General features: G+C 59.9%; 205 protein-coding genes, 2 tRNA genes and 6 pseudogenes (1 of these 213 only partly in view). 95 read left to right on the top strand and 118 right to left on the bottom strand.

The features are described from left to right. Positions 1-245: 245 nt before the first annotated feature. The 6 genes from ACA064_RS17080 to ACA064_RS17055 all read left to right on the top strand — a co-directional run bounded on the left by ACA064_RS17080 (position 246) and on the right by ACA064_RS17055 (position 6,533). A complete protein-coding gene (locus ACA064_RS17080; protein ID WP_497669174.1) occupies positions 246-1,022 on the top strand; it encodes an ABC transporter ATP-binding protein in 777 nt (258 codons plus the stop codon). After that, entirely contained in the window at positions 1,019-1,741 is a 723-nt protein-coding gene (locus ACA064_RS17075) for an ABC transporter ATP-binding protein (RefSeq protein WP_497669173.1), read from the top strand. Before ACA064_RS17080 ends, ACA064_RS17075 begins: the two co-directional genes overlap by 4 nt. A 109-nt stretch (positions 1,742-1,850) precedes the next feature. Beyond that, entirely contained in the window at positions 1,851-3,065 is a 1,215-nt protein-coding gene (locus ACA064_RS17070) for an ABC transporter substrate-binding protein (RefSeq protein WP_497669172.1), read from the top strand. A 73-nt stretch (positions 3,066-3,138) separates the two neighbouring features. Further along, the gene (locus ACA064_RS17065) at positions 3,139-4,026 is read left to right on the top strand and encodes a branched-chain amino acid ABC transporter permease (RefSeq protein ID WP_497669171.1); all 888 of its coding nucleotides are present in this window, start codon (positions 3,139-3,141) and stop codon (positions 4,024-4,026) included. A gap of 2 nt (positions 4,027-4,028) precedes the next feature. Continuing rightward, positions 4,029-5,033, top strand: a complete 1,005-nt coding sequence (locus ACA064_RS17060) for a branched-chain amino acid ABC transporter permease (protein ID WP_497669170.1) — start codon at positions 4,029-4,031, stop codon at positions 5,031-5,033. A gap of 231 nt (positions 5,034-5,264) precedes the next feature. After that, positions 5,265-6,533 (top strand): OprD family porin, encoded by a 1,269-nt coding sequence (locus ACA064_RS17055; protein ID WP_497669169.1) that lies wholly within the window; start codon positions 5,265-5,267, stop codon positions 6,531-6,533. An 84-nt stretch (positions 6,534-6,617) separates the two neighbouring features. Here the strand turns inward: ACA064_RS17055 and ACA064_RS17050 are convergent, their stop codons facing one another. Next, complete coding sequence (locus ACA064_RS17050; RefSeq protein ID WP_497674266.1) at positions 6,618-7,142, bottom strand: transporter suffix domain-containing protein; 525 nt, start codon at positions 7,140-7,142, stop codon at positions 6,618-6,620. Between the two features lie 224 nt (positions 7,143-7,366). Between ACA064_RS17050 and ACA064_RS17045 the strand changes: the two genes are divergently transcribed. From ACA064_RS17045 to ACA064_RS17030, 4 genes are read left to right on the top strand one after another with little or no spacing between them, the layout of a single operon-like run. Next, positions 7,367-8,470 carry an AI-2E family transporter gene (locus ACA064_RS17045; RefSeq protein WP_497669168.1) on the top strand — a complete coding sequence of 368 codons (1,104 nt, stop codon included), beginning with the start codon at positions 7,367-7,369 and terminating at the stop codon, positions 8,468-8,470. 7 nt (positions 8,471-8,477) lie between these two features. Continuing rightward, complete coding sequence (locus tag ACA064_RS17040) at positions 8,478-10,013, top strand: efflux transporter outer membrane subunit (protein WP_497669167.1); 1,536 nt, start codon at positions 8,478-8,480, stop codon at positions 10,011-10,013. Beyond that, positions 10,006-11,145, top strand: coding sequence for an HlyD family secretion protein (locus tag ACA064_RS17035; protein WP_497669166.1), 1,140 nt, complete (start codon positions 10,006-10,008; stop codon positions 11,143-11,145). Before ACA064_RS17040 ends, ACA064_RS17035 begins: the two co-directional genes overlap by 8 nt. Next, positions 11,135-12,160 (top strand): DUF2955 domain-containing protein, encoded by a 1,026-nt coding sequence (locus ACA064_RS17030; RefSeq protein ID WP_497669165.1) that lies wholly within the window; start codon positions 11,135-11,137, stop codon positions 12,158-12,160. Before ACA064_RS17035 ends, ACA064_RS17030 begins: the two co-directional genes overlap by 11 nt. On the opposite strand, the gene ACA064_RS17025 is transcribed toward ACA064_RS17030, so the two are convergent. Continuing rightward, the gene (locus ACA064_RS17025; protein ID WP_497669164.1) at positions 12,095-13,165 is read right to left on the bottom strand and encodes an AraC family transcriptional regulator; all 1,071 of its coding nucleotides are present in this window, start codon (positions 13,163-13,165) and stop codon (positions 12,095-12,097) included. The two genes, ACA064_RS17030 and ACA064_RS17025, sit on opposite strands and share 66 nt — an antisense overlap. A gap of 129 nt (positions 13,166-13,294) precedes the next feature. On the opposite strand from ACA064_RS17025, the gene ACA064_RS17020 reads away from it, so the two are divergent. From ACA064_RS17020 to ACA064_RS16990, 7 genes are all read left to right on the top strand, one after another. Further along, positions 13,295-14,932: a 3-(methylthio)propionyl-CoA ligase gene (locus tag ACA064_RS17020; protein WP_497669163.1), complete on the top strand. Its 1,638-nt coding sequence runs from the start codon at positions 13,295-13,297 to the stop codon at positions 14,930-14,932. 56 nt (positions 14,933-14,988) lie between these two features. After that, a complete protein-coding gene (locus ACA064_RS17015) occupies positions 14,989-17,655 on the top strand; it encodes a helix-turn-helix transcriptional regulator (RefSeq protein WP_497669162.1) in 2,667 nt (888 codons plus the stop codon). Between the two features lie 222 nt (positions 17,656-17,877). Further along, complete coding sequence (locus tag ACA064_RS17010; protein ID WP_497669161.1) at positions 17,878-19,041, top strand: thiolase C-terminal domain-containing protein; 1,164 nt, start codon at positions 17,878-17,880, stop codon at positions 19,039-19,041. Positions 19,042-19,103: 62 nt separating this feature from the next. Further along, positions 19,104-20,942, top strand: coding sequence for a DUF1302 domain-containing protein (locus tag ACA064_RS17005; protein ID WP_497669160.1), 1,839 nt, complete (start codon positions 19,104-19,106; stop codon positions 20,940-20,942). Between the two features lie 32 nt (positions 20,943-20,974). Next, a complete protein-coding gene (locus ACA064_RS17000; RefSeq protein WP_497669159.1) occupies positions 20,975-22,336 on the top strand; it encodes a DUF1329 domain-containing protein in 1,362 nt (453 codons plus the stop codon). 78 nt (positions 22,337-22,414) lie between these two features. Beyond that, entirely contained in the window at positions 22,415-23,491 is a 1,077-nt protein-coding gene (locus ACA064_RS16995) for a WD40/YVTN/BNR-like repeat-containing protein (protein WP_497669158.1), read from the top strand. A gap of 36 nt (positions 23,492-23,527) precedes the next feature. Next, positions 23,528-25,963, top strand: coding sequence for an efflux RND transporter permease subunit (locus tag ACA064_RS16990; RefSeq protein WP_497669157.1), 2,436 nt, complete (start codon positions 23,528-23,530; stop codon positions 25,961-25,963). A 207-nt stretch (positions 25,964-26,170) separates the two neighbouring features. Here ACA064_RS16990 and ACA064_RS16985 read toward each other — a convergent pair whose 3' ends face one another. From ACA064_RS16985 to ACA064_RS16945, 9 genes are all read right to left on the bottom strand, one after another. Continuing rightward, positions 26,171-27,439 carry an anaerobic sulfatase maturase gene (locus ACA064_RS16985; protein ID WP_497669156.1) on the bottom strand — a complete coding sequence of 423 codons (1,269 nt, stop codon included), beginning with the start codon at positions 27,437-27,439 and terminating at the stop codon, positions 26,171-26,173. A 336-nt stretch (positions 27,440-27,775) separates the two neighbouring features. Beyond that, positions 27,776-28,993: a flavin monoamine oxidase family protein gene (locus tag ACA064_RS16980; protein WP_497674265.1), complete on the bottom strand. Its 1,218-nt coding sequence runs from the start codon at positions 28,991-28,993 to the stop codon at positions 27,776-27,778. A gap of 120 nt (positions 28,994-29,113) precedes the next feature. Continuing rightward, entirely contained in the window at positions 29,114-30,091 is a 978-nt protein-coding gene (locus tag ACA064_RS16975) for an IS5 family transposase (RefSeq protein WP_497669155.1), read from the bottom strand. 59 nt (positions 30,092-30,150) lie between these two features. Beyond that, the gene (locus ACA064_RS16970; RefSeq protein ID WP_497669154.1) at positions 30,151-30,411 is read right to left on the bottom strand and encodes an FAD-dependent oxidoreductase; all 261 of its coding nucleotides are present in this window, start codon (positions 30,409-30,411) and stop codon (positions 30,151-30,153) included. A 103-nt stretch (positions 30,412-30,514) separates the two neighbouring features. Further along, positions 30,515-30,889, bottom strand: coding sequence for a cupin domain-containing protein (locus tag ACA064_RS16965; protein WP_497669153.1), 375 nt, complete (start codon positions 30,887-30,889; stop codon positions 30,515-30,517). Between the two features lie 78 nt (positions 30,890-30,967). Further along, a complete protein-coding gene (locus ACA064_RS16960) occupies positions 30,968-31,450 on the bottom strand; it encodes a hypothetical protein (RefSeq protein WP_497669152.1) in 483 nt (160 codons plus the stop codon). Between the two features lie 60 nt (positions 31,451-31,510). After that, positions 31,511-32,959: an arylsulfatase gene (locus ACA064_RS16955; protein WP_497669151.1), complete on the bottom strand. Its 1,449-nt coding sequence runs from the start codon at positions 32,957-32,959 to the stop codon at positions 31,511-31,513. 38 nt (positions 32,960-32,997) lie between these two features. Further along, positions 32,998-33,801: an SDR family NAD(P)-dependent oxidoreductase gene (locus tag ACA064_RS16950; protein WP_497669150.1), complete on the bottom strand. Its 804-nt coding sequence runs from the start codon at positions 33,799-33,801 to the stop codon at positions 32,998-33,000. 195 nt (positions 33,802-33,996) lie between these two features. After that, positions 33,997-34,410 (bottom strand): hypothetical protein, encoded by a 414-nt coding sequence (locus ACA064_RS16945; protein WP_497669149.1) that lies wholly within the window; start codon positions 34,408-34,410, stop codon positions 33,997-33,999. 3 nt (positions 34,411-34,413) lie between these two features. On the opposite strand from ACA064_RS16945, the gene ACA064_RS16940 reads away from it, so the two are divergent. Both ACA064_RS16940 and ACA064_RS16935 read left to right on the top strand, forming a co-directional pair. Continuing rightward, entirely contained in the window at positions 34,414-35,022 is a 609-nt protein-coding gene (locus tag ACA064_RS16940) for a DUF2889 domain-containing protein (RefSeq protein WP_497669148.1), read from the top strand. Positions 35,023-35,192: 170 nt separating this feature from the next. Next, complete coding sequence (locus ACA064_RS16935; protein WP_497669147.1) at positions 35,193-36,929, top strand: N-acyl-D-amino-acid deacylase family protein; 1,737 nt, start codon at positions 35,193-35,195, stop codon at positions 36,927-36,929. A 136-nt stretch (positions 36,930-37,065) separates the two neighbouring features. Here the strand turns inward: ACA064_RS16935 and ACA064_RS16930 are convergent, their stop codons facing one another. From ACA064_RS16930 to ACA064_RS16870, 13 genes are all read right to left on the bottom strand, one after another. Next, positions 37,066-37,899, bottom strand: a complete 834-nt coding sequence (locus tag ACA064_RS16930) for an SDR family NAD(P)-dependent oxidoreductase (protein WP_497669146.1) — start codon at positions 37,897-37,899, stop codon at positions 37,066-37,068. Between the two features lie 34 nt (positions 37,900-37,933). Continuing rightward, positions 37,934-39,340 (bottom strand): SRPBCC family protein, encoded by a 1,407-nt coding sequence (locus ACA064_RS16925; protein WP_497669145.1) that lies wholly within the window; start codon positions 39,338-39,340, stop codon positions 37,934-37,936. 85 nt (positions 39,341-39,425) lie between these two features. Continuing rightward, the gene (locus tag ACA064_RS16920; RefSeq protein ID WP_497669144.1) at positions 39,426-41,789 is read right to left on the bottom strand and encodes an arylsulfatase; all 2,364 of its coding nucleotides are present in this window, start codon (positions 41,787-41,789) and stop codon (positions 39,426-39,428) included. A gap of 96 nt (positions 41,790-41,885) precedes the next feature. Next, positions 41,886-42,362, bottom strand: a complete 477-nt coding sequence (locus ACA064_RS16915; RefSeq protein ID WP_497669143.1) for a 2,4'-dihydroxyacetophenone dioxygenase family protein — start codon at positions 42,360-42,362, stop codon at positions 41,886-41,888. 112 nt (positions 42,363-42,474) lie between these two features. Continuing rightward, positions 42,475-43,485: an enoyl-CoA hydratase/isomerase family protein gene (locus ACA064_RS16910; RefSeq protein WP_497669142.1), complete on the bottom strand. Its 1,011-nt coding sequence runs from the start codon at positions 43,483-43,485 to the stop codon at positions 42,475-42,477. 13 nt (positions 43,486-43,498) lie between these two features. Next, positions 43,499-43,873, bottom strand: coding sequence for a hypothetical protein (locus tag ACA064_RS16905; protein WP_497669141.1), 375 nt, complete (start codon positions 43,871-43,873; stop codon positions 43,499-43,501). Positions 43,874-43,903: 30 nt separating this feature from the next. Further along, on the bottom strand, positions 43,904-44,698 hold the full coding sequence (locus ACA064_RS16900) for an SDR family NAD(P)-dependent oxidoreductase (RefSeq protein ID WP_497669140.1): 795 nt from the start codon (positions 44,696-44,698) through the stop codon (positions 43,904-43,906). A 66-nt stretch (positions 44,699-44,764) separates the two neighbouring features. Further along, positions 44,765-46,003 carry a thiolase family protein gene (locus ACA064_RS16895; protein WP_497669139.1) on the bottom strand — a complete coding sequence of 413 codons (1,239 nt, stop codon included), beginning with the start codon at positions 46,001-46,003 and terminating at the stop codon, positions 44,765-44,767. Positions 46,004-46,032: 29 nt separating this feature from the next. After that, on the bottom strand, positions 46,033-47,034 hold the full coding sequence (locus ACA064_RS16890; protein WP_497669138.1) for an alpha/beta hydrolase: 1,002 nt from the start codon (positions 47,032-47,034) through the stop codon (positions 46,033-46,035). Continuing rightward, a complete protein-coding gene (locus tag ACA064_RS16885; protein WP_497669137.1) occupies positions 47,031-48,494 on the bottom strand; it encodes a wax ester/triacylglycerol synthase domain-containing protein in 1,464 nt (487 codons plus the stop codon). The genes ACA064_RS16890 and ACA064_RS16885 overlap by 4 nt, the downstream gene beginning before the upstream one ends. Positions 48,495-48,512: 18 nt before the next feature. Continuing rightward, positions 48,513-50,069 carry an AMP-binding protein gene (locus ACA064_RS16880; protein ID WP_497669136.1) on the bottom strand — a complete coding sequence of 519 codons (1,557 nt, stop codon included), beginning with the start codon at positions 50,067-50,069 and terminating at the stop codon, positions 48,513-48,515. A 21-nt stretch (positions 50,070-50,090) separates the two neighbouring features. Beyond that, on the bottom strand, positions 50,091-51,224 hold the full coding sequence (locus tag ACA064_RS16875) for a saccharopine dehydrogenase family protein (RefSeq protein ID WP_497669135.1): 1,134 nt from the start codon (positions 51,222-51,224) through the stop codon (positions 50,091-50,093). Positions 51,225-51,272: 48 nt separating this feature from the next. Further along, a complete protein-coding gene (locus tag ACA064_RS16870; protein WP_497669134.1) occupies positions 51,273-52,556 on the bottom strand; it encodes an acyl-CoA dehydrogenase family protein in 1,284 nt (427 codons plus the stop codon). Positions 52,557-52,702: 146 nt separating this feature from the next. Here ACA064_RS16870 and ACA064_RS16865 point away from each other — a divergent pair, with 146 nt between their 5' ends. After that, positions 52,703-53,572: a helix-turn-helix domain-containing protein gene (locus ACA064_RS16865; RefSeq protein ID WP_497669133.1), complete on the top strand. Its 870-nt coding sequence runs from the start codon at positions 52,703-52,705 to the stop codon at positions 53,570-53,572. A gap of 287 nt (positions 53,573-53,859) precedes the next feature. Here the strand turns inward: ACA064_RS16865 and ACA064_RS16860 are convergent, their stop codons facing one another. Genes ACA064_RS16860 through ACA064_RS16840 form a run of 5 tightly spaced genes read right to left on the bottom strand, consistent with a single transcriptional unit; the run spans position 53,860 to position 58,879 of the window. Further along, complete coding sequence (locus tag ACA064_RS16860; RefSeq protein WP_497669132.1) at positions 53,860-55,146, bottom strand: spinster family MFS transporter; 1,287 nt, start codon at positions 55,144-55,146, stop codon at positions 53,860-53,862. A gap of 18 nt (positions 55,147-55,164) precedes the next feature. Next, positions 55,165-56,190: a YeiH family protein gene (locus ACA064_RS16855; protein WP_497669131.1), complete on the bottom strand. Its 1,026-nt coding sequence runs from the start codon at positions 56,188-56,190 to the stop codon at positions 55,165-55,167. Positions 56,191-56,227: 37 nt separating this feature from the next. Next, the gene (locus tag ACA064_RS16850) at positions 56,228-57,076 is read right to left on the bottom strand and encodes an SDR family NAD(P)-dependent oxidoreductase (protein WP_497669130.1); all 849 of its coding nucleotides are present in this window, start codon (positions 57,074-57,076) and stop codon (positions 56,228-56,230) included. Then, on the bottom strand, positions 57,073-57,927 hold the full coding sequence (locus tag ACA064_RS16845; RefSeq protein WP_497669129.1) for a helix-turn-helix domain-containing protein: 855 nt from the start codon (positions 57,925-57,927) through the stop codon (positions 57,073-57,075). Before ACA064_RS16845 ends, ACA064_RS16850 begins: the two co-directional genes overlap by 4 nt. A gap of 13 nt (positions 57,928-57,940) precedes the next feature. Beyond that, positions 57,941-58,879: a TauD/TfdA dioxygenase family protein gene (locus tag ACA064_RS16840; protein WP_497669128.1), complete on the bottom strand. Its 939-nt coding sequence runs from the start codon at positions 58,877-58,879 to the stop codon at positions 57,941-57,943. Between the two features lie 515 nt (positions 58,880-59,394). On the opposite strand from ACA064_RS16840, the gene ACA064_RS16835 reads away from it, so the two are divergent. The 3 genes from ACA064_RS16835 to arsJ all read left to right on the top strand — a co-directional run bounded on the left by ACA064_RS16835 (position 59,395) and on the right by arsJ (position 62,089). Beyond that, complete coding sequence (locus ACA064_RS16835; RefSeq protein WP_497669127.1) at positions 59,395-59,751, top strand: metalloregulator ArsR/SmtB family transcription factor; 357 nt, start codon at positions 59,395-59,397, stop codon at positions 59,749-59,751. Between the two features lie 108 nt (positions 59,752-59,859). Beyond that, positions 59,860-60,879 (top strand): ArsJ-associated glyceraldehyde-3-phosphate dehydrogenase, encoded by a 1,020-nt coding sequence (locus tag ACA064_RS16830; RefSeq protein WP_497669126.1) that lies wholly within the window; start codon positions 59,860-59,862, stop codon positions 60,877-60,879. Next, a complete protein-coding gene (gene arsJ / locus ACA064_RS16825; RefSeq protein WP_497669125.1) occupies positions 60,815-62,089 on the top strand; it encodes an organoarsenical effux MFS transporter ArsJ in 1,275 nt (424 codons plus the stop codon). Before ACA064_RS16830 ends, arsJ begins: the two co-directional genes overlap by 65 nt. A 53-nt stretch (positions 62,090-62,142) precedes the next feature. Here the strand turns inward: arsJ and ACA064_RS16820 are convergent, their stop codons facing one another. Next, complete coding sequence (locus tag ACA064_RS16820) at positions 62,143-64,374, bottom strand: LTA synthase family protein (RefSeq protein WP_497669124.1); 2,232 nt, start codon at positions 64,372-64,374, stop codon at positions 62,143-62,145. Between the two features lie 170 nt (positions 64,375-64,544). Between ACA064_RS16820 and ACA064_RS16815 the strand changes: the two genes are divergently transcribed. Together ACA064_RS16815 and ACA064_RS16810 are read left to right on the top strand one after the other, a co-directional pair. After that, positions 64,545-65,228, top strand: a complete 684-nt coding sequence (locus ACA064_RS16815; protein ID WP_497669123.1) for a phosphoribosyltransferase — start codon at positions 64,545-64,547, stop codon at positions 65,226-65,228. 22 nt (positions 65,229-65,250) lie between these two features. After that, positions 65,251-65,925 carry a dienelactone hydrolase family protein gene (locus ACA064_RS16810; protein ID WP_497669122.1) on the top strand — a complete coding sequence of 225 codons (675 nt, stop codon included), beginning with the start codon at positions 65,251-65,253 and terminating at the stop codon, positions 65,923-65,925. A 22-nt stretch (positions 65,926-65,947) separates the two neighbouring features. Here ACA064_RS16810 and ACA064_RS16805 read toward each other — a convergent pair whose 3' ends face one another. Further along, positions 65,948-67,312: an erythromycin esterase family protein gene (locus ACA064_RS16805; protein ID WP_497669121.1), complete on the bottom strand. Its 1,365-nt coding sequence runs from the start codon at positions 67,310-67,312 to the stop codon at positions 65,948-65,950. A 224-nt stretch (positions 67,313-67,536) separates the two neighbouring features. Between ACA064_RS16805 and ACA064_RS16800 the strand changes: the two genes are divergently transcribed. Beyond that, positions 67,537-68,436, top strand: coding sequence for a polysaccharide deacetylase family protein (locus ACA064_RS16800; RefSeq protein ID WP_497669120.1), 900 nt, complete (start codon positions 67,537-67,539; stop codon positions 68,434-68,436). 120 nt (positions 68,437-68,556) lie between these two features. Beyond that, positions 68,557-68,961 (top strand): VOC family protein, encoded by a 405-nt coding sequence (locus ACA064_RS16795; protein WP_497669119.1) that lies wholly within the window; start codon positions 68,557-68,559, stop codon positions 68,959-68,961. Positions 68,962-69,028: 67 nt separating this feature from the next. Here ACA064_RS16795 and ACA064_RS16790 read toward each other — a convergent pair whose 3' ends face one another. Continuing rightward, on the bottom strand, positions 69,029-69,796 hold the full coding sequence (locus ACA064_RS16790) for an alpha/beta hydrolase (protein WP_497669118.1): 768 nt from the start codon (positions 69,794-69,796) through the stop codon (positions 69,029-69,031). Between the two features lie 341 nt (positions 69,797-70,137). On the opposite strand from ACA064_RS16790, the gene ACA064_RS16785 reads away from it, so the two are divergent. The 3 genes from ACA064_RS16785 (at position 70,138) to ACA064_RS16775 (ending at position 71,139) form a co-directional block, all read left to right on the top strand. After that, a tRNA-Cys gene (locus tag ACA064_RS16785) sits at positions 70,138-70,211 on the top strand. A gap of 194 nt (positions 70,212-70,405) precedes the next feature. Next, a tRNA-Leu gene (locus ACA064_RS16780) sits at positions 70,406-70,492 on the top strand. A 401-nt stretch (positions 70,493-70,893) separates the two neighbouring features. Next, complete coding sequence (locus ACA064_RS16775) at positions 70,894-71,139, top strand: hypothetical protein (RefSeq protein ID WP_497669117.1); 246 nt, start codon at positions 70,894-70,896, stop codon at positions 71,137-71,139. A 113-nt stretch (positions 71,140-71,252) separates the two neighbouring features. Here the strand turns inward: ACA064_RS16775 and ACA064_RS16770 are convergent, their stop codons facing one another. Further along, positions 71,253-72,128, bottom strand: coding sequence for a lipopolysaccharide kinase InaA family protein (locus ACA064_RS16770; RefSeq protein ID WP_497669116.1), 876 nt, complete (start codon positions 72,126-72,128; stop codon positions 71,253-71,255). Positions 72,129-72,856: 728 nt separating this feature from the next. Between ACA064_RS16770 and ACA064_RS16765 the strand changes: the two genes are divergently transcribed. The 4 genes from ACA064_RS16765 (at position 72,857) to ACA064_RS16750 (ending at position 74,336) form a co-directional block, all read left to right on the top strand. Continuing rightward, entirely contained in the window at positions 72,857-73,072 is a 216-nt protein-coding gene (locus ACA064_RS16765) for a DUF6021 family protein (RefSeq protein ID WP_497669115.1), read from the top strand. 108 nt (positions 73,073-73,180) lie between these two features. Beyond that, entirely contained in the window at positions 73,181-73,366 is a 186-nt protein-coding gene (locus ACA064_RS16760; RefSeq protein ID WP_497669114.1) for a hypothetical protein, read from the top strand. A 310-nt stretch (positions 73,367-73,676) separates the two neighbouring features. Beyond that, on the top strand, positions 73,677-73,919 hold the full coding sequence (locus ACA064_RS16755; protein WP_497669113.1) for a hypothetical protein: 243 nt from the start codon (positions 73,677-73,679) through the stop codon (positions 73,917-73,919). Between the two features lie 171 nt (positions 73,920-74,090). Then, positions 74,091-74,336, top strand: a complete 246-nt coding sequence (locus ACA064_RS16750; RefSeq protein WP_497669112.1) for a hypothetical protein — start codon at positions 74,091-74,093, stop codon at positions 74,334-74,336. 36 nt (positions 74,337-74,372) lie between these two features. Here ACA064_RS16750 and ACA064_RS16745 read toward each other — a convergent pair whose 3' ends face one another. After that, positions 74,373-75,032, bottom strand: coding sequence for a methyltransferase family protein (locus ACA064_RS16745; RefSeq protein ID WP_497669111.1), 660 nt, complete (start codon positions 75,030-75,032; stop codon positions 74,373-74,375). A gap of 156 nt (positions 75,033-75,188) precedes the next feature. Here ACA064_RS16745 and ACA064_RS16740 point away from each other — a divergent pair, with 156 nt between their 5' ends. The 4 genes from ACA064_RS16740 (at position 75,189) to ACA064_RS16725 (ending at position 76,610) form a co-directional block, all read left to right on the top strand. After that, positions 75,189-75,410, top strand: coding sequence for a hypothetical protein (locus ACA064_RS16740; protein WP_497674264.1), 222 nt, complete (start codon positions 75,189-75,191; stop codon positions 75,408-75,410). Between the two features lie 101 nt (positions 75,411-75,511). After that, complete coding sequence (locus ACA064_RS16735; RefSeq protein WP_497669110.1) at positions 75,512-75,670, top strand: hypothetical protein; 159 nt, start codon at positions 75,512-75,514, stop codon at positions 75,668-75,670. A 167-nt stretch (positions 75,671-75,837) separates the two neighbouring features. Further along, complete coding sequence (locus ACA064_RS16730; protein WP_497669109.1) at positions 75,838-76,029, top strand: DUF2188 domain-containing protein; 192 nt, start codon at positions 75,838-75,840, stop codon at positions 76,027-76,029. Between the two features lie 188 nt (positions 76,030-76,217). Beyond that, positions 76,218-76,610, top strand: a complete 393-nt coding sequence (locus ACA064_RS16725) for a hypothetical protein (RefSeq protein ID WP_497669108.1) — start codon at positions 76,218-76,220, stop codon at positions 76,608-76,610. A 112-nt stretch (positions 76,611-76,722) separates the two neighbouring features. Here ACA064_RS16725 and ACA064_RS16720 read toward each other — a convergent pair whose 3' ends face one another. After that, positions 76,723-76,947 carry a DUF6555 family protein gene (locus tag ACA064_RS16720; protein WP_497669107.1) on the bottom strand — a complete coding sequence of 75 codons (225 nt, stop codon included), beginning with the start codon at positions 76,945-76,947 and terminating at the stop codon, positions 76,723-76,725. A gap of 538 nt (positions 76,948-77,485) precedes the next feature. Next, entirely contained in the window at positions 77,486-78,835 is a 1,350-nt protein-coding gene (locus ACA064_RS16715) for a Fic family protein (RefSeq protein WP_497669106.1), read from the bottom strand. A 44-nt stretch (positions 78,836-78,879) separates the two neighbouring features. Here ACA064_RS16715 and ACA064_RS16710 point away from each other — a divergent pair, with 44 nt between their 5' ends. After that, positions 78,880-79,371 (top strand): hypothetical protein, encoded by a 492-nt coding sequence (locus ACA064_RS16710; RefSeq protein ID WP_497669105.1) that lies wholly within the window; start codon positions 78,880-78,882, stop codon positions 79,369-79,371. Between the two features lie 180 nt (positions 79,372-79,551). Further along, positions 79,552-79,902: a hypothetical protein gene (locus tag ACA064_RS16705; RefSeq protein ID WP_497669104.1), complete on the top strand. Its 351-nt coding sequence runs from the start codon at positions 79,552-79,554 to the stop codon at positions 79,900-79,902. 207 nt (positions 79,903-80,109) lie between these two features. On the opposite strand, the gene ACA064_RS16700 is transcribed toward ACA064_RS16705, so the two are convergent. The 8 genes from ACA064_RS16700 to ACA064_RS16665 all read right to left on the bottom strand — a co-directional run bounded on the left by ACA064_RS16700 (position 80,110) and on the right by ACA064_RS16665 (position 86,523). Continuing rightward, complete coding sequence (locus ACA064_RS16700) at positions 80,110-80,340, bottom strand: hypothetical protein (RefSeq protein WP_497669103.1); 231 nt, start codon at positions 80,338-80,340, stop codon at positions 80,110-80,112. Positions 80,341-80,477: 137 nt separating this feature from the next. Continuing rightward, on the bottom strand, positions 80,478-80,693 hold the full coding sequence (locus ACA064_RS16695) for a hypothetical protein (RefSeq protein WP_497669102.1): 216 nt from the start codon (positions 80,691-80,693) through the stop codon (positions 80,478-80,480). Positions 80,694-80,803: 110 nt separating this feature from the next. Then, positions 80,804-81,838: a DNA topoisomerase IB gene (locus ACA064_RS16690; protein ID WP_497669101.1), complete on the bottom strand. Its 1,035-nt coding sequence runs from the start codon at positions 81,836-81,838 to the stop codon at positions 80,804-80,806. Between the two features lie 66 nt (positions 81,839-81,904). Further along, positions 81,905-82,993 (bottom strand): molybdenum ABC transporter ATP-binding protein, encoded by a 1,089-nt coding sequence (gene modC, locus ACA064_RS16685; protein WP_497669100.1) that lies wholly within the window; start codon positions 82,991-82,993, stop codon positions 81,905-81,907. 3 nt (positions 82,994-82,996) lie between these two features. Then, on the bottom strand, positions 82,997-83,677 hold the full coding sequence (gene modB / locus ACA064_RS16680; RefSeq protein WP_497669099.1) for a molybdate ABC transporter permease subunit: 681 nt from the start codon (positions 83,675-83,677) through the stop codon (positions 82,997-82,999). Beyond that, the gene (gene modA, locus ACA064_RS16675) at positions 83,678-84,445 is read right to left on the bottom strand and encodes a molybdate ABC transporter substrate-binding protein (protein WP_497669098.1); all 768 of its coding nucleotides are present in this window, start codon (positions 84,443-84,445) and stop codon (positions 83,678-83,680) included. It lies immediately after the preceding gene. Between the two features lie 309 nt (positions 84,446-84,754). After that, entirely contained in the window at positions 84,755-85,018 is a 264-nt protein-coding gene (locus ACA064_RS16670; protein WP_497669097.1) for a hypothetical protein, read from the bottom strand. 440 nt (positions 85,019-85,458) lie between these two features. Beyond that, on the bottom strand, positions 85,459-86,523 hold the full coding sequence (locus tag ACA064_RS16665; RefSeq protein ID WP_497669096.1) for an NAD(P)H-dependent flavin oxidoreductase: 1,065 nt from the start codon (positions 86,521-86,523) through the stop codon (positions 85,459-85,461). A 187-nt stretch (positions 86,524-86,710) separates the two neighbouring features. Here ACA064_RS16665 and acuI point away from each other — a divergent pair, with 187 nt between their 5' ends. Then, a complete protein-coding gene (acuI, locus tag ACA064_RS16660) occupies positions 86,711-87,694 on the top strand; it encodes an acrylyl-CoA reductase (NADPH) (protein ID WP_497669095.1) in 984 nt (327 codons plus the stop codon). A 71-nt stretch (positions 87,695-87,765) separates the two neighbouring features. Here acuI and ada read toward each other — a convergent pair whose 3' ends face one another. The 6 genes and pseudogenes from ada to ACA064_RS16630 all read right to left on the bottom strand — a co-directional run bounded on the left by ada (position 87,766) and on the right by ACA064_RS16630 (position 91,514). Next, on the bottom strand, positions 87,766-88,833 hold the full coding sequence (ada, locus tag ACA064_RS16655; RefSeq protein WP_497669094.1) for a bifunctional DNA-binding transcriptional regulator/O6-methylguanine-DNA methyltransferase Ada: 1,068 nt from the start codon (positions 88,831-88,833) through the stop codon (positions 87,766-87,768). Between the two features lie 95 nt (positions 88,834-88,928). Next, a complete protein-coding gene (alkB, locus tag ACA064_RS16650) occupies positions 88,929-89,609 on the bottom strand; it encodes a DNA oxidative demethylase AlkB (protein ID WP_497669093.1) in 681 nt (226 codons plus the stop codon). After that, complete coding sequence (locus ACA064_RS16645) at positions 89,599-90,315, bottom strand: 2OG-Fe(II) oxygenase (protein ID WP_497669092.1); 717 nt, start codon at positions 90,313-90,315, stop codon at positions 89,599-89,601. The genes alkB and ACA064_RS16645 overlap by 11 nt, the downstream gene beginning before the upstream one ends. Continuing rightward, positions 90,312-90,593 (bottom strand): annotated as a pseudogene (locus ACA064_RS16640) (methylated-DNA--[protein]-cysteine S-methyltransferase); the annotation flags it as partial. The gene ACA064_RS16645 and the pseudogene ACA064_RS16640, both read right to left, overlap by 4 nt. Before the next feature lie 411 nt (positions 90,594-91,004). Next, complete coding sequence (locus tag ACA064_RS16635) at positions 91,005-91,175, bottom strand: hypothetical protein (RefSeq protein WP_497669091.1); 171 nt, start codon at positions 91,173-91,175, stop codon at positions 91,005-91,007. A 36-nt stretch (positions 91,176-91,211) separates the two neighbouring features. Then, the gene (locus ACA064_RS16630) at positions 91,212-91,514 is read right to left on the bottom strand and encodes a DUF1883 domain-containing protein (protein WP_497669090.1); all 303 of its coding nucleotides are present in this window, start codon (positions 91,512-91,514) and stop codon (positions 91,212-91,214) included. Positions 91,515-91,723: 209 nt separating this feature from the next. Here ACA064_RS16630 and ACA064_RS16625 point away from each other — a divergent pair, with 209 nt between their 5' ends. Continuing rightward, on the top strand, positions 91,724-92,116 hold the full coding sequence (locus tag ACA064_RS16625) for a hypothetical protein (protein WP_497669089.1): 393 nt from the start codon (positions 91,724-91,726) through the stop codon (positions 92,114-92,116). Positions 92,117-92,296: 180 nt separating this feature from the next. Next, positions 92,297-92,527: a hypothetical protein gene (locus tag ACA064_RS16620; RefSeq protein WP_497669088.1), complete on the top strand. Its 231-nt coding sequence runs from the start codon at positions 92,297-92,299 to the stop codon at positions 92,525-92,527. Between the two features lie 25 nt (positions 92,528-92,552). Here the strand turns inward: ACA064_RS16620 and ACA064_RS16615 are convergent, their stop codons facing one another. Together ACA064_RS16615 and ACA064_RS16610 are read right to left on the bottom strand one after the other, a co-directional pair. After that, positions 92,553-92,837 (bottom strand): hypothetical protein, encoded by a 285-nt coding sequence (locus ACA064_RS16615; protein ID WP_497669087.1) that lies wholly within the window; start codon positions 92,835-92,837, stop codon positions 92,553-92,555. 144 nt (positions 92,838-92,981) lie between these two features. Next, positions 92,982-93,170: a hypothetical protein gene (locus ACA064_RS16610; protein ID WP_497669086.1), complete on the bottom strand. Its 189-nt coding sequence runs from the start codon at positions 93,168-93,170 to the stop codon at positions 92,982-92,984. A 301-nt stretch (positions 93,171-93,471) separates the two neighbouring features. Here ACA064_RS16610 and galU point away from each other — a divergent pair, with 301 nt between their 5' ends. Next, positions 93,472-94,311 (top strand): UTP--glucose-1-phosphate uridylyltransferase GalU, encoded by an 840-nt coding sequence (galU, locus tag ACA064_RS16605; RefSeq protein WP_150644633.1) that lies wholly within the window; start codon positions 93,472-93,474, stop codon positions 94,309-94,311. Positions 94,312-94,440: 129 nt separating this feature from the next. Then, a complete protein-coding gene (gene gorA, locus ACA064_RS16600) occupies positions 94,441-95,799 on the top strand; it encodes a glutathione-disulfide reductase (RefSeq protein WP_497669085.1) in 1,359 nt (452 codons plus the stop codon). On the opposite strand, the gene ACA064_RS16595 is transcribed toward gorA, so the two are convergent. Further along, entirely contained in the window at positions 95,796-96,809 is a 1,014-nt protein-coding gene (locus ACA064_RS16595) for a DNA-binding protein (RefSeq protein WP_497669084.1), read from the bottom strand. The genes gorA and ACA064_RS16595 overlap by 4 nt on opposite strands. A 417-nt stretch (positions 96,810-97,226) precedes the next feature. On the opposite strand from ACA064_RS16595, the gene ACA064_RS16590 reads away from it, so the two are divergent. The 3 genes from ACA064_RS16590 (at position 97,227) to ahpF (ending at position 100,697) form a co-directional block, all read left to right on the top strand. Further along, positions 97,227-98,162, top strand: a complete 936-nt coding sequence (locus ACA064_RS16590) for a site-specific integrase (protein WP_497669083.1) — start codon at positions 97,227-97,229, stop codon at positions 98,160-98,162. A 133-nt stretch (positions 98,163-98,295) separates the two neighbouring features. Next, positions 98,296-98,859 carry an alkyl hydroperoxide reductase subunit C gene (gene ahpC, locus ACA064_RS16585; RefSeq protein WP_150645558.1) on the top strand — a complete coding sequence of 188 codons (564 nt, stop codon included), beginning with the start codon at positions 98,296-98,298 and terminating at the stop codon, positions 98,857-98,859. 275 nt (positions 98,860-99,134) lie between these two features. Then, entirely contained in the window at positions 99,135-100,697 is a 1,563-nt protein-coding gene (ahpF, locus tag ACA064_RS16580) for an alkyl hydroperoxide reductase subunit F (RefSeq protein ID WP_497669082.1), read from the top strand. A 156-nt stretch (positions 100,698-100,853) separates the two neighbouring features. On the opposite strand, the gene gloA is transcribed toward ahpF, so the two are convergent. Beyond that, complete coding sequence (gloA, locus tag ACA064_RS16575; protein ID WP_497669081.1) at positions 100,854-101,375, bottom strand: lactoylglutathione lyase; 522 nt, start codon at positions 101,373-101,375, stop codon at positions 100,854-100,856. A 239-nt stretch (positions 101,376-101,614) separates the two neighbouring features. Between gloA and ACA064_RS16570 the strand changes: the two genes are divergently transcribed. Next, on the top strand, positions 101,615-102,109 hold the full coding sequence (locus tag ACA064_RS16570; protein ID WP_497674263.1) for a DUF4946 domain-containing protein: 495 nt from the start codon (positions 101,615-101,617) through the stop codon (positions 102,107-102,109). 181 nt (positions 102,110-102,290) lie between these two features. Here ACA064_RS16570 and ACA064_RS16565 read toward each other — a convergent pair whose 3' ends face one another. From ACA064_RS16565 to ACA064_RS16555, 3 genes are all read right to left on the bottom strand, one after another. After that, complete coding sequence (locus ACA064_RS16565) at positions 102,291-102,653, bottom strand: histone-like nucleoid-structuring protein, MvaT/MvaU family (protein ID WP_497669080.1); 363 nt, start codon at positions 102,651-102,653, stop codon at positions 102,291-102,293. A gap of 245 nt (positions 102,654-102,898) precedes the next feature. Then, on the bottom strand, positions 102,899-104,440 hold the full coding sequence (locus ACA064_RS16560) for an EAL domain-containing protein (RefSeq protein ID WP_497669079.1): 1,542 nt from the start codon (positions 104,438-104,440) through the stop codon (positions 102,899-102,901). A 78-nt stretch (positions 104,441-104,518) separates the two neighbouring features. Further along, the gene (locus ACA064_RS16555) at positions 104,519-105,391 is read right to left on the bottom strand and encodes a LysR family transcriptional regulator (protein ID WP_497669078.1); all 873 of its coding nucleotides are present in this window, start codon (positions 105,389-105,391) and stop codon (positions 104,519-104,521) included. A gap of 110 nt (positions 105,392-105,501) precedes the next feature. On the opposite strand from ACA064_RS16555, the gene ACA064_RS16550 reads away from it, so the two are divergent. Together ACA064_RS16550 and hppD are read left to right on the top strand one after the other, a co-directional pair. Further along, complete coding sequence (locus tag ACA064_RS16550; protein WP_497669077.1) at positions 105,502-106,446, top strand: DMT family transporter; 945 nt, start codon at positions 105,502-105,504, stop codon at positions 106,444-106,446. Between the two features lie 260 nt (positions 106,447-106,706). Next, the gene (gene hppD / locus ACA064_RS16545) at positions 106,707-107,783 is read left to right on the top strand and encodes a 4-hydroxyphenylpyruvate dioxygenase (protein WP_497669076.1); all 1,077 of its coding nucleotides are present in this window, start codon (positions 106,707-106,709) and stop codon (positions 107,781-107,783) included. A 217-nt stretch (positions 107,784-108,000) separates the two neighbouring features. On the opposite strand, the gene rarD is transcribed toward hppD, so the two are convergent. Further along, positions 108,001-108,882: an EamA family transporter RarD gene (gene rarD, locus ACA064_RS16540; RefSeq protein ID WP_497669075.1), complete on the bottom strand. Its 882-nt coding sequence runs from the start codon at positions 108,880-108,882 to the stop codon at positions 108,001-108,003. A gap of 243 nt (positions 108,883-109,125) precedes the next feature. Then, on the bottom strand, positions 109,126-110,139 hold the full coding sequence (locus ACA064_RS16535) for an aldo/keto reductase (protein ID WP_497669074.1): 1,014 nt from the start codon (positions 110,137-110,139) through the stop codon (positions 109,126-109,128). Between the two features lie 180 nt (positions 110,140-110,319). On the opposite strand from ACA064_RS16535, the gene ACA064_RS16530 reads away from it, so the two are divergent. The 3 genes and pseudogenes from ACA064_RS16530 to ACA064_RS16520 all read left to right on the top strand — a co-directional run bounded on the left by ACA064_RS16530 (position 110,320) and on the right by ACA064_RS16520 (position 114,859). Continuing rightward, positions 110,320-111,438, top strand: a complete 1,119-nt coding sequence (locus ACA064_RS16530) for a sugar diacid recognition domain-containing protein (RefSeq protein WP_497669073.1) — start codon at positions 110,320-110,322, stop codon at positions 111,436-111,438. A 129-nt stretch (positions 111,439-111,567) separates the two neighbouring features. Beyond that, positions 111,568-111,819, top strand: a pseudogene (locus ACA064_RS16525) (glycerate kinase); the annotation flags it as partial. Between the two features lie 493 nt (positions 111,820-112,312). After that, positions 112,313-114,859 (top strand): RHS repeat-associated core domain-containing protein, encoded by a 2,547-nt coding sequence (locus ACA064_RS16520; protein WP_497669072.1) that lies wholly within the window; start codon positions 112,313-112,315, stop codon positions 114,857-114,859. A 51-nt stretch (positions 114,860-114,910) separates the two neighbouring features. Here the strand turns inward: ACA064_RS16520 and ACA064_RS16515 are convergent, their stop codons facing one another. Together ACA064_RS16515 and ACA064_RS16510 are read right to left on the bottom strand one after the other, a co-directional pair. Continuing rightward, positions 114,911-115,654 carry a response regulator gene (locus ACA064_RS16515; RefSeq protein ID WP_497669071.1) on the bottom strand — a complete coding sequence of 248 codons (744 nt, stop codon included), beginning with the start codon at positions 115,652-115,654 and terminating at the stop codon, positions 114,911-114,913. Positions 115,655-115,706: 52 nt separating this feature from the next. Next, complete coding sequence (locus ACA064_RS16510) at positions 115,707-115,997, bottom strand: LuxR C-terminal-related transcriptional regulator (protein WP_497669070.1); 291 nt, start codon at positions 115,995-115,997, stop codon at positions 115,707-115,709. A 549-nt stretch (positions 115,998-116,546) separates the two neighbouring features. On the opposite strand from ACA064_RS16510, the pseudogene ACA064_RS16505 reads away from it, so the two are divergent. The 3 genes and pseudogenes from ACA064_RS16505 to ACA064_RS16495 all read left to right on the top strand — a co-directional run. After that, positions 116,547-117,317: pseudogene (locus ACA064_RS16505) on the top strand (MCP four helix bundle domain-containing protein); the annotation flags it as partial. Then, the gene (locus ACA064_RS16500; RefSeq protein ID WP_497674262.1) at positions 117,309-118,172 is read left to right on the top strand and encodes a methyl-accepting chemotaxis protein; all 864 of its coding nucleotides are present in this window, start codon (positions 117,309-117,311) and stop codon (positions 118,170-118,172) included. The pseudogene ACA064_RS16505 and the gene ACA064_RS16500, both read left to right, overlap by 9 nt. Positions 118,173-118,213: 41 nt before the next feature. Continuing rightward, the gene (locus ACA064_RS16495; protein WP_497669069.1) at positions 118,214-119,401 is read left to right on the top strand and encodes a pyridoxal phosphate-dependent aminotransferase; all 1,188 of its coding nucleotides are present in this window, start codon (positions 118,214-118,216) and stop codon (positions 119,399-119,401) included. A 109-nt stretch (positions 119,402-119,510) separates the two neighbouring features. On the opposite strand, the gene ACA064_RS16490 is transcribed toward ACA064_RS16495, so the two are convergent. The 5 genes from ACA064_RS16490 to ACA064_RS16470 form a co-directional block, all read right to left on the bottom strand. After that, positions 119,511-120,497: a 2-hydroxyacid dehydrogenase gene (locus ACA064_RS16490; RefSeq protein WP_497669068.1), complete on the bottom strand. Its 987-nt coding sequence runs from the start codon at positions 120,495-120,497 to the stop codon at positions 119,511-119,513. Between the two features lie 21 nt (positions 120,498-120,518). Then, positions 120,519-121,817, bottom strand: a complete 1,299-nt coding sequence (locus tag ACA064_RS16485; protein ID WP_497669067.1) for an MFS transporter — start codon at positions 121,815-121,817, stop codon at positions 120,519-120,521. Positions 121,818-121,928: 111 nt separating this feature from the next. Further along, the gene (locus ACA064_RS16480) at positions 121,929-122,915 is read right to left on the bottom strand and encodes a sugar kinase (protein ID WP_497669066.1); all 987 of its coding nucleotides are present in this window, start codon (positions 122,913-122,915) and stop codon (positions 121,929-121,931) included. Then, a complete protein-coding gene (locus tag ACA064_RS16475) occupies positions 122,908-123,690 on the bottom strand; it encodes a sugar phosphate isomerase/epimerase family protein (RefSeq protein ID WP_497669065.1) in 783 nt (260 codons plus the stop codon). Before ACA064_RS16475 ends, ACA064_RS16480 begins: the two co-directional genes overlap by 8 nt. Positions 123,691-123,877: 187 nt before the next feature. Beyond that, on the bottom strand, positions 123,878-124,906 hold the full coding sequence (locus ACA064_RS16470; RefSeq protein ID WP_497669064.1) for a LacI family DNA-binding transcriptional regulator: 1,029 nt from the start codon (positions 124,904-124,906) through the stop codon (positions 123,878-123,880). A 424-nt stretch (positions 124,907-125,330) separates the two neighbouring features. On the opposite strand from ACA064_RS16470, the gene ACA064_RS16465 reads away from it, so the two are divergent. Further along, a complete protein-coding gene (locus tag ACA064_RS16465; protein WP_497669063.1) occupies positions 125,331-127,505 on the top strand; it encodes a fibronectin type III domain-containing protein in 2,175 nt (724 codons plus the stop codon). A 30-nt stretch (positions 127,506-127,535) separates the two neighbouring features. Here the strand turns inward: ACA064_RS16465 and ACA064_RS16460 are convergent. The 3 genes and pseudogenes from ACA064_RS16460 to ACA064_RS16450 form a co-directional block, all read right to left on the bottom strand. Next, positions 127,536-128,182, bottom strand: a pseudogene (locus tag ACA064_RS16460) (DUF1345 domain-containing protein). Between the two features lie 77 nt (positions 128,183-128,259). After that, a complete protein-coding gene (locus ACA064_RS16455; RefSeq protein WP_497669062.1) occupies positions 128,260-131,355 on the bottom strand; it encodes a multidrug efflux RND transporter permease subunit in 3,096 nt (1,031 codons plus the stop codon). A gap of 12 nt (positions 131,356-131,367) precedes the next feature. After that, positions 131,368-132,522, bottom strand: a complete 1,155-nt coding sequence (locus ACA064_RS16450) for an efflux RND transporter periplasmic adaptor subunit (protein WP_497669061.1) — start codon at positions 132,520-132,522, stop codon at positions 131,368-131,370. Positions 132,523-132,813: 291 nt separating this feature from the next. Between ACA064_RS16450 and ACA064_RS16445 the strand changes: the two genes are divergently transcribed. Beyond that, positions 132,814-133,515, top strand: coding sequence for a response regulator transcription factor (locus ACA064_RS16445; RefSeq protein ID WP_497669060.1), 702 nt, complete (start codon positions 132,814-132,816; stop codon positions 133,513-133,515). A gap of 4 nt (positions 133,516-133,519) precedes the next feature. Then, positions 133,520-134,821, top strand: a complete 1,302-nt coding sequence (locus ACA064_RS16440) for an ATP-binding protein (RefSeq protein ID WP_497669059.1) — start codon at positions 133,520-133,522, stop codon at positions 134,819-134,821. 164 nt (positions 134,822-134,985) lie between these two features. On the opposite strand, the gene ACA064_RS16435 is transcribed toward ACA064_RS16440, so the two are convergent. Then, the gene (locus ACA064_RS16435; RefSeq protein ID WP_497669058.1) at positions 134,986-135,768 is read right to left on the bottom strand and encodes an anti-sigma factor family protein; all 783 of its coding nucleotides are present in this window, start codon (positions 135,766-135,768) and stop codon (positions 134,986-134,988) included. A 250-nt stretch (positions 135,769-136,018) separates the two neighbouring features. On the opposite strand from ACA064_RS16435, the gene ACA064_RS16430 reads away from it, so the two are divergent. After that, positions 136,019-136,831: a crotonase/enoyl-CoA hydratase family protein gene (locus tag ACA064_RS16430; protein WP_497669057.1), complete on the top strand. Its 813-nt coding sequence runs from the start codon at positions 136,019-136,021 to the stop codon at positions 136,829-136,831. 5 nt (positions 136,832-136,836) lie between these two features. Then, positions 136,837-137,667, top strand: coding sequence for an NAD(+) diphosphatase (nudC, locus tag ACA064_RS16425; RefSeq protein ID WP_497669056.1), 831 nt, complete (start codon positions 136,837-136,839; stop codon positions 137,665-137,667). Here the strand turns inward: nudC and ACA064_RS16420 are convergent. Together ACA064_RS16420 and ACA064_RS16415 are read right to left on the bottom strand one after the other, a co-directional pair. Then, positions 137,635-138,414: a TSUP family transporter gene (locus ACA064_RS16420; protein WP_497669055.1), complete on the bottom strand. Its 780-nt coding sequence runs from the start codon at positions 138,412-138,414 to the stop codon at positions 137,635-137,637. The genes nudC and ACA064_RS16420 overlap by 33 nt on opposite strands. Before the next feature lie 564 nt (positions 138,415-138,978). After that, positions 138,979-139,176, bottom strand: a pseudogene (locus ACA064_RS16415) (acyl-CoA dehydrogenase family protein); the annotation flags it as partial. Between the two features lie 302 nt (positions 139,177-139,478). On the opposite strand from ACA064_RS16415, the gene sfnG reads away from it, so the two are divergent. Beyond that, positions 139,479-140,579, top strand: coding sequence for a dimethylsulfone monooxygenase SfnG (gene sfnG / locus ACA064_RS16410; protein ID WP_497669054.1), 1,101 nt, complete (start codon positions 139,479-139,481; stop codon positions 140,577-140,579). A gap of 129 nt (positions 140,580-140,708) precedes the next feature. On the opposite strand, the gene ACA064_RS16405 is transcribed toward sfnG, so the two are convergent. Continuing rightward, positions 140,709-141,188: a nuclear transport factor 2 family protein gene (locus ACA064_RS16405; protein ID WP_497669053.1), complete on the bottom strand. Its 480-nt coding sequence runs from the start codon at positions 141,186-141,188 to the stop codon at positions 140,709-140,711. Positions 141,189-141,243: 55 nt separating this feature from the next. Then, positions 141,244-141,807, bottom strand: a complete 564-nt coding sequence (locus ACA064_RS16400; protein ID WP_497669052.1) for a TetR/AcrR family transcriptional regulator — start codon at positions 141,805-141,807, stop codon at positions 141,244-141,246. Positions 141,808-142,062: 255 nt separating this feature from the next. Between ACA064_RS16400 and pssA the strand changes: the two genes are divergently transcribed. Beyond that, positions 142,063-143,406, top strand: a complete 1,344-nt coding sequence (gene pssA / locus ACA064_RS16395) for a CDP-diacylglycerol--serine O-phosphatidyltransferase (RefSeq protein WP_497669051.1) — start codon at positions 142,063-142,065, stop codon at positions 143,404-143,406. 3 nt (positions 143,407-143,409) lie between these two features. Here the strand turns inward: pssA and ACA064_RS16390 are convergent, their stop codons facing one another. Beyond that, positions 143,410-144,621 (bottom strand): MFS transporter, encoded by a 1,212-nt coding sequence (locus tag ACA064_RS16390; RefSeq protein ID WP_497669050.1) that lies wholly within the window; start codon positions 144,619-144,621, stop codon positions 143,410-143,412. Between the two features lie 174 nt (positions 144,622-144,795). Between ACA064_RS16390 and ACA064_RS16385 the strand changes: the two genes are divergently transcribed. From ACA064_RS16385 to ACA064_RS16360, 6 genes are all read left to right on the top strand, one after another. Further along, a complete protein-coding gene (locus ACA064_RS16385) occupies positions 144,796-145,812 on the top strand; it encodes an AraC family transcriptional regulator (protein WP_497674261.1) in 1,017 nt (338 codons plus the stop codon). A gap of 340 nt (positions 145,813-146,152) precedes the next feature. Further along, positions 146,153-147,811 carry an AMP-binding protein gene (locus tag ACA064_RS16380; protein ID WP_497669049.1) on the top strand — a complete coding sequence of 553 codons (1,659 nt, stop codon included), beginning with the start codon at positions 146,153-146,155 and terminating at the stop codon, positions 147,809-147,811. Positions 147,812-147,827: 16 nt separating this feature from the next. Then, on the top strand, positions 147,828-148,595 hold the full coding sequence (locus tag ACA064_RS16375) for an SDR family NAD(P)-dependent oxidoreductase (RefSeq protein WP_497674260.1): 768 nt from the start codon (positions 147,828-147,830) through the stop codon (positions 148,593-148,595). 12 nt (positions 148,596-148,607) lie between these two features. Continuing rightward, the gene (locus ACA064_RS16370; RefSeq protein ID WP_497669048.1) at positions 148,608-149,801 is read left to right on the top strand and encodes an acetyl-CoA C-acyltransferase; all 1,194 of its coding nucleotides are present in this window, start codon (positions 148,608-148,610) and stop codon (positions 149,799-149,801) included. Between the two features lie 9 nt (positions 149,802-149,810). Next, positions 149,811-150,938, top strand: coding sequence for an acyl-CoA dehydrogenase (locus tag ACA064_RS16365; RefSeq protein WP_497669047.1), 1,128 nt, complete (start codon positions 149,811-149,813; stop codon positions 150,936-150,938). 29 nt (positions 150,939-150,967) lie between these two features. Continuing rightward, the gene (locus tag ACA064_RS16360; RefSeq protein WP_497669046.1) at positions 150,968-151,741 is read left to right on the top strand and encodes an enoyl-CoA hydratase; all 774 of its coding nucleotides are present in this window, start codon (positions 150,968-150,970) and stop codon (positions 151,739-151,741) included. Between the two features lie 116 nt (positions 151,742-151,857). Here ACA064_RS16360 and ACA064_RS16355 read toward each other — a convergent pair whose 3' ends face one another. After that, positions 151,858-153,009, bottom strand: coding sequence for an acyl-CoA dehydrogenase family protein (locus tag ACA064_RS16355; RefSeq protein ID WP_497669045.1), 1,152 nt, complete (start codon positions 153,007-153,009; stop codon positions 151,858-151,860). Between the two features lie 3 nt (positions 153,010-153,012). After that, complete coding sequence (locus tag ACA064_RS16350) at positions 153,013-154,116, bottom strand: enoyl-CoA hydratase/isomerase family protein (RefSeq protein WP_497669044.1); 1,104 nt, start codon at positions 154,114-154,116, stop codon at positions 153,013-153,015. 651 nt (positions 154,117-154,767) lie between these two features. On the opposite strand from ACA064_RS16350, the gene ACA064_RS16345 reads away from it, so the two are divergent. The 6 genes from ACA064_RS16345 (at position 154,768) to astA (ending at position 159,695) form a co-directional block, all read left to right on the top strand. Beyond that, the gene (locus ACA064_RS16345) at positions 154,768-155,547 is read left to right on the top strand and encodes a transporter substrate-binding domain-containing protein (RefSeq protein WP_497669043.1); all 780 of its coding nucleotides are present in this window, start codon (positions 154,768-154,770) and stop codon (positions 155,545-155,547) included. A 75-nt stretch (positions 155,548-155,622) separates the two neighbouring features. Next, positions 155,623-156,348 carry an ABC transporter permease gene (locus ACA064_RS16340; RefSeq protein WP_497669042.1) on the top strand — a complete coding sequence of 242 codons (726 nt, stop codon included), beginning with the start codon at positions 155,623-155,625 and terminating at the stop codon, positions 156,346-156,348. Then, positions 156,345-157,055: an ABC transporter permease gene (locus tag ACA064_RS16335; protein WP_497669041.1), complete on the top strand. Its 711-nt coding sequence runs from the start codon at positions 156,345-156,347 to the stop codon at positions 157,053-157,055. Before ACA064_RS16340 ends, ACA064_RS16335 begins: the two co-directional genes overlap by 4 nt. Positions 157,056-157,134: 79 nt before the next feature. Continuing rightward, complete coding sequence (locus ACA064_RS16330; protein ID WP_497669040.1) at positions 157,135-157,896, top strand: ABC transporter ATP-binding protein; 762 nt, start codon at positions 157,135-157,137, stop codon at positions 157,894-157,896. 12 nt (positions 157,897-157,908) lie between these two features. Next, positions 157,909-158,388: an Lrp/AsnC family transcriptional regulator gene (locus ACA064_RS16325; protein ID WP_497669039.1), complete on the top strand. Its 480-nt coding sequence runs from the start codon at positions 157,909-157,911 to the stop codon at positions 158,386-158,388. A 272-nt stretch (positions 158,389-158,660) separates the two neighbouring features. Continuing rightward, positions 158,661-159,695: an arginine N-succinyltransferase gene (gene astA / locus ACA064_RS16320; RefSeq protein WP_497669038.1), complete on the top strand. Its 1,035-nt coding sequence runs from the start codon at positions 158,661-158,663 to the stop codon at positions 159,693-159,695. A 15-nt stretch (positions 159,696-159,710) separates the two neighbouring features. Here astA and ACA064_RS16315 read toward each other — a convergent pair whose 3' ends face one another. From ACA064_RS16315 to argH, 9 genes are all read right to left on the bottom strand, one after another. Further along, positions 159,711-160,418 carry an HPP family protein gene (locus ACA064_RS16315; protein ID WP_497674259.1) on the bottom strand — a complete coding sequence of 236 codons (708 nt, stop codon included), beginning with the start codon at positions 160,416-160,418 and terminating at the stop codon, positions 159,711-159,713. 159 nt (positions 160,419-160,577) lie between these two features. Continuing rightward, positions 160,578-161,753, bottom strand: coding sequence for an MFS transporter (locus ACA064_RS16310; protein WP_497669037.1), 1,176 nt, complete (start codon positions 161,751-161,753; stop codon positions 160,578-160,580). A gap of 187 nt (positions 161,754-161,940) precedes the next feature. Continuing rightward, on the bottom strand, positions 161,941-163,293 hold the full coding sequence (locus tag ACA064_RS16305) for an MmgE/PrpD family protein (protein ID WP_497669036.1): 1,353 nt from the start codon (positions 163,291-163,293) through the stop codon (positions 161,941-161,943). Next, positions 163,290-164,177 carry a polysaccharide deacetylase family protein gene (locus ACA064_RS16300; RefSeq protein WP_497669035.1) on the bottom strand — a complete coding sequence of 296 codons (888 nt, stop codon included), beginning with the start codon at positions 164,175-164,177 and terminating at the stop codon, positions 163,290-163,292. The genes ACA064_RS16305 and ACA064_RS16300 overlap by 4 nt, the downstream gene beginning before the upstream one ends. Continuing rightward, positions 164,170-165,018: a polysaccharide deacetylase family protein gene (locus ACA064_RS16295; RefSeq protein ID WP_497669034.1), complete on the bottom strand. Its 849-nt coding sequence runs from the start codon at positions 165,016-165,018 to the stop codon at positions 164,170-164,172. Before ACA064_RS16295 ends, ACA064_RS16300 begins: the two co-directional genes overlap by 8 nt. A 193-nt stretch (positions 165,019-165,211) precedes the next feature. Beyond that, positions 165,212-166,036, bottom strand: a complete 825-nt coding sequence (locus ACA064_RS16290; protein WP_497669033.1) for an ABC transporter substrate-binding protein — start codon at positions 166,034-166,036, stop codon at positions 165,212-165,214. 40 nt (positions 166,037-166,076) lie between these two features. Beyond that, positions 166,077-166,841, bottom strand: a complete 765-nt coding sequence (locus ACA064_RS16285) for an amino acid ABC transporter ATP-binding protein (protein WP_497669032.1) — start codon at positions 166,839-166,841, stop codon at positions 166,077-166,079. 20 nt (positions 166,842-166,861) lie between these two features. After that, positions 166,862-167,740 carry an amino acid ABC transporter permease gene (locus ACA064_RS16280; protein ID WP_497669031.1) on the bottom strand — a complete coding sequence of 293 codons (879 nt, stop codon included), beginning with the start codon at positions 167,738-167,740 and terminating at the stop codon, positions 166,862-166,864. 179 nt (positions 167,741-167,919) lie between these two features. After that, positions 167,920-169,347, bottom strand: coding sequence for an argininosuccinate lyase (argH, locus tag ACA064_RS16275; protein WP_497669030.1), 1,428 nt, complete (start codon positions 169,345-169,347; stop codon positions 167,920-167,922). A gap of 305 nt (positions 169,348-169,652) precedes the next feature. Here argH and ACA064_RS16270 point away from each other — a divergent pair, with 305 nt between their 5' ends. Further along, on the top strand, positions 169,653-170,618 hold the full coding sequence (locus ACA064_RS16270; RefSeq protein ID WP_497669029.1) for a LysR family transcriptional regulator: 966 nt from the start codon (positions 169,653-169,655) through the stop codon (positions 170,616-170,618). 4 nt (positions 170,619-170,622) lie between these two features. On the opposite strand, the gene ACA064_RS16265 is transcribed toward ACA064_RS16270, so the two are convergent. Beyond that, positions 170,623-170,847, bottom strand: coding sequence for a type VI secretion system contractile sheath small subunit (locus tag ACA064_RS16265; protein WP_497669028.1), 225 nt, complete (start codon positions 170,845-170,847; stop codon positions 170,623-170,625). A gap of 527 nt (positions 170,848-171,374) precedes the next feature. On the opposite strand from ACA064_RS16265, the gene ACA064_RS16260 reads away from it, so the two are divergent. After that, positions 171,375-172,331, top strand: a complete 957-nt coding sequence (locus ACA064_RS16260; protein ID WP_497669027.1) for a site-specific integrase — start codon at positions 171,375-171,377, stop codon at positions 172,329-172,331. An 11-nt stretch (positions 172,332-172,342) separates the two neighbouring features. Here the strand turns inward: ACA064_RS16260 and ACA064_RS16255 are convergent, their stop codons facing one another. From ACA064_RS16255 to nirB, 3 genes are read right to left on the bottom strand one after another with little or no spacing between them, the layout of a single operon-like run. Beyond that, positions 172,343-172,828: a CBS domain-containing protein gene (locus tag ACA064_RS16255; protein WP_497669026.1), complete on the bottom strand. Its 486-nt coding sequence runs from the start codon at positions 172,826-172,828 to the stop codon at positions 172,343-172,345. A 44-nt stretch (positions 172,829-172,872) separates the two neighbouring features. Further along, on the bottom strand, positions 172,873-173,268 hold the full coding sequence (nirD, locus tag ACA064_RS16250; RefSeq protein WP_497669025.1) for a nitrite reductase small subunit NirD: 396 nt from the start codon (positions 173,266-173,268) through the stop codon (positions 172,873-172,875). After that, positions 173,268-175,826: a nitrite reductase large subunit NirB gene (nirB, locus tag ACA064_RS16245; RefSeq protein WP_497669024.1), complete on the bottom strand. Its 2,559-nt coding sequence runs from the start codon at positions 175,824-175,826 to the stop codon at positions 173,268-173,270. Before nirB ends, nirD begins: the two co-directional genes overlap by 1 nt. Positions 175,827-176,429: 603 nt before the next feature. Here nirB and ACA064_RS16240 point away from each other — a divergent pair. From ACA064_RS16240 to ACA064_RS16230, 3 genes are all read left to right on the top strand, one after another. After that, a complete protein-coding gene (locus ACA064_RS16240; RefSeq protein WP_497669023.1) occupies positions 176,430-179,300 on the top strand; it encodes a caspase family protein in 2,871 nt (956 codons plus the stop codon). Between the two features lie 6 nt (positions 179,301-179,306). After that, on the top strand, positions 179,307-181,139 hold the full coding sequence (locus tag ACA064_RS16235; RefSeq protein WP_497669022.1) for a hypothetical protein: 1,833 nt from the start codon (positions 179,307-179,309) through the stop codon (positions 181,137-181,139). Between the two features lie 218 nt (positions 181,140-181,357). After that, positions 181,358-181,828 (top strand): YbhB/YbcL family Raf kinase inhibitor-like protein, encoded by a 471-nt coding sequence (locus ACA064_RS16230; RefSeq protein ID WP_497669021.1) that lies wholly within the window; start codon positions 181,358-181,360, stop codon positions 181,826-181,828. A 205-nt stretch (positions 181,829-182,033) separates the two neighbouring features. Here the strand turns inward: ACA064_RS16230 and ACA064_RS16225 are convergent, their stop codons facing one another. The 4 genes from ACA064_RS16225 to ACA064_RS16210 all read right to left on the bottom strand — a co-directional run bounded on the left by ACA064_RS16225 (position 182,034) and on the right by ACA064_RS16210 (position 187,730). Continuing rightward, positions 182,034-183,599 (bottom strand): amino acid permease, encoded by a 1,566-nt coding sequence (locus ACA064_RS16225; protein ID WP_497669020.1) that lies wholly within the window; start codon positions 183,597-183,599, stop codon positions 182,034-182,036. 194 nt (positions 183,600-183,793) lie between these two features. Beyond that, positions 183,794-184,954 (bottom strand): iron-containing alcohol dehydrogenase, encoded by a 1,161-nt coding sequence (locus ACA064_RS16220; RefSeq protein ID WP_497669019.1) that lies wholly within the window; start codon positions 184,952-184,954, stop codon positions 183,794-183,796. 3 nt (positions 184,955-184,957) lie between these two features. Beyond that, on the bottom strand, positions 184,958-186,349 hold the full coding sequence (locus ACA064_RS16215; protein WP_497669018.1) for an aldehyde dehydrogenase family protein: 1,392 nt from the start codon (positions 186,347-186,349) through the stop codon (positions 184,958-184,960). Between the two features lie 7 nt (positions 186,350-186,356). Next, a complete protein-coding gene (locus tag ACA064_RS16210) occupies positions 186,357-187,730 on the bottom strand; it encodes a glutamine synthetase family protein (protein ID WP_497669017.1) in 1,374 nt (457 codons plus the stop codon). Positions 187,731-188,054: 324 nt separating this feature from the next. Here ACA064_RS16210 and ACA064_RS16205 point away from each other — a divergent pair, with 324 nt between their 5' ends. Next, entirely contained in the window at positions 188,055-188,372 is a 318-nt protein-coding gene (locus tag ACA064_RS16205) for a Rieske (2Fe-2S) protein (RefSeq protein WP_497669016.1), read from the top strand. Between the two features lie 6 nt (positions 188,373-188,378). On the opposite strand, the gene ACA064_RS16200 is transcribed toward ACA064_RS16205, so the two are convergent. Then, complete coding sequence (locus tag ACA064_RS16200; RefSeq protein WP_497669015.1) at positions 188,379-188,573, bottom strand: hypothetical protein; 195 nt, start codon at positions 188,571-188,573, stop codon at positions 188,379-188,381. 139 nt (positions 188,574-188,712) lie between these two features. On the opposite strand from ACA064_RS16200, the gene sufB reads away from it, so the two are divergent. From sufB to ACA064_RS16150, 10 genes are all read left to right on the top strand, one after another. Then, positions 188,713-190,161: a Fe-S cluster assembly protein SufB gene (gene sufB, locus ACA064_RS16195; RefSeq protein ID WP_497669014.1), complete on the top strand. Its 1,449-nt coding sequence runs from the start codon at positions 188,713-188,715 to the stop codon at positions 190,159-190,161. A 15-nt stretch (positions 190,162-190,176) separates the two neighbouring features. Continuing rightward, positions 190,177-190,941: a Fe-S cluster assembly ATPase SufC gene (sufC, locus tag ACA064_RS16190; RefSeq protein WP_497669013.1), complete on the top strand. Its 765-nt coding sequence runs from the start codon at positions 190,177-190,179 to the stop codon at positions 190,939-190,941. Continuing rightward, complete coding sequence (sufD, locus tag ACA064_RS16185) at positions 190,938-192,257, top strand: Fe-S cluster assembly protein SufD (protein WP_497669012.1); 1,320 nt, start codon at positions 190,938-190,940, stop codon at positions 192,255-192,257. The genes sufC and sufD overlap by 4 nt, the downstream gene beginning before the upstream one ends. Further along, complete coding sequence (locus ACA064_RS16180; protein WP_497669011.1) at positions 192,254-193,531, top strand: SufS family cysteine desulfurase; 1,278 nt, start codon at positions 192,254-192,256, stop codon at positions 193,529-193,531. Before sufD ends, ACA064_RS16180 begins: the two co-directional genes overlap by 4 nt. Then, on the top strand, positions 193,528-194,001 hold the full coding sequence (gene sufU / locus ACA064_RS16175; RefSeq protein ID WP_497669010.1) for a Fe-S cluster assembly sulfur transfer protein SufU: 474 nt from the start codon (positions 193,528-193,530) through the stop codon (positions 193,999-194,001). Before ACA064_RS16180 ends, sufU begins: the two co-directional genes overlap by 4 nt. Before the next feature lie 3 nt (positions 194,002-194,004). Further along, on the top strand, positions 194,005-194,847 hold the full coding sequence (sufT, locus tag ACA064_RS16170; protein ID WP_497669009.1) for a putative Fe-S cluster assembly protein SufT: 843 nt from the start codon (positions 194,005-194,007) through the stop codon (positions 194,845-194,847). Between the two features lie 24 nt (positions 194,848-194,871). After that, positions 194,872-196,863 (top strand): thioredoxin domain-containing protein, encoded by a 1,992-nt coding sequence (locus tag ACA064_RS16165; protein WP_497669008.1) that lies wholly within the window; start codon positions 194,872-194,874, stop codon positions 196,861-196,863. Positions 196,864-196,905: 42 nt separating this feature from the next. After that, entirely contained in the window at positions 196,906-197,244 is a 339-nt protein-coding gene (locus ACA064_RS16160) for a carboxymuconolactone decarboxylase family protein (RefSeq protein ID WP_497669007.1), read from the top strand. A gap of 36 nt (positions 197,245-197,280) precedes the next feature. Beyond that, positions 197,281-197,736, top strand: coding sequence for a hypothetical protein (locus ACA064_RS16155; protein WP_497669006.1), 456 nt, complete (start codon positions 197,281-197,283; stop codon positions 197,734-197,736). Between the two features lie 93 nt (positions 197,737-197,829). Then, positions 197,830-198,561, top strand: a complete 732-nt coding sequence (locus ACA064_RS16150) for a hypothetical protein (protein ID WP_497669005.1) — start codon at positions 197,830-197,832, stop codon at positions 198,559-198,561. A gap of 127 nt (positions 198,562-198,688) precedes the next feature. Here the strand turns inward: ACA064_RS16150 and ACA064_RS16145 are convergent, their stop codons facing one another. The 16 genes and pseudogenes from ACA064_RS16145 to ACA064_RS16070 all read right to left on the bottom strand — a co-directional run. After that, positions 198,689-200,167, bottom strand: coding sequence for a family 16 glycosylhydrolase (locus tag ACA064_RS16145; protein ID WP_497669004.1), 1,479 nt, complete (start codon positions 200,165-200,167; stop codon positions 198,689-198,691). Positions 200,168-200,380: 213 nt separating this feature from the next. Next, positions 200,381-201,307 (bottom strand): glycosyltransferase, encoded by a 927-nt coding sequence (locus ACA064_RS16140; protein ID WP_497669003.1) that lies wholly within the window; start codon positions 201,305-201,307, stop codon positions 200,381-200,383. Between the two features lie 197 nt (positions 201,308-201,504). Beyond that, on the bottom strand, positions 201,505-202,554 hold the full coding sequence (gene galE / locus ACA064_RS16135; RefSeq protein ID WP_497669002.1) for a UDP-glucose 4-epimerase GalE: 1,050 nt from the start codon (positions 202,552-202,554) through the stop codon (positions 201,505-201,507). 113 nt (positions 202,555-202,667) lie between these two features. Continuing rightward, on the bottom strand, positions 202,668-204,086 hold the full coding sequence (locus ACA064_RS16130) for an oligosaccharide flippase family protein (RefSeq protein WP_497669001.1): 1,419 nt from the start codon (positions 204,084-204,086) through the stop codon (positions 202,668-202,670). 13 nt (positions 204,087-204,099) lie between these two features. Next, complete coding sequence (locus ACA064_RS16125; RefSeq protein ID WP_497669000.1) at positions 204,100-205,053, bottom strand: glycosyltransferase family 2 protein; 954 nt, start codon at positions 205,051-205,053, stop codon at positions 204,100-204,102. 17 nt (positions 205,054-205,070) lie between these two features. After that, a complete protein-coding gene (locus ACA064_RS16120) occupies positions 205,071-206,384 on the bottom strand; it encodes an O-antigen ligase family protein (protein WP_497668999.1) in 1,314 nt (437 codons plus the stop codon). After that, a complete protein-coding gene (locus ACA064_RS16115) occupies positions 206,381-207,493 on the bottom strand; it encodes a glycosyltransferase (RefSeq protein ID WP_497668998.1) in 1,113 nt (370 codons plus the stop codon). Before ACA064_RS16115 ends, ACA064_RS16120 begins: the two co-directional genes overlap by 4 nt. Beyond that, the gene (locus ACA064_RS16110; RefSeq protein WP_497668997.1) at positions 207,490-208,569 is read right to left on the bottom strand and encodes a glycosyltransferase; all 1,080 of its coding nucleotides are present in this window, start codon (positions 208,567-208,569) and stop codon (positions 207,490-207,492) included. Before ACA064_RS16110 ends, ACA064_RS16115 begins: the two co-directional genes overlap by 4 nt. A gap of 16 nt (positions 208,570-208,585) precedes the next feature. Further along, positions 208,586-209,290 carry a WecB/TagA/CpsF family glycosyltransferase gene (locus tag ACA064_RS16105; protein WP_497668996.1) on the bottom strand — a complete coding sequence of 235 codons (705 nt, stop codon included), beginning with the start codon at positions 209,288-209,290 and terminating at the stop codon, positions 208,586-208,588. 62 nt (positions 209,291-209,352) lie between these two features. Then, complete coding sequence (locus ACA064_RS16100) at positions 209,353-210,684, bottom strand: UDP-glucose dehydrogenase family protein (protein ID WP_497668995.1); 1,332 nt, start codon at positions 210,682-210,684, stop codon at positions 209,353-209,355. A 46-nt stretch (positions 210,685-210,730) separates the two neighbouring features. Then, positions 210,731-212,122 carry an undecaprenyl-phosphate glucose phosphotransferase gene (locus tag ACA064_RS16095; RefSeq protein WP_497674258.1) on the bottom strand — a complete coding sequence of 464 codons (1,392 nt, stop codon included), beginning with the start codon at positions 212,120-212,122 and terminating at the stop codon, positions 210,731-210,733. Positions 212,123-212,265: 143 nt separating this feature from the next. Further along, positions 212,266-214,581 (bottom strand): GumC family protein, encoded by a 2,316-nt coding sequence (locus ACA064_RS16090; protein WP_497668994.1) that lies wholly within the window; start codon positions 214,579-214,581, stop codon positions 212,266-212,268. Between the two features lie 2 nt (positions 214,582-214,583). Next, positions 214,584-215,117, bottom strand: coding sequence for a polysaccharide biosynthesis/export family protein (locus ACA064_RS16085; RefSeq protein ID WP_497668993.1), 534 nt, complete (start codon positions 215,115-215,117; stop codon positions 214,584-214,586). A 12-nt stretch (positions 215,118-215,129) separates the two neighbouring features. After that, positions 215,130-216,290 carry an outer membrane beta-barrel protein gene (locus ACA064_RS16080; protein ID WP_497668992.1) on the bottom strand — a complete coding sequence of 387 codons (1,161 nt, stop codon included), beginning with the start codon at positions 216,288-216,290 and terminating at the stop codon, positions 215,130-215,132. Between the two features lie 285 nt (positions 216,291-216,575). Further along, complete coding sequence (rfaH, locus tag ACA064_RS16075) at positions 216,576-217,094, bottom strand: transcription/translation regulatory transformer protein RfaH (RefSeq protein ID WP_497668991.1); 519 nt, start codon at positions 217,092-217,094, stop codon at positions 216,576-216,578. Between the two features lie 646 nt (positions 217,095-217,740). Further along, positions 217,741-217,857, bottom strand: a pseudogene (locus ACA064_RS16070) (LysR family transcriptional regulator); the annotation flags it as partial. A 177-nt stretch (positions 217,858-218,034) separates the two neighbouring features. Here ACA064_RS16070 and ACA064_RS16065 point away from each other — a divergent pair. After that, positions 218,035-219,573 carry a sensor domain-containing diguanylate cyclase gene (locus ACA064_RS16065; RefSeq protein WP_497668990.1) on the top strand — a complete coding sequence of 513 codons (1,539 nt, stop codon included), beginning with the start codon at positions 218,035-218,037 and terminating at the stop codon, positions 219,571-219,573. A gap of 215 nt (positions 219,574-219,788) precedes the next feature. Here the strand turns inward: ACA064_RS16065 and ilvD are convergent, their stop codons facing one another. From ilvD to ACA064_RS16030, 7 genes are all read right to left on the bottom strand, one after another. Then, complete coding sequence (gene ilvD / locus ACA064_RS16060; RefSeq protein WP_497668989.1) at positions 219,789-221,471, bottom strand: dihydroxy-acid dehydratase; 1,683 nt, start codon at positions 221,469-221,471, stop codon at positions 219,789-219,791. Positions 221,472-221,534: 63 nt separating this feature from the next. Next, positions 221,535-222,212, bottom strand: a complete 678-nt coding sequence (locus ACA064_RS16055; protein WP_497668988.1) for a type 1 glutamine amidotransferase domain-containing protein — start codon at positions 222,210-222,212, stop codon at positions 221,535-221,537. Positions 222,213-222,343: 131 nt separating this feature from the next. Continuing rightward, complete coding sequence (locus ACA064_RS16050; RefSeq protein ID WP_497668987.1) at positions 222,344-223,423, bottom strand: AbrB family transcriptional regulator; 1,080 nt, start codon at positions 223,421-223,423, stop codon at positions 222,344-222,346. Continuing rightward, the gene (locus ACA064_RS16045; RefSeq protein ID WP_497668986.1) at positions 223,423-224,388 is read right to left on the bottom strand and encodes a LysR family transcriptional regulator; all 966 of its coding nucleotides are present in this window, start codon (positions 224,386-224,388) and stop codon (positions 223,423-223,425) included. Before ACA064_RS16045 ends, ACA064_RS16050 begins: the two co-directional genes overlap by 1 nt. A gap of 77 nt (positions 224,389-224,465) precedes the next feature. Beyond that, complete coding sequence (locus ACA064_RS16040; protein ID WP_497668985.1) at positions 224,466-225,989, bottom strand: tripartite tricarboxylate transporter permease; 1,524 nt, start codon at positions 225,987-225,989, stop codon at positions 224,466-224,468. After that, positions 225,986-226,513: a tripartite tricarboxylate transporter TctB family protein gene (locus ACA064_RS16035; RefSeq protein ID WP_497668984.1), complete on the bottom strand. Its 528-nt coding sequence runs from the start codon at positions 226,511-226,513 to the stop codon at positions 225,986-225,988. Before ACA064_RS16035 ends, ACA064_RS16040 begins: the two co-directional genes overlap by 4 nt. 45 nt (positions 226,514-226,558) lie before the next feature. Beyond that, complete coding sequence (locus tag ACA064_RS16030; protein ID WP_497668983.1) at positions 226,559-227,569, bottom strand: Bug family tripartite tricarboxylate transporter substrate binding protein; 1,011 nt, start codon at positions 227,567-227,569, stop codon at positions 226,559-226,561. Positions 227,570-227,809: 240 nt separating this feature from the next. Here ACA064_RS16030 and ACA064_RS16025 point away from each other — a divergent pair, with 240 nt between their 5' ends. Together ACA064_RS16025 and ACA064_RS16020 are read left to right on the top strand one after the other, a co-directional pair. Then, positions 227,810-228,820, top strand: coding sequence for a 4-hydroxythreonine-4-phosphate dehydrogenase PdxA (locus ACA064_RS16025; RefSeq protein WP_497668982.1), 1,011 nt, complete (start codon positions 227,810-227,812; stop codon positions 228,818-228,820). A 287-nt stretch (positions 228,821-229,107) separates the two neighbouring features. Then, positions 229,108-229,808, top strand: partial view of an L-rhamnonate dehydratase gene (locus ACA064_RS16020; protein WP_497668981.1) — the 5' portion only. It continues 475 nt past the right edge of the window; only the first 701 of its 1,176 coding nucleotides appear in the window; its start codon is at positions 229,108-229,110; its stop codon lies beyond the right edge, outside the window.

Raw genomic sequence — 229,808 nt, 5'->3', positions numbered from 1 at the left:
TGCTTTGATCCAGGCCCGCACAGCAATAACAACGGGAACACAGGCTGCACCCATCTACCCGTTCCGGCGCTCGCGCCGCCTATAGCGAGTCACCCAGCACCAACGCTGGGGTTGTCTGATATTTCTGATCAAATTTTGACCCGCTGGCCCGTACTAGACTTTCGTATAGTGTTGTCGTTTACGTAAACGTAATAGTGTCTGCAGCGCCATAACCAATAAAAACAATCAAGGTTAGAGGGCTCCACATGTCACCAGAGATCGTGTTGGAAACGCGTGGCTTGACCAAGGAATTTCGCGGTTTCACCGCAGTGGATTCGGTCGATCTACGTGTGCAGAAGGGGCATATCCACGCACTGATCGGACCCAATGGGGCCGGCAAAACTACCGTCTTCAATCTCCTCACCAAGTTCCTCCCGCCCACTCGTGGCGAGATCCTCTACCTGGGCCAGCCGATCACCCGTTTCAAACCCAATGAAATTGCGCGTCTGGGCCTGGTGCGGTCCTTCCAGATATCCGCGGTGTTCGGCCACATGAGTGTGGTGGAGAACGTTCGGGTGGCGCTGCAGCGCAAGCTGGGTAACTCCTTTCACTTCTGGAAGTCCGAGCGCAGCCTCGATGCCCTTAATGAGCAGGCTCTGCAGATGCTGGAGGAAGTCGGTCTGCTCGACTATGCCGACACCCTGACCATCGAATTACCCTATGGCCGCAAGCGCGCCCTGGAACTGGCCACGACTCTGGCACTGGATCCCACGGTGCTGCTGCTCGACGAACCGACCCAGGGCATGGGCCGCGAAGACGTGAACATGGTCATTGGCCTGGTGCGCCGTGCCGCTGTAGGGCGCACGGTGCTGATGGTCGAGCACAACCTCGGAGTGGTCAGCGAACTGTGCGACCGCATTACCGTGCTGGCCCGTGGTGCGATTCTCGCCGAAGGCGACTATGCCAGCGTTTCCGCCAATCCGCTGGTGCGCGAGGCCTACCTGGGCAGTGAAGCCACCTGCCTCGAGGGGGCTCACCCATGAGCAGTCTGCATAACCCGGATTTCGAGCAGCTGCGGGTCGGCGACCTGCATGCCTTCTATGGCGAATCGCACATTCTGCATGGCATCGATCTGCAGGTGCGGCGTGGTGAACTGGTCACCCTGCTTGGGCGCAACGGCTCGGGGCGTTCCACCACCCTGCGCGCAATCATGAATATGGTAGGCCGGCGCACCGGTTCGATCGTGGTCAATGGCAACGAGACCATCGGTCTGGCCGCGCACCTGATCCCGCGTCTGGGCGTCGGCTACTGCCCGGAAGAGCGCGGTATTTTCGCCAGTCTCAATGTCGAGGAAAACCTCCTGCTGCCACCGATGGTGCGTAGCGACGGCATGAGCCTCGACGAAATCTACGAGATGTTCCCCAATCTTTACGAGCGGCGTTTCAGCCAGGGCACGCGTCTGTCCGGCGGCGAGCAGCAAATGCTGGCCATGGCTCGGATTCTGCGCACGGGCGCCAATCTGTTGCTGCTGGACGAGATCACCGAAGGCCTGGCCCCGGTGATCGTGCAGAAGCTGGCCGAGGTGCTGCTCAAGCTCAAGAAGAAGGGCCTGACCATTGTGTTGGTGGAGCAGAACTTCCGCTTCGCCGCACCGCTTGCAGACCGCCATTACTTGATGGACCACGGTCAGATCGTGGAGGAAATCAGCGCCGCTGAACTGGAGTCGAAACAAGAGCTCCTGCAGAACTGTCTCGGCGTCTGAGACCCGTTTTACCCCTGGCTACATCTATGTCGGCGCGGCTCCAGGGCTGCCGGCACGGGGTTGCTTTGCCCGGAACAACAACAATAACTATGGAAAGTGGGTGAACTAGATGAAGGTTTTTCAGAAGACTGCACGCGCCATTCTCGTCTCCAGCCTGATCGCCAGCGCCGCCCAGGCACAGGTCAGCGACGACGAGGTCCGAATCGGCTACCTGGCCGATATGTCCGGGACTTACCGCGACCTCTCCGGCCCCGGTGGTCTGGAAGCGCTGAACATGGCCGTCGAGGACTTCGGCGGTCAGGTCAACGGCAAGAAAATCGTGGTGTTCAGTGCCGATGACTTGAACAAGCCGGATGTCGGCGCCAACACCGTGCGCCAGTGGGTCGATGAGCGCAATGTCGACATGGTCACCGGCATGGTGGCGTCCTCGGTGGTGCTGGCGGCGAGCAAGGTGGTGGAGCAGGCCGGCAAACTGGCGCTGATTTCCGGCGCGGCGGCGTCCAGTCTGACCAATGAATTCTGCTCGCCCAATCACATCCACTGGACCTACGACTCCTACGCGCTGGCCAACGGCACCGCCAAGGCCGTGCTCGCTTCCGGGGGCAAGAACTGGTTCATCCTGACGGCCGACTATGCCTTCGGTCATGCGATGGAGTCGGACATCACCAAGGTCGTCGAGGCCGATGGCGGCAAGGTGGTCGGCAAGGTTCGCCACCCGTTCCCGAGCAGCGATTTTTCTTCCTACATCTTGCAGGCCCAAGGGTCTGGCGCGGATGTGATTGCCTTTGCCAACGCCGGTTCCGATACCGTCAATTCGCTGATGACCGCCAGCCAGTTCGGCATTGCCCAGTCCGGGCAGAAGCTGGCCGGCATGGTGGTGTTCCTCAACGACATCCACGCCATGGGCCTGGAAGTGACCCAAGGGCTGATGCTGACCACCGGCTGGTACTGGGACATGAACGACGACAGCCGCGCCTGGGCGCAGCGCTACTTCAAGCGCACCGGCAAGATGCCGGGCATGGTGCCGGCGGGTATCTACTCGGCGACCATGAACTACCTGAGCGCGGTCAAGGCCAGCGGCAGCGATGATGCGCAGGCGGTGCGGGCGCAGATGGTGGCGACCCCGGTCAACGACATGTTTGCCAGGAACGGCACGATTCGCGCCGATGGCCGCATGGTCCACGACATGTATCTGGTCCAGGTCAAGACTCCGGCCGAATCGAAGGGGGAGTGGGACCTGTACAAGATCGTTCGGACCATTCCGGGGGAGGAAGCCTACCGCCCGCTGGCCGAAAGCAAGTGCAAGCTGCTGACGAAAAGCTGATCGGCATGTGACTCCAGCTACTTACCCGGCTGCCGGCAGCCGGGTGTCACGGACTTTCAGCGGGTGGTAAATCATGACTATCGTATTCGGTATTCCCCTGAGCGTACTGTTCGGCCAGGTACTCCTGGGGCTGATCAACGGGGCTTTCTATGCCTTGCTCAGCCTGGGCCTGGCGATCATCTTCGGGCTGCTGCGGATCATCAACTTCGCCCATGGTGCCCAGTACATGCTCGGTGCCTTCACCGCGGTAATGGGGCTCAACTACCTGGGCGTGAACTATTGGGTCGCGCTGGTGCTGGCGCCGTTGCTGGTCGGCGTCCTCGGCATGCTCATCGAGCGCGGTCTGCTGCGGCGGATTGCCGGTGAGGATCACCTCTATGGCCTGCTGCTGACCTTTGGCCTGGCGCTGATCGTCGAGGGCTCCTTCGTCAAGCTGTTCGGTGTCTCCGGGTCTTCCTACCCGATGCCGGAGCTGCTCAAGGGCGGCTATAACCTCGGCTTCATGTTCCTGCCTACTTACCGCGCCTGGGTAGTAGTGGCCGCGCTGGTCGTGTGTCTGGTCACCTGGTTCATGATCGAGCGCACTCGTCTGGGCTCCTACCTGCGTGCCGGTACCGAGAATCCGAAGCTGATGCAAGCGTTCGGCATCAACGTGCCGCTACTGATCACCCTGACCTATGGCTATGGCGCAGCCCTGGCGGCGTTCGCCGGTGTGCTGGCCGCGCCGATCTATTCGGTCACGCCGACCATGGGCGCCAACCTGCTGATCGTGGTGTTCGCCGTGGTGGTGATCGGCGGCATGGGTTCGATCATGGGCGCCATTGTCACCGGTCTGGCCATGGGTCTGATCGAGGGGGTGACCAAGGTTTTTTATCCTGAGGCGGCCAACACCGTGGTGTTCCTGGTCATGGTGCTGGTGTTGCTGGTTCGTCCCGCGGGACTGTTCGGAAAGGAGGCGTAAACATGACGAGTCTGGAAATCAAGCAGGGCGCGCGGGTCCTGCAACCGCAAGTGGTCCAGGAGCGGCGTCAGGCCGCCATACGGCGCAAGCGTTGGTTCTATCTGGCACTGTTTGCCGTAGCGCTGGCCGCGCCGCTGGCGGTGTACCCGGTGTTCCTGATGAAGCTCCTGTGCTTCGCGCTGTTCGCCTGCGCCTTCAACCTGTTGCTCGGCTACGCCGGTCTACTGTCTTTTGGGCATGCAGCCTTCCTCGCCAGCGGCGGCTATGTCACCGGTTACCTGCTCAGCCACTACAGCGGCCTGGGGACCGAACTGGGCATTCTAGCCGGGACCCTGGCATCCGCCGCGCTCGGGCTGCTGTTCGGTCTGCTGGCGATCCGGCGCCAGGGCATCTACTTCGCGATGATTACCCTGGCGTTGGCGCAGTTGGTGTTCTTCATCTATGTGCAGGCGCCATTCACCGGTGGCGAGAATGGTCTGCATGGCGTGCCCCGTGGCCGACTGCTTGGCCTGTTCGACCTGAACAACAACCTGACGATGTACTACTTCGTCCTCGCGGTGTTCGTGTTCGGCTACGCCGTCATCCAGCGCACCATCCACTCGCCCTACGGTCAGGTACTCAAGGCGATCCGCGAGAACGAGCCGCGGGCGATTTCCCTCGGGTACAACGTCGATGCGCACAAGCTGCTGGCCTTCGTCATCTCCGCCGCGCTGACCGGCCTGGCCGGCTCGACCAAGACGGTGGTGTTCCAGCTGGCATCGTTGACCGACGCTCATTGGCACATGTCCGGCGAGGTGATCCTGATGACCCTGCTCGGCGGAGTGGGCACCGTGCTCGGCCCGTTCGTTGGCGCCACAGTGGTGGTCACCCTGCAGAGCTACCTGTCCAACGGACCGCTGGGGGAGTGGGTGCACGTGATCCTCGGCATGATCTTCGTCATCTGCGTGCTGCTGTTCCGGGTCGGCATCGTCGGCTGGGTGCTGAAGCTGGCTCGGCGCAATTTCTAGGGCTTGACGCTCCCCCTGTAGGAGCGAGCTTGCTCGCGATGGTCGTTAACGATGACGCGTGCTTTCTGAATACACGCGGCACCCTTGAGTTCATCGCGAGCAAGCTCGCTCCTACAAGGACGTTAACGATGGCGCGTGCTTTCTGAATACACGCGGCGCCCTTGGGTCCATCGCGAGCAAGCTCGCTTCTAAACCGAAGAAAATCCAGTTATCTAATAAGAAGAGAGATTTATGCACGTCATTCGTTCTGCCTGTGTTTTTCTGTTGCCCGGCGTTGCCGGCGCTATTGGGGTCTGTTCTCCCGCTTCGGCTGAGTTCCTCGCCGATAGCAAGGCCAGTCTGGATATGCGCAATTTCTACATGAACCGAGACTTCCGCCAGCCAGCAGCCCCACAAAGCAAGGGTGAGGAATGGGCGCAAGGATTCCTGCTGCGCTACGAGTCCGGTTACACCGAGGGGCCCGTGGGCGTCGGGGTCGATGCTCTTGGTCTGCTCGGCATCAAGCTCGATTCGAGCCCGGATCGCGCCGGCGCCACCGGCCTGCTGCCGCGTAGTGCCGACTCGAGGCGGGCACCCGATGAAAACAGCGAGCTTGGCCTGACCGCCAAGCTACGGGTCTCCAAGTCCACCCTCAAGGCGGGGACCCTGATTCCCAAGCTGCCGGTATTGCAGCCCAACGATTCGCGCCTGCTGCCGCAGACTTTCCAGGGTGGTTGGCTGAACTCGACGGATCTCGCTGGTCTGACTTTCGACGCCGGTCGCCTCACTCAGGTGAACCAGCGCGACTCGACCAACCGCGAAGACATGACGCTCATGAAAGGCCCACGGCGCAACATCGTGACCGGGGCAAAGTCCACCACCGACCAGTTCGACTTTGTCGGCGGCAACTATATGTGGAGCAAGGCGCTGAGCACTGGCTACCACTTTGCTGAGCTGGACGATCTGTACAAGCAGCATTACCTGACGCTGGTGCATGTGTTGCCGGTTACCGAGGGGCAGGCGCTGAAATCCGATCTGCGTTGGGCCCGTTCGACCGATGATGGCAGCAGCAATGTCGACAACCGAATGCTCGGCGCCATGTTCACCTACTCACTGGGCGCGCACGCCTTTGGCCTCGGCTACCAGAAAATGAACGGCGATACCGGTTTCGCCAACGTTCACGGCACCGACCCGTATCTGGTCAACCTGTTGCAGATCAACGACTTCGGCAATCAGGACGAACGCTCCCTGCAAGCCCGTTACGATTTCAACTTCGCCGGCCTCGGCATTCCCGGCCTGACCTTTATGACCCGCTATGTAAAAGGCGACCAGGTCGATCTGGGGGCAGCTTCGGGAACCGGCAAGGAGTGGGAGCGTAATACCGACATCGGCTACGTGATCCAGAGTGGCGCGCTGAAAAACGTCGGCATCAAATGGCGCAACGCGACCTATCGCTCGAGCTTTGCCAGTGAAATCGACGAGAACCGCTTGATCGTCAGCTATAGCTTGCCGATCCGGTAGGGCTGTCCCGTCACGTCACGCCCCATACCCGCCGCCGTTTTGGCGGCGGCATTGTTCGCTGATCTCGACAAACAGACGCGACGATCAAGGGGTATCAGTGGTGGTTACTTTGGCTGTACGTGAGAACAACGCCATTGCCTTGTCCCAGAAATTCCCACCCAGCACGAAAAAACTCGCGATCAACATCGCATCACTCAATAACTGAAGCTGCCAGATGTTGGGTCGCAACCCAGGCCAAAAATGATCGACGTAGGGTTCGAGTATCGATGAGATCAGCGGGAGGCAGAACATGATGACCCCAATCCAGTGCCGGGTGGGCCCGACCGTGCCGGTACTGGTGGGCAGGACTTTTTTGAAGTGACCCCAGATGAGCTGCTTCAGATGCTGGAATCCGGCTTTCCCCATGATGGTAATGGCGAGAAGCAGCAGCACTTTATTGGCAATGAACAGGGCACCGGTCAGCAGGGCGATTTTTGAGGTAGGTACGTCCAGCGCGGAGCTCAGCGGGATCAACAGCCAGGAAAATATAACGAGGCAGACTATCCCGACTCCGATGTTGAAGCGGAGTTTCTCATTGCGTGATGGGGAAGTATCAGGCGTGGTTTCCATCATTTCTCGGGCGTCAGGTAGTGTGGGTTTACCAGAGTGTAGATGGGAGTCGCAGAGTTGAAGGCGAGCCACTGAAAATTTCCCGGTCGATCAGGTGATCCACGATCCCCGGCGATTCAGGACAATCCCTGTCCCTCGCACACGCTGACCTCAGCCGCGCTATTGAGCGTCTATGCTGCTCTTACCCACCTCATACCTTTGCAACGACCTGCAAGGAGCAATCTATGGTCCCCACGTCCATCTCCGAGAAGACATTTTCCCATACGCTGCTGGATGTCCTGATTCGTGCCGGGCTGATTGCCGTTCTGGTGCTGTTCTGCTTCGAGATATTCCGTCCGTTCCGCGATCTGATGCTTTGGTCGCTGATCCTGGCGATCACCCTCTACCCACTGCAAGGCCGGCTCAAGGGCATGCTCGGCTACAAGGAAGGGCGCATTGCGACGCTGATCGTGGTGATCGCCATCGGTATCCTTATGGTGCCGATCTACCTGTTGGGTACCTCGATTGCCGATTCGGTCGAGCATGCGATGGGCATGGTCAAGAGCGGCGGTGTCCATATTTCGGCACCGGCCGTTTCAGTCGCCGACTGGTCGTTGGTGGGCAAGCCGCTGTATGGCATCTGGCTACAGGCCGCCACCGATCTTCCCGGTCTGACAGAGAAGTACATACCGCAGATCAAGGATGTCAGCCTGGTTTTGTTGAGCAAACTCGCCGGGGTCGGCATGGGTTTCCTGATGTTCATCTTCGCCCTGATCATCGCCGGGATCTTCATGGCCTATGGCGAGAGTGGCAGCCGCAGTGCGGTGCAGATCGCTTCGCGCATCAGCGGTCCGGCCAGGGGGGCGCAAATCGCCGGGCTGTGCACCGCGACGATCCGTGCGGTAGCGCTGGGGGTGGTTGGCATCGCCTTCATCCAGATGCTGCTGGTTGGCGTCGGCTTCGTGCTCATGGGCATACCCGGCGCCGGGCTGCTCGCTCTGGCGGTGCTGCTGCTCGGCATCATGCAGCTACCGGTGACCCTGATTACCCTGCCGGTGATCGTCTTCGTGTTCTCCACCGAGGGGGCCAGCACGGCGACCATTGTGTTCGCCATCTATGTCTTCGTCGCCGGCCTGGTGGATAACGTGCTCAAGCCACTGCTGTTGGGGCGCGGGGTCGATGTGCCGATGCCGGTGGTGCTGATCGGTGCCTTGGGGGGCATGGTCACCAGCGGCATCATCGGCCTGTTCATCGGCCCGGTGGTGCTTGCGGTCGGCTATCAGCTGTTCTGGCAGTGGGTGCAGGACCAGCCGCAAGGCAGCGCGCCAGACGACCAGCCGAAGATCTGACGGACCCATGTTTCCGTCATTACTCCTGATGGGGGTGCTGCTGATGGGGGGACTGGGCCTCAGTGGCTGCGTGCGCCTGGGGCCGGACTTCCAGGCGCCAGGCGAAGCGTGGATCGAACACTGGAACAGTCCTGCGCTCGCGCAGGCCAGCCAGCAGCGTCCACAACCCGATACGCGTGAGTGGTGGCAGGTCTTCGCCGATCCGGTCCTCGACCGTCTGATTGCCGAAACCGATGTCCACAATTCCAGCCTGAAGATTGCCGGCCTGCGGGTGATGGAAGCCCGTGCCCAGCTGGGCATCGCCCGAAGCGGACGTTATCCGCAACTGCAGCAGGCCAGCGCCGACAGCCTGTACTTCGACCGCAATCAATCCGGTGGGCGTAACCCCCAGGACAGCCATTTCTGGCAACACAGCGCCGGCTTTGACATCGGCTGGGAGCTGGACTTCTGGGGGCGCTTCAGTCGTGCCATCGAGTCGTCCGATGCCAGCTACTTCGCCGCCCAGGCCAACTATGAGGACGTGCTGGTGCTGCTGCGGGCCCAGGTCGCCGACACTTACTTCGCGCTGCGTACCACTGAAGCGCGTTTGCGGGTCGCCCGCGAGAATGCCGGGCAGCAAAAGCGCAGCTTCGAGATCACCGAGAAGCTGTTCAACAGCGGGCAGACTGCCGAGCTCGACCTGCAACAGGCCAAGACCCAGTACCTGGGGACCCTGAGCACCATTCCGGATTTCGAAGACCAGGTCCTGCGTACCCGTAATGCCCTGGCGGTGTTGACCGGCCGACCGCCCGGTGCGCTGGCGCAACTCGCCGAGCAAGAAGGGCTGATCCCGCTGGTGGACCGTGCGGTGCTGCAGGAGGTACCGGCCAATTTGCTGCTGCGGCGGCCGGACGTGCGCGCCGCCGAACTGAATGTCGCGGCCCAGTCCGCGCTTATCGGCGTTGCCGAATCCGATTTCTATCCGTCGCTGACCCTGCTGGGCAGCATCGTCTGGTCTACCACTTCATTGAGCGGCGCCTCCAACACTCTCGATCTCATCGGCGGCCCCAGCCTGCGCTGGAACCTGTTCGATCACGGACAGATCAGCAACAACGTGCGAGTGCAGGATGCCCGCTTGCAGCAGTTGATCGAGGTCTACCGCGACCAGGTGCGCCAGGCGGCGCGCGAGGCCGACGATGCCGCCAGCGGCCTGATCAAATCACTGGAGCGTGAGCGCATCCTGCGCGAGGCGGCATTGTCCGCCCAGCGTTCGCTGGTCCTGGCCAGCGCCCAGTACCGCGAGGGCTACTCGGACTTCCAACGGGTGCTGGATGCCCAGCGCGCATTGCTCGAGCAACAGGACAACTACCTGCTCAGTCGCGCCAGTGCCGTGAGCAATCTGATTGCCCTGTACAAGGCGCTCGGGGGGGGGTGGTACAGCGCTCGACCAAGAGTTGATCAAGCCACCCGCGAGCAGATGCAAAAACGCACTGATTGGGGCGATCTGCTGGATGAACCCGCAACCCCGAGTCCGACCCCATACAAGGTGAGCGACCATGAGTGAAACCTCGCAGCCGGTCCCCGAGGAGCCAGTCACTAAAGCGCCTGAACCTGCCGCCGACCCGGTGCGCAAGGGCACGAAGTGGGTGGTATTGCTGATCGGCCTGAGCCTGCTCTGGTACCTGCTGGCTGACCGCTTCACGCCCTATACGCAACAGGCACGGGTGCAGGCCTTTGTCATTCCGGTGGCCGCGGAGGTGGCGGGGCGGGTGACCAGTGTGCAGGTGCGCAACAATCAGGACGTCAAGGCCGGCCAGCTGCTCTTCGAGGTGGACCGGCAGTCGTACCAGATTGCCGTCGACCGCGCCCACGCCGACCTCGAGTCGACCCGCCGACAGATCGGTGCCAGCACCGCCGGTATTGCCTCGGCGCAAGCTTCCTTGCGGGCCGCCCAGGCCAATGAACTCAAGACACGCCAGGACAATCAGCGCCTTGAGGGCTTGTATCGCGAAGACCGCGGAACCATTTCCGTGCGCCTGCTTGAAGTGTCTCGTGCCAGCCTCGCACAGGCCGTCAGTCAGGTGGCGGCCGCCCGTGCCGAAGTTCAACGTGCACGTGAGCAAGAAGGTGGTAGCGAGGAAGACAACGCCCTGTTGCGCAGCGCTACCACCACCCTGGAAAAAGCCCGGCTGGACCTGGCCAACACCCAGATACGGGCACGCTCTGCGGGGTTTATCACCGATCTGCGCACCGATGTCGGACTGTTTGCCGCTGCCGGAAGTCCGGTGATGACCCTGATCGCCATCCACGATGTGTGGCTCAGTGCGGAAATGACCGAGAACAACCTGGGCCTGGTCAAGCTGGATACCCCGGTGGCGATTGTGCTGGATGCGCTGCCCGGCGAGATATTCGAGGGGCGTGTGCGTAGTGTCGGCTACGGTGTCAGTGTGGGGCAGACGCCGGCGCCCGGAACCTTGCCCAGCGTGCAGAACAGTCGCGACTGGCTGCGCCCGGCACAACGCTTTCCGGTGATTATCGAGTTTTCTCCAGAGGCATTGGCCACGCTGCGTGACAGTCGCGGTATCCGCGCCGGTGGGCAAGCGGAAGTCATGGCCTTCCCGACTCAAGGCAATCCGTTGAACCCCCTTGGCCGCCTGTTTCTATGGCTGATGAGTTGGCTGTCCTATGCGTACTGAACGCGCCCCCCGGGTTCAGCGGGCGTTGCGCCTGGCCACAGGCACTGCGCTGTGCCTGGCCGCCAGCTTCGGTCTGGGATTGCCGATTCCCTTTATCGCGCCGGTGCTTGGACTGCTGCTGCTTGCCACGCTCAATCGGCCACTGCCATTCAAGGCCGGATTGATGCTCGCACTGGCCGCTATGTTGACCACCGGCGTCGGCCTGCTGTTGATCCCCATCCTGCGTTATTACCCCTTCAGCGGGGTGCTGTTGATCGGCGCATGTCTGTTCCTGGCCTTCGGTTTTGGTTTGCGCGGCGGTAACAACCTGATCGTGACCTTTCTGGTGATGGGCCTGACCATGATCTCCTCGGCAGGGATCGCCGATTTCGGACTGGCGGCCATGGTCATCGGTGCACTGGTCAAGGGATTGCTCCTTGCCGTCACAGTGCTGGCCTTCAGTCATTGGCTATTTCCGGAACCGGCCAATGCGCCGTCGCCACCCGCGGCCCCGGCCCTGCCGGCGGAAGAGGTCGGCAGGGTGGCGCTGCGGGCAACTCTGATCGTGCTACCGACGTTCCTGCTGGCGCTGATCGATCCGGCCAGTTATCTGCCGATCATCTTGAAGGCCGTCAGTCTTGGTCAGCAGAGCTCGACGACGACCGCCCGCAACGCCGCTCGCGAATTGCTCGGCTCGACCCTGTTCGGCGGCCTGCTGGCGATCCTGTTCTGGTGCGCCCTCAGCCTGTTCGTGCATCTGTGGATGTTCTTTCTGTGGATGCTGCTGTTCGGTCTGCTGCTGGCGCGCAAGCTGTATGCCTTGAGCCCGACCCGGCAAAGCCCGGGGTTCTGGCTCAACAGCATGATCACCCTGATTATCCTGCTCGGTCAGTCGGTACAGGACAGCGCGGCCGGCAAGGACGTTTACACCGCCTTCGCTGTGCGCATGGGGCTGTTCATTCTGGTCACTCTATATGCCTGTCTGATGGTCCATCTGCTCGACCAACGCCAACCCGTGCGCCAGCCCGTCCGCTGAAGCGCTTTCCCGTGCGCGATAAACCTTTGGCGCGCAGCCCTTTGCAGTGTGGAAGAAGCGACTGAACGCGCTCAGGCTGGAAAACCCCAGGACCTCGGCGATTTGCGAGAGTTTCAGATCGGTCTGGCGCAGGTACTTGCAGGCCAGATCGAGCTTGGTCTGGGTCTTGATGGCCTGGAAAGTGGTGCCGCTGCCGGCCAGCTTGCGCTGCAAGGTTCGCCGGCTCTGCAACTGGTTGAGCGCTACCGCTTCCAGCGGTGCACCGTTGCTGGCCAGGAGCTTGCGCACCGAATCCTCGGTGGCCAGCACCGGGCTTTTGTTGCGCCGCTGCTGGTTTTCCCGCAGGTAGCCGAGCAGCGCCGGCCTGGAGGAGGGCTGTTCTTCGCTCAGCGGCTGTTCCAGCACTTGCCGGCTGATCAGCAGGCCGTTGCACTCCTGATTGAAAAACACGTTTTGTCCGAACATTCGCACGTAGGACGCGCGGCTATGCGGTTCCCGACAGCGGAACATCACGCGCTCGGGAGACCATTGAGGGTAAAGGGCGCTACGCAACTTGCGGGTGATCAGGGCCAACCCCAGGTGCAGGACCTGAGTGTCGTCCAGTTCGCCTGCGGCGGTGATCTCGTAGTGCAGCGTGACCCCCAGCTCGTGTTGTTCCAGCTGCACAACGGCACCGGAGGACAGCAGATGGAAATAGCGTGACAGCCGCTCAAGCCAGTCGCCCAGGGAAGTCGCTTCGCTGACCAGGTCGAACAGAACCCCACCCAGCACGCCCATGCTTTGTCTCTGCGCCAGCAGCAGGCCGAAGTCTTCCCGGCCGGTTTCCCTGGCCGCCAGATCGAGAAACTGCACAACACTCTTAGCGGGGAGGAGGATTTCCAGTTGTTCCAGTGCCTGGACCGGGATCGCCGCGGCATGGGCGACCCGCCAGGGATCGCCGTGCAGGTCGGCGATCAACTCGCGAGCGCCATACAGGACGATGCTGCGGATACTGTGGGTAGTCATGGGCAACCTGCTGCCAAGGGTGATTGGCATAAAATATCAAATAAATGGCGCGTAATATCAAATAAATTCTCCGAGCCTCCCCAGAATACGACGTTCTAAAAACAAAAAATACTGAGCGGAGACGAAGCCATGCTGGGTTTGATGCAGGATCACCCACTGTTGATTTCATCGGTCCTGGAACATGCGCTCAAAGCGCATCCACAGGGCCAGATCGCCTCGCGCACTGTCGAAGGGCCGATGCATCACTGCCGCTATGCCGATATCGGCCGGCGCGCCAAACAGCTGGCCAATGCCCTGACTGCCCTGGATGTGCAGCCCGGCGAGCGGATCGCTACGCTGGCCTGGAACGGCTACCGGCACATGGAACTGTATTTTGGCGTGTCGGGCATGGGCGCGGTCCTGCATACCATCAACCCGCGACTGTTCCCTGAGCAGATCGAGTTCATTGCCAACCACGCCGAGGACCAGTACCTGTTCTTCGACCTGTCGTTCGCCGCGCTGGTCGAGCAGCTGGCACCCCGGATGAAGTCCGTCAAAGCCTTCATCGCCCTGACCGATCGCAGCCGGATGCCGGCTATCGAGGTGCCCAACCTGCTGTGCTACGAGGAGCTGATTCAGGACCAGAGTGACCAGTTCGTCTGGCCGGTTCTCGATGAGCGGGCCGCCTCGTCGTTGTGCTACACCTCGGGAACCACCGGCAATCCGAAAGGCGTGCTGTTTTCCCACCGCTCTTCGATCCTGCACTCCCTGGCGTTATGCACCCAGGACGGATTCGCTCTGTCATCGGCGGATTCGGCGTTGTTGGTGGTGCCGATGTTCCACGTCAATGCCTGGGGCATGCCCTATGCGGCGGCTATGAGTGGGGCCAGGTTGGTCCTGCCAGGGGCGGCGCTGGATGGTGAGAGCCTTTACCGGCTGATGCGTGACGAAGGGGTGACCCTGGCCCTTGGCGTACCCACGGTTTGGATGGCCTTGCAGCAATACGTCGAGGCCCATGAACTGGACCCGACGGGGGACCTACGGCTGAACCGGGTAGTGATTGGCGGGGCGGCAGCACCCCGGGCCCTGATCGAGACCTTTGAAAACCGTTTTGACGCGCGGGTGCTGCACGCCTGGGGCATGACCGAGATGTCGCCCCTAGGCACCGTCTGCAACCCGCTGCCCAAGCACCGCGATGCCACACTGGATGAGCGCCTGGATCTGCAGGCCAAGCAGGGACGGTCGTTGTTCGGGGTGTCGATGAAGATTGTCGATGCCGCGGGCGCCGAGCTGCCTCGAGACGGCAAGGCCTCCGGTCACTTGCTGGTCAAGGGTCCGTGGATTGCCAGTCAGTATTATCGGGGGGAGGGTGGGCCGATCCTCGATGACGCAGGCTGGTTCGATACCGGGGATATCGCCACTATCGACCCGGATAATTACATGCAGATCACTGACCGGGCCAAGGATGTCATCAAGTCCGGTGGTGAGTGGATCTCCTCGATCGACCTGGAAAACGCCGCGGTCGGTCATCCAGCGGTGGCGGAGGCCGCCGTGATCGGTATTGCCCATCCCAAGTGGCAGGAGCGGCCGTTGCTGGTCGTCGTCCTGAAAGCGGGTAAGATGGCCAGCAAGGAAGAACTGCTGGGTTTCCTGGAGTCCCGAGTAGCGAAATGGTGGTTGCCGGACGATGTGGCTTTCGTTGAGGCACTGCCACACACGGCGACCGGCAAGCTGCAAAAAATGAAGTTGCGCGAGCAGTTTCAGGACTATCGTTTAGCATGTCGATAGCCATCGATTTCCCGTCTCTTTCACGCAGTGCATCGTACTGTCGAGGCATCGCCGACATGGATCGCATAGAGCCCGAGCTGGTCCTCAAGACCACTCCACCCCGCAGCCAGAAAATGGCGCAGTTGCGCGAGCGCTTGCGCATTGACGCCCCCGAACTGCTGGACAAGGTGGCGATCGCGATCCATGGCCCGGCGGGGTTCGGCAAGACTTACCTGCTGGCTCAGTGGCGCCGGGAGTTCCTGTCGCGTGGGGCGGTGGTCGGCTGGTTGACGCTCGATAGCCATGACGATGGCGTGCGCTTTGCCCAGGGGCTGGCCGCGGCCATGGCCATGGGCAGTGGTCGACAGTCGTTCGCCGGTTCTCTGGAACGGATGCCCGGCCATGGTCGCGATGAGCTGGAGGGGCTGACGGACTGGCTGGCGGAGGTGGCCGACCTGGGCAGCGAAACCGTGTTGATTCTCGACGAAGCCGACACCTTGCCGGCGGCGACCGTTCGCCATTCCCTGACTTATCTGCTGCACAACGCCCCGGCCAACCTGCGCATCATCATGGCCTCGCGCCGACGCTTGAGCCTGCATGTGGCCGACCTGCTGGCACGTGGGTTGTACGCCACGATAGGGGTCACGGCGTTGCGCTTTCGCGTCGAAGAAACCGTGGCGATACTCAGCAGCCGCTTTGCCGCGCGTATCGACCCGGACCTTTGCGTGCGTCTGCACGAAATCACCGAAGGCTGGCCGCTGGGGTTGCAACTGGCGATTTGCGCGATAGAGAAGAGCCCTAACCTGGTAGCGGCAATCGAGGAATTGTCGGCTAGCTCGGGTGATATCCAGCGGTATTTCGTCGATAGCCTGGTTGCCCGGTTGTCTGTCGAGCAGGTCGATTTTCTCACCTGCATTGCCCTGTTGGAGATGGTTCATCCCTCGCTCTGCGTTGCCTTGACGGGCAACGAGCGGGCAGCTGAACTGCTGCATGAGCTGTGCATCTCGACGCCGATCTTCGTCGAAAGTGTCGATAGCGACTGGCTGCGAATTCATCCGTTGGCCAGGGAGTTTCTGCTCGGACGTTTTGCCGAACTGCCTCTGGCGCAGCGCCAGGAGTTTCATGAGCGGGCAGCGAGCTGGCTCGAAGAACAGTCGTTCTTCGAAGAGGCGGCGCGGCAATACCTGTTGGCCGGGCGTGTCACCCAGGCCTACGCGATGATCGAGCAATGCCTGTACGAGATCATGTTGCGGGGGCAATTCAGCCGGGTCATGGAATGGATCGAAGAGCTTCCACCGCACGAAGTGGAATCCCGTCCGCGCATGTGCCTGGCGGCGGCCTGGTCGCTGGCGATGAGCGAGCGGCATGTCGAGGCGGCGAGGTTGATCGCCGGCATCCAGCAGGACCCGCTCGCCGATGAAGCCACTCGTTGCGAAGCGGCGGCAATAGCCACCGCCGCGGCCTATTTTGCCGACCGGCCGGACGAGTCGCTGGCACTCATCACCCCTTGGGTGGACGCGCCACCGTCCGGTTCGATCAAACTGCAAGCCATTGTTGCTAACCAGATCGCCCGGCTGACGCTGTTCCAGGGCCAGCCGGAGAAAGCCCGACGGATCTTCCAGCGGGCGCCGCACTATGCCTGGAGCCCCGGCCTCGATGCGATTCGCGGATTTGGCGAGTGGGTAGTGGGCATGAGCTACCTGAGCGAGGGGCGCATGTTGCCGGCCGAAACTTCGCTACGAGACAGCCTGTTGCGGGCTGAACAGGACATCGGTCGGCGCAGTCCGGTGGCGGTGATGCTGGCCAGCGGTCTGGCTGCGGTGCTGTTCGAGCGTGGCCAGATCCAGGAAGCGACGACGGTGCTGGCCAACCGCCTGGATGTAGTCGAGCGGCTGGCCTCGCCGGATGCGATCGTCATGGGCTTTCTCACCGCCGCACGCCTGGCGATGCTGCAGGGCCAGGCACACCGTGGATATGACCTGTTGCAGGCACTCTGCACCCTCGGTGAGGAGCGTGGCATTGCGCGTTTCTGCATGGTCGCCCTGGGTGAGCAGATTCGCTTGAACGCCCTGCAAGGCCGGGCCGATACCTGCCAGGCGCTGTGGCGTCGCCTGGATGAGGGCGTGCCCGACTTTGCCCGCGAACAGCGTGGTTTGCTCGGACCAGAGTTGAACATGGTGGCCGGGCTGGCGAACGCCTATGTCGCCTTGATGCAGCGCGACTGGCCGAGAATGCTGGAAGTCCTGGCGGTGGTTGGCGAGATAGCCGAGCGCCTGCGGCGTGGCCGCGAAATCGTTCAGGTCAAGTTGCTCAAGGCGCTGGCGCTCAGGGAGTCGGGTGGGGACGGGCTTCCCTGCTTTCTGGAGGCCATCAGCCTGGCCGAGGAATACGATCTGCAGCGAGTGGTGCAAGACACCCATCCGGATCTGCTCAAGTGGGCGCAAAACCTTGAGCGGGAAAATGCCCGAGCGGTTACGCCGGCCTTGCACCAGCCCCCTGCGGTTTCGCGTCCGGCACCGACCTCGAGTGTTTCTCCCAGCAGCCTGTTGACGCCCAAGGAGCGTGAAGTGTTGCAACTGCTGGCACGCAACCTGTCGAACAAGCAGATAGCCCTGGCGCTGAATGTCGGCGAAGAAACGGTGAAGTGGCATTTGAAAAACCTCTTCGGAAAATTCCAGGCCGGCACCCGCCGGCATGTCGTCGATCGCGCCTACATGCTGGGTATCCTCCACCCGGCCGGCTGAGGCCGGATCCGCGCCATCTCCTGGCCGTCCTTGCATTACCCCCCACCCCGAATTCACTCCCCCCCTGACGATGGGGGTGGCTGACTTTCAGCGACACCATAGTCTGAGCCCCAAGCCGAGTGTGCGCTCCTGACCGGATTCTCCGGTCCTGTGCAGCGCTGCTCGACAAACCAATTAAAAAAAGATTTGCCGACACGTGGCGGCTATCCGGGAGCAGGGGCTATGAGTGAAAGAGTGCTGATTGCGGGGGTGGGCATGACCCCGTTCGTCCCGCTGAGCGCTCGCGATGGCGTCGCTTCGCTGGCAGGCCGGGCGATCCGCTCGGCGCTTGATGATGCGCGCATTGACTTTGATCTGGTCGACCAGGTGTTCGCCTCTTGCGTACAAGGCGAGGCCGGTAGTGCCGAGCAGGTGTTGGCGCAGATCGGCCTCACCGGTATTCCGCTGTTCACCACCAGCGATGGCTGTGCCTCGGCCAGCAGTGCGTTCCAGCTGGCCCGCAACAGCGTGCTTTCAGGCGAGGCCGAATGCGCCCTGGCGCTTGGCTTCGAATGCATGCCGGCGAGTATTTCCAACCGGGCCTTTTTCGGCCTGGACGAATGCCCGGACGATGAGTGGGACAGCGTGGGACGTGGCAACGACCCGCTGGCATTTCTCGCCCGCCGTCAGCATCCGGCTGCGCTGTTCGCCGCCCAGACCAGCTGGCTGTTGACCCGGATGGCCATTGACGAAAGCAGCTTCGAGCGGGTGATCAACCAGGCTCGGGCGCAGGCCAGGCTCAATCCGTATGCGGTACTGCACCGTTGTTCAGACCGCGATGGCTGGCTCGCTCCCTATCTGTGTCCACCGGCCCACGGCGCGGCGGCGGTCTTGCTCTGTACTCCGGCGTTCCTCGCGCGTTACGGCGCTCGCGGCGGAGTCGCGGTGCTGGCCAGTGTCCGTGGCAGCGACACCACCTCCGAACAGGAGTCAGGCTGTGTGCTCGATGTCCTGGGGCGGGCCGCGACCCGCCGGGTTGCCCAGCAGGCCTACGAATTGGCCGGAGTCGGAGCCGAAGACATCGAGGTGGTCGAACTCCATGACCAGAGTGTCGGCGACTTCATGGTGTACAGCGCTGCATTGGGATTCTGCGAGGAAGACCAGATCGACAACTTCGTGCGGCACACCTGCAGGTCATGGGGCGGACAGGTTGCTGTCTGCCCCTCGGGAGGCCTGCTGGGCCGCGGGCATGCACCCGGCGCAACAGGGCTGGCGCAGATCTGCGAACTGGTCTGGCAGCTGCGCGGTGAGGCCCAGGCCAGACAGATCAGCGGCGCCCGGACGGCGCTGCAGCACAGCGCGGCGCTTGGCCGTTCTGTATCAGTAACCATTCTGCAGCGCGCCTAAGGAGAGAGCCTGCGAATTCAAGCATGACTTTTCGTGAACCATAGAGAAGGTGAGCAAGTTAGATGAACAACAACAATAAGATCTGCCATGCAAACTTGCGTAGAGGGTTTCTGGCTTCGGCGATTCTGGCGGGGCTGGGGATTGCTCCGGTACAGGCCTTCGAACTCGACACGGGCAATGAGGACTTGTCGGTGCGCTTCGACAACACCCTGAAGCTCAACTATGCCCAACGGGTCGAAAGCGCCAACTCCAAGCTGGCCAACTCCTGGAACAACAACGACGGAGACCGCAATTTCTCCTCGGGTAGCGCGGTGTCCCAGCGCGTCGATGTGCTGTCCGAACTGGACGTGGTTTACAAGCAGAAAGTCGGTTTTCGCGTCAGCTCCAACAGCTGGTACGACCATGCCTACGACAATGTCGGCAGCGCCAATCCGGCGACTAACCAGCTCAACGACGGTGTGCCTGACTCCCGGCACATCAGCGGCTACGCCGACCGTTATTACAACGGTCCTTCGGCCGAGATTCTCGATGCCTTCGTCTTCGGCAGCACGGAAATTGGCGATGAGTCACTGCTCAGCGCCAAGCTCGGTAGCCACACCCAATACTGGGGCGAAAGCATCCTGGCCTTCGCCCATGGCAACAGCTACGGCCAGTCCGGCCTGGATATTTCCAAGGCGCTGGCGGTGCCGGGTACCGAAGCGAAGGAGTTGTTCATCCCGCGCAACCAGCTGTCCACCAGCCTGACGCTCAACCCGGAGCTGACCCTGGCCGCGCAGTACTTCCTCGACTGGGACGCCTCGCGCTTGCCGGAGTCCGGCACCTACCTGGGCTTCAACGACGGCATCCAGAGTGGCGGGCACAACCTGTCGCTGATCGGCGGAGTCAATCCGTTCTTTGGCAGCCCTGGGCCGATCGGTGCCAACCAGTTCCTCCGGCTTTCCAATGGCCACACCTTTACCCCGGACGACCGTGGCGACTTCGGCCTGATGGCCAAGTGGAGCCCGGAGTGGCTGGACGGGACCCTGGGTTTCTACTACCGCAACACCTCCGATATCTTGCCGAACCTGGCGCTGCAACCGACCGCGGTGGGTCCGGCACAACTGATCTCCGGCGACATCGGCAGTTACAACCAGTTCTACGTCGACGATATCGATATCTACGGCATCAGCCTGTCCAAGAGCATCGCCGGGGTCAGCGTCGGTTTCGACCTGAACTACCGCGAGAACATGCCCCTGTCCAGCGTGGCGGCGACGGTCAGCCCGGCCGCGGCGGCCGCAGGGCGGCCAGGCTTTATTGGCAGCTTCGACGGCGACAACGGCGTGGCCCGCGGCAATACCGTGCATGCGGTGCTCAACGGCCTGACCACCTTCGGCGATACGCCAATCTGGGATTCCTCCTCGTTGCTGGTCGAGCTCGCCTACAGCCGCTGGCTGGATGTGACCGACAACAAGCAGCTGTTCAAGGGCGAGGACTGGTACCGCGGAGTCGACAAGGTCACCAAGGATAACTACGTCCTTGGCGTCAACTTCAACCCGACCTGGTACCAGGTGTTCCCCGGCGTCGATATGTTTATGCCGGTCAGCTACAACGTCGGCCTCAAAGGCAACTCAGCGGTACAGCTGGGGGGCAACGAAGACTCCGGCAGTTACTCGGTGGGTGTCGGTTTCGATGTCCGCAATCAATACCGTTTTGACCTGAAGTATGTGGACAACTTCGGTCCTTTCGACACCTGCGACAGGGCAGGTACTCCGCCTGCAGGTGGCACACAGGGAGCGGGTGCCGCACCAGGAGCCAACGGCATGTACAACTGCGCGCCCGGCCAGACCACGGCATTTGCCGGGACTCAGCCGCAGCTCAAGGATCGCGGCATGGTTACTGCCACCTTCAAAACCACCTTCTGATCGAAGCGTTGCCTGATAACAGGAGACACCCCATGAAATTCGTCAAAACCCTACTGGCCAGCACCCTTGCGCTGGCCGTCACCGGAGCCGCCCATGCGGCCGTATCCCCGGACCAGGCTGCGAAGCTCGGTACCACCCTGACCGGCGTTGGCGCCGAGAAGGCCGGCAACGCCGATGGCAGCATCCCGGCCTACACCGGCGGGCTGACCACGCCGCCGGCCAGCTACCAGAAGGGCAGCTCGTTTCGCCCCGACCCTTTCGACGGCGAAAAGCCGGCGGTGGTGATTACTGGCAAGAATGCCGCCGAGTACAGCGGCAAGTTGACGGCCTCGACCCAGGAACTGCTCAAGCGTTTCCCGTCCTTTCGCGTCGACGTGTTCCCGACCCACCGCACCGTGGCCATACCGCAACGGTTGCTGGACAACACCGCAAAGAATGCCGTGGGGACCAAATCGGTCGAGGGCGGTGTAGCCCTGGATAATGCGCTGCCGGGCGTGCCGTTCCCGATCCCCAACGATGGCTATGAAGCCATGTGGAACCACCTGTTGCGCTACCAGGGGCATGCCCTTAACACCAAGTACGACTCCTGGAACGTCGACTCTTCCGGCAAGGCGATCCTCGCGACTACCGGTAACGCCTACCTCGAATACCCGTTGTATGATCCGGCCCGTACCACGCCGGCAAAAGAGAGCGATATTTTCTTCAAGACCAAGCTCTACTACCAGGGTCCGGCCCGTCGCGCCGGCGAGGCGATCCTGCTGGTGGATGCGGTCAATCCGCTGAAACAGGAGCGTCGTGGCTGGCAATACCTCCCGGGTCAACGCCGAGTGAAGCTGGCGCCGGACATCGCCTATGACACGCCAAACCCTGGCTCTGCCGGTAGCTCCACCTACGATGATGCGTGGGTGTTCAACGGCGCGCTGGATCGTTACGACTTCAAACTGGTCGGCAAGAAGGAGATGTACGTTCCGTACAACACCTACAAGCTGAACTACCACAAGACCGCGGCGGACATCACCACGCCAAACCACGTCAACCCCGATCTGATGCGTTGGGAACTGCACCGCGTCTGGGTCGTCGAGGCGAAACTGAAGCCGGGCAAGCGCCACATCTACAGCAAACGCACCTTCTACATCGACGAGGACAGCTGGATCGCTCTGGCCTCCGACGAGTATGACGCCAGTGGTCAGCTCTACCGTGGTGCCTTCGCGCACATGGCCTACAGCTACGACGTACAGGCGCCGAACTCGGACAACCACCTGTTCTACGACTTCATCACCGGTAGCTACAACATCACCGGCGTGTATGGCCCGTACGGCGGCATCAAATACATCGAGCCGCTCTCCAAAGCCCAGTGGGCACCGGAGTCGCTGGCCGGCGCGGGTATCCGCTAACCGAACTCCTAGTGGCAGTTTTCCATCGGGGGGGTACCGACTTGCCTCCCCGGTGGTTTTTTTATCCGGGAAACAGCTATGAATATCTCTAAGTGGATGGCGCTTGCCGCACTGGCCGCGGCGCTGGCGTTGCCGTTCACCCGACATGTGGTGGCGGCGGACTTCATCGATACCCTGGACAGCCCGGCCATCCAGAGTGAAAAGGCTGTCCGAGGCATGTTTACGGGGCTGGCCAGTGCCGACAAGCGTCTGGTCGCGGTCGGCCAGCGCGGGCACATTTTTTATTCGGACGATGCCGGTTTGCACTGGCGCCAGGCCCAGGTACCGGTTAGCTCCGACCTGGTGGCCGTACACTTTCCCAGTCCGCTCCAGGGCTGGGCAGTGGGCCACGATGGCGTGGTGTTGCACAGCAGCGATGGCGGTGAAACCTGGGACCGTCAGTTCGATGGGCGCCAGGTGGGGCCGAGCATGCTCGCGTACTACCAGCGACTGGCCGCTGATCAGCCAGAAGATGAAGCGCTGGCAGTACGGGTCAGCGAGGCTCAACGCATGACGGAGGAGGGTGCGGACAAACCCTTTCTGGATGTCTGGTTCGAGAACGACCAGGTTGGCTACATCGTCGGTGCGTTCAACCTGATATTCCGCACCGAAGATGGCGGTAGCAGCTGGACTCCGTGGCTCGATCGCACGGACAACCCGACTGCACTGAACCTGTATGCACTGCGTCCGGTTGGCAACCAGTTGTTCATCGTCGGCGAACAAGGTCTGGTGCTCAAACTGGATCCCGCAGCCGGGCGTTTCATTGCCACCCCTACGCCCTACAACGGCACCTTCTTCGGCATCACCGGCAAGCCGGGTGCAGTCCTGGTGTTTGGCCTGCGCGGCAATGTGTATCGCAGCGTCGATGCCGGTGCCAGCTGGAGCAAGGTCGAACTTGGCCTGCCGCTGAGCATCACCGCCAGTACGGTCAGCGCAGACGGGCGGATCATCCTGCTCAGCCAGGCCGGCCATGTGCTGGTCAGCGCCGACGACGGCGCGAGCTTCAAACTGCAGCCACAAAACGGCCTGGCGCCGGTTGCTGGCGCACTGGTATCCGGTTCCGGTTCGCTGGTGCTCGCAGGCACTGGTGGCCTGCGTCAGTTACCTCTCGAATAAGCCCACTGCCGTATTACAAAAGAGACAAGAAACGTTATGGGTAATTACGAACTCGATACGATGCCGGTGATCAAGGAGCTCAAGGGCTTCGATGCACGCTCCGGCAACCTGCTCGAACGGTTGATCTTCAACAATCGGTTGCTGGTGGTCCTGGCCTGCCTGACCGTCACCGTCTTGCTGAGCTATTTCGCGGCCACCCGGCTGACGCTCAACGCCAGCTTCGAGAAGATGCTGCCACAGAGCCAGCCGTTCATCAAAAACTACCTGGAGAACCGCCAGTCCCTGCGCGGGCTCGGCAATGCGGTGCGGGTGGTGGTGGAGAACAGCGAAGGCGATATCTACGATCCGCAGTACCTCGAGGTGCTCAAACAGGTCAACGACACGCTGTTCGTCACCCCGGGGGTGGATCGCGCCTGGATGAAGTCGCTGTGGACCCCTGCCGTGCGCTGGACCGAGGTCACCGAGGAGGGCTTTCGCGGTGGACCGGTGATGCCCGATGCCTATGACGGCTCGGCCAGCGGCGTCGAGCAACTGCGGCAGAACATTGCCCGCTCCGGCATCGTTGGCAGCCTGATCGGCAATAACTTCAAGTCGAGCATGATCTTCGTGCCGCTGCTGGAGAAAGACCCGGTCACCGGTGAAGCCATCGACTACCACAGCTTCTCGCGCATGCTCGAAGAGCAGCTGCGCAACAAGTACGAGTTTGCCGGCAACGCCAAGGCGCACGCTCAGGGCGAGGAGGGCAAGGGGCCAATCAAGATCCGCGTTATCGGCTTTGCCAAGCTGGTGGGCGACCTGCTCGACGGCCTGGTGCTGGTGATGATGTTCTTTGGCGCCGCGGCGTTGATCGCCACCGCCATTATTTTCTTCTTTACTCGTTGCGTACGCAGCACGACGCTGGTGATCCTCTGTTCGGTGATCGCCGTGGCCTGGCAACTCGGGCTGGTCGCGCTGTTCGGCTATGCGCTCGATCCGTTCTCGATCCTCGTGCCGTTCCTGGTGTTCGCCATCGGCGTCTCCCATGGCGCGCAGAAGATGAACGGGATCATGCAGGACGTCGGGCGCGGCACCCATCAGCTGGTCGCCGCGCGCTACACCTTTCGCCGGTTGTTCCTCGCCGGTCTCACCGCGTTGCTGGCCGATGCGGTGGGTTTTGCGGTGTTGATGCTGATCGACATTCCGGTGATCCAGGACCTGGCCGTTACCGCCAGCATTGGTGTGGCGGTGCTGATCTTCACCAACCTGGTGTTGCTGCCGGTGCTGTTGTCCTATTGGGGTGTCAGTCGCAAGGCGGCTGCGCGCACGCTGCGCCAGGAAGACCAGGAACTGCACGGCAAGGGCCTGGGTAATCTCTGGAGCTTCCTCGACCGCTTCACCGAACGCCGCTGGGCGACCGGGGCGGTGGTGGTGGCGGGCCTGCTGGCGGTGGGCGGCTTCATGGTCAGCACCCAGTTGAAGATCGGCGACCTCGATCCCGGGGCGCCCGAGCTGCGTTCGGACTCACGCTATAACCGCGACAACGCCTACATCACCGCCAATTATTCGCTGTCCAGCGACCAGTTCGCAGTGATGATCAAAACCGCCAGCGAAGGCTGCCTGAAATACGAAACCCTGGTCGAGGCCGACCGTCTCGGTTGGTTGCTGCAACAGCAGCCGGGGGTGCAGACCACGGTGTCGCTGGTCAATGCGGTGCGGCAGATCACGGCGGGTTCCTATGAAGGCAACCCGAAGATGCTGACCATCGCCCGTAACCAGGATGTACTGAATTACGGCGCACAGCAGGCTTCGGTGAACAATCCGGAGCTGTTCAACAACGACTGCTCGATGATGCCCGTGGTGGCCTATCTGGCGGATCACAAGGCCGAAACCCTCGATCATGTGGTGCGAGTGGCCGAGACCTTCGCTCGCGAACACAGCACCGAGGATCGCCAGTTCATGCTCGCTGCCGGCAGTGCCGGGATCGAGGCGGCGACCAACATCGTCGTGCGTGAAGCCAACCGCACCATGCTGTTCTACGTCTATGGCGCGGTGATCGTGCTCTGCTTCATTACCTTCCGCAGCTGGCGCGCCGTGGTCGTCGCCGTGGTGCCGTTGATGCTGACCTCGATCCTCTGCGAGGCCTTGATGGTCTGGCTGGGCATGGGCGTGAAGGTTGCCACCTTGCCGGTGATCGCACTGGGCGTGGGTATCGGCGTGGATTATGCGCTGTACCTGCTGAGCGTCCAGCTGGCCCAGCAACGCGCCGGCCTGTCGCTGACCGAGGCCTACAAGAACTCGGTGGCGTTCACCGGCAAGGTCGTGGCGCTGGTGGGGATCACCCTGGCGGCAGGCGTTATCACCTGGGCCTGGTCGCCGATCAAGTTCCAGGCGGACATGGGCATCCTGCTGACCTTCATGTTCATCTGGAACATGGTCGGGGCATTGGTGCTGATCCCGGCGCTGTCGCATTTCCTGCTCAGGAAGGCCCACTGATCTGAAACACGGAAAAAGCCCCGCGACCGGATGCGGCGCGGGGCAAACCCTGATGTCCGTCCGTTAAACACCCTGTACCTCGAAAAGATCGCAGCCTGCGGCAGCTCCTACAGAATTTGCGTTCACCTACATTTTTGTAGGACTACGCGGTCGGTGTAGGAGCTGCCGCAGGCTGCGATCTTGGCGATCTCATGTTCGCCGAAACCATCACTTATCAAGCGGTACGATCAGCGGGCCGTCGAAGGCCTGCATGATTAACGCTGCCGGCTGGCCGTGGCTGATCAGCTGGGCCATGGCGTTCATGTAGGGTGTCAGATGACGGAAATATTTCTTGTAGCTCGGGCACAGGTAGTTCAGGCCGGGCTCGCCGTTGGGCGCGGTCATGAAGCGGTTCTTCGGGCATTCGCCATGGCAGGCGAAGCGGTAATCGCACTGCACGCACATGGCCGGCAGTGTCTCTTCCTTGGCCGCACCGAACGCCTGCTGGGCGGGTGAGGCGAGCAGGGCTGCCGGATCGTCGGTCTGGATATTGCCCAGGCGGTATTCCGGGTACATGAAGTGATCGCAGGAATAGACGCTGCCGTCATGCTCGACGATCGCGGCCTTGCCACAGCGCGGGCTGAACAGGCACACCGACGGTGCCAGCTGGCACCAGGAAGCCAGGGCCCATTCGAAATTCATCACATGGATGGCGCCGACGTCCTGGCGCACCCATTCGTTGAAGATGGCGATCAGAAAGTCGCCATAACTTTCCGGCTCGACACTTTGCGCAGTCACTGCCGCAGGCTCGGGCAGGGGGTGCAAGCGCAGTTCCGGCGGAGTAGCGAAGTGCAGGCCCTGCTCGACTTCCGGGGCACCGGGCTGGCGCTCCACCACCGGGTTGAACTGGATGTGCCGGACCCCTTGGGCCTTGAGGAACCGATAGATTTCCAGCGGATAGTGCGCGACCTCGCGGGCCACGGTCACCAGCACATTGAACTCGACGCCGTGCTGCTTGAGCAGCCCGAGGCCGCGCATGACGTCGTCGAAACTGGAGCGCCCGCGCTTGTCCGGCCGATACAGGTCATGGACCTCGCGTGGACCGTCGAGGCTCAGGCCGACCATGAACTTTTCGCGAGCGAGGAAGGCGCACCAGTCGTCGTCGAGCAGGGTGCCATTGGTCTGCAGGGTATTGCGGATGACCTTGCCGCCGGCGAACTGACGCTGGTAGGCCAGCGCCCGCTGGAAAAACTCCAGCCCCAGCAGGGTCGGCTCGCCGCCTTGCCAGGTGAACTCAACTTCGGGGCTGTGCTGCGCCGCGATATAACCCTGAACGTAAGCACGCAACACGTCGTCGGGCATGCTGAAACGCTCGCGGGGCGGGAACAGCTGCTCTTTTTCCAGGTAGAAGCAATAACTGCAATCGAGGTTACAGATCGGCCCGATCGGCTTGGCCATCAGGTGCAGACCCTGAGGAGGGGCTTGGGGAGTAAGCATGGCTGGGTTCCCGCGTGCTGTGCAGACCGTTCCGCAGGACGCGGCGGTTTCAGGCTACAGGCTAGGGATTGGCCGAGCCGCAGCCACCCCCCATGGCCGGGGGGCAGAGTAGAAGATCACAGGTGAATTGATTTCACCGGGTAGCGCCAAAATCTCGCGGACTCTACCAACGATCATGAATGTTTTCCTATGTTTCCACAAAGATCTAATACAAAGTCAGGCCTGCGAACCGACAGGAGCGAGCTCTTCAATGCTAAGTACACGGCAGGGGATGACAACACCGTACTGGAAGGGGCAGGTGTTGTACTCGGTTTTATCGCCCGCTATTTCTGTCGATCAACCTAATAGCTCTTTTATTTGTTGAGCCGCCTTGATACCCGAGCCTATCGCGCCATCAATATAGCCTCGGTTGCCTGCGCAGAAGTCAGCACTAGCAAAAAAAACCCGACCTTCTGCGCCGTCCCGCAATCCTTTACCGTATTTTCTATACCAATCTGGACGCCATACACACCAGGTTCCTTGAGAGTAAGGATCTGAAACCCAGTCATAACCATAGGACCTGGTTACTTCAATGCCGGGCAAGAATTGCTCTAATGCTTTCTGCATCTTGCCAGTGTCGTGAGTGTCGAAGTTTTCTGGATCATTCCCAAAGCACGCTATCAAAGAGCTTTCTTTGCCTATGTGGTAGGTTAAGGCTTCGTCAATCCCTATATCCTTGTTGCCGTACAACAATACATTTGGAGTCTCACCTTTAATTTTCGCAAAGACCTTGAAGCCTTTTCCAGGATGCCCTTCTTTTGAGGCTGCCAACTTATCTGGATCCAGCGGCGGTGAAAACTCAACGTCTTTCAGTACGTTTAAAGGTATGGTGCAGACCACTGTTGCTGCTGTAAGGGTTTCACCGGTGTGTGTAGTGATAACAACATGTTCTGATTTTTGTTCGATCCTTTTGACTGGTGTATTTAATCTAACTTCTGGCCTGCCGTCACCCATCATTTCATTGGTCAATGAAATGGTGCCTTTTTCTAGCTGATAACGCGCATTGATATCATAGTATGATGCAATGCTTTGCCCGCATAGAGAAAAAATGCGATAGGCTTCATTGATCGATACATGACTCGTTTGTGAGCTCACGGCGCCGCTCAATAGCCGTTCGAATACTTCAATTTGGTCAGCTGTCAGGTCGGAATTTTTCAGCAGGTCATGAATGCTTTCGATGTCGACTTTAAGTATCTGCTCCATGCTGAAGTCCGGATCAAACGGTCGCGGCCAGATGGTCATGCCTTTGTCGGTGATTTTTTTGCCGCCGGCAAATAAGTCGGCAAAAAGCTTGGTGACATCCGGCTCAACTCTTTTGCCATCCTTGATTTGAATAAGACGTTCCGCCGCTGCCCCCGGCGTTTCTTTGATCTCTAAACCGTAACGCATGGTTTCGGCCCAAACAAAGGGCTGCGTCCAGTGAATCCAGGTGCCGCCTAACTCAACTTCTTGATCGCCAAAGGGGGCTTGATAAAAAGTGCGGCCACCTAAGGAAGGTCTGAAGTACCCACCGATTTTTGATGCCCTCTCTGTGAGAGGTTCAAAAAACGCTGATTCGGTCGAAAATCGGACCTTTCCACTCTTTAATTCATGATTTTTCCTCTAATCGCGCTGTTTCAGGGCGATTAGCCCGCATTACAGGCGCACCTCTCCTGCATTCAACAATCGTTTTCGCACCATCCACAGGTTCGACAAGGCGAACAACGTCGTCTGCTGAGCGATGTTTTTCGCCAGACCACGAAAGCGCACTTTCGTATAGCCAAACTGGCGCTTGATCACTCGAAACGGATGCTCAACCTTGGCTCTGACTTGCGCTTTCGCATACTCAATCCCGCGTAGCACGCTACCGATCACCGTGTCTTTGCCATGCTCTTTGTACGAACTGGGCCGGGCAGAAATCGACCAAATCATCTTGCGATCCTGATGTTCTGGGCGTTTCTGCACCCCGGTGTAACCGGCATCGCCACAGACGTGAACTTCTTCTCCGTGAAGCAATTGATCCACTTGTGTCACGTCCGCCACGTTGGCGGGAGTACCGACAACGCTATGAACCAAGCCCGAATCCGCATCAACGCCAATGTGGGATTTCATTCCAAAATAGTACTGATTTCCTTTCTTGGTCTGATGCATCTCGGGGTCGCGTTTCTTGTCTTTATTCTTGGTTGAGCTGGGTGCATGAATGATCGTCGCATCCACGATCGTTCCGTGACGCAACATCAATCCACGGTCACCCAGATAACCGTTGATAACCTGCAAAATCCCACCCGCCAGCTCATGTTTCTCCAGCAAGCGGCGGAAGTTGAGAATCGTGGTTTCGTCAGGAATTCGATCCAGATGCAGCCCTGCAAACTGGCGCAGGATCGTCGTTTCATACAGCGATTCTTCCATCGCCGGATCGCTGTAGCCGAACCAGTTCTGCATCAGATGAACCCGCAACATGGCCAGCAACGGATACGCCGGACGACCACCTTCACCCTTCGGATAATGCGGTTCGATCAAGGCAATCAAACCCTTCCAGGGCACGACTTGATCCATCTCGATCAGGAAGCGCTCGCGGCGGGTCTGCTTACGTTTACCGGCATACTCGGCATCGGCGAAGGACATCTGTTTCATCGGGGCTCAACCGTTCGATTCGTGTGAGATGGGTATTTCACCAGAGATGGAAGTCTTTTTCAGAGTTTCCCTAAACGATTGCGCGCTTCCAAAATGACACAGCGATAGCCATTTTCTTTTGCATCGCGGGCGGCCGTAACACCAGCAAAACCACCACCCACAATCAAGACATCGTAATCGAATGACGTTTTACCTCGAGGAGCATCAACGGCAGAGGAGAGTGAAACTTGACTCGACAACCCTGCCGCCAAAGCGCCGACAGCTGCACCCTTGATAAAGTCACGCCGATTCGATTTTAAGTGGCTGTCATCGTTACTCATTATCTTTTCCTGTGGGTTGTTATCTGGCGGCTTTTAAAGGGCAGAGGTTTTGGCGGGCTCGCTATTGAGCGGCGGTCGCGCGCAGCCCCTGCGGTCGTGCTGTCTAAATGTCCGTAACCGCAGAGAAAAAGCTCTTGCGCGCGGTTTCTGATTTGACATTCCAGATAACGGTTTCCCCTTTGCTAATGAACCAGCTACGACCATCGCCGCCCTTATAGGTAACGCTATTGCCTGATTCATCGGTTATCTCGATTTCACCCTCAATTAACGTTGCCAGCTCGCTAAATGGGTAAGTAAAACTAAAGCGGCCTTTAGTGGTTTCAAATAAACCTGTCGTTAATGGAAGGGCTCCGCCGCCAAAGTCCGAGCGAGCATAAAGTTTGATTTCCATTTCAGACAGCGTCTTTCCGCCTAAGCTCTCAGGTGTGCCTATGTAATCGAGTTGGTCATTTTTGTTTGAGGGTGAATAGGTGATCATGAAAGTTCCTTTGTTCTATTTGTTCTATTTGTTCTATTTGTTCTATTTGTTCATCTCGGTTAATCCCTAAGATGAACTTCAAGGTTTGGGCAGGGGATAGCGCAACTCTCCTATCATGTCATCCAGGGACGCCTCTGAATGACCCTCGCTTTCCATTGCAAGCCATTTCAGGATTGCTGACTCGTGGCGAACCATTGATTCGGTAACGTCGCGGTCTTCTTCAGGGCAAATGCGCGCTATCTCTTCAAAACGGGACAGGAAACCCTGCACGGTAGGCTTGATTACGGCGGAAAATTCCTGGAGGCTACTGGTTGATTTATACGCGTTGACTATTCCCTCGACATCGCCCAGATCTATGTTCTCGCTCAGGGGCATGCCGTATTTGACCAGGAACGGACGCAAGCGCGCCTTTGTTTCGGTTTCAAGTTGAAGCAAGGTGCCGAAGTGATATTGGTCGCGTTCACTTTTGGCTACGTCGATAAGCGCGAGCGCGAGCGCTTCACCGAAAATCTCGCTCTCATGTAGCTCTCGGATCCACGCAGGATAAGCCACGGTGTTCATGTTGTTTCTCCTTTCAGTTGTGCATCGGCGACAATTGCCGCGTGTTGTCTCTGACGGATATCACCCACCAAATTTCGTCAGATTGATTGCTTTGGGATTTGGGTACTGCTCCAGTGACTTCAGGTACTCGCCGATCAACTTCATATAGGGCGCAATAGCCCAACCATTCACGGCGACGGTGTTGACCTCCTCGCGGGGGTCTTGCTCGATATTGAAAATTGACGGATAGCCGGCCAGTTCAGCGCGATAACCGGCGGCACCGGCCATAGCCGGGTTGCCCGCCGAACTGACGAACTGCTTCGGATAGATCCGGAACTGCCGCCAGCGCACGGCAACGATCTCGTCACCGATAAACGTGATCAAGCTGTCGCGCTTTGAGTTGGTTTGCTTACCGGTGAAGAATTCGCTCTGGTCCACGCCGTCGACAGGCCGATCCCGGGGGATCTCCGCACCGATGATTTTCGCCAACGTCGGAAAGACGTCATGGATGGACACCATCGCGTTGCTCACGCGCGGCGCGATCTTGCCCGGCCACTTGATCATCCCGGGCACACGCAACGAACCTTCCAGCGCATCGCCGACCTCGCCACGGAACGGGCCATTCGAGCCGCCGCGGAACTCGGCCGGCCCCGCCGTGGGCGAGGCCCCATTGTCAGACAGCCAGAGCACGATGGTGTTGTCCTCGACGCCGGCGGTCTTGATCGCGTCCAGCACCTGGCCGGTGCGATGGTCGAGCTCCATGATCGCATCGCCATACGGGCCACTGCGCGACTTGCCGACAAACTCGGGGGCGACCAGCGACGGGTAGTGGGTGTTGGTCCAGCCGACGAAGAGGAAGAACGGCTCCTTCGCTTTGGCTTGGCGCCCGATGTACTCCACCGCCGCATTGGCGATGTCACCCTCCACCTGACGTCGGTAATCCACCGTGTAGGGTCGGACCTTCTTCAGCGTGCCGTTTGCCTCTGACTCCCAGATGCCGGGCTCGGACGCGGCGATGAGTGCTTCAGGCAGCCCGGTGCGCTGCATGCTGTCGCGATACAGGGTGCCGTCGCTCGTCTCGATGACGCCGACCCGGTATTGGTCAAAGCCCTGACGGGTCGGCCAACTTTGCTCGCTTGCACCCAGATGCCACTTGCCGACGTAACCTGTCGCGTAACCCTGGCTCTTGAACAACTCCCCCAGCGTCACTTCACTGGCCTGGAGCGTGTTCGGCGTGCCCCCGACGATGATGCTGCCAAGACCCGAACGGGGCGAATAACGTCCGGTTTGCAGCGCCGCGCGGGAGGGCGTGCAACCCGGCTCTACCAGAAACTGGGTAAAGCGCAGGCCTTCGCTGGCGAGCTGATCGATGCTTGGGGTCGGCATACCGCGAACCTCCCCCGCGCCATAGGCGCCAAGATCGCCGTAGCCAACGTTGTCGGCCAGCATAACGACGACGTTGGGTTTGTCTTGGGCAGACACTGAGCCGGTGAGGGCGATCAAGAGCGCAGGTATCCAGATGTGTTTCATATCGTCCTCGGTGAATTTCCTTGTACCCGTGGCCCGAATCAGCGCGTGAGCAGCTTCAGCAGCGCCGGATAGAAGTTTGGAAAGAGCCGCGCGATCCAGAATACTGTGGTCGACTTGTTGCCGGTGATGACGCGCTTCTTGCCCTGGCGGATGCCGTTGATGATGTCGGCCGAGCACACTTGCGGCGGCGTCAGCAACATCTTCTCGGCGTGACTGCAAATTAACTCCTCCTCGGCACCTGCTTCCTTGACGCGGCGGCCGGCTTTTTCGAAATTAGTCTTGATGCCGCCAGGATGGACGCAGATGGCGCGCACACCGGTGCCCTCCAGTTCCGACCACAGGCATTCGGTCAGGCCGCGCACGGCGAATTTCGACATGTTGTAAGCGCTCTGGGTCGGGAATCCGATCAGACCAAAGATGCTGGAAATGTTGACGATGCAGCCCTCGCGCTGTTTCAGCATCATCGGCAAAAACGCCTTGGTGCCGTAAAGCACGCCCCACAGATTGATACCCAGTTGCCATTCGTATTCTTCAATGGAGGTGTTGGCGACCGTGCCGAACAGCGCAGCGCCGGCATTGTTGATGAGGTAGTGCACCGCGCCAAAATCGCGGTTGACTTCGACGGCATGGGCCTGGAAGGCCTCCCACGAGGACACGTCGAGGATGTAGCCCTTGGCGCCACGCGTGCCGCTCTTGGCTAAGAGCGTCAGTGTTTCGTCCAGACCGCCCTGACTGATGTCGGACAGCGCGAGACGCGCGCCGGCCTCGGCAAACTGCAGGGCCAATGCTCGACCAATACCTGATCCTGCACCGGTGATAACGACTACTTTATCTTTGAACATTTTTTTTTCGCTTCGAATTAGTGTTTGATTGTTGATCCCCTGATGACGGCGGGATCGTCGTGGTTGGTCAGACCAAAAAGCTGGTGATGCTCGTCCGGGCTGCAAAAGGCGGCAAAGTGAATGCTCTAATGGGCATCCTGAAGATGCGGGTGAACAATTACCCCCCCGGCGGCGAGGGGGCTGAGTGAAATCCCATCAATGTCCGGGTTCATAAGGATCGGGCGTACCCGGACGGATCGGCGGTTCCTGACGCAAAGACTTCATGTGCTCTGCGATGACCTGAAAAGCCGGGAAGCGTACCCAGAGGTTTTGCATAAAGCGCGGATCTGCGGCGTGCTCCTCTTTCGGGTCCGTCAGCAGGTTGTAAAACAGCGGCACGCCATAGCTGCGCACTGGATCGCCATAGCCCGTTCCAACCTCCTTGTTCATGATTTTCCAGTTGCGCCACTTGACGCCGAAGATGTCGTTACCGACATAGACCACCACACTCTCGCGCTTCGATTTATCGGTCTTGCCGAGCAAGAACTCACTTTGGTCCAGGCCGTCGATGATGCGGTCCTGCGGCACCTCGGCACCGGCCAGGCGGGCCAGGGTGGGGAAGACGTCCATCTCATGGACGATTTCGTTACTGACTCGACCTGCCGGCACCTTGCCCGGCCAACGGGCAATGAACGGTACGATGTCGATGAGCAAGGCCGCCGGTTGATTCACCGGCGCAAGGTCGAGTGCCTGGGGTATCTGCGGGCAGACGGTCTGTGGGATATCGAAGGACGCCTGGACGACAGCAAGACTCACCCGGTGACCCTGGCCGAAGGACGAGCTTTGGCGACCGGCCAGACCTATCACGGGATGTACATTCGCTTGACCCTGGACGACGACTTCATCGTGCGCGAAGTGCAGGTGTGCATGCCGCAAGTGCCCACCAGCGAATGTCGCGGCGCGGCGCCGGCTTACGAAAAATTGCTCGGCGAGCGCATCGGTGCGGGCTTTTCGCGGCGGATCAAGGAGCTGTTCGGCGGGATCGGCGGCTGTGTGCATCTGACAGAGTTGCTACTGCCCATTGCCACCACGGCGTTTCAGACCATCCCCATGGCGCGGGCCATGATTGCGCCGCGCACCGCCGCCGATACCGAGGCTTACAGTCGCGCCACCGCGGGCTTGCTCAATACCTGTCACGCCCTGCGCGAAGACAGTCCCGTCGCGATACTGCTGAAAAAGTAGTCGGCAGGCCGGTTCGATTTCCTGAATCAACGGCGCGCTCCGCGCCTCCAACCATCAGCATCTCAGGATGAGCAAATCTTGACAAAAATGCGTGCTTTTTACGGGAGTTGTCGATGCCTGGAAGAACAATCATGCCGAGCAATGTGCAAATTTCTGATCAGGGGTGAGCGATGGAAAGGATGTTTGATTTGGTCATACGCGCAGGCATGGTGGCGGACGGCCTGGGTAATCCATTGTACAAGGCCGATGTCGCGGTGCTGGATGGCCTGATTGTCGAAGTGGGCAAGGTGTCTGGTTCGGCAAAGGAGGAGATCGATGCGCGTGGCCTGGTGGTGACGCCAGGCTTCGTGGATATTCATACCCACTACGATGGCCAGGCGATGTGGGATTCGAGGCTGGCTTCATCGAGCTGGAATGGCGTCACGACCGTCGTCATGGGCAACTGCGGCGTCGGGTTCGCGCCGGTGCGCACGCAGGACCGCGAGCGCCTGATCGAGCTCATGGAAGGGGTGGAAGACATCCCCGGAGCCGTGTTGCATGAGGGGCTGGACTGGCAATGGGAAAGCTTTGGCGAGTTCCTTGCCGCCCTGGAGCGGCGGCCACATGACATCGACATTTGCGCTCAGCTGCCTCATGGTGCCCTGCGCGTCTACGTGATGGGCGAGCGGGCCACCCGCCTTGAAGCCGCGACTGCCGATGATATCGCGCAGATGCGCATACTGGCGGCAGAGGCGATGCACGCGGGGGCCATCGGTTTTTCGACGTCGCGCACGATCAACCATCGGACCCTCAATGGCGATCCGACCCCTTCGCTGCGCGCCGCTGAAGAGGAGCTGATGGGCATCGCCATGGGCCTCAAGGATGCCGGTCGTGGTGTCATTGCCCTGATCACCGACTTCGATACGCCCGACCTTGAAACGGAGTTCGCGATGTTGCGCCGCATCGTCGAGCGGTCGGGTAGGCCGTTGTCATTTTCCCTGGCGCAGCAGACTCACAAGAAGGAGTCGTGGCGCCAGTTGCTTGCGCTCACCGCCGATGCGGTCGAGGCGGGGCTGCCCATGCGTGCGCAGGTGGCACCGCGGCCGATTGGTACTCTGCTCGGTCTTCAGGCAAGCCTCAATCCATTCTTCGAGTGTGCCAGCTACATGGAAATCGCCCATCAATCCCTGGCGCAGCGCCTGGCGCTGCTGAAGGATGCCGGCCTTCGACAGCGTTTGCTGGAAGAAATAGAACTGGCGCCAAAGAGCGGTTTGGCGCGACATCTCACTTCGTTCGAGATGATTTTCCCGCTCGGCAACCCGGCAAACTATGAGCCGAATCGCGACACGTCGATTGCCGCGCAAGCGGCCAGGCAGGGCCGCAAGCCCGCGGAGCTGGCGTACGACATGTTGCTGGAGGATGAAGGCCGCAGTTTCCTCTACGCGCCTTTTGCGAACTACGCGGATTTCAATCTCGACGCCTGCGGCAAGATGATTGCCGACCCGAACACGGTGATGGGGCTGGGCGACGGCGGAGCGCACGTGGGCGTGGTGTGCGATGCCAGCTTCCCGAGCTATCTGCTGACACATTGGGGCCGGGACCGTAAAAGTGGCAAGTTCGCCCTGTCCTGGCTGGTCAAGCGCCAGACCAGCGACACGGCACGCGCCGTAGGCCTCTTTGATCGCGGGGTGATCGCACCCGGCATGAAGGCGGACCTTAACGTCATCGATATGGATCGCTTGGGGCTGGACCAGCCGCAAATGCACTTCGACCTGCCGGCTGGCGGCAAGCGGCTGCTGCAGGGCGCGCGCGGATATGTCGCCACCGTTGTGTCAGGAGTGCCGATTTATCGGGAAGGGAAGGCTACGGGCGCGCTGCCAGGGCGACTGGTACGCGGCCCGCAGCAGACCGATAGCGCAGCACTCTGAGACTAGGTTCGATCTGGCCTGGGCGAGCGGTTGCTGACACAGGGCTGTATCTCCCCGGCAACTCTGCGCAGCCGATCAGCGTCATAAAAAAACCTCCCCGGGCCAGGCTCGGGGAGGCGAGGGGCAGAGCGGAGGATCACAGGTAGCCGATTTTCCGTGCGTCGCCCAACATAACCCGGCGCATCAGGCCAAGGGAAAGGCGCCTGATATGGAAAATCAGTTTGGCGAACGGCCCGACCAGCACCAGATCCTGGCCTTTCTGCACGGCCCGTACCATAGCTTCGGCGACCAGCTCCGGCTCGCAGCCCTTGGCCTGGTAGTAAGCCTGCAGGCGCTCGAGCTGTTCTTCGCTGACGGAGGGCGAGATGTTGCTGCGGGCATGGGTGATCGAGGTATTGATGACGCCGGGGCAGACCGTGGTAATGCTGACATTGGAGTCGGCCAGTTCCATTTTCAGCACTTCACTGAAACCGAACACCGCATGTTTGGAGGCGGCATAGGCGCCCATCGTCGGCGAGGGGTAGATACCGGCCACCGAGGCCACGTTGAGCACATGGCGCGCACCCGCGGCCCTGACCATCTGCGGGATGAAGTGATAGCAACCATGCACCACGCCCATCAGGTTGATATCCATCACCCGTTGCCAGTGCGCCAGATCACTCTTGAGGAACTGGCCGAGGTAGCCGATCCCGGCATTGTTGATCAACACATCGAGTGGCCCGAGGGTGCCGTGAATATGCTCGGCGAAGGCCTGCATCGCGCTTTCGTTCGACACATCGAGGGTATAGGTGGTGCAGATTGCCCCGAGGATTTCGACATCGCTCCGCAGATGTTTCAACGCATTCTGATTGACGTCGGTGGCGATGATGTGGGCACCGCGCCGGGCGAACGCCAGCGCGGCAGCCCGACCAATACCGGAACCGGCACCGGTGATGAGGACTTTCTTGTTCTTCAGTTCGGCAATGGCCATGTAAATCTCCAGCAGGAAAGAGGCGCCGGGCGCCTCAGCAGCGTTCGATGAGCGGCTTCAGACGCTTGAGCAGCATTGCCCCGAGCATCCGCCGCAGCAGGCCGCGCAGCAGGTTGCCGGTGCCGGGCAATTTCGGCCGGAAGCGGATGCGCCAGGTCAGTTCAGTGGCCTGGCCCAGGTCGCGCAGCAGGATTTCGCCCTGGTGACAGATGAAAGGCGAGCCCTCGGTCACCCGGTAGCGCAGGCTGTGGGGTGGTTGCCAGTCGATGACCTGCTCGACTACGCGCCCCCCAGGACCGTGCATCAAGCGTTCGCTGCCATGGCCGTTGCGCTCGCCATTACCGGCACGGAGGACGGTCACCGGCTTGAAACCACTCCATTGGGCCATGCCCTCGTGATCACTGATGTGGGCCCAGACTTTGTTCGCCGGTGCTTCGATCCGCACGCTGTGTTCGATGCAGTGAGTGTCAGGCGCTGGTCGGCGGTCCAGCGGCAGCGGCTCGAAGCCCCAGGCACGGTCAGCCTTGCCGGGCTTGAGCCAGAGCACCTCATAGGAGAAGCCCTGCGTGTCGTTGAGGTAGACCACCCCGGCATTGAGCAGCGGGATATGCACCGGGCGGCAATTGGGTCGTGCATGGGCGGCGCAGGCTCGGCGGTAAACCGTCATCAGATCCTGCTTGTTGTGCGCGCCGAAGGCAATGTTGAGGACGCCCTGGTCACTAACGCGATAGCCCTCGGGCCGGGGTTTGCCGAGCGGCTCCAGGTATTGCACGACTTCCAGCAGCACGTCACCGGCGCGGAACAGGCAGCTTCTTTTTTTCGCCCCGGGCAGACCCCAGAGCGCTTCGTGTTGCGGTTGGTGCAAAGTCGTCTCGGCTTCGGTCAGGCCGATGCCATTGCGCAGGAAGGCGCAGGTCTGTTGCAGATCAGGCACGGACATGGTCACCGAGCGGATAGCGGCAGGGCAGTCGCGCCCCGGCTTGACCTGGCCGGCCAGCGGATCGGCTTCCATGATCTCGACATAAACGCCATCGGGGTTGCGCACGCAGGCCCGGCGCTGGCCAGCCTGGCCCTGCACCTTGGACAGCGGTTGCGAGCCGAGGCGGGCGAGGCGCGCCAGGGTCTCATCGAAATCGGCGACCCACAGGCCGATGCGGGTGTAACCGATGTCGCAGGGGCGGAAGTCGCTCGGCAGCGGCCGGGCGATCGGGCTTTCGAACTGGAACAGTTCGAGCTGCGCCCAGGGGTTGCTGCCGACCAGCCACCAGCAGGTCGAGGCGGCCTTGGGCAAACCTTGTACCCGCGAGGGCAGCAGGCCGCGCATCATCAATCGACTGCCACCGGCCGGCAACAGGCCGAAGCCTTCGCGGAACCAGTGCTCGGTCAGGCGCAGATCGACCACGGACAGGGCAATCTGATTCAGAGGGGGAACGAAATTCATGTCAGCTTCCGTCGCTCAGGATATGTTGGGTAGCACCGCTGTCACGCCAAAGCCGTCCCGGGAAGCCCGGGACGACTGCTGCCGGTCAGGGCATGTAGGCGACGTGCACGTCATTGATCTTGCCGTTGAAGGCAAAGGGTGCGCGCTCGAAGTAGTCGAGGACCACCGGCGAACCGAGGTCTTCGGCCACGTCGAAGGTCTCGCTGGCGGTGAACAGCAACGGTGGCGTGAAAGGCGTGGCGCCCTTGGCGACTTCCTGGCCATTGAGGCGCAGGCTGAGACTGGCCGGTGAACCAGGCTTGGTCGCGGTCATGGTCGTGAGCACCTCGATACTGACCTTGCCGGCCGGCACTTTCTCGGCCGAGCGCAGCTTGACCCGGGCGATGGCGAGCGCGTTGTACTCATAGACCAGATGGCCGTCATCCAGATACAGGCTCACACCACCACCGATACCGCCCAGGGCATACAGCACGCCGCTGGCGTTTGCCGGGACGTCTGCCTCTACCACCACCTTGTTGTTCTGGTTGCGCAGGTTGGGCGCAGTCATCTCCGGCATGCGCTTGGTCCGGTCGCTGAAATGCCACTCACGCTGGCTGGTGCCGAGACGAGCTGTGGGGTCAAGGAACGGATAAAGACCGGCACCGATCGGGTAGACGTGGTTGGCCTTGGCCTGGGCATCGAACTCGGCCTTCAACTCGGCGAGCTTCTGTGGATTGCTGGCGGCCAGGTCAGTGGATTGCGAGTAATCACTTTGCAGGTTGTAGAGCGCCCATTGGTCGTTCTCGGGGTTCCAGCCCATGAACTGGGCAACGCCCTGGACCCAGGGTTTGCGCGGGCCGAACACCGAGGCCATCCAGCCGTCCTTGTAGATGCCACGACTGCCGAAGACTTCGAAATACTGCGCCGGCTTCTTCGACTTCACCTCGGCGTCCTTGAAGGTGTAGCGCATGCTGATGCCGTCCAGCGGGTCCTGGGCGATGCCGTTGACTTGCTTGGGCGCGGTGATGCCGAGGATGTCGTAGACGGTCGGGACGATATCGTTGACATGGTGGAATTGCCCGCGAACCTTGGCGTCCGCCTTGATCTGCTTAGGCCAGGAAACCGCGAGTGGGGTACGGGTGCCACCGAAGTAGCCAGCCACCAGTTTGGTCCCGGGGAACGGCCCCGAGCCGGCCCAGGCCCACGCGGCGTTGTACATGCTTTCCAGCTTGGGCCCGCCGAGTGCCGGCAGGCCACCGTACATGTCATTGAGGGTTTTCAGCTGCTGCTCCTTGGACACCGGAATGCCGTTCTGGGCCAGCAGCTCGTTGATCGTACCCTCCATGCCTTCGGCGGAGGCGCCGTTGTCGCCGAGCACGTAGAAGATCAGGGTGTTGTCGCGTTTGCCCTGGCGCTCCAGCTCGTCGAGGATCTTCCCGGCCTGGGTGTCGGTGTGTTCCAGGAAGCCGGCAAACACCTCCATCAAACGTGCCTGGTATTGCTGTTGTTCCGCGGACAGGCTGTTCCAGGCGGGCAGTTCAGCCGGGCGCGGCGTGAGCTTGGCGTCCTTGGGGATGAAGCCCATTTCCTTTTGCCGGGCGAAGGTTTGCTCACGATAAGCATCCCAGCCGCCCGCGAACTTGCCCTTGTACTTGTCCGCCCATTGGGCATTCACCTGGTGCGGGCCATGCACGGCACCCGGGGTCCAGTAGAGGAAGAAGGGTTTGTCCGGGGCGTAACTCTGCTGATCCTGTAGCCAGTTCACCGCCTGACTCGCCAGGTCTTCGCTGAGGTGGTACTTCGGATCGCGCGGTGGCTCGATCGGCGTGGTGTCGCGGTAAAGGCGTGGCTCGTACTGCGAGGTTTCGCCGGCCAGGAAGCCGTAGAAATGCTCGAAGCCATAGCCGGTCGGCCAGGCGTCGAAGGGGCCGGCAGCCGTGGTGTCGAGTGCCGGGGTATTGTGCCATTTGCCGAAGGCGGCGGTGCTGTAGCCGTATTGCTTGAGCACCTCGGCCATGGTCGCCGAGCTTTTCGGGATTTCCCCGGTATAACCATCCCAGTCGGTGGCCAGTTCGGCGATCACGCCGTTGCCTACCCGGTGATGGTTGCGCCCGGTCAGCAGCGCGGAGCGGGTGGCCGAGCTGATCGCGGTGGTGTGGAAGGCATTGTAGCGCACGCCGCTATCGGCGATCCGGCTCAGGGTCGGGGTGTGGATGGCCCCGCCGACGGTATCGGACTGGGCGAAGCCGGCATCGTCGAGCATGATCACCAGGATGTTCGGTGCATCGGCCGGCAGGTGGGATTGCTGCTGACGCTTCTGGTGTCTGGACTCTTGCAGCGTAGGTTTGGCATCGCTGGCTGAGGGCGTAGGCGCGAAGGGCAGCGTCTCCTGGGCACAGGCGATCGAACTGGCCAGCAGCATGCTCAGTTTCAGCGTGAAGCGCCCGGACAATGGCAGCCTCTGGGTCATGGGTATCTCCATCGATTATTGTTTTTATGCGGCGGGTTGGATTGTGCTCGGGACGTTGTCGGCGATCCGCTGAAGACGCGGGATCGCCGGGACAGGTCAGGCCGAGAAACTGGTGATGTCCTTGGCTTCGATGCCTTGAGCTTCGCAGAACGCCCGGTAGCGCTGCACGCCGCTCTTCCAGTTCTCGATGGCGCAGATGTTGTCGTTCTCGTCGTAATACAGCAGGTCGCCCTGAGTGATATTCATGGTGATGATCTCATCGCCGTACTCCTCCAGGGCGATCGGGGTATGGCTGGTGCCGGCGGTTTCGAACACCACGCCGCCCGGTTTGGAGATCCAGTCGTGCTCGAGGTATTTCCAGCCGCCCTTGACGGTGTAAACGATCACGGTGCCGGTGTGGTAGTGCCTGGGCAGCGTGGTGCCGGCCGGGGCCTTGAGCAGGGTGATGGTCTCGCCACGAACCGGGTCGCACTTGATGTACTTGATGAAGACTTCGTCGCTGTAGGGAGCGAAGGGAACCCAGGGCAGGTCTTCGTCGTTGATGGCCGCGGTATCGATGCTTTCGTACAACATGGTGATGCTCCTCGGATGACTGCCGCTGGCGGCAAGTTGGACACTCTGAGGTGCATCCTGAGGATGCGAGGCAACAATTACCCCCCCGTCGAAGAGGGGGCCTGGAGCCGTTTCAGTGGAAATGCCGGGTAACTCGCGCGCTTTCCAGCAATGGCGCGACGTCATGCACAGTGCCGGGCTGTTCCGGCGCGTGGGTGATTTTTTCGTCGAGGATGCTCATGTATTCAACCAGTGCCGCCTGGGTCGAGCGGTCGGCGAAACAGCGCACGGTCGAGGTCATCTCGATGGCCAGCGCCTGGCGCAATCCGGTGTCTTGTCCGGCATGTACCGCATGCTTGACCGAGGCCACCGCGATCGGGCTGCGCCGGCTGATGCGTTCGGCGAAGGCCTGGACCTGCTCCTTGAACGACGCTTTGGCAAAGTGCTCGGTGATCAGGCCGTTATCTTTGGCCTGTTCCGCGCTCCACTGCTCGCAGCCGAGCATGAATTCCAGCGCCCTGGCCTTGCCGATCAGCCGCGGCAGGCGTTGTGTACCGCCGCCGCCGGGAATGATCCCGACCAATGCTTCCGGCTGGCCGATGGTGAAGCCGGCATCGCCGACCATGAAGCGGAAGTCGAAGCAGGCGGCCATTTCGGTGCCGCCGCCGTTGCAGTTGCCATTGATCGCGGCGATGGTGATCTTGCTGCTGCGTTCGATGGCAAAGTAGGCCGCCATCATTTGGAACCACAGGTACAGCGTCGAGCAGCGCCCGCGCAGCCGGCGGGTCAGCGCCAGCACGGCCCGTTCGCTGAACGGCAGCTTGTCCATCAGCCACAGGCAGCATGCGGTTTGCCATTCCATCAGCTTGCTGCCGATGCGCGTGCCGCAGATCCGGTCGAGTAGAAAGGCCCGATTGTCGGCACTGATCTTTTGCAGTTCGGCAATCGAGAAGTGGAAGATGTAGGTGTCTTCGAGGCCACCGGTCAGCACCAGCACACCGATGCTGCTGTCCTGCTCGGCGGCCTTGAAGACCTGGTGCAGTTCGGCGCAGATATCGACCGTCAGGAAGTTGGCCGGCGGGTTTGCCAACTCGATCCACAGCGTGCGGTCGAGTTGGGTAGTCTTGAGGTAGCGCAGTTCCATGACGGTTTTACCCTTATCGAGTACTGCTCAAATAACGCCAGAACAGCAGCGCGAAAACAATGTCGCCGGATGCCAGTACCGGTAGCGGCCAGGGAATATTACCCGCCAACCAGTGGCCCCAGATGACACCAACGACGAGGATCTTGAGCAAGATACCGAGCACGATATAAGGACGATAGCGCACCGGATCGCGGCTGATCATCCAGTAGGCCCAGCCGAACATCACCACCAGGGCCATGGTGATTTGAATGAACAAGGCGGACGTCGGCGTGACCTGTAGCCCCATCAAGGCGGCGACCGGTTGCATAGCTACCAGAAATGGCAGGCCTGCCAGTACGTTGAAACCAGCGGCGGAACCAAAGAGGGTGCGGGCAGAACTGTTGGGCATGGTATTTTTCCTGCAAGTATTGTGGGTGCTTCAGGCCAGCAGGCTGAGCAGCTTCGGGTAGCTGTTGGGGAACAGGCGGCTCATCCAGAACATGGTGCTGGATTTGTTGCCGGTAAGGATCCGCTGGGTACCGTTGCGCATGCCGCGGATGATGTCGGCTGCACAATCCTTGGCTGGGGTTTGCAGCATTTTCTCAGCGAGCCCGGCGAACTTTTCTTCTTCAACGCCCGAAGCCTTGCAGCGCCGCCCGGCCTTCTCAATGTTGGTCTTGATCCCGCCTGGATGCACGCAGATGGCGCGAACGCCGGTGCCCTTCAATTCCGCCCAGAGGCATTCGGTCAGGCCACGCACGGCGAACTTCGACATGTTGTAGGCACTTTGGGTCGGGAAGCTGAGCAGGCCAAAGACACTGGAAATGTTGACGATGCAGCCTTCACGCTGGTCCAGCATCAGCGGCAGGAAGGCCTTGGTGCCGTACAGCACGCCCCAGAGGTTGATGCCCAGCTGCCACTCGAACTCTTCGATGGAGGTATTGGCCACCGTGCCGATGACCGTGGCACCGGCATTGTTGATGACGAAGTGCACCGTGCCGAAATCCCGCTTGACCTCCTCGGCGTGGGCCTGGAACGCTTCCCAGGACGCTACGTCGAGCATGTAGCCCTTGACCTTGCCGTTGTCAGGAAGCAGCTTCAAGGTCTCATCGAGACCCGCCCGATTGATGTCGGACAGCGCCAGTAGCGCACCGGCCTGGGCCAGTTGAATAGCCAGCTCGCGGCCAATGCCTGATCCTGCACCACTGATGACGACGACTTTGTTGCGGAACATAGTGACTACCTCTTGTTGTTGTTTTGTATCCCGCCGCAGCAGGCTTGTACCCAATGAGCAAAGTAACTATTTGCTCAGAATGTGAATCGCCACTGCCGCTTCCTCGATGCCCTGCAAACCGCCACCGTTTTCCTGAATGGCGTGGCGTGCACCCTCCACCTGGCGTTTGCCGGCTTCACCGCGCAATTGGGTGACCAGTTCGTAGAGTTGGCCGATGCCGGTGGCGCCGAGAGGATGCCCTTTGGATTCCAGGCCGCCCGAGGTGTTGACCGGAATTCGCCCGCCGAGGGTGAATTCGCCGCGTTCGGCCGCCGGGCCGCCTTGGCCGAGGGGGACGAAACCAAGGTTTTCGACCTGGATGATTTCACCCATCGCCGACGCATCGTGGACTTCGGCCACATGCATGTCCTGCGGTCCCAGGCCTGCCTGCTCATAAGCGAGGTTGGCGGCCAGGCGGCCGACGTGCAGCAGTGGCTGGTCGAGGCGGCGGTGGCTGAAACTGCGCATGACGCTGGCGGCGACCTTGATGCAGCGGCTCTTGTCGGCGCCGATGCGCTTGAGTCCTTCCTCGGTGCAGAGAATGGCCGCCGCGGCACCGTCCGACAGCGGTGCGCACATCGGCAAGGTGATCGGGTAGGTGATCGGCGGCGCAGCCAGGATCTCCTCGATGCTGAAGGGCTTGCGAAATTGCGAGAACGGGTTGTGCACCGAGTGGGTATGGTTTTTCGCCGACACCGCAGCGATCTGCCGTTGGGTGGTACCGTAGTTGCTCATGTGATAACGGCACATGGCGGCGTAAATCGCCATGAACTTGCTGTAGGGCTTGTCCGATTCCGAACCGTCCGGGACTTCAACCCCTTCGCCCATCTTCACCAGCGTCTGGTAGTTCTCTTCGGCTCGCGAGACATCCCAGCCGGCTTCGAAAATCGAAAATGCCTTGAGTTTGTCGGCGATGTTCATCTTTTCCGCGCCGAGCGCCAGCGCGACATCGGTAGTGCCGGCCTTGAGGCTTTGCACCGCCAGATTGAAGGCCGAACTGCCTGAGGCACAGGCGTTTTCGATGTTGTAGATGGGGATGCCTTCGATGCCGATCTTGCTGAATACGACCTGGCCGGGAATGGCGATCTGACCCTGCAGCGGGCCGTTGGTCATGCCGGCATAAAAGGCAATGCCCAGATCCTCGGTAGTGCAGCCGGCGTCCTGCAGTGCGCCATTGAGGGCTTCGCGCGCCAGGTCGTCGAGGCTGCGTTCAATGTGCCGACCGAACACGGTCATGGCGATGCCGGCGATATAGATAGTGCTCATGAACATTCCCTATTATCAGTTGACCGGCGTCAGGTTCGAACCTGCGGCGCGGTTGATGTTGGAGAGCGAGAGGCGCTTGCTGGTTGCTGCGAGTGACGCTCGACGAACTCGCCGACGCAGGCCAGTGCCTGCTGTGCTTCCGGCAGCCAGTGCACGGCCTGCCAGACGTGCGGCATCTGTGGCCAGACTTGCAGCTCGGCGTGGGTTCCAGCGTTCCGCGCTTGCGCAACGGCGATTTGCGATTGATGCAGCAAGCATTCGGTGCTGCCCACTTGCAACAGCAGTGGCGGCAACCCGTGCAGGCTTGCGGCACAGGGCGACACGCCGGGGTCGTGGGCGGCGACCTCAGCGACCACCACTCGCTGCAACAACTCGAGTGCACCGGCGCCGATCATCGGGTCGTCAGCGGTCGCCCGCGCATCGAGCCGGCGGATGGAATCGATACAGGTGCCAGGCGAAAACATCACGGCGCAGGCGGGCAAGGGCAGGCCGGCATCACGAATTCGCTGCAAGGTGGCCAGCGTCAGTAAGCCACCGGCGGAATCGCCGATCACGATAATCCGTGCCGGATCCTGACCCTGCTCGAGCAGCCAGCGATAGGCCGCAAAGCAGTCCTCGTGCGCGGCCGGCAGCGGGTGCTCGGGCGCCAGCCGATAATGCGGCATCAACGCCCGGGCACCGAGGGTCAGGCACAGTCGTGCGGCCAGCCGGGCATGCAGGCGCGGCGTGCGGAACATGAAGCCGCCGCCATGCAGATAGAGGATGACGCGCCCCGACTTGATTGCGTCGACGCCGATCCAGTCGGCGGCAACCCCGTGGGCACTGATGTGTTCACGGTTGAAACCTCTGCCGCCGCCGCCCAGCCAGCGATCCAGCCTGGTGAGTAGCGCCTGGACCTTGGCGAGTTCCATGGGTTTGGCCAGGCGGGCCTTGACGATGTGCCGGTAGAACCACAGCAGCAACCGCGCCCGCAGACTCAAGGGGCGTGGCGCGTTCGGTAGCGGCGGGGCGCAATTCAGAGCAGGGCTCATGCCAGCCCCGCATTACGTGCGGCCGGCCGGCGGGCGGCTGCAGCGGCTTTCTTCTTCGGCGCTTTCACCGGCGCCGGCAGCCTCTGGTTCGGGCCGTCGCCGAGCACCTGTTCAAGGGTGTCAAAGGTTTGCTGCACCAGCCAGACCAGCCGTTCGACATCGGGCACCACAGAGCGCAGCGAGGTGAGCGACATGAAGGTTTCGTCGGCATAGGTCCAGATACCCACCATCAGCCGCGCCCCCAGCGAAGGGCCCATCATGGGTAGGAAGTAATCGAGCCGGCTGCCGTTCAGGTACAACGGCTGCGGCAGGCCGAATGGATTGGAAATCAGCAGGTTGGCCGTCGCCGGAAAACGCTCGCCGACGCGCAACATGTCCGGCAACGCGGCAATCCCCATGTTGATCATGGCGTAAAGCTTGGCACCGGCCGGACTCATCGCGCCGATATCCTTTTTCGCGCGGCTCATGGCCCCACTGATGCTGGCCAGGCGAGTGCGAGCATCGCTGCCCGGTGTTCCGAGGGTAACCAGCGCACCGGAAAGCTGGTTACCGGCACCGGCGACCTTGAGGGCCATCGGCACTATGGCCACCAGCGGCCTGGTTGCCGGCTTGCCCGATTCTTCCAGATAAGTGGTGTAGGCGTCGTCGATCACCGTGGTCATGACATCGTTGAACGAACACCCCGTTGCCTTGGCCAGCGCCTTGACCTGTGTTACCGGGAAACGTACCAAGCCATAAGTACGCTCTCCTGAACCATGACGTTCCAGGCGGGTTTCAGGTGCAGCCAGGGGCAGGGCGATTCCGCCTTTGCCGGTGATCAATCGCAGGCTTTGCCGTAAGTACACCTTGCGCATATCGGTTGCCGCGCGAGTAGCGCCACACACGGTGCCCAGCACCCGGCGCAGGGCAGACGGGCGTGCCTTCCTTTCCTGGTCCGGTACAACCTGTTGCAGCCAGGTCGATACGCCTTGCCACGGCGCCCGAATGGTTTTTCGTTGCGCGGACTGCGACATGGTTTCACCCATCAGGCGAAATATCGCCATGCCATCCCATTGCGAATGATGGGCGACCAGCAAAAAGGCGAAGCGCCCACCTTCCAGGCCTTCGATCCAATGGCAGCGCCACAATGGCAACGACCATGACAGCGGTTCGTGCATCGCTTGCGCTGCAGCGTCGCGCAATTGCTGATCGTTGCCTGGCGCCGGCAAGCGCAGCTCGACCAGGTGGTTGTCGAGGTCAACCTCGACCTCCTCCCAGTAGGGCAGGCCGCCAAGCCGGAGCCGCGGCCGGAGGTTGAACGGTGCGCCGACGGCACGTTTTTTCATCGTCGCCAGCAGTCGACGGCTGTAATCAGCCCTGGCCCCTGACGGCGGAGTGAAAACGTGCAGAAACCCTCCGTGCACGGGAATAGTCCTGGACTCCAGTGGAAACCACGACATATCGAGCAGCGTCATGTTCATCGGCATACCTTGCAAACCTCAGATGTTGCGGGTGGAGTTTTCCCAGTACTGCTGGCGCAGGTCTTTCTTCAGCACCTTGCCCACGGGACTGCGCGGCAGGCTGGTGATGAAGTCGACAGATTTGGGCGCCATCACACTGCCGAGCCTGGTTTTGCACAGTGCGATAAGTTCTTGCGCCGTGATGCTGTGGCCCGGATTGAGCTCGACCACCGCCTTGACCGCTTCGCCCCATTTCTCATCGGGCACGCCGATCACCGCGCAGTCCTGCACCGCTGGATGGCTCCAGAGCACTTGCTCGACTTCGCTGGGATAGACGTTGAAGCCGCCGGTAATGATCATGTCCTTCTTGCGATCGGTCAGATGCAGATAACCTTCCGTGTCGATATGACCGATGTCGCCGGTGTGCAACCAGCCGCCGACAATGGCCTGTGCGGTCATCTCCGGCTGCTGGTAATAGCCCTTCATGATCAGGTCGCCTTGCACACAGATTTCGCCGGTTTCGCCGCGCGCAAGAATCTGCCCGGCATCGTTCATCACTTCGACCCGGACCAGCGGATTAGGCCGGCCGACCGAGGACAGGCGACCGTCACTGGCGAGTTCGCCGTTAACCAGATGCTCGTCGGGACGCAGGTAGGAAATGCTCGCCGGGGCCTCGGTCTGGCCGTAGCCGCCGGCCATGATCGGGCCGAAGACTTCGATGGCTTTTTTCAGCTTCTCGACCGACATCGGTGCGGCGCCGTACAACAGGAATTTGACCGAGGACAGGTCGACCGATTCGATGCCAGGGATTTCCAGCAGTTTGTAAATCACCGTCGGCGGCAGAAAAAATTCGCTGACCTTATGTTGCGAAATGGACGCCAGCATCAGCGCCGGATCAGGCTTTGGGAGGACGACTACCGTGCCACCTTGCGCCGTGCAGGGAACCGCCAGCAGCCCTGCGGTATGGGTCATCGGCGCGGCGGCCATATTCACCGGCTTGAGTCCATCGCGATACGCGCAGGCCAGCATGAAATGGGCGATGAAGGTTTGCGTGCTGCGATGGGTATTCATCACGCCCTTCGGCATGCCGGTGGTGCCGCCAGTCGGCGAGAGCATCACCACATCGTCCATGTCATAGGGCACTTCGGGGCGCGTTGAAGGCTGTCCTGCCGTCCATGTTTCAAGCGAAGGCGCATCCACGTCGGTGGCGTCGATGCAGATCCAGTGCCTGATTTTCGGCAGAACAGGGCGAAGGTCAGCGATGACCGACGCGAAGTCGTGCTGGTAGAACATCACCTCGCAATCGAACGCGTCGAGAATGTAGGTGTTTTCTTGAATCGAGTTGCGCGCATTGACCGGTATCCAGGTCATGTTCGCGCGCCACAGGCCCAGGGTGCAGGCCCAGGCAGTCACGTCATTGCCCGCCCAGATCGCGCCCTTGGTTTCCTTCGGCAAGCCCAGTGCGAGCAGCTTGTTGGCGACTCGGCAGGAGAGTTCGCCGATTTCGTCGAAGGTATAGGAGCGCTCGCCCTGGATGTAGGCGACACCGGCCGGGTCGATGCCCCAGCCGCGGTCGTAAAAATCGATTATTGCCATGAAAGTCTCCAGTGCCGCCGATCAGAGCGGAGTAACGGTGGCACGAGCCAGGCCGCGCTCTTCGAGGAAGCCCAGCAAGTAGCGGTGACCGAAGGCCTTGGAACCGGACGCGAAACCGACCTTGTTGGTCTCACCATCGATCAGCTTGATCGCGGCCGCGACCTGCAGGGCGCCGGTGGCAATGTAGGCGGTGGTGCCATGTACGGAGGCGCGCACGGCCGAGAGCTGGCCGCGACCAATGGCGGTGTCGACCATGCGCACGGTGGTGGTGCGCTCGCGCGGCGGCATGGTCGGGGTGGTCGACTCGACGATTTGCTTGAGTACCGCATCCTGCTGTTCTTTCGGCAGGTGCTTGTATTCGACCTCCCACTTCTGGCCCAGGGCATGCACCATCTTCATGACGTTATTGTCATAGAAGCCGACGCAGGAAACGCAGGAGCGCACGCGCGGATCGTTCTCGAAATACACCGGCAAGGAGGTGCCACCCCACGGCAGGGCAAAGACCGGTTGCAGGAAGTCGGGCGAGGCGATGTTGAAAGAGGTGTCGACGGCGTGTGGGACCAGTTTCTTCTCCCACAGGTAGCACTGCTCGGCACGATACAACTCGAAGATGGAGGCCGTCGAACCAACGGTTACGCCGGCACCGGCATCGCGCGGGCCACGGCACAGTGTCGAGGTTTCCAACGCGTCGATGCCCGGAGTTTCCAGCGCCAGTTCCGCGGCGATTTCCGCGTAGGTGTACATGTAGGACAGCGATGGCGAGACCAGCAGGCCGGCCTGGGCATAGAGTTTGCCGAATTTTTCCCGCACTTCACGCATGTATCCCTGTTCACCGGTGGTGTCCAGGTGATGGCAACCGGCCTTGAGCGCGGCTTCAACAGTGGTCAGGCCGAACTTGACGAAGGGCCCGACGGTGTTGCAAACCACCTTGGCGCCCCGGAAGGCTTCGGTCAGCGCTTCGACCGTGTGTTCGGCCTCGATGACTTCATAGGTGGCGGACTCCAGGCGCACCACGCGCTGCGCCATCATTTCGTGCACGCGCCCGGCGTTGCGCGCCACGGCGGTGAATGGAATGTTCTGATCGATCAGCCAGTCCATGGTCAGCATGCCGGTGTAGCCACTGGCGCCATAGACAACTACAGGGTATTTAGCCATTTTCGAGTATCTCTTGTTGTTTGAGGGTTGCTGGGTAGTTTGCCGGGGTCAGTTCTGCGACCAACCCTCGGCATAAAGCTGCTGGCACAACAGGCCAACGCGCATGGTGATGATGTAGTTTTCGCCGTCTTCGATCAGCGCGGAGCGCGCATCGCGGAAGATCTTCTCGATCGGGTATTCGCGCGAGGTGCCGGCGCCGCCGAACAGTTGCAGCGCCTCGCTGGCGACCTTCATGCATTCCTCGGTCACCGTGACCTTGGCTGATGCCGTGGCGTAGGGATGGGACTGCGGCGACAGGCGTGCATAGGCCAGCGAGCGGCGCGCCACCCCGCGTGCCAGTTCGACGCGGCGCAGCATGTCGCCGAGGCGATAGCGCGTGAGTTGATGGTCGATCAGCAACTGGCCGCCTTGTTTGCGCTCATGGCAATACTGCAAGGCCAGCTCGAAGGCCGAACGAGCAACACCGGTGAAACATTGCGACATGTGGGTGCCGGCGTAGGACCAGGCCGAGGACTGGTTGCCGTAGTACTGGTCTTGCAGTGCGACCGCAAAACGCAGCGGCACTTTGACGTTGTCGAAATAGACTTCGCCTTGTGGTAGCGCGCGCTGGCCGATCTTGTCCAGCGGCTTGCCGCGCGAGACACCGGGCAGGTCGAGGGGGATGATCACGGCCACGCCATGGGGCCGCCCGTCGGCATCGAAGTAACCGTCGCCGTAATCGGCACCGATATAGGCGAGTGCCACTTGCGCCACGGCGCCGTTGGAGACCCAGGCCGAGCACTGACCGTTGATGACGATTTCGTCCTTGCCGACCTTGGCGCAGAGGCTGCCCTTGTTGCCTTGCTGACCGTGGGGCCACTCGCGCTTCATGTCATAAACCATGATGTCGCTACCCTTGTCCGGATGGGTGATCATCCAGCAGCCGACCTTGCCGGTGCAGAGATCGACCAGTTCCTGGTTGCCGGCAGCCATCGCCATGTGCAGGGGAAAGCCGGCCGCTGCCAGTGAAGTGCCGAGGCCCGCATCGCCCCAGCCCATTTCCTCGCCGATCAGCGACTCGAGGCGTACCGCGACTTCGGGTGGGAACTGGGAGAAAAAGGACGGATCAAGGCCCAGTTTTGCGGCTTCCTGAAACACCGACCAGAACGGCGAGCCTGGCGCGCAGACATCGGCCGCGCTCATCTTGTCGAGTTCCTGGCCGATGGGCCGCAGGACGTTTTTGGCAAACTGATGGACGCTCTGCTGAATGGCGGATTCTTCTTCGGTCAATGGCGTTTCAAAGCCGGTCAAGCCAACGGCGGGCAACTGCAGCGTGTCGTGTAAGTTGATCATCACGGTTCCTCGACTGGAGATGAAATGGCCCGCCTGGCGTTTACCCGGGGGGGTTGAATATGGGTGCAATGATTGTTCTTCCAGGCCTCGACAACTCACCTGAAAAGCGGTCATATTTGTCAAAATCTGCTCATCCCGAGATACCGATGAATCCGCAACAGCAAGTCCACGAAGCACTGGGTCTGCCAATGGTTGGCGGCATGCTGTGCAGTGAAATGCCCTTGTATGCCGAGCGCTATTTCCTCCATGAGACCGATCGGGTCGTACCTCCGGTCGGTGTCATGGCCCTGTTGACCCAGTTCGGCGGCTCACGGGTGCAAGAAGGCATGGAAGGTGAGCTGCGCTCGACCTCGCTGCCTTTCGTATCGCTGCTGATGCCCGCAGGTTGTGCAACTCATTGGCACTATTCCGGCAGCGTCGACTTTGCGGTGTTCTACTTGCCCGAGCGCACCGACGGCGTTTTTCAACTGTTGCGCGAGCTCTGCGCTGATGCGCAGGCACCGTTTTCCTTCAGTGATGCCCTGGTCAGCGCCGCTGCCCGGCAACTGATGGATGAGCTGAATCTGGGCAAGAAGGCCGACCGGGGCTTCATGGCCAGGTTGTCTGCGGTCATGCTCGAGCAGGTATGCCGTGCGCTGCGATCCGATATCACCAGCGGCATTAATCCACCGCACATTCAGCTGGCGCGTCTGCAGACGGTACTGGCCTTCATCCGTGAGCACCTGGCGCAGGAGCTATCGATCAGCCAACTGGCGGAACAGGCCGGGGTCAGTCCGGCGCATTTCCGGCGGTTGTTCCAGAGCGCCATGGGCATGCCACCTCATCGTTACGTGATGAATGCGCGGCTGGAACATGCACGTGATCTACTCATGCAAACCGACCTGCCGATTCTGCACATCGCCCTGGAATGTGGCTTCAGCACCCAGAGCCACCTGACGGCGGCATTCAAGACAGCACATGCAACTACGCCGGCGCAGTATCGAACCCAGGCCGTCGGTAGCAGGGGGCGAGCCTGAAGTAAAATCAATGCAGCGAAGCAAAGCTCACTGCCGGTTTGAAGCATGTGTATTGATTGACCTGGCATTCATTCGCGGCCTGGCGCTGCGACTCGAACCAGACCTCGTCCAATCGTAGAACGACTGCAATCATTGCAGTCAGCGATGCAACTACAGAGAGCATTATTATTGTTTTCATTCGTCCACCTGTTTTTGAGCACTCGATGACAGTACGTGTTGTTATGGTTTAAAGATGATCCGTTTTGGACGCTTTAGCCCCCCTCTCGTCAGGGGGCATAGGCGTTTGTTCAGTGCTTGAGCAAGGCCGTGGCCCGCAGGTAGTGCAAGGCGGCCCACGGATAGAGCAGGCCGGACAGCAGCAAGGCGTTTCTCAAGCCCGCGGTGGCATCGCCGTTGGCCAGCAGGTCGCTGGCCAGGCCGACCAGTTGCGGCCCGATCACCAGTGCGCCGATGTTGGCGACGAGTACGCCGATGCCAATGATGGTGGCGCGCATGCGGGGCGGTGAAAGGTTCTGCAGGATGACCCAGCTCAAGACCACCGGGGCATAGGAAAAAAAGCCCGGCACCACCATCAACCACAGCGCGGTGGCATAGTCGCCCGCGAGCAGTACCCCGATCATGCACGGCCACACCAACATCTGGATAACCGCACCGATCAACACCCGACGGGAGGGTTTGCGCCGCGATAAGCGATCGGAGGCCCAGCCCACCGCAATGGTCCCCACCATCCCCGCGACGCCGAGCACCAGCCCGAGCGCCGGACCCAGTTGCGCCGCGCCGACCTGAAAATTGCGGATCAGGTAAGCCGGCACCCACAAGGCCAGTACGCTGCTGCTGGTTACCACCAGCGTGACGGCTGCGACGAGATGCAGTAGACCGCGGTTGCCGAGTACAAAGCGCAACACTTCGGCCAACGGCGGCGCGGCTTCCTTGGCCTTTGCCTGCCCGGCTGGATCTGTCTGGCCACGCATCGGCTCGCGGGTGGTCAAAAACATCAGCGCTGCCAGCAGGATTCCGGGTGCACCCAGCAGAATGAAGGCCCAGCGCCAGCCCCAGTAGCCGGCAATCAGCCCGCTCAAGGTAAACGCCAGCACCATGCCGAGGCTGCCGCCGCTGGCAAACAGCCCGACCGCCTTGCCACGCTCGCTCGGCGGGAACAGGTCGGCGATCAGCGATTGGGCCGGTGGTGTCGAGCCCGCTTCACCGACTCCGACGAAGATCCGCGCCAGCGCCAGTTGCAGCGCGTTGTTGGCCATGCCGCAAAACATGGTGCACAGCGACCAGATGAACAGCGAAGCGGCGACTACGTTGCGGCGGTTGGAGCGGTCGGCCAGCATCGCCACCGGTATCGCCAGCGTAGCGTAGAAGAGTCCGAAGACAGTCCCGGACAGAAAGCCCATCATGCTGTCGGACACGCCCAGGTCACGCTTGATCGGCTCCACCAGGATACCCATCACATAGCGGTCGAGGACGCTGAAGGTATAGGTCAACCAGAGCAGCCCCAGTACGTAATAACGCCCTGGCACCGGCGTTGCCGTATCCATGTGCTCAATAGTGCTGGTTCCCGTCTTCATTTTGTTGTTCTCCGAGAGTTAGTGGAATTTCTGCACCAGCAACACGAATCCGACCAGGAACAGCGCTTCGCTGCCAAGCAGCAGTGCGGCGCGCGGGCCGACCTTGCGAATATCCAGCAGCGAGGTCTTCAGGCCGACGGCCGCGATGGCGATCACCAGGCAGGCGCGTGAAACCTCGTTCATCGCCGCGCCAAGAGACGGCGGAATCCAGCCAAGGCTGCCGACCACGACCAGGATGACAAAGCCGATCAGGAAGGGCGGCAGCAGCGGATCGTTGCATTGGCGCTCGGCATTTTTACTGCGCCGCCGCACGGCAACGGTAAGGGCCATCACTACTGGCAACAGCAGCGCCACGCGCAGCATCTTGGTCAACACAGCATAGTCGCCGACCTCATGGGAAATGCTGTACCCGGCACCCACCACCTGCGCCACGTCGTGGATGGTCCCACCGAGAAATATGCCCGCCTGGTCTGGCGCCAGGCCGAGCAGTTTGACGATGACCGGGTAGAGAATCATCGCCAGGGTCGAGAGCACCGTGACCCCGGCAATGGTGAAAATCAGCTCGCGCTCCGATTTCTCGTCGCGCGGCAACACGGCCGCGATGGCGATCGCCGCCGAGGCACCGCAGATCGCCGTGGCGCCACCGGTGAGGATGCCCAATCGGCGGTCCAGTCCGAATACCCGGCTCATCAGCACACCAAAACCGATGGTGGCGAGCACTCCCCCAACGATCAGCGCGCCGTTGTACCAGCCCAGACCGCCGAGCTGCTCCAGGGTAATGCGGGCGCCAAGCAGTGCCACGCCGAGCCGCAGAATGCGCCGCGCCGCGAAGTCGATACCGGGTTTGGCGCTGCTTTGCAGGGTGACCGAATGCAAGGCCATGCCCAGCAACAGCGCATACAGCAGCGCAGGGCCGCCGCGGGCGTCGGCGATGAAGGTCGAGGCGATGGCGACGACGATGCTGAGCAGGATGCCGGGCCAGTTGCCACGCACGCCGACCAGCCACGCTTCGCCGACTGCGCGCGGGTATGTGAATAGATTCATGGTATGTACTCTGTGCTGGATACTGCGCAAATGCGCCTTAGCGCACCGGCTTGAGCCCGGCCAGGCGGATGGTCAGGCGATCAAGCAAACGATCGGGGATGAAGTTGCGCAGGTACCACAGGCCGACCAGCGGATAACGTGGCTTGGGCTGTGGCGCCTCCAGTGCATGGCGGATGGCATCGATCACTACCTGCATCGGCTTGGCGTTCTTCAATTCCTTGGCGACGAAGGCCGGCATGCCGGCCATGGCGTCTGCGTAGTCGGTATGAGCGAAGCGACCGTCGGCTTGTTGCTGCGGACTCTTGTCCCAGATCGGGGTCTTGATCGCTCCGGGTTCCAGGGCACTGACCGTGATGCCATAGATCGACAGCTCCCGGCGCATGCCATCGGAGAGGGCTTCGACCGCATGCTTGGTCATCGCGTAGAGCGTCACCAGCGGGAAAGCCACGCCGCCGCTGATGGAGCTGAGATTGACCACGCGTCCCGGTGGATGCCGGGCACCGGCACGCGCGCCAAGCAGCGGCAGGAACGCCTGGGTCACGGCCAGCAAACCGAAGACGTTGATCTCGAAGGCTTGCCGGACCTCATCCAATGAGGTGTGCATCATCGGCCCCGACGGGGCTACGCCGGCGTTGTTGATCAGCCCGGCCAGACCATCTTCACCCACTGCCGCCTGTACCTGGGCCACCGCCGCAGGCAAGGCGGCGGTGTCGGTGACATCGAACAGCAACGGGGTAAAGGCCTCGCCCAATTGTTCGCGCACTCGTATGCCATCGGCCTCCTTGCGTACGCTGCCAAACACGCGATATCCGCGTGCGATCAGCATTTGCGCCGTGGCAAAACCGATGCCGGTGGAGACGCCCGTGATTACGACTGTCTTGCTCATGATTGTTTCCTCTGGCCGGGGAGGGGCGCTAAGGATGTCGCCGCGCTCGCCTGGGCCTTTTTGTTTTTTTGCAGTTCACGGCCGATTTCGATACTCAGATCCTTCAGGGGCCCGAGAAAACGCTTCACCACCTCGGCTTCGCTCAACGCCGAGCGGAAATGCCGCATGCTGATTGCACCGATGATCCGTCGACCCTCCCGCAGGGGGACGGCGATACCCCGTCCACGGTCGTCCTGGATCGAGCCGGTAGTCGAATAACCCTTGGCCTTGACCTCGGCCAGCAGGGCATCGACCGAAGCCTGATCGCGCACCTGTCCATCCTCCACGTCGGGAACTCCCAGCAGCGGGGCGAGCAGCAGGCGCCGCTCGGCACGCGGACAATAGGCCAGGTAGGCCTTGCCGAGCGCCGAGACCACCAGCGAAAAACGGTAGTGATAGCCCGACAGATAATCCGGCGCGATCGAGCTCAGGTTGGCGGTCGTGTAGCGCATCCACAGGGTCATGTCCTGCGGTGTCGCCAGATACAACGGCCATTTGTACTGCCGGGTGAAGCGATCCATCAGCGGTTGTGCCAGGTCCACCAGCAAGTCGCGCGGGTGATAACCTGAAGTCAAGGCCAGCACCCGAGCGGCAAGGCGATAACCGGCCGTGCGCGATACCTGGGTGACGTAGCCGTCGGCCATCAGCGCCTGCAGCAGGCGAACCAGGGTCGGCTTGGGCAGGCCGGTATCGCGATGCAGATCCTCGATCGTCGTCAGCGGACGACGATTGAGGGCCTCGAGTATCCGCAGGGCTCGGCTGATCGGCTCTATCGCAGCTGAATCAGGCTTTTTCCCGCGTTCGTCGTCCATCGTTATCACCGCCTCAGGCCGTGGGGCGTTCGCCGATAATCGACACACGTTGACCGTAGCGGCGGTTCGGGAAGTAGTCCCATACCGCATGGTGCTGGGTGCAGCGGTTGTCCCAGAAGGTCAGCATGTTCGGCGTCCAGTCGACCCGGCATTGCAACTCGGGCATCGTCGCGCAGTGCTCGTAGAGCATGTTCAGCAGCGCATCGCTTTCATGGGGTGACAACTGCGGTATACGCAGGGTGAAGCCCTTGTTGACGTAGAGCGCCTTGCGACCGTTTCCGGGATGGCGCACCACCACCGGATGCTCGGCTTGCGGCCAGCCGCCTTCCGGCACCTTCATGTCGTAAAAACTGGTGTAGGGCTTGGCACCGCTGTGAATCGCGGTCAGCCCTTCGAGGAAGCCCTTCATTGTCGGCGACAGGGTCTCGTAGGCCAGGTGCATGTTGAGGAACATGGTGTTGCCGCCGCCACCCTCTGGTGCCTGGGTGATGTACAGCATCGAGCCCATCGGTGGCTGTGCGTCGCAAGTAACGTCGGTGTGCCAGCCTTCGCCAGCGACGTTCTTGCTGGTCTCGTCGGCCTTGATCTTGAGAATCTCGGGGTCGTCGCCAGCGCCGTACAGCACATTCATGGCAACTGCTGCTTCATCGCCCGCCGCCTTGGCTTTCGCCTTGGCGGCATGGTACGGATGCGAGTGCAAGTTGCCGAACATACGGCCGAAACGCTTGTGATCTTCGTCGGACAAATGCTGGTCGCGGAAGTAGATGACGTGGTGCTCGTTCAGCGCGGTATTGATTTCGGCGAACAGGGCCGGGCTGATCGGTTCGGACAGATCGACTCCGAGGATTTCTGCGCCGATCGAGGGGTTGACCGCCTTGACCGTGATCAGTTGGTAATCGGGGCGCTGACGCTGGTTCCAGGCCCTGATGGCATTCAGTGCATGTTGATCCATGATTGTTTCCTCGAACGGTGTGCTTGTTTTTATGGGTTTGAGTTTGGGTCGCGGATCTTCGATCAACAAGGAGAAATCACGAACATTCCGTATTGCGGAACGCGTGAGTGCGCCCGGGGCGCAGGAGAATCCACCGGTGTTGCGCGGGCTTGGGCGGTCGACCCGCTGATCGCTTGGTTCACCGGGCTCCCCGCGCGGTAGCCGCCGAAAAGATCGCAGCCTACGGCAGCTCCTACGCTGACCGCATACACCTGCGATGTTGTGGGTGCCTGCAATCCCCGGTAGGAGCTGCCGCAGGCTGCGATCTTTTGATCTTGATTTTGTGGGAGCGAGCCTGCTCGCGAAGACGGCGGTACAGTCGCGAAAGATTCCAGCTCAAACGAAAAAGGGGCGAGCAAAAAGGTTTACCTTACATGCGAAAAATCATATATTCGAGAAACCATATGTAAACGAAGACTTCGTCATGGACGCATCTAGCCGTGCATCCTGATGAAATCCAGACACCGAGAACTGCAATGGCTGATCACCTGACCCCGACCACCGTTTTCAAATGCCTCGCCGACGACAACCGGGTGCGCATGATGCTGCTCATCACCCTCGAGGGAGAGCTCTGCGTCTGTGAGTTGACCTGTGCACTGAATGAGAGCCAGCCCAAGGTCTCCCGGCACTTGGCCCAGCTGCGCAATTGCGGCTTGCTGATGGATCGTCGGCAAGGCCAATGGGTTTATTATCGACTGCATCCGGACCTGCCGGATTGGGTGCAAGGCGTTCTAAGCACCACACTGCAGGCCAACCAACACTGGCTAAGCCCTGATGCGAAACGCCTCGATGAAATGGGCGACCGGCCGCAGCGCGTCGCTGCTTGCTGTTGAACCATAATCAAGGGTTCACCGGCTTCAGCATCCAACCCCCTATCGAATACATCGGCAAGTTCGCCCCCGGCCGAACTCCCACTGACAACAGATTCAGAGCACAACAACATGGCTATCAACGTTGGCATCAATGGTTTTGGTCGGATCGGCCGTCTTGCGCTGCGGGCAGCCTGGGGCTGGCCGGAGTTTGAATTCGTGCAGATCAACGATCCGGCAGGTGACGCGGCGACCCATGCGCACCTGCTGAATTTCGACTCGGTGCATGGTCGCTGGCAACACGAGGCCAGCGCCGAGGACAGCTGTGTAGTCATCGACGGCAAGCGGATCAAGGTCAGTGCCAATAAAGCGATTGCCGATACCGATTGGTCAGGTTGCGATCTGGTGATCGAGGCCAGTGGCAAGATGAAGACCGTTGCCGTGCTCCAGGGCTACCTCGACCAAGGCGTGAAGCGCGTGGTAGTCAGTGCCCCGGTCAAAGAAGCGGGCGCGTTGAACATCGTCATGGGGGTCAATCACCAGCTGTTCGAGCCTGCCGCGCATCCGATTGTCACCGCCGCGTCGTGCACCACCAACTGTCTGGCTCCGGTGGTCAAGGTGATCCACGAGAAGCTCGGCATCCGCCACGGCTCGATCACCACCATTCATGATCTGACCAACACCCAGAGCATCCTCGATCAGCCCCATAAGGATTTGCGGCGTGCCCGTGCTTCGGGGATGAGTTTGATCCCGACCAGCACCGGCTCCGCGACCGCCATTGCGGAAATTTTCCCGGAACTGCGCGGACGCCTGAATGGCCATGCGGTACGGGTGCCACTGGCCAACGCTTCGCTGACCGACTGTGTATTCGAAGTGGAGCGCGTCACCACCGTCGAGGAAGTCAATCAACTGCTCAAGAGCGCCTCGGAAAACGAACTCAAGGACATCCTCGGCTACGAGGAGCGACCCCTGGTCTCGATCGATTACCGTACCGACCCGCGCTCGGCGATCATCGATGCGTTGTCGACCATGGTCATCAATGGCACCCAGGTGAAAATCTATGCCTGGTACGACAACGAATGGGCCTATGCCAACCGCACTGTCGAACTGGCCAGGATGGTTGGTCTGGCAGTCGAAGGGGGCGATCAATAAGGTGCTGTCAACCCTCGCTCCAGAAGTGCGGCAGTACCTGCTCGTCACCGGCAACTACTGGGCCTTCACCCTCACCGACGGTGCCCTGCGCATGTTGGTGGTGCTGCACTTTCACGCCCTGGGCTACAGCCCGCTGCAAATCGCCGCGCTGTTTCTGTTCTATGAATTGTTTGGGGTGATCACCAATCTGCTTGGCGGATATCTCGGTGCCCGGTTGGGCTTGAACCGGACCATGAACATCGGCCTGGCGATTCAGGTCGTGGCCCTGTTGATGCTGACGGTTCCAGCGGCCTGGCTGAGCATCCCTTGGGTGATGGGTGCCCAGGCGTTGTCGGGAATCGCCAAAGACCTGAACAAGATGAGCGCCAAAAGCTCGATCAAGCTGCTGGTGCCGGACGGTCAACAGGGCAAGCTCTATCAATGGGTGGCGCTTCTCACCGGTTCGAAAAACGCACTCAAGGGTGTCGGATTCTTTCTCGGTGGGGCCTTGCTGGCGCTGCTGGGCTTCAAGGGCGCGGTGCTGGCCATGGCCGCCGTTCTGGCGCTGATCTGGATCGGCAGTCTGATGTTCCTGAAGAAGGATCTGGGCAAGGCCAAGGCTAAACCCAGGTTTCGCGAAATCCTTTCCAAGAGCCGGGCGATCAATATCCTCTCGGCGGCGCGAATGTTTCTGTTCGGTGCCCGCGATGTCTGGTTCGTGGTGGCCTTGCCGGTTTACCTGAGCAGCGTCTTTGGCTGGGATTTCTGGAAGGTCGGCGGGTTTCTGGCGCTGTGGGTGATTGGCTACGGCGTCGTGCAATCCTTCACGCCGAGGATCACTGGCAAGCGGCGAGGGCATGTACCTGACGGTCGCGCCGCTTTTATCTGGGCCCTGGCGCTGGCCGGGCTGCCAGCGGCAATCGCCCTGGGGTTGAATACGGACCTGTCCGGGCCGGTGGTGCTTATTGGTGGATTGCTGGTCTTTGGCGCACTGTTCGCGGTGAACTCTTCATTGCACAGCTACCTGATCGTTTCCTACGCCAAGGAAGACGGAGTGTCGCTGGACGTGGGTTTTTACTACATGTCCAACGCCATGGGGCGGTTGATCGGCACAGTTCTCTCCGGTTGGATCTACCAGGTGTATGGACTGGTGGCGTGCTTGTGGATATCGAGCGCTTTTGTGTTGCTGGCAGCGCTGATATCCATGGCGTTGCCCAGGCATGCCGAGTAGGTGCATGAGTGTGAGTCCCTGTCTCCAGTAAAGGACAGACCCCGCGCCAGGACTCAGCTTGATTGAGCGCTGTCGTCCTCCACACTTTCGTCCAGTGCGTCGGGTGGCTCTGGCGATTCGGTGGTAACGCTGAATTCGCTCACTTCGATGGCGCCCAGCCCATGGCCGAGCAGGTGGAAGGAGAAGGCCTTGCGGGTTTGCGGATTGTCGAAGGCGAAGTCCATTTCCAGCTCTTGGTCGGGCGTCAGCACGATCTCCGCCGGGAAGTCCAGCGTCACATCCTGCTCGAGTTCCTTGGCCTTGAGCAGCAGGTAGGCATTCTCTTGGGTGCCTACCGAGCGAACCTTGATCCGCACCCGCGTCTGCGAGCCCTTGGGCATCTCCAGGTATTGCGCGCCAATCAGGTTATCGGCCCAGTCGTCCTTGATCCGCTCGTGGAGGGGGATCTGGTCGGTGCTGCCAAACTGAAAGCGCTGGTTCAATTGGGTCCGCAGCAGCGAATGATCCAGTGCCGCGGCGCGTGCGCTGATCTGGCGCGCGCGCTGGCTGCCGGATTGGCCGAGGAAGGCCGTGCGCTCGCCGAGAAACCCCTCACTGGCGTAGTGTCGGCAGCGTTGCTGGAAGTCGCATTCGGTAAAGGTCCCCTGGCCATCGTGGTAACGCAGCATGCCGTTGGTGAAGGACATGATTTCCCGACCCTGGGCGTAGTCGCGAAACAGAGAGCGCCCACTCAAGGTTGAAGGCACTGCAAAGTCGAAATAGTCGAGGACCGAAGCGCTCAGGTCGACATGGCCATAGACCCCGGTCTTGACCCTCGGCAATTGGGCCTGCTCCGGCGCCAGGAGCAGGTTGAAACCCCAGGCCGACGCGAGGCGCACGTCATCGATACCGTGGGACTCGTCGGAGGTGATGATCACCAGGGTATCTTGCAAGACACCCTGGCGTTCGAGGCCCGAGAGGAACTGCTCGAGTGCGTCGTCCAGATAGCCCACCGCCGCCTGTTTGGGCGTGGCATGGCGTTGCAGATAGTCTTCGGGGGCGGAGTAGGGCTGATGGGTGCCCACGGTCAACAAGGTGAGCATCCAGGGTTGATCATGCTGCCGCAGCTGCTCGACGTAATTCAGCGCTCCTTCGAAAAAACCCTTGTCGTCCATGCCCCAGGGAAAATCCAGGTAACCAGGGTTGCTGAACCACTCCAGACCCATGGTGGTGTCGAAGCCGATGTGCGGCATGATTTTGTCTTTGGCCATGAAACGCAGGCCCGCACCCTGCAAATAATGGGTAGCGAAGCCGTGCTGACGCAACTGGGCCGGCAGGCAGGCTTGGTTGCGCTGGCTCAGGTTGAGCATCTCGACGCCCTTGGGGGTGCCGTTGTCGAGCTTGTCGTAGTCGCCGCACAACATGGAGTAGAGGCCGCGAATGGTCTGGTGGCTGTGCAGAACGTAGTCGGGAGTGTTCATGCCGCGCTCGGCCCAGCGGCTCAGGTGCGGCATCAGGTTTTCCTGATAGTCACTTTTCAACGCCTGGCGGTCGACCCCGACATAGGCGCCCGGAATGCCTTCCAGAGCGACGATCAGCACATTGCGTGCGCGCCCGGGGGCTTGCAGCAACTTTTGTCCGTTCAGGTCGAGCTGGGTGAGACCGGCCATCTGCGGTGGGAGATCAACCTCAGGGTCGCCGAACCATTCCCGGGCGTGGGTCTGGCTTTCTCCGAGGCCGGCCATCAGCAGCTGGTGCGGCAGATTGAACTGACGCCATTGATCCGCTTCGCTGGGATGCAGGTATTGCACGCCACCATGGGTCAGCAAGAGCAGCAGCGGCACGCTCCAGGCATGCCGAGGCAGGGCCGCAGCCTTGTGGCGGCTGGCGCGCCACTGGGTCCCTGACCAGATCAACAGAGCCAGCAGCAGCGCTCCGGCGAGCCATGGATGCCCAAGGCCGTCGCCGCCGGTGGAGTTCTCCAGAAACTGCGGATCGATCAGGTAGTTAACGTCGGCCAGGGTCGGTAGCCGACCGACCGCGCTGACCAGTTCGGTTGCCGCCAGGTTCAGCAGGCACCAGACCATCAGCACCGGCAACGCCAGCCACCATGGGCGCCGGCACAGCAGCACGATCAGCAAGCCGCCAATGCCCAGGTCCGATAGATACCCCAACGGGTTGTTCCAGCCCAGGGCCAACCGGGTGCAAAGTGGCACCAGCAATACCAGCCCGGTCAGGCTCACGAGAGAAGCCAGGGGATGTCGCAACCAGCGCCGGGTAAAATTCACAAAAAACCTGCTCTTCATTAAAATGTAATACAGATGTGCTGGATATTATCAAAGGTGGGGAACCGCGGCAGAGGTTAAGCGTGTGCAGATGCGTAGGCTCGCGACTCCGTTCGACAGGGCTGATCAATAATCCAGCCAACTCCTTGCGACGCGAATCGATCGGGTTTACCGGCTTCAGGAGGTCTTCAATGTCCTATTATTATCCGTCTTCGCAAACCGGCCTGAGAGACAGGCGGGCCGCAGGCCAAAGTCTGATTCAGCCACTGCTCGAATACCGTCGCAGAGCCGATGTCATTGTCCTCGCCTTGCCCCGCGGCGGTGTTCCGGTCGCTTATGAAATCGCCACCGCCCTGGAGGTGCGCCTGGATGTGATGCTGGTCCGCAAGCTCGGTGTTCCTTCTCATCAGGAATACGCCATGGGTGCCATCGCCAGTGGCGGCATACGGGTACTCAATACGGAAGCGCTGCAGGCTCATCCTATTGATCAACGCACCCTTGAAGCAGTGGTCGAGCGGGAAACCCGGGAGCTGCTGCGTCGCGAAAGCGTCTACCGCCCAGAGCGTCCACCGCTGCAGCTGCAGGACCAGGTGGTGATTCTGGTCGACGACGGGCTGGCCACCGGCTCTACGATGCTGGCGGCGGTACAGGCCGTGCGCCAGCAACAGCCATCACGCATCGTCGTCGCCGTACCGGTGGCGCCGCCTGAGACCGTGGCGGTGCTACGCAGCAAAGTGGATGAACTGGTGTGTCCGCTCATCCCTGAATGGATGATGTCGATCGGGCACTGGTATCTGGATTTCACCCAGACTTCGGACAAAGAGGTTGTTGATCTGCTGCAGCGCGCCTGGCAACGCGAATTGCAGTCGGAGTAAGGAATCCCTTGAGGTAGATCCAATGCTGAATTCACAGAATCGAATACTGGATCTGGCCGACGTCGAGTTGGCCGCTGATTTACGTTTGCCTGTCTACGCCAGCGGGTTGGTGGTGTTCGTCCATGGTAGTGGCAGCAGTCGTTCGAGCCCACGTAACCAGCAGGTTGCACAGTCTCTGGCCGAGCGAGGGCTGGGCACGCTGCTGTTCGATCTGCTCACAGAGCCGGAACAACGCGTGGACTACCTGACCGGGGAGTTGCGCTTTGATATCGCGCTACTCTCCAGGCGGCTGGTAGAGGTGATCGACTGGATAGGGCGCAGCGCGCAATTGCAATCGTTGCGCATCGGACTGTTCGGCGCGAGCACCGGGGCCGCAGCGGCATTGATGGCAGCGGCGCTGCGCCCGGACGCGGTGCACGCCGTGGTCAGCCGAGGAGGGCGGACCGACCTGGCCGGAGCTGCGCTGGCCTTGGTAAAGGCACCCACCTTGCAAATCGTCGGAGACCAGGACCCGACAGTGCTCGGCCTGAACCGCCAAAGCGCCCAGACCCTGCAGTGTGAACAGCGTCTGGAGGTCATAACCGGCGCCAGCCACCTGTTTGAAGAACCAGGGACCCTTGAGGCCGTTGCCAGACTGGCGGGCGACTGGTTTGAGGTGCATCTGCACACACCGGTAAAAAAAACTCCGTCCGAATGAAGCACTCATCCGTTGCCGGGTATCACACCCCAAACGGAAAGGTTTCGTCTTCCGATTCCAGCTCCTGGCTTTTTGGCAGGTGCAGGGCCGTCACCGCGTGCGTCTGTTCAAACCAGACCATGGCGTCGAACTGCTCGGCGAGCACCGCCTGGAAGTAGTGGCTGCTGCGCTCGCTTTCCGGTCGGTAAATCACCCCGATGGCCCGCTCCAGCAGCGGCTCGGAGAGAGCCTGGCGCAACGTTTCACGCTGGGGATCGCGCCAGTCGGTCAGTGACGCGGCGACGCCCGCCTCAACGAACTGATGCTCCCAACTGTCCGCTCGAGAGGGCAGGACGGTCTTGATGCGCATTTCGCCATCCCAGTCATCGGCCGCCGCCACTTGGCCGCGGTCGGTGCTCATGCCGATCAGCACCACGTCGCGGCCGTAGGCGCTGCGGCACAGCTGGCCGATATTGAACTGGCCCTTCCAGCCCATTTCCGTGGCGGCGGCATTGCCGATGTGGGAATTGTGCGCCCACACCACCGCCCTCGCTTCAGGTCCCCGATGCTCGAGCAACGCCTCCAGGGTGTCGAACATGTGCCGGTCACGCAGGTTCCAGGAAGCAGTCGAGCCTCGGTAAATGGCTCGGTAGTATTGCTCGGCGGCCCGAACGACCTGGGCGTTTTGCGTAGCATTAAAGACGGCTTCATCGTCCCGGGCACGGCCCGCCAACTGTTCCGCCAGCATGATATCGAGCTGCTCGACCACCGCCTGCTCACATGGCATCGCGCCGCCGCGCTCGACAAAGTGGCCGTACAGCGCCGGATCATCCTGCCAGGGCGTCAGGCAGCCGTAGCGCTGCCGTGCTTCGTGGGCGAGCTGAGAATCGACCCGGTCCAGGTAGTTCAAGACCTCGCGAATGGAGTTGTGCAGGCTATAAACGTCCAGCCCGCGAAATTCGATACGCAGCCGGGACGCTTGCTGGTGGTTATGCTGATGAAGCCAGTGGGCAAAAGCTCTTACATCGGTATTGCGCCACATCCAGGTCGGGAACCGGCTGAAAATGTGACGTTTCCAGGCCGTGGGTGCCAGCCCGCGGACATAACGATCAACCTGACCCGCATCCGGCCAGTCCGCCTCGACGGCAACGATATTGAAGCCATGCTGCTCAATCAGTCGCCGGGTGATGGCGGCACGAGCGCAATAGAACTCGGCGGTACCATGGCTGGCCTCACCGATCATCACCACCCGCGCATCGGCGTAACGGTCGAACATTTTGCCGAAGGCCTCTGAACTCCGTTCCGGCAGCGGCTCGGCGTATTGGCGCAGCAGGGGGGCGATGGCGGCCGAAGCACCGTTGGTGCGGGAGCCGTAGCGTTTCTTCAAAAAATCCTGGCAAGAGTTCATGAGCGTCATCCCCGTGAGAGGGCTAGCCGACGTCACCGCTTCAAGTCGTACCTGCGCCTGAATGGCGGCGGGTCAATTCAGTTATATCAACAATTGGCATACCCGCGCTACGAATGGGCCGGGCGGTAGGCGGGCTGTCGAAAATATGGCAGGCACGGTTGATTTCTTGTTGCTTGAATTGTCCATGGTCTGTATTTGTCTGCGCCTGGACCAAGGCAGAACACATGAAAAAGATAGTCACCGTTTTATCAGCGATCGCTATCGCAGCCACACTCGCCGGTTGCATCAGCCAGCCGATCGCAATGACGCCGCACACCGAACACCGCTTGCAGTCACAGCCGCCGATCCGTTTTCTGCTGACTTTTGACGATGGCCCAAGCGCTTCCGGGTTTTACAATCCGACCCAGTCGATTCTCGACGACCTTGCCGACAATCCGCTGCAATCAGGCATCAAGGCGGTGTTTTTTGTGCAGACTCGGGCATCGCGGGCCGGTGGCAGCGAACTGGGCGGCAAAATCATGGGCCGCGAGCAGGCTGAAGGTCATGTGCTGGGTTTGCACACGGCCACCCCGGGGCATACCAATCATCGTTCGCTGAGCCCGGAGGAGCTGGAACAGTCGCTCACCAATGGCAGCGCGGACATTGCCACGATCACCGGAGCGGCGCCGACGCTGGTGCGCCCGCCATTCTGGAATTACGACAAACGCACCTTCGCCGCGTATCAGCGCCATGGCCTGCATGTGTTGCTGACCGATCTGAGCGCCAATGACGGAAAAATCTGGGGCTACAACTTCAGCCTGCGCAGACGTTCGAACATGCTCAGGCAGTTATCCGAGGTCCGCGAGCGAATCGCCGCGGGTGAGTTGCCGACGGTCGATGCGGCCATTCCGGTGGTGGTGACCTTTCACGACCTCAATCGCTACACCTCCCGACATATGCAGGAGTATCTGCAGATCCTGCTCGACAGTGCCCGCGAGACGGGCCTGAACACCGCCGCCAAGCCGTTTTACGACGATCGATCGGCATTGCAGCGTGCTGCCATGGCCCGCACGGTCCGCGACAGTTCCGAACCCGTGCAGTTGCCGGGATTCTGGAACTGGTTGTGGAAGCGCAATTCGGACTAATGACCTGGCCGAACCTGGGGAGAACCGTTGGGAGCGGCGTCGGCACTGCATCCGCCAGCATTGCTATAGTGGTCAGGCAAGTGCGCGCACCAGGCGTGCGCCCCAAGTGGAGGTTTCGTCATGCAGATCACTCCCTACCTGTTCTTCGCCGGACGTTGTGAAGAAGCGCTGAAATTCTACGAGTCCGCCGTTGGCGCCAAAACCGAATTCCTGTTCCGTTCCCGGGAAGCTCCCGACGGGCAGCAGATGCCCGATCCGGACAGCGTCATGCACGCCAGCTTTCGTCTCGGCGACAGCCTGTTGTATGCCAGTGATGGTTGTGACGACAACAGCACCAAGACACGAGTATTCCTGTCCATTGCGGTAAAGGATACTTCTGAAGGGCAGCGGGTATTTGATGCGTTGGCGGTTGGCGGCACTGTCAGCATGCCGTTTGGCAAAACCTTCTGGGCCGAAGGTTTTGGCATGCTGGTCGATCAGTTCGGCATTAGTTGGATGGTCAATTGCGAGTCGGCAAAACCCTGACGGGACCTCGTCCGGTTTGATCCGGCTGCAGACCGTATTGCCAAGTTACGGCAGGGTGGCCTGCGGTCTATCGCATCCCGCTGGCGAGCAGCTTCAAATAGTCCGGGCTTTGCGAAATCGAGTTGTGGTCGGCACCGGCAATCACCTTGAGCGAAGCCACGCCAGGGAGGAACTGCCCGTAGAGTTTATCGGTATTGGCCCGCGGGATAATTTCGTCGTGTTCGGCCACGATCAACAGGGTCGGCACGTTGATGCGCGGGGCATACTTCGAGGATTCGAACTTGTCCTTGAGCAGCCAGCGCACCGGGAAAAGCGGCATTTTTATCGCTGCCAGATCTTCCAGGCCGCTGTACGGCGTAATCAGGATCAGCCGCGATGCCGGCCGCTGGCTCGCAAGTTGAATGGCGATACCGGTGCCCAGGCTGCGACCGACAATCGTTATATTGGAATGCTCGGCATGGACCCGGTCAAACAAGGCCAGGGCATCACGCTGGAGCGCCTCCTCGGAAGGCGATCCGGAGCTGCCGCCGAAACCTCGGTAATGCAGCAGATAGATCGCCTGGCTCACAAAGGCTTGCGAAAATTCAGGCATGTTGCGCGACACATCCTCGGCATTGCCGCCGAAATAGATCAATGCATCCGGACCATCGTGAAGCCTGGCTGAAACCAGCACCTGGGCGTCGGCTACCGGCAGTGTGAGAATCGTTGCCGAAATGCCCGGGGTGCGAGGTTGCGGAAAGTAGATCAGCGTACGCTGAAACACGAATAAAGCGGCACAAAGCCCAAGGTACAAGGCTGCAACCACTGCGAGAAGTATTACGACGGTTCGTGGCATGGGACTGACTTGTTCAAGGAGAGATCCATCCGAGGTGCAATACACACAAAAGCTGGCGCTACCAGCGCAAGTGTAGTGTTATCTTTGCTCCGCCAGGATTTCAGCCGGTTACCAGTTTGGTGGACGACGCAGGGCAGGGCACTGGACCATTGCCCTGATATTAATTTTTTTTCTGGCGGTTCTTGACATGTCCTGCGAACAGGTCCAGAATTGCGTCCATTCCTGCTACAGGAACTAGAAAAACCCTTAGATTTCAATGGGTTGAGAGCTAGATTAGAGTCTTGTTTTCAGCTCTAATGTGTACACGTTTGATGTAGATGGAAATGACATCGAACGTTTGAGGCCGAGTAGCAAAATGGTTATGCAGCGGATTGCAAATCCGCCTACGCCGGTTCGATTCCGACCTCGGCCTCCATCATAAACAGGCTCCGTAGATCTATGATTTACGGAGCTTTTTTATTTAAGCTTCAGTGCAAGATTTTGTCTGGTATTTGACGTCGACAAACTTGCTTCGAAGGGAAGGGATGTATATATTTCTTCCTTTGCTGCACAAGCGCTAAAGCTACCTTATTGTTATTTAAAGTGCTGCAGATCGCTTACCGCGCTACCGCCCGAATGGCGAAACTGGTAGACGCATGGGACTTAAAATCCCCCGCTCGTAAGGGCGTGCCGGTTCGATTCCGGCTTCGGGCACCATCTAAAATCAAGGGTTTGCGAGCGAAAGCTAATGCAAACCCTTGTTCGTTTCAGGTCCGCAATTTTAGAGTTGGTCCGCAATACACTTTGTTGGCGATACGCTGGCTGCCGTGCGCAGCATCGAAGCGCGCTTCGGCGGCCTGTGCGGTGCCTGTCTGGCAATTAATGCCCTGAGTGTCGACGGTTACGCGGCAATAGTTATTTCCGGTGCTAATCTCCTGGTAAGGACGCCGACGCGGTGCCCGAGAAGGTCTGACAAGCTGGAGTGCTGGGTGTGTCCGTGCAGCTCAATACTGGCACCCTAAGGACCCTGATCGGCAGGCGCTCACGGGCCGTCGTAGCGAATGAATGGGTGTCGCGAAGTAATTTGATAGGCTGGCTGTTGAATGGAGGCAAATCCGATGCTGATCCTTATATTCTTGGGGCTTCTGGTAATTATCGCTCTCCTGGCGCCGTGGCTGATCAGTGCATTTGCCGCTCTATTTGCATTAGTCGCAACGTTGTTTCTTTTCGGGGTTTTTTTGACTGGTGGGGTAATAGCTTGTAAGAGTTACTCCAGCAACCCTTGCAGGCAACAGGCGAGGATGGAGAAGCGCATAAAGAAAATCACTGATGCGGCCAATAAGGCCAACAGTCAAAAGGGCTGATGTCTGGCCTCGGCGCGATCACATAAGTGGAAAAAATCAAGGGTTTGCGAGCGAAAGCTAACGCAAGCCCTTGTTCGTTTCCGCTTCCACGCGCCGGCACGCCCCCCAGCGATTCAGGCAATCTCCAACTCGCCTTCGAGAAAGATCTTGCGGCGCTTCTTATGGCTGAATTTGTTGTGCTTGCTCGCTGTGTATATTCGCTCGAATGCAGCGCCATCGACCTCCACGCATTCACGCAAGAAGTCGCTGACCAAACTGTCGTACAACGCTTCATCAATGAAATGACTCATTTCTTTGCAGTACAGAAAACCCAGCTGAAAGCCCAGGGTTTCGGAGTTGAAGCCCGATGGGCGGGTGAAAACATTCTCCATATCGATGACCCGCAGGGTAGTCCACTGCTTTTCCGGCACCATCACGTTCGCCACCCATAGGTCGAGGTGAGTCAGACCACGGTTTCGCATGTCGACAATGAGGTTCAGGCACCCTTTGACGAACTCAACCACCCGCTCCGGGTGCTTCTGCAACCATTGCAAACCATTCATGTGTTCATCGAGAAATTCAGTCAACAGCACGAACTCCTGGACAATACCGAACCTTGGCTTGATCACCCCGAAGCCCACAATGCGGGCAGTCTCAACGCCACGTTCCGCGGCTATGATCGTGTTCAACAGCTCCTCGATGGGCCAGTCGAACCTGCCTGAACGCTTTGGGCGCCCCAGCGTTATGCGGTATTTCTTTGGCAGCGTCTCGACACGTTGAACCTTCATGAAGAACTTGCAACCGTCATCACCCACAGGCTGGCTGACGCGGTTGGGGCGGTCTCGGTAATGCGGTTCTATCAACTTACCGATGGCATCGAGAATCGATGCGCCAGGGAACTGCGAGAAATACAAGGTCGCCTTAGCCACTTGATGGCACAGAGGGAAACCTGACCTGACGGTTTTAAGAGACTGCACAAGGGCGTCCTGTCTTCTTTTGAAGCGGCGCATGGTGGCAGCATTGAGAATGATTACCTAGAACTATGTATCAAGATTTTTGTCCAGACCAGCCCCCAAGCTGGTGATGCGCCTACCCAGAGCCCTGGTTCATTTCTGGTCTGTGTGGCGAGACTCAGTCCGAATTTCCCTTGCTGGCAATACTTTCCATTACGGATCCGGACTACTGCGCAAGATCAATTCTTGCATTGAGCCAACACTACCTTGCAGGTATTCGGAGTTCCCCCTGATCGACCTGCATAGCGTCTGCAATTGATGATTGAAGAGGTGCGTACCTTCTGCAGGCTGGCACCCCATGCCAGGCTTCCCTCTCCAACGCTGGGCATGGCTTTGGCATAGCAGTTGGAACCTCCGATTGGCGTTGAAGAACGCCCCTCGGAGTGTTTATTTGCGCATCCTGAAATAAACGAAAGACTGACAGCCAGGATTGACAGGAAAACCAGCGACCTGCTTTTTCGTGATGCTTTTCTGGACATCCCATTTCCCCCTGTTGATGAGGTTTCCGGCTGTCGTCCATGGCAGTCCTGTTGAGAGCAGGGCGCTGCACTTTACTGCTGCACTTGACTGCTGCGTTTGACTGAGTAATGCAGATCAATATTAGTTAGTCGGCATGCCAGTAATGCGCGGGTTTATGTCCATTCGTCAGCTATTTTGCACTCTGGAGACTAGTCAGGTTCTTAAGTTCAGGCCCCCAACACTTGGGTCGCAGCCAAGAGGTGCATATGGCTAATACTCCGAATCTGCCAAAAGACCCACGACCCTCTGAACCACCATCGGTCAACGATGAACTGGGTTTCGATCCTGACTCGCCGGACCTTGCGGATCCGCAAGTCGATCCCATAGGCCCGGCGAAAATACCGGGCAAGGATCATGGTGCGGATGGGCAGAGGCCTGTGCCCAAACCTTATGATCCGCTTGCCGATCTGCGCAATGATTAGTCAGCCTGGCCGAGAAGCCCTGCAGGTTTACCCTTGCAGAGTTTTTTCATTCAGGCCGGGATCAGTTGTACCGAATGCCTTTCAATCAGCTTGAAGAGGGAAACTGCAATGACTACCGAGGACGAGTTCAGGCTCAAGGCGCACACGCTGATACTGGAGCTGGATGCGGCGACTTCAGCGATGATGCAGCTGATATCGGCGCGTCAAACCAGTGGCCCGGAGTGGGACGAAACCATCAGGCGGCAACATGAGGCCTATGAGCGATGGGTCGAATATTTGAACGAGCGTTTCTAGGCAAGGAGCCGGAGCGCGTTTGGGTAGTTTGTGAGAGGCCACCAAACGCGGTGCTATCAAGGTTTGCCGCTATCGACGGTCCAGCGCGGCACGTTCCAATGTGGCGCAGAGGCTAGTAAAAAAGCTGATTGCCGCCAGCTACCAGAGCCCCGAAAAACCACACTTTGATTCGTCTTCCGGGGGGATTCCAGAACCGCGCCGGGTTGTCGATTTTTTGCGTAAGAAAATGTCAGTTCACGACCACTGGCAGGGTCTGCGCGCATGGTCTATTTCTATTATCCCGGCGCGGGGCCGGATGAGGGAGGTGTCCATGCATTTGGTTGTGGAAAGGCCTTATCCCGTGGAGTACATCCATCCAAACGGAGTGCAAGCCACGATTGATTTCATGTGGGGCGATCCGAAAAGCCGGTCACCTGTCGGAATTGTTATCTGGCTCAAGAAGGGCAAAGAACAAGTCAAGCTGGGCGAGGAGTTGGGCGAATGGAACAGCTATGGCGATGCATTGCGGTTCGGTATTGCTCTGGCCAGTATTTACCTCGGGCGCATGCGCTGATTAACCAGGTATTCAGCACCGCAAAGTGAGGGACCTGAGGCGGCTCTCACTTCGAACTGACGCAGGAAATACTGTGGCGCGGCGACGCTGACCCACGTAAAGGTGGCGTGACCGCCGGTTGTGAACTAATGCTTAAATCACGGCACATCACTGGATATCACGGAGATCAAAATGGCACCCGTAGACAGGTCGCAACCGGTTAAATACACCCATCCGGACGGCAGGGAGGCGACGATTGACTTCGAATGGGGGGACGCAGCTGATCCGATCCCGAAAGGGCTGCGTATTACCGTGACGCACTCCGCAGACTATCTTCAGAACCTGCATGAAGTGGCGAACTACAAGAGCTTCGACGATGCCAAAAACCAGGGCATCAAGCTGGCGAAAAATATGATCGAGCAGGCCGACCGGTTGTAGACAGTCAGGCGAGCACCTGGATGTCCTCCTTGGCGATCAATAAATCCCCGGTATCAGCCGCCATGTGTTTTCGCAGTACGCCTCATACTCACTGCCGAACTGCGCGCGTAACAACGCCTCTTCGGCGCGTATGCGGGCAATCAGCGGAACCAGCGTCAGTGCCGTAAGCAGCAAACCGACCACTGAACGAAAGGCCAGCGCCCAGCCCAGGGAGTTGATCAGCAGCCCCAGATAACTCGGATTACGCAGGATTCGGTACACGCCATCGGTGACCAGCGTATGCCCGGGCTGGATGGCCACCAGTCCACTGAAGCGCTTGCCAAGGACAAAGACCGGCCAGATCCGCAGTGCGCCACCGGCGATGAAAAGTACCACGCCGACCCAGCGCAGCCCCTCGCCACCGACCGTCCAGAACCCGATCCGGTCGGTATAGGCCGGTAGAAATCCGCTCAGCAGGCCGATCAGGGCAAAAACCGGAAGAACCCAACGGTTGCCTCGGTCTTCACGCTCTCCAGGACTCAAATTGCCCTCGGTGAACAGTGCCACGACGGACATCGCCAGGGTTGAAAGCGCAATGACGACCAGCGCCGGATGGGAAAAGAAGGCAACAAATCCACCCCGGCCCAGAACGGCAAGCCCGAGCCAGGCAAGGGTTGCCGCTATGCTGAAAAAGGCCATTCTGGCTGTGAATTTCATGGCTTCCACCGAGCAGAGTCGCTCCCGTCAGTGTAGACATGAGTGGCTAGCGGCTTCTGGCTGACCCGGCCATTCGTCTACTCGATAGCACCTTGCCCCGCGGCGAACTTCCAACCCATAAGGCCCAGATTCGCTGGACCTCTTTGGGAGGTGAGTATGTCTACCGATTCGAGTTTTCAAGACGAGACCCAAGGCAGTGTCCCCTCCAAACCCGAGCCAGGCACGGACGAGCCCACAATGGACCCTGATGCCCCGGGTACATTCGATCCTCTGGCAAGGCCGGACGTGGTCACCCGGGAGCACCCACAGGAACGCAAGGACCGTAGTGCCGGGGACGGCATTCCGGATGACGAGGACATGCCGCTACCAAACGATTGACAGAGTCGGGATTTGGCTACCCGTTGTGATCAAAAAGCGAACCGATGAGTTTGTTCTATCCTTAAACGGTGAAGACCAATTCTTAAGGGCGGGAGGTGGGCATGGCAACTGAACGAAAACCACAGGACCCAGCGGAACTGGAAGACGAGCCTACGCAGGAAGAAATCAAAGAAGAACGGCATCGCGCACAGACCTGGAAACATCCGGAGGATGGCAAAGAACTGTCTGATCGCGATCAAGAGCGGCCACTGCGGCCCTGATACCGAAAATCAGCCCCGCCATTGTGCGGGGCTTTGTTGCTCACCGTTTCGGAAGCCGGAAAGTCCGGTTTGCCGTCCATCAGTGCAAGGGTCGTCATCGGGGCCGGGCAGGGTGTAAGGTGGTTCGAGCAATACCCTGGATCATCGCTAGCGATAGGGAGGTGATTATGAGCGTTCCGATGCTGAGCAAGTTTCAAGTCAATGGTTATGAGTTGATCAGCGTAAACAGCGGTCCGTGGAAAGTCTGTACCCAAGCTGACCGATTCGGCTCCTTCGGCACCCGGGAGGAAGCCGTGGCTTATGCGGCCAATTTGCCCTCTTACAAAGTGAGGTCGAAAACCCCGGCCAATAGCCAATAGTTCGATCTTTACCGCACGTTTCCAGCCTTGGCCATGCCGGGGCTTTTTTATTTCGGCAAGGTCGGGCAGGGTCTTTGTGCCGTGGATCCTGGAGCGTCAACCGTTCGGCGTTTGCTCATCTTGCGAAAACAGTCTCGCCTAAGCTCTGATTTATCCGGAAATTCTTCCGGTACCTTAGGGGGGGTGGCATGACTTTATTCAAGTTCGGCGCGTTTATCCTCGTTGCAAGTGTGGCTGGCTGCGGGACCACCGGCCGCCATGAGCCGCCACCGGTGCCGTCATCTGCTGTGACCCTTGATGACGGACAGGCGCGCAGTGCGTTGGTGGGTAATAAGTTCTACGGCAACACCAGGACCGGGCACCCTTACTCGATCAGTTTTTTCGCCGACGGGACAGACGTTTTCGTGATGCCCCCCGAAGCACCGGTCACTGAGCGCTGGGGGCTGAAGGACGGCGTTATCTGTATTGACATGAAGGAATATCCAACGGAGTGCAGCCAGGTGAAAGTGGCCAACAATCAGTATTGGTTTGTCGATCCGGCGAACGGCAAAGTGAACGCACATCTGAAGCTCACCCCTTGAGCTTCGGTTACGCTCGAGAATCTGGAGCTGCTATCGCAAAGGACTCTGGACCTTATTTTGCTTGCTTATGACCTGTGCCCTGATCGCTTCGTTCAGTGGTGGCTGGATCGCATCACGTGGATTTATGCCATCTCACGTCGGTGACACCGCTGCGCCCGGCAAAGTCCTGCATGGAGCGATACACTCCCGCACACGCCATGCCCGGTTCAGGAATGCAGCCGGCATGCAGCAGCGAGAGGTAGCAGGCATCAGTGTCAGTGAGGCCCGAGGATAAATAGCTAAAGACAAAACGTGCGCCCTTGAAGCTGTAGCAAATGGTAAATGCTGCAGAACTCATGGTTTCGCTCCATAAACTACTGGCTAGTGGCCACTAACCCTATTCCGTATCCGGGGCAATAGCTGTAGCCGTCGGTCCGAATGATCCGGGAGCGGCTGAATTGCCAGATAACGGCTTATTTCCTGTGCGTATACCTTTAGGACAAAAGGTTACTAGACCAGCAGGAAAGGCTTTGCTAGAAAGTAATTGCACGGCTCCCACCTTGAAGGAAACAGGCTGGGGTGAGAGCGGGCTGCAATACCTCCATTCATCGTAATGGAAACAGTCCAACATTGAGTTGGGCAATGGTCAATGAGCCTGATGCCGACCTTCGGGTACAATCGCTGCGCATCTGGCCAACTGCTCGCGCACCTGTGCATAGGGCTCATTGATCGCTTTTATCCTTTCCCCCTTTCCTTGATTCCTGAGAGCCTTGCGCGATCCCGCGTCGGCTTGCCTGCAGACTTTCGGTGCGTGCCGGCTCGCCAGGAGCGCAGCCTGCGGCAGCTTCTACATAGACGTGTACACCGGGAGATTGTGGATGTACGGGCGGCTACGCTCAGGTCTGTTTGATTTCCTGGCTGTCACGCAGAAAGAATACCCACTCGCGGCCCTGCTTCTTTTTCTCGAAAATCTTCAGCTCTACCAAGCCATTCAACACAGCCGACGCCGTGTTGTAGGAGCAATCCAGATTTTCCTTCACATTCACGGCCGTGAAATCCTTGGCCATGCCGCTCTTGGCCAACTGAAGCACGGTTCGTTGCTTTTCGCTCAACTGCTTGAACAGCCCGGACTCTTCCAGCCATTGATCAAAACCCTCGGCATACGCCAGGCTTTTCTGATAAGCCGAGGTGAACCCGGTCACTGCGCGGACGATCACCGAGCATTGGTAATCGATGAAATAGGTCAGGTCCAGGCCATCCGTTTCGCTATGCAAATAGGACCGGCCATATTTCAGCGGCGCATTGCGTAACAGGATGCTGATAGCGATGTAACGAAACGCCGCGAAGTCATTCTTGAACATGAACCAATAAAACAATGCGCGCGCCACACGGCCATTGCCATCACGGAACGGGTGCTCGTATCCGAGGGCAAAATGCAGGGCGATGCCCTTGATCAACGGATGAAGGTAATCGTCGCGCAGCGGGTCGTTGTGGGAATGATTGATCCAGTTCGACAGCCCATGAAGCCTGGCCTGGATACCCGTTGCCGGTGGTGGCGTATGAACGGTGTTGCCTTCACCATCCTGAACGACTACTTCGTCATTGATCCTGAAAGTGCCCGGTGAGTATTGGCTGTCGTCGATACCCTCGACCCCGACCCGGTGCAGTCGGGCGATCAGCTCGACGCTCAGCGGCTCATGCCGTTGGTCCCAGGCCAAGATCATCATTTTGTAGTTGCCAGTGACCATCCGCTCATCCGGGGTGCGCGGCAGTCGGTTGCGCTTGAGCATATCCTTGGCCACCAGCGTGGTGGTCGCCGCACCTTCAAGCTGGCTGCTGCTGATGGCCTCATCTTCGATCAAGTCATTGAGCAGATAATTGAAATGCGCTCGCTCACCGATCTTGCCGGTCATGTATTCCAGAGCGGCGGTGCTCGCTTGGCGATCGACGATCGAGAGGGTCTTCTGCGCGAGGGGCGTGAGGATGAATTTGCCCCATCGAGTGGGCTCCCCCAACGGTAGCAGGTTGGAATATTGAGCAGCGCGGGCCTTCTTGACGAGAGCCCAGCACAACGTCGAATCAAGGCCAGGCCCCCAGCGATAACGCAGTTCGTCGAACGGCAGATAACGACCCTGCTCATCCAGCGGTTTAAGCAACGCCAGATACTCGGGCAACTTCTCCTTGTAAGGAGATTGGGCCAATAGATCGAAAACGCTGTCCGGATTTGCCGGAGGACCTTTGATCATCACTGTCTCAAAAAAGCCAAAAATTGAGCTCTGAGTACAACACAATGAGTGAGACGTCTCAATATTCATTGAAATTGAGGCATGATCGTTGCCGCGCCGGAACGCGGGAACGATCACTGTCAGGCCGCTTTCGCGAGCAAGCTCGCTCCCGCAATGGATCTGGGTACATCCGCGAGATGAGGGGCAAGACGGCATCTACTCCATTGGTCGGGCTTTCCCGTTGCTCGCCCACAGCGGCAATTTCCGAGCTAGGCTCAAGCATCTTGATGGTCAATATTTTTTCAGGCAATCAGGTGCTTGCTGGTATTGATCAGCTGTCAGAGGGGGACCAATTGATGAGTGATCCGTACATCGAGGACAATGGGGACGAGTATCCGATCAACAGCTGCATAGGTTGCGGTCAAACACCTTACAAGGTTGATTTCGAAGGTGCTGCAATCGACGATTCATCAGCCAAGAACAAGTCCGGCGTGACGCCAGGAATTGGCAAAGCGAAATTTCTTCCCAAGATAAGCAACCGTCGAAAAAACAGTTGAACCGCAGACAAGCCTCGTCACAGCGCGAGGCTTTTTCATTTCTGGCTTGCTGATCAGTGAAGCCACTCCCGTCAGAAAAATCATGGCTCGTCCCGGGGTCAGCATCCGGCTTCACTGCCAAACTCTCATCTGTGCCTGCCCAGGTGATACAGTCGCCTTTTTTCAGCTTGAGGCTAGGTCATGCGGATTTTGATAGGGGCCCTTGGCCTGATGTTGTTGGCAGGGTGCATGACGTCCGCGATGAACGAGGCTCGCTCGAAAAGCCCGTACAGGACCCTTTCTTCGAACAAACCGGACAAAGTCGTTGCCCAGTGCACACAGGCAGCGTGGCAGGAAGTGGCGGTGTTCGGGGAGGATGCCGGAGCGTTTCTGCAGCCGGGCAAGCCTGCCGGTTATACGGTTTACACCACCGCAGCCGAGTACTTCGTCGACGTGCAGAGCACTGACTCCGGCACCACTGCCAACTATTACGCGGAATCGGACACTTGGGTCGCCAAGCGCAGACTTGCCGCACTCGCTACTTGCCTGTAACCGCGCCTGAGTAAGGAACACTTGAGTAAGGAGCATGGGGGAAGGCTGAATACCAGAAAGGCCTGGGTGAGAGTGCTCACTCAAGCCTTTAGTAGTGTTTTTTCGGCATAGGCGAATTGCTCCGCAATCGATGATGTTGTCGGCGTTACTGATTCTTTGCTCTTGCAGTCCTCTTCAGGTCCTAGGGTGGATTATTGGAAATCGCCACTATCTGAATCGAGGAAGAGGCGGCTCGGCAGGTTTCAAAGAGGTCAGCGCGCTTCTAACCAGCGGGGTTTCGGTTTCTATCTCTCTCAGACGGTCTCGTATGCGCAGAGCGGTGGGATGGCCACCTTGGTGGTCGACCCAGTCGGCGATTTCCTTGCAGGCAGCGGCAAGTCGGACCTGACGGGAGTCGAGCAGTGTCAGCAGTGTGGTGATGGACTCTTTCTCGGACATTTGGAACACCTCCATTGAGTGAGAGAATCTGCCTGGTCGCAGCAAAAAGCCCGCAGGAGCGAGCTTTGTGCCGATGGGGCTGATCCTTCAGCTGAAATCAGTATAGACCCGGTAAACATCTTCGGTGTCGCTCAACCCTAACGAGACGAAACGCGCTTGCTGACCGCATTCAGTCGCTGGCATTCACGCTCGGCCTGCGCCTGGCGATCATAACCGTCGCCTATGAAACCACCGGTGCGGGTATCGGTGATCCGGTACCAGTCGATGGCCGGCACCAAGTGAGAAGCTTCTCCCTCTCTGCGGCCCTGAATAATGATCTTGTTGCAGCGCTTCACAACGAAAATGTCTTCCATGGCGTCACCGGTATGATTTGTATCAGAACAACTATAGAAGCAAGTTTGAAACCTGCAAAAACCAGCGCCAGGCGGTCTTGTCGCTGAATCGCCGAAAAAGGCCACTGCCCTCAGGCATCGAGTGGGTTCTTCGCCAATTGCTCGAGGAACGTCGTCAGCCTGACTTCTTCTGCTTTCAAGCCTTTGCGGACTCTGGGCCTGGGCAGATCGGCCAGTGTACCCAGCAAGAAACCCTCCAGCAGCGCCGGGTGGATGTAGCATTTGCGGCACACGGCCGGGGTATTGCCGAGCTGTCTGGCAACGCATTTGACCATCTCGACAATATGCTTTTTTGCATCGGATTCGGGCTGCCAATGCAGTTTGCGCAAAACCGCCAATGCCTGGGTGCTGCCGGCCCAGGTACGATAGTCCTTGGCGGTGAATTCGGCACCGGTGAGCGTCTGCAGGTAGGCATTGACGTCAGAGGAGCTGACGCTGTGCCGTTCGCCATTCTCGTCCAGATACTGAAACAGGTTCTGCCCCGGCAGGTCGAGGCAGCGCTTGATGATCCGCGCCAGGCGCAGGTCTTTTACGGTGATCTGATGCTCGACGCCACTTTTGCCGCGGAACTGAAAAAGAATCGCGCTGCCTTTGATTTCGACATGTTTGCTGCGCAGGGTGGTCAGCCCGTATGAGCGGTTGTCGCGGGCATATTGAGTGTTGCCGACGCGGATCAGCGTGGCATCGAGCAAGGTGATCACGGTGGCCATGACCTTGTCGCGGCTGAAGCCCGGGGCGGCCAGCAATGCTTCAAGCTGTTTGCGCAGTTTCGGCAAGGTCATGCCGAACTCGAGCAGGCGTGAATACTTGTCGGTGTCACGCACTTCCCGCCAGCGCGGGTGATAGCGGTATTGTTTGCGACCGCGGGCGTCGCGGCCGGTGGCCTGCAGATGACCGCAGGGGTCGGCGCAGATCCAGACATCGGTGTAGGCGGGCGGTACCGCCAGGGCGTTGATGCGTTGAATTTCCTGCGGGTCGCGGATGCGTTGACCCTGGGCGTTGAAGTAGCTGAACTTACCCCGCTGCAGTTTTCGCCGAATGCCGGGCTGAGTGTCGTCGACATAGTGCAGGTCGCGAGGTAGATCGGGCTGCGAGGTATCTGGCATGGCGGTTAATCCCGTGCAGCGAATCAGAGCCTGTATTGCCATTGACCGCACGGGGTCGCCCGATGTTCAAGCCAGGACTGCGACCGCCTTGATCTGCGCCCAGAGTTGCTGGCCCGGTTGCAGGTTCAACTGGTCTCGGGAGTAACGGGTGATTCGCGCCAGTAACGCGGTGCCCGCGACATCCAGGCGCACCAGCACATGGGCGGCGTTATCGGCGGGGATCTGGCTGATCACCGTGACCGGCAAGCGATTGAGAATGCTGCTGTGTCCTGCATCTTCCAGGCTCAGGCTGACGTCACGCGCCTGGACTTTGAAGCGCAGAGTCCCGGCGCGGGCCAGTGGCAAATGGGTGACTCGAATACTCAGCTGGCTGCCCGGCAATTGCAGGGTCAGCAGCTGATAGTCGGCGTCGTAGGCACTGACCTTGCCTTCGATGACTACGCCGGCATCGTCACCCAGCGCCAGCGGCAAATCTAGCCGTGCGAGGGTCTCGCCGATCGGGCCGCTGGCCAGGGCTCGGCCTTCACTGAGCAGAACGATGTGATCGGCCAGCCGCGCGACCTCATCCTGGGAGTGACTGACGTACAGCACCGGAATCTCGAGCTCGTCGTGCAGGCGCTCGAGGTAGGGCAGGATTTCGTTTTTACGTTGACTGTCCAGCGCCGCCAATGGCTCATCCATCAGCAGTATTTTGGGGCTGGTCAATAGGGCGCGGGCCATGCCGATGCGTTGACGCTCACCCCCCGACAAGTGCTGCGGATGGCGGTCGAGCAAATGGCCGATCCCCAGCAGTTCGGTGGCGTGGGCCATGTCCACGCGGCGTTGTTGGCGCGGGATGCGCTTGAGGCCGAACTCCAGATTGGCCAACACCGACAGATGGGGAAACAGACTGGCTTCCTGGAAGACGTAGCCCAGTGCGCGATTATGCGGGGCGAGGAAGATTTTTTTGCTGCTGTCTTGCCAGACTTCATCGTTGATCTGGATAAAACCCTGATCGGCTTTTTCCAGGCCCGCGATACAGCGCAAGCAGGTGGTTTTACCCGACCCTGAGTGGCCATATAACGCCGTGACCCCGCGCCCCGGCAGCTGCAGGTCGAGGTCCAGGGAGAAGTCGGAATAGCTCAGTTGCAGGCGAACGTGAAGCAGTGCAGTCATCAATCAGCTCCAGCCGGCTTTGGTTTTGCGGCTCGAATAGAGCGCAAGCAGAATCAGGAACGAGAACACCAGCATGGCCCCGGCCAGCCAATGGGCCTGCAGATATTCCATGGCCTCGACACGGTCGTAGATCTGCACCGAGACCACCCGGGTTTTGTCCGGGATATTGCCGCCGATCATCAGTACCACGCCGAACTCGCCCACGGTATGGGCGAAGCCGAGAATTGCCGCGGTGACAAAACCGGGCCTGGCCAACGGCAGGACGACGCTGAAGAAGGTATCCCAAGGGTTGGCGCGCAAGGTCGCGGCGACTTCCAGTGGCCGGCTGCCGATGGCGGAAAAGGCGTTCTGCAATGGCTGCACGACAAAGGGCATCGAGTAGATGACCGAGCCGATCACCAGGCCGCTGAAACTAAAGGTCAGAGTGCCCAGCCCGAGAGACTCGGTGAAGCGCCCGACAAAGCCGTGAGGCCCGAGTGCCAGCAGCAGGTAGAAGCCGATCACGGTCGGCGGCAGCACCAGGGGCAGGGCGACTATCGCGCCGATTGGCCCGCGCAGCCAGGAGCGGGTGCGCGACAGCCATAATGCAATCGGAGTGCCGATCAGCAACAGGATGACCGTGGTCAAAGACGCCAGTTTCAGGGTCAGCCAGATTGCGGAAAAATCGGCACTCGATAGCGGCATTTAGAGTTGGTAACCGTAGGATTTGATGACGGCTGCGGCTTTCGGGCCCTTGAGGTAGTCAACCAGTGCCTTGGCAGCCGGGTTGTCTTTGCCTTTGTTGAGGATCACCGCGTCTTGTTTGATCGGCTCATGCATCTCGGCCGGAACGATCCAGGCAGAGCCGCTGGTGACTTTGCCGTCTTTATAGATCTGCGACAAGGCAACAAAGCCCAGTTCGGCATTGCCGGTGGAGACGAACTGATAAGCCTGGGTGATGTTCTGGCCTTCGACGATCTTGGTCTTGACCTTGTCAGTCAGACCTAGCTTGGCCAAAACCTGAGTGGCGGCGAGACCGTAAGGTGCCGCTTTTGGATTGGCGATGGACAGGTGCTGATACTGGTTGTCGGTGAGCACTTTGCCCTTGGCATCGACGTAACCGTCCTTGGCCGACCACAGCGCCAGGGTGCCGATGGCGTAGGTAAAGCGCGAGCCTTTGACGCTGTCGCCTTCGGATTCGAGTTTCTGCGGCGTAGTGTCATCGGCGCTGAGGAACACTTCGAACGGCGCGCCGTTCTTGATCTGGGTATAGAACTGGCCGGTTGCCCCGTAAGCGGCGACCAGTTTGTGCCCGGTGTCCTTTTCGAAATCGGCGGCGATTGCTTGAATCGGTGCGGTGAAGTTGGCCGCTACCGCCACCTGGACTTCATCGGCCTGAGCCGAGCCGAAAGCGCAGACTGCGAGCAAGGTTGCCAGGCAGGTGGGGGCGAAACGTGAGGCACGAATAGTCATGTAGCGGCTCCGGTGGGTCGAGTGTAGTGGGTAGGTTGTTATTGGAAGTGGACTGCGCCAGGGCAATAAGACATGGCGCAGAACCTTGTGGGAGCGAGCTTGCTCGCGATGGAGGTTAACGATAACGCGTGTTTTCTGAATAAACGCGCCGCCCTTGAGTCCATCGCGAGCAAGCTCGCTCCTACATTGGGGCATGGCTTGAACGCTATATAGTTGAATATATAGCGAATCGCCAGCGAACGGAACTGGAAGCAGTGACGCAGGGGGTGAAGCGCAGCTCAAGTGGTGAACGTCGCGAGCCTTATGCAGTTACACCACAGGGCGACCGGGCCTTCGGTGGTATGGCCATGAGTACTGGGAGGTGTGTTTGGCCCTCCAGCGGTCACAACGCACAATGGCCTCAAACTCGATCGACCACGTCTCGTGGCCGAAGTGGCAGGCCAGAACCAGTTTTTCGGCGGCCTTGTCGATCTGCCGGATGTAGCCTGATCGACAACTGATGCCGTTGTTGAGGCCACTATGTCGCGTAATCAACGTTACGTTGTCACCGGTAAAGCAATCCCTGATGTCCATGATTCAGCTCCTCTTGCGGTCGTACGCTACGCGTTGTTCAACAGCAGGGCGTCATTGGGCGCCCATCGCCCGGTCTTGAAGTGGAGTTGTTCCGGGTACAAGCCTGCGATCTGAACATCGGGGATGTCTACTGTCAGAGTTGACAGGTCGTTGGATCAATGGAGAGAACGGGGGGGCAGGGGACGCCGGCTACTGGAGCCGCAGCGCCCTTTAGTGTTGCGGGGGAATGAGGGGTTCAGCGGGTGGGTGAATCCAAACCAATTGAAATAAGCGGGTAGCGCTCATCGCAATCATCAACTATGTAAAAGCGAACCATAAGAGCCGACAGCGTAATGCAGTAGCAAAAATGACATAACGGCGCCCTCGGCGCCGTTATGCTTTGTCCTGTTGTACTCCTGCTGCAACAACCAGGTGCTCACCGCGCACGCCGCCGACCAGGTTTAACGCGCGGTCAATTTAGCCAATGCCTGCGCAGCCAGCAGCTTGGTCAACTCGGCTGTTGGTAGTTCAATGCCCAGGCGTAGCGCCTGGCCAGACCAGAGGTTGCTGAAATCGGCCTCGCCTTTGGCGCGCAGCGGCATCAAGGCGCCGCCAGCCAGCGGAAAGGCGGGTGCCGCCGGGCTGACCGGGCCGAGCTCGCGCATTACCCGATTGAGAATCCCCCGCGCCGGGCGGCCGGTGAAGATATTGGTCAGTGCGGTCTCGCTCTCTTTGGCAGTGCGCAGGGCTTTATGGTGAGACGCTGTCACTTTCGCCTCCGGGGTGAACAGATAGGCCGTACCCAATTGCACTGCCGAGGCGCCGAGCAGAAACGCCGCGGCGATCCCTCGGGCATCACCGATCCCGCCCGCGGCGATGACCGGGACGCTGACGGCATCGACGATTTGCGGCACCAGGGCCATGGTCCCGACCTGAGTGTTGAGGTCGTCGCTCAGAAACATCCCGCGATGGCCGCCGGCTTCATAGCCCATGGCGATGATCGCATCGCAACCATGCTGCTCCAGCCAGATCGCTTCATCGACGCTGGTCGCCGAGGAAAGAATCTTTGCGCCGGTGGCTTTGACGCGGTCCAGCAGCGACTGTTCCGGCAGACCGAAATGAAAGCTGACCACTTCCGGGCGAAACTCTTCGAGCACTTCACAGGCGGCGTGATCGAAGGGCACGCGGTTGGAGACTGGCGTGGGGGCGTCGAAATCGACACCCAGTTCGCGATAGTAGGGTTCCAGCAGGTTCTTCCAGTCATGCTCGCGACCGGCATCGGCGGTCGGTGGTTGATGGCAGAAAAAATTCACGTTCAGCGGGCGCTGGGTGTGTTGGCGGATGAACTTCAGCTCCTCGCGCAGCTGCTCGATGCTCAGCATCGCGGCCGGCAAGGAGCCCAACCCTCCGGCGTTGCTGGCGGCGATGACCATGGCTGAAGTGGTGGCGCCAGCCATGGGGGCTTGAATAATCGGCAGCTCGATGCCGAGCAGATCAAGAATGCGGGTATCAGGCCATTGGCTCATTTCTGGTGGTTCTCCGGCGTCGAAAATAGATAAGGACGGCAACAGGACGTTTGTATCAGGAGTGATTGGTGCAGGGCCAGTCGACTTTCAGCTCGATTGTCGATTATGCCTTCGGCTGAATTGACTTGAGAGGCGAGAAGTCTAATGTCCCTGTCATCACCCATTCATCGCTCTACCAGGAGGCGCTATGTTCAATGGTATTTTGATCGAAAAAGATGAAAGTGGTTATCGGGCCAATCTGGCTCAAATCAGCGAAGACCAGTTGCCGGAGGGCAATGTCACGGTCCGTGTGGCTTACAGTACCTTGAATTTCAAGGACGGCCTGGCGATCACCGGCAGCAGTCCGGTGGTGCGTAAATTCCCCATGGTGCCGGGAATCGATCTGGTCGGAACGGTCGAAGTCAGCAGTCACCCCGACTACAAGGCCGGCGACCAGGTACTGCTCAATGGCTGGGGTGTCGGCGAAGGCCATTGGGGTGGTCTGGCGCAGAAGGCCCGACTTGACGGCGACTGGCTGATTCCCTTGCCAGCCGCGTTCACCCCGGCCCAGGCCATGGCGATCGGCACCGCGGGTTACACGGCAATGCTCTGTATCCTGGCGCTGGAACGCAATGGCGTGTCCCCGGAACAGGGCGAAGTGCTGGTCACCGGTGCCAACGGCGGAGTCGGCAGCTTTGCCATCGCCTTGCTGCACAAGCTTGGTTATCAGGTCGTGGCGTCCACCGGGCGTGCTTCGGAGCATGCTTATCTGCAACAGCTCGGCGCTGGCGAAATCATTGATCGCGCCAGCCTGTCCGCGCCGGGCAAGCCGTTGGCCAAGGAGCGTTGGGCGGCGGTGATCGACTCGGTGGGCAGTCACACCCTGGCCAATGCCTGTGCCAGCACTCGCGCCAATGGCACAGTGGCCGCCTGCGGTCTGGCCCAGGGCATGGATTTTCCGGCGTCGGTGGCGCCGTTCATTTTGCGCGGCATCACCCTGGCCGGGATCAACAGCGTGACCCAACCCAAGGCCAACCGCATCCTGGCCTGGAATCGCCTGGCCAGGGATCTGGACTTCGGCTTGTTGCCGTTGATCAGTCATGAAATAGCCTTGAGTGAAGCCATAGAGGCTGCGCCGCGGTTACTCGCCGGTCAGCTGCGGGGTAGGGTTGTAGTGGATGTGAATCGTTGATTGAGGCGTTGCGGAGTTTGGGCCAGGATTTTGAGCCGAGCATCGCCACAGTTGTCCGGCCACAAGATTTATTACGCCTGACTCTCCCGCTCCAGCAATTGGCGTTTGCGCTCCACGCCCCAGCGATAGCCCGAGAGGTTGCCGTCGCTGCGCACCACCCGATGGCAAGGGATCGCCACTGCCAGGCTGTTGGCGCCGCAGGCCTGGGCGACGGCGCGGAATGATTTTGGTGCGCCGATGCGTTGGGCGATTTCGGCGTAGCTGGCGGTGCTGCCCGGCGGAATCTCCCGCAGCGCCATCCACACCCGTTCTTGAAAGGCCGTGCCGCGCAGGTCCAGGGGTAGATCCAGGCCAATGGCCGGCGCTTCGATAAAGCCCACGACCTTGGCGATCAATTGCTCAAAGTCATGGTCGGCGCCAATCAGATTGGCGCGGGGAAATTTGTCCTGCAGATCGTGGACCAGAGCACCGGGATCATCGCCCAAGAGAATCGCACAGACTCCGCGGTTGCTCTGTGCAACCAATATTGCGCCCAGTGAGCACTGGCCAACGGCAAAGCGAATATCGGCATTCAGCCCGCCAGCTCGGTAGTCGCCGGGCTTCATGCCAAGCAGGTTATCGGCTGACTCGTAGAAACGACTGTTGGAATTGAAACCGGCGTCATACAGTGAGTCCGTCACCGAGTTGCCGCCTTCGAGCCGTTCACGGACTTTGCGCGAGCGGTGACCTGTGGCGTAGCCCTTGGGGGTCAGCCCGGTGAGCGCTTTGAAAACCCGATGAAAGTGAAAGCTACTCATACCGGCCACCTGTGCCAGTTCTTTCAGGCTGGGCGGGGTTTCGGCGCACTCGATCTGCCGACAGGCTGTGGCGACCAGCGCCGCGTGTTGCGCCGCGACATCGGTCTGGTCCGCTGCGGCGCGCTTGCTCGGGCGATAACCGGCGGCCTGCGCCTGTTCGGCGGTGTCGAAGAATTCCACGTTTTCCGGCTTGGGCAGACGCGCCAGACTGCTGGGCCGGCAATAGATGCCGGTGGTTTTCACCCCATAGACAAATTCACCGTCCGCGCGCGAATCGCGAGCCAGTACCGCTGACCAGCGCGGATCATTCTCTGTGATGGTTTTTGAGCAGGCGGATGTCATGGTCTTCCACTCGGTTACAGGTTCAGCTCAGATTAGCGGGCAGGAGAGGCGAGGGCACTCCGGGTCTTGCGGTCAAATTCCGAATCAGGGACCTTTCAGCCAGCGGTGCGGAACGTGAAGTTGATCCGTTGCGCGCCGAGCCGCGAGTGCTGGCCGTCCTTGAGCGGCAGTATGCCGTGATAGCGCAAGCGATCCACGCCGCCCCAGACTACGATGTCTCCATGAAACAACGGTACCCTTTGGCTTTTATCGCTGCGTTCATGCCCGCCGAACAAGAACATCGCCGGTAACCCCAGAGACACCGAAACGATCGGAGCGCTGTAGTCGCGTTCGTTCTTGTCCTGGTGCAAGGACATCTTGGCTCCCGGCACGTAACGGTTGATCAGGCAGGAATCGGGCATGAAGTCGCTGAATCCCGCTTCCAGTGCAGCTGCCTGAGCCAGTTCCAGGAACACCGCCGGCATCTCGGGCCAGGGCCTGGCGGTTTGTGGATCAGTGTGGGTGTAGCGGTAGCCGGTTCGGTCGGTCGTCCAGCCGAGCGTGCCGCAACTGCTCAAGCCCACCGACATGGTAAAGCCGCCGGGGGTGATCATCTGTCGAAACGGCGCAGCCAGTAGAACCTCTTCCAGCGCCGGCAACAAGCGATCCAGCCAGGGCAGGGCAAAGCCTCTGAGCACGAAGGACTGTTCGCCGATCTGTTGGCTTGTAGCGGGTTGCTGCACCTCTGCGTCGGCAAACAGGTCAAGGGTTGTCGGTTTCATGTCATCACTGCGCATCGTGAAAGATGACTCCAAGGGTATGCCGTTTACCCGAATGCAGGCGACTCACGCCGTGGCGCAAGGTGACTCGGTAGAAGCCGCGAACGCCTTGCATCGGCCGCTGATTGACGGCAAAAATCACCGCATCGCCTTTGTTCAGACCGATAACCTGCGGCCGCGACTGCATCCGTGGGCGTTGTTCGGTGATGATGAACTCGCCGCCGGTGAAATCTTCCCCGGGTGCGGACAGCAGGATCGCCACCTGCAACGGGAATACATGCTCGCCATACAGATCCTGATGCAGGCAGTTGTAGTCCTGCGGCCCATATTGCAGCAATAGCGGCGTCGGTCGTTGCTGTCCGGCCGCATGGCAGCGCTGGAGAAAATCCTCGTGTTCCAGCGGATAGCGAACGGGCAGGTTCATCTGTTCATTCCAGCGGTTGGCTACCCCGACAAGTCGTGGGTACAACTCGCCGCGCAATTGCGCCACCAGGTTCGGCAGCGGGTAGCGAAAGTATTTGTATTCGCCCCGGCCGAATCCGTGGCGGGCCATCAGCACATGGGCGCGGAACAGCGCCTGGTGTTCATACAGGGCACTCAGCTCGTCACAGTCAGTGGCGTTTAGAAGTCCACTGAGAATGGCGCTGCCGTCACGGTCCAGGCTTTGCTCGATAGCGGCCCAGTCCAGCGCTCCAAGACGTTGTGCAAGCAGCTGTTCGCTCATCGCCGAGCCTCACGTTCCAGCAGTGCCCGTTTGCGTTCGACGCCCCAGCGGTAACCACTGAGACCGCCGTCCAGGCGCACGACCCGATGGCAGGGGACTATCACTGCCAGGGGATTGGCGGCACAGGCCCTGGCCACCGCGCGAAAGGCGTTCGGCTGGCCGAGACGCTGAGCGATTTCGCTGTAGCTCGCGGTTTCGCCTGCGGGTATCTGCCGCAATGCCTGCCAGACTCGCCGTTGAAAAGCGCTGCCGGCCAGATCCAGCGGCAGATCGCAAGGCAGCTCCGGATGCTCCAGGTGTTGCACTGCCCGGGCGAGTTCCGGGAACAGGCTGTTGTCCCGTACCGGGCGAGGCATTCCCGGGAAGCGTTGGCTCAGGTCGGCTTCGAGTGTTGCCTGGTCTTCACCGAGCAGCAAGGCGCAGACGCCTTGCTCAGCGTACGCCAGCAGTACCAGGCCGAGGCTGGACGGACCGCAGGTGTAACGAACAGTCGCGAGGGGGGACGTGGAGGGGGTATGTGCAAGGGACATGGTCTGACTCCTGAACCAGAGGTTGAGGTCTGCCAGTCTAGGGAGCGGCGTTGCTGCCAACACTCCGGCGCTTGCGGTCGAATTTTCGGGTGGAGGCGCGGGAGTGGTCGATCAGGACAAGCTGCAGGAGCGGGACATCCCTGTTGCTCCGGTGCGCGCTTACAGCGCCTTGCTCACATTGACATCGCTGATGACGTCGTCGCTCTGGCCATGAAGGGCCTCCAGCGCGGCCTTGGCTTCTTCCTCGGTGCCGGACTCAAGCTGAGCGAATTCGAAACGACGCTCGCCATTGAGTTTGTATTTGATCACGTACTTGGTCGTCTGGGTCACGGTCGTTCCTGTTTCTGTCTAGTCGTGGGGCGGGTTTCAGCGCAGTTTCGAGCTGGAGCGGCGGACGATCTTGATCGAGTGGGTCAGGGTCGGTTTGCGGGTCACGCTGATTGCCCGGTTGTTGACCGTATCGATGGTGATGTTCCAGAAACCGGTGCTCGGTGCGGTGATTTTCGCCGGGAACTTGTCAAACGCGCCGCCGTGGTACGTATGACGACCGCCATTTTTAAAGCTGCGGAAATTGGCATCGTTCATCAGCCGGATGTTGCATACCTGGGAGCATTCAATGACGACGATATCGTCTTCGTTGAGGTGCTCGCGCTGGTGGATAAATTTCATGGGCGCCTCCAGAAGGGCTTTTTCTACAAAATCAAAACGATAGCATGGGCCATGGCGCAGTTTATCAGCCCGATCGGATTATTATCGGGCTGACATGCGGGGCTTTGACAATTAAAAACAGATATTGGGATTTTTATGCGAGATAAATCCCCGCGCCCCGGAGAAAAACAGCATTTGCGCTGTCGGAGGGTCTTTATTGGAGATTTTCTATGAAGCGAGCCGTGTGGGTTCTGACCTTGGCGATAAGTGGTTGTGCGACAGTCTCGGATATCCACCAGACGCCGCCGACCATGAGCGTGATCTCGGGGAAAAATCCGCAGGACTACGCCAAGTGCGTGGTCGATAAACTGGCCAGTAGTCGTGGCGCCTTGCAGATCGAGCCAGCGAAAGAGGGGGTGCGGGTGATTGTCCCGCAGAAACTTTCGTCGGGCCCGGCCGCTATCTTTGATATCGACGAACGCTCCGGAGGCAGCAGCATCAAGCTGTATGAGCGGATGGGCCATATGCCACTGCGATCCGGGGATGTGGGCAAGGCCGCCAACGAATGTATTTCCGGCTCATTGCCACGCAAACTGGCTACGTCTTCGGTTTTTACTGCCTGAACAGTTACAGGCACGCCTTGTTTGTAGCTTTTGCTATTGCTGCCGGATGGCTGGCGAGTTCGACTTGCTGCGGGCAACGTCGAGCACCGCCAGGCCAGGCTATCCGATAAACTAGGGGCTATTGGCCACGGATGCCGCCGAAACTGGCGCTCTGGTGTCGGAGTTGTTTTGGAGTCAGCAATGAAGCGTGAGCAGGTAAGGGTGCGGCATGCCGAGGGGCATATCTCGGCGACCCATGTAATTCAGAATCCGGCCGATCCGGGGGAGTGGATCGTGTTTTTCAAGAAGAGTGCGGGGCGCAGCTATTTCCTGGTGGATGACAGCGATGAAGTCGAATCTTTCGCTAGCCTGGACAACCTGATCGAGACCGTGCGCGGACTCGGGATAAAATTTGCGGAAATCCATATGTGACCATGCCAGGTCTGCTCGGGCGCGATTACTTGCAGACCACCACGACGCTGCGGCTCTTGTAGTTGCCGACGTCGGCTCCCAGGGTCTTGTCGCTTGGCTTGGGTGACGGTGTGCCATCGGTGCCAATGATGTCGTAGCCAGTGCCGGCACATGAGCTATCGGCTTTTTCATAGCAGGTTTCCCAGGAATTGGCTCCCCCGGAACAATCAATCGTCAGCCCTTGCTGGCCGTTATGCAGATAAGTCTTTTCAGCAGTGGCACAGCCGCCGAGAGCAACCAGTGTTGCGCTGATGAACAGAATTTTTTTCATGTGGGTGGTCGTCGTCGAGGTGTTGAGTAGAGGGGCAGGTACGGTGAGGCCAAGGCCGAGAGATTATAGCGAAAGGACATTTTCGTATAGATAAACACCAAAAGGCCCTGCGCAATGGCAGGGCCTTTCGATGTGGGATCGTGCTCAGGGCTTGGCTTTGCGTCGCCGGGCCGGGGGTGCTGGCTGGTCCTGCAGTACCTCTGCGACTTCACAAGCCAGGGCTTCGGACGGGAAAGGCCCTGCGACGTTTTCGCCGCTGGCGCTGTCTACCCACCATTGGCCATCTTTTGCCTGATTGATCAGGTAACCGTTCACGCTTTTTACTGCCGACATCTATCTGTCTCGTTGGCTGGGTCAAGGGGCCCAATGATAGCGCCAAATACCCGTTAAAAGCGCATTTGGCGGTCTCGCCATTTTCAGGGTAAATCCCCTTCATGCCCCCATCCCTTTAAAAACCGGGTCTGTGGGCAAAGAAGGTGATTTACGTCGGGCTCGATATATAAGATGCTGCGGAACTATCGGTCTCAATATTTCTCTATGATGGCATCGGTTAGCCCGCGTCGGCCATTGAAAGGTGTCCGCCGCCTGATTAGACTGCGCCAAATTCGTACGTACAGCCCTTTCAAGGACTCATATGATCAAGAAATGCTTGTTCCCAGCAGCCGGTTACGGCACTCGCTTCCTCCCAGCGACCAAGGCCATGCCTAAAGAAATGCTGCCGGTGGTAAACAAGCCACTGATCCAGTACGGCGTAGAAGAAGCACTGGACGCTGGCTTGACAGAAATTTCCATTGTGACGGGTCGTGGCAAGCGTGCCCTGGAAGACCACTTCGACATCAGCTACGAGCTGGAAAACCAGATCAAGGGCACCGACAAGGAAAAGTACCTGGTCGGCATCCGCAAGCTGCTCGACGAGTGCTCGTTCTCCTACACTCGCCAGACTGAAATGAAAGGCCTGGGCCACGCGATTCTGACCGGCCGCCCACTGATCGGTGACGAACCGTTCGCGGTAGTGCTGGCGGACGACTTGTGCGTCAACCTGGAAGGCGACGGTGTGCTGACCCAGATGGTCAAGCTGTACAAACAGTACCGTTGCACCATCGTGGCGATCCAGGAAGTCGACCCGCAGGAAACCCACAAATACGGGGTGATCGCTGGCGATTTGATCGGTGATGACCTGTACCGCGTACGTAACATGGTCGAGAAGCCAAAACCTGAAGATGCTCCGTCCAACCTGGCGATCATTGGTCGTTACATCCTGACCCCGGACATCTTCAAGTTGATCGAAGAAACCGAGCCGGGCAAAGGTGGCGAGATCCAGATCACCGACGCCCTGATGAAACAGGCGCAGGACGGTTGTGTGATTGCCTACAAGTTCAAAGGCACGCGTTTCGACTGCGGCGGTGCTGAAGGCTACATCGAAGCCACCAACTTCTGCTTCGAACACTTCTACAAGACTGGCAAGGCTTTCTGATAGCGCTTCGCCATGCTGTTCTGAAAAGCCACCTTCGGGTGGCTTTTTCATTTTCCGAGCGCATATAGTTTGCAGCGCTGCCCAAAAAAGCCGAAGCGGTTATGCTTGTGGCCTGCCGAGGAGATTGAAATGGCCTACGATTTTGACCTTTATGTGATTGGCGCCGGTTCCGGCGGGGTGCGGGCTGCGCGGTTTGCCGCGGGGTTTGGCGCGAAAGTGGCGGTGGCCGAGAGTCGCTATTTGGGCGGCACCTGCGTCAACGTCGGTTGCGTGCCAAAAAAGCTTTTGGTGTACGGCGCGCATTTCGCTGAAGACTTTGAACAGGCCAAGGGGTTCGGCTGGTCGCCCGGCGAGGCCGAATTCGATTGGCCGACGCTGATTGCCAACAAGGACCGCGAAATCAATCGATTGAACGGTATCTACCGTAACCTGCTGGTCAACAGCGGCGTGACCTTGCATGAAGGTCACGCCAGGCTGGTCGATCCGCATCAGGTGGAAATCAATGGCGAACGTTTCACTGCCAAACATATTCTGATCGCCACTGGTGGCTGGCCGCAGATTCCGGACATTCCGGGTCATGAGCATGCCATCAGCTCCAATCAGGCGTTCTTCCTGAAGCAGTTGCCCAAGCGCGTGCTGGTGGTCGGCGGCGGTTACATCGCGGTCGAATTCGCCGGAATCTTTCATGGTCTGGGTGCAGAAACCACGCTGCTGTATCGCGGCAATCTGTTCCTGCGCGGTTTCGATGGTGCGGTGCGCACGCATTTGCAGGAAGAGCTGACCAAGCGTGGGATGAATCTGCAGTTCAACGCAGAAATCGAGCGCATCGACAAGCAGGCCGATGGCAGTTTGAAAGTGACCCTCAAGGATGGTCGCCAGCTGGAAGCTGATTGCGTGTTCTATGCCACGGGTCGGCGTCCGATGCTGGACAACCTGGGGCTGGAAAACACTGCGGTGAAGCTCGACAAGCGCGGCTTCGTCGAAGTCGATGAGCAGTATCAAAGCAGCGAACCATCGATCCTCGCCATTGGTGATGTGATTGGTCGTGTGCAACTGACGCCAGTCGCGCTGGCTGAAGGCATGGCCGTGGCACGTCGACTGTTCAAGCCGGAGCACTACCGTCCGGTGGATTACCGGATGATCCCGACGGCGGTGTTCAGCCTGCCGAATATTGGTACGGTTGGCCTGACCGAAGAGCAGGCCAGGGAAGAAGGCTACAGCGTGCAGATCTTCGAAAGCCGCTTCCGGCCCATGAAGCTGACAATGACCGAGTGTCAGGAGCGCACGCTGATGAAGCTGGTGGTCGATGCCAAGACCGACAAGGTGCTGGGTTGTCACATGGTCGGGCCGGATGCCGGTGAGATCGTTCAGGGGCTGGCGATTGCCTTGAAGGCCGGCGCGACCAAGCGTGATTTCGACGAAACCATCGGCGTGCATCCGACGGCCGCCGAAGAATTCGTCACCATGCGCACGCCGGTGGCCAGCTAGTCCTCTTTGCCAGGTTCGGCATCCGGCTCCGTGATCGCCACGCACGCTTGGTGCAGGGCCTGCAAAGCTGCTTCGGTTGTTGTCAGGGAAAGCTCCAGCGCCTGGTTGATTCGGGTCTGTTCGTCGACGGCATACTGGAGTGACTGGCTTTCCAGCAAGGCGACACGCAAGCGTTCCTGGAGGAGGGTGCGCTCACTGTCGACCCGGTTCGAGTGCTCCAGCAGTTGTTGATGGCGATGGTTGATCTGCTTGAGGTGTTCCTGGATCAGGCTCAGCTCTCTGAGGGTGCCGCGGTTCTCGGTCAATAGCCGCTCATTGTCGCGGTGCAGCTGGGTGATCTCGTCTTGCCGCACCAGCGCGCTCTGCTGCGCCTGGCGCAATTCCATTTGAATCTGCTGCAGCTGTCCTTCGTGACGGCTCTGTTCCTGCTCGCGCTGCTCCTTGATGGCGCTGCGGTAATGCTCCAGTGCATCGCGGGCGTGCAGGTGCTTCTCTTCCAGTGAGCGAATCTGCTCATCCTTGTCTTTCAAGCGCAGTTCGAAGTCGATCAGTGCCTGGTTCAGTCCGGCGTTGAGGGTTTGCTCGGTCTGCAGCATCGAGCGCGTACTCTGCAGCGTGGCGGTCTCGTGGGCCAGCGCCACGCTGGAAGTCTCCAGCTGTTGCGAGAGCTGAGCCTGGGCGTTCAGGGCTTCAGCCAGTTGCGTCTCGATCAATTTTTTTTGCGCTTCGAATCTCGCCTCGGCGCGATCGATCGGCTCCTGGGCCTGCTCCTTGAGGCGCTGCGCCAGGCGCGTTACCAATCCCGTCAACTCGTCGTCGATCTGTTCCTGTGGAGCTGCGAGGCGCTGCTCGCCGTCATCCAGCTCTTTCAGGTAGCGATGGATGGTGGTTTTCGAGCCGGTGTTACCCATCTCGATCCGTACTGCATCGATGCTTGGATGCTCGCCGCGGGCGAGGATTGCCAGACGTGCCGTTTGCACCACCGCTTTGTTTACGCCGCCACGTGCCATGTTTGCTCCGTCGATTTCGTACTGTGGTATGTACGATGTATATACATACTATATCACGCGAATTATAAAGTTAAAACGTTGTGTTCTTGGTACGGGATATACTGGTATTATCCCGTGTCATAGCTGTTTCCACGTATTTGTCGCCCTAATATCCGTACACAACAACGCCGGTCGAATTCACCCGTGATATCGCGGATGTACACAAATCCTGTAGGAGCTGCCGCAGGCTGCGATCTTTTGATCTTCCCAATAGGCGACTCGTTGCCTGAGCTGGCGCCAAAGTCAAAAGATCGCAGCCTGCGGCAGCTCCTACCCGCCAAAGTCAAAAGATCGCAGCCTGCGGCAACTCCTACCCGCCAAAGTCAAAAGATCGCAGCCTTCGGCAGCTCCTACGCAGGTCACCGCAAGGACATTCCCATGAGCGATCTGGATCGTTATCTACACGCCGCAACCCGCGACAACACCCGGCGCAGTTATCGGGCGGCGATCGAGCACTTCGAAGTCAGTTGGGGCGGGTTCCTGCCGGCGACCAGCGACAGCGTGGCGCGCTATCTGGTGGCCCATGCCGGGGTGTTGTCGATCAACACCCTGAAGCTGCGGCTGTCTGCGCTGGCGCAGTGGCATAACAGCCAGGGTTTTGCCGATCCGACCAAGGCTCCGGTGGTGCGCAAGGTGTTCAAGGGTATTCGCGCTTTGCATCCGGTCCAGGAAAAGCAGGCCGAACCCTTGCAACTGCAGCATCTGGAGCAGGTGGTCGCCTGGCTGGATCAGGAAGCGTTGCAAGCGGCGGCCGACGGCGATCAACCGACCTTGCTGCGGGCCAGGCGCGATGCCGCGCTGATCCTGCTGGGCTTTTGGCGCGGCTTTCGTAGCGATGAACTGTGTCGGGTGCAAATCGAACATGTGCAAGCCACTGCCGGCTCGGGCATCACCCTGTACTTGCCGCGCAGCAAAAGTGACCGTGACAATCTGGGCAAGACTTATCAAACCCCGGCGTTGCAGCGCTTGTGTCCGGTCCAGGCGTACATCGAATGGATCAACGCCGCCGCGCTGGTGCGCGGTCCGGTGTTTCGCGGGATCGATCGCTGGGGCAATTTGAGTGAAACGGGCCTGCACGCCAATAGCGTGATCCCGCTGTTGCGTCAGGCGTTGCAGCGCGCCGGCATTCCCGCCGAGCAGTACACCAGCCACTCGTTGCGCCGGGGTTTCGCGACCTGGGCCCACCGCAGTGGTTGGGACTTGAAGTCGCTGATGAGTTATGTCGGCTGGAAGGACATGAAGTCCGCCATGCGTTATGTCGAATCCAGCCCGTTTATCGGGATGACCCGGGTTGCCGAGAAACCGGTTGCTTAGATCTTTCTTCTATTAAAAGAGCCTGCTAATAGCCAAAACCAATCGGCAGCATGAGCTTTGTCAATGAGCCATCAGTGGTTTGAGTGGGTAGGATTCACCCATCAACTTTACAACCACTGACGGAGAGTCACCGATGCCTATCATCAACAGCCAAGTAAAACCGTTCAAAGCCACCGCATTCAAAAACGGCGCGTTCGTCGAAGTGTCGGACGCCGATCTGAAAGGCAAATGGTCTGTGGTGTTTTTCTACCCGGCCGACTTCACCTTCGTTTGCCCGACCGAACTGGAAGACCTCGCTGACAACTACGCTGAGTTCCAGAAATTGGGCGTTGAAATTTATAGCGTGTCGACCGACACCCACTTCGCCCACGCTGCCTGGCACAACACTTCGGCTGCAATCGAAAAAATCCAGTACACCATGATCGGCGACCCGACTCACGTCATCTCCCGCAACTTTGACGTGCTGATTGAAGAAGTCGGCCTGGCTGACCGTGGCACCTTCGTGATCAACCCTGAAGGCCAGATCAAGATCGTCGAATTGAACGACGGTGGTGTAGGCCGTGACGCTTCCGAGCTGCTGCGCAAGATCAAGGCTGCCCAGTACGTCGCTGCTCACCCAGGCGAAGTTTGCCCGGCCAAGTGGAAAGAAGGCGAGGCCACCCTGGCTCCGTCTCTGGACCTGGTCGGCAAGATCTAAACCTGTGAAAGCTCCTGGGCGGTCATCCGCACCTAAGTAAGCTGCACCGCCCTGAAAAACGCCCGGGCGAGTTGGTCGCCTGTGTGGCGAGTTCTGTTAGTCAATTTCGGCGCCGGCAGCCCATATCCTGCGTTGCCGCTCCTCCCCATAGCGGGCTATGAGTCGTCGCGGCGCCTTGGCTCTGGACTGCCGGCATCCGAACTTGATCTAACGAACTCGCCGTACAGGCGACAGCTCGGGCTTTTTTTTACGAATTGAAGAAGGAAATCGCCCGTATGTTGGACGCCAATCTTAAAGCTCAGTTGAAGTCATACCTGGAACGGGTCACCCAGCCGATCGAGATCGTTGCCTCCCTCGACGACGGTGCGAAATCCGAGGAAATGCTCGCATTACTCAAAGACGTAGCCAGTCTTTCTACCCAAATTACGCTGCTCGATAACGGTGACGATGCACGCAAACCATCGTTCTCGATCAATCGCCCGGGTGCCGACATCAGCCTGCGTTTCGCCGGCATCCCCATGGGGCACGAATTCACTTCGCTGGTGCTGGCCTTGCTGCAAGTCGGCGGCCACCCTTCGAAAGCCAGTATCGAGGTGATCGAACAGATCCGCTCGCTCAAAGGCGAGTTCAACTTCGAGACTTACTTCTCGCTGTCCTGCCAGAACTGCCCGGACGTGGTCCAGGCACTGAACCTGATGGCGGTGCTTAACCCGAATATCCGTCACGTCGCCATCGACGGCGCGTTGTTCCAGGGCGAAGTCAACGATCGGCAGATCATGGCCGTGCCAAGCGTTTACTTGAACGGCGTGAACTTCGGCCAGGGCCGCATGGGCCTGGAAGAAATACTCGCTAAAATCGACACCAGCGGCATTGAGCGTCAGGCCGAAAAGATCAGCGCCAAAGAAGCCTTTGATGTGTTGGTGGTCGGCGGTGGCCCGGCCGGTGCTGCGGCGGCGATCTACGCCGCCCGTAAAGGCATTCGCACTGGCGTCGCTGCCGAGCGTTTCGGTGGACAGGTGCTGGACACCATGGCCATCGAGAACTTTATCTCGGTGCAGGAAACCGAAGGGCCGAAACTGGCCGTGGCCCTGGAAGAACACGTCAAGCAATACGACGTCGATATCATGAACTTGCAGCGCGCCGACAAGTTGCTGCCGGGCAAGAATGGCGAGCTGCACGAAATCAAATTCGCCAGCGGCGCATCGTTGAAAGCCAGGACCGTGATTCTCGCGACTGGTGCTCGGTGGCGTGAAATGAACGTCCCGGGCGAACAGCAATACCGCAACAAAGGCGTGGCGTACTGTCCGCACTGCGACGGTCCACTGTTCAAAGGCAAGCGAGTGGCGGTAATTGGCGGTGGTAACTCCGGCGTTGAAGCGGCCATCGACCTCGCTGGTATTGTGGCCCACGTAACCCTGCTGGAGTTCGACGTGCAGTTGCGCGCCGATGCGGTGTTGCAGCGCAAATTGCACAGCCTGCCGAACGTCACTGTGATCACCAGTGCGCAAACCACTGAAGTCACTGGCGACGGGCAGAAGGTCAACGGCCTGCGCTACAAGGATCGTCAGTCAGAGGAGCTGCGTAGCGTCGAGCTGGAAGGGATTTTCGTGCAGATCGGTCTGTTGCCCAACACCGACTGGCTCAAAGGCATCCTCGAGCTGTCGCCGCGCGGCGAGATCATCGTCGATGCGCGTGGCGAGACTTCACTGCCGGGCGTGTTCGCTGCGGGTGACGTCACCACCGTGCCGTACAAACAGATCGTGATTGCGGTGGGCGAGGGCGCCAAGGCCTCACTCAGCGCATTCGATCACTTGATCCGGACTTCCGCACCGGCGTAAGCCAGTAGGAGCTGCCGCAGGCTGCGATCTTTTGATCTTGCTTTTGGGCAGTCTCCGAAACCGTTAAAAGATCGCAGGCTACGCCAGCTCCTACAAAAGCCGCGCTCGACTCGGTCCCGTAGGAGCTGCCGCAGGCTGCGATCTTTTGATCTTGATTTACATCACCGCCGGCTGAATGATCTCAACCCAGTACTGGTCCGGGTCCTTGATGAAGGCCAGGCTTTTCATGCGGCCGTCGTTCAGGCGTTTCTGGAAATCCACGCCCAAGGCTTCAAAGCGCTCGCAGGCGGCACGGATATCCGGCACCGAAATGCAGATATGCCCGAAACCGCGCGGGTCGGTATTGCCGTTGTGATAGGCAAAATCCGTGTCGTTTTCGGTGCCGTGGTTGTGGGTCAGTTCGAGGATCCCGGGAATTGATTTCATCCACTCGGTACGTTCGGCAGCATCGGCCGGGATCTGTGCCTTATCGACCAGTGCGAGGAAGTACAGGCTGAACTCGGCTTCCGGAAAATCGCGCTTTTCCACCAGGGAGAAACCCAGGATGCGCGTGTAGAAATCCAGCGACCGGGTGATGTCCTTGACCCGCAACATGGTGTGGTTGAAGACGAATTTCCGGGTGGCGGTATCAGGCTGGGCGGTCACGCCCGGGAAAGTGTTCAGTTCGTGCAGGCTCATGGGCCCTCCAGAGAATAAGTGAGGCAAGCGGCGCTCGGAGTTACGAGCAGTCCCTTGACTGGCGATTTACCGGCTTGCTTGCAGTTGGCCAATGATACGCAAGCGTGCCGGCAGTGCCAAAGCAAAACCACTGAGCTATTGCCTGGTAACGTCTCGGGGCTCAGACTTTGTTGTTCGACCTTAGAGTGCGCATTGCAATGATTCGAGCCGGAAAATCCCTATTATTCTTGCTGGGCCTGATGCTCGCAGGTGTCGGCGTTCAGGCGGCCGATCCGGTCATTACGTGGCCCGAGGGTTGGGAAGTCGAAGTCCTGGCGCAAGATGACGCAACTGGGGAGAAATTGCCCAAAGTGTCCAGGCAGCGAGCGGTAAAGAACGACCAGAACGGAACGCCGGTGATGGTCATGGAGTTGACCATGACTGAAGTTGAACCCGGGCATCAGGTCAATCTGCAAGGGGTGTTGCTGGAAATGCGCAAGTCGTTGCAGAAGGATTTCGTTCTGGGCGGTTATCAAAGTGTTTGCAACAAAATCCACGCGGCCACATTGAGCCGACTGTCGGCGCTTGAAACCACCTGCACCGTCACGCAGAACGGCCTGCATGTACTGTCGCAAACATTAGTCGCTGCGCTGGATGCAGATAAAGCTTATGTTCTTTCCTATGCCGGGCAAGCCCAGGCTTACGCGGCGAGCCAGGATGAGATACTGGTTATACGAAACAATCTGAAACTTTAATTATTCGTTGACTAAGCGCGGGTTTTGCACCGGGATCGGCGTTTAACTAGTCGCTGTGATTTAGTGCAAGGGAGTGGAGCGGTGGGGCGTCTCTAACGGGTTCGGCGGTCCTTGTTAGATAGATTGCCGGCTTGAACGAAAAGGCCCCGCAGATGCGGGGCCTTTTAGCTGGCACAATTGCTCAGGCACGCAACCAGGATTCGACGGTGGCAGCACCGTACTGTTCCTTCCAGGCTTTCAGGCCGCGGTGATTGCCGCCTTTGGTTTCAATCAGCTCCCCGGTGTGCGGGTTGTGATAGACCTTGACCACACGGGCCCGGCGGGTTTTTGGAGCAGTCGCCAGATGGCTGGATTTGCTCGGGTTGGGATCGAGAATGGCGATGATGTCGCGCAGGCTCTTGCCGTAGGATTTCATCAGGCCCTGGAGCTTTTCTTCAAATTCGATTTCTTTCTTGAGCCCGGCATCATTCTTCAGCGATTCCAGCTGCGCGAGCTGTTCTTGAAGCGCCTTTTCAGCGGCGCGGAATTCAGCGAGTCTGGACAATCTCTTTACTCCAATAGTGTATTTGGCTGATACCAACTGCAACAAAGCTATAAGCCAAGAGCCTTAGGACGACTCGGTGATAATGGCTCACCTTCCAATTTTGCACAGGCAGGAAAAATTGTAGTAGTTAATGCGTCCAGAGTAAATCATGTCTTTTTCTTTATGTGACAAATAAACCACGTCAATGCACTGAGCCCATGCTTCAATAGCAACAAACGCGGCGCTTGTCCGCTAAGCACCGCTATTTAATGTTTACTTAATGCCCGGAGAAATTCATCCGCCGGCATGGGCCGTGCAAATAGATAACCCTGTAGGAAGTCCACGCCTTGTGCCGCAAGGTAGTCGCGCTGTTCTGGGGTTTCGACGCCTTCTGCGACGATGCCCAGATCGAGCTTGCCCGACAGTTCGATGATGCTGTCGAGTATGTGGCGGGACAGGGCATCGACGCCGATCATCGCGACAAAGCTCTGGTCGATCTTCAGGTAGTCGACATTGAACTGGCGCAAGTAACCGAGGCTCGAGTGGCCGGTACCAAAGTCGTCGATGGCAATCATTACCCCCAGTTCATGCAGCTGTTCGAAGAGCTGGCGAGTGATGTCGGTGGGCTCGATCAGTTCGCGTTCGGTCAACTCCAGCACCAGCGTGACTTTGCCGGGAGGGAACGCGCCGAGAAAACCCCGGCAGTCTTCGACCAGTTCAAGATCCTGGCAGTGACGGGCAGTGATATTGATGGCGATATGAAAACCATCGATGAACGACTGGGCATGGGGGGCGAGCACCGCAGCGGTTTGTCGCATCAACGAACGGGTCATCGGCACGATCAATCCGCAGTGTTCGGCAAACGGGATAAACAGGTCGGGACGCACCAGGCCGTCTTTCGGGTGATTCCAGCGCATCAACACTTCGATGCCTGCCCATTGCTGGTTATCGCCGCGCACCACGGGCTGAAACCAGGGAATGAACTCGCTCGCCGCCAAGGCCCGTTGCAACTCATGGCTGGGCGACGATGAGCGTTTCTGCAGCCAATGGCCGAGGGTTGCAGAAGTCGCACCGAAGAAAAGCAGCAGACTGAACAGTGCCGGATACCTGTCCTTCATGTAACGCCAGACTTCGCCCTCGGGCATGCCGGCCTCGACGCTGTAACCGTAACGGGAGGATGTGCGCTGGTTAGGGGCAACGGGAAAAACCGGCAGGCCGGAGTTGCGGACCTGACCATCGGCAGCTAACCAGTTGGCTCCGACCTGCAGCACCAGGTCGGTATAGCGGCTGATCAAGCGCAGGGCGTTGCTCAGATGGTAACCATCGATAGTCGCCAGGGCGCTCTGATTGCCCTCGCTCAGTCGATAGACCAGCAGTGCGGTGTTGGGCGTGACCGGGTTGCCGTTCATTAACCAGAGTTTGCCCTCGACATAATCTCCAGGGTCGAGCGCCGCGACCTGGCGGCTGCCAAACAGCGAACTGCAATAGTTGCTGTTGTTCCACACAAGGTTAGTAGAACGGACAAAGGGGCCGCGGGTCACTTGCTCGCGCAGTGCCAGTTGCTTGTCGTTATCACAGGTCTGCCCGGCGAACGGCAGAATCGCCCGCGCAGCCTCGGCGGCATTGTCGAGCATCAGGTCGAACTGACGCACGGCTTCTTCGGCGGTCTGCGCGGTAGCTTGTTGCAGTGTGCGTTCGGCTTGCAGGTAGAGGATGGCGAACCCGAGCGCTATGGGCAGCGCTCCAATCAGCAGGGTTATGGCATGGCGGGTGGTGGGTTTGCGAGGACCTGTAGCAGTCAAGGGCATTGGCGAATCCTGTCGCACGGAGAAAATAAAGGGCACTTGTGCCGACCATGATAGAGGCTGCTGGTATTTTGCGCCTGCTCACCGGTAATCGAGACTCATCGCCAGCTTTATAAACGCGAGAGTGGCCGGCGATGCCTGGCGTTGATCCAGTACCGCCAACCCGACCTGGCGCTTGACCTGGGGCGACAGGGGTTTTGTCACATAACGGCCATCGGCGGCGCTCGGCAGCGATAACTCGGCGACCACCGTCAATGCGTCGCCACGGCTGACAGTCTCCAGGGTGCTGAGCAACTGCGAGCTTCGATAACGAATGTCAGGGGTTAACCTGGCAGCAGTGAACATTCTTGAAACCAATTCCGAAGAGCCTGCCTGGGTAAGAATGAACGGGTCGTTGCACAGCTCGCGCAAGGTCAGGCATGGCTTGGCGGCCAGTGCATGGGCCGCAGGGACCAGCGCGACCATCTGGTCTTCGACCAAGGCAAAAGTGTCGAAACGCTCTTCGGGAAGCACCACAAAACCGATATCGATCCGCCGCTCCTCGAGCCACTGGATGACCTGACGATCCGGGCCTTCGTCGATGTGCACTTCAATCCCCGGATGGGCGGCACGGTAGTGCTGCAGAATCATCGGCAGCAGTTTCATCGAGGAGGTCGGTCCGAAAGAGCCAATGCGCAAGGTCCCACGCTTCATGCCGCGGGCATCGGCAGCTTCCTGCTGCATGGTGTTGGCCAGGCCGAGCATGGCCCGGGCGCGCAGCAGCAGTTGCTGGCCGATATCACTCAGTTCGACCTGCGCCTGATGCCTTCTGAGCAACTCGACGCCGAGTTCCTGCTCCAGGGATTTGATGGCGTGGGACACCGCCGATTGAGTGATGCCCAGGCGAGTCGCGGCACTGGTAAAACCGCGCAGCTCGGCAACCAGGGAGAAGATTTCCAGTTGGGTCAGGGTCATGAGGTTTTACTCATTTTACGATGACCTGATATTAGGGGAAGAATGGGGCAGGGCCCTAATGACAATTCGTTGCTGAAATCCGTCCCTCACCCCAAGCCCCCGAGAGTCTTATGAACACCGGTATAAAAGCCGCACCCATCCAATCCGATGTTCCGGTCTACCTGAAACTGGCCGCTGTCACCATGATCTGGGGCGGGACTTTTGTTGCTGGGCGCTTCCTCGCCGATACCCTCAACCCGTTGCTCGCCGCGAGCCTGCGCTTTCTGCTGGCCAGCCTGGCGTTGCTGCTGTTCATGGCGCTGGCCCGTATCCCCCTGGCGCGCCCCAACCGCAAGCAATGGTTGCAACTGATGGTATTGGGATTCTTCGGAATCTTTTTCTATAACCTGTGTTTCTTCTATGGCTTGCAGTACATCAATGCCTCACGGGCTTCGCTGATCGTGGCATTGAACCCGGCAGTCATCGCCCTGGCATCCTGGCTTTTGTTCAAGGAGCGCTTGAGTCGAGTAAAACTGCTCGGTATCGGGATTTGCCTGGCCGGGGCGGGGCTGGTAATCGTCAGTCGAAATCAACAGCTGTTCGACGGTGCGGCGCACGCCTGGATCGGTGACTTGCTGATTTTCGGCTGCGTGCTGGGCTGGGGAATCTACTCGTTGTATTCCAGGGAGCTGAATCACTCTCTGGGGCCGCTGCAAACGGTGACCTATTCGATCCTGGCCGGCACAGTGATGCTCTGGGTGACCAGCGCGGTGCGCGGCGAATTGCGCGTCGAGGCGCTGGCCGCGCTCGATCCTGGGCAGTTTTTCAGCCTGCTGTACCTGGGCGTGCTGGGGTCGGCGCTGGCCTACATCTGGTACTACGACGGCATCCGCAAAATCGGCGCGACCCGTTCCGGAGTGTTCATCGCCCTCAACCCGTTGACCGCGGTCATCCTCGGCGCACTATTGCTGGGGGAGCAAATGACGTTGCCTATGTATCTGGGCGGCGGATTGATCCTGGGCGGCATCTACCTGTGCAACAAACCCCTTGCGTCGGCGTCAAAAAAGGGGATTTGATACAGAATGCGGACAAACCTGGTTACGCTGTGTAGAATCGGGTTACGCATATAAGAATACGTCTTCTGGCAACAGAAGCCTCGCCCGTACGAGAATGGGTCGACATGAAGCTACTAGGGTTCCAATTGATTTTCGGTGATTTCCTCGCCCGCAGCGTGCGGGGGATCTCCTGTGCGCCGCCCGCGGCTTTCAGCATTGATAGCAACTAACGATCCGTTAATTCCAGCTGTTAATTCTAAAAGCATGATGAGGCGCCAACCATGGCAGATTTATACGAAAACCCAATGGGCCTGATGGGCTTTGAATTCATCGAATTCGCATCGCCTACACCGAACACCCTCGAACCGATCTTCGAGATCATGGGGTTCAGCAAAGTCGCGACCCATCGCTCCAAGGCCGTGCACCTGTATCGTCAGGGCAATATCAACCTGATCCTCAACAACGAACCCCACAGCGTCGCTTCGTACTTCGCCGCCGAGCATGGCCCGTCGGTTTGCGGCATGGCGTTTCGGGTCAAGAATGCCCAGCAGGCGTTTGCCCGTGCCCTGGAACTTGGCGCCCAGCCGATTCACATCGAAACCGGCCCGATGGAGCTGAACCTGCCGGCGATCAAAGGCATCGGCGGCGCGCCGCTGTACCTGATCGACCGTTTCGGCGAAGGCAGTTCGATCTACGACATCGACTTCGTGTTCATCGAAGGCGTTGACCGCAACCCGGTCGGGGCCGGCCTGAAAATCATCGACCACCTGACCCACAACGTGTATCGCGGTCGCATGGCCTATTGGGCCAACTTCTACGAGAAGCTGTTCAACTTCCGCGAGATCCGTTACTTCGACATCAAGGGCGAATATACCGGCCTGACCTCCAAGGCCATGACCGCACCGGATGGCATGATCAAGATCCCGCTGAACGAAGAATCGTCCAAGGGTGCCGGGCAGATCGAAGAGTTCCTGATGCAGTTCAACGGCGAGGGCATCCAGCACGTTGCCTTCCTGACCGACGACCTGCTCAAGACCTGGGATCACCTGAAGAAAATCGGCATGCGCTTCATGACCGCGCCACCGGAAACCTACTACGAGATGCTCGAAGGCCGTTTGCCAAACCATGGCGAACCGGTCGAAGAGCTGAAATCGCGGGGGATACTGCTGGACGGTACGTCCGAGTCGGGCGACAAGCGCCTGCTGCTGCAAATCTTCTCGGAAACCCTGATGGGCCCGGTGTTCTTCGAATTCATCCAGCGTAAAGGCGACGACGGCTTCGGTGAAGGCAACTTCAAGGCGCTGTTCGAATCCATCGAACGTGACCAGGTTCGCCGTGGTGTGCTTGCCACCGAGTAATTGGCGGCAGATGTAAAAAAGCCCGGTCAGCAGCAATGCCGACCGGGCTTTTTTTCGCGTTTGATTTATGGCGTGTGAACGATCAAGTGCATATAAATTCTCTGTAGGAGCGAGCTTGCTCGCGATGGTCGTTAACGATTACGCGTGCTTTCTGACGAAACCCGTGAGCTTCAAGTCCATCGCGAGCAAGCTCGCTCCTACAGGATCCAGATCCAGATCAGGGTCGGCGATGCCGAACCATATGTTTGAACCCTTCGAAAACCAGCACCACCACCGCCATCCAGATCGGGATGTAAGTCAGCCACTCCTTCGGGCCGATGCTTTCTCCCAGCAGCAGGGCGACGCCAAGCAACAGCACCGGCTCGACATAACTGAGCAGTCCGAACAGGCTGAAGGCCAACAGCCGGCTGGCGATGATGTAGCTCACCAGCGCCGAAGCACTGATCAACCCGAGCAGCGGGATCAATAGGTACAGCCAGCGGTGCTGCTCGACCACCGCAAACCCTTGCTCACCGCTTTGCACGAACCAGAGCGCCACCGGCAGCAGCAATGTCATGTCGAGCCACAACCCACCGAGATTGTCCGTGGCCATGCGTCGACGCAGCACGAAATAGGTCGGGTAACCGATGGCCACCAACAAGGTCGCCCAGGAAAAGCTGCCGACCTGGTACAGCTCGTTGATCACCCCGAGCAAGGCGAAGAACACCGCAACCTTGCGCAGGTATGAAAGACGTTCGCCATAGGCGATCCGACCGGTCAGGACCATGGTCAGCGGCAGCAAGAAATACCCCAGGGAAACATCCAGGCTATACCCGTTCAGCGGAGCCCACATGAACAGCCAGAGTTGTGCCCCGACCAGTGCCGAAGAGACCAGCAGGCCCAGGATCAGGGCCGGTTGGCCGAGCAGGCGCTTGACCAGTACGACTACGTGCTTCCATTCCCCAGAGGCGAACATGAAGACGGTCATGCACGGCACGGTCAACAGCATCCGCCAGCCAAAAATCTCCATCCCGCTCAGCGGCGAAAGCAGCGAGGTGTAGAAATACATGACGGCGAACAGCACCGATGACAGAACCGATAGAACAATACCTTTTGACACACTGTCCTCGCGTGAAATGGAGTGGGATGGGGAGGGCGCGCAGGATAACGGTTTTGGCGAAAGAATATCGCTGATCCTGGGCAGACCCCAATGCCAGTCAGTCAAGCATGCAGTGCTCCAAAAAGATCGCAGCCTGCGGCAGCCTACAGGGCTTGTGTACACCTGATAATTTGCAGGTGCACCCGGTCGGTGTAGGAGCTACCGCAGGCTGCGATCTTGGCGATCTCCGCCATGCCGAAAGGCTCAAATATTACGCGGCAGCCTCCCAGATACAAAGTGACTGACATCATTGAAACCCGGGGTAGAGGAGTGCCCCGGGGTCACCAGCGAGTCGACAAAGGCTTCGTCTTCGGCAGTGATCTTCACCGCCAATGCCTGAGTGTAGGCGTCCCACTGCTCTTCGGTGCGCGGCCCGACGATGGCCGAGCTGACCGCCGAGTTGTTCAGCACCCAGGCGATGGCGAATTCGACGATACCAACGCCGCGCCCCAGGGTGTATTGCTGGATCTGCTGGGCAATGCGTAGAGACTCGACTCGCCACTCGGTTTCCAGGATGCGTTTATCCTGGCGCCCGGCGCGGCTGTTGACGTCCGGTTTGACATCCGGTGCGTACTTGCCACTGAGCACCCCGCGAGCCAGCGGGCTGTAAGGCACCACCCCAAGACCGTAGGCATGGGCGGCGGTGATCTGCTCGGTTTCGGCCTGGCGATTGACGATGTTGTACAGCGGCTGGCTGATCACCGGCCGGTCGACCCCGAGTTTATCCGCCACGCGAATCACTTCGGCAATCCGCCAGCCGCGATAATTGGACAGCCCCCAATAACGGATCTTGCCCTGGCGCAACAAGTCGCCAATGGCTGAAACGGTGACTTCCAGCGGCGTATTGTGGTCTTCGCGGTGCAGGTAGTAGATGTCCAGGTAATCGGTACCCATCCGGGTCAGGCTGGCGTCGATCGCATTGAAGATATGCTTGCGGCTCAAACCACTGCGATTCGGTACCCCGTCCACCGGGCCGAAACCGACCTTGGAGGCGACAATCCACTCCTGACGGCGGCTGGCAATCGCTTCACCGACAATTTCTTCGGAACGGCCGTTGGTGTAAACGTCCGCAGTGTCGATGAAGTTGATGCCCTGGTCCCAGGCCTTGTCGATGATCCGCAGGGAATCCTCGGTGCTGGTCTGTTCGCCGAACATCATGCTGCCCAGGGTCAGGGCGGAGACTTGCAAACCGGATTGGCCAAGGGGGCGATAGCTCATGTTCGAAATCCTCTTTCGGGTTGAGTGCGGGCAGACAAAAAAACGAGGTTCTTTATTACACCGTTCTGTGTTCCCTCTCAATCCTGACAGTGCATACAAATACTGAGCACAGGGTTTGCGGGCTTGCCCTGTGCCGGTCAACAATCACCACAAGAAACCGCCTTCAAGGATCTCGCCGCTATGTTCGAACTGGATCACGACCTGGCGCAGGATATCGTCGACCGGGCGATGGCCATCCTGCCCTACAACGTCAATGTCATGGACAGCCAGGGGCTGATCCTGGGCAGCGGTGAACCGGAGCGGGTCAACACTCGCCACGAAGGTGCGCAGCTGGTGCTGGCCAACGGTCGAGTGGTGGAAATCGATACCCAGACAGCCAAACACCTCAAAGGCGTACAGCCAGGCATCAACCTGCCGCTGTTCCTCGATCAGCGATTGATCGGTGTGTTGGGCATCACCGGTGAGCCGGAGCAATTGCGAACCTACGCCGAACTGGTGCGCATGACCGCCGAAATGTTGGTCGGCCAACGCAACCAGCAGGGCGAACAGCAATGGCGGCGCCAGCGTTGCGATGACCTGCTGGCGCTGTTGCTCAGTGAGGCTGGAGATTCGCCTCGCTTGATCGACGAGGCTCAGCAATTGGGACTCAAGCCACAGCTGCCGCGCATTCCTTATCTGCTCGAACTGGGGCTGGAACAGGGTCCCGGGCAGACCGTCGAAGCCTTGAGTGTTTGGCTGACTTCCCGTTATCCGGACAGCTGGTGTCTGAGTTCGGCCAGGTCTTCGTTGCTTTGGTGCCGTCCGGCCACCCAGTCGATCGAAAATGAACGGCTGCTGGAAAAACTCGACGGACAGGGCTGGAGCATTCTGCGGATTGCCATGGGTGATCAGGCGGATGGTCTGCAGGGGTTGCGCCGCTGTTACCGGCGGGTCGGCGATCTTCTGGCTTACGGGCGGGATGTATTGCCACAGAACCGCTTGCTGACCCTGAGCCGTTATCGCCTGCCGGTAATGCTCTGGCGTCATCGCAACGACGATGCGCTCGACGAACTGCTCACTCCATTGCGCAAGGTCATCGCCAAGGACAACAACGGCCAGTTGCTGGCGACCCTGCGCAGCTGGTGTGAACACGACGGCCAGAGCCAGGCGTGTGCCGAGGCCCTGGGTATCCACCGCAATAGCCTGCGCTACCGGATGGAGCGCATTGCCGAAATCAGCGGCGTCGATCCGTTGCGGCTGGATGGGATGCTGGCGCTGTATCTGGGGGTGCAATTGTTGCCGCAGAGCGATCCATCGTAGGTGCGTAACCCGAAGCGAGCCGGGGCTTTGTGGCATTGAACAACAAACCCGATCTCAACTTGTGCAGCGGACCGGCGTCATTCCTGATGCCAACTGGCAGCATGGCTCCACTGGAACTGGAGAACTCACATGAAAATCATCATCGCCCCCGACTCGTTCAAAGACAGCCTGAGTGCCATCGGCGTGGCTGATGCCATCGCCCTCGGGCTGGCCGAGGTCTGGCCGGATGCGCAACTGGTCAAGTGCCCGATGGCCGATGGTGGCGAAGGCACGGTCGAGGCGATTCTCGCCGCGTGCGATGGCGAGTTGCGCAGGACCCAGGTGCAAGGGCCGTCAGGTGTAACTGCGCAGGCCAGCTGGGGCTGGCTACCACAGAGCCATATGCGAGCCTGCAGTCCCTGGCGGTTGAACTTAAAGTCGAAGCCCGCCAACGGCCACGGTTGTTGCCTTGGCCTGAGGTTGAAAAAGCTGTGGGAACCGGAGAACAGCAGACGCTTGATCCGCTGAAGGCTACGTCGGGAGCGATGGTGGTGATATCGGACACCGCGGACATTTACCCGCAAGAGCAGGTCTGGGTGCAATGGGGTGTACCCGGCAGTCTGGGCGCTCACCGAGCCACCCAGCCGATCACCCCGGGTTCGCGCCGATACGAGATTCCGATGAGATCGATCGCCGCATATATCGGCAAGACCTTGCCGGTGTCTTATGGCGTCATCGACGCCGAGGAAGTTGAGTGGCCGTCCGTGGGACGCAAGGTGAATATACAGAGCGTACCCAGCAGCAACTTCCCGACCGTTCAGTGCCAAGGGCTTACCGGTGGCAGCTTGAGCCTCCAGACGGTTCCGGCCACTGCCCGCCCGACCCGGAAGGTTTCGTGCGCAACCGAAAGGACACCACGGTCTACCCGTCACCGCTGGGCCAGGGTGACGCCCCGACCCTGCTTACCCGTTATCGCTACAGTGCGCTGGAGCCCTTGACGGTCAGTGGTCTGAAGGACTGGCTGGTGCTCGACAGCGAGACCCTCCTGCAGGTCGACGGCAGCCAAGAAGCCGAGTTGCAACAAACGCTACGCAGTTACGTTGTCGAACCCGCGAATGCCTTCTTGCACGGCCGCCCGTCGCAACAGCGCGAAACCCTGAACGGCAAGACCACCACCACCAACTACGAATACGACAAACCCAACAGCGTGCTGGTGGGTGAAACAGTGCTGGAGACGGTCGAAACCCTGACCGGATTCGACCATGTTGCGGGCACCAACGAAGTCATAAAAAAGATTACCCGCGAGGATTCATTGGTCCATGGCCATCCGCTGCTTACCCGTGACGACAATAATGTGAGAATCCGCTACACCTACGACAGTCTGGAACGGGTGACGAGCGAAACCGTGGCGCCCGGAGAAGCAGAATTCGAAGCCACGCGTTATTACGAGTACTACCTGACTTCCCTTGACGGACAACAAGCGGAGCAAGTGGTCACTGATGTCAAGGAGGTCAAGACCCGTACAAGGTTCGACGGGCTCAACCGCCCGATCTATGAGGAGCGCCAGAATGCCGATAGCCCTCTGCGCGCCAAGGATTACCGCCAGACCTACGCGGGCTTTTACGATGCACTGGGCAATCTGCTCAAGGAAGTCGACTACGACTGGGAGGACGAGGCCCCGGTACCGCTGACCAGCCTTTTTGAATACGACGCCTGGGGCGCACAGCGTTGCGTGACTGGTCCGGATGGGGTCACGGTGTATGAAGAAACTGACCCGATCGGCACGCGGGAATGGAGAGGGCCGATCCAGCGCAGTTGGCGACAAGGGGCTGGCGACAACGCGATGACCAGCGGCGTGACGGTGACCTGGCTCAATCCGTTCGAAAAGCCGGCTCGGAGCATGCGTTTCGAGAGCCTGGATCCTGATGAAAAACCCGTCAGTCTGCATCAGTACAGCTATGACGGACTTGGGCATGCCACGGAAGAAGTCGATGCCCGCGACGCCAAGACACTATACAGCTACGATGCTTTTGGCCGGATGCTCACTAACACCTTGCCGGGAGCCGCAGTGGTTCGACGCAGCTATGCCGAACACAGCCCCGAGGATTTGCCGACCGAGATCAGTGTCAACAACATTGTGCTTGGCAAACAGTTCTTCGACGGACTGGGCCGCATGACGCGGTCGATTACCCAGCAGCTATTCAGATTCGATGCGATGGACAACCTGACCCGGGTGATCACCACCTCCACCGACGGTATTACCACCTACACCAACCAGGCCATCTATACCTACGATACGACAGACCCGACGCAGCTGAGCAAGGTGACCAACACCGGCGACGCGACTTATCCCGCCGAGATCCTGCTGAGCTATGACGAGGACGGTAACCTGACCCGTGACGAAGAAAACCGCACCCTCGAATACGATGCCCTCAACCGGTTGATCAGCGTCAGTGGGCTGCCCGGCGAAACGCCCAGCGGCTTTGATTACGATGCGCTGGACACGCTTGCCGGCCTCAACGGCGGCGCAGAGCAACGCTTCTATCAGAACGGTGCGCTGGCTACCCGGATTCAGGGCGCTCAACGCCACACATTTATGCGCGGTGAAGGAAACTTGCTCGCCGAGCAGCAGGAAGGTGCTGGCCCAAAGTCCCTGCTGCTGGCCAGTGATAATAAAAACACGGTGCTGAGAGAAATAGGCAGCGACTCGGCCAATGACATCGCTTATTCGGCGTACGGTCATCGCAGCGCGGAACAGCCGGGGAGTACTCATCTGGGGTACAACGGCGAGTTCCGGGAAACGCAGACCGGTTGCTATTTGCTGGGTAACGGATATCGGGCTTACAACCCTTGGCTGATGAGGTTTTACAGCCCGGACAGTTTGAGCCCGTTTGGGGAGGGGGGGTTGAATGCGTATATGTATTGTGGGGGGGATCCGATTAGCAATGTGGATCCGGATGGGCATGCTTGGTATTCAGTACTATGGAAACGTATTTCAGCGCCTTTCCGGGGAACGCCAGCCCCTGGTGCCCCCAAAAATATGAACACTCCCAAGAAGAACACGAGCGCAGCGCCTCCTGAGACGGAGCAGACACCAGAGCAGAGGGGGAAGCAGAGGGTGGGGGAATTAACGAAGAAGGCCTATGAGGCCAATAGCGCAGTGATGGACCAATGGACAAGAAAGAACCAGAATCCGGAAAAAACCCGAGCAGCAATCAATGCGCGAAAAAAAGTTCAGGGGGAAAGAATAGAGGCTGAGGACCAAATATTAAGAGATGCAAGGTATGCCCGTGCCAAGGCTGTAAGTGATCAGCGTGATCAGCGTTTCAATCCCGACGGCGGTATAGCTGTGAGCGGGATTACGCCAGAAACACCTCTTCGCGAGATGATAGCGCCGGAGCTTCGGCATGAAGTGGCTAGGCTACGAGGCGTTACATTTTAACTGCGCCGCGCAGCCCCTGATTTAATTTTTGTCTGGGGCTGCGCAACAAACTTAGCCATTCAACCCACTCACCCGCGCAAACTCCACCAACCCACTGTCATGGCCAAGTCCCAACTTGTCCATGGCAGTGCGTTTTTGCCGGCTGATGGTTTTTTCGCTGCGGTTCAGTTGCGCGGCGATCTGTCGGCCGGACAGGCCCTGGACGAACAGGCGCACCACTTCCAGTTCACGCTGCGAAAGGCTGACCTGCGGCTCATCGTTGGTTGCGTGAAAAAGGGCCTGGGCGTCGAGCAGGCTGGCGAAAGATGGGCTCAGGTAGGGGCGCCCCCTGGTCACGGTGTGCAGCGCCTGCTTCAGTTCGCTCAAGGCACTGTGCTTGTCGAACAAACCCCGGACGCCGTTATTGAGTAGCGCCTGCAACAAGGTCGGGTTACGCAGCATGGTCATGACGATCAGCTGTACATGGCTGAAGTGCCTTTTGACGTAGCTCATCAACGCCAGGCCATCGGGAAAGCATCCGTAGGGCATGGAGTAGTCGCACACCAGAATGTCACACGGACAACGTTCCAGTCGCAGGATCAGCTCATCGGCGTTGTGCGCTTCGGCGACCACAGAAAACCGCGAATTGGCCGGTAAGGTCAGGGCCATTCTTGCGCCCATCAGCACCACTGGGTGGTCGTCGGCGAGAATGATACGGGTACTCCCGCAACGCCGGTGCGATGCAGACGCATCGCAGCAAGCGTTGGCATGGGGTTCGAGGGGGATGTTTCGGGGGGGCGTATGTCCCGGATTCATGCAGTGTCTCTATTCGGGCTGATAGGTCGCCATACGCCACGGCCGGCCCGGTTCAAGGCAATTGAATCAAACCCCGCTCCAGCGCCTTGACCACTGCGGTCCAGCGCGAACTCACGCCGAATTTTCGGCGAATGTTGCAGAAGTGGTAGTTCACCCCGGCTTCGGTACAGCGGACGATCTGGCCGATCTCCCAGGAGGACTTGCCGGCGGCGCTCCACTGCAAGACTTCTCTTTCCCTGGCCGTAAGTGTGATCGCTTTGGGTTGTTCGGGCTCCTGTGACTGGAAACTGACCTGGGCTGGCGCTGACCGGACTGGGGCTGAGGCTGGGTTGGTACGGTACATAACGGGCTCTCCCATTTATCATCAATGATGGCGTGGGCACGGCAGAATCTTCCTACTTCATAGAGGCGTGGTTCATGCGGCCTGCCTTCAGACACCTGAGTCAGGGCTGTAGGCGCGGTCCAGTTATATCGCGAATTAACGACCTTGGAACCTGTCAGAAATTACAGGTAGGCAACTTTATCGAGGGATTGTTGATAAGGCTGTCAGCTATCGCAAATCTGGATGTAGGTGATTTCTACGCGACACGTCGGCGCCTTAGCTCGAAAAATAAAGTACTGATTAAACGAGCTTTTTTGAGCGAGCGCCAAGAGGGAAAAAGCGCTTTTCCAGATATTTGCCGCGCGGCGCCTCACGCTTTCGCCGCGACTGCATCGCAGCAACCGATGAACGGCGCTCCAGTGCCCCTGAATAAAACCTCAAGCCCAGCCGATACAGCGGTAAGGCCGGCTTTGCATAACAAGAACGGCCCGGCACTTTCAGGAGCAACGCCCTCCTGATAGCAGATATGGCAAGGACGCTCGCAGCCCGACATCACCCGAGAGTCATCCCATGTCCCTACGAAATATGAATATCGCGCCTCGAGCCTTCCTCGGTTTTGCCTTCATCGCTTTGCTTGTCATCGTTCTGGGCGTGTTTGCCGCGAATCGCATGACGGTCATTCGCCAGGCCTCGGTTGATCTGCAAAGCACGCAACTGCCCAGCATAGGGTTTCTGGGCAATATCACCGAGAACGTCCTGCGCATGCGTATTTTGTCGTTCCGGGTGCTGGTCAACCGCGAACCGCTGGCCTTGCAGGAAGCTGAAACCCGCATCGGTGTGCTGGTTAACAAGCTCAAGCAAGCGCAAACCAGCTACGCGGCATTGCCCGCCAGTGACGAAGGCGCTGCCCTCTACAGGACCTTTACCGCGACGCTGGATAGCTACCTGCAAGCGCAAGTCGAGATGCTGGAGCTATCCCGTCAGAACAAAATCGAAGAGTTGCGCACCTTGATCAATACCCGGATCAAGGGCGGTACCGACAAAATGGGCGAGCAACTCAACCAGTTGGTGGCGCTCAATGGCGTCGATGCCAGCAAGGCTTCTGCGCAAGCAGGCGAACACTACAGCGACGCCATCACTGGCATCATCGCGGTCTCGGTGATTGCCGCTTTGTTGACGGTGTTGCTGGCCTGGTTGCTGACCCGCAGTATCGTCACACCGCTTAACAAAGCGCTCGCCGCAGCCGAAACCATTGCCGGCGGCAACCTGAGCAAACCAATCATCATCGAAGGAAACGACGAGCCGGCGCGTCTGCTCAGTGCCTTGTCCACCATGCAGAGCAATCTGCGGCAAACCATCGAGCAGATCGCAGGCTCCGCGACGCAACTCGGCTCGGCCGCTAAACAACTCAGCACGGTGACCGCAGAGGCTTCCCGTGGCCTGCAACAGCAGAACAACGAAATCGAACAAGCGGCGACCGCTGTCAACCAAATGACCGCAGCGGTAGAAGAAGTGGCGCGCAACGCCGTCTCCACTTCCGAGGCGTCCAATCAGTCGAACCTGGCCGCTCGCGAAGGTCGCAACCGGGTGGTGGAAACCGTCGGCGCGATCCAGACCATGACCGTCGATGTGCAAAACACCGCCGCCATGATCGAAGGCCTGGCCGTGCAGGGCCGTGACATCGGCAAGGTGCTGGACGTGATCCGGGCGATTGCCGAGCAGACCAACCTGCTGGCGCTCAATGCGGCGATTGAAGCCGCCCGTGCCGGTGAAGCCGGGCGTGGTTTTGCGGTAGTCGCCGATGAGGTCCGCGCGCTGGCCCATCGCACGGCGCAATCGACCCAGGAAATCGAAAAGATGGTCGCCGGCATCCAGAACGGTACCGGCCAGGCGGTGGAGTCCATGCAGCAAAGCAATCAACGCACGCAAAGTACCCTGGAGATGGCCCGTGCCGCCGGTGTTGCCCTGGAGCAGATCACCCAGTCGATCCAGCTAATCAACGAACGCAACCTGGTGATCGCCAGCGCCTCGGCGGAACAGGCGCAAGTCTCCCGCGAAGTGGACCGCAACCTGGTGAACATTCGCGACCTGGCCAGCCAGTCATCTACCGGAGCCAACCAGACCAGCGCGGCCAGCCATGAGCTGTCGCGCCTGGCTGTGGATTTGAACGCAATGGTGGCGCGATTCGTGATTTAAGTTAGGGTTCAGCCTTGGAATTCGCGCAACAGGAGAGCTACATGCGCTATTCAACCTTGACCCAACGAATTGCCGGCGACGGAGCCGCGGCCTGGCAGATTCACGACCGAGCACTGGAATTGATCGAACAGGGCGCCGACGTGTTGTTACTGTCGATCGGCGACCCGGATTTCGACACCCCGAAACCGATTGTTCAGGCCGCCATCGACAGCCTGTTGGCCGGCGATACCCATTACTCGGAGGTGCGTGGCAACCGCTCGCTGCGCACCAGCATTGCCCGGCGCCACAACCGACGCAGCGGTCAAGCGGTCGATGGGGATCACGTGGTGGTCATGCCCGGCGCGCAATGTGCGGTGTATGCCGTGGTGCAATGCCTGCTCGATCCGGGCGACGAGGTGATAGTCGCGGAGCCGATGTACGTCACCTACGAAGGCGTGTTTGGCGCCTGCGGGGCCAAGGTGGTGCCGGTGGCAGTGTCTTCGGAGAACGGCTTTCGGGTCGATCCGGCTGACGTTGCAGCATTGATCACCCCGAGGACCCGGGCCATGCTACTCAACAGTCCGAACAATCCCTCGGGTGCCAGTTTGTCGTTGCCGATCTGGCAGGCGCTGGCACAGCTCTGTATCGAACATGACTTGTGGCTGATCAGCGATGAGGTGTACAGCGAGCTGTTGTTTGAGGGCGAGCACATCAGCCCGGCGAGTTTGCCGGGCATGGCCGAGCGTACGGCGACCCTTAACAGCCTGTCCAAGTCCCATGCCATGAGTGGTTGGCGGGTAGGGTGGGTGATCGGCCCCAAGCCTCTGACCGAGCACTTGATCCATCTGTCGCTGTGCATGTTGTTCGGCTTGCCGGACTTCGTGCAGAAGGCTGCTGAAGTCGCCCTGGATGCCGACTTGCCAGAGGTTGCGCGGATGCGTGAGGAGTATCGTCAGCGTCGGGATCTGGTGTGTGCCCATCTTGATGATTGCCCGGGCCTCACTGCGGTGAAACCTGATGGCGGGATGTTCGTCATGGTCGATATTCGTCAAACCGGCCTCTGCGCCCAAGCCTTTGCCGAGCGCCTGCTGGAAGGGTATGGCGTCTCGGTGCTGGCCGGCGAAGCGTTCGGACCGAGTGCGGCGGGGCATATCCGGATTGGCCTGGTGGTGGATCAGAAGCGTCTGGCCGAGGCGTGTCGGCGGATAGTGCGGTGTGCGGGGGATTTGCTGGAGCAGCGGCCTCAGTAAAATCGTCGGCGCGGCTGAGAAAAAGATCGCAGCCTGCGGCAGCTCCTACGCCGATCACGGTTTGCTTCTGTAGGAGCTGCCGCAGGCTGCGATCTTTTGATCTTGCTCTTTAGATTCTGCGCTGATCCCACACCGACCCATTCACCAGATTCATCGGCCGCTCACCAGCCAGTGCCGCCAGCAGATTGTCTACTGCACAACGGGCCATCGCTTCGCGGGTTTCATGGGTAGCGGAGCCGATATGCGGGGTCGCCACCACATTGTTCAACTGCAAGAGCGGCGAATCATGCTCCAGCGGTTCGCGCTCGAACACATCCAGCCCGGCCGCGCGGATCTGCCGCTGTTGCAGCGCCTCGATCAGAGCGGCTTCATCGACCACCTTGCCCCGGGAAATGTTGATGAAGATGCTTTCCGGGCGCATCAGCGCAAACTCCCGGGCGCCGATCAGGCCTTCGGTCTCGGCCGTCAACGGCAAGGTCAGGCAGATGAAATCCGCTTGCTGCAACAACTCCGGCAAGCTGCGGTACTGCGCATTGAAGCGTTTCTCCACCGCAGGTTTCGCCGAGTGGCTGTGGTAGATGACCGGCATGCCGAAGCCGAAATGCCCACGTTGTGCCAGCGCCTCGCCGATCCGCCCCATGCCGATGATGCCGAGGGTCTTGCCATGCACGTCGCTGCCGAAATGCATCGGCCCGATGTTGTGATTCCATTGCCCCGCACGCACCAGATTGGCCAGTTCGACCACCCGCCGAGCCGTGGCCAGGATCAGTGCGAAACCGGTATCGGCAGTGGTTTCGGTCAACACATCAGGGGTGTTGCTGAGCAGAATATTGCGCCGATTCAGGTAGTCGATGTCGTAGTTGTCGATGCCCACCGAGACACTTGCGACGGCTTCCAGCCGGGGCGCCAAATCGAGCAGCTCGGCATCCAGCCGCAGGCTGGCACCCAGTAGACCCTGGGCGCTGGGCAAGGCATCGCGCAGGCGCATCAGGCCGTCGCTGTCGAGCTTGTCGATCAGCGTCACCTCGGCCTGTTCATGCAATCGAGCCATCAACTCGGGCGAGAGTTTTTTGTAGAGGACGACGTGCTTTTTCATCGTATTCACCTTCAGTTCAATTCAGGAATGCGCAGCCAGAGGATGTCTCGGCGCGGCCTTGGGCAGCGCTCGATCACTGGCCCCGGGCTTGAGGAAAATCGTCAGCACCACCGACAGCAGCAGCGCACCGCTCATCAACAGATAGGAAGCGCCGGGCGAGCCGGTGGAACTGTTCAGGTAACCGACCAGATACGAGCCGCCGAACGAACCGAGGGCGCCCATGCTGTTGATCAAGGCCATGGCGCCACCGGCGACGTTGGCCGGGAGGATCTCCGGGACGATGGCGAAAAACGGTCCATAGGGTGCGTACATGCAGGCCCCGGCGATCACCAGTAGGGTGTAGGACCACCAGAAATGTTCAGCGCCCAGGGCGTAGGAACCATAGAACGCGATGGACGCGATCAGCAGCGGCGGCCAGACAAAACGTTTGCGCCGCTGGATCTTGTCCGAGCCCCAGGACACCACCAGCATCGCAATCACCGCTGCCAGATACGGCAGCGCCGACAGCCAGCCGGCCTCGATCATGTCCATCTGTGCACCCTGCTTGAGAATCGACGGCAGCCACAGCACGAAACCGTAGACGCCGATGCTCCAGCAGAAGAACTGCAGCGCGAGGAGGATTACCTTCGGCGAGCGGAAGGCCTCGGCGTAGTTTTTCACCGCTTTGATCCCGACCTGTTCGGCGGCCAGTGCGCTTTGCAGGTCCTGCTTTTCGGTGTCGCTCAGCCATTTGGCGTCGGCCGGCCGGTCATCGGCCAGGCGCCACCAGATAAACGCCCAGAGCACCGCCGGCAAGCCTTCGATGATGAACATCCAGCGCCAGCTGTAATGCTGCACCAGATAGCCGGAGACCACCGACATCCAGAGCATGGTCACCGGGTTGCCGAGGATCAGGAAGGTGTTGGCTCGCGAGCGTTCGGCACGGGTGAACCAGTGGCAGAGGTACACCAGCATCGCCGGCATCACCGCGGCTTCGACCACCCCGAGCAGGAAGCGGATGACGATCAACCAGTAAGCGTTCGAGACGATCCCGGTCAGGGTCGCCAGGCTGCCCCAGAGAATCAGACTGACGAAAATCAGCTTCTTCACGCTGTTTTTCTGCGCGTAGATGGCGCCTGGTATCTGGAAGAAAAAGTAACCAAGGAAAAACAGCGCGCCGAGCAATGAAGACAGCCCCGGCGTGATCATCAGGTCGGCAGCCATCCCGGAGGCGGCGGCGAAGCCATAGTTGGCCCGGTCCAGATACGCCAGGCTATAGGTGATGAACACGATGGGCATGATGTACCACCAGCGGCGGGTGGCGAGTTTGGGCGTTTGCATAGTGGTGCTCCTGAGCTTGTTGTTTTTGTCGCAGCAGGTAACGGGGGTTGTTTCAGTTTTTGTGGTGTCTGGTAGGGCCTCATCGCGAGCAAGCTCGCTCCCACATTGGATTCAGGTGCAACACAGATCCCCTGTGGGAGCGAGCTTGCTCGCGATGACGGCGTCAAATTCGACAGACATTTCGGATCGGGTCGGCAACCCCTCCATATCCCCACGGCTCTGCACCGCGCGGCTGCCGATCCAGTTGGCGCGCTGTACCGCGTCGCTGAAGCTGTAGTTCTCCAGCAGCGCGCTGATCATGCCCACCGCAAAACCATCACCGGCTCCCACGGTATCGACGACCTGGGCCACCGGCACGGCAGCGACAAAGCCCTGGTCCAGCTGGGTACGGTAATAAGCGCCGTGGGCGCCGAGTTTGATCGCCACGGCTTCGACGCCCTGGTCCAGATAGAACGCGGCAATGTCAGCCGGGTCTTCGAAACCGCTGAGCAAGCGACCTTCACTCAACCCCGGCAGAACCCAGTGGGCGAGGGCGGCCAGTTGGTTTATCTCAGTGATCATCTGTCGATCGCTGGCCCACAGGGCCGGACGCAAATTGGGATCGAACGACACGCTCCCCCCGGCGGCGCGCATCTGCGTCATTAACTCACGGGACAGCTCGCGGGCCGTGGCCGATAGCGCCGGTGGGATGCCGGTCGCATGCAGGTGCCGGGCTTGCAGCAGCTGCGGGTGGATGCCTTCGATCGACAGATGACTGGCGGCCGAACCCCGGCGGAAGTATTCCACCTGGGGATCCGCGCCAGCCTCTTCGCGGGACTTGAACTGAAAGCCGGTCGGGTGCAGCGGATCGACCTGGACATGGGTGCAGTCCAGACCTTCGCCTTGCAGCGTATCGAGCACAAAGCGCCCCAGGGAGTCGGCACCGACCCGGCTCAGCCAGGCCACCTTGAAACCCAGTCGCGACAGGCCGATGGCGACGTTACTGTCGGCCCCGGCGATGCGTTTGTGAAAGTTCGCGACCTGCGCCAGGTCGCCGGTTTGCTCGGCGACGAACATGGCCATGGTTTCGCCGAACGACAGAATATCGATCTCAGACATGGGCGCTCTCCAAAGGTGTCTGGCCCAGTCGGGCGAGGACGGCAACATGCTCGGTGGTCAATTGCAGCAGGTCATCGGCTTGCAGCGGATATTCCGCCGCCCGGGTAATGCCTTGGGTCATATGCTGCAGCAGTTGTTCCCATTGCTGCAGGTCGCCGGGACCGGGCGGTATCGCCACCAGCTTGCTGTCGGCCCTGCGGATGACGGCCTTGCAATGCACATAACCGACATGCCGGCCGAGCAGACGTGCGGCTGTGGTAGCCGATTGGTCCTGCCAGTGCCAGTTGCCGATATCGAAGGTCATCTGCACCGCCAGCTTGTGGTGCTCGACCTGGGCGAAGAAGCGCTGGAACGGTTCGATGCGTCCGCCCTGCAAGGTCTGGTCGTTTTCCACCAGCAACTGCACCGGGTGCTGCGCCAGGCAGGCGGCGAGGCTCTGCAGGTCGCTGTTGTCAGTGAAAAAACCGAGGGACACTTTCAGCCATCTCGCGCCGAAGGTCTGCGCGCGTTTCAGGGTCGCAGCCAACAGCGGGTTAGGTTGCGCCTGACCGGCCACCCAAAGCTCCAGCGGCGAGGAATACACCGCTTCAAGTCCATGTTGTTCGATGGCTCGAGTCAGCTCTCGCGGGTCTTCGGCGGTGAGCAATTCTTCACGCCATTCGATGCGCCGAGCCCCAGCCTTGGCCAGTACCTCGACGAATGCCAGTTGCCCGCGCTGACGAACCAGATCGGCGCCGTAGCTGGAAAGGCTGATGGAAACAGGTGATTCATTCATTGTTATTGACCTCTGAAACCGGTTTCATTTTTTATTAAAAAATTTGAGCTAGTGCTTGTGTTGTGAGGGCCCCGCCCTTGTAGGAGCGAGCTTGCTCGCGATGGACTCAAGGGCGGCGCGTTTATTCAGACAACACGCGTTATCGTTAACGTCCATCGCGAGCAAACGGAACGCCGCCCGGCTGCTCCTACAGGTTCGGAACCCCTCGCGTCGACCCCCGAACTATCAACTGCGCCGGATAGTCCAGCGTCCGCATCGGCCCATCATCCCCGCGCAAGCGCTTGAGCAAACAGTCAAACGCACTGGCGCCGATGGCTTCGGTCGGCTGGGCGAGGGCGGTGATGCCGCTGCCTACCAGCGGGTACCATTCCAGGTCATCCAGGGCGATCAAACCAATCTCCTCGAACAGCCGGCAACCCAGCTCGCGCAGCGCAGTGGTGGTGGCCAGCGCGGCAATACCGTTGGCACAGAACAGGGCTTTCGGGCCGGGGCCGGCAGTGGCGAGAAAGGCTTGCAGGCGAGTCGTCAGCTCGGTACCGGTCTCGACCACGGCGCCGAGCAGGGCCGGACGTCGGGCGATTTCGGTCTTGAAGCTGTTGACCCGTTCGATCCGCGAGCTGGTGCCGTCATAGGGTTCGCTGACCATCAGCACGTCGCGATAGCCTTGCTCTTCAAGGTGTGCCAGAGCGGTGTGGACCGCAGCCGGGTTGTCCAGGCCAACCAGATCGCTGTGCAACTGCTCGACCTTGCGATCCACCAGCACCATGGGCATTTCCCGGTGCAGTTCGCGCAATTGGTCCGGATGATGACCCAGGGTGTTCACGATCAAACCTTCGATGTTGTACGAGCGCAGCGCCGCCAGATGCTGACGTTCCTGCTCGTCATCGCGGTCGGTGTTGCACACCACCAGGCTGTAGCCGTGCTGACGGCAGGCGGTTTCCACGCCATGCATCACGGCAATCGAATAGGGGTTACGGATATCGGCCACCAGCATGCCGATCAGGCGGGTGCGCCCGCGCTTCAGGCCGCGGGCCATTTGGTTCGGGCGGTAACCCAGCTCGGCAATTGCCTGTTCGATGCGCAAGGCAATCGCATCGGAAAGCAGGGCGCGGTCTTCACCGATAAAGCGCGACACGCTGGCCTTGGAAACCCCGGCGCGTTCGGCGACATCGAGCATGGTCACGCGGCTGCGTTGAGCGGCGGAAAAACTGTTCACGGGGCACGACCTTGTTATTTGATTTATTGGGAAGCAGCGGCTGTGAGATTTCGCTGAAACCGGTTTCAGGAGACACCAAAAGCCAATAGGTCGTCAAGAGGGGAAGGGGATGAATGAAAGAAATTCTTCGGCTGTCCACAATTGATCACCAAACATTGCTCCGTAGAGTTCATCATTCAAACGAATATCAGTGACCGCCAACCCCCCAGACTGGCGGGGTGAGCGTCTCGGGACAGCTTCTCGCAACACTTTAGAAGTGTCGTTCAAGTTATTGAAAATAAAATATATATTTACGAGCAGCGCGAGTTATGTGGCAAGCATTAGCATAAATATGGAGTTGCGCCACTAACAGTTCTGTTAGTAGCGGCACAGGCGCGAACGACCTTTAATGACAAGCCTGAATGCCAATACGCGGAGCTTCAAGTTGAACGCCGAAGAAAATCCATCGTCCCGGTCTGGAACAACAAGCCTCAAGCCTCCGGATGTTGTGGTCGTGACAAACACTTCAGAGTCCTCAATCAAAATCAGCTGGGTGTTCAGCACCCCTGTGACCAATGAAGGGGTGCGGGTGAAATGGGGGACCGACCCCTCGGAGAGCAACACCACTGGTCAAAAAGACCGCCCTTTTCAAATGGGCGGGATTTTTGAAATCACAGAGCTAAAGCCAGAGACCAAGTATTACATCTTCGTATGTGGCACCATTGACGACGCGGTGTCACGTGCCCGGAGTGCCGAGGGAACAACCAAACCTGCCACTGCTTTACCCGGTCGCCCGACGAATCTCCAGGCTTGGTCAAGCAAGAGTACGGTGTTGCTGAAGTGGGACATTGCCGCTAACGCGTCCGGATACAAGATTGCTTATGGCATTGAGCCCGGTCCGATCATTGACACCCTTCCGTCGCCCGAACCCACTATTAACTTCACGGGGCTGATCTCCAATACCCTCTATTTTTTTCAGGTTCAATCAACTAACAGTAACGGTGACTCGGCGTCGACAGACATTGTGAAACAGACGCTGTGGGTCCCTGCTGCCCCGACCAATCTCAGCGCAACGCCACAGGTCACCACGATGGATCTGTCATGGTCCATCTTCCAGGGCACTATCACTCATTACATCTACTATGGTCTCGAACCCGGTGGCGCAGCTCAGCGTATAGAGTGCAAGCCAGGGCACTATAGGCTGACGGGCCTGAGTAAAAATACACTCTACTATGTCGTAGTAACTGCCTATGGGGAAAACGGCGAATCGTTGCCGGCGCGGATCACACAAAAGACCCTCGACGGGCCGCAGATACCTAAGCCTCCAGGTCCTTTACATACGCTCGTCACTTATGATTCTGTCCGCGTCGTTTGGGGGCCGCCCGAGGCTCCCGGGTACAAAGTGAGTTACGGGCTCGATAACGCGGACCGGAAGGTAATCGGAACCGAGACAACGCAGCACATGAACCATATGCTGAGCAATTTGTTGTCCGAAACCAGGTACTTCATCGAGGTTCGTGGTTTTAATGCCAGCGGCGAATCCGAGCCGTCGGCGTCTGTCGCTACAACAACGATTTTTGCAGCACCACGCGACTTGTCCTTGGGAGCGCTCACCGATGAGTCTGCCGCCTGGAGTTGGAGGGCTGGCGCCGATTATTCGAGCGGGACCCAGTACGAGGTATACCTCGGTGACCGGTATCTGGATACGGTCCCGGACCTCCACTATCTTGCCAAGGGATTAACTGAAGATACCGAGTACCTTTTCAAGGTCCGCGCCAAAGGGGCTGATGACCATTTCTCGGATTACGTGACTGACAGTTTTACAACCAAGCCCTACAGGGGTATGCGAATTTGCTCTCCTGGCAATTTGAGAGGCAGTCGCAATACTTCAACCACGGCTTTGCTGAGTTGGGATGAACCCTATGCAACGTGCTCTTGGTGCCCGGATGCTGTGGGTTATGAAATAACCGGCGAAGGTATCGCGACGCTTAATGTGATTGGGCCTGCGTGCGAGGTGAAAGGGCTGAAAGCCGATAGTGAGTACCACTTGGTTGTGCGCGCGAAAGCGGGTGGGAACAATGTCTCGCAGCCAAGCCATGTGCTGATCGGCATGAGCCCGGGCAAACCGGGATCGCTGCAGGTCGGGGGTGTTACGAGCACATCTGCAACCTTGACGTGGTCCGCGTCGAGTACAAGTGTTCCGGTGTTCGACTATGTGATTTCCTGCAATGACAAACTTATCGCTGCGATCCCCGGGCTCGAGTACAAAGTCACTCGTTTAAAAGCTAACAGTTCCTACACTGTCGAGGTCAGGGCTCGAACGGCAGCAGGGAACCTTTCCGAGTCGGTGACGGAGACGTTTTTTACCACAGTGAGCAACGGGCCGACCCATCTGGAATTTCATCGGCTTTCCCCCCAGGCCGGAACTATTCAATGGGAACCTCCGATTGAAAGTGGCGGTGTCACCGGCTATCAGCTGTCCCGTGATGGAGGCGTCATCGGGGAAATTCCAGAAACTTACTTCATGTTTCTTGATTTGACGCCCGGTACTACGCATTTCTTCGAGGTGCGCGCTATACGCAATGGACAGTACTCCGATCCAGCCTCTATCAGTGGTTAAACCACAGGAGATAGAACGTGTGTATGTACCTTACCCAAACAACCCCGCCGCGATATTGATCGAGAAACCGAGAATTGCGGTATTGAACACAAACCCGATCAACGACTGCGCAAGCACAATCTTGCGCAGTCCACGGGTGGCCACCCCGACATCCGCGGTTTGCACCGCGACGCTGACGGTGAAGGAGAAATACAGGAAGTCCCAGTAGTCGGGATTCACCTCGCCCTCGGCGAAGCGCAGTGCCGGGGCCTTGCCGTTCCAAGTGTAATAAAGCCTGGCGTAATGCACGCTGAAGATCACCCCGGTCAGCAGCCATGAGCCGATCACGGTCAAGCCAGTGAAACCGTAACGCAAGAGTTTGTGGGTGGTGTCCAGGTCTCTGCTGCCGGCCAGTTCGAAGGTAATGGTGGCGAGGCTGGCGATCGCTGCGATGCAGACGGTCAACAGCACCAGTCCGGCATTTTCGTCCTCGACCTCGGCAATCCGTTTAACATCAGTGGCCTGCGAACGTAATGTGAGCCAGACCATTAACATCAGGTAGGTCCAGACCCCGGCATTCCAGCCAATGAGAATTTTGCTGATAATCGAATCGGCTGGAACCAGAATGCCGACGGCCAGGCCAGGCCGAGCATGGCGGCGGCGGAGAGGCGAGGGTGGGTGCGGGCGAGGTGCGGCATGGGGGCTCGATAGTGAGAGGGCGTTACCGCACCATAGCGTAGGCAGCCCCGCTTTTGTTGCCGACCACGTTGATCCGTCAGGTTTTATGGCGACGCTTCACCACCTTCATCACCACCACAAAAAACACCGGCACGAACACTACCGCCAATGTCGCGGTGATCATCCCGCCGATCACCCCGGTACCGATGGCTTGCTGGCTGGCCGAGCTGGCACCGGTGGCAATCGCCAGTGGCACCACGCCGAGGATGAACGCCAGCGAGGTCATGACGATCGGGCGCAGGCGCAGACGTGCGGCTTGCACCGTGGCGTCGATCAGGTCGTGGCCTTCGTCGTACAGGCTCTTGGCGAACTCGATGATCAGGATCGCGTTCTTCGCCGACAGACCGATGATGGTGATCAGCCCGACCTTGAAAAACACGTCATTGGGCATCCCGCGCAGGGTCACGGCCAGCACCGCCCCGAGCACACCCAGCGGCACCACCAGCAACACCGAGGTGGGAATCGACCAGCTCTCGTATAACGCCGCCAGGCACAGGAACACGATCAGCAGCGACAACCCAAGCAGGATCGGAGCCTGGGCGCCGGAAAGGCGTTCCTGCAACGACAGTCCGGTCCATTCCTGGCCAAGACCCGCGGGCAGTTGCGCGACGAGTCGCTGGACTTCTTCCATCGCCTCGCCAGTGCTGTGACCGGGTGCCGGCTCTCCGGAAATACTGATGGCCGGGTAGCCGTTGTAGCGGGTCAACTGCGCCGGGCCCTGAGTCCATTTGGCCTGGACGAAGGCTGACAAGGGCACCATTTTTCCGCTGTTGTTGCGCACATGCATCTTCAGCAAATCCGCCACCTGGCTGCGTTGATCGCCTTCAGCCTGTACCACCACCCGTTGCATCCGCCCCTGGTTGGGAAAGTCATTGATGTAGGCCGAACCCACCGCGGTGGACAGCACATTACCAATATCGGCAAAGGAGATACCCAAAGCGTTGGCCTGTTTGCGGTCGACTTCCAGCTGCACCTGGGGTGCCTCGGCCAAGGCACTTTCCCGGACATTGACCAGGATCGGGCTCTTCTCGGCGGCGGCCAGCAACTCGCTGCGCGCTTGCATCAGCGCGCCATGGCCGACACCGCCACGGTCTTGCAGGCGGAACTCGAAACCGCTGGAGGTGCCGAGACCGTCCACGGGCGGCGGCAGTACGGCGTAAGCCACCGCGTCCTTGATCTGGCTGAGGGCGATATTGGCCCGGTCAGCGATCGAGGCGGCCGAATCGTCGCGGCCGCGATCCGACCAGTCCTTGAGCGTGGTGAAGGCCAGCGCCGCGTTCTGCCCGCTGCCAGAGAAGCTGAAGCCGAGGATCACCGTGCTGTCACCCACCCCGGGTTCGCTGGCGTTGTGCGCTTCGATCTGTTCCACCACCTGCACCGTACGGTTCGTGCTGGCGCCGGGTGGCAACTGGATGTCGGTGATGGTGTAGCCCTGGTCTTCCACCGGCAGGAACGAGGAGGGCAGGCGACTGAAACACAGGCCCAGGCCAATCAGCAGCACAACGTAGATCAAAAGGTAACGCCCGGTGCGTTTCAGCGCGTAGACCACCCCCCGTTGATAACCGTCGCTGAGTTGCTCGAAGCGCCGGTTGAACCAGCCGAAGAATCCGCCCCTGGCGTGATGCTCACCCTTGGCAATCGGCTTGAGCAGGGTCGCGCACAGCGCCGGAGTCAAGGTCAGGGCGAGGAACGCCGAGAACAGAATCGAGGTGGCCATCGACAGTGAGAACTGCTGGTAGATCACCCCCACCGAACCCTGCATGAACGCCATCGGGATAAACACCGCCACCAGCACCAGGGTGATACCGATGATCGCGCCGGTGATCTGCTTCATCGCCTTGCGCGTCGCATCGATGGGCGACAGGCCCTCGCTGGCCATGATCCGCTCGACGTTCTCCACCACCACAATGGCGTCGTCCACCAGGATGCCGATGGCCAGCACCATGCCGAACATGGTCAGCACGTTGATCGAGAAACCCAGGGCCAGCATGGTCGCAAAGGTCCCCATCAAAGCCACTGGCACCACCAGGGTCGGGATCAGCGTGTAGCGAATGTTCTGCAGGAACAGGAACATCACCGCAAACACCAGCAGCATCGCTTCGCCCAGGGTGTAGACCACTTTGGTGATCGAGACTTTGACGAAGGGCGAGGTGTCGTAGGGAATCTTGTATTCCACACCCACCGGGAAATACTGCGCCAACTCATCCATCTTCGCCCGCACCAGGGTCGCGGTGTTCAAGGCATTGGCGCCCGGCGCCAGTTGCACGCCGACCGCGGTCGAGGGCTTGCCGTTCAGACGAGTGGAAAACTGGTATTCCTGGCTGCCGATCTCGACCCGGGCGACATCGCCGACGCGCACGGTGGAGCCGTCGGGATTGGCTCGCAACACGATGTCGGCGAACTCTTCGGGGCTCGACAACTGGCCTTTGACCAGCACAGTCGCAGTGATTTCCTGGGTCGAGCGAGCGGGCAGGTCGCCGATGCTGCCGGCCGAAATCTGGGCGTTCTGCGCGGCAATCGCGGCGCTGACATCGGCCGGGGTCAGGTTGAAACCCACCAATTTCCGTGGGTCGATCCAGATGCGCATGGCCCGCTCGGCGCCATACAGTTGCGCCTTGCCGACGCCGTCGATGCGGCGAATCTCGTTCATCACATTGCGCGCCAGGTAATCGCTGAGCGCCACGTTGTCGAATTTGCCGTCACTGGAGGTCAGGGTGATCAGCAACAGGAAACCGGCCGAGACCTTCTCCACCTGCAAGCCTTGCTGGGTCACCGCCTGCGGCAGGCGCGGCTCTACCGCCTTGAGGCGGTTCTGCACGTCGACCTGGGCCATTTCCGGATTGGTGCCGGGCTGGAAGGTCGCGGTGATGGTGGCAGAGCCAAGGCTGCTCTGGGATTCGAAATACAGCAGGTTGTCAGCACCGTTGAGCTCCTGCTCGATCAGGCTGACCACGCTTTCGTCCACGGTTTGCGCCGAAGCGCCGGGGTAGGTGGCGTAGATTTCGACTTTCGGCGGCGCGACGTTGGGGTATTGCGCCACTGGCAACTGCGGGATGGCCAAGGCGCCGGCCAGCAGGATAAACAGTGCGACCACCCAGGCGAAGATCGGGCGGTCGATAAAGAATTGCGGCATGGGATTTCCTGTCTACTGAGCAGCCTGGGCAATGGGAAGAGGGCTGTCGTCGATCTGCACTTTTTCGCCGGGCCGTGCGTGCTGCAGGCCTTCGGTGACGATGCGGTCGCCGGGCTTCAAACCGTCGGTGACGATCCAGCGGTCCTGTTGCACCGAAGCCAGCTGCACCGGTTGCTGGCTGACCCGCTGCTCGGCGTCCACCAGCAGCACCTGGGCGATACCGGCGCTGTCACGCTGGATGGCCCGTTGCGGCACGCTGATGCCTTGCTGGTTGATCGCCTGCTCCAGACGCACGCGGACAAAACTGCCCGGCAACAGGTCGAGGTCCGGGTTGGGGAATTCGCTGCGCAGGATGATCTGGCCGGTGCTTGGATCGACGCTGATGTCGGCAAACAGCAACCTGCCCGGCAGCGGGTAAAGGCTGCCGTCGTCCTGGATCAAGGTGGCTTTGGCCTGATCCTGGCCGACCTGCTGCAACTGCCCGGCGCGAAAGGCACGGCGCAGGTCGTTGAGTTCGCGGGTCGACTGGGTCAGGTCGGCGTGAATCGGGTCCAGTTGCTGGATCAGCGCCAGCGGCGTTGTTTCGTTCTGTCCGACCAAGGCGCCTTCAGTGACCAGTGCCCGGCCGATGCGCCCGGAAATTGGCGCGGTGACCGTGGCATAACCCAGGTTCAGTCTGGCCCGTTGCACCGCGGCCTGATTGGCCGCTACATCAGCGGCGGTCTGGCGCACGCTGGCCCGGGCGTTGTCGTAATCCTGACCGCTGATGGCATTGCCTTCGACCAGTTGGGCGTAGCGCTGCTCTTGCAAGCGCGCCTGGAACGCATTGGCCTCGGCCTTGCGCAAGCTGGCCTGGGCGCTGTCGAGATCGGCCTTGAACGGCGCCGGATCGATGCGAAACAGCACCTCGCCTTGCTTGACGTCGGAGCCTTCGCGGAAGGTACGCTGCAGCACAACGCCGGCCACCCTGGCGCGGACTTCGGCAATTCGTGGCGCGGCGATCCGCCCGCTCAATTCGCTGGTGATCGACAGCGGCTGCGCCTGGATGGTCTCGATCCGCACCGAGGCCAGCGGTGCCTGTTCTTCGGCGATGGAGGACTTGTCGCAAGCGCTCAGCGTCACTGCCAGTGCAAGCAGGCCAAGCTTTGCAAACAGGTTCTTTGACATGTGGATACCCCAATATTGACCCCGGCATGCTACGGGCAGCCGCCGAGGTTAGCGGTGAAGCTTTGTAGGCGCTCTGTGAAATTGTGTAAGGGTTTTACTCAGGTCTGTGCGAGGGCGTATATCCTTGACGGCTTGATTACTTTTGCGACTCCGAGGCCGCCATCGCGAGCAAGTCGGATCGCCGCACCGCCGCTCCCACATTTGATCTGTGGTGTTCACAAATCCCCTGTGGGAGCGGGCTTGCTCGCGATGAGGCCCTTATGGTCGCCACAGAACCCCCTGGAAACACCCATGCCCAACATCCTCCTGGTCGAAGACGACTCCGCGCTCTGCGAACTGATCGCCAGCTACCTGGAACGCAACGGCTATCACGTCAGCGTGCTCAACCGTGGCGATCAGGTGCGTGAACGTGCACGATCGAATCCGCCGGACCTGGTGATTCTCGACCTGATGCTGCCCGGTCTCGACGGCTTGCAAGTCTGCCGCCTGTTGCGCGCCGACTCGGCGACCCTGCCGATCCTGATGCTCACCGCTCGAGATGACAGCCACGATCAAGTGTTGGGCCTGGAAATGGGCGCCGACGACTACGTCACTAAACCCTGCGAACCGAGGGTCTTGTTGGCGCGGGTGCGTACTTTGCTGCGCCGCAGCAATCTGAATGAACCGCAAACTGCCAGTGACCGGATTCTCATCGGCAATTTGTGCATCGACCTCTCGGAGCGCAACGTGACCTGGCGCGAACAGCCGGTGGAGCTGTCCAGTGGTGAATACAACCTGCTGGTGGTGCTGGCCCGGCACGCCGGTGAGGTGCTGAGCCGCGATCAGATCCTGCAACGCCTGCGCGGTATCGAGTTCAACGGCACCGATCGCTCGGTCGACGTGGCCATCTCCAAGCTGCGACGCAAGTTCGACGACCATGCAGGAGAGGCCCGCAAGATCAAGACTGTGTGGGGCAAGGGCTACCTGTTCAGTCGCTCCGAGTGGGAATGCTGAGCCGATGCTGCGAATCCTGATTCGGCTGTACCTGATCACCATCGTCACCTTCAGTGCGGCGATCTATCTGATCCCTGATCTGGTGATCAAAGTCTTCCACGAGCGTTTTCAGAACTACAACCTCGACCAGTCCCGCGGCCTGCAGAACCTGATCGTCAAACAGTTTCACGCCGCGCCCGCCGAGCAATGGCCAGCCCTTGCGGCCGAGCTGGATCGGGAGTTCCGGCCGTTGCAGGTCGCGCTGGTGCGCAATGACGATGCAGATTTCAGCGACTATGAAACCGAACGCCTGCAGCGCGGTGAGAAGGTGGTCCGCATGGGCGACTGGGCCTGGCGCACGCTCGCGGTGGCACCGTTGGACCAGCAACTGGCGGTCAAGCTGACCGTTCCACCGGATCCGGCGGACGTCAGTTTGCTCTACTGGAGCATCAACGTACTGATCGGCGCGGCGTTGCTCGCCTGCCTGCTGATCTGGCTGCGCCCGCACTGGCGCGACCTGGAGCGTTTGAAAGGCACCGCCGAGCGCTTCGGCAAGGGCCAGTTGAGTGAGCGCACACGCATCCCCGCCAGCTCGAACATCGGCAGCCTGGCGCATGTCTTCGACACCATGGCCGCCGATATTGAAAACCTGCTCAACCAGCAGCGCGACCTGCTCAACGCGGTGTCCCACGAACTGCGCACACCGCTGACCCGGCTCGACTTCGGCCTGGCGCTGGCGCTGTCCGACGATATGCCGACCGCCAGTCGCGAGCGCCTGCAGGGGTTGGTCGCGCACATTCGCGAACTGGATGAGCTGGTGCTGGAATTGCTGTCCTACAGCCGCCTGCAAAACCCGGCACGGGTGCCGGAGCAGGTGCGGGTGTCCCTCGATGAGTTCATCGACAGCATCCTGGGTAGCGTTGATGAAGAACTGGAGTCCCCGAACATCGTCATCGATGTCTTGTTACACGGCCTGTACGAACGCTTTGTCCTTGATCCACGGCTGACCGCCCGCGCCATCCAGAACCTGCTGCGCAATGCCATGCGCTACTGCGAAAAGCGCATACAGGTCGGCGTCCATGTGTGCTCCGACGGCTGCGAAATCTGGGTCGAGGACGACGGCATCGGCATTCCCGGCGACGAACGGGAGCGGATCTTCGAACCCTTCTACCGTCTGGACCGCAGCCGTGACCGCGCCACCGGTGGTTTCGGTCTGGGCCTGGCCATCAGCCGCCGGGCGCTGGAAGCCCAGGGCGGGACGCTGACGGTAGAAGCATCACCGCTGGGCGGGGCGCGGTTCAGGCTGTGGTTGCCTGTGGCGGGGTGAAGATCTTCAATCCAGCGGCGAATTTGCCGGCCTCTTCGCGAGCAAGATCGCTCCCACAGGGTTTTGTGTTGGATGCACATCTTGCAATCAATGGAGATCAACTGTGGGAGCGAGCTTGCTCGCGATAGCGGTCAAACAGGCGACGGATATTCTGACCCCCGTGCTCAAACACTCAACCGGCTTCTAACCAACTGCGCCATGGCCTCCATCTCCGTTGGCGGGTTACGCCCGATCAGCAGGTAGGCATAGGCCATATCGGACCAGTAGACGATATTCATCCCGCGCCGTTGCTCCTGCGCCGGATCGCGGTTGCCGACGGTCGAGCGGGTGATGCACAACGCCAGCGGCCCATGAAGGGGGTCCAGATAGATTATCTGGGCAATCGGCACGCCATTGTATTCGAGCAGTTGTGCGCGTTTGAGTGCCGGCCTCGGGAGCTTCAGCTGCGCCGGTTCCAGCGCCCGGCCCAGACGCTGGTCGAGGGTCTGCAGCTGCGCCCGCAGGGAGGCTTCGTCGTTGGGCAAGTGGTCGAGCGTTTGCGGAGTGTAGAGGGCCATGTAGTCGGCCACCTGGCCGCGCCAGTGGGTTGCAACCTTGGGGGATGAGGTCTGCCAGCCGAGGTACAGCCGATCGGCGGCGATCCCGGCGAGCAGGAAGCCTGCGGCCGCCCCGATGAAGCGGCGGCGATTCAATGGCGCACCGACAGCGGGTGCCGGCTCCGTGAGCATCGTCGCCAGCCGATCCCGGGGCGCCTGATCGTGCGAGTCCGCATAGGCGCTCTGGTACGGCATGTCGCTGCTGGACAGCCACTCGAGACGCTGTTCCAGGCTTTCGTCATTGGCCAGTGCGGAATCGATCCGCAGACGCTCCTCGCTGCTCAGTTGCCCATCGAGGTAGGCCACCAACTGTTCATCCGAGGGCGCGGGTCGCGAGGGTTGATCAGTCATCGCCGTTCTCCTGTGGAGGGGCTGGGCACTGAGTGCGGGGGCGGATGCTCTGCTTGCAAATAGTAGCTTATGCCTTCATCGAGGCTCCGGTCGATGGAACCGAAGTGCAATTTTTGTGGCACATCACAACCCCCTTGCAGGAACAGGGCCCACCCCCCAGTCCTGCTTTTGGCCAATGCACTGCCTTACGGCCAGTCACGATGCCTTGTTATAGTTCAGCCCTCATTTGCGTCCAGAAAAGGATCACTGCATGTCCGACTACCAAGCCTTTCGCGTCGAACTGACGGGTAACATCGCCCATGTGCAGATCAACCGTCCGGAAAAGATCAATTCGATGAACGCGGTGTTCTGGAGCGAAATCATCGAGATCTTCCAGTGGATCGACGACACCGATGAAGTGCGGGTAGTGGTGCTCAGTGGTGCCGGCAAACACTTTTCGTCCGGCATCGACCTGATGATGCTGGCATCGGTGGCCAATGAACTGGGCAAGGACGTCGGCCGTAACGCGCGCCTGCTGCGGCGCAAGATCCTGCAACTGCAAGCCTCCTTCAATGCCGTCGACAACTGCCGCAAACCGGTACTCGCGGCGATCCAGGGCTACTGCCTGGGCGGTGCCATCGACCTGATCGCGGCCTGCGACATGCGTTACGCCGCCGAAGATGCGCAATTTTCGATCAAGGAAATTGACATGGGCATGGCTGCCGACGTCGGCACCCTGCAACGATTGCCACGGATCATCGGCGACGGCATGCTGCGTGAACTGGCTTACACCGGACGTACCCTGGGAGCCGAAGAAGCGCGTAGCATTGGCCTGGTCAACCGCGTCTACCCGGATGCGGCCAGCCTGCTCGACGGCGTGATGGGCATCGCTCGGGAAATTGCCGCTAAATCGCCGATTGCGATAGCCGGAACCAAAGAGATGATCAGTTATATGCGCGATCACAGCATTAACGACGGCCTGGAATACATCGCCACCTGGAACGCCGCCATGCTGCAATCCGCCGATTTGCGGGTGGCCATGGCCGCGCAGATGAGCAAGCAGAAACCCGAATTTCTGGATTGATAAAAATGACTTCACGCTGGACCACTGCAGTACTGGATACCGACATTGCCGGCGGCTGGGCTGTGGCGCGCAGCCGCGACGGTTTTCTGTTTGATGACAATGGCGCGCTGTTCCCGCGCGAATGGCTCAAGCGCCAGGACCTGTCGATTCTGGTTGAGCATGGCATCGGTCATCTGGACGGCGAGCCGGTTTACCTGCTGGAGCTCAACAGCGCAACCGAGGTGCCAGGTTGTCGCTGGCAAGGTCTGCGGGCGTTCATGCTCGAGGGCGATCACACGGTCTACAAGGTATTGGGTTACGCCGCGCAGATTGGCACCTGGGCCCGTGAACATCGCTTCTGCGGCAACTGTGGCCAAGCCATGCAGCAGATTCCCCGGGAGCGCGCAATGTACTGCGGACCCTGCGATCTGCGCCATTACCCACGAATTTCGCCGAGCATGATTGTGCTGATCACCCGCGGCGACGAGGTATTGCTGGCACGCTCGCCGCGTTTTGTCCCGGGGGTCTACAGCACCCTGGCCGGCTTCGCCGAGCCTGGCGAGTCGGCCGAGGATTGCCTGATTCGGGAGGTCCGTGAGGAGGTGCGGATCGAGGTCAGGAACATCCAGTACATGGGTAGCCAGTGCTGGCCATTCCCGCACTCGATGATGCTCGGATTCCATGCCGAGTACGCCGGTGGCGAAATCGTCCCGCAGGAAGACGAGATCGAAGATGCGCAGTGGTTCAACATCCATGCGCTGCCGCCGTTGCCGGCGTCCCGCTCGATTGCCCGCTACCTGATCGACGTCTATGTGGCGCGGCGCCTAGGCCAGGCTGAACCAGTGCTGCCAGGCTAGGCGCACGGTCAAACCCAGGACCACGGTGATGAACACCGGGCGAATGAATTTCGCGCCACCGCTGATGGCGGTGCGCGCACCGAAGAATGCGCCGACCATCACCGACAAGCCCATGCTCAGGCCGATGATCCAGTCCACCTGACCGGAAAAAATGAACACCGACAGCGCCGCGATGTTGCTGACGAAGTTCATGCTGCGGGCCACACCGCTGGCCTTGACCAGATCGATGGGGTACAGCAGCAGACTGCTGACGGTCCAGAAGGCACCGGTGCCGGGGCCGGCCACTCCGTCGTAGAAACCCAGGCTGAAACCCTGGCTCGACTGCCACTTCTTCTTGATTGGCGCATCGCTGTCCAGCGGTGCTTTTGGCGTGCCGCCAAACAACAGGTAGACCCCACAGGCAAAGACAATCACCGGCAGCATCTTGTTCAGCCAATCGGCCGGCAAGTAATGCGCCACCACCGCGCCGGTCAACGCGCCTACCAGGGTCCCGACTATCGCGTGCAGCCACTGGCGCGGGTGGAACAGCTTGCGCCGGTAGAAGGTGAAACTGGCGATGGCCGAGCCGAAGCTGGCGCTGAGTTTGTTGGTGCCGAGCACCAGATGCGGCGGCAAACCGGCGGTGAGCAAGGCCGGGGTGGTGAGCAAACCACCACCGCCGGCGATGGCATCGATAAAACCGGCGATAAAGGCAACAAAGACAAGAATGGCGAGGGTGGCGAGGTCTACGCTGAGTTCCAAAGGCATGGGATCGACTTATTAGGCGGGGCGCAGAAGAGGCTGCGCGAAAGGCCGGTATATTACCCATAACCACCGCTGGCTGCGACCGGTCCGACACTTGTGGTGAGGGGGCTGGCCCCAATGCCAGTCAGTTAAGGAAATGAGCTCTCTATTGTAGGAGCGAGCTTGCTCGCGATGGACTCAAGGACGGCGCGTTTATTCAGAAAACACACGTTATCGTTAACGTCCATCGCGAGCAAACGGAACGCCGCCCGGCTGCTCCTTGTATGTTGCTTGTACCCAAAGAGAGAGAGGTTAAGCTCGGCGGTGTACACACAAGCAAGTGCGTTTCTGGGGGAGGCCGATCGCTCCTGAAGGCAGGATTTGCTCCTGACCTTGTCTGTAGAGAGGCCCCCCGCCTCATTGCCCACCACGAAGAGTATCGAGAAGCCGACAAGTCGGACTTCGCATTACAAGGTTGCAGTGGCATGAAGTTCGAGGTCGGGGGAACCGGGAACAATCTTACCTAAAACCTGGGGAGTGGAAAGCATGAATGCTCATGTCGGCATAGATATCAGTGCTCGCAGTTCGGCCATGGGATGGCGGCACCCGCACCGCGCCGAAGCCGGCTTCCTTGAGCCATTGAATCGGCTCGAACGGCAAACTGCGCGACTGCTCGCGTTCCAGCGCTCCGGCGGCGATTCGAGTGAAAATCGGCCGGAAACGCTCGGCCAGCGCTTCGTAGTCAGTGCCTGTGGCCAGGGGGTTGATGACGTGATGTTCGGTCATGGGACGGTTCCTCGAGTCGGCAGTAAAAGGGCGTTGCGTCTGCCGAGGGGATTGCACGGTCCATGCCGAAGAGGGAACTGCCGGTTTGTCTGGCCCTGACGGATGGCGGGCATGCACAAACTGTTGCCCGGGCAACAACGCATCAACAAAAACACCTGTTCGTGAACTGTGCGCAGCCGTACTACAGCCGCTGCCGTAATCGGCTCCGATGCAGTGCTGCCGCGGCTGCAGGCAGTGATCTCCTGTGCTGGCACGCTTGCTGCTCTGGTCCTCTGACAATCCCTAGTCCCGAGGACAATCCTATGAGTCAGCAAGCCGTCAAATTTGCCTATTGGGTGCCGAATGTCAGCGGCGGGCTGGTGGTGAGCAAGATCGAGCAACGGACCCATTGGGGTATCGACTACAACCGCAAGCTGGCGCAATTGGCCGAAGAGGCTGGTTTCGACTACGCCCTGACGCAGATCCGCTTCACTGCCGGCTATGGCGCCGAGTATCAGCATGAATCGGTGGCCTTCAGCCATGCGCTGCTGGCGGCGACCAGCAAGCTGAAAGTCATCGCCGCGATCCTGCCCGGCCCATGGCAGCCGGCGCTGGCGGCCAAGCAACTGGCGACCATCGATCAACTGACCAATGGCCGGGTCGCGGTGAATATCGTCAGCGGCTGGTTCAAGGGCGAGTTCCAGGCGATTGGCGAACACTGGCTGGAGCACGACGAACGTTATCGGCGTTCCGAGGAGTTCATCCGTGCATTGAAAGGTATCTGGACCCAGGACAATTTCACCTTCAAGGGCGACTTCTACCGCTTCAACGACTACACCCTCAAGCCCAAGCCGCTGGGCTTGCCGCACCCGGAGATTTTCCAGGGTGGCAGCTCACGGGCGGCACGGGACATGGCGGCGCGAGTCTCCGACTGGTACTTCACCAACGGTAATACGCCAGAGGGGATCAAGGCCCAGGTCGATGACATCCGCGCCAAGGCCGCGGCGAATAACCATTCGGTGAAGGTTGGGGTGAACGCCTTTGTCATCGCCCGCGACACTGAAGAAGAGGCCCGCGCAGTGCTGGCGCAGATCATCGACCAGGCCGACCCGGAGGCGGTGAATGCCTTTGGCGATGCGGCGAAACAGGCTGGCAAAGCGTCACCGGAGGGCGAAGGCAACTGGGCCAAGTCGAGTTTCGAAGACCTGGTGCAGTACAACGACGGCTTCAAGACCAACCTGATCGGCACCCCGCAGCAAATCGCCGAGCGCATCGTGGCGTTGAAGGCAGTGGGAGTGGACCTGGTACTGGCGGGGTTCCTGCACTTTCAGGAAGAGGTGGAATACTTCGGCAAACGGGTGCTGCCATTGGTGCGGGAGCTGGAAGCGAAGGCGGGGGTGAAGCGGGTGGAAGCGGTGGCTTGATTGCATCAGGACGGTCACGGGATTGCGGGTGTCCCCGTTCGGCGTAGGAGCTGGCGAAGCCTGCGATCTTTTCCGGCTCACCACCGATCTCAGGAAAGATCAAAAGATCGCAGCCTGCGGCAGCTCCTACTAGAGGCCCAGGTCGGACAACCCCGGATGCTCATCCGGCCGCCGGCCCAGGGGCCAGTGGAACTTGCGCTCGCTTTCCTTGATCGGCATGTCGTTGATGCAGGCGTATCGGTTGGACATCAGCCCGTGTTCGTTGAACTCCCAGTTTTCATTGCCGTAGGAGCGGTACCAGTTGCCGGAATCGTCGTGCCATTCATAGGCGTAACGCACAGCGATGCGGTTATCGGTAAAGGCCCAGAGCTCCTTGATCAGCCGGTAGTCGAGTTCCTTGGCCCATTTACGGGTCAGGAAGCTCTTGGCTTCTTCGCGGTTGTTGGCAAACTCGGCGCGGTTACGCCATTTAGTGTCCAGGGTATACGCCAGGGACACCCGTTGCGGGTCGCGGGAGTTCCAACCGTCTTCGGCCAGGCGAATTTTCTCGATGGCCGACTCACGGGTGAACGGCGGAAGTGGCGGACGAACTTCGGCGTTAGATGACATTACAAGTCTCCACAGAAAGTTAAAGTTCAAACAGTAGTTGTCTTGTTTAACTCAATCAAAGGTCCAATAATTTTCGCGCCATGCATTGCGCATTATCGGCGGCACTCTGATCACCCATGACAAGAGCAACGGTAATGGCGCCATCGATCAGGATCAGCAGCTGTAAAGCCTGCGCCTGCGGATCTTGCACGCCATGTTCTTTGCAGAGCTCGCCCAGGTAGTCGAGCAGCTTCTGTTTATGTTCCCTGGCCACCAGGCGCACCGGGTTTTGCGGGTCGCCGGTTTCGCCGCTGGTGTTGATGAAGGCGCAACCGCGAAAGCCTTCGCTGGCGAACCAGTCCTTGAGCACGCTGAACAGATTCAGCAGGCGCGCCTCTGGAGTAGAGGCCTTGCCGACTTCGGTCCGGAACCAGTGCATCCAGCGTTCATCACGGCGTTGCAAGGCGGCTATGGTCAGCTCGTCCTTGTTGGCAAAGTAGCGATAGATGCTCTTTCTGGAGACACCGGCGGTTTTCACCAGCAGATCCATGCCAGTGGCAGCGATGCCACTTTTATAGATCAGCTTCTCGGTGACATCGAGAATGATGTCGCGGGTTTCGGTGCTCTTGATATCGTTCATGTGGCAAACAGTAGAACGATCGTTCTCCTTGGTCAATAAGAGATTTTGTTGTTTCTTTCGGGCCCAAAAGATCGCAGCCTGCGGCAGCTCCTACGCCGATCGTGTACACCCGCAATAAAGGGATGAACACCGATCCCGTAGGAGCTGCCGCAGGCTGCGATCTTTTGATCTTTTGATCTTTCGGTCACCAGAAGACCCAGGCGTACGCATGGTGTAAGCTCATCCGCTCTTCGGATTCGACCTTTTGCGAGCCCTATGCCGTCGCTTTTCAAACGCTCCCTGCTGCCAAAGCTGCGCAGCTTTCCGCTGACCGCCGATGCCGTCACCATTCTTTCCGGCGCCGCCGACTTCCGCCGTTGCCTGCTGGAGAAAATTGCCCAGGCGACTCAGCGCATCTATATCGTCGCGCTTTACCTGCAAGAGGATGAAGCCGGCCAGGAAATTTTCGATGCCTTGCACGCCGCCAAGGCTGCCCGGCCCGAACTGGATGTGGTTGTGGTGGTCGACTGGTTGCGGGCCCAGCGTGGTTTGATCGGTGCCGGCAAGCAGCCGGGCAATTCGGCCTGGTATCAGGAGCAAACCCGCACCCACGCCAGTGAAGTGCCGGTGTACGGGGTGCCGGTGCAGACTCGCGAGCTGTTTGGCGTGTTGCACCTTAAAGGCTTTGTGATCGATGACTGCGTGATCTACAGCGGCGCCAGCCTGAACAACGTCTACCTGCACAAGTTCGACAAGTACCGTTTCGATCGCTATCACGTGCTGCGCAACAGCGCCCTGGCCGACTCCATGCAGCACCTGGTCGAGCACGGGCTGATCGGTTCCAGAGCCGTGCACCGCCTCGACCTGCCGAACCTGCCGACTACCCGCAGCCTGCGCAATGACATCGGTGATCTGCGCAGTCGCCTGAAGTACGCGACCTACGACACCACCTGCGGCAGCGTCAACAAGCAGGGGTTATCGGTCAGCCCGCTGCTGGGGGTGGGCAAGAACAATCCACTGAGCCGGGTGATCTGCGAGTTGATTGCCACTGCTCAAAAGCAACTGACGATTTGCACGCCGTATTTCAACCTGCCGCTGGCCGTGACCCGGGAAATCAACCGGGCGCTGGCCCGCGGGGTGAAAGTCAATATCGTCGTCGGCGACAAGACCGCCAATGACTTCTACATTCCGCCGAGCGAACCGTTCAAGGTCATCGCCGCGTTGCCATACCTGTATGAAATCAGCCTGCGGCGTTTCGCCAAGCGCCATCAGCGGATGATCGACAGCGGCAAGCTGAACCTGCACCTGTGGCGCGATGGCGACAATACCTATCACCTCAAGGGCATGTGGGTCGATCAGCGTTATACCTTGCTGACCGGCAACAACCTGAATCCGCGAGCGTTTCGCCTGGACCTGGAAAACGGCTTGTTGATCGATGATCCGAAAAACCAGTTGAAGGAACCACGGGAGGCAGAGCTGCTGGAGATTTTCCGCAACACTCGCCGCATCGAGCAGCATCAGCAGCTGGAAACCCTGGTGGAGTACCCGGCGGCTGTCGGCAAGTTCTTGCGCCGAGTCCGCCGGTTGCGCATCGAGCGCTTGCTCTATCGCATTCTGTAAGGCTTAGCGGCTCTGCGGCTTTCCGACCGCAGGCCAACAGGCGACCAATAGCAGCAATGCGGCCGCCACCAGATAGGGCAGGCGTGGTTCGATCGCGTAGATCAGGGTGCCGGCCAGCGGCCCGATGACCACCCCGAAACCTTGGGCAGCGCCAATGGAACCGGCAGTGGCGCCTTGTTCAGAGGCCTCCACGGCATTTGCCGCCAGTGCAGCGAAGGACGGAAAGATCCAGCCCATGCCCGAGGCCGAAACGAAGAAGCTCGCCCACAATCCCCAGGCCGTGTCGGCCAGCATGCTGCCGGCAAATCCGCTCGCGGCGATCAGCGCGCCGACGCGGATCATCTTCAGCGGCGGCCATTCCAGTTTGCGCACCACCAACTGCGAGCAGATCAGTGCCAGGCCGACCATGGTCAGAGCGATCCCTGCGGTCTGCGCGGCATCGGCGGGGTTCATCGCGAGCTTGTCGAGGGCGTAGAAGCCGACGGTGATTTGTGCGATGGACACACAGAGCATGGCCACGAATGCCACCGCCATTGGCCGGCGCAGGCGCGGATCGCCCAAGTGCACGGTCTTGGGCGGTTGCTTGAGGTGCAGCTCCTGGCCTTGGAGCTTGAACAGCAGCACCAGAAAGCCCAACAGCGGCAGCACTGCCATGGCATAGAACGGCAGGCTCAGACTGTGCCGGGACAACAACGCCGCGATCGCCGGACCCAGCACCAGCCCGCAGGCGTTTGCCGCGCCCAACGAGGCCATCGCGCGAGCGCGGTGTTGTGGTTCGATATTATCGGCAATCAACGCATAACCACCGACCGGAACCGCCGCGTAAAACACCCCGATCAGACCGCGCCCGAGCATCAGCCCGATAAAGGCCAGCAGCGCAGGGGGCAGCAGTTGCAGCGAGAGGTCGATAAACAGGCACAGCGCCCAGTAGGCAAGGGTGAATCCACCCGTGCCGATCAACAATACACGTCGACGTCCGAGGCGATCGCTGGCCTGACCCCACGGCCGCGCGAGGAGCATCCAGATCAACCCGGAGACGGTGACCGCCGCGCCGGCCTGCCAGGTGGCAAGCCCGAGGACGCGGGCAATCGGCCCGATCAATGAAACGAAAGCCATCATTGCCATGGTGCAGGTCATGTTGGCGATCAGCAGCGGGCGCAGGTCGAAGGTAGCGGTGGTCAGCGGCACATCGGCGGTGGCCGTCGGGTCAGGCATGGTGAAGTCTTCCGTGAAAGTTTGGCGTCTGTGAACGTTATAGATATGACGCGCGAAGGCACAGGTTTATTAGTGGGGTTGATGGTAGATGTTCCACCAAAGGAGGCTGGCTTTTTAGCTGCCACTGCCTAAGATGGCCGACACTCGTACAAGACCAAGGCAGTGCAACCGTCAATGTCGGAAAAAGACACCATCTCCATCCAGCTCGTGCGCGAAGCGCTGTTGCAGAGCTGTGCACCTGGCCCTGCGACGGATGAAGTGCTGAACAAGGTCGGCATGGATCCGGCGCTGCTCGATCAACCGCTGGCGCGGGTCCCGGCCACCGACTATGCGCGTCTGTGGCGCCTGCTGGCCCGGCGGATGGATGATGAATTCTTCGGCATGGATCCGCGCAAGCTCAAATCCGGCAGCCTGGAGTTTCTCTGTCGTTCGTCGATGGCGCAATTGACCCTGGCAGCGGGGCTGGAGTCGGGGCTGGGGTTTCTGTCGCTGATGCTCGAACGGATGCCGGCGCAGTTGGTGCAGCAACAGAGCCTGGCGGAAATAGTGCTGCTGGAGGACGACCAGGAACCACGTCGGGCCTTCACCTATTTCACTTACTGGATGATCGTCCATGGCGTCGCCTGCTGGCTGGCCGGGCGGCGTATTCCGATCCTGGCCATTGAACTGCGGTGCCCGGAACCGGATTTTTGCGACGACTACAAAGTGATGTTTTCCCAGAACCTGCGCTTCGACCGACCGCGAACGCGGATGATTTTCGCCGCCGATTGTCTCGAGCTGCCGATCAAGCGCAGCAGCGACGAGCTCAAGCGCTTTCTGGCCCATGCGCCGGCCAATATCCTGGTCAAGTACCGCGACCCGCAGAGCCTGGCCAGCCGGATCAAGCACGATCTGCGACAGTTGCCCGCCGAACACTGGCCGGAAACCGATAGCCTGGCGCAAAGCCTGTGCATGTCAGCCTCGACCTTGCGCCGCCGTCTGGCCGAAGAGGGCCAGACCTATCAAGGGCTCAAGGACAGCGTGCGCAAGGAACTGGCGATCCTCTGGCTGGCCGAACCACAGATCAGCTTCGCCGAGATTGCCACGCGGCTGGGATTTGCCGATACCAGTTCGTTCTACAAGGCGTTTCGCAAGTGGTCGGGGTCCAATCCCGGGCATTATCGCAGTTTGATCTTGAATGAGGCGGGGTAGGCTCGGCGCATCGATTGAGATCTTTGTTGTCTGGTGTAGGAGCTGCCGAAGGCTGCGATCTTTTGATCTTGCTCTTTGGCATACCGGAAATCGCCAAAAGATCGCAGGCTTCGCCAGCTCCTACGCCAACCGGGCACACCCGAATATCTCGATCGAACGTAAACCCCCTAGGCGAGCTTGCTCGCGATAGCGTCGGCACAGGCAACACATCTTTAATCCTTGGCCAAACCAGTCAAACAACTTGATAGCTTTGACCATTGCCCTGCACCCCCTGCGGGGCGAGTATTTCCCTGATTTGTATGTGGTTCCCGTCCAAATAAAATAATGAGGGATTATGGCGATGCGCGATTACCTGGCTGCCACTGCACAGTTCGATTACCAGCACACTGTCGATGAAGCCCTCAAGGGCACGCTGGCGGGGCTCAATGCCTGTGTCGAGTGTTGCGACCGGCACGCCTTTCCCGGCCGTATAGCGTTGTTCTGGGAAGGCCGCGACGGCGCCAGTGCGACCTATACCTTCAGCGAGTTGCAGGACAAGGCCGCGCGCTTCGCCAACTTCCTGCTGGCCCAGGGCGTCAAGAAGGGCGACAAAGTCGCCGGCCTGTTGCCGCGCAATGTCGAATTGCTGATCACCGTCCTGGCCACCTGGCGCATCGGCGCGGTCTATCAGCCGCTGTTTACCGCTTTCGGGCCCAAGGCCATCGAGCATCGACTGAGCAGTTCCGGCGCCGCCTTGGTGGTGACCGATGCCGGCAACCGTTTCAAGCTCAACGAAGTGCCCGACTGCCCGACCATCGTCACTGTCGGCGGGCCCAAGGGCCTGGGCATCGTGCGCGGTGATTTCAGCTTCTGGGCCGAACAGGCCAATTATTCGGCGGACTGTGAGCCGGTGCTGCTCAGCGGCGAAGATCCTTTCCTGCTGATGTTCACCTCGGGCACCACTGGCCCCTCCAAAGCCCTGTCGGTACCGCTCAAGGCGATCGTGGCCTTCCAGAGCTACACCCGCGACGCGGTTGACCTGCGCCCGGAAGACGCGTTCTGGAACGTCGCCGATCCAGGTTGGGCCTACGGCATCTATTTCGGCGTCACCGGCCCCTTGGCCATGGGCCATCCGATCACCTTCTACGATGGCCCGTTCACCCTGGAAAGCACTTGCCGGGTGATCAACAAATACGGCATCACCAACCTGACCGGTTCGCCGACCGCCTATCGCTTGCTGATTGCCGGCGGTGATGAATTCGCCCGCTCGATCAAGGGCAAGTTGCGGATCGTCAGCAGCGCCGGCGAGCCGCTGAACCCGGAAGTGATCCGCTGGTTCGCCGACAACCTCGGCGTGGTCATCCATGACCATTACGGCCAGACCGAACTGGGCATGGTGCTGTGCAACCACCACGCTTTGGAGCACCCGGTACATGTTGGTTCGGCCGGGTTCGCCTCACCGGGACACCGGATCGTGGTGCTCGATGAGAACTTCGAGGAATTGCCGGCCGGACATCCGGGGATTCTCGCCATTGACCGCACTCAGTCGCCGATGTGCTGGTTCGCCGGCTACGAAGGTGCGCCAACCAAAGCCTTCGTCGGCAATTACTACCTCAGCGGCGACACCGTGGAGCTGAACCCGGACGGCAGCATCAGCTTCGTCGGCCGCAGTGATGACGTGATCACCACCTCGGGCTACAGGGTCGGCCCGTTCGATGTGGAAAGCGCGCTGATCGAACACTCGGCAGTGGTTGAAGCGGCGGTGGTCGGCAAGCCGGATCCGGAGCGCACCGAACTGGTCAAAGCCTTCGTCGTGCTCAGTGCGCAATACCGTGCTTCGCCGGAGCTGGCCGAAGAACTGCGCCAGCACGTGCGCAAGCGCCTGGCAGCGCACTCGTACCCCCGTGAAATCGAATTTGTCAGCGAGTTGCCGAAAACCCCTAGCGGTAAGTTGCAGCGCTTTATCTTGCGCAACCAGGAAATCGCCAAGGCTCAAGAGGCCGCGGCTCAAAAAGTTTGAACTGAAGGAAACCATGATGCAGATTGAAAACAAGATTTTTCTGGTCAGCGGCGGCGCATCCGGCCTGGGTGCCGCTACCGCTGAAATGCTGGTGGCCGCCGGTGCCAAGGTGATGCTGGTGGATTTGAACGCCGAAGCCGTGGCCGCTCAAGCGCAAAAGCTCGGCCCAAGGGCGCAGAGCGTTGTCGCCGATATCAGCCAGGAAGCCGCGGCTGAAGCGGCAGTCAAGGCTGCAGTCGCCACCTTTGGCGGCCTGCATGGGCTGGTCAACTGCGCGGGCATCGTCCGTGGCGAGAAGATCCTCGGCAAGAACGGCCCCCATGGCCTGGACAGCTTCAGCCAGGTGATCAACGTCAATTTGATCGGCAGCTTCAATCTGCTGCGTCTGGCAGCAGCGGCCATTGCCGAAGGCCAGGCCGATGCCGACGGCGAGCGCGGGGTGATCATCAACACCGCCTCGGCCGCAGCCTTTGATGGCCAGATCGGCCAGGCGGCCTACGCCGCGTCCAAAGGCGCGATTGCCAGCCTGACCCTGCCTGCCGCCCGTGAACTGGCGCGCTACGGCATCCGGGTGATGACCATCGCTCCGGGGATCTTCGAAACGCCAATGATGGCCGGCATGACCCAGGAAGTTCGCGACTCGCTGGCCGCCGGCGTGCCGTTCCCGCCACGTCTGGGCAAACCGTCGGAGTACGCTGCGCTGGTTAGGCATATCATAGAAAACAGCATGCTCAATGGTGAGGTGATCCGTCTCGACGGTGCCTTGCGCATGGCCGCCAAGTAAGGAGAATTTGTCATGACTATTTCCCACGATCCGATTGTTATCGTCAGCGCCGTCCGCACCCCGATGGGCGCATTTCAGGGCGAACTGAAAAGCCTCACCGCGCCGCAACTGGGTGCCGCCGCGATCCGCGCTGCAGTCGAACGCGCCGGTGTTGCCCCTGACGCGGTGGACGAAGTGTTGTTCGGTTGCGTGCTCCCGGCCGGTCTCGGCCAGGCGCCGGCGCGCCAGGCAGCACTGGGCGCCGGGCTCGACAAGTCGACCCGCTGCACCACCCTGAACAAAATGTGCGGTTCCGGCATGGAAGCGACCATCCTGGCCCACGACATGCTCGTTGCCGGTAGCGCCGAGGTGGTGATTGCCGGCGGCATGGAAAGCATGTCCAACGCACCCTACCTGCTGGACCGCGCCCGTAGCGGCTACCGCATGGGCCATGGTCAGGTCATCGATCATATGTTCCTCGACGGCCTGGAAGACGCCTACGACAAGGGCCGACTGATGGGCACTTATGCCGAGGATTGCGCCGAAGCCAACGGTTTCAGCCGCGAAGCCCAGGACGAATTTGCCATTGCCTCGACGACCCGTGCCCAGCAGGCCATCAACGACGGCAGTTTTGCCGCCGAGATCGTGTCATTGCAGGTCATGGTCGGCAAAGAGCAGAAGCTGATCATCGACGATGAACAACCGCCCAAGGCCAAACTGGACAAGATCGCCGGGCTGAAACCGGCGTTCCGCGAAGGCGGCACAGTGACCGCGGCTAACTCCAGCTCGATTTCCGACGGTGCTGCCGCATTGCTTTTGATGCGTCGCTCCGAGGCGCAAAACCGCGGCCTTAAACCACTGGCAGTGATTCACGGCCATGCGGCGTTCGCCGATACTCCGGGCCTGTTTCCGGTGGCTCCAGTCGGCGCCATCAAGAAGTTGATGAGCAAGACCGGCTGGTCGCTGGATGAAGTCGAGCTGTTCGAAGTCAACGAAGCCTTTGCCGTGGTCACTCTGGTGGCCATGAGCAAGCTGGAAATTCCCCATGAAAAGATCAACATCCACGGCGGCGCCTGCGCCCTGGGCCACCCGATCGGTGCATCCGGTGCGCGGATTCTGGTGACGCTGCTCTCGGCCCTGCGCCAGAAAGGCCTGCATCGCGGCGTGGCGGCCATCTGCATCGGCGGCGGCGAAGCCACGGCCATGGCTGTTGAAGTTTTGTATTAAGGAATCCTTATGCTCCCCAATGACGAACAACTACAGATCAGCGAAGCGGCCCGGCAGTTTGCCCAGGAACGCCTGAAACCCTTCGCCGCCGAGTGGGATCGCGAACATCGCTTCCCCAAAGAGGCTATCGGCGAGATGGCCGAACTGGGTTTCTTCGGCATGCTGGTGCCGGAGCAGTGGGGCGGGTGCGACACCGGTTACCTGGCCTACGCCATGGCCCTGGAAGAAATCGCCGCCGGTGACGGCGCCTGCTCGACCATCATGAGCGTGCACAACTCGGTGGGTTGCGTACCCATCCTCAAGTACGGCAACGATCAACAGAAAGAACAATTCCTCAAACCCCTGGCCAGCGGCTCGATGCTCGGGGCCTTTGCCCTGACCGAACCCCAGGCCGGCTCCGACGCCAGCGGCCTGAAAACCCGAGCCCGACTGAACGGCGACCATTACGTGCTCAACGGCTGCAAACAGTTCATCACCTCCGGGCAAAACGCCGGGGTGGTGATTGTGTTTGCAGTGACTGATCCGAGTGCCGGCAAACGCGGCATCAGCGCGTTTATCGTGCCGACCGACTCGCCGGGCTACAAGGTCGCGCGGATCGAAGACAAACTCGGCCAGCATGCCTCGGACACCTGCCAGATTCTGTTCGAAGACGTGAAAGTACCGGTCGCCAATCGCCTGGGCGAGGAGGGTGAAGGCTACAGAATCGCCCTGGCCAACCTTGAAGGCGGGCGTGTCGGTATTGCCTCGCAATCGGTGGGCATGGCCCGCGCCGCGTTTGAAGCGGCCCGTGACTATGCCCGCGAGCGGGAAAGCTTCGGCAAGACCCTGATCGAGCACCAGGCCGTGGCCTTTCGCCTGGCGGATATGGCCACCCAGATTGCGGTCGCCCGGCAGATGGTGCATTACGCCGCGGCCCTGCGCGACAGCGGCAAGCCGGCGCTGGTCGAAGCGTCGATGGCCAAGCTGTTTGCCTCGGAAATGGCCGAGAAGGTCTGCTCTGCGGCCTTGCAAACCCTCGGTGGCTATGGCTATTTGAGCGACTTCCCGCTGGAACGCATTTACCGCGACGTGCGGGTCTGCCAGATCTACGAAGGCACCAGCGACATTCAGCGCATGGTTATTTCGCGCAATCTTTAAATCTCTACAGTTGAATCAGGAACCTGTTCATGAGCTATGAAACGATTTTGTTGGAAATCCACGGCCGCGTCGGTCTGATTACCCTCAACCGCCCACAAGCCTTGAATGCGCTCAATGCGCAGATCGTCAGCGAATTGAACCAGGCGCTGGATGGCCTGGAAGCCAACCCCGAGATTGGTTGTATCGTGCTCACCGGGTCGAAGAAGGCTTTCGCCGCCGGTGCCGACATCAAGGAAATGGCCGATCTGACCTATCCGCAGATCTACATTGACGATCTGTTCAGCGACAGTGACCGGGTGGCCAACCGCCGCAAACCGATCATCGCCGCGGTCGCCGGGTTTGCCCTGGGCGGTGGCTGTGAGCTGGCGTTGATGTGCGATTTCATCCTGGCCGGCGACAACGCCAAATTCGGCCAGCCGGAAATCAACCTTGGCGTGCTGCCGGGCATGGGCGGCACCCAGCGCCTGACCCGCGCCGTGGGCAAGGCCAAGTCCATGGAAATGTGCCTGAGCGGGCGCTTGATCGATGCGGTGGAAGCCGAACGCGCCGGGATCGTTGCGCGCATCGTACCGGTGGATGAACTGCTGGAAGAAGCGCTGAAAGTGGCCGCAGTGATTGCCAGCAAATCCCTGCCGATCGCGATGATGGTCAAGGAAAGCGTCAATCGCGCCTTTGAAGTCAGCCTGTCCGAAGGCGTGCGCTTTGAACGCCGAGTGTTCCATGCGGCATTTGCCATCGAAGATCGCAAGGAAGGGATGGCGGCGTTTATCGACAAGCGTGCGGCGCAGTTTAAAGGGAAATAAATTGGTGCCTTGAAAAGATCGCAGCCTGCGGCAGCTCCTACGGATTTGCGTTCACTCCATTCATGCGGATGAACGCGGTCATTGTAGGAGCTGCCGATAGGCTGCGATCTTTTTCTTCAGATCTGATAGTTTTTCAAATCCCGCGCAATCACCATCCGCTGTATCTCGCTCGAGCCTTCATAGATCTGGGTAATCCGCGCATCGCGGTAGTAGCGTTCCACCGGATAATCTTCCAGATAACCGTAACCGCCGTGGATCTGTATCGCCGAGGAGCAGACCTTTTCCGCCATCTCCGAAGCAAACAGCTTGGCCTGTGACGCTTCCGACAGGCAGGGTTTGCCGGCGCTGCGCAGCCGTGCGGCATGCAGGATCAGCAAGCGGGCAGCATTCAATCGGGTGTGCATGTCCGCCAGCAGGTTGGCGATGCTCTGGTGCTCGATGATCGGCTTGTCAAACTGTACCCGGTCGCGAGCGTAGGCCAGCGCTGCTTCAAAGGCCGCACGGGCAATGCCCAGGGCTTGCGCGGCGATACCGATTCGACCGCCTTCCAGATTGGACAAGGCAATCGCCAGGCCCTTGCCGCGCTCACCCAGCAGGTTGGCTTCGGGAATGGTGCATTGGTTGAGGGTCACCGCGCAGGTATCTGAAGCGCGGATACCCATCTTGTGTTCGGTCCGGTCGACGATAAAGCCCGGGGTATCGGTCGGTACCAGGAACGCGGAAATACCCTTTTTACCCAGATCCGGATCAGTGATCGCAAAGACAATGGCCAGCTTGGCCCGTTTGCCGTTGCTGACGAATTGCTTGGCGCCGTTGATCACCCACTGGCCGTCGCGCAACTCGGCACGGGTGCGCAGGTTGTGGGCTTCGGAACCGGCCTGGGGCTCGGTCAGGGCGAAGCAGCCGATAGCCTGGCCGCTGGCCAGATCCGGCAGCCAGGTCTGTTTCTGCTCTTCGGTACCGTAATTCATGACCGGCCCGCAGCCCACCGAGTTGTGAATGCTCATCAAGGCACCGGTGGCGCCGTCACCGGCGGAGATTTCTTCCACCGCCAGGGCGTAGGCAACGTAGTCGACATAGGTGCCGCCCCATTCTTCGGGGACCACCATGCCGAGCAAGCCCAGCTCGCCCATCTTGGCCACCAGGGCGTCATCGATCCAGCCGGCCTTTTCCCAGGCTTGGGCGTGTGGCGCGATTTCACGGCGGGCAAAGTCCCGGGCCATGTCGCGGATCATGACTTGCTCTTCACTCAATTCAAGGTCGTGCATGGCTCAGCTCCCACTCGTGTCGAAACCGCTGAAGAAACTCGCGACATGCTCGCCATCGAGCGCGTGCAGGGTCGGCGGGTTCCAGCGCGGAGTCTTGTCTTTGTCAATCAGCAAGGCGCGCACGCCTTCGATCAGGTCACCCCGTTCGAACCACTGGCGGTCCAGGTGCAGCTCCAGGGCGAAGCACGCTTCCAGGCTCAGATGACGACCGCGTCGCAGCATCTCCAAGGTTACGCCCATCGCCAGCGGCGAGCGGCTTTCCAGCAGATCAGCGGTGGCCAACCCCCATTCGTGGCTGTCGGCGACCGTCACTTCGCGCAACTGCTCGACGATGCTTGGTACGTCGGGCAGGGCGAAGAAATGGTCGATGGCCGCACGCAATGCGCGCAAGGGTGCATCAGGCAATTGTTGCACAGCGAATGTCGCCAGAAGACCTTGCAGATCCTTGAGCGCAGTGTCGTGCCACTGCAGGGTGTCGAGGCGCTGGTCCAACACCGCCAGTTTGTCGCTTTCCAGATACCAGTCGGCCAATCCGCAATAAAGCGCATCGGCGGCGCGGATCTGCACACCGGTTACGCCGAGATAGATCCCCAGTTCGCCGGGGATCCGCGGCAAGAAGTAGCTGCCGCCGACGTCCGGGAAATAACCGATGGCCACTTCCGGCATTGCCAGACGGCTGCGTTCGGTGACCACCCTCAGGTCGGCGCCTTGCACCAGGCCCATGCCACCACCGAGGACAAATCCGTCCATCAGCGCCAGCACCGGTTTGGGGTAGTGGTGGATGGCCAGGTCGAGAGCGTATTCCTCGACGAAAAACTCCTGGTGCAGGGTTTGCCCGTTTTTGAAGCTGTCATACAGCGAGCGGATATCGCCGCCGGCGCAGAAGGCCTTTTCGCCGGCACCGCGCAGGACCACCGCATGCACCTGCGGGTCATCGGCCCAGGCGTCGAGTTGCTGTTGCAGGCAGCGGACCATGTTCAGGGTGATGGCGTTGAGACCGGCGGGGCGGTTGAGGGTCAGATGGCCGATATGGTTGCGGACCTGGGCCAGCACTTCGGCTTGGGCATCGACGTCCCATGTCACTTGGGATGAAACCTGAGCAGTCATCACTAACTCCCTGCTTTTATTGTTCTTTATAGAAGTGTTCGCGCGCGAACGATGACGGATCGTAACAGTGCAAATTTGCCATGTACAACCCGGATAACTGCAGGTTGGGTGTGCATTTTTGCAGGGTGGGTGGGTCTGCGCAGACTCTCTTAAGTCGAGCGCGGTCCCTTGTGGCGAGGGGGCTTGCCCCCGCTGGGGCGCGCAGCGGCCCTAAAACCTGCAACCCCATTTCATCAAGCACACCGCATTCGCCGATTTACGACTGCTTCGCAGCCGAGCGGGGGCAAGCCCCCTCGCCACAGCAAGCCCCCTCGCCACAAGTACGATGTTTGCCTCAAGACTCCTGACTGACTGGCATCGGGCCAAGCAAGGCCCACAGCCGATTCGGCTGTGAAATAGCGCTTATCAGCACAACCGGGCTGTCTGCGCAGGCCGTTACGACACCTGTCCAAGGCGTTCTGTTGGCATTCTGGACTTCCTGTTGAAGCCGTCTACGTCAAGGGTTTCAGGGAGGGTGTGGCGACGCACCCGGTTAAAACAATAACAACGCTGTTGCGGTGAACGCCGCATCGACTCTCTGCTCCTGCCCATAAATGTGGCTCGGACCTGTACCAGGCCGCGATAAATCCAAATAAATCGGGACTCAAGAAGATGAACAAGAAATGGCTGACCTTACCGGTACTCGCGCTGCTGTTCTGCGCCACAGGTGCCAGCGCCAAAGAGTGGAAAGAACTGCGATTTGGCGTGAACCCAAGCTACCCACCGTTTGAATCGACCACCGCCGATGGCGGCGTGCAAGGTTTTGGCGTGGACCTGGGCAATGCCATCTGCGCCGAGCTCAAGCTCAAGTGCGTGTGGGTCAGTAACGACTTCGACGGGCTGATTCCTGCTCTCAAGGCCGGCAAGTTCGATGCGATCGAGTCGTCGATGACAGTGACCGATGCCCGCAAGAAGCAGATCGACTTCTCGGATCGTCTGTACGCCGGCCCGACCGCGATTGTCACCCGCAAGGATTCCGGCCTGGAGCCCACCGCCGAATCCCTCAAAGGTAAGGTGATCGGCTACATGCAGGGCACTATTCAGGAGACTTACGCCAAAGCCAAACTGGCTCCGGCCGGGGTGACGCTGCGGGCCTATCAGAGCCAGGATCAGGTCTATGCGGATTTGGTTTTCGGTCGTCTGGACGCCTCGATCCAGGACAAGCTGCAAGCGGAGATGAGTTTCCTGAAGTCGCCACAAGGCGCCGACTTCAAGAACAGTCAGGGCATCAGTGACCCGCTGGTACCGTCGGAAATCGCCATTGGCCTGCGCAAGGACAACGACGAACTCAAAGGCATGCTCAATGCCGCCATCAAGGCCCTGCATGAAAAGGGCATCTACGCGCAGATCCAGCAGAAACACTTCGGCGATCTCGACCTCTACAACAACTGATCCTTGCACCGACAACGCTGCATCGCCCGGTGCGATGCAGCGTCCGGCTGCGGCCAATCAAGACGGGTGACTGACGTGAATTCCTTCCTGAATATTCCAGGCCTCGACGTGTCGGCCCTGCAGGGCTATGGCCCGCTGTTGCTGCATGGCACCTGGGTGACGCTCAAACTTTCGTTTCTTTCGTTGCTGGTGAGCATGTTGATGGGCCTGCTGGGTGCGGCCGCCAAGCTCTCGCCGCTGCGCATCCTCAACCTGCCGGCGACCTTCTACACGACACTGATCCGTGGCGTTCCCGATCTGGTGTTGATGCTGCTGATTTTCTACAGCCTGCAAGGCTGGTTGAGCAGCCTGACCGAGGCGATGGACTGGCCCTATATGGAAATTGACCCGTTCGTGGCCGGCATCATTACCCTGGGGTTTATCTATGGCGCCTATTTCACCGAGACCTTTCGCGGGGCGATTCTCAGCGTTCCACGGGGCCAGCAGGAAGCCGGGGCGGCGTTTGGTTTGAACCGCTGGCAACGGTTTCGTTTCGTGGTGTTCCCGCAAATGATGCGCTTCGCTTTACCGAGCCTTGGCAACAACTGGCTGGTGCTGCTCAAAGCCACGGCGCTGGTATCGATCATCGGCTTGTCGGACCTGGTCAAGGTCGCTCAGGAGGCGGGCAAAAGCACCTTCAATATGCTGGATTTCCTGCTGTTGGCGGCGGCGCTGTACCTGCTGATTACCAGTGCTTCGAACTATCTGCTGCGGGTCCTTGAGCGGCATTACAACCAGGGCGTGCGGGGGATGACGCGATGATCGAGTTGCTTTCGGAATACTGGAAACCCTTTCTCTTCAGTGACGGCTATAACTTCACCGGGTTGGCGATGACCTTGTGGTTGCTTTGCGTGAGCATCGTCCTCGGGTTCTTTCTTTCGCTGCCCCTGGCGATAATGCGGACCTCGCGCTGGGGTGTGCTGCGCTGGCCGGTTCAACTGTTCACCTACGTGTTTCGCGGTACACCGCTGTATATCCAGTTGCTGATTTGCTACAGCGGGATCTACGGCATCGCGGTGGTTCGTTCACAGCCGCTGCTGGAAGCGTTTTTTCGCGATGCAATGAATTGCACCTTGCTGGCGTTTACCCTCAACACCTGTGCCTACACCGTGGAAATTTTCGCAGGGGCAATTCGCAGCATTCCCTACGGTGAAATCGAAGCGGCCCACGCCTATGGCTTGAGCGGCTGGCGTTTGTACCTGCGGCTGATCCTGCCGTCGGCGTTGCGACGGGCACTGCCGTATTACAGCAACGAAGTCATCCTGATGCTACATGCGACTTCCGTGGCCTTTACCGCCACCATTCCGGACATCCTCAAGGTGGCCCGTGACGCCAATTCCGCGACCTTCATGACCTTCCAGGCATTCGGCATTGCCGCGCTGCTGTACCTGGCGCTGTCTTTCGGCCTGGTGGGTGCGTTTCGCCTGGCCGAGAAGCGCTGGCTGAGTTTTCTCGGTCCGGCCCACTGAAGCCGTTGCCGACGTTTTTTCACTTCCCTTGTTTCTATCCAGAGCTGTGCCGACAGCGGTACGGCTCCAGGAGTCTTGCATGTACAAACTGACAGTCGAAAATCTGTATAAACGTTTTGGTGACAATGAGGTGCTCAAAGGCGTCTCGTTGAAAGCGCGGGCCGGCGATGTGGTGAGCATGATCGGCGCCAGTGGCTCCGGGAAAAGCACCATGTTGCGTTGTATCAACTTCCTTGAGCGGGCGGACGAAGGTTCCATCGAACTGGACGGTGAACGGATCGCCACCCGGCCAGCCGCAGGCGGTATGCGAGTATCGAGCCCGGCGCAGTTGCAGCGGTTGCGCACGCGCCTGGCCATGGTGTTCCAGCATTTCAATCTGTGGAGCCACCTGACGGTTCTGGAAAACATCATGCTGGCGCCATGTCGAGTGCTGGGCGTCAGCCGCAAGGACGCCGAGACCAGCGCCCGTGCCTATCTGGACAAAGTAGGACTGCCACAGCGAGTCGCCGGGCAGTACCCGGCCTTTCTATCCGGCGGTCAGCAGCAGCGAGTGGCGATTGCCCGGGCCCTGGCGGTGGAGCCGCAGATACTGTTGTTCGACGAGCCAACCTCGGCGCTCGATCCGGAACTGGTGGGCGAAGTACTCAAAGTAATCCAGGCCCTGGCGGAAGAAGGTCGTACCATGCTGATGGTGACCCACGAAATGGGCTTCGCCCGTCAGGTGTCCAGCCAGGTGTTGTTTCTGCATCAAGGCCGGGTCGAGGAGCAGGGCAGCGCAGAGATTCTCGACCGGCCGCAAAGCGAGCGTTTGCAGCAATTTTTATCGGGCCGTTTGAAGTGAGGCAAGACGTACATGGCGGATATCCGCGATCTGTCGATCGTGCTTGATCGTATCGATCAGGCAATCATTGAGGTGCTGCGCCACGATGGGCGCATCACCTATCAGAAGCTTTCCGAGCGGGTCCACCTGACACCCAGGCCGTGTCTGGAACGGGTGCGCAAGCTCGAACAGCTCGGAGTTATCCGCGGCTACGGGGCGATTCTCGACGAAAAGAAATTGACCCCGGGCTTGTCGTTGCTGGTGCTGGTGGCGTTGTCGAACCAGAGCGGGCGGGCGGCGCAGAAGGCCTTCGAGGCCAGGGTCCGTGCCTGTCCGCAGGTGCTTGAATGCCGCTTGATCAGCGGAGCTTTCGATTACAGCCTGCGCATGCGCTGTCGGGACATGGAGCATTACCGGGTACTGACCGAAACCTGGTTCGACGATCCGGAACTGCATATCGATAAACTGGTCAGCCATCCCGAACTGGCGATGGTCAAGACGTCGATGGAGTAAGCCTGGCGTCTGTGATGACGCCAAAAGATCGCAGCCTTCGGCAGCTCCTACACGGGGATTGTGTTCGACCCGTAATATCGGGTGTACGCGGTCGGCGTAGGAGCTGCCGCAGGCTGCGATCTTTTGATCTTTTCAAGCCCACCGATTCGGCTGCCTACCCCCTCGCTTTCAGCCATTTCCATCACCCCCACCCCCATTATCAGCCGGGTTTTCGCCGCGCCGAATCAGACAATGAGCCTCTCTCAACCCTCATTGATTCCGGAGCAACTGCGATGATCGTCCGTCCTGCAACCATGGCCGATTTACCGGCCCTGCTGACCCTGGCTCACAGCGCCGGCACCGGTTTGACCACCTTGCCGGCGGATGCCGTGCGATTGCGCCAGCGTCTGGAATGGGCGGAAAAAACCTTCGCTGGCGTTGCCGAGCGCGCCGATGCCGACTATCTGTTTGTGCTGGAAGCCGAAAATGGTCAGGCCATCGGCATCTGTGCCCTGGCCGGTGCCGTTGGTATGCGCGAGCCCTGGTATAACTACCGTCTCGGGCTGTTTGTCGCCGCATCGAAAAGTCTCGGGATCAACCAACAGCTGCCGACACTGTTCTTGGGCAATGACATGACCGGCCATTCGGAGCTGTGCTCGTTGTTCCTGCATGCCGACCATCGCAATGGGCTCAACGGGCGATTGCTGTCCAAGGCACGCTTTCTGTTTCTGGCCGAGTTTCGTCAGCAGTTCGGCGACAAGGTGATCGCCGAGATGCGCGGTTACTCGGATGAAGAGGGCGTCTCGCCATTCTGGGAAGGTTTGGGTCGGCATTTCTTCAAGATGGACTTTGCCGATGCCGACTACCTCACCGGCCTTGGCAACAAGACCTTTATCGCCGAGTTGATGCCCAAGTTCCCGCTACCGACCTGTCTGCTGCCGGCAGCGGCGCGTTCGGCGATCGGTCGGGTTCATCCCAATACCGAACCGGCGCTGGGCATGCTCAAGGCCGAAGGTTTCGACCACAAGGATTACATCGATATCTTTGACGGCGGGCCCTTGATCGAGTGCGCCACCGGCGATATCCGCGCGGTGCGTGACAGCCAGGTGCTGCAGTTGAGTATTGGCACACCCGGGGATCAGGCGGTGCCGTATCTGATTCACAACCGTCAGTTCGCCGATTGCCGGATCACCGCCGCCCCGGCACGGGTTGCCGCAGGTACCTTGATCGTCGATGTGGACACCGCGAAGACCCTCGGTTTGACTGCCGGGACTTCGGTACGGGCGGTGAGTCTGGCGGTACCGGCGCGGCAATTGGCGGCGGCCTGAGCAAGCACAAACAGTTCAGACCCGGCTGGACAACACTTCACCAATGCTGCGGCGCCTGGCGTGCAGTTCGCTGGCGTGGATCAGTTGCTCAAGGTCCTCAGGAGTTACGTCAAAAAACTCCTGCATATCGTCCAGCGCGCGTCGCAGGTCCTCGGCGGTGATGCTTGCCGGGTCTATGGGCGGGTGATCGGCGGGAACCACCGGTACCTTCTCGTTATGGCTTTTCGGGTAGCGAATCCGCGTCAGGTTGTTATAGGCCAGTGCGCTGAACAGCATGCACAGCGCGCTGAGCATGACCGAGCCCAAGGCCAGCCAGTCCAGGGCGATGGTCGCCGGATCGGCCAGCACCAGCAACAGGGCCAGGGCTCCGGCCGGGGGATGCAGACAGCGCAGCCAACACATCAGAATCAGCGCCATGCCGGCGGCCAGGCAAGCACTGCCCAGGCTGCGACCGAGCACGTGAGCCACCAACAGCGAAACCACCGCCGCGGTGAAGTAGCCGCCAAGAATCGACCACGGCTGAGCCAGCGCGCCGGACGATACGGCAAACAGCAGTACCGCTGAAGCGCCCAGTGGACCGATCAGGTGCAACGCAACCCCCATCCCGAACACTTTCGCGCAGCACCAGACACTGAACATAGTCCCGAGGGACATGCCGATGGCGGCACGACTCCATTCGGCAGGGCGGGTATTGATGGCAGCAGGTATCCAGCGAGAAAACATGACGAAGAAGATCCAGTAACCGAAAAAAACCGACAAAAAGAAGGGCTCTCTGGAACACCAGAGAGCCCTTTGAACGTTCCTGCATTTGGGGGAGGAACCGGCACAGTGTGCCGATGAACGGCATCCTCTACAAATTCATAATAATGCGGTTTAAGTGCATTAGTTTTGCTGTATCGCCACTCTCCGCCCACTCAGGAAGCACAGCAAACCACCCATGGCAGTCAGTCCGCTCAGGGCATAAAACATCGTGCCCGGCGCTGAATGGGTCAGCAAGTAGCCGCAGATCACCGGGCTCAGGGCACCGCCCAGGGCCGCCAGGTTTTGCGCGCCGTAATAGCTGCCCCGCAGTTCTTCGGGGGCGAGGGTGTCGATAAAGAGAAACTCCGCCGGGTAGATGATCATTTCGCCGAGGGTGAACACAAACATCGCCAGGCACCAGGACACCAGGTTATCGGCGTAGCTGAAGCCGATCAGCCCGACAATGAACAGACTGCTGCCCACGGCAATCCAGTAGCGCAGTTGCTCGCGCTTGAGGAAACGGCCGATCTGATACTGCAAAAGGATCACGCTGATGGCGTTGCAGGCGAGGATCGCCGCCATGGTTTCCAGGGCGTTTTGCGAGCTCTGGGTCACCAGCAGGTATTGCGACAGGTACAGGGTGAAACGCCCATGGACCACGGTGCTGAGCAGGCAGCCGCAAGTGAACATGATCAGCGTGCGGTCGTTTTTCAGGGTCACCAGGGTATTGAGAAAGCTCTGTGGTTTGCCGAGAGCCGGGGCGCCAGGGGTACCGGCAATCCCGCGCATCAGAAAGGTGCTGAAAAACGCGATGCCGCCGGCAATCAGGAACGGCGCCAACGGCTGCACGCCGGCAATCACCACCCCGAGCATGGGACCTGTCGCGTAGCCGATATTGGTCAGGGTGTAGCGCAACGAGAAGACCTTGGCCCGTTGGCCCATGGGCAGGTTTTCGCTGATGATCGCCTTGGAGCCGATCAAGAACAACGCGGACGCGGTTTCGGTGATCACCAGGGTCAGGGTGGTCAGGTACAGATTCTCGGCGAAGGTCAGCAGGACGAAACCGATCGCGCTGGACAACATGGCGAGGATCAACAATCGGCGCTTTTCCAGACGGTCGATGATGTAGCCGCCATAGAGGGCGAGCAGGGTAGCGATGAACACCGCGATACCCAGCAACAGACCGACATCCTGCTGGTTCAGGCCGAGTTTGTTACTCAGGAACAGGGTAAGCAAAGGACTGGTGATGGCGCGGCTGACGACAATGGTCAACGAGCAGATCATCAGACGACGGATAACGAGCGAGTAAGTGGCCACAGTGGTGCACGAGTCCTTGTTTTATTTACCTTCAATTTGAAGAACTTCACCGGTCCCCTGCAGGAGCGAGCTTGCTCGCGATGGACTCAAGGGCGGCGCGTTTATTCAGAAAACACGCGTTATCGTTAACGTCCATCGCGAGCAAGCTCGCTCCTGCAAAGGTGCAGCACCAGAGCAGGCAACGCGTCTATCGAGCCAGCAACCGATCCAGCATGCCAACAGATTCCAGTTCTTCCAGTTGCCACAATTGTTCCAGCAATGCCGAGGCCTGTTCATCGCCCATCACCCGCACCGCCAGACTGAGAAACTTCTCTTCCAGCGCCCCATCGCTCAACGGATTACCCGGCGCCCCCAGCGGTACCTCGACACAGAGACTGGCCTGGCGTCCATCCATCGTGCGCACAGTGATCAGCGGTTCGCCATCCTCCGACAGCTGCGGGTCCACATCAAGCCGGATGCGTTTCAGCCAGCCGACCATTCGCGGGTCTGCTCGTTGCTCATCGGTGTAGGCATCCAGCCGTGCATGACCCTGGATCAGTCGAGCGGCGAGGGCATAAGGCAAGCTCATCTGCGCCGCTGCCAGGCTGCTGATATCGCGACCGCCGCACATATCCTTCAAGAAACCGCACAGGGAAACCTGAACGTCTTCCACTTGATCGGCGCTGACCTGCAACTGCTCCAGCAGCAACCCCATGGCGTCGATGGCCGAGTGAGTGCCACGGCATGAGGCATAGGGTTTGATCGAGCAACGGGCCAGTTTCCAGACCTGGCCGAGGGTCTCGTCCAGTGCTTCGGGCACGGCATCGTCACCGGCCAGGGTCTGGAGAAAACCGCCCCAGACTTCGTCGAACAGCTTCGACGGGCCGCTGATGCCTTGCCGGGCAAATCGCGCTGCCAGCAAGCCACCTTCGGCGGCGCGGCCGCTGTGGAGTTTTTTGCTTTGCGAACCGTCATGGATAAAGCACCAGAGCCCGCCGCTGAAGCTGCCGGCGATGCCCAGTGCCGAGAGCGTCTGCGCCTGGTCAAGACCAAGGATGCGCGCGCAAGCCGCCGCCGCACCGAACACTCCACACGTGGCGGTCGAGTGCCAGCCGGCGCCGTTATGGACCGAATAACCACCGCAGGCTTCGAGGACCCGGCGACCGACTTCATAGCCGATAACCACGGCGCAGATCAGCTCGCGGCCGTCCAGCGGGGTTGCCCGCAAACTCACCGCCGCCATGACCGCGGGCAGCACCACGGCACCGGAATGGTCGCAGCCACCGGTGTCATCCAGTTCCAGCGCGTGGGCGGCGATCCCGTTTAGCATCGCCGCCTGAGTGGCCCCGGTGCGCTGTCGGGTGCCCCAGACCAACGCGTTGCCCGGTTCTTGTCCGAGGGTCCGGCGTACGGCCTCGGCGATTTCACTCCCGGCCCCGGCCAGGGTCGCGCCAAAGGTGTCGATGATGTGTCGCTTGGCTTTCTCCACCAGTTCAGGTGGCAGGTCTTCAAAACGGGTTTCAACGCAAAAGCGCGCCAGACGCTGCATCCGTTCACTCATGGCAGGTACGTCCGATAGTGTCGTTCATAGACCGCGGCCGGGTGGTCCTCGGCCAGGGGTGCTGCCGATTCGCTCCACCATTGCGCGACATCCGCGGCGGTGGCGATCCACACATCTTCGTGTTGCTGAATGCCCAGGAGCAGTTCCCGCAACACACCAATGCGCCCCGGCGTGGCGATGATCTCCGGGTGCAGGCGCAGCACGTAGCACAGACCGAAACGATGAAAGCCGGCAAAGTCCAGCTGCAGATTGCCCAAGGTATGGCTGTAGGAGGCGATCCGCGATTGCGCCGGCGGCACGGCCGGGCTCAGGTTGAAGGCGAAGTAGGGTTCGTCCTCGAGTTCATAGTGCAATGGCAATTCGATCACCTGCGCTGCCGTGGGGTGGGCGAATGGCAGATCATCCCCGCGCCAGGATGAAGACCAGCGAATGCCTTGCTCGTGCAGTGCCTGGACAAATCCGGGCGCCCAGTTGCCGGCAGGAATGCGAAAACCCAGTGGCCGCTGGCCAGTGATCTGCGCCAGTACCTGGCAGCCGCGCGCCAGTGCGCTGGTTTGCTCGACGAGGCTCAGGCTGTCGTAGTTCTCATGGCGGTAACCGGCGCAGGCGATTTCGTGGCCGGCGGCCTGAATCGCGCGAATGTGCCGGGGGTTTTCCTCGGCAACGATACCGGGAATGCACCAGCTGCTCGGCACACCCAATTCTTCGAACAACCCGAGCAAACGATCGACACCGCGCTGAGTGCCGTAGCGCCAGACTGAAAGAGTCTTGTCCCGCCCGGCGACTTCCGGGGCCTGGGTCAGGATGCCGTGGATGTCGTTGTAGTCGACGGTCAGCACCACGGCGCAGCGATAACCTTTTGGCCAAACGGTGGACTCAGCCATGGTGATGCTCCTTGAGCCACCAGTGGGCAACTTCGCGGCAGGTGGCGAACCACACGTCATCGCGCTGACGCATGTGTTCGAAAAGGCGTTCGAGCAGCAGAATGCGACCCGGTTTGCCGGTGATTTTCGGGTGAAACAGGGTGGTCAGGCACAGCCCTTCATTGGCCGCGCCATCGAACTCGCGACACCAGTTGTCCAGGGTCAGCTCGTAGCTGGCGGTGCGGTCCAGACCCGAGGGGAAGTCCGGCGCGCGGGTGTAGGCCAGCGAGGCGTAATCGTCCATTTCCCAACGACCGGGGATTTCCACCAGCGGCTGTTCATGGCCGGGAACCTGTACCAGGTACGGCCGATCATCCCCGCGCATGCTGCTGGAATAAATCACCCCGGCTTCCACTAGCATCGCCGGTGTCTCGGCACGCCAGTCACCGGACGGAGTACGGAAACCTTCAGCGCGGATGTGCAGGTGCTGCCAGAACACCTCGCGGGATTTTTTCATGACGGCCTTCTGCTGCTCCAGGGTCAGGGCATAGAAGGATTCGTGTTTATAGCCGTGGTACGCCACTTCATGCCCGCGCTCGACAACCGCCTGGCACTGCCTTGGCCAGTTCTCCACGACCCAGGCCGGGACGAAGAAGGTCGTCGGAATCCGGAACTGGTCGAGCAAGTCGAGAATCCGTGGCAAGGCCCGATATGGGCCGTAACCGCCGAAGCCGAAATACTCCGGTTTGCGCCAGATCGAGCCATTGAGCATGGCATCGCCGGTGGGGCCGTCGAGGTCGAAGGCCAGGGCCAGGCAGGCTTTGTGCTGGCCTGGCCAGGTCGGTTTGAGCGAGGAGGGCATAAGTGGCGGCTCCGTTGATTTATTGGTACGCCCCCTCGTAGGAGCTGCCGCAGGCTGCGATCTTTTCAGCGGTCAATGGGGTGGCCGGAACAACGTTAAGATCAAAAGATCGCAGCCTGCGGCAGCTCCTACAGGGGTGGATCGTGAACCGGACATCGGTTTCAGCGTTTCAGAAACCCATCCAGCCAAAACCCTACTTGCCGTTATTGATCGTCGCCGTCTCGATTGCGCCCTGGCCCAGGTCCCATTTCTTCAGGATGGCCGCGTAGCTGCCGTCGGCGATCATGCTTTGCAGGGCAACCTTGATGGCTTCGGCCAGCTCCGGGTTGCTCTTGCTCACGCCAAGCCCGGTGAACTGCACGGAGATCGGGGTGCCGAGGGTCTTGAAGGTGTTGGCTTCCTGGGTCTTCAGATACGACAGGGTTTCGCTGCCTTGCATCGCCGCGTCCAGTCGGCCCTGGCGCAGTTGCGCGCGGGCGTCGGCCGAACCTTCGGAACCCACGACTTTTATCGCCGGTTTGCCCGCCGCTTCGCAGTTGGCTTTGCTCCACTCGGCGATTTCCGCCGGGAAGGTGGTGCGGCGGCTGGTGCCGACGGTTTTGCCGCACAAGTCGATGCTGTCATTGATGGTGGTGTTTTTCTGCAAGGTGTAGAACTGCGGGCCGCTAGTGAAGTAGTCGACGAAGGTCACGGTTTTCTGCCGCTCGGCGGTGTCGGTCATGCCCGACATCACGATGTCCACACGCTTGGTGGTCAGCGCGTTGATCATTTGCTCGAAGCCGGTTTCCTGCCATTTGATCTTCAGCCCCAGACGTTCGGCCAGGGCGTTGCCCAGGTCGTAGTCGAGGCCGGTCAGCTCGTTGGTGGCCGGGTCCTTGAAGTCCATCGGCGGGTAGTTGGGCATGATCGCCGCGACGATTTCGCCCTTGCTCTTGATGCTGGCCGGTAATTCGGCTGCCCAGCTCAGGCTGGAAGCCATCAGGCCGGCGAGTACTGCTGGAATGACGAGGTTCTTCATGGTCGTTCTCTTATGAGTTGTTGTGAGCGCCAACTGGCGCCTAGGATCGAACGGCAGAAATGAAGCTTTGGGTGCGCGGGTTTTGCGGACTTATTAGTATTTCTTCGGGGCTTCCAGCCTCCATGATCTGCCCGTCATCCATAAACACTATGCGGTTGGAGACTTCGCGGGCGAAGCCCAACTCATGGGTGACGACGATCATGGTCATGCCGGTCTGCGCCAGATCGCGCATCACCGACAGCACCTCACCGACCAGTTCCGGGTCGAGTGCCGAAGTGGGTTCATCGAACAGCATCAGTTTCGGGCGCATGGCCAGGGCCCGGGCAATCGCGACCCGTTGTTGCTGGCCGCCGGACAGTTCGATCGGGTAGCTGTTGCGCTTGTCGGCCAGGCCAACCCGCGCCAGCAACTCCACGGCCTCTTCATTGGCTTCCTTGGGCGAGCGCTTGAGCACCTGGCAGGGGCCTTCAGTGATGTTTTGCAGCACGGTCATGTGCGGGAACAGGTTGAACCGCTGGAACACCATGCCGGTGGCCAGGCGCTGACGGGCAATCTGCGATTCGTTGAGTTCGTGCAGCTTGTTGCCGACGATCCGGTAGCCCACCAGTTCGCCGTCGACCCAGAGGCCGCCCTTGTCGATCTTTTCCAGCTGGTTGACGCAACGCAGCAGGGTGCTCTTGCCGGAACCGGACGGGCCGATCACGCAGAGCACTTCACCTTGCTCGACTTCCAGGCTGACATCCTTGAGTGCGTGGAAGTGGTCGTAGTACTTGTTCAGGCTGACAGCCTTGACGATGCTTCTCATGTTCAATTCTCCAACACGGCTCAAGAGCGCTTGCCAGCGCCACGGGCGAAGCGGCGCTCCAGGCGGCTTTGACCGAAGGACAGGACGGTGACGGCGGCCAGGTACCAGATCCCGGCGACGATCAGCAGTTCCATCACCCGAGCATTGGCGTAGTAGATGTTCTGGGCGTTGTAGAGCAGTTCCGAGTACTGGATCACACTGGCCAGGGAAGTCATTTTGACCATGCCGATGAACTCGTTGCCCACCGGCGGGATGATGACGCGCATGGCCTGGGGCAGGATGATCCGGCGCAGTGCCTGCAAGCGCGGCATGCCGATCGACTTGGCGGCCTCGTACTGGCCGGTGTCCACCGAGAGCAGCCCGGCCCGCACCACTTCGGCGGTGTAGGCACCCTGGTTGATGCTCAGGCCGAGGAGGGCGGCGATGAACGGCGTCATCAGGCTGACGGTGTCCAGTTCGAACAGGCCGGGTATGCCAATGGTGGGAAAGATCAGCGCCAGGTTGAACCACAGCAGCAGCTGCAGGATCAGCGGCGTACCGCGAAACAACCAGGTGTAGGTAATAGCCACGTAGCGCAGGATCGGGTTGGCCGACATGCGCATGACGGCGGTGATGACCCCGATCACCACGCCCAGGACCATGGCCAGAATGGCCATGACGATGGTATTGAACAGGCCGAACAAGATCGCTTTGGAGGTCAGGAACTGGCCGATATACGACCACTCGATCTGGCCTTCGGCGAACGCCCGCACCAGCCCCAGCAGGGCGACGACGATCAGGGTGGCAAAGAATATTCGCCCGTAGTAACGCCGGGGCACGTGGTCGTACTGGGTTATGTCGAACTGGCTCTCGGCTTGCTTGCGCTCGGCCAGGAGGCGCTCTGCCTGGGTCTGGTTCATGCTGTTTCTCCGAATGCAGGCTGACGGCGCCTGCGGTCTATCGGTCATTCTGTAGGAGCGAGCTTGCTCGCGATGGACGTTAACGATAACGCGTGCTTTCTGGATAAACGCGGCGCCCTTGAGTCCATCGCGAGCAAGCTCGCTCCTACAGGTGTTCAGGTGTTCAGGTGTTCAGGGTTTCAGAGACGGAAACCGTTGTACTGCGCGGCCCATTGCTGTTGTGCGGCCAGGGCGGTTTTCAAGCGACCGATCTGTTCGCGCACCTGCTGTGGCGCGGTGCCGCCCCAGCCACTGCGGGCAGCGATGGCCGCTTCCAGGGTCAGGCTGTCGCGCACTTCGGCGGTCAACCGTGGATCGATCTCTGCGAGCAGCGCCGGCGAGGCTTCCCAGAGTTCGATGTCGTGTTTTTCGCAGGCCTGAACCAGCGCGCCGGTAATTTCGTGGGCCTCCTTGAACGGCACGCCGCGCATCGCCAGCCAGTCGGCGACTTCGGTGGCCAGGGTGAAGCCCAGCGGCGCCTGGCGCCGCAGTTCCTCGACGTTGACTTTCATGGTCGCGACCATCCCGGCCATGGCCGGTAGCACCAGCAGCAAGGTGTCGACGCTATCGAGCACGCCGTGCTTGTCTTCGCTGAGATCGCGGTTGTAGGACAGCGGCAGGGATTTGAGGGTGGAGAGCAGGCCGGTGAGGTTGCCGATCAGGCGACCGGCCTTGCCCCGCGCCAGTTCGGCGATGTCCGGGTTTTTCTTCTGCGGCATGATCGAGCTGCCGGTGGCGTAGGCATCGTCCAGGGCAACCCAGCGAAATTGCCGGGAGGACCACAGGCAAAACTCTTCGGCCAGACGCGAGATGTTGATGCCGAGCATGCTGGCAACGAACAGGAATTCAGCCACGTGGTCACGGCTGGCCACGGCGTCGATGGAGTTTTCGCACACGCCGTTGTAGCCCATTTCCTTTGCCGATTGCTGGGGCAGGCGAGCGATGGCGGAGCCGGCCATGGCCGCAGCGCCCAAGGGTGAGAGGGAGGTGCGGGCGTCCCAGTCGACCAGCCGTTGCACGTCGCGCAGCATGGATTGGGCGTGGGCCAGCAAGTGGTGAGCAAAGACGATCGGTTGGGCCTGCTGCAGGTGGGTAAAACCCGGGCAGATGCTTTCGATATGCTGCTCGGCCTGGTCCACCAGCGCTTGTTGCAAGGCCAGGACTTCGACCGTCAGGGTGCGGACGTGGTCGCGCAGAAACAACCGCAGATCGTTGGCCGTCTGGTCGTTGCGTGAGCGACCGGCCCGCAGCTTGCCGCCCAGCGCGCCGAGACGTTCAGTCAGCAGACGCTCGATGAAGGTGTGTACGTCCTCGTCATCCTGGGTCGGGCTGACGCGGCCCTCGCGGAAATCCACGCCGATGAGCTCAAGGGTTTCGAGCATCTTCAGGGTTTCCTGCTCGTCCAGCAGGCCTGCACGCTGCAATTCACGGGCATGGGCCTTGGAGCCGGCGAGGTCATAAGGGGTCAAACGGAAGTAACGTTCCGGGCAGCGGGACAGCGCGGCCAGGGCCTCGGAAGGGCCGGTTTTGAAGCGTGCACCCCACAAACGATCGGTTGCTTGGGTCATTGTTATTTTCCTCGTCGGTAACACGAACTGAACTCGCTACACATGTCCGTAACAGCTGGCCGGGACCTGATCAAACAAGTCCGGCGCGGTTCACGTCATGCAATTTTCAAGGGGGGCAGTAGCAAGTGGCGGGAACTGATCAAAGTGTCAGTTTTTAATCGTTCAGAATCAGCAAGTTGGCGCTGATGGGCGGATTTTATTTGTGGTTGCAAAGCCTGGTTTTCTGTGTTCATTATTATTGGCCGGCTATGTTTTTGTTGTTGGACTCATCCTGTTGAATAGGCCGCATGAGGTAAATAAGCATTATGGAAACCCCACTTTCCAATTCCGGAAACCCACCACCGAAAAACGCCCATAGAGCACCTTTGGCGCTCAGCGGCCTGGACTTCAAACTGCTCAAAGTGTTCAAGGCGGTGGTCGAGGCCGGGGGGTTCAGTGCCGCCCAGAACGAACTGAATGTGGGGCTCGCGGCGATCAGCAAGCAGATCTCCGACCTGGAAATCCGGATCGGCATGCGCTTGTGTACCCGCGGCCGGGAAGGTTTTTGCCTGACCGAAGAGGGCAATCTGGTGTATCAGGCTTCCATCGAGTTATTTGCTTCGGTCGATAACTTTAGGGACAGGCTTAGTTCCGCTCAAAATGAATTGATCGGCGACCTTAGTGTCGGCGTGATTGATAACACTATTTCAGATGAGCATTCGCCGTTAGTGGCCGCCTTGAGGATAATTCATGATGAATCGCCCAAGGTCAGGTTTCGTCTGCATGCCTCACAACTGGATGAAGTGGAGCGGGGTGTAGTGGAGGGGCGTTTGATCGCCGGAATAGTCCCGGTTTATCAAAAAAGAGAAGAGTTTGATTACTTCAATCTCTATGAAGAAAGATCGCAATCTTACTGTGCAGTCGGGCACCCGTTGTTTGACGCACCGGACGCTGAAATGAGCGTCGATGTCCTCAAGGATCAACAGTTCATCAATCACCGTTATGCCATTCACCGGGATAAAGCCAGGTTCGCGGTATACGACAGTGATTCAGCGTCGGCTTCCCAGGTGGAGGCCGTCGCCATGTTGATCAAGACCGGACGCTTTGTCGGTTTCCTGCCACAGCATTATGCCGCGGCGATGGTGGCGCAAGGCGAACTTCGGGCACTGCGTCCGGATCTGATCAACTTCAACACCCCATTCAATCTGATCCTGCGCCACAACACGGTTCGCAGTCCGCTGGTCAAGGCATTCGCCCAGGCATTGGGCGTGGATCTGAAGGCCGCTTCCTGACGCACTACTCAGGTACCGATTGCCGCTGAAAGTCGAGTGGCCTGCAGACCACTTTGCCCAACATCCGATCATTGGCCTCGTTGTTGAAAAGCCCCCATTCAATACGCTCGCGCAACCCCGGTTTTTCCGCCAGCGGCCCCTTGAGCGCTACCAGGGCATTACGCAACTCTCTCAGTTTGTTCAGTTGTGGCAAGGGCAGCGGTGCAGTCAGGGGGGCATCTTCGGGCATGGAGGCACCTGGAGTGGTTTGGCGAGAAACTCATGGTATTTATTGTAAGTCGATCTTGCCGGTTGATTATGATCCGCTCCGGGGACGCTCATAGGTGATGATTACCGATTTATATGTAGGTTCTTTCTGCAACAGAGGGCTGGCTCAAGAGGGCTATTAGCCTGGGCAGTGGTCGGAAAACCGAAAAAACCAGGCAAAAAGCTGTATATCCGCGAGTCAGACAGCTAAGGTTCGGGGTCGCCGCTACGGCGACTTTTCCCAGAGAAAAAACCTTCATTGCATTAAGTTCGCTCAACTAGTCTGAACACCAAGGAGCAGCCGGGCGGCGTTCCGTTTGCTCGCGAAGGACGTTAACGATAACGCGTGTTTTCTGACTAAACGCGCCCCCTGTAGGAGCGAGCTTGCTCGCGATGGACGTTAACGATAACGCGTGCTGTCTGAATGAACGCGCCGCCCTTGAGTTCATCGCGAGCAAGCTCGCTCCTACAATATCCGGTTGAACTATTTTCATTTAAGGCCTGTTCAGTTTGATTGATCTACCCGATACCGAATCACCAAGTACCTCAAGCGCCGCAAAAGGCCACGATAATCCGCTGACGCTGTACCTGGCGCGTCTGGCGCCCTCCAGTCGGCTGACCATGCGTTATGTGCTGCAGGATGCTGCGGACCGGCTGGGTTTCGACGAGGTCAATATCGAAGAAATCCCCTGGCATGACCTGCAACCTGGCGACGTCATCGCACTGGTCGCTGCCTTGCGCACCGATGGTTATGCACCCAACACCTCGTCCTTGTACGTCAACGCCGTGCGCGGGGTGATGAACGAAGCGTGGCGCCTGAGCCTGATCACCCAGGACCATCTGTTGAAAATGCGCTCGGTCAAGGCCATCGCCGGCACACGGCTGTCCCAGGGGCGCAATCTCAAGCGCACGCTGATCCAGGACCTGATGGCGGTCTGTGCCGCCGACCCACGTCCCCAGGGACTGCGGGACGCCGCGGTGATTGCGATTCTGTATGGCTCAGGCATGCGCAAATCCGAGTCGGTGAACCTGGAACTCAAGCAGATCGACTTCAATGAGCGCAGCTTGCGAGTCACCGGCAAAGGCAACAAGGAACTGATCAAATACGCACCGACCTGGGCCTTCGCCAAGCTGGATGCGTGGCTGGAGTTTCGCCGCTCGCACCTGGTCGAAGGACAGGAGGACGATCCGTTTCTGTTCAACCGGATTCGCCGCGGCAGTCATATCACCCGTGAGCGCATTACCAAACACGCGATTTACTACATTGCCCGGCAACGCGGCACCCAGGTCGGGGTGAAAATCATGCCCCATGATTTTCGTCGTTCATTCATCACCCGAGTGATCGAAGAGCACGACTTGTCGATCGCGCAAAAGCTCGCCCATCACACCAACATCCAGACCACCGCGAATTACGATGTTCGGGATGACAACGAGCGGCGCAGGGCGATCGATCGGTTCGACCTTTGAAAGCATGCCTCTCAGGTGGGTATGTTACGGCTGTACTGCTCGATGGAAAGGTCGGTCCAATCCCCGCGAATGTACTGTTCGAACTGGCGGATCAGATCGGCCTGTTCGACGATGGCTTCCTTGACCAGGTCGCCAATCGACAGCAGGCCGAGCAGCTGACCGTTCTCCACCACCGGCAAGTGGCGCAGATGGCTGTCGGTCATGACACCCATGCACTGCTCGATGCTTTGGCTGGAGTCCACCGTCACCACTGGCGCGCTCATGATTGCGCGGACCGGGGTGCCGACCGAGGAGCGTCCCTGGAGCACGATCTTGCGTGCGTAGTCGCGTTCGCTGATCACCCCGACCACCTGGCCGTTTTCGATCACCGGTAGCGCGCCGACATTTTTTTCCGCCATCACCTTCAGGGCTTCCAGCACCATTTGCTCAGGGCCGATGGTATGGACTTGCCGGTTTTGCCGGGCCTTTAACTTCAGGAGTTGCGCAACGCTTTTCATCGGGATTTCTCCAGTGCTGTTAACGAGGGCGACAGGGCGGACAGTTAACCCGCGCTGCTCACGCCAATCTCCACCACATCGCCGTTCAGCCGTACCGGCCAGACCCGCAGGCATTGCTCCGGATACTCCAGGCAGCTGCCGTCCTCGAGACGGAAGTGCTGCTTGTACAGCGGCGAGGCGATCACCAGCTCACCCTTGAGGCTGCCGACTATGCCGCGGCCGATGACATTGGCTCCGGATTTCGGGTCGCGGTTGTCGATGGCGTAGAGGGTCTTGCCCTGGGTGTCCGGCAGGTGAAACAGCGCCACCTGGGTGCCCTCGTGCCAGGCGACGACGCCGGAATTGGCCACCAGATCCTCACGGCTGCACAGCGCCTGCCACAACGCAGGATTTTGATTGGCGCGTTGGGGTTCGATACGGACGACGTTTGACTGGCTCATCAGAGCACCTCCTCGGTAACGGGAATCAAGTGGAGTTCGCTGGTGTGTACGGGCCGGCGCTGGCCGCGTTCCTTGACGAAATGGATGTCCGGGTCGCCGCGCTTGTCGTTGACGAACGTGCGAAAGCGCTTGAGTTTTTCCGGGTCGTTGATGGCGTTGGCCCATTCGCATTCATAACGGTCGACCACCAGCTGCATCTGCGATTCCAGCTCGGCGGCCAGGCCCAGGCTGTCGTCGATGATCACCTCTTTGAGGTAATCGAGGCCGCCTTCCAGGCTTTCGCGCCAGACCGAGGTGCGCTGCAGTTTGTCGGCAGTGCGGATGTAGAACATCAGGAAGCGGTCGACGTAGCGCAGCAGGGTTGCGTCATCCAGGTCGGTGGCCAGCAGCTCGGCGTGACGCGGGCGCATGCCGCCGTTGCCGCAGACGTAGAGGTTCCAGCCTTTCTCGGTGGCAATCACCCCGATGTCCTTGCTCTGCGCTTCGGCGCACTCACGGGTGCAACCGGACACCGCCAGCTTGAATTTATGCGGTGCCCGAAGGCCCTTGTAGCGATTCTCCAGCAGCAGCGCCATGCCCACGCTGTCTTGCACGCCGTAGCGGCACCAGGTGCTGCCGACGCAGGATTTCACCGTGCGCAACGACTTGCCGTAACCGTGGCCGGTCTCGAAGCCAGCCTCGACCAGCTCGCCCCAGATGTCTGGCAGTTGGTGCAGCTGGGCGCCGAACAGGTCGATGCGCTGGCCGCCGGTGATCTTGGTGTAGAGGTCGTATTTCTTCGCCACGGCGCCGAGGGCGATCAGTTTGTCCGGGGTGATCTCGCCGGCGGCGATGCGCGGGATGATCGAGTAGGTGCCGTTTTTCTGCATGTTGGCCATGAAGGTGTCATTGGTGTCCTGCAGCGACACCAGCGACGGATCCATGATCGGCTGGTTCCAGCACGAAGCGAGAATCGAGCCCACCGCCGGCTTGCAGATATCGCAGCCGGTGTGGCCGCGGCCGTGTTTGGCCAGCAGTTCGTTGAAGCTGATGATCCCTTCCACCCGCACCAGGGCATAGAGCTCCTGACGGGTATGGGCGAAGTGTTCGCACAGGCTCTTGTCGACGGCCACGCCACGGGCGCTGAGTTCGTGTTCGAAGACCTGCTTGAGCAGCGCGCTGCAACCGCCGCAGCCGGTGCCGGCCTTGGTCTTGCCCTTGAGCTCACCGAGGTCGGTGCAGCCGGCGTCGATCGCGCAGCACACCGCGCCCTTGCTGACGTTATGGCAGGAGCAGAGGGTCGCGGTATCCGGCAGCGCATCGGCGCCGAGCGTCGGCGCGCCGTCCGACAGCGGCAGGATCAGGCTCGACGGATCCTTGGGCAGCGCGATGCCGTTCTGTGCGTACTGCAGCAGGGTGTCGTAGTAACTGTTGTCGCCGATCAGTACCGCGCCGAGCACGTGCTTGCCGTCGGCGGAGACCACCAGACGCCGATAGCTGGCACTGGCTTCGTCGATGAAGCGGTAGCTCTTGGCACCCGGCGTGGCGGCGTGAGCATCGCCAATCGAACCGACATCTACCCCCAGCAACTTGAGCTTGGTCGACATGTCGGCGCCGGTGAACGGCTCATAGTGCTCACCGGCCAGTTGCGCGGCCACGTTGCGCGCCATGCTGTAGCCGGGCGCGACCAGACCGAAGATGCTGCCGTTCCAGGAGGCGCACTCGCCGATGGCAAAGATCTCGGGGTCGCTGGTGCGGCAATGATTGTCCACCACCAGGCCGCCGCGAGCGGCCACTTCCAGCCCGGCGCTACGGCCGAGCGCATCCTGCGGGCGGATGCCGGCGGAGAACACGATCAGGTCGGTTTCGAGGAACTCGCCATCGTTGAAGTTCATGCGATAGGCATAGTCTTCACCGGAGACGATTTCCTTGGTCGCCCGGGAGAGGTGTACGCCGACCCCCAGGGCCTCGATTCGTGCTTTCAGCGCGTCACCGCCCAAGGCGTCCAGTTGCACCGGCATCAGCTGTGGGGCGAATTCGACCACATGGGCTTGCAGGCCCAGTGATTTCAGCGCGTTGGCGGCTTCAAGTCCAAGCAAGCCGCCGCCGACCACCACGCCACGACGGGCATTGGCGGCAGCCTCGCGGATTGCGTCGAGGTCGTCCAGGGTCCGGTAGACCAGGCGCGAACGGCCTTCGGCACCGGGGATCGGCGGCACGAAGGGATAGGAACCGGTGGCCAGCACCAGGCGGTCGTAGGCCTGGCGTCCGGCACTGGTGACCACTTCTTTGCGCTCGCGGTCGATTTCCAGCACCTGCACCTCGAGTTGCAGGTGCACGCCGTGGCGGGCATACAGATCGGCCTCGCCAAGGGCCAGGGACTCGGCATCGCGGCCGCCGAAGTACTCCGAGAGGTGCACGCGATCGTAGGCACGCTGGCGCTCTTCACCGAACACATGTACGTGATAGTGGGCGAGGGCACCGTGCTCGATCAGTTGCTCGACGCAATGATGACCGACCATGCCGTTGCCGATGACAACCAATGTTTCGCTCTTGATCGGGGTGACGATAGCGTTCATTGCCTTTCCTCAGTCGAAGCCGCTGCCTTGGCATGGCCAAAAAAACCAAAAAAAAACGCCTGGAGCCGACTAGCAGCTCCAGGCGCCTTTGCCTGGTATTCATTCGTGTGTGATGGGGTGAAAGCCGCGGCCACGTTGCCCGGTTCACCCGTCCCGGGCCTTTGCAGGCAGGTGGTCAGCAGTGACCACTCGGGAGGTGTACAAGGTGTAGAGCACATTCCATGCCAGCTTCGATCGAGCTGCTTCCCCTGCGAATCAACGGATGTACTCAATCTCTTGTAGGAGCGAGCTTGCTCGCGATGGACGTTAACGATAACGCGTGTTTTCTGAATAAACGCGCCGCCCTTGAGTCCATCGCGAGCAAGCTCGCTCCTACAAGTGTGGGCATGCCCAGCCAGACGAATTGAACCAGAAAGGTGCGATGCGAGTTTGGCGGTGGCTTGTTTTGGGGCAGCTCGGGACTTTGCCAGCTATACCCGAAACAGCCGCTTGGCGAGGCCAAAGTGACGGGCCCGTCTGGTTATAAATGGACAAAGAGCCATTCCCACCTAGAGTTTCCTTCAGTGTCATCTTGATTAACCTTTGCCCCAGAGGTTTTCTATCATGTCGACGCCCACCTTTATCAGGCTCAGCCTGGAGCAGTTCGCGCAGCTGCTTGCGCAATATCCCTTCAGTCGCAAAATCAATGCGGTGCACATGCATCACACCTGGCGACCGAGCCGACGGGATTTCAAGGGGCATGAAACGATAGTCGGCATGTGGCGGTACCACACTCAGACCAATCGCTGGAGCGATATAGCCCAGCACGTCACCATTGATCCCCAGGGCTTCATCTGGCTGGGGCGCAACTGGAACCAGCCTCCGGCGAGCGCGGCGGGGCATAACGGCAACGCCTCGTTCGGGCCGTTCATGTTCGAGATGATCGGAGATTTTGATCAGGGCCGTGACCCCTTCGATGGCCAGCAACGCGACACGGCACTGCGGGTGGTTGCCCTGGTCCAGGAGAAATTCGACCTGCCGCTGGAAAGCCTGCGCTTCCATAACATGATGTCCAGCAAGTCCTGCCCGGGCAGCAGCCTGGACTACTCGCAGATTCTGGCCGAGGTGCAGAGCCTGCGCGAGCAGATAGCCAGCCAGAGCCTGGGGCGTGGCGTCACTGAACCGGAGGAGGGGCCCTTTCCCGGTGAGCAGGGTTATATCCTGCGCGACGCCATTGATGCGCTGTCACGCACGCCCAGGGGTACCGATCCGGCGGATGCCGAGTTGTCTCATGATGAGCAGGAGACGCTGTCCACCGACGGGCAAAGGGATCTGCCGGCAACTGCGCGCGGTCAGGGACTGACCCCCGGGCAACTGGCCGCGCTGCAGCCGCACCTGGTCAACCTCAGCGTGGGACGATTTACCAGCGAAGGCGAGGTCACGACTTCAGCGGCCGACGTCGATGCGATCTTCGAGGAGCATCTGGTCGAGGCCCTGGCCGTGGCGAAGCGCGAGAATCGCAAGCTGCGCGTATTGCTGTATGCCCATGGCGGCTTGATCTCGAAGTCCGGCGGTCTGGAAATTGCCCAGAAGCATGTGGCGTGGTGGCTGAGCAATGGAATTTATCCGATCTATTTCATCTGGCGGACCGGTTTCTACGAGACCATCGGCAGCCTGCTCAAGCGTGCCTGGCCGGGCGCGACTCGGGATTTGGCCGACTTCAGTTCGGACCTGCTGATCGAAGGCGCGGCGCGAGCCCTGGGCGGGGAAAGTATCTGGGGCGGGATGAAGTTCAGCGCCGAACGGGCTGCCGACCCGGTGGAGGGTGGCGGCTGGTACGTGGCCGGCAAGCTCAAGCAGTTTTGTGACGCTCATCCCGAGAGTGTCGAACTGCATGGGATGGGCCACAGTGCCGGGTCGATTTTTCATTGTCATTTCCTGACCGCCGCACACCACCTCAGAGTACCGAAATTCGCCACCCTGCAATTTCTCGCGCCAGCGGTGCGGGTCGATACCTTCAAGCAGCATCTGCTGGAGCTGCTGCACAAGGGCGAGGTGGCGGAGAAGATCACCATCTTCACCATGAAAAAGCAGTTCGAGAAAGACGACGATTGCGCCGGGGTTTATCGCAAGTCGCTGCTCTACCTGATTTTCAATGGACTGGAGGAAAAACGCAGCACGCCGATTCTCGGGCTCGAAGAGAGCCTGCGCGGTGATCCGCTGCTCAAGCAGCTGTTCTGCCTCGACGGCAAGAACAGCGGGCCGGGTGAAGTGATCTGGTCGCAGACAGCCGCGGACACCGGGCGCTCGGCCAGCCAGTCGACTTCCCATGGCGGCTTCGACGATGACCCGGTCACCATGAACAGCGCCTTGCTGCGCATTCTCGGTCTACCGGATGCCGGCAAGATCAACCCCTATCCGCGGGCCAAAGCGCTTTCTCAGGCAAGGGCCTGGACCGATGAAGTCGATTGGCCGGAAGGCTTCGAACAGTGGCGCCAGAATGCCTCGAGTGCACCGCCGCCACGCTACCCGGCGTCGCCGATTGCGGTCCAGGTCATCGGCTCCGCGGTGGCGGCAGCCGGTGGCCGGCGCATGGCGTTGTGCATCGGGATCAATGATTACCCCGAACCGGAGCATCGGCTTGCCGGTTGTGTCGCCGATGCGCAGATGTGGGCGCAATCCCTGAGCAGACGCGGCTTTTCGATCCAGATGCTGCTCAACGACCAGGCCACCCGCGAGGCGATCGATCGAAGCATTCGCGAGATGGTCACTGACTCGCGGGCCGGGGATGTCATCGTCATCCAGTATTCCGGCCACGGAACCTTTGTCGCCGACCTCAATGGCGATGAAGCCGATGGCAATGACGAAGCGCTGTGTCCGGTGGACTTTGCCACGGGCGCGCTGTACATCGACGATGACATCGCCGGGATCTTCGCCCGCTTGCCGGATGGGGTGAACCTCACCTGCTTCATGGACTGCTGTCATTCGGGCAGCAATACCCGTTTTGCGGTCGGAGGCGTCAACCAGCGACCACTGGGACGAGACGTTCGCAAGCGTTTCGTGCCGCCCACCGAGGAAATCAATCGCGCCCATGCGCTCTTTCGCCAGGCCCACGGCGGTACCTCCAGTGGCATGAACAGTGGCGGGGCGCAGCAGATGCGCGATGTCAAGTTCGCCGCCTGCCAGGACGATGAAGTGGCGTGGGAAAGCGACGGCCATGGCGAGTTCACCCTGCGCGCCACCCGGGTGCTCGACGAGGGCAGTCAGGTCACCCATGAGCAATTCACCCAGCGGGTGGTCAGCGATTTCGGCGCGCAAGCCCGTCAGCATCCCAAGCTCGACTGCAACGACAACGCCAAAGCCGCGGTGCTGCTGCAGCCGCTGCAGAACGTCAGCATGGCCGGGCCGGGGCGCCAGACAGAGGCTGACCATGCCGTGCTGATGCAGATCCTGCAGCAATTGCAGCAGCTGAACAGTCAACTGGGCAAGAGGTAATCGAGCGTGCCACAGGATCCCAAGCGCCCTGGCGAAGGGGTCGACTTCTGCCTGGCGGAGTCATTCGCCTGGATGCCGAGCCCACCCTATCAACGGCAACCCGCAGACCCGTTGTACCGACCGCTGCGGATCTATACGGTGGACCCTTCGGTGCGCCGCCTGGAAGGCGCCATCGGCACCCTCAATGTGCCTTTCGAACCACTGACCGTCGGCCCCTGCGGTGGTCTGTTCCGGGTCGAACATCGCAATACCCAGCTCGGCCTGGAGTATCGCCAGGCTGACCTGGATGAACTCAGTGTGCTGATCGCCAACGGTTATGAACCTTCGCCATCGGACCCGCGTTTTCACCAGCAGATGGTCTATGCCGTCAGCAGCAACGTCTACATGGCCTTCAAGCTGGCGCTGGGACGCGATCCGAGTTGGGGATTCGGCAATGACCAGCAACCCATGTCGCTGACCTTGCACCCGCATTACGGCGAGAACTGCAACGCTTACTACACCAAAGGCCGCCAGGGCGGCGAGATCCGCTTTGGCTATTTCAAGGCCAGCGCCACCCCCAGCGATCGATCACTGCCGGGCGGCTACGTCTTCACTTGCCTGTCCCACGACATCATTTCCCACGAAGTCACCCATGCGCTGCTCGATGGCCTGCGCCCTTGCTTCAGCCTGCCACTGAGTTCGGACGTGCCGGCCTTCCATGAAGCGTTCGCCGATCTGGTGGCGATTTTCCAGCACTTCAGCTACCGGGAAGTGCTGATCGCCTCGATCCGCCGGTGCAAAGGCAATCTGCTGCAAGCCAGCCTGCTGACTCAGCTGGCTCAGCAGTTTGGTCACACCACCGGCCAGAACGGCCCGCTGCGCAGCGCGATAGAGAGCAATATCGAGCAACCGCGACAGTACCAGCCGGACATGGAAGTGCACGAACTGGGATCGATTCTGGTCAGTGCGCTGTTCGAAGCCTTTGCGCAGATCTTCGAGCGCAAGATCGCACGTTACATCCGCCTTGCCACCAACGGCGCCGGAATACTCCCGCCTGGTGACATGCCCCACGACTTGCAGGTGCTGCTGGCAGAAAAGGCCAGTAAGCTGGCCCGCCAGTTCCTCACGATCTGCATCCGCGCCATCGATTATTGCCCGCCCACGGCGATCAATTTCGGCGACTACCTGCGGGCGCTGATCACCGCCGATCACGACGTGGTGCCGGATGACACATGGGACTACCGCGGAGCGATCATCGACAGCTTCCGGCGGCGCAATATTTACCCGCGCAACGTCACCAGCCTCTCGGAAGACGCCTTGTTATGGTGCCCGCCGCGGATACACCTGCCACCGGTGTCCGCTCTGGACTTTGCCTCCCTGCGTTTTGAAGGGGATCCGGCGCATTGCGCCAGTCCCCAGGAGCTGCGCCGCCAGGCCGGTGTGCTGGGGCTGTATGTGAGCAGGCCCGAACACCGGGCCGAGTTCGGCCTGGTTGCGGCGGATGACCCGCGTTTGCAAGGCGACAGCGTCAGCCTGCCGTGCATTCAGTCGATCCGCACCTCCCGGCGAGTCGGTCCCGATCAGAGCGTCACCTTCGACCTGGTGGCGGAAATCACTCAGCAGCGCCACGTAAAGGCCTGCGAACTGGGCCCGGCGTTTACCTATCAAGGCGGCTCGACCGTACTGCTCGGCCCCCGTGGCGAAGTACGCTATGTGATGTTGAAAGGCGTGACGGGCCGCGACCGACTGGAACGGCGGCGCCGATTCCTGATGAGCACCGAGGGCCAGAAATACTGGCGGGTCAGCCAGGACCGTTACATGCAGATCGACGAGGTGTTCCGCTTGGTGCATGGGGGGTAGGGCACATGAGTGAATGCAAAACCTGTGGCGAGGGGAGTTAAGCGGGCACCCAAGGAGCGAGCTTGCTCGCGATGATGGACGTTAACGATAACGCGTGTTTTCTGAATAAACGCGCCGGCCTTGAGTCCATCGCGAGCAAGCTCGCTCCTACAATTGATACCTAAAACCAGGCAATGCGCTTCATCAGTTGGACCACATTCCAAACAGAGGTAACGGCCATGCCATTCGTGCTCGAATCTCCCGCTTTTCCTGCCCAGGGTCCGATACCGTTGCTCTACAGCTGTGAGGGCAAGGATGTTTCTCCGCCCTTGACCTGGAGTGGTGTACCGTCAGGCACCCAGAGTCTGGCACTGATCATGGACGACCCGGACGCGCCAGATCCCGCGGCCCCCAGGATGACCTGGGTCCATTGGCTGCTCTATAACTTGCCCGCCGGGACAACCGGATTGCCTGAAGACCTGCACGCGCTGCCGCCCGGCACGCTACAGGGGCTCAACGACTGGCAGCGAGTCGGCTATGGTGGACCTTGTCCGCCTATTGGCACCCATCGATATTTTCACAAGCTCTACGCGCTGGACACGGTCTTGCCGGACCTGAAGCTGCCCACCAAGGCCCAACTGGAAAGCGCCATGCACGGTCATGTATTGGCACAGGCGGAGCTGATAGGTACCTACCTTAAAACCCGGTGAGGGTTGAGCGTCGAGCACATTCCCTGTGGCGAGGGAGCTTGCTCCCGCTGGGGCGCGAAGCGGCCCTAAAACCTGCAAGTTGGTTCTGTCAGGCACACCGCATGTGCAAGCTTTACGACCGCTTCGCGGCCGAGCGGGAGCAAGCTCCCTCGCCACAAAATGTCATCAGACTGAAGAATCGCGTTAACCGACCGTTTCGTGACGATCAGCTTCCCGCCTGTTTATTCAACGCCTCTTCCGCCGCTGCGATTTCTGCCTGGCGCTTGATGATCATCTCGCCCATGGGTGGGCCCTGGAAGCGCCGGGCCTCAAAGGCGAACCAGACGATGGCGGTCAACACCAGAAAACCGATGGTGATGTACAGCGCCCAATCGTTCGGCGGCTGGATGCCGATGATGAAGATCAGCACCATGGAGAGGATCGAGAGGATGGCGAAGAATGAGTACAACCAGCGCCCCATGTTCCAAGGTCCCATGGTCGGCCACTTCGGGGTGCCATAGGTGAACAGGCCCAGCACGATGGGAATGATGAAAGAGAAGAACAGGAAGATCACCGTGCAGGAAACCACAATGGTGTACACCGGGGTTTCGCCGATCGATATCACGGAAGATCCCCAGACGAACAGCACTGCGAGCGTGGCGCCGGTCCAGATTGCTGCCACCGGGCTGCGATGCTTGGGTGAGACCTTGGCCAGTGCTGTCGAGCAGGGCAGGCCGCCGTCACGGGAGAACGCGAAAATCATCCGTGAGACCGAGGTCACGGTCGCCAACCCGCAGAGAAACTGCGAGATGAAAATCGCCAGGTACAGCGCCATCTTGACGGTTGGATTAACCTGCGTGTCCATCGCCCAGAAGAACACATTCCAGCCATGGGTTGCCGCCTCATCCATGCTTGGCAGCATCAACACAAACGAGCTGAGCATGAGCCAGCCAAACAGCAGCGACCAGACCACCGACATGACCATCCCGACCGGTACCGATATAGCCGCATTCCGGGTCTCCTCCGAGGTATGCGCGGAGGCGTCATAGCCGGTGATGGTGTAGATCGGCAAGAGCAGGCCAAGCATGAAAATCCAGCCATTGGAAACTTCTGGCCAGACGTTGCCACCGGTCTCGCCGGAATAGTTGCCGAAGGTCACCAACCGGATGAACTCATAGCTGGGTGCTGCGATCAGGCAAACGATGGTCAAGGCGATTGCCGTGGCGAAGATCAGATAGCCCGAGAAGTCAGTGAGCTTCGCGGTCAGGCCGATGCCGAAGTGGTTACATAAGGCCTGGATGCCGGTCAGGATGGCCAGAAAAATGACCCGTGTGGTGGTGTTGTCTTCCATTCCCAGAGCCGGTCCGAAGGCTCCGAAAAAGAAGTAATAGGTACCGACGTTTATTGCGCCGAGCACCGTCACCAGCCCCAGCAGATTGAACCAGGCCGTCAGCCAGCCGGTGAAGCGGTTACCGAGAATCGAGCCCCAGTGATAGAGCCCGCCAGCGGTGGGGTAGGCCGAAGAAATCTGCGCCATGGCCATGGCGAAAACCCCGGAGATCAGGCAGCCCAGTGGCCAGCCGATGCCGATCGCCGCGCCGCCCGCGCCCGAAGTGCCCTGTGCCAGTGAGTTGATGCCACCGGAAAGGATGCAGATGATCGAAAAGGAAATCGCAAAGTTGGAGAAAACCCCCATTCGTCGCGAGAGTTGCTGGGCATAACCCATGCTGTGCAACACCTTGACGTCATCGTCTTGCGGCGCGCTGGTGCCCGGTTGGCTTGCTGGACTCATGATGTGTGCCCTTTGTCAGGTTTTGATACGGGCCGAACTGATCGGCAGCTATCGTAAAACGAGGTAGGAGCCGCCGTAGGCTGCGACCTTGGTTTTTTGTAGGAGCTGAGCTTGCTCGCGATGGACTCAAGGGCGACGCGTTTATTCAGAAAACACGCGTTATCGTTAACGTCCATCGCGAGCAAGCTCCGCTCCTACAGACGCCCGTGGTAAGCCGCTGCGAAAATTTTTGCCACGCCATCCCGGGTCAATGGCAGCGGGTTGCCGCTGGCGGAGGGGTCGACAATCGCCATGTCCGCGATCAGCTCGGCCTGCCCGTCATCCACCCCCAGCTCAACCAATGTATGCGGCACGCCGATGTCCTTGCGCAGCTTGAGGACGAAGGCCAGGAAGCTGTCGAAGCCCGGGGAGGGCAGACGCAAATAGGCCGCCAGGCGAGTGATGCGTTCTTCGATGGCCGAGCGATTGAACTGCAGCACATAGGGCATGAAGGTGGCATTGGTCATGCCGTGATGGGTGTCGTACAGGGCGCCCACCGGATGCGAGAGCGCGTGCATCCCGCCCAGACCTTTCTGGAAGGCGGTGGCACCCATCGCGGCAGCCGCGAGCATTTGCGCGCGCGCCTCGAGGTCGGAGGGCATGTGTACCGCCCGTACCAGGGCATTGGCGACCAGGCGCATGCCTTCCACCGCGATACCGTCCGCCAGGGGATGAAAACCGGGGGCGCAGTACGCTTCCAGGCAATGGGAAAATGCATCCATGCCGGTGCCGGCGGTGACTTTTGCCGGCATGCCGACGGTGAGGGCCGGGTCACTGATGACCACCCGCGGCATCATCTTCGGGTGGAAGATGATGCGTTTGGTGTGGGTACGCTCATCGATGATCACCGCCGCACGGCCCACCTCGGAACCCGTCCCCGCGGTGGTCGGCACCGCGATGACCGGGGCGATGCGGGTTTCGTCGGCGCGAGTCCAGTAGTCGCCGATGTCTTCGAAATCCCAGACCGGTCGAGTCTGGCCGCTCATAAAGGCGATGAGCTTGCCCATATCCAGGCCGCTGCCACCGCCGAAGGCGACCACCCCGTCGTGTTTGCCTGCGCGCCAGGCGTCGAGCCCACCCGCCAGGTTGGCTTCGACCGGATTCGGCTTGAGGTCGCAAAACAGCGCTACGCCAAGGCCGGCGGCGCGCAAGGTGTCCAGCGCCGCCGTGGTGATCGGGACGCGTGCCAGGCCACTGTCGGTGACCAGCAACGGTCGCTGGATACCCTGGCTGCGACAGACCTCGGCCAGCTCGGCGATGCGGCCGACCCCGAAACGGATGCTCGTGGGGTAGTTCCAGTTTCCAGTCAGACTCATGTTCTACACCTCGTGGCGCAGATGGAAGGATTTGGCTCGGGTCAGATGCTCGTAGCCAAGGCGCGACAGGGTTACGCCGCGCCCGCTGTTCTTCACTCCGGTCCAGGCCAGGGCCGGGTCCAGATAGTCGCAGCGGTTCATGAAAACCGTGCCGGTGTCGATTTGGTTGCCCAGGTGTTCGGCGGCGGCGAGGTCTTGGGTCCAAATGGACGCGCTGAGCCCGAACTCACTGTCGTTCATCAAGGCGATGGCTTCGTCGTCGCTGGCCACCGGCATGATGCCGACCACTGGACCAAAGCTTTCCTCGCGCATGACTGACATTTGATGGGTAACGTCGACTAACACCTGCGGCGCGAGGTAGGCGCTGCCCGGCGCGTCTGCGGGAAAGGCCTTCGGATCGATCAGTGCCCTGGCGCCCTTGGACAGTGCGTCGGCGATCTGAACCCGAACGAATTCAGCAGCGCTCGGTGTGACCAGCGGGCCGAGGGTGGTGGCTTCGTCCAGTGGATTACCGAGCACGTATTGGCCCGTCAAGGAAACGAAGCGCTCGACAAAGGCCGGGTAGATTTTTTGATCGACATAGATGCGCTCGACGGCACAACAGCTCTGCCCGGAGTTGAAGAAGCTGCCGTCCACCAGATTTTCCACCGTGTGTTCGAGGTTCGCGTCTGCCCGTACATAGGCCGGGTCTTTGCCGCCGAGCTCCAGGCCCACACCGAGGAAACCTCCGACGGCCGCGTGTTCCATGGTCTTGCCGGCTTCGACCGAGCCGGTGAAGTTCACCTGCTGCACGCGTCCAGAGGCAATGGTCGCCCCGGTATAGACATGATTGAGCAGCAGGTTATGGAACAGCCCTTCAGGCAGATGGGCGCGGCGAAAGGCCTCGGCGAAGCGCTCGCCGACCAGCAGCGTTTGCGAAGCATGTTTGAGGATGACGCTGTTGCCGGCCATCAGCGCCGGAATGATCGTATTCACTGCCGTCAGGTAGGGGTAATTCCAGGGAGCGATGACCAATACCGTACCCAGCGGCTCGCGTTTGATACAGCGCCGAAAACCCGCGATAGGCGTGGGTTCAAGCGCTGCCAGCGCTTCAGGCGCAATGGCGATCATATGGCGGGCACGCTCTTCAAACCCGCGCAGTTCGCCAGCGCCAAAGCGCACCGGGCGGCCCATCTGCCAGGCCAGTTCCGGCACGATTTCAGCCTTCATGGCAAGCATCGCGTCCACCGCGGCGCTACAGAAGGCGGCGCGTTCGCTCAGTGGCCGGCGTTTCCATTGTGCCTGGGCAGCTTCGGCAGCCGCCAGCGCCTGGTCGATCTGTGCAGCATCGGCGCAGCGGCGTTCGGCGTAGACCCGGCCATCGACCGGTGAGATGAGTTGAATCATCGAAGTCATGCTGTTCTCAATAGCGCTCGAAACCGCGCTGCAGTTCCCAGTCGGTAATCCGCCGGTCGTACTCTTTCTGCTCCCATTCGGCGGTGTGCACGTAGTGGTCGATCACTTCATCACCGAACGCCTCGCGCAACATGCTCGAGGCCCGGAGCGCGGCGCAGGCGTCGCGCAGAGTCTTCGACACTTCCGGCAAGTGTTCATCGAGGTAGGCATCGCCCTCGAAGGGCGGCGCGAGGTTGAGCTTCTCGTCGATACCGGCCAGGCCCGCGGCGATCAAGGCGGCGAAGGCCAGATAAGGGTTGAGGTCGGCGCCGCCGATGCGGCATTCGATGCGGATGGCTTTGCTGCCTTCCGCGCACAAACGAAAGCCGGCGGTGCGATTGTCCCGACTCCATACCGCCCGGGTCGGCGCAAAGGTTCCGGCCTGGAAACGCTTGTAGGAATTGATATAGGGCGCGAGAAAACAGGTGATGTCGTTGGCGTATTTGAGCTGCCCGGCCACCCAGGCGCGCATCAGCTTCGACATGCCAAACTCGGCCTTGGGATCGAAGAACAGCGGCTTTTTGCCATTTTTGTCCCACAGCGAATTGTGCACATGACTGCTGGAGCCGGCGGCGTCATAGCGCCACTTGGCCATGAAGGTGATCGCCTTGCCCTGCAGTTGCGCGATCTCCTTGCAGGCGTGCTTGATGATGACGTGGTGGTCGGCCATGGTCAGCGCATCGGCATAGCGGATGTTGATCTCTTCCTGGCCCGGGCCCCATTCACCCTTGGAGTTCTCCACGGGAATGCCGGATGCCTGCAGATGCTTGCGAATCGCCCGCAGCACCGGCTCCTCGCGGGTGGTCTGGAGGATGTTGTAATCCTCGATGTAGTGGCCGGCGGTCTTCGGCTTGTGGTAATTGCGCTCGTGGATGGCCTGATAACTCTCGTCAAACAGATAGAACTCCAGCTCCGAGGCGAACATGCCGGTGTAACCGCGCTCGCGCAGGCGCTCGATCTGCTTTTTCAGGATCGCCCGTGGGCTGTGGGGCAGGTCGCGTCTGTGGTGGTGATCGAGCACGTCGCAGAGCACCAGCGCCGTGCACGTAAGCCAAGGCACGCGCCGCAGCGTGGCCATGTCGGGTTTCAGCACAAAGTCGCCATAACCTTTGCTCCAGCTGGCAGCGGCGTAACCCGGCACCGGTTCCATGTCGATGTCGTCGGCCAGCAAGTAATTGCAGCAGTGGGTTTCTTCATGGCCGCTGTCGATGAAAAACTCGACCTGGAATCGCTTGCCGACCAGTCGTCCCTGCATATCGACCATGCACACCAGCACCGTATCGATCTCGCCGGAGGCAGCGGCGCGCTTGAGTTGTTCGAAAGTCAGGAGGGGCTCGGTCATCACGTCAGTCCTGCGTGAAATGTTTGGGCCTGTTTGAATTTTCGGATATACGCAGATCCTGTACGCCTGCAGCCGCTAATGGCCGGATGTACGCAATACCTGTAGGAGCTGGCGTAGCCTGCGATTTTTCGATCTTCCCGCAGATCAGCGGTGAGCCCGGAAAGATCGCAGCCTGCGGCAGCTCCTACACCGCCCGCATACCACGGAATCTGAGCTACCCCTAGCTTAGACTACTGCTGCTATGCGCAAGTCTCGGCGAGCGAAACCTGGGTGCTATATTGAAATTCAAGAGCGGGCTGCCGGTTGCATCCCGGGAGTGGCACCATGAGTGAATTCGTCAAGGTCGCCTGCGTGGGCGATATCCAACCGGGTACCGGCAAGACGGTGAACCTGGGGGGAACGCCTGTCGCGCTGTTCAATGTCGATGGCCAGTATTTCGCCATTCATAACACCTGCCCGCACGAGGACGGTCCTCTGGGAGAAGGCACGCTGTGTGGCAGCGTCGTGACCTGTCCCTTTCATGCCTACGAGTTCGATGTGATCAGTGGCGAATGCCTCACGGAATCGGCCTATCACGTCGAGCGGTTCGAGGTTCGGGTGGACGGTAATGACATTCTGCTGCGGGAGGCGGGGGATGCTTGATGCGCGCTAGGCGGCCTGACAGCCGGCCTGTTTTCTGGCGTACGCGATGCCCTTGTAGGAGCTGCCGCAGGCTGCGATCTTTTGATCTTGATTCTCGGCAATCTGCAGAACCGCCAAAAGATCGCAGGCTGCGCCAGCTCCTACGCCGACCGTGATTGGCAGAAAGATCTGCACAATGCCGGCAATCACCGTGTTCGGCATAGATCTGCCGAATACACACTATCCCCGTAGGAGCTGCCACAGGCTGCGATCTTGACGATCTCGCACGCGCCGCGAGATAAAGGGATGGAGTATAGTTAAAAAAGTCGAATCGTCCTGCCAGCAGCAGGAGGAGTCAGCGATGAGTACTGACAATGCCAGGATCCGCGAACTCAGCGGCCAGGCGTACAAATACGGTTTCGTCTCCGATCTCGAGAGCGACACGGCACCGCGCGGACTCAACGAAGACGTCATCCGCCTGATCTCGATGAAGAAGAATGAGCCGCAGTGGCTGCTCGACTGGCGCTTGAAGGCCTATCGCCACTGGCTGACGATGCGCGAGCCCAGCTGGCAGAATGTCCACTACGAGCCCATCGACTACCAGAACATCATCTATTACTCGGCGCCCAAGCCGAAAACGCCAGGGCCCAATAGCCTGGACGAGGTCGATCCCGAGCTGCGGGAGATGTTTGGCAAGCTCGGCATCTCGCTTGCCGAACAGGAGCGCCTGACGGGCGTCGCGGTGGATGCCGTGGTCGATTCGGTCTCGGTGGCGACCACCTTCAAGCACAAGCTGGCCGAGGTCGGAGTGATCTTCTGCTCCTTCTCCGAAGCCGTGCAGAACCATCCGGAGCTGGTACGCAAATACCTGGGATCGGTGGTTCCCTACAGCGACAACTTCTTCGCCACGCTGAATTCGGCGGTGTTTTCCGACGGTTCCTTCTGCTATATACCCAAGGGTGTGCACTGCCCAATGGAGCTGTCGACCTACTTTCGCATCAACGCCGCCGATACCGGCCAGTTCGAGCGCACGTTGATCGTCGCAGAGGAGGGCGCCTACGTCAGCTACCTGGAGGGCTGCACCGCGCCGATGCGCGACAATAACCAGTTGCACGCGGCGGTGGTCGAACTGGTCGCGCTGGATAACGCGCGGATCAAGTACGCCACGGTGCAGAACTGGTACCCGGGCGATGCGCAGGGGCGCGGCGGCATCTTCAACTTCGTTACCAAGCGCGGCAAATGCGCAGGCGCGCACTCGAAGATCTCCTGGACTCAGGTCGAGACCGGGTCCGCCATCACCTGGAAGTATCCGGGGGTAATTCTCCAGGGCGACTATTCGGTCGGCGAGTTCTATTCGGTGGCCCTGACGGCCAACCACCAGCAGGCGGACACCGGCACCAAGATGATCCACATCGGCCGGCACACCCGCAGCACTATCCTGTCCAAGGGAATCAGCGCCGGCCATGGGCAGAACACCTACCGCGGCCTGGTGAAGATCCAGAAGGGCGCGACCGGTGCGCGCAACCATACGCAGTGTGACTCCCTGCTGCTGGGCAGCCAGTGTGGCGCCCACACCTTCCCCTATGTCGAGGTGAAGAACCCGAGTGCCCAGGTCGAGCACGAGGCCTCCACCTCGAAGATCAGCGATGAGCAGCTGTTCTACTGCCGCCAGCGCGGCATCAGCGCAGAGGACGCGGTGCCGATGATCGTCAACGGCTTCTGCCGCGAGGTGCTCAAGGAACTGCCGATGGAGTTCGCGGTGGAAGCCCAGAAACTCCTGGGCGTGAGCCTGGAGGGCTGCGTGGGCTGAGGCCCGGGGTGGAGCATGCTCGAGATCAATGATCTGCACGCCAGCGTCGAAGGCCGTGAAATCCTGCGGGGCATCACGCTGCGGGTCGCCGCCGGCGAGGTGCATGCGATCATGGGGCCGAACGGCTCCGGCAAAAGCACCCTGGCCCAGGTGCTGGCGGGACTCGACACCTATGAGGTCAGCGGCGAGGTGCTCTACGAAGGCCGGGATCTGCTCGGCATGCCGGCGCAAGAGCGGGCGGTCGCCGGTATCTTCCTCGCATTTCAGTACCCGGTGGAGATCCCCGGCGTCGGCAACCTCTATTTTCTGCGTACGGCCCTCAACGCCGTGCGCAAGCAGCGCGGGCTCGAGGAGCTCGACGCGCTGGATTTTCTCGCGCTGGCCAAGGAGCGCATGGCGCTGGTTGAAATGGACCAGAGTTTCATGAACCGCTCGGTCAATGTCGACTTTTCCGGTGGCGAGAAGAAGCGCAACGAAATTTTCCAGATGGCGATTCTCGAACCCAAACTGGCGATCCTCGACGAGACCGACTCGGGCCTCGACATCGACGCGCTGCGGATAGTCGCGGCGGGCGTCAACGCGCTGCGAAACAAGGATCGTGCGCTACTGATCATCACCCACTACCAGCGACTGCTCGACTACATAGTCCCCGATCGCGTGCACGTCATGGCCAACGGCCGGATCGTCCAGTCCGGCGGCAAGGAGCTGGCCGTCGAGCTCGAGAAGCATGGCTATGGGAGCTACGAACAGGCGCCGCCCGTGGCCGGAGCTACACCATGAATACGCAGGCCCGCGTAGCGTTTCTCGCGCAGCTTGAGCCCAGGGCCAACGACCGGGAACCTGCCTGGCTGCGGGAATTGCGCAGCGCAGCGTTCCAGTGGGTGGCCGAGCACGGCTTTCCTACGGCCAAGGACGAGGCCTGGAAGTACACACGGGTCGCGCCCATCCTGGAAACCCCTTTCCAGCCAGCCAGGCCGGGCGCGAGCCGGGGCCTGTCCGACGCCAGCATCGAGCGGCTCATCGGCAACTACGGCGGCCCGCGACTGGTATTCGTCAACGGCTATTTCGCTGCTGAGTTTTCGGTGCTTGCGGCGCTCCCCCCAGATTCCCGGGTGACCCATTTCGCGACGCTGCTGCGTGCCGACAGCGGGACGCTCGAAGCGCCGTTCTCCCATGCATTCCGCACGCAGCCGCAGGCGTTCACCGCGCTCAATGCGGCCCTCGCCGAGGACGGAGCCCTGGTGCAGATACCCGCTCACACGACGGTCGAAGAGCCGATCCATCTGGTGTTCCTCTCGGTCCCGGGCGCCACGCCACTGATAACCCATCCACGGGCATTGGTGCGGGTGGGCGCAGGGAGCCGCGCGACCCTGGTGGAAAGCCACCTTGGCGGCGAAGGCGAGGTCTACCTCAGCAATGCCGTCAGCGAGGTGGTACTCGACGCAGGTGCTGCGCTCGAGCATTATACACTACAGAACGAGAGCTCGGCAGCGTTCCATATCGCGCTGCTCAGCGTACGCCAGGCCCAGGGCAGCCACTTTGCCGCGCATTCCTGGGTACTGGGCGCGGCGCTGGCGCGGCAGGAGGTGCGGGTCGCGCTCGAGGGGCCCGGCGCCGAGGTTGCCCTGAACGGCCTGTACCTGCCACGGGACAAGCAGCATCTGGACAACCAGACCACTATCGAGCACCTGGCACCGCGCTGCACCAGCCGCGAACTCTATAAAGGCGTGATCGATGGTCGCGGGCATGGGATCTTCGACGGGCGAATCATCGTGCACCCGGGGGCGATGAAGACCGATGCCAGTCAGACCAACAAGAATCTCTTGTTGTCGGAGGTGGCCCAGGTCAACACCCAGCCACGGCTGGAAATTTTTGCCGATGACGTCAAGTGTGCCCACGGTGCCGCCGTCGGCCAACTGGATGAGCAGGCGCTTTTCTACCTGCGCTCGCGGGGAATTTCCCTGGCGGCGGCGCGGTCGATGCTGACCTTTGCGTTTGTCAGCGAGATGCTCGAACTGATTGACCTGGAGCCGCTGCGGGCCCATGTGGAGCAACTGGTCAGCGCGCAGTTGCGCAGCCTCGAGGTGTCGCCATGAGTGATATCGAAAGCAGCCTTCATGCGCTACCGAAACAGCTCGACCCTGGGTCAGGCTACGACGTCGAGCGGGTGCGCCAGATGTTTCCGATCCTCTCCCAGCAGATCTATGGCAAGCCGCTGGTTTACCTCGACAGCGCTGCCACCAGCCAAAAGCCGCTGGCGGTGATAGAAGCGATGTCGCACTTCTTTTTGCAGGAGAACGCCAACGTGCACCGTGGCGTGCACTACCTCTCGGTGCGCGCTACCGAGGAGTACGAGAAGGCTCGGGCCAAGGTCCAGGGCTTCCTCAATGCCGAACTCGTCGAAGAGATCGTCTTCGTCCGCGGCACCACCGAAGCGGTCAATCTGGTGGCGCAAACCTATGGCAAGGCGCAGCTCCACGCGGGTGACGAGGTGCTGATCAGCGCCATGGAGCACCATTCGAACATCGTGCCCTGGCAGATGCTTTGCGAGCAAACCGGTGCCCGGTTGCGGGTGGCCCCCATCGATGACAATGGCGAGCTGCTGCTCGATGAGTTGGAACGGCTGATCGGGCCCAGGACCCGGCTGGTGGCCGTGACCCATGTCTCGAATGTGCTCGGCACCATCAACCCGATCCGGCGCATTGTCGAACTCGCCCATGCCCGGGGCGTACGGGTGCTGGTCGACGGAGCCCAGGCGGCCCCCCACCTCGAGAAGGTCGATGTGCGCGCACTGGGCTGCGATTTCTACGCGCTGTCGGGCCACAAGATGTACGGTCCCACCGGTATCGGCGTGCTCTATGGCCGCCACGAGCTGCTCGAAGCCATGCCGCCTTACCAGGGCGGCGGCGACATGATCCTCTCGGTCAGCTTCGAGAAGACTATTTATAACAAACCGCCGTACCGGTTCGAGGCGGGCACGCCGAACATGGCCGGGGCGATTGGCCTCGGCGCCGCGATCGAGTTCATCCGCGCCCTGGGGCCGCAGGCGATCGCCGCCCACGAGCAAAGCGTGCTGGCCTACGCGACGAAGGCACTGACGGCGGTGCCCGGCCTGAAGTTGATCGGCACCGCGGCTGAGAAAGTCGGGGTCCTCTCATTCATCCTCGACGGCATCCATCCCCACGATATCGGTACCATCCTCGACCGCGAGGGGATCGCCATACGCACCGGGCACCACTGCGCACAGCCCCTGATGAAGCGCTTCGGTGTAGCCGCCACTGCCCGCGCCTCGCTCGGCTGCTACAGCACCGAGCAGGATATCGATGCGCTGGTGGCCGGCCTGGCCAAGGTCCAGGAGGTGTTCCGATGAGCGGCGACGAACTGCGCGACCTCTATCAGGATGTGATCATCGACCACGGCAAGCGCCCGCGCAATTTCCGCAAACTCGAGGACGCTACCGGCACGGCGGAGGGCTTCAATCCGCTGTGCGGCGATCAGCTGAGGATTTATATCAAGGTCGCGGATGGCGTGATCGAGGACATCGGCTTCCAGGGGGTCGGCTGCGCCATCTCCCAAGCCTCGGCATCCTTGATGACCCTGGCGGTCAAGGGGCAGACGCCGGAGGAGGCGCTGGCACTCTTTGTCCGCGTGCATACGCTGCTCACCGAAGGCCCAAACGCCAGGGTGACGCCCGGAGAGCTCGGCAAACTCGCGGTGCTTTCCGGGGTATGGGAGTTTCCGGTGCGGGTCAAGTGCGCCACCCTGGCCTGGCACACCCTGCGCAGCGCCCTCGACGGCAGCGCCCTCGAAGGAAGTGGCCGGCAGGTTACGACGGAGTAAGCCATGACAGCCGATCCAGCCATCCCCAACATCCGCCTCAGCGACTCGGCGCAGCAAATCCTCGGTGCCGCCCTGGCGGATGGCAGCGCGGACTCGGTGCGACTCAGGATCGACGAGGGCTTCGCCCATGAGTTTCTGTTCGAGCCCGGCGTCGAGGGCGATATCGTCGTCGAAACCGACTACGGCATCAGGCTGCTGCTCGATCCCGCCAGCGCAGGGCGAGCCGATGGCCTGTCGATCGACTTTGCGTATGAACTGCAGGGCGCCGGCTTTCGTTTCGACAACCCGAACCAGCCTGGCCATCCCCAACCGATCGAGCTCACGCGGGACTGCGCGGCGACCCTGATTCCCCATGGCGACCGGCTGCAGCTTATGCGCGGCGAGCGCGTGCTGGTGACCCAGGCACTTGGTGGCAGCATCACGGTGCAGATCGCCGGCGGCCGGCTGGCACGGATCGCCGCCGAGGACGCCGATGCCCTGGGGCTGAAGGCTCGCCAGTCTCAGCCCCAGCCCCAGCCGGCGCTCAGCGGCGCCTTCGACATCCAGCAGGTGCTGGACATGCTGCGCACCGTCTACGACCCGGAGATTCCGGTCAATGTGGTCGATCTCGGGCTGATCTACCAATGCCAAGCTTCGCCGCTCGCCGACGGCAGCCAGCGCGTCGAGATCAAGATGTCCATGACCGCGCCCGGTTGCGGGATGGGGGACCTATTGAAGGAGGATGCGCGCGTCAGGGTCCAGAGCATTCCCGGAGTCAGCCAGGTCGAGGTGGAAATCGTCTGGGAGCCGCCCTGGGATCAAAGCCGCATGTCCGATGCCGCCCGTCTGCAACTTGGCCTATTGTGAGGAGCCCATTGTGAGGAGCCAGCCATGAGCAATCGACTCGCCAAAGAAACTTCGCCCTATCTGCGCCAGCACGCAGAGAACCCCGTCGATTGGTATCCCTGGGGCGAGGAGGCGTTCCAGCGTGCGCTCGACGAGAACAAACCCATCCATCTGTCGCTGGGTTACGCCGCCTGCCACTGGTGCCACGTGATGGCCCACGAGTCGTTCGAGGATCCAGAGGTTGCGCGGCTGATGAACGAGCACTTCATCAATATCAAAGTCGATCGCCAGGAGCGGCCTGACCTTGACGACATTTACCAAAAAATCGTCCAGATGCTGGGGCAGGGCGGCGGTTGGCCATTGACGGTGTTCCTCACGCCACAGCGCGAGGCGTTCTTCGGCGGCACCTACTTCCCGCCGCAGGAGAGCTATGGTCGGCCTGGATTCAGCCAGCTCCTGCTCGGGGTGAGCGAGGCCTGGCAAACTAACCGCGAAGCGCTGCGGCAGAACGTCGAACAGTTCCTCCAGGGATATCGCGCCATGGACACGCAAATGCTCGAGGGCGACACGCCATTGGATCCAGACCAGCCGGCCGCCGCCGCCCGGTTGTTTGCCAGGAACACCGACCCGGTGCACGGTGGCCTGGGCAACGCACCGAAGTTTCCCAACGTGGCCTGCCATGATCTGGTCCTGCGTGTCTATCAGCGCCTGCGCGAGCCGGACTTGCTGCACTCCCTGGAGCTGACCCTGGATCAGATGGCCGCCGGTGGGCTCTACGATCACCTGGGCGGCGGTTTCGCCCGCTACTGCGTGGATGAGCGCTGGGCCGTACCGCATTTCGAAAAGATGCTCTACGACAACGGCCAGTTGGTGAAACTCTATGCCGACGCCTATCGCGCAACCGGCAAGCCTGCCTGGCGACGGGTGTTCGAGGAGACGATCGAGTACTGCTTACGTGACATGACGCACCCGGAGGGCGGTTTCTACGCCAGCGAGGACGCCGACAGCGAGGGTGAAGAAGGCAAGTTCTATGTGTGGACACCCGCGCAGATGCAGGCCGTCCTCGGCGAGCCGGACGCCGAACTGGCCTGTCGGGCCTACGGTGTAAGCGCCAGCGGCAACTTCGAGCATGGCAGCACTGTGCTGCATTGCGCAGCCGCACTGGACCCGGAGCAACAAGTGCAACTGGCGGGCCTGCGCGACAAGTTGTTGGCAGCGCGGGCCCGACGCGTTCGTCCGGGATGTGACGAGAACATCCTTACTAGCTGGAACGCATTGATGATCCAGGGTCTCTGCGCCGCCTATCAGGCGACCGGCACCACGACCCACCTGGACGCCGCGCGGCGCGCCGCCGATTTCATTCTGGACCATCTCTCGACTCCCGAGGGTGGCTTGTACCGGGCCTGGCGGGAGGGCACGGCAAAGGTTCCAGGCTTTCTCGAGGACTACGCCTTCCTCGCCAACGCCTTACTCGATCTCTACGAGTGCGACTTCGAGCAGCGTTATCTCGAACGCGCCACCCAGCTGGTCGAGCAGATTATCGAGAAATTCTGGGAAGACGGTGGACTCTATTTCACCCCCAGCGATGGCGAGCCGCTGGTGCACCGGCCACGGGCGCCCCAGGACAATGCCTGGCCGTCGGGCACCTCGACCAGCGTGTTCGCATTCCTGCGACTCTTTGAGCTGACCGGCCGTGAGCTGTACCGCGAGCGTGCCGAGCAGGTGTTTGCCATGTACCGCGCCGCCGCCGCGCAGAATCCGTTCGGCTTCGCCCATCTGCTGGCAGCGCAGGACTTTGTCCAGCATGGCCCGATCAGCATCGTCATCGCAGGCATTCGTGCCACCGCCAGCGCCTTGGTGGCGCGTCTGCAGCGGCGCTACCTGCCGGCCCGTGTCCTGGCTTTTGCCGAGGATGTGCCCATCGGCGTTGGCCAGCAGACGCTCGCCGAACAAACCTGCGCCTATGTTTGCCGCAACCGCACCTGCCAAGGCCCTGTAACCAGCGCCGCGCAGCTCGTAGAGCGCTGCCTGGAGTGAAGGGCGAGAACTGAATCACACCTGCAACTCGAGGAGACAAAGATGGGAAGCAAGAGCGCGCGCATCACCTACCAACGTATCAAACAACAACACCCGGATTACTTTGTCGCTGTGGATGCCCTGGGTGCCGCGGTGCGCCATGCGGGCCCGCTGGACGAGCAAGTCGTCCAGCTGATCCAGCTCGGCGCCGCGGCGGCTATCCGCTCCGAGGGCGCGGTGCACAGTCACACCCGACGGGCGCTGGAAGCAGGCGCCAGCACAGAGCAGATCCATCACGCGCTGATCTCACTGACCAGCACCATTGGTTTCCCGACCGTCATTGCGGCCATTAGCTGGGCGGACGATGTGATAGAAAGGGGAAACAAGTCTGACCTTGAATAAATACGAGACTGGCGCTGGGCCTTGTCGGAGGTTTTCATGAATAGGTTATCGTCCATAAGTCTGTGCCTCACCTTGTCGCTTGCCTGCTCCCAGGGCTGGGCGGAAACGGTTGTGCCCATGAAGGGCCAGACTTCGCAGCAAATCCAGCTGGACATCACCGACTGTCAAGCCGTGGCTGCCAGCCAGAGCTCCGCGACCGCGCCGCCTCCTTCCGGGGGCAGGCTTCGTGGCGCTGCCGTTGGCGCCGCTGCCGGGGCGGCTGGGGCGCAGGTCCGAGGACGTCAGCATGACGAGTTTTATGATCGTGTCGATGACGACGTGAAGCAGGACTATCGCCAGAATCGCGCCCGGGAAACCGCAGCGGCTGGAGCCGTGGTGGGTGGTGCGCGCCAGCGTCAGGAACGCCGGGAGCAGCGCAACACCAGTGCGACGACCAGTGCCACGGCTTATACCAGTTGCCTGCAGGGGCGGGGGTATCAGGTTAACCCTTGAGCCTGCGGTCTGAGGTGAAATGGGGCGGGGATTCGACAGCCTTTATGTCGAACTCCTGTTTCAGACCCACTCAGAAAGAACAGAGCTATAACCATGAATGAGCACAAGCGTGACCTGTTGGAGCAGGTACTGATCGCCCATGGTGGCCTCGAACGCTGGAACAGCTTCAGCACCGTTCGCGCCACCCTGGTGACCGGCGGCTTGCTGTGGGGCATGAAAGGGCTGACGCAGGACAGCACACCACGCCAGATGACCGTCTGGTTGCATGAGCAGAGAGCCTCGGTGATGCCTTTCGGGGCGCTTGATCAGCTTACCGCCTTCACGTCGGATCGAATCGCCATCGAAAAGACTGACGGGCAGGTGGTGGCCGAACGCCTGGCGCCACGGGAGTCCTTTCGTGGCCACGGGGAGACGACCCCCTGGGATCCACTTCAGCGGGCGTACTTCAACGGTTATGCGCTCTGGTCCTACCTGACCATGCCCTTCCTGTTCACCTTGCCGGGTGTCGATACCGAGGAGATCGCGCCCTGGCAAGAGGGGGCCCAGCTATGGCGCCGGCTGCGGGTGCGCTTTCCCGAGAGCATCGCTACCCACTGTGTGGAACAGGATTTCTATTTCGGCGAGGACTACCTGCTTCGTCGCCACGACTACAACGTGGATGTGAGTGGTGGCCTGCCTGCCGCCCAGTACGTTCATGACTACGTAGAAGTGCAGGGGCTGCGCATGCCCGGCAAGCGACGGGCCTATCGGCGCGGGGCGGACGGGCAGGCCGTCAAGGATGAGTTGCTGGTGGCTATCGACCTCAGCGAAATCGGCTATTCGTAGCGCATTGCGCAAATGGCCACGAGCATTCCTGACCCTCTTTAACGGCCTGGTGACTGGAAGGAAAACTGCTATTTTCTGCTATTCACCAGGGACCACTCCGGGTCGATTACGGATGGGCCAGTCCAGGCTATCTACTACGTCGCCACACCTTGAGGTAATCGACCCTGAAGGTGGAGGGCAGGTCGGCATCGTCGACCACGCCGAACCAATTCCACATGGCTTCGCTGTCAAAGACGATCTGCATCGGGAAGAAGAAGTGGGTGTTCTTCGCTTCCCTGACCAGTACCCCGTCGACGTACCAGCGCAGGGTGTCGGGTTGCCAGTCAAAGCCGTAGACGTGGAATGTGCTTGCCAGGCGCCATGGGCTGATCCAGTTGCTGCCATCGCTTAAATGCTCGGTACTCTGTGGCGTGGCCCAAACGTGGGCGTTCATGTTGTACAGGCGGTCGAAGGCGCCGTTTTTGGTCTTGCCGCCGATTTCGAATATGTCGATTTCCGTGGCGTTGTCGGCAAGCCCTGTCCACGCTAGCCAGAACGCGCTGGAGCCGGCCGAGTTCATGGGCTTGGCGCGGGCCTCGTAGTAGCCGTAAGCACTGCGCTCGATAGTGCGGACCATCGCTGAGGTGTAGTCCTTGTAGCCCAGGCGGACGTACTTGTCCGGCAAGATTTCCTTACGGAAGAAGATATTCAGGTTGCCATTGTTTACGGTCGCATTGTTCGGCGTGAACAGCGCCGGTTTACGACCGAGTGACTCGGTGCCCATGGCATTGTTGACGTGCCAGCGGCTGGCATCAAGGGCAGCGCCGTCGAAGTCGTCGGAAAACTGCCGGTCCAGAATCCATTGGCCGCTATTGGCCTGATCGGACAGCGGCAGATTGACGTTGGTCTGTTTCGGTACGCTGCCCAGCGGGCCGACGCGGGTCCAGGAATTGGCTTGCTTGGGGATGGCGACGGACCATTTGTCCGCCAGGTACTGAAACACGCTTTGGCGCTCGTCCTGGGAGACCAGGGGACGGTCGTACACCAGGACTTCCGCGATGTCGCCGCGCAGATGTTCAGAGCTGCCGACCACGTTTCGCCCCACCGCGTAGGGGCCTATGGGCACATCGTTGAGCTCCAGGAAGGAAAGGGTCGAATCGTAGGCGCTGGGCTGTTGCACGCTAATGCCGAAATTCGGTGCCACGTTGTCGTTATCGGCGATCTGCGGGCGCGAGCTGAACAGCCGCTGCCAGGTGTCGCCGCCGGCTTGCTCGGTCAGTCGACGTGAGACGATCAATACGGTAACAGGGCCTTTTGCGGCGCGGATCGTCTTGCCAAGAAACGCCGAAGCACCAGCCAAACGCACCACCGAGTGGCCATTCATGGCGTTTGCCACCCGTTGCGGGCGCGAGGCGACTGCAGCATCGTCTACGGTTGCGTCGTTGGACTTGCCGGACTTGTCGTGCCACCGCTGGAGACGGTTCTGAGCGTCGAGGGTCATTTTCGACGAGTCGGCAGCATCGAGCCACAGCACCAGACCGGTGGCGAGCGGACGGGGAGCAGGGGCTGCGATCGCGTAACAGGCAATCGATGCCAATAGGCCTACCAGCAAAAAATCCCTGAGCATGTGCATCCCCTGGGTGCAATGGAGAACTTGCGCGTCACCGCATCAAGGCCAGTAATTCGGGTTGGGAGCGGTAGCCATGCGGGTTACTCGACTCCATCGCCAGGTGTCGACGATCATCTGCATCAGGTCGCGCTGCGCGAACCAGCCAGATGTGGTTGTCTTCCAGGCGCAAGGAAAGAATGAGGGCTCTGCGATCGATGGATTGCAGTCGACTCAGGGGGCCTTGCGCAATGTTTTCAGGCACGCATAGAGATAGCGCAGGATCGGTTTGCCGTTGGCGAAGATCAGCGCTTGCCAGGAATGCTCAAGCATCTGTCTGAACACCCTAATCACCTGCGCATGTTCGCCGAGTCTGGAAAACGCATTGAGAAAGTCGGTGTGGTTGCCCAGCACGAAATCGATCCGTTGCTGCTTGCTTAGCTGCGCGCCGTAGCGTGCGAGGTATAGCTCGATGAATTTGACTTTGTGCGGGTAGTATTTGTGCGGTTGCGCGGTCATGTTGCCGCGATCTACCCCGCGCGTAATCAGTACCTGCGGCATCGTGTGAATCTCCCAGCGCTCGGCGATCCGCGTCCATAGCAAGCGGTCTTCGGCAAAGTGAATGGACGGATCGAAACCGCCCAGGGCCACAATGACCTCGCGCACCACCACCACACCGGACGTACCATTGATTACGTTGCGGTAGATGAAATCGCTGAAGTGCTTGCCGCCCTTGCGTCGATCTTCCAGCTGCCGGGTTCCGTCGCTGAACTCGCTCATCTGGTAGCAATCGATGAGCCCGACCGGGTGCCCCAGGCGCCAGAGTTCGGCATAGAGCGCCAACTGCTTTTCCAGTTTTTGTGGATGCCATTGGTCATCGGCATCGAGGAATGCAATAAAGGTTTCTTTGGCACGCAAGATGCCCCTGTTCCGCGCGCTGCCCGGCCCCTCATTGGCCTGCTGCAATAGCGTCAGGGGGAAGGGCGCGGCATAGTCCCTGACAATTTGCGGACCAGGATCGGTGGAACCATCATCGATCACGATAACGTTATCGGGCAGCCGGGATTGATGGCTCAGCGACTCCAGCGTCTTTTGAATGGTGGCAGCGGCGTTGTACATCGGAATGACTACACATACCGACTGGTAGATGTCGTTTGACACGTGCTTTTCTCCTCGGAAATTGCGTTGGCAGGTACGCCGTTGAGCACGATGCTGTCACTAGGAATGTTGCGCTTTCGGCGGCAACGATGGGCAATGTTCTCGGTACCAGGCCATCGGATAGCTGCCGGGTTTCTGCACTTCTCCATTGATGTATAACGAACGGTAGGCGATCAGACTCAGGCTAAGGTCATTGTGCGTTACCGCATCAAGGCCAGTAATTCGGGTTGGGAGCGGTAGCCATGCGGGTTACTCGACTGCCATCGCCAGGTGTCGACGATCATCTGCATCAGGTCGCGCTGCGCGCACCAGCCCAGATCACGCCCTGCCTTGCTGGGGTCGGCCCAGCATTCGGCGATATCGCCGGCGCGGCGCGGGGCGAATCGGTAGGGGATGGTAATACCGGTAACGTCCTCGAAGCTGTGGATTATCTGCAGCACGCTGTAGCCAATGCCTGTTCCCAGGTTCCAGATGTGGATGCCGCTACTGCGCTGCAACGCCTGCAGCGCTTTGAGATGGCCATCGGCAAGGTCGACCACATGGACATAGTCGCGCACACAGGTACCGTCGACGGTGGGATAGTCATTGCCGAACACTGTGAGTTCGGGTATCCGGCCAATCGCGACCTGCGTCAGGCAAGGCAGCAGGTTGTTGGGCCTGCCGTTCGGGTCTTCCCCGATCAGCCCGCTTTCGTGGGCGCCAATCGGGTTGAAGTAGCGCAATAGAGCGATGCTCCAGCGTGGATCGGACACGGACAGGTCGGTGAGCAACTCTTCGATCATCAGCTTGGTGCGCCCGTATGGATTGATCGGTTTGCCGGTGGCCAGGTCTTCGCCGATCGGTATCTGGGTGGGTTCGCCATAGACGGTGGCCGACGAGCTGAACACCAGCTTGAATACTTCAGAACGGGCCATGGCCTGGCATAGATTGAGCGTGCCGGCAACATTGTTGGCGTAATACTCCAACGGTTTTCGAAGGCTTTCTTCCACGGATTTGAAGCTGGCAAAATGCACCACGGCATCAATGTCGTAGCGGCTGAAAATGTCGTCGAGCAAGTTCGTGTTGCGAATATCGCCCTCGATGAAGTCGACCCGCGTATGGGTCAGTCGCTCCAGACGCGCGAGCGACTCTCGGCAGCTGTTACACAGATTATCGAGCACCAGCACGGGTTGGCCGGCGTCAATGAGGGTCAGGGCTGTATGGGAGCCGATGTAACCGGCCCCGCCAGTTATCAGGGTGGTTTTGCGCATGATGAGGCGTTCCTGTCACAAGGAGGTTGCACGAGTCAGGGGAATACGGGCAGGAGAAAGGTTGTTTTCGGGGGTGTCCGGAATTCACTGAGGGAGGCGTTGCGCCACTGAACTCAGCGGGCGGTGAAAACCGATTTGAATTCTTGCGGCCAGCGCGGGTGCATTACGCTATACGCCACGGCATAACTCAGCGCGCCAACCACGATGCTGCAGATCAGGTGCAGGTAGCCTTGAAAACCTAACCGGGAAGAAACCATCAGGACGATCGCTGCCATGACGAGCGAGGCAATCACGCTGCGATAGTTGGTTGCGAAAAACAGCCGCCAACCATAGCCGATTGCGCTGTTCAACCCTAGGATCTGCAGTGGCGTGATGATCGCCATCCGGGCCAGCAGGACCAGGGCGGCGGCCATGCCGCCATAGAGGCTGCCGAAGCTATAGACCAGCGCCAGTGCCAGTACCGTGGTTGCCACTTCGGCCTTGATGGTCAGGTGGCTGCGATTGACCGCGACCAGTGCGGTCGTGGCGTACATGGCGGTATTGCCGATGGCTGCCGTGCACGCAAGCACTTGCAACAGGGGAATGGCCTCGGTCCATTTGGCGCCGAAGATCAACAGGATCAGGTCGTGCGCCGTGAGTGCGATGCCGATGAACAGGGGCGTCAGCAGGAAGCCGCTGACGGCGGTCGAATCGCTGATGATCGCGCGCAACCGTGATGGATCGGCGCTGCGCCGGGCAAACACCGGCAGCGCATAGCTCATCAGACCGTGATAGATCGCCGTACGCGGCAGATCGATGATGCGCATCGCCATGTTGAACATGCCAACCGCGTTGGTGCCGGCCGTCATGCCCAAGACCACGTTGACCCCGCGCTGTAGCGTTTGCGAACTCAGCGCGTTGACGGCAACCGGTGCGCCGGCCTTCAATAGTTCGCGCAAGAACGGGCCGTCAATATAAAAGGCAATGCGTCGCGGGTCTGCGCGCATCAATACGATGATGGACACGAACTCCATGATCAGTGCCTGGGCAATGACCGCCCAGGCCCCCAACCCCCAAAGCGCGACAGCGATGCCGCCGACGCCGCCACACACCTTGCCCAGTAACGTGCGCGACGCCAGCACCCTGAAGTTGCCGCTACGGCGCATTTGCGCCACATAGACCCGCGCCATCATGGTGAACAGGATTTTCACCGAAGCCACCGCCGTCATCCATTGCAGCACCGGGTCGGGCGTGTACAGAATCACCGCGCCCGAGATGACGACGATGGACGCCAGGCTGACGAGTACCGCCGCCCAGAAGGCCGTGGTGATGTGTTTGTCCTCCAGCCGCTCGAGTCGTACCAGCGGGTCTTCCAGAACCGATGAATAAACCAGGCCGATCAACTCGACGATGGCAATGATGACCATGCCCACACCCAACTCTGCGGGCGACAGCAGCCTGGCATACGCGACAAAGGTAATCATCGACAGGAAGATCAGGCCGAATTTCTCGGTGAAGATCCAGATCAATGTAACCAGACGGTGATTGGCCATGGCGGATGCCGGTTCAATGAACGGTGGGTGACGCAGTTGCCTTGCGCAATGATCGGGCGCATGCATAGAGGCAGCGCAATGTCGGTTTGCCGTTGGCGAAGATCAGTGCTTGCCAGGAATATTCCAGCATTCGCCGGTATACGTCGATCACCTGGGCATGCTCGCCGCGTCGGGAAAATGCATTGAGAAAGTCGGTGTGGTTGCCCAGCACGAAATCGATCTGTTGCTGCTTGCTTAGCTGCGTGCCATAGCGGGCGAGGTACACTTCGATGAACCTGATCTTGTTCTGGTAGTACTTTTTCGGTTGTGCGGTCATGTTGCCGCTGTTGACCGTGCGCTCCAGCAGCACCTGTGGCACCGTGTGGATCTCCCAGTGTTCGGCGATTCGGGTCCACATGAAGCGGTCTTCGGAGTAACGCAGGCTGGCATCGAAGCCGCCGAGTTGCATGATCACGTCGCGCTTGACCAGCGCGGTGGATACGCCATTGACGACGTTGGCGTGGATGAAATCGTAGAAATGCCTGCCGTTCTTGCGCCGGTTGTCCACTTGCCGCCTACCGTCGCTGTAATTGATCTGCGCATAGCAGTCGATCAGCCCCACCGGCCGTCCCTGACGACTGAGTTCGTCATACAGTGCCAGTTGTAGCTCCAGCTTTTGCGGACGCCATTGGTCATCGGCATCGAGCAACGCCACAAAAGTCTCTTGAGTGTGCCGCAATCCGTGGTTGCGGGCGCTGGCCTGGCCTTCGTTGGCTTGCTGCAACAGCGTCAGGCGAAACGGCGCCGCGAAGTCTTTGACCCGTTGTGGTCCGTCATCGGTGGAACCATCGTCGATGACGATGACGTGATCGGGCAGTCGGGTTTGCCCGACCAGGGATGCCAGTGTTTGCTCAATGCTGTCGGCGCCGTTGTACATCGGGATCACGACGCACACTGAATGCGGTAAAGGGGGGGCTTGGTCTGGCACGGGTGTTTCTCCTTTTGTTACGCCTTGGCTGAATCGCGCGGTAATGCCCTGCCAGACGGACGCTGACGCAGGGTTGCCGGTGACAACTCGGGGTATGTCGTGTGGTGATGCCGAAAGGACAGGGCCAGGGTGCAGAACACCAAAAATTCCGCGGATCGGTAGTTGGGAATCACGTACGCCACATAGTTGGTGACGATGAACAAACCGATGATCACCAATGCGCTGACGCGAAACTGTGCCGATTGGTTCGACGTCACGGCCCGATATTGTTTGATCAGCGCTGCGCTCAGCATGAGGATCAGCGCCGTCAACTGTACGACGCCGCCGTTGAGCAAGGTTTCCATGTAGCCGCTGTGGGCGTTTCCGATGTAGCCCCAGCGGGTAATGAATGCCTCGGCGCTGCGGCTCGACCAGAAGGCGCCGAAGCCGTAGCCCTTGATGAACTCGGCATCGATCATCGGTGTGAGAATGTCCCAGATCAGCGTGCGGTCGGTGAGTGACGGGTCACGACCAACCACCCCCAGCAACAGCGAGTAGTTGCCGTATAGAAACAGGCAGATCAGCAAGTAGACGATGGTGGTACCGAAGAACGCCGCCAGCGAGCGGTTGATGCGCAAGCGGATCAGCGTGAGGAAATACCAGTAGCTCACCGTGCCGGCAAAAATCAGCGCTATTGCTGTGGCAGATTGGGCCAGCACAATGGCGACCAGAGAGAACAGCGAGTAGGTCATGGCCCAGGGGTTGCGCTGGCGGATCATCGGCAGGAGTAACAGAATGGCAATCGCATTGATCCGTGCGCCGGCATTTTTTTCCGGGAAGATCCCTTTGAACGCACCATCGCGAATGCCGCCGGAAATGAACGCGATGTCCGGCCTTATCACTGCGAAAATCAACCCGATCAACGCCGTGGCGCCGATAACACAGCCGAGCATGAAAGCGATTTTTTCAATGCTGTAGTTATAGGCGATGAAACCTGCAAAAAACACCACGCTGATCATCGCAATGAAACGTTTGAAGCTCAACAGAGGGTCGTTCGACCAGCTGATCGACACTGCCACGCAAAGCATGAACAGCAGCACAAAGAAGTTGTTCCAGTAAAAGCTTTTGCGGGTGAAGACCTTGTTGCGGATGAAGAAAAACAGCGGTACCAGCAGGGTGATCAGGCCGCAGATCTGGTTGACGACATTGCCTTCGAGGTCTTTTTCGGCGACACCCAGATTCGACGCATCACCCAGCCCGAGAAAAAAGCTGATCAGCTGGAAGTAGAACAGCACCCCGAACAGCGTGAAGGCGTCGCGCAGAGTGCTATACCTGACTTCCAGTTTTTTCATGACGGCTGGCTCCCAAGCAACGCGGCGAGATAGGTTTTCGCCGCGCAGGCGCTGGCGAAGCGGGCAGCGGCATCGATGCGGGCCTGGCGATGTGAATCACGCGGCAACGTCAGTTCCAGGGTGATGGCCCGCGCCAGTGCGGCGGGGTCGTCGACGGCCACCAGCGGGGCGACCGCGCCATCGTCGAGAATGTCTTGCGGGCCATAGGGGCAGCGGGTCGCTACGACCGGGGTGCCAGTGGACAGGGCCTCGACCAGCGCGTTGGGACTGCCCTCGAAACGCGACGACAGCACAAAGCAATCGGCCGCTGCCACTTGCGCCAATGGATCAGTGGTATAGCCCGGCAGATCGAACCGATCGGCCACGCCCAGGGCGTGTGCCTGCTCGAGCAACTGGGCTCTGAGGGTGCCTTCGCCGAAAATAATCAATCGGGTGCTGAAATCGGGTAACCGGGCGAATGCAGCGAGCAATACGTCAAAGCCTTTTTGCCGAGCCAGGCGACCCACGGCGACAATCACCGGGGTGGATTTTTCCAGCAGCCAGCGGTGGCTTGGAGGTCCCGGCGGCTTGTCGCGAAAGTCGTTGTCGAGTACCGGATTGTCGGCGATGGTGACGTCCTGCCGGCGCGTAATGGTGGTGTCGACCAGGTCCTGGGCGACGCCGCGCGAAACACAGATCACCGGGTTGGGGATGAGCCGATACAGCAGCGGTGCCAACAGGTAGGCGACCCGCACCCTCAACGCGGGGTTGACGTGTTTGTCGTAGGAAAACGCGTTGCGCTCGCTGACGTGCAGGCGCGCCAGGGTACCTGAAAGCGCGGCAGCGGCGATGGCCACCACGTTGACATGGGTGAGGGCAGCCAGTTGCGCGTCGAAGCGATTATTGCGAAGAAATCGTGCCAGTGCCGGCACCGCACTCGAGCTGCGCACACTGTTCAATTCGACCATTTTGACTCGTGGGTCGAGGTGCGCCGAGTTTATGCCGCCGCCAGTGAGCATCAGTAAGGTAACGTCATTGCCCGCTTCAGCCAGCGCACCGGCGAGGCGCGCCATCATTTTTTCGGCCCCGCCGGCGCTCAAGTCATGCAGAATAATCAGCAGCTTTTTCATTGGTTCCATACCTGGTAGTACGCCTGCGCGGCATGCTGACTGGTGTACTGGCGGACCGCATCGGCGACAACGTGCTCGCTGTGCGCAACCTGGTCATGCAAGGCCAGGCTTTGCCGCATCCCTTCGGCCAGCGCCGCTACATCGTTGACTTTGACCAGACGGCCAAGGCGGCCGTTATCAAGCAACTCCCTGGGCCCGGTTTCGCAGTCACAGGCCAGCACTGATGTACCCAGCGCCAGGGCCTCAATCAGTACCGTCGGCAAACCCTCACGCAAAGAACTCAGGACGAGCAGCCGTGCATGCCTGATCAATGGGTATGGGTTACTCAGGAAACCGGTGAAATGCACACGGCCCTCGATGCCCAGACGGCCTGCCTGTGAGGTCAGCGCGGCGAGCTCCGGGCCGTCGCCGGCGATCACCAGATCGGGCAGCACATTGCTGCGCAATGCCATGGCGTAGGCGTCGAGCATCAGGTGGAAGCCCTTCAGTTCCACCAACCGGCCCACACCTAACCAGTACTCGGCAGGCAAGCCGGTGAGCAAGGGCGCCTGTGCGGCACTGAGCAGTTGTTCGGTAACCACCGCGTTGGGGCAATAGCGGATGCGCTGGCGACCCCAGGGCATAAATTCGGCGAGGGACTGACGCAGGCCATTGGAAACCGTCACCACCTTGCCATTGCCGCACAGGTACAACGCGTAGAGCAGGCGCAGGCTGGTGGGGCTGGTCTTCTGTTCGCTGCAATCTAGTGCGGCGTGGCGGGTATAGATGACCTTGCATGGACTACCCAAGGTGGCAAACCAGGTGCAGAGGTTGGCTTGTTCCTTGGCGGCGATGAGGTGGGTCACCCCCTCACGGCGAATGATCTGGCGCAGCAGTACGATGGACTTGAGCAGGCCGACGATTCCACTGCCGCCGCCATTGAGGGTTGCAGCCCCTGCGTCGTCTGGAATATCGCCGTTCATGACGAAAAAACCGACCCGCTGGCCATCCTTGAGAAATTGCCTGGCCAGGCGTTGCTGGACTCGCTCGACGCCACCATCCGGCTTGAAGTCCTTGAGGATAAATAGGATGTGCATGGTCATTACCCAGCGCTCAGGGTGTGATGTTGATGGCCACTTCGCGCCGAACGATCATCTCCACTAGATGAAAAAAATTGTTCGGATAGTCGACCAGGTAGCGCTTGATGGTGTGCGGTTCGCGGTACATTCGATAGAACGCGCGCAGATGCAGGCGGTTGACCGGCTCAGGGTAGTAATGATGAGTGGCCATGGCCTCCTGGCGAATGAAGCCGCCACAGGTGAATGCCACACCGGTGAAGCCTGCGCGCAGGGCATCCTGCACGAACTGTTCTTGAAGCCCGGCGCCCAGGCCGACGATCAGGATGTTCGCTTCGCTGCGAGAGATGTCTGCGTGAATGCACGCGGCTTGCGGAGCCTCGAAGTAGCCGTGGTGATGACCTGCGACAATCAACGCCGGGTAGCGGTCCTCGATCTTATTGATGAACAGCTCCAGTTCGTCTTGCCTGGCACCGACAAAATACACACGCTTGCCTTGTTTCTCGGCACAGTTGAATACAGGGTCGGCGATGGACGTGAAGTCGAAGCTGACCCGGCCGATAGGCCGGCCGGTGACCCGAGACATGAACGTAGACATCAGCATGCCGTCGCAAAAATAGGCGATGGTGCTCGGGGGCTGATCGAAAAAACTGCCGATGGACGCAAAATTAATGAAAGAAAACGCCTTGTTGGCTTCTAGCAAACTCGGTGTGTAATTCCCGATTAATTCCAGCGTGATCATTGCCTGACTCCTTATGAAATTGCTTCATGGGGTCTTTAGCGAAAGGTGACTGATGCAGGCGTTTAGCGAGTGGGCCGCCCCACTGAAATGTATGTAAAGCCGCGTTGTCTCAAGCGCCGCGGATCGAAAAGGTTGCGCCCATCGAAAATCAGCGGTTGCCTGAGTAGCCGACCAAGGAGGTCGAAGTCCGGTGCACGGAACGCTTGCCATTCGGTGACGATGATCAGCGCATCGGCATTTCTGAGTGCCGCTTCCTTGGTGCCTGTAAGGGTCAGGTCATCGCGCGAGCCATAGATACGCTGGGCTTCTTCCATGGCTTTTGGGTCGAATGCCTGGACGCTGGCTCCGGCGCTCCAGAGGGCTTCCATCAAGCTTCGGCTTGGGGCTTCGCGCATGTCATCGGTATTGGGTTTGAAGCTCAAGCCCCACAGGGCGAAGGTCTTGCCGTGAAGAGCGCCGTCGAAGTGATTGAAAATCTTGTTGAACAGGGTGGTTTTTTGTTCGTTGTTACGCGACTCGACCGCCTTGAGCACACGTGCGTCAATGTCGACGCTTGTGGCTGCATGAATCATTGCTCGCACGTCCTTGGGAAAGCACGAGCCACCGTAGCCGAGACCTGGATAGATAAATTGATAACCAATGCGTGGATCAGAGCCGATGCCGTGGCGAACCATTTCAATATCGGCACCGAGTTTCTCGGCGAGGCTGGCCATTTCGTTCATAAAACTGATCTTGGTCGCCAGCATGCAGTTGGCGGCATACTTGGTCAGCTCGGCGCTGCGTACATCCATGACGATGATTTTTTCACGGTTGCGATTGAACGGCTCGTACAGTTCGCGCATGACATCTTCAGCGCGCTTGCACTCGGTGCCAATGATGATCCGGTCCGGGCGCATGCAGTCCTCCACCGCGCAACCTTCCTTGAGAAACTCCGGGTTGGAGATTACGTCGAAGGTCAGATTGTTGCGGTCGTTGTCCGCCAGCACCTGGGCAATGTGCGCGCGCACGAGGTCGCCCGTGCCGACCGGGACCGTGGATTTGTCGACGATGAATTGATGGCGCTGCATGTTCAGAGCGATGGTTTGAGCCACGCTCAGTACATATTTGAGGTCTGCCGAGCCATATTCGTCGGGGGGAGTGCCGACGGCGATCAACTGCACATCGCCATGGTGCACAGCACCAGCAAGGTCAGTACTGAACTGTAGCCGTCCGCTCTTGTAGTTATCGCGTACCAGATTCTCCAGGCCTGGCTCGTGAATGGGCAGCGTACCGTCCTTCAGCGCCTCCACCTTGCCGACATCGACATCCACGCAGATCACATTGTGGCCCACTTCTGCCAGAACAGCCCCCTGCACAAGGCCGACATAGCCGATGCCGAATACGGTCACATTCATGAGAACACCTCGGTGTTTCTTGAGATTGAAACGATTGGGCGCGACATCAGTAAGTGTTTTTCGAGAACAGCGTGAACGGCGTCTTGAGCAGAATCTTTATGTCCAGCCACAGCGACCATTGGTTGATGTAGTTGAGGTCCTGGACGACGCGCTGCTGCATTTTTTCCAGTGTCTCGGTCTCACCTCGATGCCCGGTGATCTGGGCCAACCCGGTGATTCCCGGTTTGAGGCGATGACGGGCCATGTAGGCGCGCACCTTGCCGGTGTAGTAAATATTGTGAGTGACGGCGTGCGGTCGGGGGCCGACAAGGGCCATCTCGCCGAACAGCACGTTGAACAGCTGCGGCAGCTCGTCGATGGAGCTACGGCGCAAAAAGCGCCCAACAGGGGTGATACGGTCATCCTCGCGAGTCGCCTGGCGCACTTCGCTGTCGTTGTGCAGGCGCATCGAACGGAACTTCCAAACCTTGATCACCTCAGCGTTACAACCGTGACGATTTTGCTTGAATAACACCGGGCCCGGTGACGAGAGCTTGACGGCTGCCGCAACGACCAGTAGCAACGGGCTGAGCAAAATAATGGCCACGGCGGCCAGGCTGCGCTCGAACATTTCCTTGCAGAGCAGGCTGCCGGGGTGCGAACTGATGAGGCTTTCATTGAGATAGAAGGCCGGCATTCGCTCTATTTCCGAGATCGACTGGTTGAGCAGCAACATACTGCCGAAATCAGGGATCCAGACCACGTCGACGTTCATGTCCAGCAGATCGATGTACAGGGCTTCAATGGTTGCTGCTTGCGCCATCGGCAGGACGATGTAGACGCGGCGTACTTGCAGGCGAGTGATGATCTCGCGAATCTCGTCGACGTGGCCCAGGAGCGGCAGAATGCTCGGGGCCGGGCCGGTGTTGTCAGCGGCGGCGATGAAACCCAGTACCGGTACGCGGTTCGGTCTGGAAAGTTTCTTGGCCAGTTTATGGGCGGTCAGGCAGGTGCCGATTATCACTGAGCGGCGCTCGTTGCAGAGTTTGCGCGAATGCAGTCGGGCCAGGTAGTGGAGGGGCAAAAAACTGGCGGCCTGGATCAGGTAACCCAGCACTGCCCAGACGATGATCACTTGACGCGAAAAAATGGCGCTGGTCTGGGTTATGAAGGCGATGGTGATCAGAACGGCCAGCAAGATCAACCAGCCGGCCATCAACCGGCCGAGCCCCGCCAACAGCCCATGACGCTTGTGGTAAACCTGCATGACGCTGTAGATCGGAACCGAACCGAAGACAGTGAGAATCATCAGAACCCGGTATTCACTGTTCAGGCTGCCGACGCGCCAGTACACGAGCAGCATCAGCAGCAGGTTGACCAGGCTGAATGCGCACAGCCACTGCCCCCAGAAGGTCAAACCTCGGCGGTGTGCCATTTGAGCGGTATATAGCGGTGTCATCGGCTCAACCTCTAGGGTCATACATCGGCGCCGGTCGGGTACTGCATGACTTCATCCCGTACGCTGGTGTGCAGCTCGGCTGAGGTGAAGCAGGTTTTGCTGATTGCTGGAACGGGGGCTATAGCAGGCTCGGGTTCCAGGTTTTACCTGGACAGGTAGTCGTAGTTATAGAATGTGTCGGAATGGCGGTAGCCGTACTTGCGTGCCTTGCGCAGGTCAACCTGGTTGAGCACCACACCCAACACCGGCGTGTGGCTCTGCTGCAGTATTGCGAGGCACTTCTGCACCTCGCTGATAGGGGTGCTTTCGGCCTTGACCACGTAGATTACCGCGTTCGAATGTTTAGCCAGCAATAGTGCGTCACTGACTACCTGGGCGGGAGGGGAGTCGATAATAATGTGCTGGTACCGCGATTTGAGCGCCTCAAGTATGAGGGCCACGCGCGGCGAGCTGAGCAGATCCAGCGGGGGAGGAGCCTGGCGCGGCGAACCGAGCAGATCCAGCGATGGGGCCAAGCGCCGCAAATTGAGCGGATCCTGCGAGGGGAGCGAAAGCTTCCCGGCTGGCAGCATGTCGAGATTACCAACGGTACGGATACAGTCTTCGAGCCGGGCAGTGCCCGCAATGACATTGGCCAACCCCAGGCAGTCTTCCGGAAAATCGAAGTTCAGCGAAAGAGTCGGTTTGCGCAGGTCGGCGTCGATCAACAGAACACGTTCCAGTGGGGTGAGCGAGCATGCCAGATTGTTGGCAATGGTGCTTTTGCCCTCACCTGCGACCGTCGAAGTGACCAGCACCACCTGTGCCGGCTTTTCGCCGCCGTGCAACATCAGGCAAGTACGCAGGTTGCGAATGGTCTCGCAAAAGCGTTGATGGGCGTTGTCGTCGAACAACCGCGCCAGTTGACGGCGAGTTTTCTTCGTTACCAGCGGCACCACGCTGAGCAGTGGTACGTTGAGCGAGCTTTCGATCATTTCGTCGGTCTTGAAGGTGTTGCTCAGGGTTTCGAACAGAAATGCCAGCGCTATGCCGATCACCGCAGCCACCAGTGCGACAATCGCGACAATCAGTGTTTTACGGGGTTTGCTTGCTTCTAAAGGAACAATCGCAGGGTCGACGATGCGCGCCTTGGTTGAGTCAATGTCTGACGTGGCCGCGGTTTCCTTTAAACGGGTGATGAAGGTCTCATACAGCGCGCGGCTGCTATCGACCTCACGCTGGAATTCACGCAACTGGAACTCCTTGCGCGAAATGTCCTGTAGCTGCGCCTTGTTGCTGTTGAATGATTTACGAAGTGCGCCTTCACTGGCCAGGGTTAGCTGGTATTCACGTTCGATGCCGGCAACCACCTGTTGTACCTGCAGTCGCAGGCTGTCGGCGGCAGTACGCAGCTCGGAGCGAGCGGAGAGCAGGGTCGGATGTTTTGGACCGTAGCGGCTCGACAACTCCTCGACCTTGGCTTGTGCCTTGGCCTGTTCAGCCTGGAATTGTTGTACCAGAGGGTTACTCAAGACGGCGGGGACGCTGGAGAGTCTGCTCAGGTCGCCGTTGCTCAGGGCTTGCACCTGACGGAATTGGCTCTCGGCTTCTGCCCGGTTACGGCGGGCATCGATCATGCGGTTGCCGGTCATTTCCAGTTCGTTGGCGCTGATGGTGGCAACACCGTCGACGTCGATCAAGCCTTGCTTTTCCCGGTATGCCTGAAGCTGTTTCTCGGCACTGCGCAGGTTATTGCGCAACTCGATCAGGCGAGTGTTCATCCAGCTGGTGGTGGTCTGCGAGGACTTCAGACTGCTGTCGAACTGGCTATCAATGAAGCCTTGGGCAAGTGCATTGGCGGCAGCGGCAGCCAGGCCGGGGTCGGGCAGCTCCACTTCGATTTCGATTAGCTGGCTCTTGCCGACGAATTTGACTCTGGTATGCCGCATTAGGTTTTGCGTGACTGCATTAAAGACTTCTTCTTCAGCGGGTGCCGCCTGGACTGGCATCAAAGAGCCAAGTCCTGGCAGCCATTGGTCAAGGTCAAGGTCTGCTAACCACTTTCGCGGTGTGAACCATGACTCCGGTTGCTGGCGTGGGTCGGTAACCGGGTGGGTGGTAAGGTTCAGCTTTTTTACCGCTCGTTCGGCCAGGTCCCGCGATTGCAGGAGTGCCAGTTGCGTCTGTAAGTAATCGACGGTGCTGGAGCCTGAATCCGTTACTTGCTGGAACGCCAACAACGGTGGCGTTTTTTCTTTGATCAACAGGGTGGTGCTGCCGATGTACTGTGGGGTGATGATGGACATCGCGGCCACCGCAAGCGCACAGCCAAGCAGTATCAAGCATCCGATGTTCCATTTGGCGCGCCAGATCACCCTCCACAGTTTGAGAAAATCAATGGTGTCCTGTTCTTCGCCAGGCTGCAGATGCAGATGCGACTGAAGTGGACGATTAACGTATGTGCTTGGGCTGTTGTCCATGATCAGAAAAAGCCTTGTGCAATGGATATGGTGTCACCGGGGGCAATAGCGGTGTTGCGCGTGACCTTGTCGGTCAGTGTGGGGCTGCCATCGCCGCGCACGATGGTCACACGCTTGATCGAGGCACGCTCGGTCAGGCCGCCGCCCAAGGCGATGGCTTTTTCCAGCGTCAGCCCCGGCTCGAACGGATAGCTGCCGGGTTTCTGCACTTCTCCATTGATGTAGAACGAGCGGTAGGCGATCAGGCTCAGGCTAACCTTGGGGTCGACCAGGTAACCTTGCTTGAGCCCGTTGACGATGATCTTTTCGACCTGATGGGGGGTTAACCCTTTGGCGGCAATCTCACCTAAAAATGGGTAGGAAAACGTTCCGACATCGTTGAGACGGATCTCCTCGAGGCTCAGGTCCGGCTCACCGAATACGGTAATGCGCAACACATCGCCAGCTGCCAGTTTGTACTGGGCACTGAAGTCTGTTGAATACGTAGTGGGCAACGGCCACAGCAAGAACAACAGGCAAAGAATGCGTGAGTTCATGTGGAAACCCCCTTAAAGACTTACGTTGAAGCTGATCAAGAAGACGTTGCGGGTGAAACTTTGATTGTCGGCATCGGAGTCGTCGTCGCGGTAGCGATAGCCCAGCTCGATATCCAGCCAGCGGCGCATCGCGTATACCAGGGCAAGGTTGAAGTCACGAAGGTTGTCAGTACGGTCCTGACCCTCGTAGTCATAGCGGCCCAGCCCGGCTTCGGCGACCGTGGTGATCCGCTCGGTCCAGCCTTGGCGCCAACCGAGCAGGGCATAGGTGGTCTTGACGGCGTCAGAACCATCGTCGCCCTCGGCCATGGCTTGGCGGGCAACAAAAGAAAAGGTCGAATAGGTTCGTGGTTTCCATCGCACATCCACCTGCCAGGTAGGATTGTTGAGGTCATTGACACTACTGTCATCGAAGTTCTTTCGCTCATAACCAACGCGGACCTTACCGGTAGTGCGGGCGCTGAAGTCCCATTCGGCACCGGCGAGCACTGCGTCGGATTTGCTATTGAGGCGGCTGTCGGATTGGAGATAGTCGAAGATGTTGTGGTCGTACTCCAGCAGACCACGGGTATTGCTGCCTATGCGGTGGTACCAGGTGGTGGTCAGGCCGGTGGTATTGCGCTCTTTGTCGTCGTTGATACCGTCGGAATTGTCGTAACGCAGTTGAGCGTAACTTGCGCCTAAATCGATCTGATTGGCAGTGCTCTTGGCGCCGTAGGTGTAGAGGCCATTAACGCGGTTACTGCGAATCTTGTCATTGATCCCATCGACAGCGGTCGAATTCGTACGCTCGTATTTACGTGCTTCCCCCTCAAGCTTCAGGCGATGACGATCGGTGAATGCCATGATGCTCTCCAGCCGCACGCGTTGTGCTGTGTTCGAGGCATCTGGCTCGTCATGATAAATGTACCGGGTAGGCTGCCAGATAAGTCGGGTGGCACTATTGCGGTCTTCAGCCTTGAGCTCGAAGGAGGGCGCCAACTTGGTCACCAGGGATGACTGGACATCTCGCTCCAGCTCCCGGAAGTTATCGTCATGACTTTCCAAGAGCTGTAGTGTGGGTGTGAAGTCGAATCCATAGACATCGATAGGCTGCGGATCGAGGCTCCAGGCTATTCCAGGGTTTAAAGAGGCCATAATCAGTGCGAAACGGCCGTGCAACTTCATGGCCATGCCATTGCTCCAGGGGATGACTTCAATCAATGCACCGCAAAAACGCTTGGCGATACGCTCAGTGCAATACTGGGTTGGTATAAAGAAGGAGCGTCAATGCGCGGAGGAAGCCACTAAGCAGGCAATAGTTCCCTCAACAGCAGCGCGCAAGATCAGTGCAGTTTGTTTGATTGATGAGTAATCGTTGACTTAAAAAACAACTAAATGGCGTAAATACTAATCGGCAGTTAAAGTGCGCTCTTCCAATGACAGGTCGGTGCGGAATATTAATCGCGAAACTTATAATTAAGGCTGCTGTCGTTCAAGATCACTCAATGGTATGCGAACATGCTGTTCTCGATTTAGAAACTGAAGCAAAATCATTACTCGCTCGGCACCCACCATTGATAAGAAAACACCTTCGAGTGGCGACAGTGGGCCTCGGATTATCTGCAGTGTTTCGCCGGGCTTGAATTCTTGGGTTGCATGCAGTTCCAGTGGTTCAAGGCACCGCGCGCGCAGATGCTCGATGACATGGTCGGCTACCCTTGCCGGGCCGTGATTGAAATCGACAATTCGGCTGACGCCGCGGGTAGAACGCAAAGGCGCCCAATTGTCGTCATGGCTCAACAGTATGAAAAGATACCCAGGGAAGAGGGACTCCAGCGTCTTATGTGGTTTTCCGCGAACCAGGTGTTCACTAATGAGCTGCGGGCGAAATATGACATAGTTCTGGCGCAACAGATTGATTTGCGCCCGTTCATCCTGGCGCGGCTTACACTGCAAAAGGTACCAGTTAGAGCCGTTGGTGCTAATTGTCAGCATGCTGGCAAGCTCCCTACGTAGCGAAAGTTTAAGCATGCTGGCCTGCTCGCGCCCTAAGGATGCCATAATGCTTCTAGCACGCTCTATCGAGACGGTGAGGAACAGAGGTGTCAAAACTGCTAAAGTGTGTATCAACAATGAAGCACATGATGCGCGGTAATGGCCGAAGATAGAGTTGAGTCAAAAATCCGATGCGCACAGTTGGTAGCTGCTGGATGGTTGACCCGCTTTGGTTTGCGCTGAACTCAACGAGGTTTATTCATCGGGAGTAAGGTGCCCAAGCAAATTACTTAACGCTATATGCAATGTCGCCTTCGGTATGAGACGGAAGGACTTTCCTTTTCGTGGCCAAAAGCTACCGCACGGTCCGAATCTTCGACCCTTCAATACGAGTACTTCAATCGTTACCTGAAGCCCGGAAACGGCGAATGCCGATTAACTTTGCTCTGTAGTTATCGACCACCCTAAGCGGCCTGTCAAACTCCAGGAGTCAGAAAACAGTCCTTTCATCCAATAGTACATTTCTGGCTCGCCAACCAATTGTTTTACAAGTTATTTTTCTTTCGTCGGAGCGTTTGAACCTTTTGTCCCGTTTAATGTCTTCACGTCCGCGGGATCTGGTCGGTCTCCTACAGGTATCGATCCCCCAGGCGTACAAGCCACCATCGGTGGGCAGCCGCAGGTTATTGCATGGGTGCTCCGTCAGATCGCGAGGTGTCTTGGGCAGCGAAGGGTTGGCAAAATAGGCCGGGGAATCCACCACCTTGGCGCAGATCGCATTGGCATGGCTGCTGGCGCTGTGGGTGGCGCTATGTCGAGTTTTGACGCGTGCCGTTCAAACAGGAAGATAACGGGATCAATAGTTTTCATTCCAGTCATTGGTGCTGCTCGAAGGCGTTTATACTGCGCGACCTTTGACGAATGTTTATTCGGTACCCCCTTGAAGCGCGATCTTCGACTTGCCACTTTGCTGACTTTCCTGGTGTGTGTATCCGTGGTGCTACTGACTGCCTGGCAGATTTGGACAGCCCGACAGAACACCTTGAATGACATCGAAACCGACACATTGAATCTGACCAATGCGCTCAACACTTATACCGAGGGCACCTTCAAGCAAAGTGAAGTAGTACTGCTGGGCCTGACAGAAAGGATCGAGAAAGACGGGACCGGCCCGCAGCAGCTCGAACGCCTGAGATTGCTGGTCGCTCAGGAGATGAATACGCTTTCGCAATTGAACAGCGTGGTGCTGTATGACGCCCAGGGAAACTGGACATTCTCGACCAACAACCCTGCTTCACACGACAGCAATAACGCTGATCGTGCGTTTTTCAAGCATCACCGCGACAGTCCGGACCGCGGCATATTCATAGGTCCGGCGATTCTCAGTCGTGCCACCGGCGCCTGGGCGATTTCAGCCAGTCGGCGTATCGATCATCCGGATGGAAGTTTTGCCGGGGTGGTCGCCGCGACCATCAGCCTGGAACACTTCCTCAAGCTCTATCGAACCATTCACGTGGGGCAGTTCGGTGCGATCAGCCTGACCTCAGCCGAAGGGCGTTTACTGGTGAGGTATCCATTCCAGGAGCAGGACATCGGTCGTGATCTGTCTCCCGCGCCAATATTTTCCGAGTACCTGCGCAACACTTCCTCAGGCATCGTTGGGTTTGATTCAAAAGTCGATGGCATCCAGCGCATCTACGGGTTCAAGAGAAGCGATCAGTATCCCTTCGTAACGACTGTAGCGGTAGGCCAGAGCGAGGCCATGCAAGCGTGGTGGAGCCAGACAAAGCAATCTGTGGCAGTGGTGGCGGTGCTGTTGGGACTCTTGGTCGCGCTGGGGCGCAGATTGATTTCCCATATCAGTCGGCGTATTCGGGCCGAGAAAGAACTGCGTACCACCCAGACCGCACTGATCGAGCTTAACCAGCGGCTGGAGATCCTCGCCAGCGAGGACACGCTCACCGGTCTCGCCAATCGCCGACATTTCGATCAGTTTCTGGATATCGAATTCAAACGCGCCAAGCGACTTGCAAGCCCGCTGTCACTTATCTTGATCGATGTGGATTTTTTCAAGCGATACAACGATCACTACGGGCATCTCGCCGGAGACGAATGCCTGCGGGTAATCTGTCAGTCGATCAAACACTGTGTGCGTCGTCCAGCTGACATGACGGCCCGTTATGGCGGCGAAGAAATCGCCGTGGTGATGCCCAATACCGATGAGTCAGGAGCCCGCACGGTTGCCGAGGCGATTCTGCGCGGTATCGCTGCCGAGCAATTCGCGCACCTGTCGAGTCCTTTTGGTATCGTCACCGTCAGCCTGGGGCTGGCGACTTATGTCTCCTACGAGAGTGACCATGATGAAAAGGCGCTGATCGATCGTGCAGACCGCGCTCTTTACTCGGCAAAGTCCCAGGGCCGAAATCGCCTGAGCGTCGCTGCTGCGGGAGTGCAGGGTGAGAGTTCTCCCGTGGTGTGATGTGACGGATTGATGTAACGCTATGCAGGAGCAGCCGGCCTGTTTTTTTGGCGCACACGACGCCCTTGTAGGAGCTGCCGCAGGCTGCGATCTTTTGATCTTGCTTGCGGGCGATCTGCAGAACCGCCAAAAGATCGCAGGCTTCGCCAGCTCCTACGCCGACCGTGTACATCCATGAGTTGCCGGATGAACACACCCCCTGTAGGAGCTGATGCCTAGAGATATTTATCGGTGACGGCGCCTTCCGAGGCACTGGACACGGTCTTCGCGTACTTGGCCAGCACCCCACGCTTGTATTTGGACTCCGGGCGCACCCAGCGGGTCTTGCGCTCGGCCAGTTCGGCGTCGGAGACCTCGACCGTGATCTGGCGGGTTTCGGCGTCGATAGTGATTTTGTCGCCGTTTTCAATCAGCGCGATGGGGCCGCCCTCAAAGGCTTCGGGCGTGATATGGCCCACCACAAAACCGTGAGAGCCGCCGGAGAAGCGGCCGTCGGTGATGAGTGCAACCTCCTTGCCCAGCCCCTTGCCCATGACGGCAGAAGTCGGCGAGAGCATTTCGCGCATGCCGGGGCCGCCCTTGGGGCCTTCGTAGCGAATCACGATGACGTCGCCGGCTTTGACTTCGCCGTTGAGGATGCCCGCCAGCGCGCCTTCTTCGCCATGGTAGACGCGGGCCGTGCCTTCAAAGCGCAGGCCTTCCTTGCCGGTGATCTTGGCCACCGCGCCGGTGGGCGAGAGGTTGCCGCGCAGCACCACCAGGTGGGAGTCCTTCTTGATGGGCTGGTCGAAGGGCAGGATTATGTCCTGGCCGGCGGGGTAGTCGGACACGCTTTCCAGGTTTTCCGCCAGGGTCTTGCCGGTGACCGTCAGCACATCGCCATGCAGCATGCCGGCGGCCAGCATGCGCTTCATCAAGGGCTGGATGCCGCCGATGGCAACCAGCTCGCTCATCATGTACTTGCCGCTGGGACGCAGGTCGGCCACCACCGGGGAATCCTTGCCCAGCTCAACGAAATCATCCAGCGTGAGCTCGACATCGACGGCATGGGCCATGGCCAGCAGATGCAGCACCGCATTGGTGGAGCCGGCGAGGGCGATCACCACCCGAATGGCGTTTTCAAAGGCCTTGCGGGTCATGATGTCGCGGGGTTTGATGTCTCGCTTGAGCAGTTCCATGACCTGCTGACCGGCACGGAAGCTGTCCGAGGCCTTGTCGCTGCTGATCGCATCCTGGGAGCTGGAACCTGGCAGGCTCATGCCCAGGGCCTCAATGGCGGAGGCCATGGTATTGGCCGTGTACATGCCGCCGCAGGAGCCGGGGCCGGGAATCGCCACTTCTTCGATCTGCTTGACCTGGATCTCGCTGATATCACCCCGCGCGTGCTGGCCCACGGCCTCGAACACGGAAATGATGTCGGTGTGCCCGGCGCCCGGCTGAATGGTGCCGCCATACACGAAGATGGAGGGGCGATTCAGCCGGGCCATCCCGATCAGGCATCCCGGCATGTTCTTGTCACAGCCGCCCACGGCCACCAGGCCGTCGAAGCCTTCGCAACCGGCAACCACCTCGATGGAGTCGGCGATCACTTCCCGCGACACCAGCGAATACTTCATGCCTTCGGTGCCGTTGGCGATGCCGTCGGAAATAGTGATGGTGTTGAAAATGACGCCCTTGGCGCCGGCGGCATTCGCACCTTTTTCGGCTTCGATCGCCAGCTTGTCGATATGCATGTTGCACGGTGTGACCATCGCCCAGGTGGAGGCGATGCCGATCTGCGGCTTTGTGAAGTCCTCATCGGTGAAGCCCACCGCGCGCAACATGGCGCGGCCCGGCGTGCGCTCCACGCCGTCGACCACTTGGGAGGAGTATTTACGCAGGTTGTCTTTGTCGCTCATGACGTTGCCTCATATCCAGGATTGCTGGTTGGGCGTAGCGAGCCGGCCCTTGGCAGGCACAGGTCAGCTGCCCAAACGTTGCAACGTAGCGGTTGCCGTCGCCTCTGATGAGGCGGGATTCTGGCCGGTAATCAGGTTGCCATCGGTTACCACATAGGACTGCCAGTCGTCCGACTTCGAATACTGGCCGCCGTTGCTCTTCAGCATATCCTCCACCCGGAACGGCACCACCTCGGTCAGCCCTACGGCGGCTTCCTCCGAATTGGTGAAACCGGTCACTGCCTTGCCCTTGACCAGGGGCTGGCCCTGCACCCGGGTATGGCGGAACGCCGCGGGGGCATGGCAAACCGCGGCCACTGGCTTACCGGCGGCATACAGGGTTTCGATCAGGGCGATGGAGTCGCGATCCTCGGCCAGGTCCCACAGGGGGCCATGACCGCCGGGATAGAACACGGCGTCATAATCGGCGGCCCGGATGTCCGCGAGCTTCAGGGTATTGGCCAGCGCTTCTTGCGCGGCCGGGTCGCCGCGAAAACGCAAGGTGGCTTCGGTCTGCGCGTCCGGCGCGTCACTCTTCGGGTCGAGCGGTGGTTGCCCACCCTTGGGCGAAGCGAGGGTGAGCGTGGCGCCGGCGTCCTTGAACACGTAATAAGGCGCAGCGAACTCTTCCAGCCAGAACCCGGTTTTTTCGCCGGTGTTGCCGAGCTGGTCGTGGGAAGTCAGTACCATCAGGATTTTCATGATGACCTCGCTGATTTGATCAGGGGCGGCCAGCGCTGTCGGATCGCGAGAGCCGCAAGGAACATCCGACTCTTAACTATGGTCGCTGCTACCAGTATTACAAACCCGACGAGACAAAGGGTTCTCTCGGTTTATCTGGACCAGCGAATAATCAGTCTCGCAAAAAAAGCTCCGGTAACAATAACGGCGAACAATCTCAAGGTCTGCATGGCCAACACCAGCCCGATATCCGAGTGGGTGTCGACCGCGATGATCGCCATGGCATCCAGTCCGCCCGGGCTGGTGGCCAGGTAGACGGAGAGGAAGTCTTTGTCGAGCAGTTCCGCCAACAGCCACGCCGACAACGCGCAGAGGGCGATGAGCAACATCGCCCCGGCGATCATCGCCGGCAGGCGTCCCCAGACGTAGCCCAGGGTCGGGCGATCGAAACGCAGGCCGATGTAGCAGCCGATGGCACCAAAGGCCAGCGCCAGTAGCCAGTCCGGCAGGGTAATGTGCAGCAGGCCAGACAGTTGCAGTGCGCCACCGATAAGCAGTGGCACCAGCAATGTGCCAGCGGGAGCCCGGGAACCCAGCAGCACACCGGCCAGAATGGTTGCCAGGGTGAGTCCCAGATTGAGCAGGGTGAAGGCTTGCAATGCTACCTCTGGCACCTTGACCTGACTGCCACTTACCGGGACAGCCAGCACGTGGCTGACCAAGGCGCCGATCAGGACCACGCACACCACTCGTACGTACTGCATGGTGGCGACAACCCGGGAGTCGGCGCCGAAGTCATCTGACATCGAGACCATGGCCGACGCCGCGCCCGGTGCCGTGCCCCAGGCGGCAGTGCTGGCCGGGATCCCGCCAAGCCGCACCAGCACCAGGCCAACGAGCGCACTCAGACATACGGTCAAACCGGTAGCAAACAGCATCACAGGCCAGGACTGCGCTATCGAGGTCAGCACCGCCATGGTCATCGAGTGCGCCGCCAGTACGCCGACGCAACCCTGGCCCAGCTTGAATGCGTGGTGGGGCACCCGAATGCTCGCCCCGGAAACACCAAACAGGATCGCGATCATCATTGGCCCGAGAAACTCCGCGGCGGGCACTGCGAAATACTTGAGCAACTGGCCGCTGCTCCCAGCAACCACCAGCAGTGCCAGCCATTGCGAGGTAACGGACCATGAGTGAAGGAGTAGGCGGGACGGCTCCGTGGGTTGGTTCATCAGCTCGATTTCTGCGGTGTTTGATTGCTGGCAATTTCATGTTCAGCTTCTACCGCGTTCATGAAGGCCTGCATGGCCGAAGATTTGATCCGGTGCCGCCGCGTGATCAACCCATAGGGTGGCAAACGCGGCTCGAAAACCACCGGCAATACCGCCAGCAAATGTCGCCCCGGGTAGTCTTCGACGACCGAGCGCGGTGTCACTCCGATCATGTCGGTCTGCTGCAGCAAGGACAGCAGGGTCATGATCGAGGTGGTTTCGACGACGCTGTTGGGGATGTCTACCCGGGCATTATGGAAAGCCTGGTTGACGATGGCACGCATGGGGCTGGGGTGCTGCTGCAGCACCCAGGTCATGTCTTGCAACTCTTCCCAACTCAGGGATTTGGCCTTGGCAAAGGGGTTCTGCGCCCCGGCAATCACGCAGAGATCTTCTTCGCCGAGACTGTCGAACAACAAGTCGTCGGCTCGAGTCCCTGTCGGAATCCGGCCCAGCACCACATCCAGTTGGTCTTGCAGCAACGCCTGAACCAGTACGTCACTGGTGTCCACCTGAATGCTCATGGACAGTCGCGGGTGACTTTTTTTCAGGGTCGCGATGGTCCGCGTCAACAGCCCGGAAGCAAGGGCGGGTATGGCACCGACGGTGACACGCCCGAGGTTGCCCGACTCCAGCGCCGCCAACTCCTCACGCATCCCCGACAGCTCGGAGAAAACCATGCGCGCGTAATAAATCACGGTCTCGCCGAAGGGTGTCGCCCGCATGCCGCGCGGCAGCCGCTGGAACAACTCGACTCCGAGCAGGCTTTCCGCCTCGTGCAACATCTTGGTCGCGGCCGGTTGGGTCATGCCGATCTCTTCGGCTGCCCGGCGCAGTGAGCCGAACTCCTTGAGCATCAGCATCAGGCGAAGTTGGCGTAGGCGCAATCGACTGTGAATCAGGCTGGCATCGGGAATTCGCGACATGGGCAGGGCTCGACAGACGAAATGAGGCAAGCCTGACGTGAAACGCCCAGGCTTGCCAAGAACTACCGCAGATAAATTCAAGGTGCCGCGCGTTGCACGCGACGACCTTTGAGACCGCACAGCGTTTTGATAGCCCGACCGATCAATGGCCAGAACAGCATCAGCAGTGCTGCGGTGGTCAGGCTGCCCACCAGCGGATTGGACCAGAAGATACCCATTTCACCGTTGGAGAACAGCATCGATTGGCGGAACGCATCTTCGGCCTTGTCACCCAGTACCGCAGCCAACACCAGCGGTGCAATAGGGTAGCCGAGCTTTTTGAACAAGTAGCCCAGGGCCCCGAATACCAACATCATGCCCACATCAAACATTGAATTGTGAACGGTGTAGGCACCGATGGCGCAGACCATGACGATGATCGGGGCAATGATCGAGAACGGTATCCGCAGTATTGAAGCGAACAACGGTACGGTGGCCAACACCACGATCAGGCTGACGACGTTGCCCAGGTACATACTGGCGATCAAGCCCCAGACAAAATCGTGTTGCTCGGTGAACAATGTCGGCCCTGGATGCAGGCCCCAGATCATCAACCCACCGAGCATGACTGCGGCAGTGGCCGAGCCGGGGATACCCAGAGTCAACATCGGCAGCAGGGCGCTGGTGCCTGCTGCGTGGTCGGCGGTTTCCGGAGCGATGACCCCTTCGAGCTCACCATTGCCGAAGTTATCGCGATTTTTCGAGAAGCGGCGTGCCAGGCTGTAGCTCATGAACGACGCGGCGGTCGGGCCGCCAGGGGTGATGCCCATCCAGCAACCCACCAGGGTGCTGCGCAGCCAGGTCAGCCAGTAGCGCGGCATTTTTTTCCAGGTACGGAGAATCACCATTGGGGTAATTTTCGCGTGCTCGCCACGGAACACCAGGCCTTCCTCGACCGTATAGAGAATTTCGCCGATCCCGAACAGGCCAATCACCGCGACTTCGAAACTCATGCCCGAGAGCAGCCAGGGCTGATCGAAGGTCAAACGCAAATCACCGGAAATGGTGTCCATGCCGACGGCCGCCATGGCAAAGCCGATCATCATCGAGACCATGGTCTTTAGCGGGGGATTTTTGCTCATGCCGATGAAGGTGCAGAACGCCAGCAGGTACACCGCAAAGAATTCCGGTGAGCTGAACTGCATGGCGAACGCCGCGATGCGGGTCGAGAGGAAGGTCAGCAGCAATACACCGACCAACGCGCCGAGCAGGGCCGAGGTGAACGCCGCCGTGAGTGCCTCGCCGGCGTTTCCCTGGCGGGCCATGGGATAGCCGTCGAAGGTGGTCGCGACCGATGAGGGCTCCCCGGGTATGTTGAACAGGATCGAGGTGATCGATCCACCGAACAACGCCCCCCAATACATGCACGACAGCAGGATGATTGCCGAGACCGGCGACATGGTAAACGTCAGGGGCAACAGCAACGCCACGCCATTGGGGGCGCCAAGGCCGGGTAATACCCCGACCAGGATCCCCAGCAGCACACCGATCACCATCAGGCCGATATGCCCGGGGGTCAGGATCAGGTTCATGCCCTGCATCAGCGAATCGAATTCAGTCATTTCAACATCCTCCCGGCAGCGATCGCGAGATCGCCGAGCGGTCCGGCATTCAGTGGTACTTTGAACCACAGGGCGAAGATCAGGTAACTGGCCAGGGCAGCCCCACCGGCGACGGCGAAGATGGTCAGCCAGCTGTAGGGTTTCTCGCGCGACCTGTCTCGCCACATGAACCAGGCGATGAAGGCGATCGAGGCCAGATACTGGCCAATGAACGGCATACTGGCAACGAACAGCACGATCGGTACGAAGACACTCCAGACCTTGCCGGCGGCGTCGCGAGTGACGAATACCTGCAACAACCTGTGCCAGTGGATGAGCGTCATCAGCGCGGTGGTCAGGCTGGCGCAGGTCATCATCAGACCGATGTAAAAGGGGAAATAGCCGGCCTCGGGGCCGCTGTCACTCCAGCCGATCCCGCTGGTGTAGCTGCCATACATGACAACTGCGCCCAGCGCGGCAGTGAACAGCGCAAGGCCAAGCTCGACCCAACGGGTGGTGACCAGCGCGGATGTGGATGTGGACATCGCTCATACCTCTTGAGGCGGGCGCCGGTCAGGGCGCCCGGAGAATCACTTGCGTATCCAGCCCGCGTTGGTGAACACCGGAGTGACGCGCGCTATATCCTTTTCGAGATAGGTCACAAGGTCCTTGCCCTCGAGGAACGTCGGCACCAGCGCATTGCGGGTCACGTACTCCTTGAACTCCGGAGTCTGGGTGACCTTGCGCAGCAGCTCGACATAAAACGCCCGCTGCTCGTCGGTAACGCCGCCGGGCATGAACACGGTGCGCGGGAAGCGATACTGATCCACGCCGAGGCCCTGTTCGTGGCACGTCGGGATATCGGCCCAGGATTTGTCAGCGGCGACTTTTTCCGTGTAAGTCATGCGTTCATGACTGAATACGCACAATGGCTGAACCTGATCGCCACGCCATTGGCTGATGCTTTCGCTGGGATTATTGACGTTGGAGGTGATGTGTTTGCCAGCCAGTTGAATCGAAGCTTCGCTGCCGCTTTTGAAGGGAATGTAGGTCAGCTTGGTGCCGGTGGTCTGGTTGAGCAACAAGGTCAACGTCTGGTCGACGTCTTTGGACTGACTGCCACCCATGCGCATATTCGCGGGGTCGTTCTTGATGGTTTCGTAGTAGGTTTTAGCGTCCTTCCACGGTGCGTCCTTATAGGTCCAGAGCACGAAGTCATCTTCTGCCAGGGCGGCGACCGGGGTCAGATCAGTCCATTGGTAGCCAAGCTTGGCCACCAGCGGCAGCAGGTAGACATTGTTGGTGCCGACCACGAGACGATTGGCATCGCCCTGGGTCAGCTTCAAATCCAGAAAAGCCTCGGCGCCGTTGCCTCCACCCTTGTTCATGACCACCGTGCTGGTGTCCAACAGGTGATGCTGACTGATGATCGACTGGATCAGCCGACCCAATTGATCGGTGCCACCGCCAGGCCCACCCGCAACGATAATTTCGACGTTGCTATCAGGTTGCCATGCTGCCAGGGCTGGGAGGGTAGTTGCGCAGAACAGTGAACACCCGGCGAGCAGGTGAATGAAATGACGACCGAGAAGGGTGGGCATGATGGACCTCTTTTTATGTTTGTTATGGCGTAGTTGAGTGTGCGAAGAGGAGCAATGCACGTCTAGTCAAAAGATTACATACATCAATAACCTGGGGTTATAGCAGTTCTGCTATTCGGTGCTCGTAGTTGAGCGATAACCACGGGTGATAGTCATATGAAGAGATTTGATTAGACGGTTATCGCAAAGCGCTGTTTAGTTGCGGTCAGCGAACGCGCACCCCGAAATGAGGACATCAGTATGAGTACAGCCATTCCCCGTATCGCCATGGTTCTGGGCGACCCTGCCGGTATTGGCCCCGAGTTGATCGCGAGGCTGCTGGCCGAGCCAGAGGTCCGCGCCAAGGCTCGTTTTGTGCTGATCGCTGATGAGCAAGAAATGTTGAACGGCATGAAAATCGCCGGTTGCGATTTTCCGTACCAGACCATCGACAGCCTTGATCAGTTGGACTTCACGGCCGATATTCCGCTGTTTTTCAATTTTCGCGGGCAGACCCAAGGCGAATTCCCACGCAGCGAAGCCAGTGTTATCGGTGGCCGCTACAGCCTTGATACCCTGGAAAAAGCCTTGCGTCTGACGGCTGACAAACGCACTGACGCGATCATCTTCGGCCCACTGAACAAGACTTCCCTGCACATGGCCGGCATGGCCCATAGCGATGAGCTTCACTGGTTCGCCGAGTACCTGGACTTCAACGGACCGTTCTGCGAATTCAACGTACTGGACAATTTTTGGACCTCGCGGGCCACGTCCCATGTTGCGTTGGCCGAAGTCCCGAAGATGATTACCCATCAGCGGGTCCTGCAAGCCATCGAACTGATCGATAACGAACTCAAGCGCAGCGGTCTGCAAAAGCCGCGCATTGGCGTCTGTGGACTCAATCCGCATAACGGCGACAACGGCAGCTTTGGCCGCGAAGAACTCGACATCATCGGCCCGGCGATCGAGCAGGCGCGGGCGGCGGGTATCGGGGCGGATGGGCCGTATCCGGCAGACACCATTTTCCTCAAGGTTCAAGGCGAGGAGAAAGCCTTTGATGCGGTGGTGACCATGTACCACGACCAAGGCCAGATCGCGATCAAACTGATGGGCTTCTCCCGCGGCGTGACGGTGCAGGGCGGCTTGCCGATTCCTATCCTCACGCCGGCTCACGGAACGGCATTCGACATCGCGGGACAGGGCAAGGCCAATGTCGGTGCGATCCGTCAGGCATTCGAGCTGGCTTGCCGTATGGGTGTCACCTCCCGGTAACTTCCCCCCTGCAAAAACTCCCTCCATTCCCGTGCCGGTTACGGGAATGTTCGGGAGCTTTTTGTATTCGGCAGCCCTTAGTAGATGTGTAGATACCTATGCCATAGCAGGGAGGCGTTGCTGCAACTGTCTGTTTTATCTATTACCCAGGGTTATCAATGAATACCAACAAGTGATTAGTTGGATATCACCTGTCTCGCTACAGTCGCTCCATCGAGTTGAACTCGACGCAGCCGTTGAACCCGGCGCGTGGCCCATTGATCAACGTTTCGAAAGGAGCTCTGCCCATGAAAATAAAATCTATCCGCACCCGTGTCTTCGAATGGAAAGGCAAAGTCGTGCCGCCCCAAGCGCACTTTTGCACCAACGCCAGCGACATCCTCTTCGAACGTGGCGATGCCATGGGCTCGTTCCGCTTCCACGGCTGGCTGGTGGTCGAAGTCGAAACCGACACGGGCATCGTCGGCATCGGTAACTGCGCCCTGGCACCGCGCGTCGCCAAGGAAATCATCGACACCTACCTGGCGCCGATCGCCATGGGTGAAGACCCGTTCGACAACGAATACATCTGGCAGAAAATGTACCGCCAGACTCATGCCTGGGGCCGTAAAGGGATTGGCATGGCCGCTATTTCGGCGATCGATATCGCCATCTGGGACATCATGGGCAAGGCCGTGAACAAGCCGGTGTTCAAGTTGCTCGGTGGTCGCACCAAGGAAAAAATCTGGACCTACGCTTCAAAACTCTATGCCAACGACAACCTCGATCTGTTTCTGGAAGAGGCTCAGGGCTATCTGAATCAGGGCTTCACGGCGCTTAAAATGCGCTTCGGCTACGGCCCGAAAGACGGCCCTGCGGGCATGCGCAAAAACATCGAACAAGTGCGGGCGCTGCGTGAGTTGGCCGGCCCCGATGTCGACATCATGCTCGAATGCTACATGGGCTGGACCCTGGAATACGCCCGTCGCATGCTGCCAAAACTGGCCGA

Source organism: Pseudomonas sp. LBUM1658, from assembly GCF_059716055.1.
Note: the sequence above shows the minus strand (reverse complement) of the source record. Positions and strands in the feature narration are given on the sequence as shown.

Bases quoted from the DNA above. Each gene is read 5' to 3' on its own strand.
- ACA064_RS16765 (WP_497669115.1), top strand. From the start codon at position 72,857: ATGGCTAATACTCCGAATCTGCCAAAAGACCCACGACCCTCTGAACCA.
- hppD (WP_497669076.1), top strand. From the start codon at position 106,707: ATGGCAGATTTATACGAAAACCCAATGGGCCTGATGGGCTTTGAATTC.
- ACA064_RS16480 (WP_497669066.1), bottom strand. From the start codon at position 122,915: ATGTCTGAGATCGATATTCTGTCGTTCGGCGAAACCATGGCCATGTTC.
- ACA064_RS16810 (WP_497669122.1), top strand. From the start codon at position 65,251: ATGCTGAATTCACAGAATCGAATACTGGATCTGGCCGACGTCGAGTTG.
- ACA064_RS16485 (WP_497669067.1), bottom strand. From the start codon at position 121,817: ATGCAAACGCCCAAACTCGCCACCCGCCGCTGGTGGTACATCATGCCC.
- ACA064_RS16900 (WP_497669140.1), bottom strand. From the start codon at position 44,698: ATGTTCCGCAACAAAGTCGTCGTCATCAGTGGTGCAGGATCAGGCATT.
- acuI (WP_497669095.1), top strand. From the start codon at position 86,711: ATGTTCAATGGTATTTTGATCGAAAAAGATGAAAGTGGTTATCGGGCC.
- sufD (WP_497669012.1), top strand. From the start codon at position 190,938: ATGAATACGCAGGCCCGCGTAGCGTTTCTCGCGCAGCTTGAGCCCAGG.
- ACA064_RS16870 (WP_497669134.1), bottom strand. From the start codon at position 52,556: ATGATCAACTTACACGACACGCTGCAGTTGCCCGCCGTTGGCTTGACC.
- ACA064_RS16295 (WP_497669034.1), bottom strand. From the start codon at position 165,018: ATGCCCTCCTCGCTCAAACCGACCTGGCCAGGCCAGCACAAAGCCTGC.
- nirB (WP_497669024.1), bottom strand. From the start codon at position 175,826: ATGAACGCTATCGTCACCCCGATCAAGAGCGAAACATTGGTTGTCATC.
- ACA064_RS16725 (WP_497669108.1), top strand. From the start codon at position 76,218: ATGACTTTATTCAAGTTCGGCGCGTTTATCCTCGTTGCAAGTGTGGCT.
- ACA064_RS16570 (WP_497674263.1), top strand. From the start codon at position 101,615: ATGCTCGCAGGTGTCGGCGTTCAGGCGGCCGATCCGGTCATTACGTGG.
- ACA064_RS16095 (WP_497674258.1), bottom strand. From the start codon at position 212,122: ATGACACCGCTATATACCGCTCAAATGGCACACCGCCGAGGTTTGACC.
- ACA064_RS17020 (WP_497669163.1), top strand. From the start codon at position 13,295: ATGCTGGGTTTGATGCAGGATCACCCACTGTTGATTTCATCGGTCCTG.
- ACA064_RS16150 (WP_497669005.1), top strand. From the start codon at position 197,830: ATGAATGAGCACAAGCGTGACCTGTTGGAGCAGGTACTGATCGCCCAT.
- ACA064_RS16555 (WP_497669078.1), bottom strand. From the start codon at position 105,391: ATGACCCTGACCCAACTGGAAATCTTCTCCCTGGTTGCCGAGCTGCGC.
- ACA064_RS16815 (WP_497669123.1), top strand. From the start codon at position 64,545: ATGTCCTATTATTATCCGTCTTCGCAAACCGGCCTGAGAGACAGGCGG.
- ACA064_RS16270 (WP_497669029.1), top strand. From the start codon at position 169,653: ATGGAAACCCCACTTTCCAATTCCGGAAACCCACCACCGAAAAACGCC.
- sufU (WP_497669010.1), top strand. From the start codon at position 193,528: ATGAGCGGCGACGAACTGCGCGACCTCTATCAGGATGTGATCATCGAC.
- ACA064_RS17050 (WP_497674266.1), bottom strand. From the start codon at position 7,142: ATGGAAACCACGCCTGATACTTCCCCATCACGCAATGAGAAACTCCGC.
- nudC (WP_497669056.1), top strand. From the start codon at position 136,837: ATGACTTCACGCTGGACCACTGCAGTACTGGATACCGACATTGCCGGC.
- ACA064_RS16240 (WP_497669023.1), top strand. From the start codon at position 176,430: ATGTCGACGCCCACCTTTATCAGGCTCAGCCTGGAGCAGTTCGCGCAG.
- ACA064_RS16895 (WP_497669139.1), bottom strand. From the start codon at position 46,003: ATGAGCACTATCTATATCGCCGGCATCGCCATGACCGTGTTCGGTCGG.
- ACA064_RS16715 (WP_497669106.1), bottom strand. From the start codon at position 78,835: ATGATCAAAGGTCCTCCGGCAAATCCGGACAGCGTTTTCGATCTATTG.
- ACA064_RS17040 (WP_497669167.1), top strand. From the start codon at position 8,478: ATGTTTCCGTCATTACTCCTGATGGGGGTGCTGCTGATGGGGGGACTG.
- ACA064_RS16365 (WP_497669047.1), top strand. From the start codon at position 149,811: ATGCTCCCCAATGACGAACAACTACAGATCAGCGAAGCGGCCCGGCAG.
- modB (WP_497669099.1), bottom strand. From the start codon at position 83,677: ATGCCGCTATCGAGTGCCGATTTTTCCGCAATCTGGCTGACCCTGAAA.
- sufC (WP_497669013.1), top strand. From the start codon at position 190,177: ATGCTCGAGATCAATGATCTGCACGCCAGCGTCGAAGGCCGTGAAATC.
- ACA064_RS16315 (WP_497674259.1), bottom strand. From the start codon at position 160,418: ATGTTTTCTCGCTGGATACCTGCTGCCATCAATACCCGCCCTGCCGAA.
- nirD (WP_497669025.1), bottom strand. From the start codon at position 173,268: ATGAGCCAGTCAAACGTCGTCCGTATCGAACCCCAACGCGCCAATCAA.
- ilvD (WP_497668989.1), bottom strand. From the start codon at position 221,471: ATGAGCGACAAAGACAACCTGCGTAAATACTCCTCCCAAGTGGTCGAC.
- ACA064_RS16155 (WP_497669006.1), top strand. From the start codon at position 197,281: ATGAATAGGTTATCGTCCATAAGTCTGTGCCTCACCTTGTCGCTTGCC.
- ACA064_RS17065 (WP_497669171.1), top strand. From the start codon at position 3,139: ATGACTATCGTATTCGGTATTCCCCTGAGCGTACTGTTCGGCCAGGTA.
- ACA064_RS17025 (WP_497669164.1), bottom strand. From the start codon at position 13,165: ATGACTACCCACAGTATCCGCAGCATCGTCCTGTATGGCGCTCGCGAG.
- arsJ (WP_497669125.1), top strand. From the start codon at position 60,815: ATGCCAACCGCACTGTCGAACTGGCCAGGATGGTTGGTCTGGCAGTCG.
- ACA064_RS16045 (WP_497668986.1), bottom strand. From the start codon at position 224,388: ATGTCGCGAATTCCCGATGCCAGCCTGATTCACAGTCGATTGCGCCTA.
- ACA064_RS16970 (WP_497669154.1), bottom strand. From the start codon at position 30,411: ATGAGTAACGATGACAGCCACTTAAAATCGAATCGGCGTGACTTTATC.
- ACA064_RS16280 (WP_497669031.1), bottom strand. From the start codon at position 167,740: ATGAACCAGACCCAGGCAGAGCGCCTCCTGGCCGAGCGCAAGCAAGCC.
- ACA064_RS16475 (WP_497669065.1), bottom strand. From the start codon at position 123,690: ATGAATGAATCACCTGTTTCCATCAGCCTTTCCAGCTACGGCGCCGAT.
- ACA064_RS16145 (WP_497669004.1), bottom strand. From the start codon at position 200,167: ATGCTCAGGGATTTTTTGCTGGTAGGCCTATTGGCATCGATTGCCTGT.
- ACA064_RS16800 (WP_497669120.1), top strand. From the start codon at position 67,537: ATGAAAAAGATAGTCACCGTTTTATCAGCGATCGCTATCGCAGCCACA.
- ACA064_RS16945 (WP_497669149.1), bottom strand. From the start codon at position 34,410: ATGGACGTCTTCCCCACCCTGGCCCGCCTGGCCGGTGCCGAGGTGCCG.
- ACA064_RS16875 (WP_497669135.1), bottom strand. From the start codon at position 51,224: ATGGCTAAATACCCTGTAGTTGTCTATGGCGCCAGTGGCTACACCGGC.
- ACA064_RS17055 (WP_497669169.1), top strand. From the start codon at position 5,265: ATGCACGTCATTCGTTCTGCCTGTGTTTTTCTGTTGCCCGGCGTTGCC.
- gorA (WP_497669085.1), top strand. From the start codon at position 94,441: ATGGCCTACGATTTTGACCTTTATGTGATTGGCGCCGGTTCCGGCGGG.
- ACA064_RS16735 (WP_497669110.1), top strand. From the start codon at position 75,512: ATGGCAACTGAACGAAAACCACAGGACCCAGCGGAACTGGAAGACGAG.
- ACA064_RS16670 (WP_497669097.1), bottom strand. From the start codon at position 85,018: ATGGACATCAGGGATTGCTTTACCGGTGACAACGTAACGTTGATTACG.
- ACA064_RS16930 (WP_497669146.1), bottom strand. From the start codon at position 37,899: ATGGCCATTGCCGAACTGAAGAACAAGAAAGTCCTCATCACCGGTGCC.
- ACA064_RS16940 (WP_497669148.1), top strand. From the start codon at position 34,414: ATGGACGATTTCGTTACTGACTCGACCTGCCGGCACCTTGCCCGGCCA.
- ACA064_RS16905 (WP_497669141.1), bottom strand. From the start codon at position 43,873: ATGCCCAACAGTTCTGCCCGCACCCTCTTTGGTTCCGCCGCTGGTTTC.
- ACA064_RS16515 (WP_497669071.1), bottom strand. From the start codon at position 115,654: ATGAATCCGGGACATACGCCCCCCCGAAACATCCCCCTCGAACCCCAT.
- ACA064_RS16160 (WP_497669007.1), top strand. From the start codon at position 196,906: ATGGGAAGCAAGAGCGCGCGCATCACCTACCAACGTATCAAACAACAA.
- ACA064_RS16625 (WP_497669089.1), top strand. From the start codon at position 91,724: ATGAAGCGAGCCGTGTGGGTTCTGACCTTGGCGATAAGTGGTTGTGCG.
- ACA064_RS16995 (WP_497669158.1), top strand. From the start codon at position 22,415: ATGAATATCTCTAAGTGGATGGCGCTTGCCGCACTGGCCGCGGCGCTG.
- ACA064_RS16855 (WP_497669131.1), bottom strand. From the start codon at position 56,190: ATGAATCTATTCACATACCCGCGCGCAGTCGGCGAAGCGTGGCTGGTC.
- ACA064_RS17015 (WP_497669162.1), top strand. From the start codon at position 14,989: ATGGATCGCATAGAGCCCGAGCTGGTCCTCAAGACCACTCCACCCCGC.
- ACA064_RS16850 (WP_497669130.1), bottom strand. From the start codon at position 57,076: ATGAGCAAGACAGTCGTAATCACGGGCGTCTCCACCGGCATCGGTTTT.
- ACA064_RS16760 (WP_497669114.1), top strand. From the start codon at position 73,181: ATGACTACCGAGGACGAGTTCAGGCTCAAGGCGCACACGCTGATACTG.
- ACA064_RS16965 (WP_497669153.1), bottom strand. From the start codon at position 30,889: ATGATCACCTATTCACCCTCAAACAAAAATGACCAACTCGATTACATA.
- ACA064_RS16345 (WP_497669043.1), top strand. From the start codon at position 154,768: ATGAACAAGAAATGGCTGACCTTACCGGTACTCGCGCTGCTGTTCTGC.
- ACA064_RS16550 (WP_497669077.1), top strand. From the start codon at position 105,502: ATGAACACCGGTATAAAAGCCGCACCCATCCAATCCGATGTTCCGGTC.
- ACA064_RS16290 (WP_497669033.1), bottom strand. From the start codon at position 166,036: ATGAAGAACCTCGTCATTCCAGCAGTACTCGCCGGCCTGATGGCTTCC.
- ACA064_RS16845 (WP_497669129.1), bottom strand. From the start codon at position 57,927: ATGGACGACGAACGCGGGAAAAAGCCTGATTCAGCTGCGATAGAGCCG.
- ACA064_RS16400 (WP_497669052.1), bottom strand. From the start codon at position 141,807: ATGAACGATATCAAGAGCACCGAAACCCGCGACATCATTCTCGATGTC.
- ACA064_RS16200 (WP_497669015.1), bottom strand. From the start codon at position 188,573: ATGCCGAACACGGTGATTGCCGGCATTGTGCAGATCTTTCTGCCAATC.
- ACA064_RS17075 (WP_497669173.1), top strand. From the start codon at position 1,019: ATGAGCAGTCTGCATAACCCGGATTTCGAGCAGCTGCGGGTCGGCGAC.
- ACA064_RS16420 (WP_497669055.1), bottom strand. From the start codon at position 138,414: ATGCCTTTGGAACTCAGCGTAGACCTCGCCACCCTCGCCATTCTTGTC.
- ACA064_RS16350 (WP_497669044.1), bottom strand. From the start codon at position 154,116: ATGACTGCTCAGGTTTCATCCCAAGTGACATGGGACGTCGATGCCCAA.
- ACA064_RS16385 (WP_497674261.1), top strand. From the start codon at position 144,796: ATGTCGGAAAAAGACACCATCTCCATCCAGCTCGTGCGCGAAGCGCTG.
- alkB (WP_497669093.1), bottom strand. From the start codon at position 89,609: ATGCGCAGTGATGACATGAAACCGACAACCCTTGACCTGTTTGCCGAC.
- pssA (WP_497669051.1), top strand. From the start codon at position 142,063: ATGCCGTCGCTTTTCAAACGCTCCCTGCTGCCAAAGCTGCGCAGCTTT.
- ACA064_RS16885 (WP_497669137.1), bottom strand. From the start codon at position 48,494: ATGAACATGACGCTGCTCGATATGTCGTGGTTTCCACTGGAGTCCAGG.
- ACA064_RS16205 (WP_497669016.1), top strand. From the start codon at position 188,055: ATGAGTGAATTCGTCAAGGTCGCCTGCGTGGGCGATATCCAACCGGGT.
- ACA064_RS16620 (WP_497669088.1), top strand. From the start codon at position 92,297: ATGAAGCGTGAGCAGGTAAGGGTGCGGCATGCCGAGGGGCATATCTCG.
- ACA064_RS16285 (WP_497669032.1), bottom strand. From the start codon at position 166,841: ATGAGAAGCATCGTCAAGGCTGTCAGCCTGAACAAGTACTACGACCAC.
- ACA064_RS16050 (WP_497668987.1), bottom strand. From the start codon at position 223,423: ATGAACCAACCCACGGAGCCGTCCCGCCTACTCCTTCACTCATGGTCC.
- ACA064_RS16335 (WP_497669041.1), top strand. From the start codon at position 156,345: ATGATCGAGTTGCTTTCGGAATACTGGAAACCCTTTCTCTTCAGTGAC.
- ACA064_RS16130 (WP_497669001.1), bottom strand. From the start codon at position 204,086: ATGGCCAATCACCGTCTGGTTACATTGATCTGGATCTTCACCGAGAAA.
- ACA064_RS16645 (WP_497669092.1), bottom strand. From the start codon at position 90,315: ATGAGCGAACAGCTGCTTGCACAACGTCTTGGAGCGCTGGACTGGGCC.
- ACA064_RS16225 (WP_497669020.1), bottom strand. From the start codon at position 183,599: ATGAGTCCAGCAAGCCAACCGGGCACCAGCGCGCCGCAAGACGATGAC.
- ACA064_RS16830 (WP_497669126.1), top strand. From the start codon at position 59,860: ATGGCTATCAACGTTGGCATCAATGGTTTTGGTCGGATCGGCCGTCTT.
- ACA064_RS16975 (WP_497669155.1), bottom strand. From the start codon at position 30,091: ATGAAACAGATGTCCTTCGCCGATGCCGAGTATGCCGGTAAACGTAAG.
- ACA064_RS17080 (WP_497669174.1), top strand. From the start codon at position 246: ATGTCACCAGAGATCGTGTTGGAAACGCGTGGCTTGACCAAGGAATTT.
- ACA064_RS16305 (WP_497669036.1), bottom strand. From the start codon at position 163,293: ATGAGTGAACGGATGCAGCGTCTGGCGCGCTTTTGCGTTGAAACCCGT.
- ACA064_RS16710 (WP_497669105.1), top strand. From the start codon at position 78,880: ATGAGTGAGACGTCTCAATATTCATTGAAATTGAGGCATGATCGTTGC.
- ACA064_RS16120 (WP_497668999.1), bottom strand. From the start codon at position 206,384: ATGAAAAAACTGGAAGTCAGGTATAGCACTCTGCGCGACGCCTTCACG.
- ACA064_RS16090 (WP_497668994.1), bottom strand. From the start codon at position 214,581: ATGGACAACAGCCCAAGCACATACGTTAATCGTCCACTTCAGTCGCAT.
- galU (WP_150644633.1), top strand. From the start codon at position 93,472: ATGATCAAGAAATGCTTGTTCCCAGCAGCCGGTTACGGCACTCGCTTC.
- ACA064_RS16255 (WP_497669026.1), bottom strand. From the start codon at position 172,828: ATGAAAAGCGTTGCGCAACTCCTGAAGTTAAAGGCCCGGCAAAACCGG.
- ACA064_RS16300 (WP_497669035.1), bottom strand. From the start codon at position 164,177: ATGGCTGAGTCCACCGTTTGGCCAAAAGGTTATCGCTGCGCCGTGGTG.
- ACA064_RS16100 (WP_497668995.1), bottom strand. From the start codon at position 210,684: ATGAATGTGACCGTATTCGGCATCGGCTATGTCGGCCTTGTGCAGGGG.
- ACA064_RS16445 (WP_497669060.1), top strand. From the start codon at position 132,814: ATGCCCAACATCCTCCTGGTCGAAGACGACTCCGCGCTCTGCGAACTG.
- ACA064_RS16450 (WP_497669061.1), bottom strand. From the start codon at position 132,522: ATGTCAAAGAACCTGTTTGCAAAGCTTGGCCTGCTTGCACTGGCAGTG.
- ada (WP_497669094.1), bottom strand. From the start codon at position 88,833: ATGACATCCGCCTGCTCAAAAACCATCACAGAGAATGATCCGCGCTGG.
- ACA064_RS16370 (WP_497669048.1), top strand. From the start codon at position 148,608: ATGACTATTTCCCACGATCCGATTGTTATCGTCAGCGCCGTCCGCACC.
- ACA064_RS16265 (WP_497669028.1), bottom strand. From the start codon at position 170,847: ATGCCCGAAGATGCCCCCCTGACTGCACCGCTGCCCTTGCCACAACTG.
- ACA064_RS16730 (WP_497669109.1), top strand. From the start codon at position 75,838: ATGAGCGTTCCGATGCTGAGCAAGTTTCAAGTCAATGGTTATGAGTTG.
- modC (WP_497669100.1), bottom strand. From the start codon at position 82,993: ATGACTGCACTGCTTCACGTTCGCCTGCAACTGAGCTATTCCGACTTC.
- ACA064_RS16375 (WP_497674260.1), top strand. From the start codon at position 147,828: ATGCAGATTGAAAACAAGATTTTTCTGGTCAGCGGCGGCGCATCCGGC.
- ACA064_RS16115 (WP_497668998.1), bottom strand. From the start codon at position 207,493: ATGAAAAAGCTGCTGATTATTCTGCATGACTTGAGCGCCGGCGGGGCC.
- ACA064_RS16795 (WP_497669119.1), top strand. From the start codon at position 68,557: ATGCAGATCACTCCCTACCTGTTCTTCGCCGGACGTTGTGAAGAAGCG.
- ACA064_RS16055 (WP_497668988.1), bottom strand. From the start codon at position 222,212: ATGAAAATCCTGATGGTACTGACTTCCCACGACCAGCTCGGCAACACC.
- ACA064_RS16770 (WP_497669116.1), bottom strand. From the start codon at position 72,128: ATGCGCCGCTTCAAAAGAAGACAGGACGCCCTTGTGCAGTCTCTTAAA.
- ACA064_RS16960 (WP_497669152.1), bottom strand. From the start codon at position 31,450: ATGAACACCGTGGCTTATCCTGCGTGGATCCGAGAGCTACATGAGAGC.
- ahpF (WP_497669082.1), top strand. From the start codon at position 99,135: ATGTTGGACGCCAATCTTAAAGCTCAGTTGAAGTCATACCTGGAACGG.
- ACA064_RS16360 (WP_497669046.1), top strand. From the start codon at position 150,968: ATGAGCTATGAAACGATTTTGTTGGAAATCCACGGCCGCGTCGGTCTG.
- ACA064_RS16215 (WP_497669018.1), bottom strand. From the start codon at position 186,349: ATGACTTCGATGATTCAACTCATCTCACCGGTCGATGGCCGGGTCTAC.
- ACA064_RS16890 (WP_497669138.1), bottom strand. From the start codon at position 47,034: ATGAGCCCTGCTCTGAATTGCGCCCCGCCGCTACCGAACGCGCCACGC.
- ACA064_RS16165 (WP_497669008.1), top strand. From the start codon at position 194,872: ATGAGCAATCGACTCGCCAAAGAAACTTCGCCCTATCTGCGCCAGCAC.
- ACA064_RS16535 (WP_497669074.1), bottom strand. From the start codon at position 110,139: ATGAGCTATCGCCCCCTTGGCCAATCCGGTTTGCAAGTCTCCGCCCTG.
- ACA064_RS17070 (WP_497669172.1), top strand. From the start codon at position 1,851: ATGAAGGTTTTTCAGAAGACTGCACGCGCCATTCTCGTCTCCAGCCTG.
- ACA064_RS16790 (WP_497669118.1), bottom strand. From the start codon at position 69,796: ATGCCACGAACCGTCGTAATACTTCTCGCAGTGGTTGCAGCCTTGTAC.
- ACA064_RS17060 (WP_497669170.1), top strand. From the start codon at position 4,029: ATGACGAGTCTGGAAATCAAGCAGGGCGCGCGGGTCCTGCAACCGCAA.
- ACA064_RS16030 (WP_497668983.1), bottom strand. From the start codon at position 227,569: ATGCCCACCCTTCTCGGTCGTCATTTCATTCACCTGCTCGCCGGGTGT.
- argH (WP_497669030.1), bottom strand. From the start codon at position 169,347: ATGACCCAAGCAACCGATCGTTTGTGGGGTGCACGCTTCAAAACCGGC.
- ACA064_RS16935 (WP_497669147.1), top strand. From the start codon at position 35,193: ATGGAAAGGATGTTTGATTTGGTCATACGCGCAGGCATGGTGGCGGAC.
- ACA064_RS16910 (WP_497669142.1), bottom strand. From the start codon at position 43,485: ATGGAACTGCGCTACCTCAAGACTACCCAACTCGACCGCACGCTGTGG.
- ACA064_RS16705 (WP_497669104.1), top strand. From the start codon at position 79,552: ATGCGGATTTTGATAGGGGCCCTTGGCCTGATGTTGTTGGCAGGGTGC.
- ACA064_RS16490 (WP_497669068.1), bottom strand. From the start codon at position 120,497: ATGAAAAAGCACGTCGTCCTCTACAAAAAACTCTCGCCCGAGTTGATG.
- ACA064_RS16915 (WP_497669143.1), bottom strand. From the start codon at position 42,362: ATGTTGTACGAAAGCATCGATACCGCGGCCATCAACGACGAAGACCTG.
- modA (WP_497669098.1), bottom strand. From the start codon at position 84,445: ATGACTATTCGTGCCTCACGTTTCGCCCCCACCTGCCTGGCAACCTTG.
- ACA064_RS16455 (WP_497669062.1), bottom strand. From the start codon at position 131,355: ATGCCGCAATTCTTTATCGACCGCCCGATCTTCGCCTGGGTGGTCGCA.
- ACA064_RS16180 (WP_497669011.1), top strand. From the start codon at position 192,254: ATGAGTGATATCGAAAGCAGCCTTCATGCGCTACCGAAACAGCTCGAC.
- ACA064_RS17035 (WP_497669166.1), top strand. From the start codon at position 10,006: ATGAGTGAAACCTCGCAGCCGGTCCCCGAGGAGCCAGTCACTAAAGCG.
- ACA064_RS16720 (WP_497669107.1), bottom strand. From the start codon at position 76,947: ATGAGTTCTGCAGCATTTACCATTTGCTACAGCTTCAAGGGCGCACGT.
- ACA064_RS16840 (WP_497669128.1), bottom strand. From the start codon at position 58,879: ATGGATCAACATGCACTGAATGCCATCAGGGCCTGGAACCAGCGTCAG.
- ACA064_RS16435 (WP_497669058.1), bottom strand. From the start codon at position 135,768: ATGACTGATCAACCCTCGCGACCCGCGCCCTCGGATGAACAGTTGGTG.
- gloA (WP_497669081.1), bottom strand. From the start codon at position 101,375: ATGAGCCTGCACGAACTGAACACTTTCCCGGGCGTGACCGCCCAGCCT.
- ACA064_RS16690 (WP_497669101.1), bottom strand. From the start codon at position 81,838: ATGCCAGATACCTCGCAGCCCGATCTACCTCGCGACCTGCACTATGTC.
- ACA064_RS17030 (WP_497669165.1), top strand. From the start codon at position 11,135: ATGCGTACTGAACGCGCCCCCCGGGTTCAGCGGGCGTTGCGCCTGGCC.
- ACA064_RS16230 (WP_497669021.1), top strand. From the start codon at position 181,358: ATGCCATTCGTGCTCGAATCTCCCGCTTTTCCTGCCCAGGGTCCGATA.
- ACA064_RS16590 (WP_497669083.1), top strand. From the start codon at position 97,227: ATGAGCGATCTGGATCGTTATCTACACGCCGCAACCCGCGACAACACC.
- astA (WP_497669038.1), top strand. From the start codon at position 158,661: ATGATCGTCCGTCCTGCAACCATGGCCGATTTACCGGCCCTGCTGACC.
- rfaH (WP_497668991.1), bottom strand. From the start codon at position 217,094: ATGCTGACAATTAGCACCAACGGCTCTAACTGGTACCTTTTGCAGTGT.
- ACA064_RS16430 (WP_497669057.1), top strand. From the start codon at position 136,019: ATGTCCGACTACCAAGCCTTTCGCGTCGAACTGACGGGTAACATCGCC.
- ACA064_RS16220 (WP_497669019.1), bottom strand. From the start codon at position 184,954: ATGAGTCTGACTGGAAACTGGAACTACCCCACGAGCATCCGTTTCGGG.
- ACA064_RS16025 (WP_497668982.1), top strand. From the start codon at position 227,810: ATGAGTACAGCCATTCCCCGTATCGCCATGGTTCTGGGCGACCCTGCC.
- ACA064_RS16865 (WP_497669133.1), top strand. From the start codon at position 52,703: ATGAATCCGCAACAGCAAGTCCACGAAGCACTGGGTCTGCCAATGGTT.
- ACA064_RS16695 (WP_497669102.1), bottom strand. From the start codon at position 80,693: ATGGAAGACATTTTCGTTGTGAAGCGCTGCAACAAGATCATTATTCAG.
- ACA064_RS16835 (WP_497669127.1), top strand. From the start codon at position 59,395: ATGGCTGATCACCTGACCCCGACCACCGTTTTCAAATGCCTCGCCGAC.
- sfnG (WP_497669054.1), top strand. From the start codon at position 139,479: ATGAGTCAGCAAGCCGTCAAATTTGCCTATTGGGTGCCGAATGTCAGC.
- ACA064_RS16560 (WP_497669079.1), bottom strand. From the start codon at position 104,440: ATGCCCTTGACTGCTACAGGTCCTCGCAAACCCACCACCCGCCATGCC.
- ACA064_RS16440 (WP_497669059.1), top strand. From the start codon at position 133,520: ATGCTGCGAATCCTGATTCGGCTGTACCTGATCACCATCGTCACCTTC.
- ACA064_RS17045 (WP_497669168.1), top strand. From the start codon at position 7,367: ATGGTCCCCACGTCCATCTCCGAGAAGACATTTTCCCATACGCTGCTG.
- ACA064_RS16035 (WP_497668984.1), bottom strand. From the start codon at position 226,513: ATGTCCACATCCACATCCGCGCTGGTCACCACCCGTTGGGTCGAGCTT.
- ACA064_RS16210 (WP_497669017.1), bottom strand. From the start codon at position 187,730: ATGACCGAGCCCCTCCTGACTTTCGAACAACTCAAGCGCGCCGCTGCC.
- ACA064_RS16880 (WP_497669136.1), bottom strand. From the start codon at position 50,069: ATGGCAATAATCGATTTTTACGACCGCGGCTGGGGCATCGACCCGGCC.
- ACA064_RS16755 (WP_497669113.1), top strand. From the start codon at position 73,677: ATGCATTTGGTTGTGGAAAGGCCTTATCCCGTGGAGTACATCCATCCA.
- ACA064_RS16615 (WP_497669087.1), bottom strand. From the start codon at position 92,837: ATGAAAAAAATTCTGTTCATCAGCGCAACACTGGTTGCTCTCGGCGGC.
- ACA064_RS17010 (WP_497669161.1), top strand. From the start codon at position 17,878: ATGAGTGAAAGAGTGCTGATTGCGGGGGTGGGCATGACCCCGTTCGTC.
- ACA064_RS16355 (WP_497669045.1), bottom strand. From the start codon at position 153,009: ATGCACGACCTTGAATTGAGTGAAGAGCAAGTCATGATCCGCGACATG.
- ACA064_RS16955 (WP_497669151.1), bottom strand. From the start codon at position 32,959: ATGAAACACATCTGGATACCTGCGCTCTTGATCGCCCTCACCGGCTCA.
- ACA064_RS16745 (WP_497669111.1), bottom strand. From the start codon at position 75,032: ATGAAATTCACAGCCAGAATGGCCTTTTTCAGCATAGCGGCAACCCTT.
- ACA064_RS16595 (WP_497669084.1), bottom strand. From the start codon at position 96,809: ATGGCACGTGGCGGCGTAAACAAAGCGGTGGTGCAAACGGCACGTCTG.
- ACA064_RS16740 (WP_497674264.1), top strand. From the start codon at position 75,189: ATGTCTACCGATTCGAGTTTTCAAGACGAGACCCAAGGCAGTGTCCCC.
- ACA064_RS16920 (WP_497669144.1), bottom strand. From the start codon at position 41,789: ATGACCCAGAGGCTGCCATTGTCCGGGCGCTTCACGCTGAAACTGAGC.
- ACA064_RS16500 (WP_497674262.1), top strand. From the start codon at position 117,309: ATGCAGAGCAATCTGCGGCAAACCATCGAGCAGATCGCAGGCTCCGCG.
- ACA064_RS16510 (WP_497669070.1), bottom strand. From the start codon at position 115,997: ATGTACCGTACCAACCCAGCCTCAGCCCCAGTCCGGTCAGCGCCAGCC.
- ACA064_RS16080 (WP_497668992.1), bottom strand. From the start codon at position 216,290: ATGGCCATGAAGTTGCACGGCCGTTTCGCACTGATTATGGCCTCTTTA.
- ACA064_RS16750 (WP_497669112.1), top strand. From the start codon at position 74,091: ATGGCACCCGTAGACAGGTCGCAACCGGTTAAATACACCCATCCGGAC.
- ACA064_RS16985 (WP_497669156.1), bottom strand. From the start codon at position 27,439: ATGCTTACTCCCCAAGCCCCTCCTCAGGGTCTGCACCTGATGGCCAAG.
- ACA064_RS17000 (WP_497669159.1), top strand. From the start codon at position 20,975: ATGAAATTCGTCAAAACCCTACTGGCCAGCACCCTTGCGCTGGCCGTC.
- ACA064_RS16110 (WP_497668997.1), bottom strand. From the start codon at position 208,569: ATGCACATCCTATTTATCCTCAAGGACTTCAAGCCGGATGGTGGCGTC.
- ACA064_RS16665 (WP_497669096.1), bottom strand. From the start codon at position 86,523: ATGAGCCAATGGCCTGATACCCGCATTCTTGATCTGCTCGGCATCGAG.
- ACA064_RS16805 (WP_497669121.1), bottom strand. From the start codon at position 67,312: ATGAACTCTTGCCAGGATTTTTTGAAGAAACGCTACGGCTCCCGCACC.
- ACA064_RS16405 (WP_497669053.1), bottom strand. From the start codon at position 141,188: ATGTCATCTAACGCCGAAGTTCGTCCGCCACTTCCGCCGTTCACCCGT.
- ACA064_RS16105 (WP_497668996.1), bottom strand. From the start codon at position 209,290: ATGATCACGCTGGAATTAATCGGGAATTACACACCGAGTTTGCTAGAA.
- ACA064_RS16700 (WP_497669103.1), bottom strand. From the start codon at position 80,340: ATGTCCGAGAAAGAGTCCATCACCACACTGCTGACACTGCTCGACTCC.
- sufB (WP_497669014.1), top strand. From the start codon at position 188,713: ATGAGTACTGACAATGCCAGGATCCGCGAACTCAGCGGCCAGGCGTAC.
- ACA064_RS16380 (WP_497669049.1), top strand. From the start codon at position 146,153: ATGCGCGATTACCTGGCTGCCACTGCACAGTTCGATTACCAGCACACT.
- ACA064_RS16330 (WP_497669040.1), top strand. From the start codon at position 157,135: ATGTACAAACTGACAGTCGAAAATCTGTATAAACGTTTTGGTGACAAT.
- ACA064_RS16990 (WP_497669157.1), top strand. From the start codon at position 23,528: ATGGGTAATTACGAACTCGATACGATGCCGGTGATCAAGGAGCTCAAG.
- galE (WP_497669002.1), bottom strand. From the start codon at position 202,554: ATGCGCAAAACCACCCTGATAACTGGCGGGGCCGGTTACATCGGCTCC.
- sufT (WP_497669009.1), top strand. From the start codon at position 194,005: ATGACAGCCGATCCAGCCATCCCCAACATCCGCCTCAGCGACTCGGCG.
- ahpC (WP_150645558.1), top strand. From the start codon at position 98,296: ATGCCTATCATCAACAGCCAAGTAAAACCGTTCAAAGCCACCGCATTC.
- ACA064_RS16530 (WP_497669073.1), top strand. From the start codon at position 110,320: ATGTTCGAACTGGATCACGACCTGGCGCAGGATATCGTCGACCGGGCG.
- ACA064_RS16610 (WP_497669086.1), bottom strand. From the start codon at position 93,170: ATGTCGGCAGTAAAAAGCGTGAACGGTTACCTGATCAATCAGGCAAAA.
- ACA064_RS16775 (WP_497669117.1), top strand. From the start codon at position 70,894: ATGCTGATCCTTATATTCTTGGGGCTTCTGGTAATTATCGCTCTCCTG.
- ACA064_RS16325 (WP_497669039.1), top strand. From the start codon at position 157,909: ATGGCGGATATCCGCGATCTGTCGATCGTGCTTGATCGTATCGATCAG.
- ACA064_RS16390 (WP_497669050.1), bottom strand. From the start codon at position 144,621: ATGCCTGACCCGACGGCCACCGCCGATGTGCCGCTGACCACCGCTACC.
- ACA064_RS17005 (WP_497669160.1), top strand. From the start codon at position 19,104: ATGAACAACAACAATAAGATCTGCCATGCAAACTTGCGTAGAGGGTTT.
- ACA064_RS16495 (WP_497669069.1), top strand. From the start codon at position 118,214: ATGCGCTATTCAACCTTGACCCAACGAATTGCCGGCGACGGAGCCGCG.
- ACA064_RS16925 (WP_497669145.1), bottom strand. From the start codon at position 39,340: ATGAATTTCGTTCCCCCTCTGAATCAGATTGCCCTGTCCGTGGTCGAT.
- ACA064_RS16950 (WP_497669150.1), bottom strand. From the start codon at position 33,801: ATGTTCAAAGATAAAGTAGTCGTTATCACCGGTGCAGGATCAGGTATT.
- ACA064_RS16820 (WP_497669124.1), bottom strand. From the start codon at position 64,374: ATGAAGAGCAGGTTTTTTGTGAATTTTACCCGGCGCTGGTTGCGACAT.
- ACA064_RS16630 (WP_497669090.1), bottom strand. From the start codon at position 91,514: ATGAAATTTATCCACCAGCGCGAGCACCTCAACGAAGACGATATCGTC.
- ACA064_RS16085 (WP_497668993.1), bottom strand. From the start codon at position 215,117: ATGAACTCACGCATTCTTTGCCTGTTGTTCTTGCTGTGGCCGTTGCCC.
- ACA064_RS16040 (WP_497668985.1), bottom strand. From the start codon at position 225,989: ATGACTGAATTCGATTCGCTGATGCAGGGCATGAACCTGATCCTGACC.
- ACA064_RS16860 (WP_497669132.1), bottom strand. From the start codon at position 55,146: ATGAAGACGGGAACCAGCACTATTGAGCACATGGATACGGCAACGCCG.